At 43.2% G+C, this 230,686-nt stretch carries 190 protein-coding genes, 1 tRNA gene and 2 pseudogenes (2 of these 193 cut by a window edge); 121 read left to right on the top strand and 72 right to left on the bottom strand.

Annotated elements, in window-relative coordinates:
- The 3 genes from rpoB to ACT3TH_RS04690 form a co-directional block, all read left to right on the top strand.
- Nucleotides 1-3,275, top strand: partial view of a DNA-directed RNA polymerase subunit beta gene (gene rpoB / locus ACT3TH_RS04700; RefSeq protein WP_444754694.1) — the 3' portion only. It extends 844 nt beyond the left edge of the window; only the last 3,275 of its 4,119 coding nucleotides appear in the window; its start codon lies off the left edge, out of view; the stop codon is at nucleotides 3,273-3,275.
- A 152-nt stretch (nucleotides 3,276-3,427) separates the two neighbouring features.
- Nucleotides 3,428-7,645 (top strand): DNA-directed RNA polymerase subunit beta', encoded by a 4,218-nt coding sequence (rpoC, locus tag ACT3TH_RS04695; protein WP_444754693.1) that lies wholly within the window; start codon nucleotides 3,428-3,430, stop codon nucleotides 7,643-7,645.
- A gap of 302 nt (nucleotides 7,646-7,947) precedes the next feature.
- A complete protein-coding gene (locus ACT3TH_RS04690) occupies nucleotides 7,948-8,475 on the top strand; it encodes a DUF6586 family protein (protein WP_444754692.1) in 528 nt (175 codons plus the stop codon).
- An 89-nt stretch (nucleotides 8,476-8,564) separates the two neighbouring features.
- Here the strand turns inward: ACT3TH_RS04690 and ACT3TH_RS04685 are convergent, their stop codons facing one another.
- Nucleotides 8,565-11,213, bottom strand: a complete 2,649-nt coding sequence (locus tag ACT3TH_RS04685; RefSeq protein WP_444754691.1) for a penicillin-binding protein 1A — start codon at nucleotides 11,211-11,213, stop codon at nucleotides 8,565-8,567.
- Between the two features lie 193 nt (nucleotides 11,214-11,406).
- On the opposite strand from ACT3TH_RS04685, the gene ACT3TH_RS04680 reads away from it, so the two are divergent.
- From ACT3TH_RS04680 to ACT3TH_RS04630, 11 genes are all read left to right on the top strand, one after another.
- Nucleotides 11,407-12,462 carry a pilus assembly protein PilM gene (locus ACT3TH_RS04680; protein WP_444754690.1) on the top strand — a complete coding sequence of 352 codons (1,056 nt, stop codon included), beginning with the start codon at nucleotides 11,407-11,409 and terminating at the stop codon, nucleotides 12,460-12,462.
- Nucleotides 12,462-13,130, top strand: a complete 669-nt coding sequence (locus ACT3TH_RS04675; protein ID WP_444754689.1) for a PilN domain-containing protein — start codon at nucleotides 12,462-12,464, stop codon at nucleotides 13,128-13,130. The genes ACT3TH_RS04680 and ACT3TH_RS04675 overlap by 1 nt, the downstream gene beginning before the upstream one ends.
- Nucleotides 13,127-13,876, top strand: a complete 750-nt coding sequence (locus ACT3TH_RS04670) for a type 4a pilus biogenesis protein PilO (RefSeq protein WP_444754688.1) — start codon at nucleotides 13,127-13,129, stop codon at nucleotides 13,874-13,876. Before ACT3TH_RS04675 ends, ACT3TH_RS04670 begins: the two co-directional genes overlap by 4 nt.
- The gene (locus ACT3TH_RS04665; RefSeq protein ID WP_444754687.1) at nucleotides 13,876-14,409 is read left to right on the top strand and encodes a pilus assembly protein PilP; all 534 of its coding nucleotides are present in this window, start codon (nucleotides 13,876-13,878) and stop codon (nucleotides 14,407-14,409) included. The genes ACT3TH_RS04670 and ACT3TH_RS04665 overlap by 1 nt, the downstream gene beginning before the upstream one ends.
- Nucleotides 14,410-14,436: 27 nt before the next feature.
- Entirely contained in the window at nucleotides 14,437-16,803 is a 2,367-nt protein-coding gene (gene pilQ / locus ACT3TH_RS04660) for a type IV pilus secretin PilQ (protein ID WP_444754686.1), read from the top strand.
- A 153-nt stretch (nucleotides 16,804-16,956) separates the two neighbouring features.
- On the top strand, nucleotides 16,957-17,517 hold the full coding sequence (gene aroK / locus ACT3TH_RS04655) for a shikimate kinase AroK (RefSeq protein ID WP_444754685.1): 561 nt from the start codon (nucleotides 16,957-16,959) through the stop codon (nucleotides 17,515-17,517).
- 60 nt (nucleotides 17,518-17,577) lie between these two features.
- Nucleotides 17,578-18,681, top strand: a complete 1,104-nt coding sequence (gene aroB / locus ACT3TH_RS04650) for a 3-dehydroquinate synthase (RefSeq protein WP_444754684.1) — start codon at nucleotides 17,578-17,580, stop codon at nucleotides 18,679-18,681.
- Between the two features lie 130 nt (nucleotides 18,682-18,811).
- On the top strand, nucleotides 18,812-19,891 hold the full coding sequence (locus tag ACT3TH_RS04645; RefSeq protein ID WP_444754683.1) for a hypothetical protein: 1,080 nt from the start codon (nucleotides 18,812-18,814) through the stop codon (nucleotides 19,889-19,891).
- A gap of 906 nt (nucleotides 19,892-20,797) precedes the next feature.
- Complete coding sequence (gene gltB, locus ACT3TH_RS04640; RefSeq protein ID WP_444754682.1) at nucleotides 20,798-25,261, top strand: glutamate synthase large subunit; 4,464 nt, start codon at nucleotides 20,798-20,800, stop codon at nucleotides 25,259-25,261.
- A 159-nt stretch (nucleotides 25,262-25,420) separates the two neighbouring features.
- Nucleotides 25,421-26,842, top strand: a complete 1,422-nt coding sequence (locus tag ACT3TH_RS04635; protein WP_444754681.1) for an FAD-dependent oxidoreductase — start codon at nucleotides 25,421-25,423, stop codon at nucleotides 26,840-26,842.
- A 331-nt stretch (nucleotides 26,843-27,173) separates the two neighbouring features.
- Complete coding sequence (locus tag ACT3TH_RS04630; RefSeq protein WP_444754680.1) at nucleotides 27,174-28,385, top strand: FUSC family protein; 1,212 nt, start codon at nucleotides 27,174-27,176, stop codon at nucleotides 28,383-28,385.
- A 104-nt stretch (nucleotides 28,386-28,489) separates the two neighbouring features.
- Here ACT3TH_RS04630 and ACT3TH_RS04625 read toward each other — a convergent pair whose 3' ends face one another.
- A complete protein-coding gene (locus ACT3TH_RS04625; protein WP_444754679.1) occupies nucleotides 28,490-29,626 on the bottom strand; it encodes an ABC transporter substrate-binding protein in 1,137 nt (378 codons plus the stop codon).
- A gap of 423 nt (nucleotides 29,627-30,049) precedes the next feature.
- On the opposite strand from ACT3TH_RS04625, the gene ACT3TH_RS04620 reads away from it, so the two are divergent.
- The gene (locus ACT3TH_RS04620; protein WP_444754678.1) at nucleotides 30,050-31,669 is read left to right on the top strand and encodes an AbgT family transporter; all 1,620 of its coding nucleotides are present in this window, start codon (nucleotides 30,050-30,052) and stop codon (nucleotides 31,667-31,669) included.
- Between the two features lie 226 nt (nucleotides 31,670-31,895).
- Here the strand turns inward: ACT3TH_RS04620 and ACT3TH_RS04615 are convergent, their stop codons facing one another.
- Entirely contained in the window at nucleotides 31,896-32,726 is an 831-nt protein-coding gene (locus ACT3TH_RS04615) for a Cof-type HAD-IIB family hydrolase (RefSeq protein ID WP_444754677.1), read from the bottom strand.
- A 380-nt stretch (nucleotides 32,727-33,106) separates the two neighbouring features.
- Between ACT3TH_RS04615 and ACT3TH_RS04610 the strand changes: the two genes are divergently transcribed.
- The 4 genes from ACT3TH_RS04610 (at nucleotide 33,107) to ACT3TH_RS04595 (ending at nucleotide 35,754) form a co-directional block, all read left to right on the top strand.
- A complete protein-coding gene (locus ACT3TH_RS04610; protein ID WP_444754676.1) occupies nucleotides 33,107-33,697 on the top strand; it encodes a hemerythrin domain-containing protein in 591 nt (196 codons plus the stop codon).
- Between the two features lie 131 nt (nucleotides 33,698-33,828).
- Nucleotides 33,829-34,326, top strand: coding sequence for a BLUF domain-containing protein (locus ACT3TH_RS04605; protein WP_444754675.1), 498 nt, complete (start codon nucleotides 33,829-33,831; stop codon nucleotides 34,324-34,326).
- 263 nt (nucleotides 34,327-34,589) lie between these two features.
- Nucleotides 34,590-35,054 carry a BLUF domain-containing protein gene (locus ACT3TH_RS04600; RefSeq protein WP_444754674.1) on the top strand — a complete coding sequence of 155 codons (465 nt, stop codon included), beginning with the start codon at nucleotides 34,590-34,592 and terminating at the stop codon, nucleotides 35,052-35,054.
- Nucleotides 35,055-35,265: 211 nt separating this feature from the next.
- A complete protein-coding gene (locus tag ACT3TH_RS04595; protein WP_444754673.1) occupies nucleotides 35,266-35,754 on the top strand; it encodes a BLUF domain-containing protein in 489 nt (162 codons plus the stop codon).
- A 142-nt stretch (nucleotides 35,755-35,896) separates the two neighbouring features.
- Here ACT3TH_RS04595 and ACT3TH_RS04590 read toward each other — a convergent pair whose 3' ends face one another.
- Together ACT3TH_RS04590 and parC are read right to left on the bottom strand one after the other, a co-directional pair.
- Entirely contained in the window at nucleotides 35,897-36,220 is a 324-nt protein-coding gene (locus ACT3TH_RS04590) for a hypothetical protein (protein ID WP_444754672.1), read from the bottom strand.
- A 170-nt stretch (nucleotides 36,221-36,390) separates the two neighbouring features.
- The gene (gene parC / locus ACT3TH_RS04585; RefSeq protein ID WP_444754671.1) at nucleotides 36,391-38,685 is read right to left on the bottom strand and encodes a DNA topoisomerase IV subunit A; all 2,295 of its coding nucleotides are present in this window, start codon (nucleotides 38,683-38,685) and stop codon (nucleotides 36,391-36,393) included.
- A gap of 409 nt (nucleotides 38,686-39,094) precedes the next feature.
- On the opposite strand from parC, the gene ACT3TH_RS04580 reads away from it, so the two are divergent.
- The 6 genes from ACT3TH_RS04580 (at nucleotide 39,095) to ACT3TH_RS04555 (ending at nucleotide 48,078) form a co-directional block, all read left to right on the top strand.
- Nucleotides 39,095-40,849: a vWA domain-containing protein gene (locus tag ACT3TH_RS04580; RefSeq protein ID WP_444754670.1), complete on the top strand. Its 1,755-nt coding sequence runs from the start codon at nucleotides 39,095-39,097 to the stop codon at nucleotides 40,847-40,849.
- Between the two features lie 499 nt (nucleotides 40,850-41,348).
- Nucleotides 41,349-43,076: an AMP-binding protein gene (locus ACT3TH_RS04575; protein WP_444754669.1), complete on the top strand. Its 1,728-nt coding sequence runs from the start codon at nucleotides 41,349-41,351 to the stop codon at nucleotides 43,074-43,076.
- Nucleotides 43,077-43,730: 654 nt separating this feature from the next.
- Nucleotides 43,731-45,428, top strand: a complete 1,698-nt coding sequence (locus tag ACT3TH_RS04570) for an AMP-binding protein (RefSeq protein ID WP_444754710.1) — start codon at nucleotides 43,731-43,733, stop codon at nucleotides 45,426-45,428.
- A gap of 267 nt (nucleotides 45,429-45,695) precedes the next feature.
- Nucleotides 45,696-46,412 (top strand): ribonuclease PH, encoded by a 717-nt coding sequence (gene rph, locus ACT3TH_RS04565; protein ID WP_444754668.1) that lies wholly within the window; start codon nucleotides 45,696-45,698, stop codon nucleotides 46,410-46,412.
- A gap of 64 nt (nucleotides 46,413-46,476) precedes the next feature.
- The gene (locus ACT3TH_RS04560) at nucleotides 46,477-46,983 is read left to right on the top strand and encodes a hypothetical protein (RefSeq protein WP_444754667.1); all 507 of its coding nucleotides are present in this window, start codon (nucleotides 46,477-46,479) and stop codon (nucleotides 46,981-46,983) included.
- Between the two features lie 279 nt (nucleotides 46,984-47,262).
- Entirely contained in the window at nucleotides 47,263-48,078 is an 816-nt protein-coding gene (locus ACT3TH_RS04555) for a hypothetical protein (RefSeq protein WP_444754666.1), read from the top strand.
- Between the two features lie 189 nt (nucleotides 48,079-48,267).
- Here the strand turns inward: ACT3TH_RS04555 and hemJ are convergent, their stop codons facing one another.
- The 6 genes from hemJ to serB form a co-directional block, all read right to left on the bottom strand.
- On the bottom strand, nucleotides 48,268-48,702 hold the full coding sequence (gene hemJ, locus ACT3TH_RS04550) for a protoporphyrinogen oxidase HemJ (RefSeq protein WP_444754665.1): 435 nt from the start codon (nucleotides 48,700-48,702) through the stop codon (nucleotides 48,268-48,270).
- A gap of 82 nt (nucleotides 48,703-48,784) precedes the next feature.
- Nucleotides 48,785-49,948 (bottom strand): biotin synthase BioB, encoded by a 1,164-nt coding sequence (gene bioB / locus ACT3TH_RS04545; RefSeq protein WP_444754664.1) that lies wholly within the window; start codon nucleotides 49,946-49,948, stop codon nucleotides 48,785-48,787.
- Between the two features lie 230 nt (nucleotides 49,949-50,178).
- Entirely contained in the window at nucleotides 50,179-50,685 is a 507-nt protein-coding gene (locus ACT3TH_RS04540; RefSeq protein WP_444754663.1) for an SCP2 sterol-binding domain-containing protein, read from the bottom strand.
- Nucleotides 50,686-50,867: 182 nt separating this feature from the next.
- Nucleotides 50,868-51,269 carry an AciT family ciprofloxacin tolerance protein gene (aciT, locus tag ACT3TH_RS04535; RefSeq protein ID WP_444754662.1) on the bottom strand — a complete coding sequence of 134 codons (402 nt, stop codon included), beginning with the start codon at nucleotides 51,267-51,269 and terminating at the stop codon, nucleotides 50,868-50,870.
- A 284-nt stretch (nucleotides 51,270-51,553) separates the two neighbouring features.
- Nucleotides 51,554-52,558 (bottom strand): DUF368 domain-containing protein, encoded by a 1,005-nt coding sequence (locus tag ACT3TH_RS04530; RefSeq protein ID WP_444754661.1) that lies wholly within the window; start codon nucleotides 52,556-52,558, stop codon nucleotides 51,554-51,556.
- A gap of 272 nt (nucleotides 52,559-52,830) precedes the next feature.
- A complete protein-coding gene (gene serB, locus ACT3TH_RS04525) occupies nucleotides 52,831-54,021 on the bottom strand; it encodes a phosphoserine phosphatase SerB (protein WP_444754660.1) in 1,191 nt (396 codons plus the stop codon).
- Between the two features lie 397 nt (nucleotides 54,022-54,418).
- On the opposite strand from serB, the gene ACT3TH_RS04520 reads away from it, so the two are divergent.
- From ACT3TH_RS04520 to ACT3TH_RS04495, 6 genes are all read left to right on the top strand, one after another.
- Nucleotides 54,419-55,891 (top strand): hypothetical protein, encoded by a 1,473-nt coding sequence (locus tag ACT3TH_RS04520; RefSeq protein WP_444754659.1) that lies wholly within the window; start codon nucleotides 54,419-54,421, stop codon nucleotides 55,889-55,891.
- Between the two features lie 175 nt (nucleotides 55,892-56,066).
- Complete coding sequence (locus tag ACT3TH_RS04515; RefSeq protein ID WP_062845472.1) at nucleotides 56,067-56,300, top strand: PA3496 family putative envelope integrity protein; 234 nt, start codon at nucleotides 56,067-56,069, stop codon at nucleotides 56,298-56,300.
- Between the two features lie 282 nt (nucleotides 56,301-56,582).
- On the top strand, nucleotides 56,583-57,140 hold the full coding sequence (locus tag ACT3TH_RS04510) for a YecA/YgfB family protein (protein ID WP_444754658.1): 558 nt from the start codon (nucleotides 56,583-56,585) through the stop codon (nucleotides 57,138-57,140).
- A 120-nt stretch (nucleotides 57,141-57,260) separates the two neighbouring features.
- Nucleotides 57,261-57,716 (top strand): YbjQ family protein, encoded by a 456-nt coding sequence (locus ACT3TH_RS04505; RefSeq protein ID WP_444754657.1) that lies wholly within the window; start codon nucleotides 57,261-57,263, stop codon nucleotides 57,714-57,716.
- A 48-nt stretch (nucleotides 57,717-57,764) separates the two neighbouring features.
- The gene (locus tag ACT3TH_RS04500; protein WP_444754656.1) at nucleotides 57,765-58,268 is read left to right on the top strand and encodes a YbjQ family protein; all 504 of its coding nucleotides are present in this window, start codon (nucleotides 57,765-57,767) and stop codon (nucleotides 58,266-58,268) included.
- A 323-nt stretch (nucleotides 58,269-58,591) separates the two neighbouring features.
- Nucleotides 58,592-59,515: a bile acid:sodium symporter family protein gene (locus tag ACT3TH_RS04495; protein ID WP_444754655.1), complete on the top strand. Its 924-nt coding sequence runs from the start codon at nucleotides 58,592-58,594 to the stop codon at nucleotides 59,513-59,515.
- A gap of 153 nt (nucleotides 59,516-59,668) precedes the next feature.
- Here ACT3TH_RS04495 and ACT3TH_RS04490 read toward each other — a convergent pair whose 3' ends face one another.
- A complete protein-coding gene (locus ACT3TH_RS04490; RefSeq protein ID WP_444754654.1) occupies nucleotides 59,669-60,739 on the bottom strand; it encodes a formate/nitrite transporter family protein in 1,071 nt (356 codons plus the stop codon).
- Nucleotides 60,740-61,030: 291 nt separating this feature from the next.
- On the opposite strand from ACT3TH_RS04490, the gene ACT3TH_RS04485 reads away from it, so the two are divergent.
- The 5 genes from ACT3TH_RS04485 (at nucleotide 61,031) to ACT3TH_RS04465 (ending at nucleotide 69,230) form a co-directional block, all read left to right on the top strand.
- Complete coding sequence (locus tag ACT3TH_RS04485; RefSeq protein WP_444754653.1) at nucleotides 61,031-63,988, top strand: valine--tRNA ligase; 2,958 nt, start codon at nucleotides 61,031-61,033, stop codon at nucleotides 63,986-63,988.
- 157 nt (nucleotides 63,989-64,145) lie between these two features.
- Complete coding sequence (locus ACT3TH_RS04480) at nucleotides 64,146-65,609, top strand: Na+/H+ antiporter NhaC family protein (protein ID WP_444754652.1); 1,464 nt, start codon at nucleotides 64,146-64,148, stop codon at nucleotides 65,607-65,609.
- A 592-nt stretch (nucleotides 65,610-66,201) separates the two neighbouring features.
- On the top strand, nucleotides 66,202-66,771 hold the full coding sequence (locus ACT3TH_RS04475; protein WP_444754651.1) for an ATP-binding protein: 570 nt from the start codon (nucleotides 66,202-66,204) through the stop codon (nucleotides 66,769-66,771).
- A complete protein-coding gene (locus ACT3TH_RS04470) occupies nucleotides 66,744-68,159 on the top strand; it encodes a hypothetical protein (protein ID WP_444754650.1) in 1,416 nt (471 codons plus the stop codon). The genes ACT3TH_RS04475 and ACT3TH_RS04470 overlap by 28 nt, the downstream gene beginning before the upstream one ends.
- A gap of 330 nt (nucleotides 68,160-68,489) precedes the next feature.
- Nucleotides 68,490-69,230: a hypothetical protein gene (locus tag ACT3TH_RS04465; RefSeq protein ID WP_444754649.1), complete on the top strand. Its 741-nt coding sequence runs from the start codon at nucleotides 68,490-68,492 to the stop codon at nucleotides 69,228-69,230.
- Nucleotides 69,231-69,924: 694 nt separating this feature from the next.
- Here ACT3TH_RS04465 and ACT3TH_RS04460 read toward each other — a convergent pair.
- Nucleotides 69,925-71,055, bottom strand: coding sequence for a sterol desaturase family protein (locus ACT3TH_RS04460; RefSeq protein WP_444754648.1), 1,131 nt, complete (start codon nucleotides 71,053-71,055; stop codon nucleotides 69,925-69,927).
- 303 nt (nucleotides 71,056-71,358) lie between these two features.
- Here ACT3TH_RS04460 and ACT3TH_RS04455 point away from each other — a divergent pair, with 303 nt between their 5' ends.
- Nucleotides 71,359-72,663, top strand: a complete 1,305-nt coding sequence (locus ACT3TH_RS04455) for a VWA domain-containing protein (RefSeq protein WP_444754647.1) — start codon at nucleotides 71,359-71,361, stop codon at nucleotides 72,661-72,663.
- A gap of 79 nt (nucleotides 72,664-72,742) precedes the next feature.
- On the opposite strand, the gene ACT3TH_RS04450 is transcribed toward ACT3TH_RS04455, so the two are convergent.
- Together ACT3TH_RS04450 and ACT3TH_RS04445 are read right to left on the bottom strand one after the other, a co-directional pair.
- The gene (locus ACT3TH_RS04450; RefSeq protein ID WP_444754646.1) at nucleotides 72,743-73,639 is read right to left on the bottom strand and encodes an ABC transporter substrate-binding protein; all 897 of its coding nucleotides are present in this window, start codon (nucleotides 73,637-73,639) and stop codon (nucleotides 72,743-72,745) included.
- A gap of 445 nt (nucleotides 73,640-74,084) precedes the next feature.
- Entirely contained in the window at nucleotides 74,085-74,921 is an 837-nt protein-coding gene (locus tag ACT3TH_RS04445; protein WP_444754645.1) for a hypothetical protein, read from the bottom strand.
- On the opposite strand from ACT3TH_RS04445, the gene ACT3TH_RS04440 reads away from it, so the two are divergent.
- The 3 genes from ACT3TH_RS04440 to ACT3TH_RS04430 all read left to right on the top strand — a co-directional run bounded on the left by ACT3TH_RS04440 (nucleotide 74,914) and on the right by ACT3TH_RS04430 (nucleotide 76,221).
- Nucleotides 74,914-75,075: a hypothetical protein gene (locus ACT3TH_RS04440; RefSeq protein WP_444754644.1), complete on the top strand. Its 162-nt coding sequence runs from the start codon at nucleotides 74,914-74,916 to the stop codon at nucleotides 75,073-75,075. The two genes, ACT3TH_RS04445 and ACT3TH_RS04440, sit on opposite strands and share 8 nt — an antisense overlap.
- A gap of 268 nt (nucleotides 75,076-75,343) precedes the next feature.
- Entirely contained in the window at nucleotides 75,344-75,766 is a 423-nt protein-coding gene (locus ACT3TH_RS04435; RefSeq protein ID WP_444754643.1) for a YbaN family protein, read from the top strand.
- Nucleotides 75,767-76,011: 245 nt separating this feature from the next.
- Nucleotides 76,012-76,221: a cold-shock protein gene (locus ACT3TH_RS04430; protein ID WP_010201661.1), complete on the top strand. Its 210-nt coding sequence runs from the start codon at nucleotides 76,012-76,014 to the stop codon at nucleotides 76,219-76,221.
- A gap of 220 nt (nucleotides 76,222-76,441) precedes the next feature.
- Here ACT3TH_RS04430 and ACT3TH_RS04425 read toward each other — a convergent pair whose 3' ends face one another.
- A complete protein-coding gene (locus ACT3TH_RS04425; protein WP_444754642.1) occupies nucleotides 76,442-77,524 on the bottom strand; it encodes a YeiH family protein in 1,083 nt (360 codons plus the stop codon).
- Between the two features lie 295 nt (nucleotides 77,525-77,819).
- On the opposite strand from ACT3TH_RS04425, the gene ACT3TH_RS04420 reads away from it, so the two are divergent.
- Complete coding sequence (locus ACT3TH_RS04420) at nucleotides 77,820-78,755, top strand: LysR substrate-binding domain-containing protein (protein WP_444754641.1); 936 nt, start codon at nucleotides 77,820-77,822, stop codon at nucleotides 78,753-78,755.
- A 97-nt stretch (nucleotides 78,756-78,852) separates the two neighbouring features.
- Here ACT3TH_RS04420 and ACT3TH_RS04415 read toward each other — a convergent pair whose 3' ends face one another.
- Entirely contained in the window at nucleotides 78,853-79,314 is a 462-nt protein-coding gene (locus tag ACT3TH_RS04415) for a universal stress protein (RefSeq protein WP_444754640.1), read from the bottom strand.
- A gap of 577 nt (nucleotides 79,315-79,891) precedes the next feature.
- On the opposite strand from ACT3TH_RS04415, the gene ACT3TH_RS04410 reads away from it, so the two are divergent.
- Nucleotides 79,892-82,981, top strand: a complete 3,090-nt coding sequence (locus ACT3TH_RS04410; protein WP_444754639.1) for an insulinase family protein — start codon at nucleotides 79,892-79,894, stop codon at nucleotides 82,979-82,981.
- A gap of 146 nt (nucleotides 82,982-83,127) precedes the next feature.
- On the opposite strand, the gene ACT3TH_RS04405 is transcribed toward ACT3TH_RS04410, so the two are convergent.
- From ACT3TH_RS04405 to ACT3TH_RS04395, 3 genes are all read right to left on the bottom strand, one after another.
- Complete coding sequence (locus tag ACT3TH_RS04405; RefSeq protein ID WP_444754638.1) at nucleotides 83,128-84,456, bottom strand: serine hydrolase domain-containing protein; 1,329 nt, start codon at nucleotides 84,454-84,456, stop codon at nucleotides 83,128-83,130.
- A gap of 144 nt (nucleotides 84,457-84,600) precedes the next feature.
- Nucleotides 84,601-85,164: an NUDIX hydrolase gene (locus ACT3TH_RS04400; RefSeq protein WP_444754637.1), complete on the bottom strand. Its 564-nt coding sequence runs from the start codon at nucleotides 85,162-85,164 to the stop codon at nucleotides 84,601-84,603.
- Nucleotides 85,165-85,474: 310 nt separating this feature from the next.
- The gene (locus tag ACT3TH_RS04395) at nucleotides 85,475-85,996 is read right to left on the bottom strand and encodes an HPP family protein (protein ID WP_444754636.1); all 522 of its coding nucleotides are present in this window, start codon (nucleotides 85,994-85,996) and stop codon (nucleotides 85,475-85,477) included.
- Between the two features lie 122 nt (nucleotides 85,997-86,118).
- On the opposite strand from ACT3TH_RS04395, the gene ACT3TH_RS04390 reads away from it, so the two are divergent.
- Complete coding sequence (locus ACT3TH_RS04390) at nucleotides 86,119-86,856, top strand: NUDIX hydrolase (protein ID WP_444754635.1); 738 nt, start codon at nucleotides 86,119-86,121, stop codon at nucleotides 86,854-86,856.
- A 241-nt stretch (nucleotides 86,857-87,097) separates the two neighbouring features.
- On the opposite strand, the gene ACT3TH_RS04385 is transcribed toward ACT3TH_RS04390, so the two are convergent.
- Complete coding sequence (locus ACT3TH_RS04385; RefSeq protein WP_444754634.1) at nucleotides 87,098-88,453, bottom strand: oxygenase MpaB family protein; 1,356 nt, start codon at nucleotides 88,451-88,453, stop codon at nucleotides 87,098-87,100.
- A gap of 148 nt (nucleotides 88,454-88,601) precedes the next feature.
- Nucleotides 88,602-89,804, bottom strand: coding sequence for a Na+/H+ antiporter NhaA (gene nhaA, locus ACT3TH_RS04380; RefSeq protein WP_444754633.1), 1,203 nt, complete (start codon nucleotides 89,802-89,804; stop codon nucleotides 88,602-88,604).
- Between the two features lie 455 nt (nucleotides 89,805-90,259).
- Between nhaA and ACT3TH_RS04375 the strand changes: the two genes are divergently transcribed.
- Nucleotides 90,260-91,015 (top strand): TSUP family transporter, encoded by a 756-nt coding sequence (locus ACT3TH_RS04375; protein WP_444754632.1) that lies wholly within the window; start codon nucleotides 90,260-90,262, stop codon nucleotides 91,013-91,015.
- A 239-nt stretch (nucleotides 91,016-91,254) separates the two neighbouring features.
- Here ACT3TH_RS04375 and ACT3TH_RS04370 read toward each other — a convergent pair whose 3' ends face one another.
- From ACT3TH_RS04370 to radC, 3 genes are all read right to left on the bottom strand, one after another.
- Complete coding sequence (locus ACT3TH_RS04370) at nucleotides 91,255-92,631, bottom strand: dicarboxylate/amino acid:cation symporter (protein WP_444754631.1); 1,377 nt, start codon at nucleotides 92,629-92,631, stop codon at nucleotides 91,255-91,257.
- Between the two features lie 372 nt (nucleotides 92,632-93,003).
- Nucleotides 93,004-95,970 (bottom strand): acyl-CoA dehydrogenase, encoded by a 2,967-nt coding sequence (locus ACT3TH_RS04365; RefSeq protein ID WP_444754630.1) that lies wholly within the window; start codon nucleotides 95,968-95,970, stop codon nucleotides 93,004-93,006.
- 397 nt (nucleotides 95,971-96,367) lie between these two features.
- Nucleotides 96,368-97,051: a RadC family protein gene (radC, locus tag ACT3TH_RS04360; protein WP_444754629.1), complete on the bottom strand. Its 684-nt coding sequence runs from the start codon at nucleotides 97,049-97,051 to the stop codon at nucleotides 96,368-96,370.
- 141 nt (nucleotides 97,052-97,192) lie between these two features.
- On the opposite strand from radC, the gene coaBC reads away from it, so the two are divergent.
- Entirely contained in the window at nucleotides 97,193-98,554 is a 1,362-nt protein-coding gene (gene coaBC / locus ACT3TH_RS04355) for a bifunctional phosphopantothenoylcysteine decarboxylase/phosphopantothenate--cysteine ligase CoaBC (protein WP_444754628.1), read from the top strand.
- A 48-nt stretch (nucleotides 98,555-98,602) separates the two neighbouring features.
- Nucleotides 98,603-99,385: a sulfite exporter TauE/SafE family protein gene (locus ACT3TH_RS04350; protein WP_444754627.1), complete on the top strand. Its 783-nt coding sequence runs from the start codon at nucleotides 98,603-98,605 to the stop codon at nucleotides 99,383-99,385.
- A 38-nt stretch (nucleotides 99,386-99,423) separates the two neighbouring features.
- Here the strand turns inward: ACT3TH_RS04350 and ACT3TH_RS04345 are convergent, their stop codons facing one another.
- The 4 genes from ACT3TH_RS04345 to ACT3TH_RS04330 all read right to left on the bottom strand — a co-directional run bounded on the left by ACT3TH_RS04345 (nucleotide 99,424) and on the right by ACT3TH_RS04330 (nucleotide 102,840).
- A complete protein-coding gene (locus ACT3TH_RS04345) occupies nucleotides 99,424-99,630 on the bottom strand; it encodes a DUF2905 domain-containing protein (RefSeq protein ID WP_444754626.1) in 207 nt (68 codons plus the stop codon).
- A 209-nt stretch (nucleotides 99,631-99,839) separates the two neighbouring features.
- A complete protein-coding gene (locus ACT3TH_RS04340) occupies nucleotides 99,840-100,757 on the bottom strand; it encodes a histone deacetylase family protein (protein ID WP_444754625.1) in 918 nt (305 codons plus the stop codon).
- 107 nt (nucleotides 100,758-100,864) lie between these two features.
- Nucleotides 100,865-101,680, bottom strand: coding sequence for a hypothetical protein (locus ACT3TH_RS04335; RefSeq protein WP_444754624.1), 816 nt, complete (start codon nucleotides 101,678-101,680; stop codon nucleotides 100,865-100,867).
- A gap of 59 nt (nucleotides 101,681-101,739) precedes the next feature.
- Complete coding sequence (locus tag ACT3TH_RS04330) at nucleotides 101,740-102,840, bottom strand: hypothetical protein (RefSeq protein ID WP_444754623.1); 1,101 nt, start codon at nucleotides 102,838-102,840, stop codon at nucleotides 101,740-101,742.
- 133 nt (nucleotides 102,841-102,973) lie between these two features.
- Between ACT3TH_RS04330 and ccmA the strand changes: the two genes are divergently transcribed.
- The 5 genes from ccmA (at nucleotide 102,974) to ccmE (ending at nucleotide 106,347) form a co-directional block, all read left to right on the top strand.
- Nucleotides 102,974-103,603: a heme ABC exporter ATP-binding protein CcmA gene (ccmA, locus tag ACT3TH_RS04325; RefSeq protein WP_444754622.1), complete on the top strand. Its 630-nt coding sequence runs from the start codon at nucleotides 102,974-102,976 to the stop codon at nucleotides 103,601-103,603.
- 55 nt (nucleotides 103,604-103,658) lie between these two features.
- On the top strand, nucleotides 103,659-104,396 hold the full coding sequence (locus tag ACT3TH_RS04320; protein ID WP_444754621.1) for a heme exporter protein CcmB: 738 nt from the start codon (nucleotides 103,659-103,661) through the stop codon (nucleotides 104,394-104,396).
- A 217-nt stretch (nucleotides 104,397-104,613) separates the two neighbouring features.
- Nucleotides 104,614-105,402, top strand: coding sequence for a heme ABC transporter permease CcmC (gene ccmC, locus ACT3TH_RS04315; RefSeq protein WP_444754620.1), 789 nt, complete (start codon nucleotides 104,614-104,616; stop codon nucleotides 105,400-105,402).
- Between the two features lie 16 nt (nucleotides 105,403-105,418).
- Entirely contained in the window at nucleotides 105,419-105,640 is a 222-nt protein-coding gene (ccmD, locus tag ACT3TH_RS04310; protein ID WP_444754619.1) for a heme exporter protein CcmD, read from the top strand.
- Nucleotides 105,641-105,846: 206 nt separating this feature from the next.
- Nucleotides 105,847-106,347: a cytochrome c maturation protein CcmE gene (gene ccmE, locus ACT3TH_RS04305; RefSeq protein WP_444754618.1), complete on the top strand. Its 501-nt coding sequence runs from the start codon at nucleotides 105,847-105,849 to the stop codon at nucleotides 106,345-106,347.
- A 99-nt stretch (nucleotides 106,348-106,446) separates the two neighbouring features.
- Here the strand turns inward: ccmE and ACT3TH_RS04300 are convergent, their stop codons facing one another.
- The 7 genes from ACT3TH_RS04300 to ACT3TH_RS04270 form a co-directional block, all read right to left on the bottom strand.
- Nucleotides 106,447-107,295, bottom strand: a complete 849-nt coding sequence (locus tag ACT3TH_RS04300; RefSeq protein ID WP_444754617.1) for an aldo/keto reductase — start codon at nucleotides 107,293-107,295, stop codon at nucleotides 106,447-106,449.
- A 366-nt stretch (nucleotides 107,296-107,661) separates the two neighbouring features.
- Complete coding sequence (locus ACT3TH_RS04295) at nucleotides 107,662-108,621, bottom strand: MetQ/NlpA family ABC transporter substrate-binding protein (RefSeq protein ID WP_444754616.1); 960 nt, start codon at nucleotides 108,619-108,621, stop codon at nucleotides 107,662-107,664.
- A 229-nt stretch (nucleotides 108,622-108,850) separates the two neighbouring features.
- Entirely contained in the window at nucleotides 108,851-109,537 is a 687-nt protein-coding gene (locus ACT3TH_RS04290) for a methionine ABC transporter permease (RefSeq protein WP_444754615.1), read from the bottom strand.
- An 18-nt stretch (nucleotides 109,538-109,555) separates the two neighbouring features.
- The gene (locus ACT3TH_RS04285) at nucleotides 109,556-110,326 is read right to left on the bottom strand and encodes a methionine ABC transporter ATP-binding protein (RefSeq protein ID WP_444754614.1); all 771 of its coding nucleotides are present in this window, start codon (nucleotides 110,324-110,326) and stop codon (nucleotides 109,556-109,558) included.
- A gap of 256 nt (nucleotides 110,327-110,582) precedes the next feature.
- Complete coding sequence (locus ACT3TH_RS04280; protein WP_444754613.1) at nucleotides 110,583-112,724, bottom strand: ATP-binding protein; 2,142 nt, start codon at nucleotides 112,722-112,724, stop codon at nucleotides 110,583-110,585.
- A 105-nt stretch (nucleotides 112,725-112,829) separates the two neighbouring features.
- On the bottom strand, nucleotides 112,830-113,552 hold the full coding sequence (locus ACT3TH_RS04275; RefSeq protein WP_444754612.1) for a response regulator transcription factor: 723 nt from the start codon (nucleotides 113,550-113,552) through the stop codon (nucleotides 112,830-112,832).
- Nucleotides 113,553-113,864: 312 nt separating this feature from the next.
- Nucleotides 113,865-115,100 carry an efflux RND transporter periplasmic adaptor subunit gene (locus ACT3TH_RS04270; protein ID WP_444754611.1) on the bottom strand — a complete coding sequence of 412 codons (1,236 nt, stop codon included), beginning with the start codon at nucleotides 115,098-115,100 and terminating at the stop codon, nucleotides 113,865-113,867.
- A 667-nt stretch (nucleotides 115,101-115,767) separates the two neighbouring features.
- On the opposite strand from ACT3TH_RS04270, the gene pilG reads away from it, so the two are divergent.
- The 9 genes and pseudogenes from pilG (at nucleotide 115,768) to ACT3TH_RS04225 (ending at nucleotide 129,109) form a co-directional block, all read left to right on the top strand.
- Entirely contained in the window at nucleotides 115,768-116,145 is a 378-nt protein-coding gene (gene pilG, locus ACT3TH_RS04265; protein ID WP_021813722.1) for a twitching motility response regulator PilG, read from the top strand.
- 247 nt (nucleotides 116,146-116,392) lie between these two features.
- Entirely contained in the window at nucleotides 116,393-116,755 is a 363-nt protein-coding gene (locus ACT3TH_RS04260; RefSeq protein ID WP_444754610.1) for a response regulator, read from the top strand.
- Between the two features lie 3 nt (nucleotides 116,756-116,758).
- A complete protein-coding gene (locus tag ACT3TH_RS04255; RefSeq protein ID WP_444754609.1) occupies nucleotides 116,759-117,289 on the top strand; it encodes a chemotaxis protein CheW in 531 nt (176 codons plus the stop codon).
- A 520-nt stretch (nucleotides 117,290-117,809) separates the two neighbouring features.
- Nucleotides 117,810-118,883 (top strand): annotated as a pseudogene (locus ACT3TH_RS04250) (methyl-accepting chemotaxis protein); the annotation flags it as partial.
- A gap of 114 nt (nucleotides 118,884-118,997) precedes the next feature.
- Nucleotides 118,998-119,945: a CheR family methyltransferase gene (locus ACT3TH_RS04245; protein ID WP_444754608.1), complete on the top strand. Its 948-nt coding sequence runs from the start codon at nucleotides 118,998-119,000 to the stop codon at nucleotides 119,943-119,945.
- A 30-nt stretch (nucleotides 119,946-119,975) separates the two neighbouring features.
- The gene (locus ACT3TH_RS04240) at nucleotides 119,976-126,935 is read left to right on the top strand and encodes an Hpt domain-containing protein (protein WP_444754607.1); all 6,960 of its coding nucleotides are present in this window, start codon (nucleotides 119,976-119,978) and stop codon (nucleotides 126,933-126,935) included.
- Complete coding sequence (locus ACT3TH_RS04235; protein WP_444754606.1) at nucleotides 126,925-127,926, top strand: chemotaxis protein CheB; 1,002 nt, start codon at nucleotides 126,925-126,927, stop codon at nucleotides 127,924-127,926. The genes ACT3TH_RS04240 and ACT3TH_RS04235 overlap by 11 nt, the downstream gene beginning before the upstream one ends.
- 17 nt (nucleotides 127,927-127,943) lie before the next feature.
- Nucleotides 127,944-128,441 carry a hypothetical protein gene (locus ACT3TH_RS04230; protein ID WP_444754605.1) on the top strand — a complete coding sequence of 166 codons (498 nt, stop codon included), beginning with the start codon at nucleotides 127,944-127,946 and terminating at the stop codon, nucleotides 128,439-128,441.
- A 140-nt stretch (nucleotides 128,442-128,581) separates the two neighbouring features.
- Nucleotides 128,582-129,109 (top strand): cytochrome b, encoded by a 528-nt coding sequence (locus tag ACT3TH_RS04225; RefSeq protein WP_444754604.1) that lies wholly within the window; start codon nucleotides 128,582-128,584, stop codon nucleotides 129,107-129,109.
- 144 nt (nucleotides 129,110-129,253) lie between these two features.
- Here ACT3TH_RS04225 and minE read toward each other — a convergent pair whose 3' ends face one another.
- The 5 genes from minE to ACT3TH_RS04200 form a co-directional block, all read right to left on the bottom strand.
- Nucleotides 129,254-129,544 (bottom strand): cell division topological specificity factor MinE, encoded by a 291-nt coding sequence (gene minE / locus ACT3TH_RS04220; protein ID WP_444754603.1) that lies wholly within the window; start codon nucleotides 129,542-129,544, stop codon nucleotides 129,254-129,256.
- A gap of 2 nt (nucleotides 129,545-129,546) precedes the next feature.
- The gene (gene minD / locus ACT3TH_RS04215; protein WP_444754602.1) at nucleotides 129,547-130,359 is read right to left on the bottom strand and encodes a septum site-determining protein MinD; all 813 of its coding nucleotides are present in this window, start codon (nucleotides 130,357-130,359) and stop codon (nucleotides 129,547-129,549) included.
- A 406-nt stretch (nucleotides 130,360-130,765) separates the two neighbouring features.
- Nucleotides 130,766-131,620, bottom strand: coding sequence for a septum site-determining protein MinC (gene minC / locus ACT3TH_RS04210; protein ID WP_444754601.1), 855 nt, complete (start codon nucleotides 131,618-131,620; stop codon nucleotides 130,766-130,768).
- A gap of 103 nt (nucleotides 131,621-131,723) precedes the next feature.
- Nucleotides 131,724-132,815 carry a hypothetical protein gene (locus ACT3TH_RS04205; RefSeq protein WP_444754600.1) on the bottom strand — a complete coding sequence of 364 codons (1,092 nt, stop codon included), beginning with the start codon at nucleotides 132,813-132,815 and terminating at the stop codon, nucleotides 131,724-131,726.
- A 345-nt stretch (nucleotides 132,816-133,160) separates the two neighbouring features.
- The gene (locus ACT3TH_RS04200; RefSeq protein WP_444754599.1) at nucleotides 133,161-134,114 is read right to left on the bottom strand and encodes an acyltransferase; all 954 of its coding nucleotides are present in this window, start codon (nucleotides 134,112-134,114) and stop codon (nucleotides 133,161-133,163) included.
- A gap of 461 nt (nucleotides 134,115-134,575) precedes the next feature.
- On the opposite strand from ACT3TH_RS04200, the gene ACT3TH_RS04195 reads away from it, so the two are divergent.
- The 7 genes from ACT3TH_RS04195 to ACT3TH_RS04165 all read left to right on the top strand — a co-directional run bounded on the left by ACT3TH_RS04195 (nucleotide 134,576) and on the right by ACT3TH_RS04165 (nucleotide 143,230).
- Nucleotides 134,576-135,232, top strand: coding sequence for an OmpA family protein (locus ACT3TH_RS04195; protein ID WP_444754598.1), 657 nt, complete (start codon nucleotides 134,576-134,578; stop codon nucleotides 135,230-135,232).
- 336 nt (nucleotides 135,233-135,568) lie between these two features.
- Entirely contained in the window at nucleotides 135,569-137,029 is a 1,461-nt protein-coding gene (locus ACT3TH_RS04190) for an imelysin family protein (RefSeq protein WP_444754597.1), read from the top strand.
- Nucleotides 137,030-137,269: 240 nt separating this feature from the next.
- Nucleotides 137,270-138,901, top strand: a complete 1,632-nt coding sequence (locus tag ACT3TH_RS04185; protein WP_444754596.1) for a di-heme oxidoreductase family protein — start codon at nucleotides 137,270-137,272, stop codon at nucleotides 138,899-138,901.
- Between the two features lie 106 nt (nucleotides 138,902-139,007).
- The gene (locus ACT3TH_RS04180) at nucleotides 139,008-140,159 is read left to right on the top strand and encodes an imelysin family protein (RefSeq protein WP_444754595.1); all 1,152 of its coding nucleotides are present in this window, start codon (nucleotides 139,008-139,010) and stop codon (nucleotides 140,157-140,159) included.
- 3 nt (nucleotides 140,160-140,162) lie between these two features.
- The gene (locus ACT3TH_RS04175) at nucleotides 140,163-141,761 is read left to right on the top strand and encodes a DUF1513 domain-containing protein (protein ID WP_444754594.1); all 1,599 of its coding nucleotides are present in this window, start codon (nucleotides 140,163-140,165) and stop codon (nucleotides 141,759-141,761) included.
- Between the two features lie 2 nt (nucleotides 141,762-141,763).
- Nucleotides 141,764-142,432, top strand: coding sequence for a M48 family metallopeptidase (locus ACT3TH_RS04170; RefSeq protein WP_444754593.1), 669 nt, complete (start codon nucleotides 141,764-141,766; stop codon nucleotides 142,430-142,432).
- Between the two features lie 192 nt (nucleotides 142,433-142,624).
- Nucleotides 142,625-143,230: a methyltransferase domain-containing protein gene (locus ACT3TH_RS04165; protein WP_444754592.1), complete on the top strand. Its 606-nt coding sequence runs from the start codon at nucleotides 142,625-142,627 to the stop codon at nucleotides 143,228-143,230.
- Here ACT3TH_RS04165 and ACT3TH_RS04160 read toward each other — a convergent pair.
- Together ACT3TH_RS04160 and ACT3TH_RS04155 are read right to left on the bottom strand one after the other, a co-directional pair.
- Entirely contained in the window at nucleotides 143,205-143,879 is a 675-nt protein-coding gene (locus tag ACT3TH_RS04160) for an HD domain-containing protein (protein ID WP_444754591.1), read from the bottom strand. The genes ACT3TH_RS04165 and ACT3TH_RS04160 overlap by 26 nt on opposite strands.
- 78 nt (nucleotides 143,880-143,957) lie before the next feature.
- Nucleotides 143,958-144,866: a hydrogen peroxide-inducible genes activator gene (locus tag ACT3TH_RS04155; RefSeq protein WP_444754590.1), complete on the bottom strand. Its 909-nt coding sequence runs from the start codon at nucleotides 144,864-144,866 to the stop codon at nucleotides 143,958-143,960.
- A gap of 304 nt (nucleotides 144,867-145,170) precedes the next feature.
- On the opposite strand from ACT3TH_RS04155, the gene ahpC reads away from it, so the two are divergent.
- Nucleotides 145,171-145,737 carry an alkyl hydroperoxide reductase subunit C gene (ahpC, locus tag ACT3TH_RS04150; protein WP_444754589.1) on the top strand — a complete coding sequence of 189 codons (567 nt, stop codon included), beginning with the start codon at nucleotides 145,171-145,173 and terminating at the stop codon, nucleotides 145,735-145,737.
- A gap of 445 nt (nucleotides 145,738-146,182) precedes the next feature.
- Nucleotides 146,183-147,052, top strand: coding sequence for an SDR family oxidoreductase (locus ACT3TH_RS04145; RefSeq protein WP_444754588.1), 870 nt, complete (start codon nucleotides 146,183-146,185; stop codon nucleotides 147,050-147,052).
- Nucleotides 147,053-147,172: 120 nt separating this feature from the next.
- Here the strand turns inward: ACT3TH_RS04145 and ACT3TH_RS04140 are convergent, their stop codons facing one another.
- Nucleotides 147,173-147,421: a YdcH family protein gene (locus ACT3TH_RS04140; RefSeq protein ID WP_444754587.1), complete on the bottom strand. Its 249-nt coding sequence runs from the start codon at nucleotides 147,419-147,421 to the stop codon at nucleotides 147,173-147,175.
- Between the two features lie 469 nt (nucleotides 147,422-147,890).
- Between ACT3TH_RS04140 and ahpF the strand changes: the two genes are divergently transcribed.
- A complete protein-coding gene (gene ahpF / locus ACT3TH_RS04135) occupies nucleotides 147,891-149,471 on the top strand; it encodes an alkyl hydroperoxide reductase subunit F (protein ID WP_444754586.1) in 1,581 nt (526 codons plus the stop codon).
- A 94-nt stretch (nucleotides 149,472-149,565) separates the two neighbouring features.
- Here ahpF and ACT3TH_RS04130 read toward each other — a convergent pair whose 3' ends face one another.
- Nucleotides 149,566-150,309 (bottom strand): glutathione S-transferase family protein, encoded by a 744-nt coding sequence (locus ACT3TH_RS04130; protein ID WP_444754585.1) that lies wholly within the window; start codon nucleotides 150,307-150,309, stop codon nucleotides 149,566-149,568.
- A gap of 186 nt (nucleotides 150,310-150,495) precedes the next feature.
- Between ACT3TH_RS04130 and ACT3TH_RS04125 the strand changes: the two genes are divergently transcribed.
- Together ACT3TH_RS04125 and ACT3TH_RS04120 are read left to right on the top strand one after the other, a co-directional pair.
- Nucleotides 150,496-151,035: a hypothetical protein gene (locus ACT3TH_RS04125; RefSeq protein WP_444754584.1), complete on the top strand. Its 540-nt coding sequence runs from the start codon at nucleotides 150,496-150,498 to the stop codon at nucleotides 151,033-151,035.
- Nucleotides 151,036-151,101: 66 nt separating this feature from the next.
- Nucleotides 151,102-151,356, top strand: coding sequence for a hypothetical protein (locus ACT3TH_RS04120; RefSeq protein ID WP_444754583.1), 255 nt, complete (start codon nucleotides 151,102-151,104; stop codon nucleotides 151,354-151,356).
- A 104-nt stretch (nucleotides 151,357-151,460) separates the two neighbouring features.
- Here the strand turns inward: ACT3TH_RS04120 and ACT3TH_RS04115 are convergent, their stop codons facing one another.
- The 4 genes from ACT3TH_RS04115 to ACT3TH_RS04100 form a co-directional block, all read right to left on the bottom strand.
- A complete protein-coding gene (locus ACT3TH_RS04115) occupies nucleotides 151,461-151,793 on the bottom strand; it encodes a TIGR01244 family sulfur transferase (protein ID WP_444754582.1) in 333 nt (110 codons plus the stop codon).
- A 152-nt stretch (nucleotides 151,794-151,945) separates the two neighbouring features.
- A complete protein-coding gene (locus tag ACT3TH_RS04110) occupies nucleotides 151,946-152,272 on the bottom strand; it encodes a beta-lactamase hydrolase domain-containing protein (protein ID WP_444754581.1) in 327 nt (108 codons plus the stop codon).
- Nucleotides 152,273-152,600: 328 nt separating this feature from the next.
- On the bottom strand, nucleotides 152,601-154,310 hold the full coding sequence (locus ACT3TH_RS04105; protein WP_444754580.1) for a SulP family inorganic anion transporter: 1,710 nt from the start codon (nucleotides 154,308-154,310) through the stop codon (nucleotides 152,601-152,603).
- A gap of 51 nt (nucleotides 154,311-154,361) precedes the next feature.
- A complete protein-coding gene (locus ACT3TH_RS04100) occupies nucleotides 154,362-154,700 on the bottom strand; it encodes an ArsR/SmtB family transcription factor (RefSeq protein ID WP_444754579.1) in 339 nt (112 codons plus the stop codon).
- Nucleotides 154,701-154,986: 286 nt separating this feature from the next.
- On the opposite strand from ACT3TH_RS04100, the gene ACT3TH_RS04095 reads away from it, so the two are divergent.
- Nucleotides 154,987-155,853: an MBL fold metallo-hydrolase gene (locus tag ACT3TH_RS04095; protein ID WP_444754578.1), complete on the top strand. Its 867-nt coding sequence runs from the start codon at nucleotides 154,987-154,989 to the stop codon at nucleotides 155,851-155,853.
- Nucleotides 155,854-155,980: 127 nt separating this feature from the next.
- Nucleotides 155,981-156,418: pseudogene (locus ACT3TH_RS04090) on the top strand (thioredoxin domain-containing protein).
- Nucleotides 156,419-156,536: 118 nt separating this feature from the next.
- Here ACT3TH_RS04090 and ACT3TH_RS04085 read toward each other — a convergent pair.
- The 4 genes from ACT3TH_RS04085 to ACT3TH_RS04070 all read right to left on the bottom strand — a co-directional run bounded on the left by ACT3TH_RS04085 (nucleotide 156,537) and on the right by ACT3TH_RS04070 (nucleotide 158,859).
- On the bottom strand, nucleotides 156,537-156,938 hold the full coding sequence (locus tag ACT3TH_RS04085) for a hypothetical protein (protein WP_444754577.1): 402 nt from the start codon (nucleotides 156,936-156,938) through the stop codon (nucleotides 156,537-156,539).
- Nucleotides 156,939-157,086: 148 nt separating this feature from the next.
- The gene (locus tag ACT3TH_RS04080) at nucleotides 157,087-157,446 is read right to left on the bottom strand and encodes a SirB2 family protein (protein ID WP_444754576.1); all 360 of its coding nucleotides are present in this window, start codon (nucleotides 157,444-157,446) and stop codon (nucleotides 157,087-157,089) included.
- A 49-nt stretch (nucleotides 157,447-157,495) separates the two neighbouring features.
- Nucleotides 157,496-157,816 (bottom strand): BolA family protein, encoded by a 321-nt coding sequence (locus tag ACT3TH_RS04075; protein WP_444754575.1) that lies wholly within the window; start codon nucleotides 157,814-157,816, stop codon nucleotides 157,496-157,498.
- Nucleotides 157,817-158,046: 230 nt separating this feature from the next.
- The gene (locus ACT3TH_RS04070; protein WP_444754574.1) at nucleotides 158,047-158,859 is read right to left on the bottom strand and encodes a M48 family metallopeptidase; all 813 of its coding nucleotides are present in this window, start codon (nucleotides 158,857-158,859) and stop codon (nucleotides 158,047-158,049) included.
- 518 nt (nucleotides 158,860-159,377) lie between these two features.
- Here ACT3TH_RS04070 and ACT3TH_RS04065 point away from each other — a divergent pair.
- The 5 genes from ACT3TH_RS04065 to ACT3TH_RS04045 all read left to right on the top strand — a co-directional run bounded on the left by ACT3TH_RS04065 (nucleotide 159,378) and on the right by ACT3TH_RS04045 (nucleotide 162,466).
- Nucleotides 159,378-159,452: transfer RNA gene (locus ACT3TH_RS04065), tRNA-Gly, on the top strand.
- Nucleotides 159,453-160,241: 789 nt separating this feature from the next.
- Entirely contained in the window at nucleotides 160,242-160,601 is a 360-nt protein-coding gene (locus tag ACT3TH_RS04060) for a roadblock/LC7 domain-containing protein (protein ID WP_444754573.1), read from the top strand.
- Between the two features lie 185 nt (nucleotides 160,602-160,786).
- Nucleotides 160,787-161,515, top strand: a complete 729-nt coding sequence (locus tag ACT3TH_RS04055) for a BLUF domain-containing protein (RefSeq protein WP_444754572.1) — start codon at nucleotides 160,787-160,789, stop codon at nucleotides 161,513-161,515.
- A gap of 4 nt (nucleotides 161,516-161,519) precedes the next feature.
- The gene (locus tag ACT3TH_RS04050) at nucleotides 161,520-162,053 is read left to right on the top strand and encodes a GTP-binding protein (RefSeq protein ID WP_444754571.1); all 534 of its coding nucleotides are present in this window, start codon (nucleotides 161,520-161,522) and stop codon (nucleotides 162,051-162,053) included.
- 8 nt (nucleotides 162,054-162,061) lie between these two features.
- The gene (locus tag ACT3TH_RS04045) at nucleotides 162,062-162,466 is read left to right on the top strand and encodes a roadblock/LC7 domain-containing protein (protein ID WP_444754570.1); all 405 of its coding nucleotides are present in this window, start codon (nucleotides 162,062-162,064) and stop codon (nucleotides 162,464-162,466) included.
- 72 nt (nucleotides 162,467-162,538) lie between these two features.
- Here the strand turns inward: ACT3TH_RS04045 and ACT3TH_RS04040 are convergent, their stop codons facing one another.
- Nucleotides 162,539-163,444, bottom strand: a complete 906-nt coding sequence (locus tag ACT3TH_RS04040) for a LysR family transcriptional regulator (protein WP_444754569.1) — start codon at nucleotides 163,442-163,444, stop codon at nucleotides 162,539-162,541.
- Nucleotides 163,445-163,603: 159 nt separating this feature from the next.
- On the opposite strand from ACT3TH_RS04040, the gene ACT3TH_RS04035 reads away from it, so the two are divergent.
- The 5 genes from ACT3TH_RS04035 (at nucleotide 163,604) to ACT3TH_RS04015 (ending at nucleotide 167,868) form a co-directional block, all read left to right on the top strand.
- The gene (locus ACT3TH_RS04035; RefSeq protein ID WP_444754568.1) at nucleotides 163,604-164,158 is read left to right on the top strand and encodes an NADPH-dependent FMN reductase; all 555 of its coding nucleotides are present in this window, start codon (nucleotides 163,604-163,606) and stop codon (nucleotides 164,156-164,158) included.
- Nucleotides 164,159-164,174: 16 nt separating this feature from the next.
- Entirely contained in the window at nucleotides 164,175-164,912 is a 738-nt protein-coding gene (locus ACT3TH_RS04030) for a YoaK family protein (protein WP_444754709.1), read from the top strand.
- Between the two features lie 341 nt (nucleotides 164,913-165,253).
- Nucleotides 165,254-165,967, top strand: coding sequence for a pirin family protein (locus ACT3TH_RS04025; RefSeq protein WP_444754567.1), 714 nt, complete (start codon nucleotides 165,254-165,256; stop codon nucleotides 165,965-165,967).
- Nucleotides 165,968-166,108: 141 nt separating this feature from the next.
- A complete protein-coding gene (locus ACT3TH_RS04020; RefSeq protein ID WP_444754566.1) occupies nucleotides 166,109-167,047 on the top strand; it encodes a pirin family protein in 939 nt (312 codons plus the stop codon).
- 209 nt (nucleotides 167,048-167,256) lie between these two features.
- The gene (locus ACT3TH_RS04015) at nucleotides 167,257-167,868 is read left to right on the top strand and encodes a nitroreductase family protein (RefSeq protein ID WP_444754565.1); all 612 of its coding nucleotides are present in this window, start codon (nucleotides 167,257-167,259) and stop codon (nucleotides 167,866-167,868) included.
- A 74-nt stretch (nucleotides 167,869-167,942) separates the two neighbouring features.
- Here the strand turns inward: ACT3TH_RS04015 and ACT3TH_RS04010 are convergent, their stop codons facing one another.
- The 3 genes from ACT3TH_RS04010 to nadR all read right to left on the bottom strand — a co-directional run bounded on the left by ACT3TH_RS04010 (nucleotide 167,943) and on the right by nadR (nucleotide 170,515).
- The gene (locus ACT3TH_RS04010) at nucleotides 167,943-168,395 is read right to left on the bottom strand and encodes an Mpo1 family 2-hydroxy fatty acid dioxygenase (RefSeq protein ID WP_444754564.1); all 453 of its coding nucleotides are present in this window, start codon (nucleotides 168,393-168,395) and stop codon (nucleotides 167,943-167,945) included.
- Nucleotides 168,396-168,598: 203 nt separating this feature from the next.
- Nucleotides 168,599-169,330 (bottom strand): nicotinamide riboside transporter PnuC, encoded by a 732-nt coding sequence (gene pnuC / locus ACT3TH_RS04005; protein WP_444754563.1) that lies wholly within the window; start codon nucleotides 169,328-169,330, stop codon nucleotides 168,599-168,601.
- Nucleotides 169,331-169,468: 138 nt separating this feature from the next.
- Nucleotides 169,469-170,515, bottom strand: coding sequence for a multifunctional transcriptional regulator/nicotinamide-nucleotide adenylyltransferase/ribosylnicotinamide kinase NadR (gene nadR / locus ACT3TH_RS04000; protein WP_444754562.1), 1,047 nt, complete (start codon nucleotides 170,513-170,515; stop codon nucleotides 169,469-169,471).
- Nucleotides 170,516-171,110: 595 nt separating this feature from the next.
- Here nadR and ACT3TH_RS03995 point away from each other — a divergent pair.
- The 4 genes from ACT3TH_RS03995 (at nucleotide 171,111) to ACT3TH_RS03980 (ending at nucleotide 175,542) form a co-directional block, all read left to right on the top strand.
- On the top strand, nucleotides 171,111-171,323 hold the full coding sequence (locus tag ACT3TH_RS03995; RefSeq protein ID WP_444754561.1) for a PspC domain-containing protein: 213 nt from the start codon (nucleotides 171,111-171,113) through the stop codon (nucleotides 171,321-171,323).
- Nucleotides 171,324-171,767: 444 nt separating this feature from the next.
- A complete protein-coding gene (glyQ, locus tag ACT3TH_RS03990; protein ID WP_444754708.1) occupies nucleotides 171,768-172,739 on the top strand; it encodes a glycine--tRNA ligase subunit alpha in 972 nt (323 codons plus the stop codon).
- A 9-nt stretch (nucleotides 172,740-172,748) separates the two neighbouring features.
- Nucleotides 172,749-174,842 (top strand): glycine--tRNA ligase subunit beta, encoded by a 2,094-nt coding sequence (gene glyS / locus ACT3TH_RS03985; RefSeq protein WP_444754560.1) that lies wholly within the window; start codon nucleotides 172,749-172,751, stop codon nucleotides 174,840-174,842.
- A gap of 397 nt (nucleotides 174,843-175,239) precedes the next feature.
- Nucleotides 175,240-175,542 (top strand): hypothetical protein, encoded by a 303-nt coding sequence (locus tag ACT3TH_RS03980; protein WP_444754559.1) that lies wholly within the window; start codon nucleotides 175,240-175,242, stop codon nucleotides 175,540-175,542.
- A 240-nt stretch (nucleotides 175,543-175,782) separates the two neighbouring features.
- Here ACT3TH_RS03980 and ACT3TH_RS03975 read toward each other — a convergent pair whose 3' ends face one another.
- Together ACT3TH_RS03975 and ACT3TH_RS03970 are read right to left on the bottom strand one after the other, a co-directional pair.
- On the bottom strand, nucleotides 175,783-176,226 hold the full coding sequence (locus ACT3TH_RS03975; RefSeq protein WP_444754558.1) for a cell division protein ZapA: 444 nt from the start codon (nucleotides 176,224-176,226) through the stop codon (nucleotides 175,783-175,785).
- 71 nt (nucleotides 176,227-176,297) lie between these two features.
- Nucleotides 176,298-176,738 carry a hypothetical protein gene (locus ACT3TH_RS03970; RefSeq protein ID WP_444754557.1) on the bottom strand — a complete coding sequence of 147 codons (441 nt, stop codon included), beginning with the start codon at nucleotides 176,736-176,738 and terminating at the stop codon, nucleotides 176,298-176,300.
- 212 nt (nucleotides 176,739-176,950) lie between these two features.
- On the opposite strand from ACT3TH_RS03970, the gene ACT3TH_RS03965 reads away from it, so the two are divergent.
- From ACT3TH_RS03965 to ACT3TH_RS03935, 7 genes are all read left to right on the top strand, one after another.
- Nucleotides 176,951-177,604, top strand: a complete 654-nt coding sequence (locus tag ACT3TH_RS03965; protein ID WP_444754556.1) for a UPF0149 family protein — start codon at nucleotides 176,951-176,953, stop codon at nucleotides 177,602-177,604.
- A gap of 100 nt (nucleotides 177,605-177,704) precedes the next feature.
- A complete protein-coding gene (locus ACT3TH_RS03960; RefSeq protein WP_444754555.1) occupies nucleotides 177,705-178,187 on the top strand; it encodes a deaminase in 483 nt (160 codons plus the stop codon).
- A gap of 33 nt (nucleotides 178,188-178,220) precedes the next feature.
- Nucleotides 178,221-179,453 (top strand): acetylornithine deacetylase, encoded by a 1,233-nt coding sequence (gene argE / locus ACT3TH_RS03955; RefSeq protein WP_444754554.1) that lies wholly within the window; start codon nucleotides 178,221-178,223, stop codon nucleotides 179,451-179,453.
- Nucleotides 179,454-179,643: 190 nt separating this feature from the next.
- On the top strand, nucleotides 179,644-180,357 hold the full coding sequence (locus tag ACT3TH_RS03950) for a LysE family translocator (RefSeq protein WP_444754553.1): 714 nt from the start codon (nucleotides 179,644-179,646) through the stop codon (nucleotides 180,355-180,357).
- Between the two features lie 775 nt (nucleotides 180,358-181,132).
- On the top strand, nucleotides 181,133-182,347 hold the full coding sequence (locus ACT3TH_RS03945) for an RtcB family protein (protein ID WP_444754552.1): 1,215 nt from the start codon (nucleotides 181,133-181,135) through the stop codon (nucleotides 182,345-182,347).
- Nucleotides 182,348-182,479: 132 nt separating this feature from the next.
- A complete protein-coding gene (locus tag ACT3TH_RS03940; RefSeq protein ID WP_444754551.1) occupies nucleotides 182,480-182,716 on the top strand; it encodes a hypothetical protein in 237 nt (78 codons plus the stop codon).
- Between the two features lie 253 nt (nucleotides 182,717-182,969).
- Nucleotides 182,970-183,809 carry an SDR family oxidoreductase gene (locus ACT3TH_RS03935; RefSeq protein ID WP_444754550.1) on the top strand — a complete coding sequence of 280 codons (840 nt, stop codon included), beginning with the start codon at nucleotides 182,970-182,972 and terminating at the stop codon, nucleotides 183,807-183,809.
- A gap of 70 nt (nucleotides 183,810-183,879) precedes the next feature.
- Here ACT3TH_RS03935 and miaB read toward each other — a convergent pair whose 3' ends face one another.
- Nucleotides 183,880-185,373, bottom strand: coding sequence for a tRNA (N6-isopentenyl adenosine(37)-C2)-methylthiotransferase MiaB (gene miaB, locus ACT3TH_RS03930; RefSeq protein WP_444754549.1), 1,494 nt, complete (start codon nucleotides 185,371-185,373; stop codon nucleotides 183,880-183,882).
- Nucleotides 185,374-185,719: 346 nt separating this feature from the next.
- On the opposite strand from miaB, the gene ACT3TH_RS03925 reads away from it, so the two are divergent.
- The 4 genes from ACT3TH_RS03925 (at nucleotide 185,720) to ACT3TH_RS03910 (ending at nucleotide 190,886) form a co-directional block, all read left to right on the top strand.
- Nucleotides 185,720-187,858: a transglycosylase SLT domain-containing protein gene (locus tag ACT3TH_RS03925; protein ID WP_444754548.1), complete on the top strand. Its 2,139-nt coding sequence runs from the start codon at nucleotides 185,720-185,722 to the stop codon at nucleotides 187,856-187,858.
- A 538-nt stretch (nucleotides 187,859-188,396) separates the two neighbouring features.
- A complete protein-coding gene (locus tag ACT3TH_RS03920; RefSeq protein ID WP_444754547.1) occupies nucleotides 188,397-189,056 on the top strand; it encodes a ribonuclease T2 in 660 nt (219 codons plus the stop codon).
- A 353-nt stretch (nucleotides 189,057-189,409) separates the two neighbouring features.
- The gene (locus ACT3TH_RS03915) at nucleotides 189,410-190,399 is read left to right on the top strand and encodes a malate dehydrogenase (RefSeq protein WP_444754546.1); all 990 of its coding nucleotides are present in this window, start codon (nucleotides 189,410-189,412) and stop codon (nucleotides 190,397-190,399) included.
- 241 nt (nucleotides 190,400-190,640) lie between these two features.
- Nucleotides 190,641-190,886, top strand: coding sequence for a DUF2789 domain-containing protein (locus tag ACT3TH_RS03910; protein ID WP_444754545.1), 246 nt, complete (start codon nucleotides 190,641-190,643; stop codon nucleotides 190,884-190,886).
- 118 nt (nucleotides 190,887-191,004) lie between these two features.
- Here ACT3TH_RS03910 and ribF read toward each other — a convergent pair whose 3' ends face one another.
- Entirely contained in the window at nucleotides 191,005-192,048 is a 1,044-nt protein-coding gene (gene ribF, locus ACT3TH_RS03905) for a riboflavin biosynthesis protein RibF (RefSeq protein WP_444754544.1), read from the bottom strand.
- Nucleotides 192,049-192,301: 253 nt separating this feature from the next.
- Here ribF and ACT3TH_RS03900 point away from each other — a divergent pair, with 253 nt between their 5' ends.
- Nucleotides 192,302-192,925 (top strand): GNAT family N-acetyltransferase, encoded by a 624-nt coding sequence (locus ACT3TH_RS03900; protein ID WP_444754543.1) that lies wholly within the window; start codon nucleotides 192,302-192,304, stop codon nucleotides 192,923-192,925.
- A gap of 30 nt (nucleotides 192,926-192,955) precedes the next feature.
- On the opposite strand, the gene ACT3TH_RS03895 is transcribed toward ACT3TH_RS03900, so the two are convergent.
- The 3 genes from ACT3TH_RS03895 to ampD all read right to left on the bottom strand — a co-directional run bounded on the left by ACT3TH_RS03895 (nucleotide 192,956) and on the right by ampD (nucleotide 195,959).
- The gene (locus ACT3TH_RS03895) at nucleotides 192,956-193,558 is read right to left on the bottom strand and encodes a hypothetical protein (RefSeq protein ID WP_444754542.1); all 603 of its coding nucleotides are present in this window, start codon (nucleotides 193,556-193,558) and stop codon (nucleotides 192,956-192,958) included.
- A gap of 131 nt (nucleotides 193,559-193,689) precedes the next feature.
- Entirely contained in the window at nucleotides 193,690-195,240 is a 1,551-nt protein-coding gene (gene murJ, locus ACT3TH_RS03890; RefSeq protein ID WP_444754541.1) for a murein biosynthesis integral membrane protein MurJ, read from the bottom strand.
- Between the two features lie 128 nt (nucleotides 195,241-195,368).
- Nucleotides 195,369-195,959, bottom strand: coding sequence for a 1,6-anhydro-N-acetylmuramyl-L-alanine amidase AmpD (ampD, locus tag ACT3TH_RS03885; RefSeq protein WP_444754540.1), 591 nt, complete (start codon nucleotides 195,957-195,959; stop codon nucleotides 195,369-195,371).
- A 225-nt stretch (nucleotides 195,960-196,184) separates the two neighbouring features.
- Here ampD and ACT3TH_RS03880 point away from each other — a divergent pair, with 225 nt between their 5' ends.
- The 12 genes from ACT3TH_RS03880 to lpxC all read left to right on the top strand — a co-directional run bounded on the left by ACT3TH_RS03880 (nucleotide 196,185) and on the right by lpxC (nucleotide 211,956).
- Nucleotides 196,185-198,278: an Lnb N-terminal periplasmic domain-containing protein gene (locus ACT3TH_RS03880; RefSeq protein ID WP_444754539.1), complete on the top strand. Its 2,094-nt coding sequence runs from the start codon at nucleotides 196,185-196,187 to the stop codon at nucleotides 198,276-198,278.
- Nucleotides 198,279-198,319: 41 nt separating this feature from the next.
- On the top strand, nucleotides 198,320-199,159 hold the full coding sequence (locus tag ACT3TH_RS03875) for an SDR family oxidoreductase (protein ID WP_444754538.1): 840 nt from the start codon (nucleotides 198,320-198,322) through the stop codon (nucleotides 199,157-199,159).
- A gap of 62 nt (nucleotides 199,160-199,221) precedes the next feature.
- On the top strand, nucleotides 199,222-200,220 hold the full coding sequence (locus ACT3TH_RS03870; RefSeq protein ID WP_444754537.1) for a hypothetical protein: 999 nt from the start codon (nucleotides 199,222-199,224) through the stop codon (nucleotides 200,218-200,220).
- A 61-nt stretch (nucleotides 200,221-200,281) separates the two neighbouring features.
- Nucleotides 200,282-200,995 carry an orotate phosphoribosyltransferase gene (gene pyrE, locus ACT3TH_RS03865; protein ID WP_444754536.1) on the top strand — a complete coding sequence of 238 codons (714 nt, stop codon included), beginning with the start codon at nucleotides 200,282-200,284 and terminating at the stop codon, nucleotides 200,993-200,995.
- A gap of 250 nt (nucleotides 200,996-201,245) precedes the next feature.
- Complete coding sequence (gshB, locus tag ACT3TH_RS03860; protein WP_444754535.1) at nucleotides 201,246-202,217, top strand: glutathione synthase; 972 nt, start codon at nucleotides 201,246-201,248, stop codon at nucleotides 202,215-202,217.
- A 410-nt stretch (nucleotides 202,218-202,627) separates the two neighbouring features.
- Complete coding sequence (murG, locus tag ACT3TH_RS03855; protein ID WP_444754534.1) at nucleotides 202,628-203,713, top strand: undecaprenyldiphospho-muramoylpentapeptide beta-N-acetylglucosaminyltransferase; 1,086 nt, start codon at nucleotides 202,628-202,630, stop codon at nucleotides 203,711-203,713.
- A gap of 100 nt (nucleotides 203,714-203,813) precedes the next feature.
- Nucleotides 203,814-205,253 (top strand): UDP-N-acetylmuramate--L-alanine ligase, encoded by a 1,440-nt coding sequence (gene murC, locus ACT3TH_RS03850; RefSeq protein WP_444754533.1) that lies wholly within the window; start codon nucleotides 203,814-203,816, stop codon nucleotides 205,251-205,253.
- A gap of 77 nt (nucleotides 205,254-205,330) precedes the next feature.
- Nucleotides 205,331-206,296, top strand: a complete 966-nt coding sequence (locus ACT3TH_RS03845) for a D-alanine--D-alanine ligase (RefSeq protein ID WP_444754707.1) — start codon at nucleotides 205,331-205,333, stop codon at nucleotides 206,294-206,296.
- Nucleotides 206,297-206,801: 505 nt separating this feature from the next.
- Complete coding sequence (locus ACT3TH_RS03840) at nucleotides 206,802-207,602, top strand: cell division protein FtsQ/DivIB (RefSeq protein WP_444754532.1); 801 nt, start codon at nucleotides 206,802-206,804, stop codon at nucleotides 207,600-207,602.
- A gap of 114 nt (nucleotides 207,603-207,716) precedes the next feature.
- A complete protein-coding gene (gene ftsA / locus ACT3TH_RS03835; RefSeq protein ID WP_444754531.1) occupies nucleotides 207,717-209,057 on the top strand; it encodes a cell division protein FtsA in 1,341 nt (446 codons plus the stop codon).
- Nucleotides 209,058-209,314: 257 nt separating this feature from the next.
- Nucleotides 209,315-210,514, top strand: a complete 1,200-nt coding sequence (ftsZ, locus tag ACT3TH_RS03830; protein ID WP_444754530.1) for a cell division protein FtsZ — start codon at nucleotides 209,315-209,317, stop codon at nucleotides 210,512-210,514.
- 524 nt (nucleotides 210,515-211,038) lie between these two features.
- Nucleotides 211,039-211,956: a UDP-3-O-acyl-N-acetylglucosamine deacetylase gene (gene lpxC / locus ACT3TH_RS03825; RefSeq protein WP_444754529.1), complete on the top strand. Its 918-nt coding sequence runs from the start codon at nucleotides 211,039-211,041 to the stop codon at nucleotides 211,954-211,956.
- Between the two features lie 298 nt (nucleotides 211,957-212,254).
- Here lpxC and ACT3TH_RS03820 read toward each other — a convergent pair whose 3' ends face one another.
- A complete protein-coding gene (locus ACT3TH_RS03820) occupies nucleotides 212,255-212,770 on the bottom strand; it encodes a hypothetical protein (protein WP_444754528.1) in 516 nt (171 codons plus the stop codon).
- Nucleotides 212,771-213,014: 244 nt separating this feature from the next.
- Here ACT3TH_RS03820 and ACT3TH_RS03815 point away from each other — a divergent pair, with 244 nt between their 5' ends.
- Nucleotides 213,015-213,743, top strand: a complete 729-nt coding sequence (locus tag ACT3TH_RS03815) for a CHAP domain-containing protein (RefSeq protein WP_444754527.1) — start codon at nucleotides 213,015-213,017, stop codon at nucleotides 213,741-213,743.
- A gap of 164 nt (nucleotides 213,744-213,907) precedes the next feature.
- Here ACT3TH_RS03815 and ACT3TH_RS03810 read toward each other — a convergent pair whose 3' ends face one another.
- Both ACT3TH_RS03810 and ACT3TH_RS03805 read right to left on the bottom strand, forming a co-directional pair.
- Nucleotides 213,908-214,627: a hypothetical protein gene (locus ACT3TH_RS03810; protein WP_444754526.1), complete on the bottom strand. Its 720-nt coding sequence runs from the start codon at nucleotides 214,625-214,627 to the stop codon at nucleotides 213,908-213,910.
- A 227-nt stretch (nucleotides 214,628-214,854) separates the two neighbouring features.
- Nucleotides 214,855-215,166: a YhbY family RNA-binding protein gene (locus tag ACT3TH_RS03805; RefSeq protein WP_444754525.1), complete on the bottom strand. Its 312-nt coding sequence runs from the start codon at nucleotides 215,164-215,166 to the stop codon at nucleotides 214,855-214,857.
- A 361-nt stretch (nucleotides 215,167-215,527) separates the two neighbouring features.
- Between ACT3TH_RS03805 and ACT3TH_RS03800 the strand changes: the two genes are divergently transcribed.
- From ACT3TH_RS03800 to ACT3TH_RS03770, 7 genes are all read left to right on the top strand, one after another.
- Entirely contained in the window at nucleotides 215,528-216,160 is a 633-nt protein-coding gene (locus ACT3TH_RS03800; protein ID WP_444754524.1) for an RlmE family RNA methyltransferase, read from the top strand.
- A 416-nt stretch (nucleotides 216,161-216,576) separates the two neighbouring features.
- Nucleotides 216,577-218,469, top strand: a complete 1,893-nt coding sequence (gene ftsH, locus ACT3TH_RS03795) for an ATP-dependent zinc metalloprotease FtsH (RefSeq protein ID WP_444754523.1) — start codon at nucleotides 216,577-216,579, stop codon at nucleotides 218,467-218,469.
- 169 nt (nucleotides 218,470-218,638) lie between these two features.
- A complete protein-coding gene (gene folP / locus ACT3TH_RS03790; RefSeq protein WP_444754522.1) occupies nucleotides 218,639-219,535 on the top strand; it encodes a dihydropteroate synthase in 897 nt (298 codons plus the stop codon).
- A gap of 277 nt (nucleotides 219,536-219,812) precedes the next feature.
- Complete coding sequence (locus ACT3TH_RS03785; RefSeq protein ID WP_444754521.1) at nucleotides 219,813-220,094, top strand: FAD assembly factor SdhE; 282 nt, start codon at nucleotides 219,813-219,815, stop codon at nucleotides 220,092-220,094.
- 104 nt (nucleotides 220,095-220,198) lie between these two features.
- A complete protein-coding gene (locus ACT3TH_RS03780; RefSeq protein WP_444754520.1) occupies nucleotides 220,199-220,657 on the top strand; it encodes a hypothetical protein in 459 nt (152 codons plus the stop codon).
- Nucleotides 220,658-220,896: 239 nt separating this feature from the next.
- Nucleotides 220,897-221,610, top strand: coding sequence for a YidB family protein (locus ACT3TH_RS03775; RefSeq protein ID WP_444754519.1), 714 nt, complete (start codon nucleotides 220,897-220,899; stop codon nucleotides 221,608-221,610).
- Between the two features lie 323 nt (nucleotides 221,611-221,933).
- Nucleotides 221,934-223,391 carry an anion permease gene (locus ACT3TH_RS03770; RefSeq protein ID WP_444754518.1) on the top strand — a complete coding sequence of 486 codons (1,458 nt, stop codon included), beginning with the start codon at nucleotides 221,934-221,936 and terminating at the stop codon, nucleotides 223,389-223,391.
- 56 nt (nucleotides 223,392-223,447) lie between these two features.
- Here ACT3TH_RS03770 and ACT3TH_RS03765 read toward each other — a convergent pair whose 3' ends face one another.
- The 3 genes from ACT3TH_RS03765 to trmB all read right to left on the bottom strand — a co-directional run bounded on the left by ACT3TH_RS03765 (nucleotide 223,448) and on the right by trmB (nucleotide 227,527).
- Nucleotides 223,448-224,536: a regulatory protein RecX gene (locus tag ACT3TH_RS03765; RefSeq protein ID WP_444754517.1), complete on the bottom strand. Its 1,089-nt coding sequence runs from the start codon at nucleotides 224,534-224,536 to the stop codon at nucleotides 223,448-223,450.
- 39 nt (nucleotides 224,537-224,575) lie between these two features.
- Nucleotides 224,576-225,634, bottom strand: a complete 1,059-nt coding sequence (recA, locus tag ACT3TH_RS03760; protein ID WP_444754516.1) for a recombinase RecA — start codon at nucleotides 225,632-225,634, stop codon at nucleotides 224,576-224,578.
- Between the two features lie 1,053 nt (nucleotides 225,635-226,687).
- The gene (gene trmB, locus ACT3TH_RS03755; RefSeq protein ID WP_444754515.1) at nucleotides 226,688-227,527 is read right to left on the bottom strand and encodes a tRNA (guanosine(46)-N7)-methyltransferase TrmB; all 840 of its coding nucleotides are present in this window, start codon (nucleotides 227,525-227,527) and stop codon (nucleotides 226,688-226,690) included.
- Nucleotides 227,528-227,725: 198 nt separating this feature from the next.
- Between trmB and ACT3TH_RS03750 the strand changes: the two genes are divergently transcribed.
- Entirely contained in the window at nucleotides 227,726-228,655 is a 930-nt protein-coding gene (locus tag ACT3TH_RS03750; protein ID WP_444754514.1) for a DUF2628 domain-containing protein, read from the top strand.
- A 24-nt stretch (nucleotides 228,656-228,679) separates the two neighbouring features.
- Here the strand turns inward: ACT3TH_RS03750 and ACT3TH_RS03745 are convergent, their stop codons facing one another.
- Together ACT3TH_RS03745 and ACT3TH_RS03740 are read right to left on the bottom strand one after the other, a co-directional pair.
- The gene (locus ACT3TH_RS03745) at nucleotides 228,680-230,566 is read right to left on the bottom strand and encodes a monovalent cation:proton antiporter-2 (CPA2) family protein (RefSeq protein WP_444754513.1); all 1,887 of its coding nucleotides are present in this window, start codon (nucleotides 230,564-230,566) and stop codon (nucleotides 228,680-228,682) included.
- A gap of 76 nt (nucleotides 230,567-230,642) precedes the next feature.
- Nucleotides 230,643-230,686, bottom strand: the 3' portion of a protein-coding gene (locus ACT3TH_RS03740) for a hypothetical protein (RefSeq protein WP_444754512.1). It continues 661 nt past the right edge of the window; the window shows 44 of its 705 coding nt (coding positions 662-705); its start codon lies beyond the right edge, outside the window — the gene reads right to left on this strand; its stop codon occupies nucleotides 230,643-230,645.

Here is a 230,686-nt window from a genome sequence, read left to right as displayed (position 1 = left end):
GTATCCGTCAGCTTGAAGAAGCAGGTATGACTAAGATTGCTGTACCTGATGAATATCTATATGAGCGCATTTTGGCAGAAGATATTGTCGTTAATGATGAAGTCATTGCAAAAGCCAATACGTTAATTGACCATGAATTATTGGTCAAATTGAACTCATTTGAAGCCAGTGGTGCTATTAAAGAATTCAGCATTCTATTCACTAACGATATCGATCAGGGCAGTTATATTGCCGATACGATTCGCGCTGATAGCACGTCAACTCGTGAAGAAGCATTGATTGAAATTTATAAAGTTATGCGTCCAGGTGAGCCACCAACGGTCGAGACTGCTGAAAAGTTATTTGAAAGCATGTTCTTTAATGCAGATCGTTATGACTTATCAAACGTCGGTCGTATGAAATTTAACCGTCGCCTTGGGTTAGAATTTGATAACACTGATGATCCTGATATTCAACGTGAACGCAGTGTTTTAACGAATGACGATATCGTCAATGTGTTAAAAGAGCTGATTGAGATTCGTAATGGTCGCGGTGAAGTTGATGACATCGACCATTTAGGTAACCGCCGTATTCGTTCAGTCGGTGAGATGGCAGAGAACCAATTCCGTGTTGGTCTAGTACGTGTTGAACGTGCGGTCAAAGAGCGTTTAAGCTCAGCAGAATCAGACAACTTGTCACCACAAGACTTGATTAACTCTAAGCCTGTAGCGGCAGCGGTTAAAGAATTCTTTGGTTCAAGCCAGTTATCACAGTTTATGGATCAGAACAATCCGTTGTCTGAAGTGACCCATAAACGCCGTGTATCGGCATTAGGACCAGGCGGTTTGACTCGTGAACGTGCAGGCTTTGAAGTACGTGACGTACATGATACGCATTATGGCCGTGTATGTCCGATTGAAACACCTGAAGGTCCAAACATTGGTTTGATTAACTCATTGGCTACGTTTGCTAAGACCAACAGCTTTGGTTTCTTAGAAACACCTTATCGCCGTGTGGTTAATGGTAAAGTGACCGACGAGATTGAGTATCTGTCAGCGATTGAAGAAGTAGGTACGGTAATTGCACAAGCTGACTCGCCAATGACCAAAGACGGCGCATTGAGCGACGAGATGGTTAGTGTGCGTAGCTACGGTGAATTCGTTCGTATGCCAGCTGACAAAGTGACGCATATGGATGTATCGCCAAGTCAGGTAGTATCGGTTGCAGCAGGTTTGATTCCGTTCCTAGAGCATGATGATGCTAACCGTGCCTTGATGGGTTCGAACATGCAGCGTCAGGCAGTTCCTACGCTACGTGCTGATAAGCCGTTAGTAGGTACAGGTATGGAGCGTCACGTTGCTCGTGATTCTGGTGTTTGTGTGATCGCTAAGCGTGGCGGTGTGATTGAAGATGTTGACGCATCGCGTATCGTGGTACGTGTCAATGAAGATGAGATGACTGCTGGTGAAGCGGGTATCGATATCTATAACTTGATCAAATACACACGTTCGAATCAAAACACGTGTATTAACCAACGTATCATTGTTAACCAAGGCGATGAAATTGCTTTGGGTGATATCTTAGCCGACGGTCCATCAACAGATCTTGGTGAGCTAGCATTAGGTCAGAACATTCGCATCGCATTTATGCCATGGAATGGTTACAACTTTGAAGATTCGATTCTATTGTCTGAAAAAGTGGTTAAAGAAGATCGTTTCACGACCATTCACATTCAAGAATTGACGTGTGTGGCTCGTGATACCAAACTAGGTACAGAAGAGATCACGGCTGATATTCCAAACGTTGGTGAAGCAGCACTATCAAGCCTTGATGAAGCAGGTATTGTTTATATCGGCGCTGAAGTAGACGCAGGCGACATCTTGGTTGGTAAAGTCACGCCAAAAGGCGAGACACAATTGACGCCAGAAGAAAAACTGCTGCGGGCAATTTTTGGTGAAAAAGCGGCTGACGTAAAAGACACGTCGCTACGTGTGCCTACTTCTAGTAAAGGTACGGTTATTGACGTGCAAGTCTTCACGCGCGATGGTGTCGAAAAAGACGCACGTGCAAGAGCGATTGAAAAATCGCAGCTTGATAGTTACCGTAAAGATTTAAAGGAAGAGCTACGTATCTTTGAAGAAGCGGCACGTGGCCGTATCGGTACATTGTTAGATGGTCAAAAAGTCAGTGGTGGTTCTGGTTTAAAAGCCGGTACGGTCATGGCATTGGCTGATATGAAAGATATGAGCCTTGAGACTTTGCTTGATATCCAGCCGGTGGAAGAAGAGATCTCTGAGCGTCTAACGCAAATCGCCGAGTACCTAGTCGATAAGCAAAAAGACATCGATGTGAAGTTTGCTGAGAAAAAACGCAAGTTAACGGCAGGTGACGACTTACAACATGGCGTACAAAAAATTGTTAAAGTATATCTAGCGGTTAAGCGCCGTATCCAGCCTGGTGATAAGATGGCAGGTCGTCATGGTAACAAAGGTGTTGTATCACGCATCATGCCAGTTGAAGACATGCCTTATGATGAGCACGGTAACACTGTTGATATCGTCTTGAATCCACTTGGTGTACCTTCTCGTATGAACATCGGTCAGGTTCTAGAGACGCATTTAGGAATGGCCGCTAAAGGCTTGGGCGAAAAAATTGATGGTATGCTCAAATCACAAGCAGCGATCAAAGAGCTACGTGAATTCTTAGACAAAATCTATAACCAAGTAGGCGGTGAGCAAGTTGATCTTGATAGCTTGAGTGATGATGACATCATGGCGCTAGCAGATAACTTACGTGGTGGTGTACCGATGGGCACAGCAGTATTTGACGGTGCAAGAGAGAGCCAAGTTAAAGATCTGTTAGAGCTTGCTGGTATGGATCGTGATGGTCAGCAAACGTTGTATGATGGTCGTACTGGTCAGAAATTTGACCGCAAGGTGACGGTTGGTTACATGTACATGCTCAAACTTAACCATTTGGTTGATGACAAAATGCATGCGCGTTCAACGGGTTCATACTCACTTGTTACTCAGCAGCCACTAGGTGGTAAAGCTCAGTTCGGTGGTCAGCGCTTCGGTGAGATGGAAGTGTGGGCATTAGAAGCATATGGCGCGACTTATACGTTGCAAGAGATGCTAACTGTGAAATCGGATGACGTTGAAGGCCGTACACGTATGTATAAAAACATCGTTGATGGTGAGCAGTACATGGATCCAGGTATGCCTGAATCGTTTAACGTACTGACCAAAGAAATCAAATCACTGGGTATTAATATTGAGTTAAAACAAAGCAACTAATCCCATTGTTTATGTTAGTTGTCCACTAAAGGCAGTACGCTCGATGGCTGCTGCTTTTAGTAATTTGTCTCAACCCTATTCATTGCCTTCATTCATCTTATCTGCGTCAAAAGGACGCAGTCAGATGATTATAAAGATAACGGAGAAGCAACTTGAAAGATTTACTCGATATCATGCAAAGCCCTGCCGGCAACGGTAATCTAGAGTTTGATAGCATTCAAATTACTTTAGCCTCGCCTGACGTGATTAAGTCATGGTCGCATGGTGAAGTAAAAAAGCCTGAAACCATTAACTATCGTACATTTAAACCTGAGCGTGACGGTCTGTTTTGTGCCAAAATTTTTGGCCCAGTAAAAGACTTTGAGTGTTTGTGTGGTAAGTATAAACGCCGTAAGTTCCAAGGCGTTATCTGTGAAAAATGTGGCGTTGAAGTCACGACTGCTAAAGTTCGCCGTGATCGCATGGGTCATATCGACCTAGCAAGCCCAGTTGCGCACATTTGGTTCCTAAAATCATTACCAAGCCGCATTGGTCTATTATTAGACATGACACTACGTGATATTGAGCGCGTATTGTATTTCGAAAGCTACATCGTGACTGAGCCAGGTCTAACCAGCTTAGAAAAGTATCAATTGCTTGATGATGAAGACTACTACAAAGCTCTAGAAGAATTCGGCGACGAGTTCACTGCTAAGATGGGTGCTGAAGCGGTTCAAGACTTATTAAAAGATATCGATATGGATATCGAAATTGATGAGCTGCGTGAAGCGATTCCGCAAACAGGTTCTGAGACTAAGCTTAAGAAGATGTCTAAGCGTCTTAAATTATTAGAAGCATTCCGTGATTCTAATAATAAGCCTGAGTGGATGGTAATGAATATCTTACCAGTACTACCACCAGATTTGCGTCCTCTAGTACCACTAGAAGGCGGTCGTTTTGCAACGTCAGATTTGAATGATTTGTATCGCCGTGTTATTAACCGTAACAACCGTCTAAAGCGTCTGCTTGAACTGAGTGCACCTGATATTATCGTACGTAACGAAAAGCGTATGTTGCAAGAATCAGTTGATGCCTTGTTAGATAACGGTCGCCGCGGTCGTGCAATTACAGGCAGTAATAAGCGTCCATTGAAATCTTTGGCTGATATGATCAAAGGTAAGCAAGGTCGTTTCCGTCAAAACTTACTTGGTAAGCGTGTTGACTACTCAGGTCGTTCGGTCATCGTTGTAGGTCCAACGCTACGTCTACATCAGTGTGGTCTACCTAAGAAAATGGCACTTGAGTTGTTCAAGCCATTTACGTACAACAAGCTATTGTCTCATGGCCTCGCAACAACGATTAAAGCTGCCAAAAAGATGGTAGAGCGTGAAGAGCCGCAAGTTTGGGACATGCTGGCCATGGTTATCCGTGAGCATCCAGTACTGCTTAACCGTGCGCCAACGCTTCACCGTTTAGGTTTGCAGGCATTTGAGCCAGTATTGATCGAAGGTAAAGCAATCCAGTTGCATCCGCTCGTTTGTACCGCGTTTAACGCTGACTTTGATGGTGACCAGATGGCCGTTCACGTGCCATTGACACTAGAAGCGCAACTAGAGTCACGCGCACTAATGATGTCTACCAACAACATCTTGTCACCTGCGAACGGTGATCCGATCATCGTACCATCACAGGATGTGGTATTGGGCTTGTATTACATCAGCCGCTCATCAATCAATGCCAAAGGCGAGGGCATGATCTTTGCCACCGTTAATGAAGCATTGCGTGCAATTGGTTCAAACGACTTGCATGTTAACTCTAAGATCAAAGTACGTGTTACAGAAACGCATATTGACGAAGATGGTAACCAGACCAAAGAAGTTAGCATGAAAGAGACGGTCGCTGGTCGTTTACTTATCTGGAACATCATGCCTAAAGGTATGTCGTTTGATGAGTGTAACCAAGAGATGACGAAGAAAAACATCTCTCGTTTGATCAACTCTTGCTACCGTAAAGTTGGCGTTAAAGAAAGTGTTATGTTTGCTGACCAATTGATGTATCTTGGTTTTGCTCAAGCGACGTTATCTGGTGTGTCTATTGGTATTGATGACATGGTCATCCCGCCAAGCAAAAAGCAAATCATTGAAGTGGCTGAAGGTGAAGTACGCGAGATTGAAGATCAATTCGAGCAAGGCTTTGTGACTGCTGGTGAGCGTTATAACAAAGTAGTTGATATCTGGTCACGTACCAATGACAAAGTCGCAAAAGCGATGATGGATAACTTGGCGACAGACAAAGTAATCAACGCACAAGGTGAAGAAGACGAGCAGAAGTCATTTAACTCTATCTTTATCATGTCAGACTCTGGTGCTCGTGGTAGTGCAGCCCAGATTCGTCAGTTAGCTGGTATGCGTGGTTTGATGGCAAAACCAGATGGTTCAATCATCGAAACACCGATTAAAGCCAACTTCCGTGAAGGTCTGACCGTACTACAGTACTTTATCTCAACTCACGGTGCTCGTAAGGGTCTGGCTGATACGGCATTGAAAACGGCTAACTCAGGTTACCTGACGCGTCGTTTGGTCGATGTAGCACAAGATTTGGTTATCACTAGTGATGATTGTGGTACCGAGGAAGGCTTACTCATGAAACCACATATCCAAGGTGGTGAAATCATTGAGAAGCTAGGTGAATTGGTACTTGGTCGTGTAACGGCACGTGATGTCACTTACAACGATGACGAATCAAAAATCTTGATTCCAGCTGGCACATTGATTGATGAGCATTGGGTAAATGTGCTTGATAACAATGCAATCGATGATATCTGGGTACGTTCAGTTATTACCTGTAATGTTGAGCATGGCGTTTGTTCACAGTGTTATGGTCGTGACCTTGCTCGTGGTCATAAAGTGAACATTGGTGAGTCAGTAGGTGTTATGGCAGCCCAATCTATCGGTGAGCCTGGTACTCAGTTGACGATGCGTACTTTCCACGTGGGCGGGGCTGCAAGCTCAGCATCTGTGGACAATAGTATTTCTGTCCGTAATGCAGGTCAAGCGCATTTCGAAAACATGAAAACGGTTCAACATACCGATGGTCATTTAGTTATTGTATCGCGTTCAGCTGAAATTGCATTGACCGATGAGCTTGGTCGTGAGCGTGAGCGCTATAAAGTACCGTATGGTTCAAGCGTTCTTGTAAAAGACGAAGAGCAAGTTGAAGGCGGTCAAACCATCGCTAAGTGGGATCCGCACACGCATCCTATCATCACAGAATTTGCTGGTACTGCACGCTTCAGTGACATCACTGATGGTATGACTGCGACTGTGAAGGTTGATGATGCGACTGGTATGAGCTCATTTGAGATTCTAGCTACTCGTGACCGTTCAAGTTCAGCCAAAGACTTACGTCCTGCAATTATCTTGAATACGGATGAAGGTAAAGAAGTGGTTTACTTCCTACCAGCTGAAACCATCATTCGTGTTAGTGATGGCGAAAAAGTAGCGGCAGGTTCTATCTTGGGCCGTGTACCACAAGCGTCTTCAGGTACCAAAGATATTACCGGTGGTCTACCACGTGTTGCTGACCTGTTCGAAGCACGTCGTCCAAAAGATCACGCCATCATGGCAGAAATGACAGGTGTGGTAAGCTTTGGTAAAGAGACTAAAGGTAAAAACCGCTTCATTATTACCAATGAAGATGGTGAGGTTCATGAAGAGCTGATCCCGAAATGGCGTCAAATCAACGTCTTTGAAAACGAGACAGTCGCCCGTGGTGAGGTTATCGCTGATGGTCCACAAAACCCGCACGATATTCTACGCCTGAAAGGTCAGACAGCACTTGCTGATTATATCGTGAACGAAGTACAGGACGTATATCGCTTGCAGGGTGTAAAAATCAACGATAAGCACATCGAAGTTATTATTCGTCAGATGCTGCGTAAAGTTGAAGTTACCGATGGCGGCGATTCAAGTCACTTCAAAGGTGATCAGGTAGAGTATGCTGATATCAAAGCGTTGAATGCGAAGCTAGAAGCGGAAGATAAATTCCCAGTACAGTATGAGCGTCAATTGTTAGGTATCACTAAAGCAAGCTTGGCAACTGAAAGCTTTATCTCAGCGGCGTCGTTCCAGGAGACAACACGCGTACTAACTGCTGCTGCCGTTACTGGTAAAGTAGATGAGCTACGTGGTCTGAAAGAGAACGTCGTGGTTGGTCGCTTGATCCCTGCGGGTACTGGTCTTGCTTATCATAAGGCACGTAAAGAAAAAGCAGAGCAGAAGTTACAAGATAAAGACTTAAATGCAGCTTTTGATATGACAGCAAGCACAGATAGTAAAGATTTTGCGAGTTTTGATGAAGCATTTGCTCAAGAACTTAATCAAGACAATTAATCCTAGTCACGCTTATTTGGTATGAGTAACACAAAAAGCCTGCAATCAATTGCAGGCTTTTTTACGTCTTATGGAAAAATTGCATTACCAAACTGATAATATTATTAGAAATTGATATAGGGATAGAAGATGAGGGGCTTTATTATGTTTGTCATGATAAGCGACTTTAAAACCTTCTCACGATAGTTTTTTGAGCGTATTATTTCCTATAATAACTGCCTTAGTTAATAGTACACTTAATCTATAGCATGACCAGTTAGAATGGTTTAAATGAGTATTACCAATATAAGGATAAGTAAATAATGGCAGGTAAAACGCGTGTTGCCAAATATCAAGCAGATCGAACCAACCAAAAGCTGTATTTTTGTCGTCTGTCTTGTCAAGCAGCAGGAAGTGTCAATGACAAGCAGCTATATCAAGCGCATTGCGAGACAGCAATTTTTCATCTATATGGTGCCTATGTAGCCTTCGTACAGGAGCTGGGCCATTTTTATGGTTTGAACATGACGACGCCTACTTTGTCAGATATTGAACAGACATTGAATGAGCGCACACAGGTATCACCTGAAATTCAGCGTTTACAACAATTACAACAGCAGGGTTTTCTTGCCAATATAGAGCGGGCTTATCAGCGCTGTTTGTATGCTGTGCCATCAGATACGGTTATAGATGAAAAGCCGACTAGCGGTTCGGTACCGTCGCCAGATCTTATTGTTAATGTTGTGACGTTATCCAATCAATGGTTGCCAGATGAAGCTACCATACGAGAATGGCGTCAGCAGTTTTTAGAGTTGATTGAACAATTGCGGGCGGGTATGGTTGAGTTCTAAGTTAAGATTTTTAGTTGAAAAAACAGCCTATTTAGTTATCTCTAAATAGGCTGTTTTGTTTGAGACGTCATATAATCCAATGGTTTGATCTATTCTGGCATTGGAGGCATACTCTCAACTGGCGTCACCGATAGCGGGTTTTGCGGGACACTATCGTTACTACGGTTGTTGCTGGGTCTTGCTGCTAATGGATTACGTGGTTCTTCAGTAGTCTCAGCTACTGGTATTCTGCGCTGCTGGGTTTGAGTTCTTACTGGTTTCTCAACTATGTTTGTATCCGCATCTTCATCATCAGTAATAACGCCATCGTCCGTCATTTCAATAATTCTTTGCGTTTGCTTTTTAGATTTAGAGCGGTTATTGATAGACACCCATTGTTGCGGAGTGTCTTTAAGCTGGGCTTTCATAAAGTCCATCCAGACCGGTAGGGCAGCCACACCGCCATATTCACGGCGACCCATTGTGGTTGGCTGATCAAAACCCATCCAGACTACCGTTGCATTGGTAGGATGAAATCCTGCAAACCAAGCATCTTTCGCCTCGTTTGTTGTACCGGTTTTTCCACCAATATCATCACGGCCTAAAGCTTTGGCTCGTACTGCCGTACCACGTTGAACCACATCGCGTAATATGTCTGCCATCTCAAAAGCCACTCTAGGTTTCAATATTCTTGGCGCTTGCTTCGCCATGACATACTGTACCGCAGGTGCCTTTAGACGATCTGACTGTGGACCAGCATCGTAAATCTCTAAATCCATGACTTCGGTATCTTGCGTAGTGCTGCCATTAAGCTCTGAGTCTTGTGCCTCACCCGTTGTTTCGCTAGTAGTCTCTCCATCTTCGCCATCAACTGATTGATTATGATCTTCTATTAGCTTCTTATTAACGGCTTCGAGCTGTTCGTTAAAACATAGGGCACAAGCTTGCAGTGGATTGGCTTGAAATAATAGCTCATTCTTATAATTGTAAATTTGTTCAATGAAATAAGGTTGCACCCGATGACCGCCATTGGCAAAGGTTGAGTAAGCCGTTGCCATCTGCAATGGGGTGGCTTGGCCTGCACCCAATGCTAATGATAAGGTCGTTGGTAGCTTTTCTTTATCAAGACCAAATTCATTTAATAAGTTACGCACATCAGAGATGCCAATGGCTTGTAGTAGGCGTATAGAAACCAAGTTGCGAGACAAATAAAGACCGCGGCGTAAGGTGATATCGCCTAAGAAACGTTCGTCAGAGTTTTTAGGCTTCCAGTCGCCTACTTGAATGGGACGATCTGAAACAATACTATCTGGGCGATAGCCTTTTTCTAATGCAGCAGTGTAAACAAGTGGCTTGATCGTTGAGCCTGGTTGACGCCAGCCTTGTAAGGCACGGTTGAATTTACTGTGATTAAAATCAAAACCACCGACCAAAGCATTAACAGCACCAGTCTCTGGATTTAATGAAACCAAACTGCCTTGTATTTTAGGGATTTGTCCTAATTGCCAATTGCCATTGGTAGTAGGTATCAAGCGAACGATGTCGTCTTTCTTGACAATCTGGCTGGCGTTACTAGGGAAATAGCCAATACGATCAGCAGAAATGTATTTGCGCGCCCACTTCATGCCAGACCAGTTAACAGTGACGTTTTCGCCAGAGGGAAGTGTTGCTGCAAAACTTTGAGAGTTAACCTTAGTGACTTTGGCAGGAGACATATTGCTGTAGCGACTGAATTTTTCGAGAGGTTCACCATTTGCTTCTGCACCGCGCCAACCATGACGATGCTCATAAGCAATCAAACCTGTTAGTACGGCTGCTTCTGCGTCTGTTTGCGCTTTACTGTCAACGGTAAGACGCACGCGCCAGCCACTCTGCATTACTTGCTCACCATAGCGCTCAACCAACGCACCACGGGTCATCTCTGCCAAATACGGCATATTAACGTCAAGCTTTTCTTGATAAAGATTAATGCCTACTGGCGAATTAATGGCTTCATCACGTTGCGCCTTACTGATATAACCTAACTCGTGCATGCGTCCAATAATCCAGTTGCGACGAGTCAGTGCGCGGCTAGGATTGGCAACAGGATTGTATTTAGAAGGGGCTTTTGGCAGACCTGCCAACATTGCCATCTCAGCAATACTCAGATTCTCTAATGATTTACTATAATATTTTTTGGCGGCAGCGCGAACCCCATAAGCACCTTCACCCAAGTAAATTTTGTTGACATACAAGGTCAAAATATCGTTTTTACTAAGCTCATCTTCGATCTTGCGAGCTAAGAACAATTCTATCAGTTTGCGATTTATTGTTCGCTCAGAACTTAAAAAATAGTTTTTGGCGACCTGCATTGTGATGGTAGAGCCACCTGTTTGGCTCTCATCATCAGTAACGACTTCAGTAACAGCTCGTCCAAGCCCTTTAATACTGATACCGCTGTGCTGAAAGAAAGAAGCATCTTCTGCTGCCAAAAAAGCATGGGTTAAATCTTCAGGAATTTCCTGAAAAGTAACTGGTAGCGATAAGCGATTGCCATACTGACCAATGAGTTTGTCATCGCTGCTATAAATCTGTAATGGCATCTCAAAATTAGCAGTCTTAATCTCTTGGGTACTAGGTAGGGTGGGTGATAAATACATTGCCATACCATAGAAACCAATAGGTACAGCGAGGACTAAAATAACTGCTAACGCTAAGCAGGCAATAAAAAACCCCACCAAAAAATGAATGAGACGAGCGGTAGCAGTTTTTTTGGTCATAATAAGGCTTATTAATTAAAATTTGTAACAGATAAGGTATTATACCTTGAACGAAATGAGCAGGTCATACTAAATGTGTAAGTTGGCCTTAATAACCTATTTAAACGCTTGAATCTCTCTATTAAGTAAAGTATTGTGTTCAATTATTACAAATAACTATCAAAGTGTACACTTAATATAAGGTATAGAGTTTGTGAGGCTATTTACTTCAAAAAGTCGACATTTGATTGGCGTGGATATCTGTGCCACTTCAGTAAAGTTGGTTGACATACAGCGCCAGCAGGGTACCTTTCACTTAAAATCTTATGGTATTGAGAGACTACCAGAAGGGGTAGTCGTTGACAAACTCTTAGTAGACACTGAAGCCGTTGGTAATATTATCGCAAGTCTCGCTAGGCGTTGTCAGGCAGCTGGTAGTAACGCTGCAACCGCAGTGTCGGGATCGGCGGTCATTACCAAAATTATTGACATGGATCTTGCATTAAACGATGTTGAGCGCGAAGCTCAAATACGTTTGGATGCAGATCAATACGTTCCTTATCCGTTGGAAGACGTCAATTTGGACTTCGAGGTTTTAGGCCCTTCTTTAGTAAGCGATGATATGGTGCAAGTACTGCTTGCAGCCTCTCGTTCAGAGAACGTCGACCAACGAGTTGATGCGCTAACTTTTGGTGGACTACAAACTAAGGTCATGGATATTGAGTCGCATGCGATTGAGCGGGCTTTTGGATTGATGGTCGATAGTTTGCCAGGCCTTCCAGAGTTGGTCGCGTTGGTAGACATCGGTCACAATCAAACGACTTTATATATCGCCAAAAACGGTGAGTTTATATATAGCCGCGAACAGCTATTTGGTGGCGTTCAACTGACAGAGGCCATACAGAATCGTTATGGCTTATCTGCTGAAGAAGCAGCCATTAGTAAGCGAGAGCGTACCTTACCTGATGACTACTACATCGATGTGTTGACGCCTTTTATTGAAAACACCATTCAACAAATTACCCGTTCATTACAATTTTACTTCTCTTCAAGCCAATACAGCAATATCGATCATGTGGTTCTTGCTGGTGGCAGTAGCTCTATTGCAGGTCTTGCAGGTATGGCACAACAAAGACTGGGTGTGACGGTCAGCGTCGCCAATCCGTTTACCAATATGACCATTGCGCCAAACATTGACAATGAGCAACTGGCGATTGATGCTCCAAGTCTAATGGCCGCTTGCGGTCTTGCGTTAAGGAGCTTCGACTAATGGCTCGTATTAACCTTCTACCTTGGCGACAAGAAGAGCGCGAACGTCGCAATAAAGAATTCATAACGTTGGTGGTTGCCATTACTTTACTGACGCTATTGGCCGCCTTTGCCTCATGGAGCTATTTTAACAACGAGCTTGATGAACAACTTGATGCAAACACATTGATTGAACAAGAGAATACGCGTTTGGATACGGCTTTGACTGAAATTGACAGTTTGGAGCAGCGCCGTGAAGACATTATCTCACGTATGCAAGTTATTCAAGATTTGCAGGGTCGCCGTCCAGTACCTGTGCGCTTGTGGGATGATCTTGCTAAAGCTACCCCGCCTGCACTTTATCTGACCAATTTAAAACGCGAAGGTGATGTCCTCACTTTGACCGGTTTAGCGGACAATCCAAATGTGGTGTCGAGCTTGATTCGTAATCTTGATGACAGCAAGTGGATGGGCAATTCAGCAGTTAGTAATATTCAACAAGATATCACCGCTTATCAGGCGGCACCTGTGCTTAATGACCCTGCTGCTGCTACGACGAATGGTGAACAAACGCAACCACGTCCTGTTTATCCTGAAGACAGTTATGTGCAATTTGTGGTAACGACGAGAGTTCAGTCAGAATCGGGCGTGCCCGTTGATGGCGAAACTGGGCTTGGAGGCGAGTTATGAAGCTTATCCGCAAAAAAACCCTAATCAAAACCAAAAAAACGGCTTTAAAACCGAGAAAACAGTTTGATTTAAAAGAGTTTCGCCGCAGTTTTGAATCGCTAGATTCTGAAAACTATGGTAGCTGGCCACTTCCCGTAAAAGTTACTGTCATCGGGCTTGTCATTGTCTTTATAGCAGCCATGGCATGGGCATTCCCGATTAGCAGCAAGATTGATGAGATTAAGGCAGCTGAAAGTCAGCAACAGACCTTACGTGATAGCTACCGTGAAAAAGAATCACGCGCGCGTCACCTCAAAGCTTATCAGGCACAAGTGATTCAAATGGAAACGGAGTTCAATACTTTACTCGATCAGCTACCAAAGGACACGCGTGTGTCTGAACTGGTAGAGGGTATAAACATGACAGGCGTTGGTAGCAACATACGTTTTCAAGACATCTCGGTAGAACCCGAAATCGAGAACGAATTCTTTATTGAGCAGCCTATCCGCATTGCAGCTTTAGGCGAATATCATCAGTTCGGTAACTTTATCAGTGGTCTTGCTGCTTTACCTCGAATCATCACGATGCATGATTTTGAGGTTAGTAACCCTCAGCCGTCTTTGGATGTTTTGCCGGAGCTTACTCTGGTACTACAAACCAAAACGTACCGCTCAAAAGAAGCGGCTCCTGAAGGTGAAGAAGCCGCTGCTACTGATGGAGCTGCTGCCACTGATGCCGCTCCTACTGATACTGCAGGAGGCAATTAATGAGCATTCAAAAACTGCCCATGCTACTAGTTTTAAGCGTTACTGTTTTCTCAGTGACAGGTTGTACGGATCGTATAGGCATGGCAGAGCAGGCAATGGCAGATATACGCAATCAGCCAGCTCAGCCTATTGAGCCACCGCCTAAAGCTGAGCTGGTAGAAGATTTTGTCTATAGTGCCAGTGCGCAGCGTAGCCCATTTTTGCCACCAAGCTTAGTCAATGTAGAAGGCCCTACCACCTCTATCGATGGTGTGCGCCCTGATATCACAAGGGTAAAAGAACCTCTTGAGCAGTACGAATTGGCGCAGCTCGTCTTTCGCGGTGTGGTGATTTCGCCTGAAGGTCAGCAGTATGCGTTAATACAACGTCCTGATGGTTCAGTCGCCAGCGTGAAAGTAGGTGATTATCTTGGATTAAATGACGGCCGTATTGTTGAAATCACGCCGACCCAGATTAATTTGATTGAAATTGTGCCAGACAGCCGCGCCGGGTTTGTTGAAAAACCCCAGTCGCTGGTTTCCCCTATAAGTTAAGTCGGCAGATTTTTTGAGGAATAAATAATGACAGTACGCAACAACAAGGTAATGATGATGAGCAACCGCATGTCTTCTGCTTTTGCCATTTCAGCATTGGCAGTCAGTATGGTGGCAGTAAGTAATAGTGCCCATGCTGCACAGCGTATTAACAATGTCTCTGTGATACAAACTGCGCCAGCGGTGACGCAAATGCGTTTGGGGTTTGCAGGTACACCTGTATTGCCCGCAGCTTACCAACTCGATGATCCAAGCCGTTTGGTCTTAGATTTTGAACAAGTACAAAATGGACTGGCTAGTCGCTTTAACGAATACAATATCGGTATGGTCAATGATGTCACCACTTTAAGCAGCGACAGTACCACCCGTCTTATTGTAGGGCTCAAGCAATCAGGCAATTATTCAACAGCGATTGATGGCAATGATTTGTTGCTAACGATTACAGATCCCAATCGTCCTGTTATTACCAATGACCCGATTCAAGACGTGCTTAATGACAATAATGCCATTACAACTACTGCGGTGGTTACGCCTATTGTGGAAACCAGCACTGTTCCCGTTGCGGCTGTCCGCACAACCAGCACGACAGTGATAAAAAATGAAGTACCAGCCGATACCATGGTTGTGAGAGTTAACCCATTATTGAATCCACAACTTGCGGCGGCACAAGTCAGCAAGCAATACAGCTATGATGGTCTGAGTGCGGTTAATTTTTCTGCTGGAAATGAGGGCGGTGGTAATGTCAGTATTGCGCTTGCCAATGAAGCCATTCCAGTTGATGTACAACGTCAAGGTAACCAGTTGGTGGTGCGTTTAACAGGCAGTACGGTACCTAGAAATTTACTGCGCCGCTTGAACATTAACAGTGGTCTTGTGAGTAGCATTGATACCAAGAACCAAGGTCAAAATGGCGTGATCACCATCAATATGACTGATGATTATGAGTATCAAGCATATCAATCAGGCACCCAGTTAAATATCAGCATTAACAAGCCTGCTATGCTACGTGAGCCGACACTTGAAGAAAGGGTGTATAGCGGCGAGCCTTTGTCTATGGAATTCCAAGACGTCGAAATCCGGAGCGTTTTAGACATCTTAGCTCAGTTTACAGAAATGAATATTGTGGCGAACGATTCAGTGACTGGCAATATCACTTTGCGCCTGATCAATGTGCCATGGGATCAAGCGCTTGATATTATTCTGAAAAGTAAAAACCTAGGCAAACGCGAAAACGGTAATGTGATCTTGGTTGCGCCTGCGACTGAACTTGCTGAACAAGAAGCGCGCGAGCTTGAAGCGCAGCAAGCCGTTCAATCTTTTGCACCCCTACGTACTGAATACATTCGTTTAAGTTATGCTAAAGCGCAAGATGTATTGACGCTGATCTCTCAAGGAAGTGGTGCGACAGGCGGTGCCAGTACCAGCCCTACTGGTATTACAAATCGTGCAGATGACAATAATACGTTATTATCCAATCGCGGAACGGTCACGGTTGATGAGCGTACCAATACTTTAATCGTTAAAGACGTGGCCAATAGTATCGAAAATATTCGTACGTTGATTGCTAAGATTGACATTCCTGTCCGACAGGTCATGATTGAGGCGCGGATCGTCAGTGCCACTGACAGCTTTAGTAAAGAGATTGGCGTTCGTTGGGGTATTTTGTCTAATGGTGCTGCTAATAATCGTAGCCTATTGGTTGGTGGCAGTAACCAGACCTTGGCCGATCTCAAAGACTTTGATATTGAAACAACGACAGTCAATGGTCAAACAGTTTCTTACCCGTCATACGACATCAGCCGTCCTGATAATCTAAACGTTGATTTAGGGATTGCCAATCCAGCGGGTAGTATTGCTTTTGGCTTACTCAGTATGTCAGATGTGATGCTTGATCTTGAGCTATCAGCATTGCAAGCCGACAACCGCGGTGAGGTAATTTCTACCCCGAAAGTTTTGACGGCTGACAAACAAACGGCAAAGGTCTCTTCTGGTACGCAGATCCCTTATCAGGAAGCTTCAGCCAGCGGTGCTACCACGACCAGCTTTAGAGAAGCGGCATTGAGTTTAGAAGCCACGCCAAATATTACGCCTGATGGTAAGATTGGTTTGCAATTGCTTATCACTAACGGTACGCCAGTATTTACTAACGGTATTGTTGCTATCAATGAAGACTCTATATCAACCAACGTTACTGTTGAAGATGGACAAACTGTTGTGCTAGGTGGAATCTTTAGAAACCGTACCAATAATAATGTGGATAAAGTGCCTTTCCTAGGTGATTTGCCGTATATTGGTCGCGCATTCCGTAAAGATGTGCGCAATAACAATAAGGAAGAGCTGTTGATATTTGTGACACCAAAACTGATCAATGATGGCATCAGCCGTTTAGATTAATCAGCGCTTAATTGGCTTTAGTTCAAAAAAAGCAAGCATCAATGCTTGCTTTTTTATGCGCTGATATTGAGCACTGCGCACAATAATCACAGCTCGTTACTAGCCAGAATATCAATGACGTTGTATCATATCTAATTTAGCTGAGTAAGTACTATGGTGGAGGAATTACCGTCGGTGTTTTTAGTAGGGCCGATGGGAGCAGGGAAGACGACAATCGGCAAATTGCTTGCCAAGCAATTAGGACGCACCTTTGTAGACAGCGATTGGTACATTGAATCTCAAACAGGCGCTGATATTGCTTGGATATTCGCTAAAGAGGGGGAGGCGGGTTTTCGTGAACGGGAAACGCGGGCTATTGATGAGTTGACCCAAAACGACCAAATTGTCTTAGCGACTGGTGGCGGCGCGGTTATGAGTGCCGAAAACCGAGCGCTTTTAAGGCAGCGCGGCATTGTGGTTTATCTGAATGCACCTGTTGATGTACAAATGGCACGTACTGCCAAAGACAAGTCACGCCCCTTATTACAGCAGCCCAATCCCAAAAAAATCTTGCAAGAATTATACAACACGCGCGATCCATTATATCGCGAGGTTGCACACATCATTATGCCTACCGGTCATACTTACCCACGTCATATGGTTAACCAGCTTTTACAGCAGCTTAGCAACTTTAGTCCTTGTGTCCTTGAAGAGCCAAAACTTAAAAAAGAATAACGGACAGTATTATTCGAAATCAGTTGCTTTTATCTCATCAAAATATTTAGGGAGTATCTAATGTCACTGTTTCAGGATGGCTTAACCGTTCACACGCACAGTCATGATTATCCGATTATTATTACTGAAAAGACGGTGACAGAAAATAACAGTATGGCGAAGCAAATCGCCCCCTATATCAGCGGTCGCCAAGTATTAATTGTCACTAATGATACCGTTGCTCCTCTATATTTAAAAGCCTTAGAAGAAGAGCTGACAGAGCAATTTACGGTCAAGGTTTGTGTGTTACCAGATGGGGAGCAATACAAAAACCAGACCAGTATCAACCAAATTTATGATGCCTTGATGGCAGAGCATTTCAATCGGGATGTCACGCTTATCGCATTGGGTGGCGGCGTAGTCGGCGACATGACAGGTTTTGCTGCGGCAAGTTTTATGCGCGGGGTAAATTTTATCCAAATTCCAACGACGTTACTGTCGCAAGTGGATTCAAGCGTGGGCGGCAAAACCGGCATCAATCATGCACAAGGCAAAAATATGATTGGTGCTTTTTGGCAGCCGCAAATGGTACTTGCGGATATGAGTACGCTCAAAACACTGCCTGCGCGTGAGCTATCGGCCGGACTCGCTGAAGTCATCAAATATGCTTTGATTATGGATGAGGTGTTTTTGACATGGCTTGAAGAAAACTTGCCTGCCATGATGGCGCTTGATTTGGCCATACTAGGCGAGGCGGTAAAGCGCTGCTGCCAGTACAAAGCTGATGTCGTCGCGCAAGACGAAAGAGAGTCAGGCGTGCGTGCGCTATTAAACTTTGGTCATACCTTTGGTCATGTGATTGAAACGCATCAAGGCTATGGTAATTGGCTACACGGTGAGGCAGTCGCTGCGGGTATGGTACAAGCCGCCGAGCTGTCACAAAAAATTGGTTGGTTAACCGCCGATGATGTTACTCGTATTAAACGTATTTTGACTTTGGCCAACTTGCCCATTACGCCACCGCCTATCGATGTTCAAACGGCTTTGAATTTGATGGGTCATGATAAAAAAGTCAAACACGGACAAATCCGCCTTATTTTGTTAAAATCACTCGGCAAAGCGGTATTAACCAACGACTTTGATACTGAGCTTTTGGCTGAGGTTTTGTCACAGCATAGCGCGTAGCGTCTCAAGATTTTAATTGTTATAAATGCTCACTGAATGTCCGTATTCAAAGTATACTGGTTAGCCATAATTTTAGTTAAATACGCATTGATTTCATGCGGTTAAACATATTTTTACCAAGGACACTCTCATGGCCGCCTCAAGACCGACGCCTCGTACCGCTAGTCAATCATATCGCCGCCAAGCTTTTATTTGGCTGATAATGACCTTGCTGTTAGGTGTAGTCACAGCGTTGATTTGGATGCTCAGTCAGACGCCAGCGATGGGTGCCAAAATCGAAAATGCACCGATATCAGCGCCGCAAACGTTGAGCACGGAGCTTGAGCAGCCTTTGAAAATTGAGTCGCTGCACGAGCTGGATACCGATGTGCAACCCATCAGTTTTGACACGACGGTTCGTGATTTGCGCAATTATCCCAATGAGTTTAAAGACAAACGTTATTTACTAGCCAATAAGGGCAAGTGGACAGTACAGGTCATGAACGTCGCTGAAAATGAGGTGATTGTCAGCTATTTGGAAGGTCGAGATGACCGTGATAAATTTGCTTACTTCCGTTATCTCGATGACGAGAAACAAATCCGCTATATGCTGACTTACGGAATAATGAGTAGTCCACAAGAAGCGGTTGGGGCTGCAAAACTTGTAGATTTTAAGTTACCGAACAATGTGCGTGTGCTACCCGAAGAAATCAATCGCTATGTTGGTATTATCGATAATTATGAACGTCCTGATCCTGTCAAAGACTTAGGCGCCAAACGTACTCGTTCTGTGAATTTAAGACCGACCAAGCGTGAAGTGCCCGTACGTCAACAAACGCAAGAAACTGACAACAGTGACAATGATCAAGCAGCAAGCAGCAATACCAATCGCAGTAGCCAAGAAGCGACAACCAATTATAGTGAAGAAAGTATTCGTCAGTCGGCGGACACCTCTGAGACTTTATCGGTGAGTGAAGAACGCAGCGTTGGAGAGCGAACCTCCTCTGTCACAACGTCTAGAAACGACGATAGTAGCAATAAGCCTGCAAATCAAGACAATAGAAGACCAGCGACATCTGAGACTGATAATGGTAGTGCTAAGAAGCCACCAGTCGTACCCACGCCTAAACCGCCAAGCTCCAATAATACGAACACGACTAGCAAAAGTGCTACTCCTCCTAAAAGCAATGGTGATAGCATGAAAAATTTGATAGAAGACAAAAGTAATTAATCAGTAATAGCTACAATGACTAAGTGGTCATTATAGCTAAATGGTCATCAAAACTTCTAATAACCCACCAAGATAACCAGTTGGTGGGTTTTTTATGGAATTTTATAGTCTCTTTTTAGCATCGAAATATCTATCCAATCGCTGTAGATCTTAAAGAATTGCTTTCCTAAGCACTTAACCCTCTCTCTTTATATCAAATTATGCTTGAGGTTTTTATTTATCCTATAACTAATAGTAATATGTACTCTTACAAAATATGGCGAATGAATCGATAGAAAAGACTAGATTTTTTGTCAATCATTAACTAATATAACTGAGGGCGACGTTCTGTATAGTTATCGTAAAAACTATTTATTTAACAAGCATTTAGTAAGATTTCTTGTATTTAAATGATGCGTTACTAATATCTGTTGTCTCAAGCGCGACCACTTTTCGTTTGGATTAAAACGATTATAAGTGGCACAACTTCTCTTATTGTCACTCTAATTAGAGTAAATAAAGCGCTTGAATACAGAGCGTCAGATATTCAAAATCAGTCAAATGTACTGTTATTCAATACCCGCCAATCAGTTCTAAGCGTCAGGTATGACACAGTGACAAGCGGTACTCAAGATACGACAGTACGTTATGGATGGTTGAGTAACGGATATACAGGATCGTATTTCCTCCCATTGCCAAGGGTTACTACTCACTATCAGTTAATAGGCTAACTGTCTGTTAAAGCATCATCTAATGACTGGGAAGTCGAGGGTTTTACCTTATCTCTCAAAGTATGATGTCTATGAGCATCACGCCATTTATTAATTCGGATATACGAATATTATTATCAGCCCGTTCTGCCTACGGGTACCAGCTTATGTGCCGCATTGGATATATAAGTCGCCCGTTTACTTACAAGGACCAGCTATGTCAATGATTTCCTCGCAAACCCACCTGGCCACGCCAGATGACTTTTCTGATAATTGCGGTTTTGGTTTGATTGCTCACATTGAGGGCCAAGCCAGCCATGATTTGGTAAAAACCGCTATTCATAGCTTAAGTTGTATGACCCATCGCGGCGGCGTTGCTGCTGATGGTAGAACTGGTGACGGTTGTGGTCTATTGCTGGCGATGCCTACTGAGTTCTTTAAAAACATCGCAGCTGAGCAACAATTTGCCATTACGGATAATTTTGCCGTGGGTATGGTGTTTGTCAATACAGATGAGACGAAAGCCAAGCATAGCGAGCAAGTATTGAGCGATGAGATTACGGCACAAGGTTTAGAGGTAGCTGGCTGGCGCGATGTACCGCTGGATTTGGGCATTGTCGGTGAGATCGGCCGTGAGACATTACCAGACTTTAAGCAAGTGTTTGTCAATGCGCCCGCTGATCTGGCTGCAGATGATTTCAACCGCAAGCTGTTTGTTGCCCGCAAAAAAGCGGAGCAGCGTTTGACCGAGGATGAGCTGTTTTATGTTTGCTCATTGAGCTGCCAGACGATTATTTACAAAGGTTTGGTGATGCCATCGGACTTGCCGGCGTTCTTTTTAGACCTGCAAGATGAGCGTTTGGCGTCGCACATTGTGGTTTTCCACCAGCGTTTTTCTACCAATACATTGCCACGCTGGCCACTGGCGCAGCCGTTCCGTTATCTTGCCCACAATGGCGAGCTAAATACTATCACTGGTAACCGTAATTGGTCTGAAGCCCGTACGCCAAAATTAAAATCAGACAAATTGCCCAATTTGAATGAATTGACGCCATTGGTAAATAGCACTGGTTCGGACTCTTCAAGCTTAGATAACATGCTTGAAGTATTGATGTCAGGCGGTATGAATCTGTTCCATGCTATGTCTATCTTAGTGCCGCCAGCATGGCAGAATGTCGATAGTATGGACATGGACTTGCGCGCGTTTTATGAGTTTTACTCGCAGCATATGGAAGCATGGGACGGTCCAGCAGGGTTGGTGATTCAAGATGGGCGTTATGCCGTTTGTATGCTTGATCGCAACGGTCTGCGTCCGTCGCGTTGGGTGACGACCAAAAATGGCTATATTACGGTTGCTTCTGAAGTCGGCGTGTGGGATTACTCACCAAAGGATGTATTGGCAAAGGGGCGCGTTGGACCTGGGCAGATGCTGGTCATTGATACGTTGACAGGTCAAATCTTAGATACCAAAGCGATTGCAACTTTACTCAAAAAAGCCCATCCATATCGCAAATGGTTACGTGAAGAAGCGACACGTATCCGTGACGATGAGCGTTTAGAAGAGACGCTAGCCACACAGTCTTGTCGCGGTGATAAGCTAAAAGCCTTACAAAAAATGTATCACATCACCAATGAAGAGCGCACGGAAATCATTCGTCCCAATGCCGAAAACGGTCAAGAGCCGGTCGGGTCGATGGGGGACGATACGCCAATGGCGGTGTTGTCACAGCAGATTCGTCATGTGGGTGACTTTTTCCGTCAGCAGTTTGCGCAGGTGACCAATCCACCGATTGATCCATTGCGTGAATCCATTGTGATGTCACTACAGACATGCTTGGGTGCCGAAACCAATGTGTTTGCACCATCAGCACGCGATGCGCACCGTATTATTTTATCGTCGCCTGTGTTGTCAGCCAGCAAAATGCAGCAGCTAGAAACCTTGGATGATCCTGCGTTCAAGATGGCTCGTATCGATTTGAACTATGATCGTACGCTCAAATTGTTCGATGCTATTATCGCTATTTGTGAGCAAGTGGAAAGCAGTATTCGTTCGGGTAATACGCTGATTGTATTGTCTGACAAAGCCATTGAAGCGGACAAAGTACCCGCCAACGCCATCATGGTGACTGGCGCTGTGCATCATTACCTGATTGCCAAAGGTATCCGTACCGACGCCAATTTAATCGTTGAGACAGGCCTTGCTCGTGATTCACATCAAATGGCAGTATTAATTGGCTTTGGCGCGACCTGTATCTATCCATATTTGGCGTATGACGTTATTGATGATTTGGTGGCAACAGGTGAGCTGCTGGGTGATCCGATTCAAGCTCGGGTGAATTTTCGTAAAGGCTTGGATAAAGGGCTATTAAAAATCTTATCAAAAATGGGCATCTCAACCATTGTCTCTTATCGCGGCGCTCAGCTGTTTGAAGCAGTTGGACTCTCTGAAGAAGTCGTGAAATTGTGTTTTAAAGGCGTGCAAAGCCGCATTAAAGGGGCTACCTTCGAAGATTTGGCAGCTGATCAAGCCCAATTGGCTGCGAATGCTTTCAAGCGCCGTATGCCGCTTGACCAAGGCGGTTTGCTCAAGTTCGTCTTTAATAAGGAGTATCACGCCTTTAATCCAGACGTCATCAATAGCTTGCATACCGCAGTACGAACGGGTGATTATGAAAATTATCGCCAGTATGCCAATCTGGTCAATAGTCGTCCAGTAGCGACTTTGCGTGACCTATTGCAACTCAAAACTGACAACAGTATCGATGTCAATGACGTTGAAGACATCTCCGAGATTTTGACACGTTTTGACTCCGCTGGCATGTCATTGGGCGCGTTGTCTCCTGAGGCACACGAAGCGATTGCAATGGCGATGAATACCATTGGTGGACGTTCAAACTCTGGTGAAGGCGGGGAAGATCCAGCACGTTATGGCACAATGCGCAATTCAAAAATCAAGCAAGTAGCTTCAGGCCGTTTTGGAGTCACGCCTGCGTATTTACGCTCGGCAGAAGTGATGCAGATTAAGGTCGCTCAAGGTGCCAAGCCTGGTGAGGGTGGTCAGTTGCCGGGTGGTAAAGTCAATGCCTTGATTGCACGCTTGCGTTACTCAGTACCGGGTGTGACATTGATTTCGCCGCCGCCGCATCACGATATTTACTCGATCGAGGATTTGGCGCAGCTGATTTTTGATTTAAAACAAGTCAATCCAGATGCTTTGGTTTCTGTCAAATTGGTGTCGCGCCCTGGCGTCGGTACCATTGCCACAGGTGTGGCAAAAGCTTACGCTGATCTGATTACCATCTCAGGTTATGATGGCGGCACAGCAGCTTCTCCACTGTCTTCCATTCATCATGCAGGCTCGCCATGGGAGTTGGGTCTTGCTGAAACACATCAGTCGCTACGCGTCAATGGACTGCGTGACAAAGTACGAGTGCAAACCGATGGCGGTCTAAAGACAGGTCTTGATGTGGTAAAAGCCGCCATTCTTGGTGCAGAAAGCTTCGGCTTTGGTACGACACCGATGATCGCTGTTGGCTGTAAATATCTACGTATTTGTCACCTTAACAATTGCCCGACAGGGGTGGCAACGCAAAAAGCCATGTTACGCGATGATCATTTTATTGGCGAAGCTGAGATGTTGATTAACTTCTTCAAGTTCGTTGCGACCGAAACGCGTGAGTGGCTAGCAGCACTTGGTGTTCGTAGTATGGAAGAGCTGGTCGGACGTACAGATTTACTTGACGTGTTAGAAGGCAATACAGACAAGCAGCGCCATCTTGACTTAACGCCTTTACTGTTCAGTCACCCAGCAGCGGCTGGCAAAGCCCAAACGTGCCAAGTAGAGCGTAATGAACCCTTTGATAAAGGGTTGTTGGCTGAGCAGATGATCAGTGACATGCTGTTGAGCATTCGCCAAGGTACAGGCGGTGACTATAGTTATTATGTGGGTAACTGTGATCGCTCTATCGGCGCTCGTATTTCTGGTGAGATTGCGCAATTGTGGGGCAACCTTGGTATGAGTGATATGCCTATTAAACTGCATCTGACAGGCACAGCAGGACAAAGTTTAGGCGTCTGGAATGCGGGCGGCTTGAATATTGAGCTTGAAGGTGATGCCAATGACTATGTTGGTAAAGGCATGGCAGGCGGTGAGATTGTTATTTATCCGCCCAAAAACTCAAGCTTTAGCGCGCAAGATACGGCCATTATTGGCAATACCTGTCTATATGGTGCCACTGGTGGTAAATTGTATGCAGCGGGTACGGCAGGTGAACGTTTTGCGGTTCGTAACTCAGGTACGCATGCAGTCATCGAAGGGACAGGCGATCATTGCTGTGAGTATATGACAGGCGGTATAGTCACCATTCTTGGGCGTACGGGTCTTAACTTTGGGGCCGGCATGACAGGTGGTTTCGCTTATGTGCTCGATATGGAAGGCGATTTCTTTGATCGTTGCAACCATGAGCTGATTGATCTCAACCGCATCTCGAGTGAGCAAACGGAAGAACATCGCATCTATTTGCAACGCGTGATTCAAACTCACGTTGATAAAACCGACAGTGCCTGGGGTCAGACGATATTGGCTGATTTTGAACACTACGTCCGTAAGTTTTACTTAGTGAAGCCAAAAGCGGCGAACATTGCGAGCCTTCTTAAAACCACCATGGCTGATCCACAGTAGCGGATTTTTCATGATTTTTATTGATGATTCCATCATAGGTTTTTTAGAAACGTTTTAACTCACAGGTTTCAAGCAGGTAAGTGACAGCAGCCCTTACGTTTTAAATATACGATTGAGCGTCGCTCGCTGTCACCGCCCACTATAAAAGAGATTTTTACCATGGCAAAACGCTTAGAGAATAGTTTTCAGTTTTTAGATGTACCGCGCCTTGATCCGACGAAAAAAGACATTGCAACCCGTTCAACGGAATTTGTAGAAATTTATAGACCGTTTGAAAGTGAAGCAGTGGCGCAGCAGTCGCATCGTTGTCTTGAGTGTGGTAACCCGTACTGTGAATGGAAGTGTCCTGTACACAACTACATTCCCAACTGGCTTAAACTTGCGACCGAAGGGCAGATCTTTCAAGCAGCGGAGTTGTGTCATCGTACCAATACCTTGCCTGAGGTCTGTGGCCGTGTCTGCCCACAGGACCGCTTATGTGAAGGCGCTTGTACGTTAAACGATGGCTTTGGCGCTGTTACCATTGGTAATGTTGAAAAGTACATCAACGATACGGCTTTTGCCCTTGGCTGGCGTCCAGACATGTCTGATGTGGTTTGGACCGACAAAAAGGTCGCTATTATCGGGGCAGGTCCAGCGGGTCTTGGCTGCGCGGATATCTTAGTCAGAAATGGTGTTAAGCCAGTCGTCTTTGATAAGCGTCCTGAGATTGGTGGTTTATTGACCTTTGGTATTCCAGAATTTAAGATGGAAAAAGACGTGATGCGTAATCGCCGTGTCATCTTTGAAGGCATGGGTATTGAGTTTCGGCTAGAAACAGAAATCGGCACTGACGTTAGTATCGATGATTTATTGAGCGATTATGATGCGGTATTTATGGGTATGGGTACATACACTTATATGCGTGGCGGATTCGCTGGTGAGACGTTAGAAGGCGTTTATGATGCACTAGATTACCTGATTGCCAACGTAAACCGTTGTAATGAATGGGAAAAAAAACCTGAAGAATATATCGATTTCAAAGGTAAGCGTGTTGTGGTATTGGGCGGTGGTGATACGGCGATGGATTGTAACCGTACCAGTATCCGTCAAGGCGCTGAAAAAGTGGTCTGTGCCTATCGCCGCGATGAAGAAAACATGCCAGGCTCACGCCGTGAGGTGGTTAATGCACGCGAAGAAGGTGTCGAGTTCTTATTCAACCGTCAGCCAACTGAAATCATTGGCTTAAACGGTAAAGTTAATGGCGTAAAAGTCGTCACCACGCAATTGGGTGCGCCTGACAACCGTGGTCGTCGACGTCCTGAACCGATTCCTAATTCAGAAGAAATCATCGCATGTGATGCAGTGATTATGGCCTTTGGTTTTAGACCAAGCCCTGCTGATTGGTTTGAAGGTTATGACGTTGAGATGAGCCTTAATGGTCTGGTGTTGGCGCTTGAAGAGCAACCCTATAAGTTCCAAACCAAAAATCCGAAAATCTTCGCAGGTGGCGATATGGTACGCGGATCGGATTTGGTGGTGACAGCGATTTGGGAAGGTCGCCAAGCGGCTGAAGGTATCCTAGATTTCTTAGAAGTATAATTCAGTCTCATTCATCTACAATGGTTATTATAGTCGATACACTTTAACAGTGTGGTAGCGCTACTAGGATTAACTTTGCGTAGTCTCTGTCGGCATAGGCACAGCACGCTAGTCACATTTATTCTAGTAACGCGTTTGAATTTATATAACCGTTTTATTTTCACCTGACCATAGTAAGCTTTAATCTTAAACGTCTTTTGTCTTTTAATAGGCAAGAGACGTTTTTTTTGATAATCGCTTTGTAAATCGTGGTGCGGCTGCTAGCATATCTATTTTTAGCCTGTTATTTTTGTTCCTTATTTTAACCATCAACTAAAAAGAGTGGTTTTGCGTGAAATTACCTCTGTGGCAACGATTTACCGCACCCTTTATTGAGCCTTATGTTCGCTATCAGTATGCGGATATCTTACATGCCATACGTTTGGGTGTGGCTGTACTACTGGCGTTTTTAGTTAACAAACTCACTGATCTGCCACATGGCGAGTGGACGACCATTACGGTCTTTATTATTTTGGGTTTGCTGCAGTATCAAGGTGCTATTTATACCAAAGCAAAAGAGCGAGTACTGGGTACGTTGTTAGGGATTGGCGCTGCGCTTGGGGTGCTTTGGTTCAGTCACAATGCTGGCGCGTGGTTATGGGTGGATTATGCGCTCATTGGTTTGCTCAGTGGCGTCATCGGTTATTTAGCGATTAGGCAACTTGGGTATACGGGGATGCTGACAGGAATCACTATGTTGATGATTGTCTCAGATTTGGGTAAAAACAGTATTGGTCCAGACGGGATTTACCGTGTCCTTAATATTTTAATCGGCACAGGCGTTGCAGTGATAGTAACTTTGATTCTACCGCTGAAATCTACCTTGATGTGGCGTTTTTTATTGGCCAGTAACCTCGAAGCATGTAGTAGTCTCTATGCAGGTGTGGGCAATCACATTGATGCGGCTGAGGGCGCGGGCGATCACTCAGTGCAGCAACAGCATCCAATAGCCTCACAATTGAATGACATACCTGTTGATAAGATACTGGTCACATCGCTACAACAGATCAATAAGCGTCTACTGGCTGTGCGTCCACATATTGCAGCGACCGCAAGCGAGTCAGGCATTAAAAAAGAGACGTTAGAGACCATTCAGCGCACCCACCGTAATATCATTGGCACGATTGATTTACTATTAAGTGCGGCACCGCGTTTGGCCAATATTGACATTGATGATGAAAATCATACTCTGCTGATACATTATCAGCATGAGCTGACTCAGGCCATGCAGCACATGGCAGCGGTACTGCGTAGTCCAAGCGATGAGATGTTTCGTCCCATTACTCGTATTACCGTTTCAGAATATCCCAGCGTACATCACTTAGCATTTGAGTGGCAGGGATATTTTTGGCTGACCAAAACCTTACAAACCCAGTTGCAACAGTTGAGTGACTTGTTGCAAACCACCAAACCACACTGGTATGCCGCATCAGGTTTGGGTTATCAGCGCCGTGAGCAGCGAAAGATAAAGCAGCAAGGCGGTGAGACAGATTTGCATTTATAAATAAAAAAACGCTAACTCTTTAAAGTTAGCGTTTTCGTTTTTTACTAAAATACAGTCGTTCCGTGATCAAATAAAGTGCGGCTGGGATAAATTTAAATAAAAAATTAACGTCCTGTTTTTAGCTTATCCCAATACTGCTGATACACTTGCAATGCTTCATCACCCACATCTTCTTGGAATTCCGCTTTGGCCAATATTTCTTTACTAGGATAAATGGTTGGATTATTACGCACTTCTTCATCCATTAATTCACGCGCTGCCATATTAGGTGAGGCGTACCCAATCTCTTCACTAACGATCTTGGCAATTTCAGGACGCAACAGGTAATCAATGAATTTGTGCGCCGCATCAACTTGTTTTGCATTCTTCGGAATGACAAAATTGTCCATCCATAAGATAGCGCCTTCAGTCGGATATTTATAAACCAAGCTAGTCAGACCTTCATCATTTGCCATGACCGCCTCCCCATTCCAGCTCATACCAAGCGCGGTTTCGCCTTCAATATAAGGCATACGTGTGGCGTCAGAGTTGAAGGTTTTGACGTTTGGCATCAAGGTAGTCAGCTTGTCGTAAGCCGCTTTGATCTCGTCAGGGTTGCTACTATTGCCCGAATAACCAAGCGTCAACAATGCCATACCGAATACTTCGCGTACGTCATTGGTCAGCATCACTTGGCCTTTATAATCAGGACGCCATAAGTCGCTCCAGCTATTGACCGTCGCAGGATCTACCGTATCGCCATTGATAGCCAGACCCGTGCTGCCCCACATATAGGGGATAGAGTATTTGTTCTCAGGGTCAACTTTGGTATTCGTAAATGAGGTATCGAGGTTTTTGAAGTTGCTCAGCTTTGATTTGTCCAACTCTTGCAAAAGCCCTTCTTTGGCCATCTTTTCGACATAGTAGGTCGATGGAATGGCAAGGTCATATTGACTAGAGTCATCGAGCAATTTGAGCTTGGCATACATCGCCTCGTTAGAATCAAACGTAGTGTAATTGACGCTAATGCCAGTCTCTTCTTTAAAGCCATCAAGAATCTCTTGAGGCATATATTCTGACCAGTTATACAAATTAAGTGTCACATTGCTTGCAGGTGCGCTACCGTCGGCCGCCGCATTATCAGAGTTGCTACAGCTGGCAAGTACCAAGCCTACCGCCATGGCCAATAGCGCCTTTGGCAACGTACGACCGATAGACGCAGTAGTCCTAACAGGTAGGTGGGACGATGATAAATGGGTCAAAATATCTCTCCTAAATAAAAACAGTATTGATAACGAAGACAGGGCAAGTCGATAAAACGCCATAAAGACCGGCTAGTAATTTTACTATTATGGTCATTGTTTCTACAGATTTAAAGGGGTGTTACAAGAGCTGTCGCTAAGAATAAGTAAGTAGTCACGCAAACTGGAGTTCAACTACCTAGCCTTTGTAATCATGGCAGGTAATCACGCTACGATGGGTTCTAACAATGTCTTTACTTTTGATCCTCAATTTTTTAGTTATTTGTAATTTATATATTACCCAATATTGCAAAAAATTTGTTTTATGATACAGAATTATTTGTTTCTATTTCCCAACTATGTTTCAATCGAAGCCTTTTATCGGTGTTTTTATACACCTTAAGCACATCAAAAGTACTTAAATCTTGAAGGAGATAATCGGTTATGCAAGGAAGTAACTCGCCAAATGGCAGTCCGCCACACAATGACTTTGATGCAGCGGAAAAAGATTCGCGCATGCAGCGGTTTTTAAAAGGGGTAGAGTGGCTTGGTAATTTACTACCACACCCTGTCATTTTATTCGTATGGATGTCAGTGTTTTTACTGGTTCTTTCAGCAGTGCTGTCCTATCTCGGTATATCAGTAATTGACCCACGTCCAGAAGGTGCTAGCGGACGTAGCGCTGATGGCATGATCGAGGTTGTCAACTTATTAAACGGTGAGGGCTTAGCTCGCATCGTCGAAAATTTAGTGACCAACTTTACGGGTTTTGTGCCACTCGGTACGGTGTTGGTGGCTTTGCTTGGTGTCGGTATCGCTGAGCGTTCTGGCATGATATCAGCGGCTCTACGTGGATTGGTGTTAAATGCGCCAAAGAAGATGGTCACCTTTACTATTGTGTTTGCAGGTATTATGTCAAACACGGCTGCTGAGCTGGGTTACGTGGTTTTGATACCACTTGCTGCGGTCATCTTTCACTCACTTGGTCGACATCCATTGGCTGGTATTGCTGCGGCATTTGCTGGTGTGTCTGGCGGCTATAGCGCCAACTTATTGCTTGGGACGGTGGATCCTTTATTATCAGGAATTACCCAAGAAGCGGCACGCATCATTGATCCCGCTTATACCGTTGGGGCAGAGGCCAACTGGTATTTCATGGTGGTCAGTACGTTTTTGATCAGTGGTCTGGGTTATTTTGTGACCGAAAAAATCGTCGAGCCAAGCCTTGGTGAGTACAATCCTAGTGATGCTGATGATCCTTCAGTATTAGATACCAAAGTCGAGCGTGTATCTGCCATTGAGAAAAAAGGCCTTGTTTGGGCGGGTATTAGCATGCTGATATTCTGTTTGCTGCTGGCTTGGACTGTAGTACCTGCTGATGGCATTTTGCGTAATGCTGAGACTGGGCTATTATCAGGTTCGCCCTTTTTAAAAGGTATTGTCGTATTCATCTTTGTATTCTTTGCTATACCAGGCTATATATATGGCAAGATTACTGGCAGTTTGAAAAACAATCAAGATGTGGTTGATGCCATGAGTCACGCGATGAGTTCACTAAGTATTTATATCGTTTTGGTCTTCTTTGCCGCGCAGTTTACCGCCTTTTTTAACTGGTCAAATCTTGGCTCTGTAATGGCCGTATCTGGTGCAACTTTCCTAAACGATATCGGTTTGACAGGGCCATTCTTATTGGTTGGTTTTATCTTGATATGTGCAGTGGTTAACTTGATGCTTGGTTCGGCATCTGCGCAGTGGGCAGTGACGGCGCCAATATTTGTTCCTATGCTGATGTTGACGGGTTATGCTCCTGAGATGATACAGGCGGCATACCGCATTGGTGATTCGACTACCAACATCATTACGCCTATGATGAGCTATTTTGGTCTTATTATGGCAGTTGCTATTCGTTATAAGAAAAATACTGGCGTAGGTACACTGATGGCAATGATGCTTCCTTATTCAATTGCGTTCTTGGTTGGTTGGATTATTCTGTTTTGCGTCTGGGTATTCGTGTTTGGTTTACCAGTTGGACCCGGTTCAGAGACATTTTATCCTGCTAGGTAGTGGTTCATCTAATGAACACTAATTAAGGCGCTTCTAACCAAGTAACTGTTAAAGTTAAGCCGCGAAGCTCATTTATTGCTTGTAAAAAACCCTTTGTCATCTACTGACGAAGGGTTTTTATTATCTATAGTTACTCTAGAATAAAAGTGGTACATATAGTGTCTTTTTAAAAGGGATCGACTATATTAAACAGTACGCTTAACTATTTTTCTTAACGCTATTTGGGTTACGATGCAATATGAAATTGATCTAGCACTGCCTGTATCCCAAACTCTTCAATAGTTCCAGTGACAAAATCCGCTCGTTCGATCAACGCAGGCTGCGCGTCACCCATTGCTACGGCAAATCCGACCAAATCAAACATCTCAAGATCATTCATCCCATCACCGAATGCCATACACTCGCGTACGTCTACGCCATAATAGGCACACATATCTTTGATACCTCGTGCTTTGGAAGCATCTATTGGTAAGATATCAGCACCAATATGATGCCAATGCACCAGCTTTAAGTCATACTTCGCAAAATCGACGTCTTGCATTTTTTCTTCTTGGTTGTTGAAAAATACTGAGCACTGATAAACCGTATTTGACTTGTAGTATTCTGGATCAACGAAAGAGTTGGGCGTTCTCGCATTAAAGTCACGCAAACGCTCATTTTCATCTGACCATACAATGTGGGTTGCGGAATCAAACTTATGAATCAGCTCGCTTTGCTGACAGAGATAGGCAATCTTATCTGTCTGTTCAGCAGACAAAGGATAGTGACTGATCACGCCACTATGATCAAAACTATACTGTCCATTCATACAAATAATGGCATCTAAAACATTGGTGTCTAGCAACGCTAAAATATCCGCTGGCAATATAGCTTTAGAACGTCCAGTTGAAATCACCAATTTAATATCAGTGTCAGCAAGTTGCTCAAGGGTCGCTTTGTTGTGTTCAGCGATAATACCGTTGCGGCTCAAAGTGTCATCGATATCGAAAAAGATGATTTTGGGAGTAGGGAGCGTATCACTCATACTGGTTGTAGCTGCTTTATCAACAATAAACATGGGTATCCTTTATGGTTTAAACTTCAATCTATAGGGTTATCAAAATGTATTCGTTACTAATAAGAGACTATATAAGAAACTTTGTCATTGATTATTATGCGTTTTATCCTACAGACTCATACGCTAAAAACGATAATATTTTGGCTAGATTATGTAACAGATTAATAAATGGAAGGCTTTTGGCTTTGTCAAATACACTGTTGATTTTTTATTTTCCAACTCTATATATGCTACACATTAGGCAAAGAACTTTTAGTATGACTAATGAATTTCTTGCTTTATTTTCAACTTAAGCTTTTTGGCAAAAGGGCTGGTTGATAATGTCACAGAAGCGGATAGAAAAATTTGAATAAACATAGATCACTGATAAGGATAATACCATGACGGCTGCTAATCACCATGTGAACCCTCAAGACGCGTTAGATGCTGGGTCTGGCCTATCACCGCGTCATCCTGACAGTCGGCTTGAGACGGATTGGCTGTTCTTATATGAGCAGCTACCGCCTGCCGAATGGTTAAGTGCAAAACACGTTTACAAAACCTCAGGTTGGCTAAATATCCATGCCGATATACGTAACCGCCAGCACACTCTTATCCAAATCAGTGACGCTTATCAGTCTGGGGATATTGACTGGTCACAGTACCGCTTACAAAGCTTACCACGGATTAACCAGTATATTCTCAAGCTGCATCACCATCACAGCATCGAAGATCAAGCTTACTTCCCAACGTTCATTCGCATGTATCCACAGCTAAAGACAGGTTTTGAGATATTAGATCGAGATCATGTGCGTTTGGATGGATTACTGAATGAGTTGCAGACATTGAGTGGTCAGTTGGCAAAAAGCGAAGTTGAAGATAAAGCACTTGGCAATCAATTACATCAGACTTTGATGAGTGTCAGTGAGCTACTCTCGCAACATCTGACCGATGAAGAAGATTTGGTGATTCCTATTTTGGGTTTGAATTAGGCTGGTAGTAAAAAACTCAGCTCAGGTTCTCACTTATCAAAACGAAAGTAATGAAATATAAAAATAGTGTTGAGTAGACTGTTTTTAAGTAGTATTTTAAGTCAAATCAAGTTTTTATCAATTGGATTCTTATGCAAACAATCATAAATTACGATTCAGACCGTAATATAGATGGCGACCATATTCTTATGAGCCTGACGTATATTGGCAACAATAAAGGAAAGGATGATGGGGTAGAGCTGATTCGTACGCTTGAGAGGTGGCGCATAAGTAACGAAAAAAGTAATGTTACCTCAGCAATTGCAATTAATGACAATTATTTTATACAAAACCTTGAGGGTTCAAGATCGGTAATCAATGAAGTGATTGCCACGTTGATCAACGAATACCCACTCATCGCACTTAATATTGTTGAGGTTAAGGAAATAGAGACGCGCAGCTGGGATGGCTTTTTAATCAGATATTTGACATCCAGTGTGCAAGATGAGGAATATACACTGAAAAGTTTTTCAGCAGGCGCTGACTTTAATCCTTATTTGATGAAAAAGACTCAAATTACGGGTTTTATAAAAGCGATTTTTGCAGAGCAAACATTGAGCAAATTTCAGAATGATATTGTCAGTTGCTAATGTTGCTAGCCATCTGTTGAAAAAGCGTTAGCGACTGCATCAGTTATTGATGAAGTTAATTGATTTTTTATGATATCTGAGCGATTAAGAAGACATGGAAACTTGTATTTCAAGAACGAAATAGGCCGGAGCCGAATATAGGAACACATCTTAGCGGTTTTTAAGTTAGTATTAAAAATCATTAATCGCAAAAATAAAGTATAGTTGATTCACACCTATCTGGACGCGTATATTAAATTAACTCGTTAGTAATTGGATTTTTTATGCAGGCAACGACGGATTATCAGCCAGAGGCAAAGAATAGGAATGGTGAACACATTCTGATTAGCTTAACCTATATCGGTAAAAACAATGTTATAAGTTCAGGAGTAGAATTGACGCGTGCGCTTGAGCACTGGCGAAGATATTTTGAAGAAAATGGCTTAAATTCAGTTCTTGTAATGAATGACAATTACTTTATTCAAGGTATTGAAGGCTCAAGACCTGCTATCAATCAAGCTTTGGTTAAGTTAGTAAGTGAATATATGCAAATCTTACCTCATATTATCGAGGTGGAAGAGATAGAGAGATGTCAATGGGACGGCTTTTCCATCAAATATTTAACATCCAGCGCTCAAGATAAACAGCACACACTCAAAAGTCTTTCAGCAGGCGCTGACTTTAACCCTTATCTTATGAAAAGAGATCAAATCGTAAGCTTTGTGAAAGCGATCTTTGAAGAGAAATAATTTCAAAGTGACAATGATTAAATAAAGTCTTGGGATGGTGTTTTCTAATAACCATACATAACAGTATGTTATCTCGTTAAAGTCGTTGGCGGCACACTCCTAAAAAACCATCAAAATAAAAAAGTTGGTATGAGGTAGAAAATAGGGTTGATTCTACTCAACTTTAGAGAGTATCTTAAGTGATATCAATTTTTTATAAGCTAGGTTTCTTATGCATACAACGACAGTAGACCGTGCTTTAGAAAATAATAGAGACGGCGAACATATTCTTATCAGCCTAACTTTTATTGGCAAAAATATCGAAAAAAATAATGGAGTAGAGCTGACTCGTATTCTTGAGCAATGGCGAAGAAACAACGAAAAAATCGATGTCACTTCAGCATTGGTCATTAATGACAATTATTTGATTCAAAACATTGAAGGTTCCAGACCTATTGTTAATGAAGTTTTATTAAAATTAATTACAGAGTATCCGCACCTTTCTTCTCATATTATTGATGTTGAGGAAATAGAGGCGCGTAGATGGGGTGGCTTTTTGATCAAATATCTGACATCGAGTGCTCAGGATGAAGAGTATGCCTTAAAAAGTTTTTCGGCAGGGGCTGACTTTAATCCCTATCTAATGAAAAAAGATCAGATTGAGAGCTTTATAAGAGGAATTTTTGAGGAGAAACAGTCCCAATTTGAGAGTATCGTTTGATTTTGAACATCATTTGTTTTGGTAAAGCGTATTCTACGCAATGAATTAGGATAGGTGGCAGCTTTCACCTTTGACAGACTCATACAATACGTGTCTGATAAAGAATTCCTACTTTATAATAAGTAGTTGCTAGCAATTAGTGCTATTTTACACCGAGAAGACCGACCTCATACCCTGCATTGCGCAAAACCTTGGTTCCTTTCACGCTCAGGAAGATGAGCGTAACTAAGTTAATTAAAGGAATAAATAGAAGCACTACAACTAGAATCTTAATACTTGTTGAGTAGCCTAATCCTGTACAAAGACGATAAGCCCCATAAATTGCCGCTGCGGTAACTAGAAATGAGATAATTGTGACAGTAATTCCTAGCTCAGGAGCACTACGCTGCGACGCACTCACCAAAAAGTTGGCTAAGATTGTATAAATGACAATTTTTTGTCCAGAGGCAATATCTTCAAGATTCATAACATAAGTCCACACCATATTTAAGAATAAGAACCAAGAGTGGACTATTGTAACCTATATGGAATTATTTTATTACATTAATTTACATTTCTGTCACAAAAGATAGGTCGTGACATTGTTTGTAAAATTACTATCAAATTAGTAATAGAGTTAAGGCGCCGCTATGAACTTTACGCAACCTCAACACTCGTCACATTCTGAAACCCTCTTGGCAACTGGCCACCGCGATTACCGCGAGTGCCTGTATAGTTGGCCAAATCATTGGGCTTTAGCGTCACATGACGTTTGCCAGCGGTAATGACTAGGCTGTCTTGCTGATTCAGTGGTGTAATGGCGAGTACTTCTTCATCTTCTTTTAGTTTAATCAGTTTGTTGCCTTTACCGCGAGCCTGTTCAGGCAAGTCATCAAGCGCAAACATCAACAGATATCCAGCGTTAGTCACAACAGCGAGATGGTCAGGCGCTGCCTTTGCAAGACTATTTTCGCCTTCAGTATCCGCTGGCGCATCGATACGGGCAACGGGCAGCAAGCGACTGTCAGCGGCTAGGGTAATGATATTTTTCCCCGCTTTTTGATTGCTGTCCAAATTACCAAGCGTATTAATAAAGCCATAACCTGCCGAGCTGGCGAGGATAATGCGCTGATCACTGTCACCAGTTAGTAGCTGCTCAAAGCTGGCACCTGCTGGCGGTTTTAGCACGCTTGTGAGCGGATCGCCTTGACCACGGGCAGAGGCAAGGTTATGCGCATCGATGCTATAGCTGCGTCCGGTACTGTCGAGCACATAGATTTTTTCATTGGACTTGCCACGGACATGCGCTTGATAGCCATCGCCTGAACGGTAGCTCATACCAGCGGCATCGACGTCATGGCCTTTGGCGGCGCGAATCCAGCCTGCTTTTGATAGGATAGCGGTCACAGGCTCGCTCGGTACAAGGTCAGACTCTTTTAACGCTTGTGCTTCATCGCGCTCCATCAGTGGCGAGACGCGCTCGTTGCCATGTTCTTTCATATCGGCAGTAAGCTCATCAACCATCAGGTTGGTTAAGCTCTCTGGATTGTCCAAATACTCTTGAATAATGGCACGCTCGGCAGCCAGCTCATCTTGCTCACGTTTCAGCTCAATCTCTTCTAGCTTTGCCAACTGGCGCAGACGAATGTCTAAAATGGCATTGGCTTGGATGTCGGTTAAGTCATAATCTTGCATCAAAGACAGTTTTGGATCGTCTTCTTCACGAATGATACGAATCACTTCGTCGATATTGAGATAGGCGATGAGTAAGCCCGCGAGAATGTGCAAGCGTTTATCGATTTTATCAAGGCGATACTGCAAACGGCGCGTAACAACAGAGCGGCGACAGACAAGCCATTCTTCTAAGATTTCTTTTAGGTTTTTGACCTGAGGCTTACCATTTAGGCCAATCATATTCATATTGACGCGGTAATTGCTTTCAAGGTCGGTACTGGCAAATAAGTGGCTCATGACGCGATCGACATCGACGCGTGTGGAGCGCAGCTCAAGCACGATACGGCAAGCGTTTTCGTGGTCAGACTCATCGTGAATATCCGTAATCCACGGCAGCTTTTTGTCCATCATAAGCTTGGCGATTTGCTCTTGGATTTTATTCCCTGATACTTGGTAGGGTAGCGCATCAATGATGACAAGGTTTTTCTCTTTACTATCGACATGGAACGTCGCGCGCATTTTATAACTGCCACGACCAGTTTCATACATCGCCTGCAAATCTTTTTTACTGGTAATGATTTCGGCAGGGGTCGGCAAATCAGGCGCGGGTATCGACTGCGTGAGTTGTTTAACGGACAGCTCAGGGTTTTTCAGCAAACGAATCGCGGCGCGCACCACTTCATTTAGATTGTGCGGCGGTATATCCGTTGCCATACCAACAGCGATACCCGTCGTACCATTTAATAATATATTGGGCAGGCGAGCAGGCAGCGTGGTGGGTTCTTGCATAGTGCCATCAAAGTTATCTTGCCAATCGACCGTTCCTTGTCCAAGTTCTGCGAGCAACGTGTTGGCATAAGCAGACATTTTGGCTTCGGTATAACGCATGGCCGCAAAAGACTTAGGATCGTCAGGACTACCCCAGTTGCCTTGACCGGTGATAAGCGGATAGCGATAACTAAACGGCTGTGCCATGAGTACCATCGCTTCATAACAAGCGCTATCACCATGTGGATGATATTTACCCAGTACATCACCGACTGTACGCGCTGATTTTTTTGCCTTAGCAGTAGATTTCAAGCCAAGCTCACTCATGGCATAAACGATGCGGCGCTGGACAGGTTTGAGTCCATCGGCGATATTGGGCAGGGCTCGATCCATGATGACGTACATGGCATAGTTGAGATAGGCCTGCTCAGTAAATTCTGCGACCGAACGGGTATCCATGGGTTCACTAGCAATGATTGGGTCATTCGTATAATCAATAACATCGGACATAAAATAAGGTTCACTTATGAGTTTTAATAGGTATTAATCAATGGGGCAAGTAGACAATAAGAATAGTGCTATCGTAAAGGATATTGACCGAATTAAAAAGGTGTAAGTCAGAATAGACGACAATGCATGACGTGCTCAAATCCTTTAATTAAGACTTCACTAGTACTTTGGACAACACGTCCAGCATTACCTCAAACAGTCATTTGAATGACGCTTTGATAGATAGATTTTGCTAAATAAATTGAGTATAGTTAATCTAAATATTTTTGGTGTTTTTACTTATAAAATTAAAGGGTTATGAGTATAAAAACTCAGTAATAAACAAAACCTAATGGGTTGTACAAACTACCATAACTGGCTCAACACGGACAGGTTATTATCGGCCTATTTATACTATGGAGTACTTGCTATGTCATCTGTCTGTTCCTCAAAAAAGCGGGCGTATTACTTAAGTAGAAATGCGTTGCTGGTTGGCACCGTGATCAGTGTAGGTTTGAGTGCTTGTAGCACCTCGCAAGTGAGCAAACCGATATCAGATGCCAGCCGCACGGTGAGCCCACCAGTCGCTGTTTCGGCGTCAGAACCTATCGTGGCCCTAAGTGCGCCATATGCTGAAATGAGCAGCATGACCAAGACAAGACTTGACCCTCGGACAGGTGTTTATCCAATGCCTATGGTTATCAATGACATGCCGCCAGCAAATGACAATTATCAAAAGAACGACGCCAATCCTGTCCATCGTACGACGGATCTGGCAGTATCTACTTTATCTATTGACACCGATACAGGCAGTTATGCCAATGTACGCCGCTATCTTAATGAAGGTCAGCTGCCGCCTATCGATGCCGTGCGTGTGGAAGAATTGATCAACTATTTTAATTATCAATTTGAGGATGGCAAACGTCTTGGTAATGCGCCATTTGTATTGGCGACTGAAGTAGTTGATTCACCATGGGATAGGGCAAATCAAGACAATAAAATTGTCAAAGTTGGTATCAAGGCCGTTGATAATAATTGGTCTAAAAATCCCAACAGTCAGACTATGCCGCCTGCCAATTTGGTATTTTTGGTAGACGTCTCAGGCTCTATGTCATCTCGCGATAAACTGCCGCTTGCGCAGGCTTCTCTCAAACTACTGACAGAGCAGATGCGCGCGCAAGACAGCATCAGTATCGTCACGTATTCGGGCAGCACCAATGTGGCATTGCCTGCAACGAGCGGCGATCAAAAAGCCAAAATACTGGCGGCAATCGATAGCTTAAACGCGGAAGGCTCGACCAATGGTGAAGATGCCTTAAAACTGGCGTACCGACAAGCTGAGCAAGCGATGAAAAAAAACGGCATCAACCGTATCATGATGCTGACGGATGGCGACTTCAATGTAGGAATTAGTGATGTTGATAAGATGCTTAATTTGGTCAAAGCCAATCGTGATCGCGGTATCTCTTTATCGACGGTTGGGTTTGGACGCGGCAATCTAAACGATTATATGATGGAACAAATGGCAGACAACGGTAATGGCAACTACAGTTATATCGACAGTCTGACCGAAGCCAAAAAAGTCTTTGGCGATGAGCTGGTGGCCACCTTCAATACCGTTGCCAAAGACGTAAAAGTACAAGTGGAATTTAACCCAGAGGCGGTCAGTGAATGGCGCTTGATTGGTTATGAAAATCGGGTACTGGATGAACAAGATTTTAATAATGATAAAGTGGATGCAGGCGAGCTTGGCGCAGGTAAAGCAGTCATTGCCTTATATGAAGTGACACCCAAAGGTAAAAAAGGTCTGTATAGCGATCGCCGTTATGAGAGTAATAACAGCGCATCTACCACCAAAAATGCTCAGAAATTAGATGAGCTGGCCTATTTAAAAATTCGCTATAAAGCACCCGAAGGCGGTAGCTCAAAGCTTATCACTCAACCGATTCCTAAAAACAGCCATGCGTTAAACAGGGCCAATATCGACACTCAATTTGCGGTGGCGGTGGCAGGTTTTGGTCAACGCTTAGCGCAAAGTGAATACATCAATGATTGGCAATATGAAAACAGTACCAAACTTGCAACCAGTGTGCTGGCTCGCAAGCCAAGCAGCGATAAGGACGGTACGCGTCGTAATTTTGTGACCTTGACTGAGCTTGCAACAGCGCTCGAACGCAACAAATAATCTAAAGATAAAAAACTAAAGGTAAAAATAAAATATATAGTCGATCTATTTTAAGAAGCGTACCGTTCTACTGGAATGAATATTGTGAAACATCTGTCACGCTTGCGAACAGCCAGTGAAAAAATTTATATCAGTAGACTCTGATAGTATTGATGTACTATCTTTATTTTAGATAAATTTTTGTCAAAAAAGTATGAATATTGGTTCAAGTATTGAACGTCAATAGATGAGATATAAGCAATATTATTGCACGTCAACTAAGTTTGCGAACGCAAGTAGCAATCTTTTGTATTGAGTAGTCTGTATAAAGTGTGTATGTTAATTAAAAGAGAGTTATTGACCATTATATTGTTCGCTCATCAATATACGACGACATCACAGCCTCGCTTACTATCACGATGATAAGCCTGAACGTTGATTTTTTTGTATGTTTATCACACTGTGGTTTGTGTGGGTGAACAATCGCGTACCATTACTCATTACTAGGAGAAAAAAGATTATGGAAAATCACGGTAACCAAATTCGTCGCGACGATAAAGTTTGGCTCAAAACTTACGAAAAGCTTGGCATTCAATATGACATTAATATGCCACCTGCCAATACTTCTTTAATCGATATACTCGAACAAAACTTTATTACTCACGCCGGTAAGACCGCTTTTGTGTGTATGGATGTCAAACTGTCTTATGAAGAATTAGACCGTTATAGTAAGCAAATCGCCGCTTATCTGCAGTCACTTGGTCTGCAAAAGGGTGATAAAGTTGCGGTGATGATGCCCAATATTTTGCAGTTGCCTGTTGCTGTACTGGGTGTGCTACGCGCTGGTATGACGTTGGTCAATGTCAATCCGCTGTATACCACAAAAGAGCTTGCCCATCAGCTACAAGACTCTGATACCAAAGTGCTCATCTTGCTAGAGAATTTTGCCAAAACCTACGAAGACATCGGCAAAGATTTAGTCGATCATGTGGTAATCACCTCAATGGGCGATCTCATGAGTCCGCTAAAAGGCTTTATCGTCAATGCCGTCGTCCGTCATGTCAAAAAAATGGTACCCGACTATAATATTGATGACAGCGTTAAGTTTAAAAAAGCGTTAAATCGTTTCTCTACAGAAAATTATAAGCGTCCTGACAATATTGGTCTTGATGATGTAGCAGTCCTCCAATATACCGGTGGTACCACGGGTGTGGCTAAGGGTGCAATGCTCACACATGGCAACTTGGTGGCAAACTTAATCCAATGTGACATTTATCTGGGCGATGCTTTTGAGAAGTTTGAAAAGCAAGATGAGCAGCCAGTGATTATGACTGCGCTGCCGTTATATCATATTTTCTCATTTACCGTTTGTGGTATGTATGGTTTGTACCGTGGTTGTATTGGTCTGCTCGTGCCGAATCCGCGTGATTTGCCAAGCTTGATTAAAGCCTATAAAGATTATCCGCCAGCGTTTTTCCCAGCGGTCAATACGCTATTTAATGCGCTTGCAAACAGTGAGGAATTCCAATCACTGAATCACACTAAGCTTGAGATGTCTATGGGTGGCGGTATGGCCGTACTAAAAGATACAGCGGCTAAGTGGCAAAAGCTAACGGGCAACGTCATCGTTCAGGGTTATGGTTTATCAGAGACGTCTCCCGTTGCATCGGCAAATCCACAAGGCACTAGTGAGTTCTCGGGCAATATTGGTCTACCGATGCCTGCGACTGATATGGCTATTTTGGATGAAGAAGGCAACGAAGTAGCACTGGGTGAGCGCGGTGAGATTTGTGTTCGTGGTCCGCAGGTGATGAAGGGTTATTGGAGACGTGAAGATGCGACAGCTGAAGTTATGACGCCCGATGGTTATTTCCGTACGGGCGACATTGGTGTCATGGACGAGGACGGTTACTTTAAAATTGTGGATCGCAAAAAAGACATGATACTGGTATCGGGTTTTAACGTCTATCCAAACGAGGTTGAAGACGCCATGTCAGGCCATCCCAAGATTTTGGAATGCGGCGTCATTGGTATCGAAGATGAGAAGAGTGGTGAAGTACCAAAGATTTACGTGGTACGTAGTGATGACAGTTTGACGGTTGAAGACGTCCTTGCTTATGGCAAGGAGAATCTAACGGGTTATAAGCGTCCTCGTTATGTTGAATTTATTGATGAGCTACCAAAATCTAACGTTGGTAAGATTTTGCGTAAAGATCTGCGAGTATTTGAAGAAAAGAAAAACGGCTAATAAACTCACACTTAAATTTAAAATTTTTGCGATAGATTTGAGTACAATAAACCTTTGTAAAATATAGTTATTTATAACGATAGCGTGGTGCTAAATGCTGTCACAACCCTGAATGATAAGGCTGCTCATAGGCGGCCTTGTCATTTTTGATTTTGCTGCTTTTGCCGATTTTTGGCAACGCTAGTATAGATAGAGAATCTTTAGCAAAACTGCTATAGTGCTCATCGACGCATTTTGGTATTTATCTACAAATGGACGTTGTCTAACAGGGCATCAGTTTTGTTCTATATGTCTGATAAAACCATAATAGCGAAAATGACAATTGATTTGGCTCTGCGAATGGTTGTGTCATTGATCATGGACTTAACATTGCGCTTTCATTGACCAAGCTTACGAACGACAACCTCCCACTGTGTTGGTACGGTTTTTATTCATGAGTGTTTGCTGTCATTGATAATTCATAAAAAATAGTGTTTTTATTAGATTATTCTGCGTTTTTAACAGTAACGTTTAGGGAAAATTATGACCGACAATATCAATAAAGAGACAGCAAACGATAAAGCTGCGACTAGCAACGAAGGCAATGCATCGAGCCAAGCTGATAAAAATGGCGCTCACAAAAATAAGATCTATCAAGACAATGCCTTTCCTACCATGCCCACGATACCGAGCGACAGACCATGGCTGAGTGCGTATGAGCGCTACGGCATTGGTGCTACGATCGAGATGCCAGACGACAATACCTCTTTACTTGAAGTGTTTGAGCGTAATTTTAGCCGTTATGGACAAAAAACAGCCTATATCTGTATGGGTGCTTCGATTAGCTTTAAGCAATTGGATTTATACAGTCGCCAAATTGCTAGCTATTTGCAGTCATTAGGGTTGGCTAAGGGCGATAAAGTTGGCGTAATGATGCCGAACCTTTTGCAGTATCCAGTGGTTGCTTTGGGCATCATTCGTGCAGGTATGGTACTGGTCAACGTCAACCCTCTGTATACTAGCCGCGAGTTATCGCATCAGCTGCATGACAGTGGCACCAAAGCCTTGTTTATCGTAGAAAATTTTGCAAAAACCTATCAAGAAGCAGAAGATAAAGGCCAAGTTAAGCATGTCATCGTCTGTAAGATTGGCGATATGTTAGGAACGATTAAAGGACCAGTGGTTAACCTAGTAGCACGCCATATCAAAAAAATGATTCCTGCTTATAGTTTGCCCGATAGCGTGAGCTTCAAGCACGCGCTAAATGCCGTCTCCGCCAGTCATTACAAGCGCCCTGATTTGAATTTAAGTGATGTGGCTTTGTTACAATATACGGGCGGTACAACTGGTGTTGCGAAAGGAGCGATGCTGTCTCACGGCAACTTGGTCGCCAATATGCTACAGATTAGCGCGCTTATGAACAGTGCGTTTGAAGATGATGTTGATGCAAGTGATGTCATTTTGACGGCGTTACCGCTGTATCATGTCTTCTCATTCATGGTGTGCGGCATGTACGGCATGTACCAAGGATATGCAGGATTGTTGATTCCAAACCCGCGTGATCTTGATGGTCTGGTCAAAGAGATGGGTAAATACAAACCTTCCTTTATCCCTGCGGTCAATACCTTATTCAATGGCTTAGTAAATAAAGAAGGCTTTGCGGATTTAGACTTTTCTAATTTAAAAGCCTCTATTGGCGGTGGTATGTCGGTCTTGCCAAGCGTGGCCAAAGAGTGGCACAAAATTACAGGTCTGCCGATCGTTGAAGGGTATGGTCTGTCTGAAACCTCACCAGTGGCAGCCTTTAACCCAATGACCATTGCCGAATTCACCAACAAAATCGGTATTCCTGCTTCTAGCACGGACATAATACTGATTGATGATGATGAAAACGAAGTTGCTATGGGCGATCGCGGTGAGATTTGTGTAAAAGGCCCGCAAGTAATGATTGGGTATCAAAATCGTCCAGAAGAAACAGCAGAGACATTTACCGCCACGGGTTACCTAAAGACTGGCGATATCGGTATCATGGACGAGAAAGGCTTTATCAAAATTGTCGATCGCAAAAAAGACATGATTTTGGTCTCGGGTTTTAATGTCTATCCCAATGAAATTGAAGAGGCCATGAGTGAACATCCAGCTGTGGCAGAATGCGGTGCCATCGGTGTACCAAATGAAGAGCGTGGTGAAGAACCAAAGCTGTTTGTGGTCAAAAAAGGCAAAGTCACAGAACAAGAATTGCTGGATTTTGGTAAAAAGCAACTCACAGGCTATAAGCGTCCACGCCATATACAGTTTGTGGATGAATTACCAAAATCAAACGTTGGTAAGATCCTGCGTAAAGAATTGCGTAAGATGGAAGGCCTAGAATAAAGACATCAGGATAACGGTTGCGCCATTTTATTGAACCAGCGTCACACTTAAGCCGCGGCGTCATAGCTTGATCGAATCTTGCTATTGCGCCGCTGTCACGTTAGGATGTCTGCATCTTGAAGCCTACCGAGGCGTCCAATCACTTTTACTTTGGCCTCTGCCAATACTTGCTAGACACTCAGTAGGCAAAATACATATTGGTCAGCCATGGCACCAAACCTCTTATTTTTATGACACCAATTTTTAAACATTGTACTAGGGATTTTTATGCGTATTGACAATCGTGAGCTTGACCAACTTCGCTCGATCAGCTTTGAGCGCCATTATACTAAGCATGCCGAAGGATCTGTGTTAGTGAGCTTTGGCGATACCAAAGTACTGTGTACGGCTAGTGTCGAGGCGGGCGTGCCGCGTTGGCTAAAGGGTAAGGGTAAAGGTTGGATCACAGCTGAGTACGGCATGTTGCCACGCGCAACCAACACCCGTAATCAGCGTGAAGCAGCTCGCGGCAAGCAATCAGGTCGTACTCAAGAAATTCAGCGCTTAATTGGTCGTAGCCTACGTGCCATGATCGACTTGAGCAAGCTGGGTGAAAACACCATTTATCTTGATTGTGATGTTTTACAAGCCGATGGCGGTACTCGTACGGCCAGCGTGACAGGAGCGGCGATTGCCCTTGTTGACGCGCTAGAAAGCCTCCAAAGAACTAAGAAACTCAAGGCTGATCCATTGATTGGTTTGGTCGCGGCTGTGTCTGTCGGTATGAAAGATGGTGAAGCGTATCTAGATCTGAACTATGAAGAAGATGCCAATTGCGATACCGATTTGAACGTTGTTATGACGCAAAAAGGTGAGTTCATTGAACTACAAGGTACGGCAGAAGAAAAGCCGTTTACTCGTGCTCAGGCCGATGATATGCTCGCCATGGCCGAAAAAGGCATTGCTGAATTGATTAAGCTACAGCAAACCGCTCTAGGTTGGTAGTCTGTCTTTTTATCTTAAAAAACTAAATCCTCACCAATAGATTTCTGGCAATAGGTAGTAACACATGCTCAATCTGACTGATGATGGCGCCAAAATCACCTTACAAAGTCAGCCGCCAGTCGCTGACAATGGTATGTTTTGGTTTGGGTTTGCGCTATTGGTCGGAGCAGTGGCAGTCGCTTTGGCAATGAGCCTATTGTCTGAGCGTTTGGCTATTGGTGCACTTGCCTTATTAATCGTTGGCAGTTTTATTTTTAATCGACAACGCCAACAGCGCAAAAAAGCCATGGCCGGTGTTATCTCCAGCGGCGTGTTATGGATAAGGCCAGGTGAGCTGGTGCATGACAATCAAGGCAAACGCGAGCATATCCATTTGGCTGATGGCGACAAGATCAGTCTTATCGATGAGCAGCTGCAGATTGTCGATGGTGATGACAAACGCAAATGTCATATCAGTGGCTTTGAGAGTATGCAAGAAGCCACCGTCGCCAAGGCTATTTTACAAGGTCAGACGCTGAGCAAGCGCAATGTCAATATCAAGATGAGTGATGAGCAAAATGATGCTGAATAAATCATCCATCAAATAATATCCACTAAACCCTGATGCCAAAGTCCATAGAACATTTTTAAATGACGCAATACGTTTTTTCTTACCTGTTATTTTCCCTATCTAGATACTACCTTTAAGTGCGCCTTTGTTTGAACCTTTAGTCTATGTTCTTCTACCTTTTATCAATTGCATAAAAGCAATAGTGCTTGCAGACTCCTATCCAAATAGTTTATAAGTAAGCTTGAAAAGTCCAATCATTATCTATGCTATCACTTATATTTTATTGGCAAGGAGTTAGTCATGTCGCGTTTGCCCGTGTCGTTGGTTACAGCGTCGTGCAGTTTGTTGTTATTTACCTTTGGCCCGATCGGTCAAGCCCATGCAGATAGTATGAGCGCGCTAATCGCCCAAAAGTCTGCCCAGCCTAATGAGAGTGCCCGCTATACACCGTCATACTCAGCCGTACCATCTGCCAAAGTAAGTACTCGCTCCACCATCCAACGTGCTGGCACGTATCGTCCCAATACTGCCACTGTTCAGCCAGTCACCATCAGTCAGTCAACCACCAGTTCTATAAATACGCGCAATTATGGTAATCAGCCGCTCACTACGACAACTTATCGTTCTCCTGCGGTACAATACCAAGCGCCTGCGATGCTGCCTACATTTTTGTCCGGTAGCTATGACAATGTCGATAGTAAGTATTTACCGCTATTAAGTAGTGCTGAGACTCAGAGCAGTTTGGCCGCACGTGAAGTGGTCAGTATGGCACGTAAGATGACGCTGGATGAGCGTGCAATTATCAAAGGTGGCTGCTGGGACTATCTCAATGCTGTGTTCAACCGAGCAGGGGTGACTCGCGATACCATTCATAAAGGTACTTATGGTCAGGGTCCTTATGCCCGTAGCGATGATATTGAAATTGGTGATTGGCTTTACTATATCAATCATGGTTATAACCGCGTTGAGCACAGCGGGTTGTTTATGGGCTGGGTCGATGAGAGCGCAAAGCAAGCACTGATACTCAGCTATGCAGGCGAAAACCGACGCGAACCTGCGCGCTATCGAGTTTATGATTTGAGCAATGTCTATCAAATCATGCGTCCCAGCGTTTAAAACAAATACCAATCATTAAGGTATGATAAAACGTACACAGTCTATTTCATAAGTTAGATGAATAAAAAAAGCGTCCGTCACTTAGATAAGTGGCGGACGCTTTTTTGTAAATGGTCAGTTCATAGCAGCCTATAACCAGTTCAAAGTAAAATAGGTACAAATACTACGACGCGCTACTAAGATAAATTTTTAAAAGGGTTTTACCACGACTAAAATCACGATAATAACCAAAGCAAAAACAGGTACTTCATTAAACCAACGCCAAAATTTATGCGTTTTATACTGCGGGTTGTCTATCAGCTTTTTACGATAAAAGCCGCATGCACCATGATAGCCAGACAGCAGAACCACCAACAGCAGTTTGACGTGTAGCCAGCCTTGAGTTTTATAAACCTCCCAGCCAAGTATCACCATCCATAAACCAAATATCCAAGTCGCTATCATCGCAGGCGTCATGATGCCGCGATATAACTTACGTTCCATAATGGCAAAGCGCTCATGACTGATACTATCGTCGCTCATCGCATGATAAACAAACAGACGTGGCAAATAAAATATCGCGGCAAACCAGCAGACCATTGAGATAATGTGTGCCGCTTTAATCCAATTAAAATAATCTGGCATGATAGTCTCTCTTATGTGTATCGTCGCTTGTTTGAGCGGGCAAGCTTAGCGTAGATTATCCAATAATGGTAGCCTTAAAAAACTACTCTGCTAATACGACTTGTGATTGATGACCACTCATCGCATCCATAACAGGTACTGTCTTGGGCGCTCTAGGCGCAGCGATTTGCGCGGTCAAACCAAGCTCGCGCATCAATCTATTGTCACTTGATTGACTGGCGTTACCCGTGGTCAGTAGCTTATCACCATAAAAGAACGAATTGGCACCCGCCATGAATGCCAAGGCTTGCTCAGAGTCGGACAAGCTTTCGCGTCCAGCAGACAGACGCACATAGCTGGTTGGACAACAAATACGCGTCACGGCTATCGTACGTATCCACTCAAGTACTGACAGCTGGCCTTCCGCAATCACTCGATCTCCAATCGGTGTCCCAGCGATAGGAACCAATAAGTTCACCGGAATGGACTCTGGCGCTTTGGGCATTTTGAGCAGCTCATGCACCCAATCGATACGGTCATCGCGGCTTTCACCCATACCCACGATATTGCCACTACAGACATTAATGCCAGAATTGCGTACATGGGTAAGTGTGTCTAGACGCTCGTCGTAACTGCGCGTACTGACCACTTGCTCATAGTAGCGCCGTGACGTATCAAGATTGTGATTGTAATAATCCAATCCTGCCTCCGCGAGTTGCGCTGCTTGCTCAGTGTCGAGCATACCAAGGGTCATACAGGTCTCAAGCCCCAACGCTTTTACTTCTTTAACTAGCTCAACCACATAGGGCATGTCTTTGGCGCTTGGATGCTTCCACGCCGCGCCCATACAGAACCGCGATGAGCCAGTGGCTTTGGCACGCTTGGCAGCAGCAATGACTTTATCAATTTCTAGGCGTTTTTCTGCTTGTAGTTTGGTCGTATCGCGATGATGGCCCGATTGTGAACAATAACCGCAATCTTCAGGGCAATTGCCTGTTTTAATAGACAGCAACGTGCTGATTTGTACTTCGTTCGCGGTAAAGTTCGCCCGATGAATCGTTTGCGCTTTTAACAATAAGTCCATCAAAGGCAAATCAAACAATTGGGCAATGTCTTCACGGGTATATTGATTAGTGGTTTCTCTTGGCGCTGTGGTCGCGTCTGTGGCTAGGCTTGCCAAAAAGTCAGAGTTGGTCATATCGTGATTGCTCAAGCTATCAGTTGGGCTACTGGCGTTAGGTTCTGAGATGCTAAGTAATCCTGCCATGGCATAAGTCCTTTTATCATACTATTGGATCGTGTCAAATAAATCCAAATACTTTTGTTTGTGGTCTTTTTTAAAATCATAAAAAAGGTTGCGGTATAGTATAACGCAACCTTTTTAGAAAATCAGAACACGACGGGGTAAGATGTATAATTAACACAATGACGTACACAAGCAGCAACGATTTATTATGTCCTTATCTTATCGCTAAGATGTGAGTCATCGTCATATTATTACTTGCCCAATTTGTGCTTAGCAACGCCAACCCAATGGTTTGCAAGCTGTTGTGCTTTATATGCGTAGGGTTTGGCTTTTTGGATGTAAGGCTTGTATTCTTCTGGAATGGTCGGCACGATGTGCTTGGCAAGTTTGTTAAACCACATCATAAGACTATAATCGCCTTCAATGCTTAAGTTACCTTCTTGAACCGCTGTCATAAAGGCTGGAAGATCGCCTTTAGTTAACAGCTTCACACCAGTCATTGAGTCTTTAAAATTAATCGTCAAATCTGCTTTTTCGGCATGACCACTATGTTGGCTAAATTGACCGTCATCGAATCTAAAATAACGTGCGACATTAGATTCATCACTGGCAATTTCAATCGTTACCTTACGATCAGCGAACAGTGCTTTTACCTCTTCATTATCGCTATCAGACAACATCGACAAACGATAGCCGATGACTGCTAATAACACATCTAATGGATCAGACTTAATATCTAACACAGGCACAGTAAACATAATTAAACTCCTAAAGAATGAGACGCAAATAACGCGTACTTTATAACAATTTTATTGACAAATATATAAATAGATTATAAACGACGAATAGGTATCAATTCTTTAGGAGTTACGTAGAGAGCGTTAAGTATCTTGTAACATTCTATGGTATTAATTTGATGATTACTCTAATGATGACCACTTTAATGAAAGCGCGGTTGATAATCGTCGTCGTACACTGGCGTATGCTCTTTATAGCGTGCCGCTTCTAAAGCGCGCTGCTGCTGCAAAGCTTGACTCACATCTTCGTAACGTAGTGCTCGATACACTACCCAGCCAACCAACGGTACCCAGCTGATACCCATGGCAATGACGTAACTGTGCCACTCGGACAGCTCTGTCAACATAAAAGGACTAGTCAGCATACTTTGGATTGTCTCAACCACCAGCCAGTACGCCATACCACCAAACAGATACCACAGTAGCCAGCGCTGCGATGAAAAAGCAAGAGCCACTATCAAGCTTACCAGTCCGCCACAACCAAGCAATGCGGTAGTGCTCCATGTGGCTATACCAATAAAAGAAAATATAGTCAGTAACATCATTCATCTCGCTATTCATAAGGTGAATTCCAATATGACTATTATGGAAGTTTGTTGGACAAAGCTAAAGAGGGGGCAGGCGACTTTGCGACAACCGTTGACGTTTGATTTTTCGATAAAATCCGATGGTGATTTGCGACAAATTTGAAACTAAGCGTCTGTAAATAAGACGCTTAATTTTTCAACTAGAGAGGGGTTTCACTGGGTTTTTCGTCAGCGTTTGAGACTGGTTTTGAGTGAGTTATGAGGCGAGCGTTTGATGGATTATCATTGATACGCGATTGCTACTATACACGGTTACTGCGATTGCCCCACCAAGACAATAATGACACTAAAATCGCACCGAGTAGCATGAGTCCGATTGTGGTTGGCCAATGCGGACCAGTAGGGTATTGCCATGGCATCACATTGGTGATTGCTACGCTATTTAGCCCGCCTAACGCATCTACTTTCCACGGCCATACCTTCACTAAAGACCCTGCAATAAAGCCTATAAGTAAGGCCAGTGTTGCTTGATAGTAGCGGGATAATAGCCACTTGAGGGCGCGAGTAAATAACAATAGTCCAGTTATCATACCAGCCATGACAGTGAAGATAATGGCAAAATTAAGAGTGTGTACGGCTTCTAGTACCGTGTCATAAGCGCCTAATAATAATAGAATAAAAGATCCTGAAATGCCCGGCAGTATCATGGCACAAATAGCAATTGCCCCTGCAAAAAATAAGTAAGGCAAGCTTGGCGTGGTCGTAAGTATGGGCAAACTACTGATCACCACGGCGGCAACAAGTCCAAGGACGAATAGCGCGGCCCTTGCTATATTCCAGCGTTTAATCTCGCTCAATAGAATCAGTACCGTGGCCACGACCAACCCAAAAAAGAACGACCAGATAAATAACGGCTGGTTGTCTAACAAATGCTTAATCACGCCAGCCAAAGTGATAAGACTGGTGCCAATACCTAGCACTAAGAATAGTAAAAACGTTGCGTCGACCTCTCGCCATACAGCAAGCAATCCTTTGATACCGCCTTTTTGTCGAAATATCTGCCAAAGGTTGGGGCCGATGCTACTAAGAGCATTGATTAATCGCTCATAAATCCCAGCAATCAAAGCAATCGTACCACCAGAGACACCGGGGACGATATCTGCTGCGCCCATGGCCATTCCTCTAATATAAATCCCTAATAATTGCTTTGGACCATCAGAGGTTGTAGTGGGTAAATTTTTATCCAATGGCTGTGGCTCAGATAGCTCTGACGGCTCGTGTGGCCGCGATGATTGTGGTGCCGTCATGGACAAATCCTTCATTATTTAACAATAAGCGTTGAGGGTTGATGATCTTGTGTGCTTATGGTTGCACTAAAACAGCGACACAAAAGGAGCAGTATTAAAAATGGTACTAAAAGTGGCAATACTACATATAGCAATAATAAAAACAATCATGTGACCAAAAGCACCTATGTTGATTGCAACATCGCATAAAAGCCAGATTAACGATACAACCATTAATCTGGCTTGTGGGTTTATAGCGTGGTCTTGAACGTTTAACGATTGGTTAGCAACGATTACTGAGTTGGGGCCAGTGCTGGATACCCAAGCGCGTAAAGCGTGCCCTCAAGTCCAGTCACATTAACAGCGGCATCGGCACGTGCTTGGACAATGGGCTTGGCGTGATAAGCAACACCTAAGTCCGCAATACCCATCATCGGCAAGTCATTGGCACCATCACCGATGCAGACGACTTGTGACATCTCGATACCCAAACGCTCAGCCGTATGCTCAACGATGGCGGCTTTTTTGGCACCATTAATGATAGGCAGCTGCACATGACCTGTCACTTCACCTTCTTCAATGTCTAAGGCATTGGCATGAACCTCGTCCATACCCAATTGCTCAGCGATATAGCGCGCAAAATAGGTAAAACCCCCTGATACCAGCACTGTATGATAGCCCAACGCTTTTAACGCACTGATCGTGGTGCGAGCGCCAGTTGATAACGTCAAACGGCCGCATATTTCATCGAGTACATCGGTTGAGATGCCTTTTAATAGTGCTACACGCTGAGCAAAAGACTCATCAAAATCAATCTCACCGCGCATTGCCGCTTCAGTGATGGCAGCTACTTCCTCACCGATACCCGCAGTTTTAGCAAGCTCCACGATGACTTCTTGCTCAATTAGCGTTGAGTCCATATCAAAGCAAGCAAGCTTGTGCGTGCGCAGCATGTGGCCGACAGACAAAATATGGCAATCGACGACATTTAACTGATCGGTGTTATTTGCTTGGTACGTATTTTTATATTCTTCAGTCAAATCTCGACGTAAACGCGTCGTCAGTTGATCATCGATGATGTGAGCGGCGGCCGTTTTTTTGCCTGGGTGCATGAGCGTGTCGTTCACGGGCACCAATAAGTAGCGAAAAACTTGCGACTGGGTAAAAGGTAGACGCTGAGCGTTTCCTGCCATCGGTTCGGTATCAGACACGGTGATATTGACAAAACTTGCATCTGCATCTTCTGCAACTGTCACCAAATGCCAGTTTGGCTGCTCATCGACCCATGACTGTACATATTGATGGATATCAAGCGTCGATACTTTGATGGGCAATACAACAATCAAGGCAAAAACGGGGAGAGACTGTAGCGCATCAAAATCTTGCAAATTGGTATCATCGGGTAATAAGGATGCAATAGAATCGACGGCTTGTTGCCATGCTTTGCTGTCTTTTGGTAACGAATAAGATGTATTGTTTGGCATGGCTCAATTGTCCCTTGTATGCTCATATAAGATTAGGAATAATACCAGTTTTACTAAGCAGCGCCTATAGATGACACGCAAAGTATCAGAGCGGACTACAAACGATCATTATCCCTTAAAAAGCAGTAAAAAATGAATGCTTGTATTGTGATAAATTTATGAATTGGCTCACGCTATAAGGTTTATTAAGGTGATATAGTAGCTGTGATAAATTGATTGTATGAATCATTCTGTTATCAGTCAGAGCGAGTCTCAAGAGTAGCCATTTACTTTGAGTCATAAGTCCTAAAATAGCTGCTGATAAAGATGCCCGCAGTACCGTTTTTTTTAAATTAGCCAAAAAATGAGCGATAGTCTTGTTTTTTAATTTCTCTTATCCAAAAAAGTTTACCATATCATGACGTATTTAGCGCCGCGGCAAGGGTTGTTTGCCATTATTCTTCTGGTTAGTTTTTGTTTGCAGACTCTGTTATTGGTTATCAGTACCGATCAACAGCTGAGCAAAAGTCGTGCGTTAAAGGGCGAGCAGATGGTCGCCCAAATGATTGATGAAGCCAGGTTGTCTTTAGAAAATAAAGACCGTGTCAGTCTCAGTGTCATTGCCAATCGCTATACCAGCGAACAAGACGTGACACGCATACTGATTAAAGACAACAATGACGAAATCTTAGTACCAGTCGGCAATGCCCCGATGCAACAGGGCGATACGATTCGTCAAATTGCTACCAACGGCGATGCTGTCATCGGCAGTGTGGCATTGACGCTAAAAGACGTGAGCAAAGGTGAGATTATTGCCATGCAATGGCCGTTCGTCATCGGCACCATGTTGCTGCATTTATTACTTTGGCTTATTTATGGTTATCTTGCTCGTCCGACTAAAGAGCAGATCAATGCGCTTAGCCGTGATATTCAAAATCTGCACCGTGAGCAATACATGCAGATCGATCCACGCAACTATGATCGCGACTTTGAGCGCCGCTCAGCAGATAGAGAGACTACTGAGCGCTCAAATGAGACTACAACAGATGGTGACACCAGCAACGTGCGCAAGCGCGATATACATAATGAAGTAAATCAATACTTAAGAAAGCAGCAAAACCAAAGCGTGGCAAGTGAGGGTACAGGTTCTAGTGCTAGCACGGATGCTCAGGTAACTGAAGAGCATGTAGACCATCAAGCAGCCGATAGCACATCAGATGAGATCAATGGAAGCAATGGTACGACTTCTAAGTTTGGTAGCGCAGCTAGGTTGTCTGCCACGCGCGCGTTCGACAGTGTGCGCGTACAGATTGTCTTTCATGATGAGTTTAATATGCTTGAGCGCCTAGCGCCTGCCCAGCGTTTGCCTTATCTGGCACTATGTACCCAGCTATTAAACCAAGCGGTGACCGAACTGCTCAAGCAGCCATTGCTACTAGGCGTCAGTGTACTAAATGAGCCACGTTTTGAAGATAATGGTGCCAGCGTACTGTTAAAGGCGGACAACAGTCACGCAAAAGTTGCGCTTGCAGGCGTGATGCTTGGCAAACTGTATTTGATGCTCAACAAGATTATTCATGATAAGCACATCGAGCTGTCACGTTTTGCGCTACCTGCCAAAGCAGGAGTCAGTGATGATGCTCAATCAGAGGCGATGACGCAACTTTTACACAGTGTTGGCAAAAAAGAGCAAATGCTGATTTTGCTGCCAAACGCAGGCCGCAAACAAATCAGCCACCATGTACAAGTTCACAGCATCATGCGCCCGACAACTGTCTATGAGCGTGAATGTACGATATTCGACGGCGGTAATGATGCAATGATACAACGGTTGGCAGATGTGCGTAATGCGGTATTGATGATTGAAAGTGACAGCGAGTCATTTACTTAATTGTCATTATCTTTATTATCTTATATACAATTGTTCGTTATATCGTTATCTTAGTAGGGATTACGAAATACGCCACAGTGATAAAAAGGATTGACAACATTCAATAGAGACTTTATAAGGCATATATATATTGAAGTGTTTTTAATACCCTTGCTAAAAACGATAGGAGTTTGTCATGAGTGACACCGATATTGACGACGATTTTGATGATGATTTTGTCGACGATGATGATGCAAAGATGGTGGAAGAGGCCGAGACGAGTGTGCGTACACGCTTAAGTAGTCTTGAAAAGCGTCGACTAATCGACAACTTGCTAGAAGAAAAGCGTTTGGCCAAAGAGCTAAAAGACGATCTAGACGACATCGATAACTTTGACGAAGATGGCGATGACTGGGATGACGATCTTTAGGGTTTAGACTTAAATGACGGCTTAAAGTCAGTACAATAATGTCATTTAAGCCGACTAAAGCCTTTTAATCTCGAATCTTTATTTGGCTGTGTTAAGCTGATAGTATCCTATTTTTTGTTTTTTGTGGTCTCTAAAAATCTGTTCTGTTCAATGATTCTTATTTTACCGTGGTTGTTTGGCTTATTATCCAAACGACCGTCATCCTCAGATTATCCGCTATCCTGCATTTACCCAATCATTTATTGCGATTGACGCAGCCCCTCTCTTAAGGACAATGACATCATGAGTAACCCACTAAGCTTCGATGAATTACTAGACTATTTGGACAACCAAGAGAGCCAGTTTGTGCTCGATAGCGTTGCTGCTCACGGATTTTTGACGGCGACCGTGATTGGCCGTCCATTGCCCAATTGGATGGATGCACTGTTTGAAGGTCACACCAGTGAAATTCCAGAAAACGTCATCGATGGTATCCAGCGCTGGCGCGATGCGATCATCTCTGAACTAAAAAACGAGACACCGATCGAGCTGCCGTTTGGAGAAGACGCAGGTAACGAAGAAGTTGCTGTTGATTTTTCGGATGAGTCAGACATTGTTGCATGGTCAATAGGCTTTGTAGATGCGATGTATGCTGATGAAGCGAGCGATTGGTTTGAGGACGAAGAAACGGCAGAAGACGTCGCGGTATTAACCTTGCCTATGATTGTGCTAAGCGGTATCGATGACGAAGATCCAGAGCTTGCTGAGATGCGCCGCGATGAAGACAAGTTGGTGCAAATGGCCAATAGCATCGAAGGCAACTTAACTGAGTTGTTTTTGCTGTTCCATACCAATGATTAAGTTCTATACCAGCGATTAAACAAAATGATAAGCGGCGCTGATTGATATCCATGGGGTTCGTTGTCAGCGCCGCTTTATGTTTTTTGAACTATCCTATTACGTCACCGATAAGGTCGTCCTATGACTGTGCAACTCTCCAATCTTGAGCACTTACCTAATTATCAGATCACCGAACGCCTAGATGTGGTGTATGGCAGTACGGTGCGCTCAAAGCATGTCGGCAAAGATTTGTTTGCTGGGTTAAAAAACATCGTCGGTGGCGAGTTGACGGCTTATACTGAGCTGCTAGAAGAGTCGCGTCAAGAGGCGATAGATCGAATGGTCGTCAAAGCCGAAGCGTTAGGTGCTGATGCCGTCGTTGGCTTGCGTTTTTCGACCTCTAGTATCGCGCAAGGCGCCTCTGAGCTGTTTGTCTATGGCACTGCTGTCAAAGCCGTTCCGATGCCGCAACAAACGCAGCAAAACCTGCCTCATGATTTTTATAATCAGACAGGCCAAGCGCCTCAGCCCACTCACACGCAAAACCCTGCGCCTGCGTCAACTGATGATTTGCCACGTTTCAATCCCTTTGGTTAATTGACCAAGATTTAAAGTATTGAGGCTTTTTACGACAAGAGACGTGCCATGAATTACTCCTTCAATCAAATTCTAATCAACTATGCCCCGTTTATTTTGTTATTCGTGGCGGGTTGGTTTTTTGGATCACGTCATGAGCGTCAGCATTTAGCACGGTTGCAGGTGGCGGAGCAGGAACTTGGTCATATCATCGTTTCAAGTGAGCGCTTTTATCGTCCTACACTGGTTGCTGATAGTGAAGGCGAGTTGGTGCTTGGCAGCGTTGTCATTGCTCAAGACTATTTCAAAATGATTATCGCTCGTGTGTTGAGCTTATTTGGCAAAAACCTAACCACCTACGAGACATTATTAGAGCGGGCGCGCCGTGAAGCCATTGTACGTATGCGTACCGAGGCCAACGCTAAAGGCTACACGCATATTTATGGCGTGCGCCTTGAGGTCACCAACATCAACCAATTGGGCAGCATGGTAGAAGCCATTGCTTATGGTACGGCAGTGATCAGTAACGACAGGGTCAATACGGCGAGCATTGTCCCCAAGCCCTCTATCTAAATACTTTTCATCCGCTCTTTTTATTCCCTCAAGATGACAAATCTCATTATTTGACTGATCAGTAGTTGAATAAGCAAATACAAAGACTTTTACAACGATATACTGACTTTTGTCGTTCTCTCATTGTTATGGGATGGGTAAATCCGTTCTATGCAAACGTTGTAAGAGTGTGCTGTAAAAACACCTTTTGAGAAAAGCATCGTACGAATACATGGATGACGTTGATGGCTTTTATCCAAACGATCAGCAGGATTGGCTGATTGCGCATCACGGCATGATCATAAACCGACCCAAGAGTGGGTCTTATCTACAAGGATGTAGTTATGGAAAGTCTTGAGATAGTCACGTTAGTAAATTCAGTTATCATTCCTATTTGCCTGTTTTTAATCATGATGGGCATGGGTCTGACCCTCGTTACAAATGATTTTAAACGCGTTTTAAAATATCCAAAAGCTGTCGGTATCGGCTTGACCAATCAGCTATTATTGCTTCCTATCATTGGTTTTGCATTGGCAAATATCATGCCGCTAGAGCCTGAATATGCTGTCGGCGTCATGTTGTTGGTACTGTGTCCAGGCGGCACAACCTCAAACTTATTTACCTATCTTGCCAAAGGTGATGTGGCGCTATCGGTTACTATGACGGCGATTGCGAGCGTCATTACTGTGTTTAGTATTCCTGTCGTTCTGAGTTTTTCACTGATTCATTTTATGGGGGCGGGCAGCGAGTTTCAGTTGCCTGTATTAAAGACCGTGCTTACCTTGGTCTTGCTGACGATCATACCTATCAGTGTGGGCATGTTGATCAAACGTTTTGCACCTAGGGTCGCGGATAACTCACAGAAATATGTGTCTAGATTTGGCGTTATATTTCTGGCATTTTTGGTGGCATTTTTGAGTTATGTGCAAAGAGACATCATCGTTGAGGCATTCCTTGCCACGGGACCGGTGTCTTTATTATTGAATGTCTCCACCATGGCGCTTGGTTATTACACGAGTAAATGGTTTGGACTGAACTTGGCACAAAGAGCCTCTGTGACGCTAGAAGTCGGCTTACAAAACAGCACCTTATCGATATTTATGGCACTGACGTTATTGGCCAATTATAAAATGTCATTGATGCCTGCCATTTACACGCTGATCATGTTCTTAACCGCCGGTATTTTAGTAAGGGTATTCAGTGCGAAGTACCATAAACTTAAGAAGTCTGAAGTAGAGAGTGGGATTTTGGCTGCACGTAGGCTTTAAAAATAGGCGAGTTAGCAGAAATTAGTGGGTATCGCTTAAGTCTCTTATCCATAACACGTTTAAAGCGTTTAAACGTGTTATGGAAGACAAGTGCTTATATGTTTTTGCACTTATATGCGTTTGGTTTCAACTTAATACACTATTTATCAGAAACTATGATCGACGATCTCTGGTGCTCGCTCTTGCGGCGGCGGTTTGTTCTTTTACTTTTCTGACTTCAAATAAGAAAGTACGGTTTTTGAGTACTGCGACGAATACCACGCCACCTACCGTATTTCCTAGCAATACTACGGCTAAAAACACCAAATATCGCCATACACTAACGTTATTGCCATATAACAAGGCAGAAAACACCTCGATATTGCCCACGATACTGTGATGCAAACCCAAAAAACCGATACTACCAGTAATGATGGTCACTAAGACAATACGGCTTAGCGTGTCGCGTGCTGAAGTCACAAGCCATGCGGTGACGCCCATCATCCAGCCTGCCAGTATGGCGCTACCAAATATCACCCACCACTTAAAGCCCAAGATGTGTTCGGCATACGTGTCGATATCGCTCACGCTAAACAGTTGCATGTTTAAACCCAAACCCACCATTAAGGCGGCGAACAAACAGCCACCGACGATATTGCCCGCGATGACGATACTCCAAAGGCGCAACAGTTTGCTAAAGGGTTCGATCCCATTGAGTACAGGCAGGCTCAATAGGGACGTTTGCTCAGTAAATAGAAGTGATTGACCAATGACCACGATAATGAAACCGATCGGATAAAGCAGCGAGGCGAGTACAATCGCATAGTGACTGGGCATCAGGCCACTGAGAAGTGCAAAAGCCGCTAAAATCATAAAAAAACTGATACCAATCTCCAGTCCTGCGGTAAAAGCACTGGTAAATAGCGATCCCAGCAAACGCTCAAAGGTTTCTTTAGCATCCATTGCTTGCTCGACCAAAATGCTGGCGTAGCTTTTTGCTTGACTTACGTTGTCATCGTTGGCAACTTTTTTGATGGTTGCTTTGTCTTCTTCGCTAATCTCTTCTGAGAAGTCTTCGTCTTCTAAATGCTCAGTAACGTCGATGGATTTATTGTCCGATTCGTCATGTATAGCTTGGAGTTTTATGCCAGCGTTATGGGTGTGATTGGTTGCACCATCATTGAAGCTTTGATTGGCGTTATTGTCGGCCTGAGAGTTATCTTTATGCTCGGTATCTTGGGACACGGTCAGCTCGCTGTTGGTCAGATGGTATTTTTAAGGTTCTTTAATACTTTTTAAAACAAAGCTGTTACCCATATTTTATCGTACGGTGCTGGTATGTTCTGTTGAACATTTAGCGGAGTGGTGTGATTAATCTTCTATTGAGCCACTCATACCGCTTTTTCAAGCTGATAAATTGCCTTAATATCTAACAAAATCTGGTTATCTGCGTTAAAATCACAGTACTAATTATTTTTCCTGATTTTCAAATCCGTTATTTGACCACATTCATTATCAATAAAAGACCTTTTTACTATGAGCAATCCTGATACCGACATCAACGCAAAGACCAATCTCACCCAGTCCATTCAAGCTGCGCTAAATCAATTAGAAAATGCCTATAATTCTGCGGAAGTCGAAGCGGGCATGTACCAAGGCTGGGAAGAAAGCGATTATTTTAAACCAAGCTTTGATAAAGACGAGTCGTTTTCTATTGCCTTGCCACCACCGAACGTCACCGGCTCGCTGCACATGGGTCATGGCTTTAACAATGCGATTATGGATGCGCTCACGCGTTATCACCGCATGGATGGTGACAATACACTTTGGCAACCAGGTACGGATCATGCGGGTATTGCCACGCAAATGGTCGTTGAGCGTCGTTTGGAGGCGCAAGGTCTTAAGCGCCGCGATATGACGCGTGAAGACTTCGTCGATAAAGTGTGGGAATGGAAAGAAGAATCGGGCGGTAACATCACCAGTCAGATTCGCCGTTTGGGTAGCTCAGTTGATTGGTCGCGTGAGCGCTTTACCATGGATGATGGGTTATCCAACGCGGTAAAAGAAGTGTTCGTTCGTTTATTTGACGATGGTTTGATTTATCGTGGTAAGCGTTTGGTGAATTGGGATCCAAAATTCCAAACCGCACTGTCTGATTTAGAAGTGGTAAACCATGACGAAAAAGGCAGCTTATGGCATTTTCGCTATCATTTCACGGATAAAGACGTTACCACGCAAGATGGCAAAAATTACTTAGTCGTTGCCACTACGCGCCCTGAAACCTTGCTCGGTGATACTGCGGTCGCTGTGAATCCTAGTGATGAGCGTTACGCGCATTTGGTCGGCAAAACCATTACTTTACCGATCACAAACCGCATTGTCCCTATCGTGGCTGATGATTATGTCGAAAAAGACTTCGGTACGGGCTGCGTTAAGATTACGCCAGCGCATGACTTTAACGACTATGAATTGGGTCGTCGTCATAACTTACCACTCATCAATATTTTGGATGAGCGTGCCAATATTTTACCAGCGATGGAAGTCTATCCTGACTTACAAACCCGTGAGCCAGAGTTAGAAACCACGCCGAGCGAGTATGCAGGACTTGAGCGCTTTGCCGCGCGTAAATTCCTTGTTGAGCAAGCAGGCGAGCAAGGCTGGTTAGAAGAAGTAGAGGATTACGCCCTCAAAGCCCCGCGTGCTGAGCGTGGCGATACAATCGTTGAGCCATGGTTGACCGATCAGTGGTACGTGGCTGTCAAAGAGCTTGCCAAGCCTGCAATCGATGCAGTAGAAGATGGCAGCATCGAATTCGTCCCTGCTCAATACAAAAATATGTACATGGCGTGGATGACCGATCTACAAGATTGGTGTATCAGCCGTCAGCTCTGGTGGGGTCATCGCATCCCTGCATGGTATGATGACGCGACAGGTGAAATCTATGTGGCGCGTGACGAAAGCGAGGTGCGCAGCAAGTACAATCTAAGCGACGATGTGCAGTTGCGCCAAGATGATGACGTACTCGATACATGGTTTAGCTCGGGTTTATGGACCTTTAGTACGCTTGACTGGGCAGATGTCAACGCTGATCCGCGCGTGCTAGAAACCTTTCACCCAACCAGCGTACTGGTCACCGGTTTTGACATTATCTTCTTTTGGGTGGCGCGCATGATCATGATGACCATGCACTTTGTCAAAAACGAAGATGGCACGCCGCAAGTACCGTTCAAGACCGTGTATGTTCACGGTTTGGTGCGTGATGGTAATGGTCAGAAAATGTCGAAGTCAAAAGGTAACGTTTTAGATCCGATTGATTTGATCGACGGTATCGAGCTAGAAGCCTTGGTCGAAAAACGCACCAGCAATATGATGAATCCAAAAGACGCGGCCAAAATCGAAAAGCAAACGCGTAAAGAGTTCCCAGAAGGCATTCCCGCTTACGGCACCGACGCGCTACGCTTTACCTTCACATCGCTTGCCAGTACCGGTCGTGATATCAACTTTGATCTAAAACGCGTTGAAGGCTATCGTAACTTCTGTAATAAAATCTGGAACGCCAGCCGCTTTGTACTTATGAACTGTGTTGATGGCGATAGCAACGCTAAGCCAATTGACCAAACGGCGAACCCTGACGTTTGGGAGCTACCAGAAAAATGGATCATGAGCCGTCTGAACTCTAGCATCAAAGACATTCATCAGCATTTTGCCCAGTATCGTCTCGATATGGTCAGCCAAGATATTTATGAATTTATTTGGAATGAGTACTGTGATTGGTACGTAGAGCTTGCCAAAGCCAGCCTCAATGATGACTCGGTATCGGACGAGCGCAAAGCGCAAATCCGCTATGTGCTACTGCATGTGCTAGAGACCGCGCTACGCTTCACGCATCCAATCATGCCGTATCTGACTGAGCAAATCTGGCAAACCATCGCGCCGCTACTCGGTCGTAAAAACACCGACAGCATCGTGATCGCGAGCTATCCACAGACCGATGACAGCCAAATCAGTGAACAAACTGAGGCGGATATGGCGTGGCTACAAGAGCTAATCGCGAGCGTCCGTAATATACGCGGTGAGATGAAACTGGGTAACGCGGTACGTCTGCCAGTGCTCCTACAAAACGTCTCTAGCGAAGAAGAAGCGCGCCTGTCACGCATTAAAAACCAATTCAAAGCGCTTGCCAAAGTTGAGAGCTTAGAGATCGTCAAAGAAGGCGATGAGGTGCCATTGTCATCATCAAGTATGGTCGGTCAGCTACGTGTCCTTGTACCGATGAAAGGTCTGATTGATCCAACGGCTGAGCTGGCACGCTTGGACAAGTCATACGAAAAGCTACAAAAGCAAGCTGAAGGTATCGCCCGTAAGCTTGGTAATGAAGGCTTTGTGAGTAAAGCACCAGTCGAAGTCGTCGATGCTGAAAAAGCGAAATTGGCTGAGTTAAAAGGGCAGATCGCCGCGATGACCGCGCAGATGGAGCAGTTGAAAGCGTTGTAATCAAGCGTAAGTATCTATAGTAATAAAAAACGCTGTCACAATTGTGATAGCGTTTTTTATTGTCTGTATGGCAATATATCTATCGCTCATAACTTCTTAGATTTTTAAGCTCGCTAAATCAAGCCCCTCTATTTGAAATAACGTTTTAAGGAACACTATGTTATCTGCCTATCGTCAAGATACCTTTTTTCTTAGCCGTGTGTTGCCTGTCTTAACTGGTTTGGCTGTTATTTATGGTCTGTTATGGATGCTTGCAATCCCAATTAATGCTGTGGTGCTTGCCATTACGCTGATGGTTGTGTTTTGTCTGATTAAAATCCCTGTGGCCGTCTCCTTAGTATCGGCGGCTTTGCTTGGTGGTCTACACGCAAGAATGACAATGCCAGACATTTTACAAGTGTTAAATGATAACTTGCTGAGCGGCGCACAAGTCGGGATGACCTACATCATGGTTGGCGCGTTTGCCGTTGCACTGGCGAGAAGCGGCATTCTGGATTGGGTCGCACAAAAGATGGCGAGTAGTCTTAACCGTGAAGGCGCTCATGTACGACAGCAGGTCAAATGGATACTGTTTGCGCTGTTTATTGTGGCCTCACTGCTCTCACAAAACTTAATACCTGTACACATCGCGTTCATTCCTGTGCTGATACCGCCGCTACTTGGTCTAATGAACCGCTTACGACTCGATCGCCGTGCCGTTGCTTGTATTCTGGCTTGTGGTATTAGTGCGTCTTATCTGCTGCTACCGTTTGGGTTTGGCGCGATTTATCTGAATGAAATCTTGTTAGAGAATTTCAATAGCGTTGGCGCAGCATCTGGGTATGCAGCGACTGCCAGTATGGCACCAAAAGCGATGTTCTTTCCCGTCATGGGACTACTCGCTGGCATGCTGTTTGCGGTATTCATCACGTATTGTAAACCGCGTGATTATATAAAAGTGACGAAAGCAGAAACAGAAAATGCTGACATGATCGCTACTGACGAAAAAATCAAGATTGGTTTACAGCCGCTGCTGTTTACAGCGCTGGCAGTGGTTACGGTGCTATTGTTCCAAATTTATTTTGATTCGCTATTTATTGGCGCGATGATCGGTTTTATGATTCTTGGGTTTTCGGGTATTTACCGCTGGCAAGCGCAAGATGACGTGTTTACGCAGGGCGTGCGTTTAATGGCAGAAATCGCCGTTATTATTACCATTGCCTCCAGCTTTGGCGCATTGTTGACCGCTACTGGCGACATCGACCCACTTGTGGCCTCTGCGACTCAGTTCTTTGGTGACAATAAGCTGTTTGGCGCAGCAGTCATGCTGGTCGTTGGCTTGTTTATTACCATTGGGTTTGGCGATTCGTTTGCGTCTGTGCCTATTTTAGCGCCTATTTATATTCCACTTGCGTTTGCGCTTGGGTTCTCACCACTGGCGGCACTAGCGATGCTTGGTGCAGCGGCAGCGTTAGGCGATGCAGGTTCACCAGCGTCTACGATCACACTTGGCGCTACTGGTGGTCTAAATGCTGATGGACAGCATGACCATATTAAAGACAGTGTGATTCCAACCTTTTTCCACGCCAATATTGGTATGCTATTGTTTACGTGGGTGGCGGTAGTATGGTTGTTGGGGTAGGTTTTTATTATATCTTCATCGGATAACAGTTATATTTATATGACATAACTGAAAATTTGTGTATTATTAATTGAAACGTAGTAAGCCGACGGCATCGCGCGTAAGCTGGGCAATGAAAGCTTTGTCAGTAAAGCAAATGTAGAAGTGGTCGATGCTTAAAAAGCGAAGCTGGCTGAGCTAGAAGGGCAGTTGACGGTGATGACAGCGCAGATGGAACAGTTGAAAGCTTTGTAAGAAAAGTAAAGGCTTAAAGAGTATAGCCTCAGCATCTGAGTCCTTTAATAAAGGGCAAATATGCGATGCACGGGATAGGGTTCTTTAATGACTTAGCCCTCGCGCAAGAATAGATATTGTTCAATACGTCGCCATTTTTTTGGGGCGTATTTTATTACTAACCAGTTTTTTACAGTTATAAGCTATGACTCAATATTTGGATGCTACTATTTATAGGACTTTATAGCAGTTCTCTGCAAAGATTATCATGGGCTCTAACCGATTGAGGCCTGTACGCATAATTATATTTAGACCATATTTGTTTTTCTAAACACATACAACTATTTCAGATATAGAATAAGTCCTTTAAGGAAGTAATATGGCTACTAAAACACTTAAAAGTTCAGTAAAAGTAACGACTCCATCTATAAAGAAGAAGTTTAAAAATTCTAAACCTATCGAGTCTCTGTATGAATTAATTTGGAATGGGTTTGATGCAGGGGCAACTAAAGTTGAGGTAACTATTGAAAGGAATGAATTAGAAGGAATAGAAGAGGTTTTAATTTTCGATGATGGTAATGGTATTGATTTTTATAGCGAAAGTTGTGGTTTCAATAAATATGATGATTCTGAAAAGAAAAATTCTATACATACTCATGGTAAAGATGGGGTAGGAAGGTTTAGTTTTCATAAAATATCTCACAAAGCTGAATGGGATACTAAGAACAGTAAAAGAATATATAAAACTACTATTGATAGTACGGTACTTGAAGATTTCGATACAATTGAGCTTGAAGAAAATGAAATGGAACTGCTTCAGAATATTAATTCTGGAACAGTAGTGAGACTTATAGGCTTTGATGGACAAGAAAGTCTTCCTTCAGAGGATGATATTTTTAGGTTTTTATCTATAGAATTTGGATGGTATTTAGCTATAAAAAAAATGTAGAGATTTCTTTTAATGGAACAAATATTGAGATTCCACAAGCCGATACATTATCATATACTTTTAAAATTGATGGCTTAAGCTTCTATACGCAATTTTATCGTTGGTATAAAAAGCCCTCTTCTGAGAAGTCTTATGATTATTACATTACTAGTAAGAATAATGTTAAATCAAGAGAGCTTAGTGGTTTTAATAAAAAACCCAATTTTTATCTAAGTACGATAATAAAGTCGGATGTCTTCGATGACAATGATTTAGATTTAATAACAATGAACTCTGAACTGCTTGATTGGGGGCAATTAAAGTCTGAAATATTAGATAAACAAGAAGATATGTATTTGGAGTTTTTACAAAGTAAAGCTGATGAAGTTATAGAAAGCTATGAAGAAAAAGGGTTCTTTCTAAAACCTAAAGGTATTGATAAAGAGTATGATTCATGGCGCAATAATAATATAAAAATAGTTGTCAAAGAGCTCTATTTAAATGACCCTTCCTTATTCAATAATCTGAAAGAAAAACCTAATAAAATCTTGATAAGGTTGTTAGATAAGATAATGACTTCTAATGAAAATGACTCTTTAGTAGACGTTTTAGAAGGTGTTTTAGATTTGGAAACAGACAGTTTAGATAGATTGTCTAAAATTATTAAAGATTCTAGTTTAGAAAATATTATAAGTACAGTTGAGGAAGTAACTAAAAGGCTTAGTACTGTCAAGATGATAAGAGATCTTATGGAACATAAGTATCATAAAGTTTTAGAGACTCCTGACCTACAAACGATCATTGAGAAGAATAGTTGGTTATTCGGCGAGCAGTATTCTCTCATTGGAGCAGAAGAAGATGATTTTAATAAATTAAGTAAAAATCTTAGAAATCAGGTAAAAGGTATTGACGAAATAGAGGTTAGTGAAATTGATGAAGATATCGAAATTTCAGGTGCTAAAAGACAAGTAGATTTTTTCTTAGCAAGTAAAAATATGAGCTACGATGAGAGTAATAATCAGATATATAAATGTTTAATAATCGAAATTAAAAGACCAAGCATTTCATTAAACAAAAAGCATTTAAGGCAAGTAGAAGATTACGCAGAAATTATAAGTAAGCATCCTTCCTTTAGCAGTGATAAAATGAAATTTGAGCTAATTCTAATAGGTAGGAAAATATCAAAAGAAGATACGTCAATAAAAAGTAAACTCAAGTCTGCTGAAATACACCAAGAAAAAGGGTTAATTAATAAAGATGAAAAGATAAAAACGTATATACGCGATTGGTTCTCAATTCTGGATGAACACGAGCTCTCACATAATTATCTTTTAGATAAGCTTAAGCCTAAATTACCAGACTATACCGACGTAAAACCAAATAAGTTGATTGAGAAGTTACAAAACTAAAATCTTTCAAAAATCATATCGTATAGCAGATCCACTATAAAACTAATATAGCAAAATAAATACAGTACAGTACAGTAATCATAAGATAAATTTTGCGCCGCCTCTGTCTGCGCAGGCACAGCCAGCAAGTAAAATTTATCTTAGGGTTACGTAATCATCGTTGTACTCTTTTTATTTAAGGAGGGCTATATCTTAAGATGATCTGTAGATTCATAATTGAAAAAATTTACTGTGAGTAGTTCCTCATTTAAAAATAAAACTTAAAAATTAAATTTTCCTAATATTTCAAGTTTTTCTTTGTCTAAAATTTTATTACTGTTGAGGTATTTTGTGTCTAAATCTAGATATGTTAAAGAAAAAGACTATAAGTTATTATATAGTCTATCAGCTGGTCGCTGTAATATTTGTGGTAATTCAGTGTTCATACCTATTTCGGATGACTCTGGGTTTGTACATATTGGAGAGATGGCACATAATGTAGCGTATTCCAATAATTTAGAAGCTCCAAGATCTATTGATAATAGTATTCCCGATAATACATACAATAATTTAATATTATTATGTGCTAATGACCATAAGATAGTTGATCAAGATCTGAATAAATATACCGTTGAAAAAATTCGTGAGATAAAAATAAATTTTGAAAATAGTATTATTGATAGGGTAGATGCTAGTAATTCAAGTAATGATAAATATTTAGTTGACCTTATCAATGGATACTGTGATTTCCAATATATATTAAATTCGATTGATGACCCTCTATACGTATTGCCACATAATATTGGAAATATTGGAGATGTTAACAACTTCATACTAGAGAAGTTTACACCTTCAATGTATCCATTTGATGACGAGCTACTGAATAATTATATGAAGAATATTCTACACGCTTATTATGGATTAAGAAATTATATTTTTAAGTACTATTTTCCAAGTGACGGTATAAATCTAATATTATCGATAAAACATTCAATCCAAGAAAAAGAAAGAAACGACATAATATATTTCTCTAGTCTGCTATCTAAAGCTATTTATAACTGGATATTATATTGCAGATCAAAATACTCTTGATTTTTTATTTAGGACATACCATTTAACTATTGGACAGTATCTGCCTTTAAGCCAACTTAATATCGATGGCGCTTTGCCGATAACTTTAAAGTTTACTCGTTAAAGTCCGATAGAGAGATAGAAATCAGCTGCTTTATTTTAGATAGTACAGGGAAGCTGATAAACGATGATTTCATATTGTTCTATAATTAATCAGCCTTACTTAGCCATTGGGTTTTACAAGCTCCATGCCAACCTACGATACTCAACTTTCACTTTAGAAGTTTGCATATTTATAAAGAAGCATTCATAATCAATTTACAACTCACCCTTAGTATATGAGAGTAAATTCTTGTCTTGCCTAGGGCAAATAAACCGTTACTGCATCATGCTGTAGCGGTTTTTTTATCTCTATACTTTAAGCAGTTATTGATAATCAAGCGAAACCATGCCGTGGGTGCGGTTTAGCCCTGATTGACGCGGTAGCTTGGTGAAGTGTGGCGCATACAGCGCTTTGCCTAGAGGTAGTATCGAGAGAACAGGAACGCCACTATGCTTAGGCGCTGTGCACCACAGCCTGCCAACTACAAGCAGACAGCGGGAAGGGCTACCCTATATTTAAATCAGGATAGTAATTAAATTAGTGCAACATGGATAAAGAATAAGCTAAATTGGCATTGAGGTATAAAGCCCAACGCTCTTCTGAATTATTCAATTAATTTTTCTTACGTTGTTTGTGTTGCAGCGGATATACCAACTGCGCCACAAAGCCTTCTGGTATTTTTGTATTGGCTGTCGTACCGTATTTTTTGGGTAAATGGTCTGGCAGATGAGCGGTTTTAAATATCACATCATAAATGGGTAAAAAGGCGGCAAAGTTTTTGTCCCATGCTTCTTTTTCTGACGAATGATGCCAATGATGAAACTCTGGCGTTGCCAGCACCCAGCGAAAATACGGAAAACGGAAACGCACATTGGCATGAATAAAAATAGCGTGAAAAGAAATAAACACCAAATAAGCATAGGTGGCCGCTGGAGAGAAACCCATAAATAATAACGGAATATAGCCGACAAAACGATTCACAATCAGCTCAAATACATGCACCCGACTCGCCGCCAGCCAGTCCATGTGATGCGAAGAATGATGCACGGCATGGATGCGCCACAGAGACGGGACTTTGTGCATACTGCGATGAATCCAATAACTAAAAAAATCCACTATGATCAAAATCTCTATAAATTGCAGTACTAAAGGCTGACCACTGACCATCTGATGCCATGAGGGATTGAGCCATTGATTAAATAAAATCTGTGCAGGAATGATGGTAAAAAAACTCAGTAACTGAATACCCAAATGGCTAAACATGAAGTATTTAATATCGGTTACCCAGCCAGATCGCAACAGTTTTTGTTCTTTATATTTGGCATAAAACCGCTCCATAGGAATAAACACCAGCGCGGAAATTAACAGCGTTAAAATAAAATAGTCCAAACCTGCATATATACTACGGTCATAGTAATTGGGCTCGATCTGTCCTGATGCGAGCAGCGCTGCAAAGGCATTGAGTAATATGCCCGCCATTCCCCAGCGCTTAGACGGATTGCGTAGCAGGCTAACAAAACCCGACACAAAACCAATGACCATACCTGCAAACAACAGGCCTCGTAAAATATGTTGATTATATAGCGGTCTAAAATCTGGCGTGGTGAGTAGGTTGGGGAATAAAAAACACAAAGCAGCAAGCGTGGAAAGTATGCCCAAAGATACCGCGATAAAGGCAGAGACTTGCCCTGAGCCTTTTTTTATTTCACGGTCTTCTAAGTGTTTGCGGAGTAATTTGCTCATAGTTTTAATGTGTTAATGCCATTTGGCTCTAATTTAGCATTGTTTAACAAAAATCGCTCTATTAATTACTCAACATTGTTGGATAAATATCGTGGATTGCAATGGTATTGTAAAAAGCCGCGTTGACAGAGTAGGGCAAGCTTTGATTTACTCGCTAAAGTCCGATAGAGATAGGCATTGGCAGTTTTATATTAGTTTGATTCCACTCGAAAAAACTGTCACAGCAAACACGATGGCAGTTTTTTATTGCTAGTAATTAGTCTATTATCTCTAAAGGAATCCCACTCTACTGTAAGGAACACCATGAACCATCTCACCGTCGGACAACGCGCGCCATTAGCCAACTTCGGCATTGATGACACTGCCCCCATCACGCTCAAATTCACTCGCCAAAGCCCGATAGAGATGGACATCAGCTGCTTTGCATTAGACGCAGCGGGCAAGCTGATCAATGATGATTATATGGTGTTTTATAATCAGCCAACTTCCCCATGTGGACAGATTAAGCTTACTCATTACGAGTCGCAGCCGACGGCTAGCAAAGGAATACAGGCTGAGTTTGAAATCAACTTATCCAAACTACCTCCCAACGTTGACAGTTTGTTTTTTGTCTTATCAGCCGATACGCCGCTCAACCAAATTCAATCGCTAGATATTGGCATTTGGCAGCAGTCGCAAAAAGCACAGGCGGATTATCAAGCAGCCGACTTTGCTCAGCAGCAAGCCAGTATGCTCATGCAGATTTATCGTAAGGGCGGTGTTTGGCGCTTAGCGAATGTCGCGCAAGGGTTTAATGGTGGACTTGCCGCAATCGTGCAGCACTTTGGCGGTGATGTAGCGGAGGACAGTGATACCGTTTCTTCACAACCTGCGCCATTAGCCAAGATAAATACTTCAAAAGTCCCGTTAGAAAAGGTGATGCTAGAGAAAGCGCCTAAACTGGTTAACCTTGCCAAAAAAGCCACCATCTCGCTTGAAAAACGCCAATTGCAGCAATTAACCGCAAAAGTGGCGCTTGTGCTCGATGCCTCAGGTTCAATGAACAGACAATATAAACAAGGTCGTGTACAAGAAGTGGTTAATCGTTTATTGCCACTAGCCGTGAGCTTTGATGATGATCAAGCGCTAGACTGCTGGGCGTTTGCCCGTGACCCGCAATATTTGGGTGAGATTGGGTTGAGCAACTATGAGGGCTTTATTGATAACGCTTATGGTGGCTGGCGCAAATGGGCACTTGGCCCGCGCATCAACAATGAAGCAGAAGTCATGAAAGCCGTGACTGAGTTTTATCAAAAGGACGGCCTAGATGTGCCCGTTTATATTTTGTTTATCAGTGATGGCGGAGTGAGTGACAATCGAGGCATCACCAGAGTCATGACAGAAGCGGCAAAATTGCCAATATTTTGGCAGTTTGTCGGACTGGGTGGTCGCGGTTATGGCATCCTAAAGAAATTAGACGACATGACAGGGCGCGTGATTGATAATTGCGACTTTTTTGAACTCGACGATTTGAATGACATTAGCGAAGAAGCTTTGTATGAAAACATGCTAGAAGAGTTCCCAAGCTGGCTAAAAGAAGCGCGCGAGATTGGCTTGATAAGAAAGTAGTATCGAGCAACGATTGTCAAAAATAAAAACCGCTATAGCCAATACTGTAGCGGTTTTTTAATGCTCAAAATAACAGTTTTTACAACGCCCAAAGCGACTGATACTGCTCATCAGTCAGCGCCACAATATCAATCTCTGCCAGCATCTCGCGCAGGTCTTGCCACTTATTTACATCAGGCTTAATAGGCGTGATCAATCTGCCAAGCGTATTGCCGATAATGGCATCCATAAAGGCATCGGCTTCGGTTTTACTGTAGTCATAATACATGCGGTAAGCGGCGTCTGGATCGTTTTTACACAGCTCAGTCATCTGGTTGGTGACTTGGATAAAGGTATCTATCGCGTCTTTTTTCGCGCTATAAATCTCATCGGTCGTGAGAATTTCTAACGCCGAAAAGTTGGGGTAGGGTGAGAGGTGCTGATCGATAAACTCAAAGTCCAAGCCCTCAGAAGTTGCTTCAACGCCTTCAAAGTTATAGAAGCACAACCATGCGCCATCAAGGCTTGGGTCTTGTTGCAAGTTCTTTATGTGATAAAAGTCTTTTTGCACAAAGGTGACATTGTCGCGGCTAACGCTAAAGCCGTTTTTCTTTGCGTAGCGGGCTAAAATCTCAAAGCCAATGCGATTGGTTTTTTCCTCAGCAGCGGGCGTGCAAATACGGATAGGCTGATTGTTTTTTAGCTTATCCATGCTGGCGCGTTGCATCAAGATGCCGCCATCAGTTTCAAAAAAGCAGCCAAGCGCGCGAAGATTGGGCGCGTAATGCTCAAACAAATGAATGGGCTCATTGACGTGCAAATCAATCGTTTGGTTCTGTAATTCGGCAAAGCCGTCATAATGGTCATCAGGCTCGATAATGGTGATATCAAGTCCTGCTTGCTCGTACGCGCCCGTGGTCACACCAGCGATAAAGGGCAGGTGATCGGGGTTTAAAAACCATTCGAGAGTAAGGGTAAGGGTGGTAGTCGGCTGCATTGTTGTTTCCTGTTTAGGTGGGAAACAATCAGACTGATAAACTTTAGGCAAAACAAGAAAGGCAAAGTCTCGATATGGGAGAGGCAATATCAGACACACTAATATCAGTGCATCATATAGAGACTTATGAAAGTGTCACGCTTGTTTCCTACGTCAGTGCTAACTGCTTCAGGTTCACGGGTAAGTCTCAGCAATGGTTTTGACGGTCTTAAAAGTCAAAAGCAAAGCACCCCGACAAGTTTGAGTGATGTTGCATGATCTTTGATTGGTACTGCGTCATCATAAACGACTTATGAGACGTGATGCAAGGTTTTGGATAGGTTAGTAGTGACTACTTTCTATTGTCCGTATTATCAATTTTTTATATTACTAAAGTAAAAACCCGCCCATAATCCAATTATGAGCGGGTTTTAATTCACAGTGTTACTTATAGCAAACTGAAAATTTAGTTGGTATATAGAGGATCAAACATTTTCTTAGTTTCAAGGCTTGTGCTTACTGGCATCTTAAAAACATTTCCTTCTACCACACCTGATTTTGCCCACTCTATTTGATTGGTTTCTAAGTTAACCAAATAGATAGCATAAGACTGTCCTTCTTTCATCTGAGAAGCATAAGCGCCGCCAGACGCGATGACGGTCGCTGCGCCAACGGTCATTGCCGCGCCAAATGAAGGCTTAGAACCTGCTACCGTAGAGACAAACGATTTGTTTACACCTTCTGTTTGGCGAATGGTTTTCAAACTATTGTCATCTAAACCTAAAGCAACATGAGCGCCTTTAGCTTGGAATGCATCTGCTTTATGAGTGTTTAGCGCAGTAAATAAATTCAGGTAGGCTTGGTTAGTCATTGAATCAAGCGTGTTGGTTGAACCGAGCACCGGATAAGCGGTGTTCGGTACATCTTTGGCCTTATCGACCATTCTGATGTCTAACTTAGCCAATGCTACTTTGCTTAAACCGCCACAGATAAATGGTGATGATGTATTACCGACTTTAACGCCCTCATTCATCAAACGAGTTTTAACCGTTTGCGCCATTGCAAGTGATGTCAAATCAGACTGTTGATACATAATATCGTTTTTGCCAACTTCAATTCGAACGATACAGCTATCACTAATGACACTAACGGGTTGAGATTTTAGGTTTTGCTGTGTCTTATCGTACGCTGAGCGTGCTTCTGGACTTGTAGTTGTCGCACAACCACTAAATACAGTGACAGCAGCAATTGCTAAAGGTAATGTCAACATTTTGACTGACGAAAGACTGAACAATGTGGCCATGAATGTCCTTATAACAATAGAGAAAGTAGAAGAAAGTAAAAAAGAAACAGCAACAGGTGTTATGAATAAAATGCTTAAGACAGAAAAGGTGACAAGTGATAAAAGTAAAGAGTTACCTGATAATACAATCTTTAACACATTAACCATTGACTAGAACAATAGTTTGTTTGAAAGCGGATTATGCGCCAATTACTAAAATTATCCTACTAATATTTGACAAAATTTTTGATATTATTTTGCTCAATTATCGAGCACTAAAGTAGCGTAGTAGTTCACTGCGAATAGTGAACACAAAACTGCAAAATTCGTCTTGTGCCGATTTGATCAATATTGCATGCTTATGCACCTATATAGGCAGCGTTCCTCTATAAAGGTTTATAAATGCCTAATCTCTATGCCACATTGCCAACGACACCAATTCTATGAGTACAAGTAAAAAAGCTTTCTATTATCGACCGAAGACCAATCAATCCAAAAGCCCAGCGGTGCGCTGGATGTTCGTGATATTGGGTTGGGTATTCTTCGTTTTGGGAATTATCGGTGCTGTACTGCCAGTCATGCCAACCGCTCCTTTTATATTGTTAGCGGCTGCGTGCTGGGCGCGTAGCTCACGGCGCTTTCATTTTTGGCTCATCAATCATAAGTATTTCGGAAAATTTGTACGTGATTGGGAGCACAACCATGCTGTACCTTTATATGCCAAATGGCTCGCAACAATAATGATGAATATATCAACAGCCATGTTATTTTATCGTTTGCCTAACGATATGATATGGATAGCATGGTTGGTAGCCTTTGTATGTAGCGGGGTAGCAGTGTATTTATTCCGTTTGCCAAATGCTTAAAATTGCTGCAATCAGCAGCAAAAATAGTGAAAAAATGGTCTTCTGTTACACGAAATGTGAGATAAGACTTGCGATGCTGAAATGTTCCCCTTATAATACGTTCAAGCTTAAGAGCAGTTCTGCACCAAATCATTACCTCGTAGTATTAGTTATAATCCTTCGTTTTAATATTTATCGTTCAGTAGCTATTTGCAAGCGTTACCGGTCACTAGGCCATTAATAAATTTAAAAGTAGGATTATCAATATGTCAGATACTCAAAAAGGTACAGTTAAGTGGTTCAACGAAGCTAAAGGCTTTGGTTTTATCGCTCCAGAAACTGGCGCAGACGTTTTTGCTCATTACAGCGAAATCACTGGTTCAGGTTTCAAAACTTTGGCTGAAGGCCAAGAAGTTGAGTTCACTGTAACTCAAGGCCAAAAAGGCCCACAAGCACATAACATCGTTGCTATCTAATTTGTCTTTTATAGACAGCTAGATAAATAGATGTTTAAAAACGAGCCTAAGGGTTCGTTTTTTTTCGTCTGTAATTTGATGTGAGCGGTTTGTTCTAAAAACTAATATCGTTGTTTTTAGAACAAACTACAGATGTAAGAATGCCTACGTACTATCGCTATAGTATGTAGGCATTTTTTTGTTTTAAAGCAAAGTGACGAATGTCCAACTATCCAATTTATTAGATTAAACCAATCCCGATATTGATCATACCCCCACCAACGATAAGCCATACAAACATAATTGCGCCTAGCATGAGGGGTTTGACGCCGGCTTGTTTGATGGCGCTTAAATGAGTAGTGAGACCAAGCGCAAACATGGCCATCGTGAGTAAAACGTCATCAAGCATAACCATGCTGCGCTCAAAGCCTTGAGACATAGGCACCCAAGTGTGTAGCAGTACGATAATAATGAATACAAAGGCGAACCACGGTATGTTGACTTGTTGAATACGGTTCATGATGGAAGGTTTGTCATCTTTATCGCCATTGCCTGTGGTTAAAACAAAAGACAGCACCAATAAAAATGGTGCTAGCATCATCACCCGTATCATCTTGGTGACTACCGCTGTATCGCCAATGTCAGTACTAATCGCATTACCAGCCACCACCACTTGCGCCACTTCATGAATCGTCGAGCCAGTATAAATCCCATATTGCTCAGCATTTAGCCAAGGTTGCAACCAGCCCAGATGATATAAAAACGGGTAGAGCAACATGGCGATAGTACCAAAGACAACCACCGTTGCCACGGCGATAGTCACTTTATGGGCGTCCGCCTTGACGACTGGCTCTGCGGCAATCACTGCTGCTGCTCCGCAAATACTCGCGCCTGAACCAATTAATAATGTCGTTTGCTTATCAACCTTAAGCCACCTTGTACCCAGCCAATAGGTAAGTAAAAACGTCGACGTCAGTACGAGGGCATCGGTCATAATTGCAGGCATACCCACGCTAGATACTTGTGTTAATGTCAGCTTAAAGCCGTAAAACATAATTGCAAGACGCAGTATCTGGCCTTTAGCAAATGTTACGCCTACCTGTAAGCGATCTGCAAAACTAGGGTAGACCGTATTGCCAAGTAACATGCCAAGCAAAATAGCCAATGTCAAAGAAGACAAACCAACAATACGCCCACCGCTCCAATTATCTATACTCATATCGAGCCAAAGACAAAACAAGCTGCCGATAAGCACCACCATTAACCCTGTCAAATGACGGTTATTTGGCAAATAACTGGTAACTGATTGAGCTAAAACTTGCATGACTGATTGTCCTCTTTCTAATCCAAATAAGCATAAGCTTATGATTGGACAGTATAAGACGAATCTATTTACAATAAAAACAGATTAATAAGATATAAACTATCGGTTTTTTAGGTTAGTCTACATATCAAGATATCGACTACGCGGTGATTTGGCTACATTGATTTGTCTACATCTAGTCATACATTATGATGTTGTGTATCCATTTTATTAAGTATCAGCTATATAAAGATGAGACTAAATAATAGGTGTGGCAAAGTGCGAGATTGAAATAACGTATGGAAGTATAAAGATCATGAAAAAAGCGATGCAGACGTTACCGAAAATTACCCTCAAGCAGTTGTCTGTGTTTGTCAGTATTTATCAGACGGGCAGTACCAGTCGTGCCAGTGAAGAGCTGCATTTGTCGCAATCAGCAGTCAGCAGCGCCCTAACTGAGTTGGAATCACGACTACAGATGCCACTATTTGAGCGGGTCGGACGTAGGCTCAATCAACATCCCAATGCTTATCCTATCTACGTACAGGCGCAAGCGATCTTAGGGCAGGCGCTGACATTGGAGCAGTACCATAAGCATCAAGCTGGACAAATCCGTATTGGCGCCAGTACCACGATTGGTAATTATGTACTGCCGCCATTGCTGGCTAAGCTATATGAAGCGCTACCTGATGCGAATGCCGATCTCTACATCGCTAACACACAAGAAGTGGTCAGTGAGGTCGAGCAATTAAACATTGATATTGCTTTAGTAGAAGGAATGCCGCGCCCGACAGACATGAAAGCCATTGAGCAGCGAGCGTGGCGCACTGATAGCTTAAAGGTTTTTGCCAAGCGCGATAGCCACTGGTTGACAGAGATGAAAGCATATAATCACGCTAATTGTTGCTACGAGCTAAGTATCGAACAATTGGCCCAAATGCCGCTGTTGGTGCGTGAAGCGGGATCCGGTACTCGTCAAATTATCGACGAGCAGCTGCTAAAGCATTTGTCCAACACGCAGATAGTTAGAGCCATTCAGCAATCAGAAGCAATCAAGCACATGGTCAGTGCGGACATCGGTCTTGGTTGTCTATCGCAACACGTTATTGAGACGGAATTAGCGGCTGGAACCTTGGTAGAAGTGAACGTCGCAGGTATCGATTTGTCGCGGACATGGTGGCTAGTCTGGCACAAAGCACGACATCAAAACCTTATCTGGCAGACCTTTTTTGACATTTTGACAAAATCATAAATGTTAAAATACTTAATAAAAAACGTCCCATAGTCATGTCTATAGGACGTTTCATCAAAGCGTACTTACCATCAGTCACTACGCAGCTTTTATTAAGCTACTTGTTGACGGGTTTATCTAGTCTAACCACCAAACTATCACAAGGCACATTGGGCAAGATGTTGTCTGCTGTCGCGCCGCTTAACCAAGCGGCAATGCCATGGCGTTCATGACGACCGATGACTAATAGATCAACATCGTGTTTGTGACAATAGTTTACAATACCTTCACTGTTAGAGATGGCGGTGGTCACTTCAGAATTGACCGCATGTAAGTCATTGCGCTCCAAAAACTGCGCTAACTTGGCACGCGCCTCTTGGCAACGCTCGTCATCTATTTGATCGTATAAACTTGACGCTGGCACCAGCTCATAGCCGAAGCCAACCATGGTGTCTTTCACAATATGTAATACCGATAATTTGGCATTAGGACGGTTTTCAACGATACGTTTGGCTTTTTGGGCGACCAAATCAGCATCGGACATTAAGTCGGTAACCAATAAAATGTGTTGGTAACTCATGAGCGGCTCCTTTCCTTGTGACAGATGATTTTCACTATAGCACTACTATTGACCGCTGTTAAGTGGCATAAACACACTGCCATAAATGAAAAGGGCAAATACAGTCAGTTCGATATAAAATTGATACATTAATATTTCTGCGCTACGGATATAAATTCTGCTTGCGTGCTGTTAAACAAAGGTGACGAAACCTTTATTGCAGTAGCTTTGTCTCGGTTTTAAAATGAATCTATCATAAGGTTGCTCTAGCCTGACAGTATGTTTAGTATAAAGCCGAGGCTAGTTCAAGCATCCGCCTTTTTAGCGTATCTTTTAAGGCGTGCCTTGACTTATCAAGCGCGTAGCCCCATCTAATATCGTTAGGCAAATTCCTATTCTTTGATTGAACAGTGCCATTACATACGCAGCTCTTAAAGACGAGTATTACCCAAAAGATCTTTTACATTGATTGGTATCAATGACTCATTTTATAGCCACTATTTTTATTCATTACTGATTTTTACCCACGTAAACTGTGCAATTTTTTTAAACGATATGCTTACATTTACTGGGTTAAAGACGCTTTATAAGGAACACTATGACTGACACGCTATTTACTGCTGACTTAACCCTGCATCCAGCATTCGAGCTGATTGAGCATCGCCATATTGATGCGCTCTCGATGGATGTGTTGATCAGTCAGCATGTCAAAACGGGAGCGATGCATTATCATTTGGCGCACCCGAGTGATGAAAATGCCTTTTTGGTGGGCTTTCGTACCCAACCTATGGATTCAAAAGGCGAAGCACATATTTTAGAGCACGTGGCCTTATGTGGTTCTGAGAAATTTCCCGTCCGTGATCCGTTCTTTTCGATGATTAAGCGCTCACTCAACACCTTTATGAATGCGATGACCGCAGCGGATTGGACGGCGTATCCTTATGCAACGCAAAACAAAAACGATTATTTTAACTTGCTTGCGGTGTATCTTGATGCATCGTTTTTCCCCAATATTCATCCGCTTGATTTTGCCCAAGAAGGCATCCGTGTAGAGCTGGACAATGACGACAAGCCGCAGTTTAAAGGAATTGTCTTTAATGAGATGAAGGGCGCAATGAGTGGGGAGATTGATCAGCTGTATCATGCTGTTGCTCATCATTTATTCCCAACGACCACCTATCATTATAATTCTGGCGGTGATCCTGCGGAAATCCCTGACCTAACGCATTCTGAATTGGTTGCATTTCATCAAAGCCATTACCATCCGTCAAACAGCGTGATTATGAGCTTTGGTAATATTCCAGTTGCCCAAACGCAGGCGAAAATACACGAAGATGCCTTAATTCAGTTTGAAGCAGGCAAAAAACACGTGTCGCGCCCAGAGCAGCGTCTGTCTGCGCCAATTAGCGCAACTGACACTTATACCGCTGACGAAGCGGGTCCAGACCAAACTCATCATGTGGTGGCTTGGTTGCTGCCTTCTATTACCGATCCAAAGCAGCGTTTGGCACTGCGTTTGCTCGAAGGCGTATTGATTGAGCATGCGGGCTCGCCGCTGCGGGCTTATTTGGACAGCCATCCGCTGGGTAAAGCGCCAAGCCCGCTGCTTGGACTGGATGACAGTCATTATGAAATGGTCTTTTATACAGGCCTACGTGGTTCAAACCCTGAGCACGCTGAGGCAGTTGAGCAAGGCATTATTGATTTGCTTACTGACGTTGCAAGTTCACCAGTCGATGATGAAACCATCGAAACCATCTTGCATCAAATAGAGATTGATCAACGTCATATCGGCGGTGATAGCGTGCCTTATGGTTTGAACTTAATGTTAGAGGGCTTTAGTACGGCCATTCATGATGGCAATCCTATCGATGTTTGGGAAGTCGATGAGCATTTGCAATGGCTGCGCGAACAAGTCGTCGATGCGCAATGGCTGCCCAATTTAATCAAGACCCACTTGCTTGACAACACTCATCGCGTACGTGTCACCTTGACACCGGACAGTGAAAAAACTGCTCGTTTGGCTGCCGCTGAGCAGACACGTTTAGATACTATTGCCATGGACTTGACTGCTCATGACAAAGACATTCTTCATAAGCAGGCGCTTGATTTGGCGGCACGACAAGCGGCACCAGATGATTTAAGTTTATTGCCAAAAGTAGGTCTAGAAGATGTACCGACGGACATCAGCTTTAAGCAGGGCTCACAAAAATCCGTGCGCCTAAGCGGACAGGACAGTACCTTGTTTGAGTATGAAGCAGGTACTAATGGTATCTATTACTATCAAGTAATCGTACCGTTGACTGACGCGATTGGTGGAAATGAAAGTGACCAGTTACCAGTCAATGAGGTAATCAATCATCCATTATTGCCAATTTATCTCAGTCTGCTATCCGAGTTGGGTACAGATTCGCTCAGTGCTCATGAAATGCAAGCCAAGCAAGCAGCGCATTCATCAGGGGTGACCGCACGTATCAGTCAACGTACCAATGTTGATGACAGCCAGTCTATTAGCAGCTACTTTGTGGTGGCCACGCGCGCGCTGAACCGTAAGCCTGAAGCGATTGATTTGCTCAAAGAAGTCATGGAGCATAGCGTCTTTAGTGAACATGATCGTATCAAAGAGATTTTGCAGCAGCGTCAAGCCAGTTGGCAATCAAACCTTGCAGGTTCTGGGCATTCGTATGCGATGCAAACGGCCAGTCGTGGTATGAGTCGTCAAGCACAGCTAGAGTATGTGCGCAGTGGTTTGCCTGCATTGAACGCACTAAAAGATTTCTTAACGTACGCCAGTACGGATGATGCACAGTGGGATCAATTAGCAACGGGTTTGATGGATTTGCATCAACGTCTGATTAGCTTACCTAAACATGCCGTTATTATTTGTGAAGCGGAACAAACCGAGCGTCTAAGCAACTTAATCGTTGAGAGCTGGAAAGACAGTCGTGCCCCTGCGATTGCCGAAGAATTAAGCCATGCTAATGCGGGTATTGATGCAAACGTTCCCAGTGAGTTTGTGGATTTGCAATTAGACTCAGCGTTAACTGGGGCGGATACCGCAAAAATAGTAGAAAGTAACGCTGATTTTAAAAGTGCGGCGGTCGATGTTGAAGACTTGGCATGGCTGGTTCCGACCAACGTTTATCATAACGCCAGTGCTTATAGCGTGCCTGCGGCTGACCATCCTGATACCGCAGCACTGATGGTGTTAGCGCCTTACCTGCGTAATGGTTATTTACACAGTGCCATTCGTGAGCGCGGCGGTGCTTATGGCGGCGGTGCAGGTTACGATGCCAATGCGTGCGCATTTAAGTTCTTTAGTTACCGTGATCCCCAGTGCGCGGAGACGTTCGCCCATTTTGATGCCAGCATTGAATGGTTACTCAATGAGCCGCAAACGGATGAGCAGTTAGAAGAAGCCATCTTAGGTATTATCTCAGGTATGGATAAGCCAGGCTCTCCAGCGGGCGAGGCGATCAAAGCATGTTTCGCTGATTTGCATCATCGCGGTGCAGATTGGCAGCGTAAAATGCGAGCCGCCATTTTAGCGGTGACGGTTGCTGACTTACAGCGTGTCGCCAAGCAGTACTTGCAAGGGCAAAAGCATGTGCGTGCGGTCTTAGCACCGTATGACAAAGAAGCCCATGTCAAAGGCTTGGGCTTTAAGGTTTGTAAAATCAAGAGCTAGTAGCACTCAGTTCTTTTAAATCAAATCTGCTGTAAAAAAACCGCCGCTTTCATTATTTACATTGGAAGCGGCGGTTTTTATGTTTTTAGTGTTATTTTTAAGCAGTGACTTTTTATCAGTGAGTTTTAAGCGTTTGGTTAAAACAATTACTTTTTTATCAAGTAATTTGCGACGGCTCGAAATGCAGGTATTGACGTAGGGTCGTTCTTGCCATTACTAGCATCAGGGTGAGAGGCAAAACGGACGATGACCATGTCGGCTGCTGGGTCAACATAAATTCTTTGACCATGGACACCGCGTGCAGAATAAACGGGTGTGGGATTATCATATGACCACCACATGCTTTTGTAGCTGCCATTAGTGAGCTGTTTATAATCTGCTTTGGCAAAAACTGCTTTGTCACCGCCAGCTTCGATTTTGTCTACTACTGCTGCTGGGAATAAACGCTTGCCATCAATGATGCCTTTATTTAGCATTAGACTACCAATGCGTGCCATATCATGTAAGCCGGCACTGATACCGCCGCCCGCAAATGGCGTACCTTTACTATCGACGGTCATGTAGGCACTTTGTTCTGCACCGATTTTTTGCCAAATACGCTCAGAGAGTAAGTCATTGACCGCTTTGCCAGTGGTGCGTGAAATAATCCAGCCAAGCGTATCGCTATTGATTGTCTGATAACTAAAGGCACTGCCATGCTCGCCTTTTTTCCTAACCGTTTGTAGATATTCAAAGTAGCCATCAGGACCGGTGTAGCCTTTAGGCTTCGGTAGTGGGCTGGCCGCTTTTGAGTACTTCCAAATGTCAGCATTAGGGTCGGCATAGTCTTCACTATAGTCCAGCGCTGTGGTCATATCCATCACTTGGCGTACAGTTGCATCACCAAAACCACTGTTCGCAAGCTCAGGGATAATGGAGGCAACCAACGCTGTGTCGTCAAGCTTACCTTCGGTTACGAGGATTTCTGCTAGTAGTCCAGTCATCGATTTGGTCATCGACATCACGGCATGTTTACCCAGCTCATTTAGGCAACCGTTTTGGCGCTCGTAAACCACCTTGCCATGATGCATGATCATAATACCATCTGTATAGTTAGCATCTAATGACTGTCGCCATGTCATTGAGCGATTACTACCAGTGGGCGTAAAAGTAATGGCATCGATATTTTTATCCAGCGCGTAGCTGAGCTTGGAAGGCGCACCGATGCCGCGACTGACCTCAGTAGTCGGCATCAGCTCACGGATATGACAGACTGTCCAACGTAGCTTTGGAAAACTAAAAAAATCAGAGGATGGCTGTCTGATCAGTTTATCTTCAGGTGGCGGAAATCCTTGCATCCATCCAAGCGTTTGTGGGTCTGATTCTTCAGCGGTTAGGCGTGTGTCATCTGCATGACTGATCATACTAACACTGGTCAATGTCATGGCGAGGGTCAGTGGTAATAAAGCAAAAGCGCGTGGCAACAAAGTCGGCATGATAGTCTCACAAGTCAGATTGAGCGGTTAACATCAGACAATAAAAAGCCATTGATAAGAAACGGTACTAAGTACTTAGCATAGTTCTTATCAATGGCTTTTACCAACAACTTTTGTAAAGTCTTTTGCACTTATAGTGCGGTGCTAATAGCGCTTAATACTTTGGTCTTTACCGATGTAATCTTGATGAACTGGGAACTGATCGTGACTATCGAATTGCTTTCGGTCTTCAAAATAGCTTTTTAAGGTACGGCGCACGGCTTCAAAGGCAATTTTATCCCAAGGAATGTCTTCTTCTTTGAATAAAGCAGAGTCAAGACTTTCAGCACCAATACCATAAGCGCCGTCTTTTAGCTCCGCTAAGTAGATGCTGTAGATTTGACCAATATCAGGAATGTCATATAGGCAGTATAAATGAGGATTGATAACGACCGCTTCAGCCTCTTCATAGCTCTCACGCGCCGCGCCCTCAGCCATGGTTTCGCCATTTTCCATAAAACCAGCAGGCAGCGTCCATAAACCGTACTGCGGCTCGATGGCACGGCGACATAAGAGTACTCGGTTTTTATGAACAACGAGCGAGCCACAAATCACTTTTGGGTTTTCATAATGAATATAATGGCAATTTGGGCATACCAAGCGTGGCATATTATCCGTAGCTGGTATTTTGCGTTCTGCTTCATGACCGCATTGTAGACAATAGCGCATATCAACTGCCTTATATAATGATAAAGGAAAATAAAAATATATTAAAAGTGATCGTTTTGATGCTATGAGCATAACATGGCGGTGACCGATGCATGTTTTATCTGGTGACAGATCTTAAGTTTAAGATAACACAAATTTTTGCCACACCGACAAGGATGACAAAAACAGCACATTCTTGTCAGAGTAATGCCTGATATTTTACCAAATAAAGGAAAGTGCAACAGACAGAGCAGGTCAGTCACACAAAGTATATGCAGCCGCAATCAGTTTGCGCTAGGCTTGACTAAGCGCAAGTGCTGGGGTTATAGGACTACCAGTAGCGAGGATAATGTCTGCCTCTGCCAATATTGTTATAAATGAGAGCAACCACCACCAAGGCAAGTGCTCCTACTAGTGTGGGTGTGAGAAGAAAATACCACTTTACGCCGCCGAGCATGACAATCAAAGGGTTAGATCCTGCTGGCGGATGCGGTACTCTAAGTAGTAGCATAAGTGCAATTGCAGTGCCGACTGCAAGCGATAAACTCCACCATTCGACACCAAATAAAGTCAAAAACGACAAACCAGTAAAAGTAGTAATAAAATGACCACCGACGATGTTTCTTGGCTGAGCAAATGGACTCTCTGGATAAGCAAAAATAAGCAGGCAACTGGCACCAAATGAGCCCAAAATCATGGCGACATTTTGCCAATTACCAATGAGCGCAAGCGCGGCCGTGGCAAGGGTGCCTCCAAGCCAAGCAAGTGCAATAATGATTAACGGCAGTCTTTGCGGGCAGTTATCGATTCTGCCTTGCATCTTATTTAATGAAAAAATCTTATCCACTAGCATATCCTAACTATATTCAATAATTGTAAATACGTGATTCGCGATACGTTTTATTGTTGAGGTTTAACGGATGGTACGCCCATCATGATGACAGTAAACACTGATAAAAATAAAAGGCAATTATAATGTTACTCCCCGCGCAGTCTATAGGTTTTGATGAATTGTCAGTCGCTGTGCCAACGCTGATTCGTTATCCCACGCTCAGAACATTGGCTGAGCGAGTACAGCATGAGACGTTAAATGCGGTTACTAACCCCGCGCTATATAGCGATCAAAACACCTCTTATAGTGCACGTGTCTTAGACAGTCTGTATCAGACACCGATTGCAGACGCGTCAGTCTTGGTCGCCATCACCCATGAACGTCGCCCTAAATTACTTCTGACGCTCCGCGCTGCACATATGAACAGTCATGCTGGTGAGGTGTCCTGCGCAGGCGGTAGGCATGAGAGGGGCGATGGCAATAACGTCGTTACTGCCCTGCGCGAAGCGTGCGAGGAAACCGCGTTACCACCCAATAAAGTCCAATTGCTTGGTCAATTGCCCATACAAACGTCCAAAAGTGGTATGAGTGTACGTCCGATTGTGGCACTTATTGCACCAGATTTGGTGCTCGTACCTGAACTTGGCGAAATATCACGCATATTTTGGGCGGATTTTGAGACGTTGCTCACTCAGCCTACCGTAGAGTACGCGGTAGAATATACGATGCAAGAGAAGACTGCGACCATGCTTACCCCCAGCTGGCAAGTTGATGGTGAGACAGTATGGGGTCTGACAGGACGAGTCATTGCCAGCTTGCTTGAAACTGGCTTTGATCGACAACTTGAATGGTATTACCGAATACAAAATAGCCGTTTGTAGCAGGCAAGCTATAATAGCTTGCCGTGCAAAACCATTAGCAAACACGTCTGATGCGGCTCTAGTACAAAAAGTCATAAAGAATTATAAAGACAGTAACGGGTGTTGATAAAGGCTTGAGATATTCTATTGACTCATAATAATATTCGAGATTATTTTTTAATTGATATTTTCACAAATGGCTTTTCAAGGCTATGTGTGCCGCGCTTAGGTATCGCGCTTTGTTTTTGCCATACGTGGCTTGTTATTTATAATATGCATCATTTTTCTTAAGCCACCAATTCATATTGTCTTGACGCTTGGCACGGAACGCTTCTAATTTTTCATCGACGATTCGATTGTGCTGCCGTGCGGTGTCGAGTGCAAAAAGAATCGGCACTGAGGACAATACGCCAAAACGTATCTTTGATTTTGGTAAATCCAGTCCATCGCCGATATCATCCCCAACTAGCGTACGCGTCACGCTGGCATTGACCATCTCAACAAAGCGCCCGCGTCGATTGTCCTCACCCATGAGTTGGCGGGGCAAATCGTGCAAGGCTTTTGCCAAGGGTTGTCCCATTTTAAAGTCAAGTTGCTGGATGGATAGATACGTATAGAGCCATTCCCAACACGCAGCTTCGTCTTTTGGCAGCCGTTGCAAGTCTACCCCCATCCAGTAGCTGGCCAAATTCCATAAATGCAAAATACCTTCGGCTTCTTCTGTACTAATGCGTGCTCCAAGCAAGCGTAGCCCGCGCATAATCAACAGAGAAAACTGCAAATGCGTGGCAATCATATCTGTCTGATTAATAGGTACGCCCCAATAAGTAGTATTCCAGCTGCCGTCTGAGTTGTGATGCTGATTGGATTCTGATATGACACCTACTGCGGCATTGCCTTTGCCCTTGAGCAGATTTTGTCGTACCAAGGTATGAATCTGGCGGACTTGGATAGATTGTCGCCATCCTTCAGAGCCGATGGCCAGTACCTGCTCAATCGGTTTACGCTTGTGAGACGCACCTATATTTAATTGTGGGTGCTCAGAGATGGCTAGAATATAAGCATAAGTGCGCATCAGCCTTGGTAGGGCATCATGCATTAGTGCGCCGGTCTGAATGAGTGGTAAGGAGAGAGCGGGAATGCTATAACCTGCCATTAGAGCGACGTTACGTAGTAACCAAATCAGCATCAGTGGATAACGCCGATAAGCGATCGCGCCAATTTGTGCTAGCTTAGGGTCGAACCAATCGGGATGTTGGCTAAATTGTTCAGTTAATGCATGGAAAGAGGGATTGTTTGGAAGGTCATTATCGACAGCATTGCTGATAATAGCTTGCTGTAAAGGTTTGGCGAAACGAAAGCCATCGGCGGCTAATGCATCTGCAAGCGGATCGCCAATATCATAGCCTGCGACCATCTCATGTAATAAGTCTTGTGAGATGACAAAGTCTTTTGGCAACAAATAACGTTTGATGCGTTTTAAAACCTGCAAATCGCTATGGTCGTCGATAGCAGTGGTACGTCCATGACGTTGATAAGCGCCTGTCAGATGCCGTTTATGGGACGGACTACTGGCAGACGTTCTGTTTGCGTTACTATTTAGCTCGATTGAATCCATATTTATCAGTTGCCTTTATGATGAAGTATTCTCACAATGCCAACGATATTATTGTCTATTTATAGGGTTCCATCAGTCACAGTATCGTATAGCCTTGTGACAATGAGCCACTTATTTGCCAAATTGCCCTTAAGTGGCTCATTTATCATCAATGCGGACGCGTCAAATCCACAGTCGTCCCACTGACATTGTCTTTTAGACTGACCTTAAGCATAAAGTAACCGACCACACCAGAGACGATTGAACCCATGATGATACCTAAGCGCTCATCAAACAAGGTGTTCTCGCCTGCAAAGGCTAAGCCGCCAATGAATAAGCTCATCGTAAAACCCACACCGCATAACAAGGAAGCGCCGTATATTTGCTTGAAATTCATGCCTCTTGGCATGGTTGAGATACCAAGCTTAAAGATCAACCAGCACATGATCATAATACCCAATTGCTTTCCGATAAATAGACCAGCGGCAATACCCAGTGGTACTGAATGGAATAACTCGGCTATGCCAGCGCCTTCGAGCGATATACCAGAGTTTGCAAAAGCGAATAATGGCAAAATCCCAAAGGCCACCGTATTATGTAAATCATGCTCCAACTCTTCTACAGGAGAGTGCTCAGGATCAGTACGGTCAAACATTGGTATAAAGAGTGCTAAAACCACCCCAGCTAGGGTTGCATGAATACCAGATTTTAGTACCGCAATCCACATAATCACACCAATGAACAGATAAGGGGTGATTCTGGTTACATTGCGACGATTTAAAAAGTACAGAGCAGGCAAACATAGGCCAGCCACGGCCAATGACTGCAATGACAAATCGCTGGTATAAAACAATGCAATGATTAAAATGGCGCCAATATCATCAAAGATGGCAATGGACACCAAAAACACTTTTAAAGAGTTGGGTACACGATTACCCAAAAGACTCAAAATACCAAGAGCAAATGCAATGTCAGTTGCTGCTGGGATTGCCCATCCTTTCCAAAACTCAGGCTCATTGTAGTTAAAGAGTAGATAAACAATGGCAGGCATGATCATGCCACCCAATGCCGCACCAGCTGGCAATATGATTTGTTTGACGTTGGACAGCTCACCAATCAGTACCTCACGCTTGAGCTCAAGTCCAACTAAGAAAAAGAAAATCGCCATCAGACCATCATTGATCCAATGATGTGCATCTTTGGCAATAGCAAAGTCACCTATTTGAACGGCAACGGGTGCGTGAATAAATCCTTCGTACCAAACACTAAGAGGGGAGTTAGCAACAATCATTGCAGCAACGGCAGCCAATGCCAAGACGATACCGCCTGCTGCGTCAAGTTGAAAAAAAGACTTAATCCTTCGTATTGCCATATCATCCTCATTTACTAAGTGCAATTTATTAAATAACCTCAAATATCTATGCTGCTACTTAAGATAACGTAACAGCTAGACAAGAACAGTTTCTCATACTCTTATTCATATAGACAGCAAAACACCTTAACCAAAAGTTATCAGTACGCTTTAATATATCCATAATAGCGATATTATAAAGGGGATATTACTGACAAAGTAGTTGCAAGTCGTTACATCTTGCTATATCAAAGTGGGTGATGTTGAATATTTACTGAGTAATTAGACAAATCTAGCAGACTTTTTTGTGCTTTTGGCTTTTTTTATGGTTTTATCTTTATAATGAGCATCACTGCGTAAAGCTCAATCGTTTCTCTGTGTGCGTCAGAAAAATAAAAGTTTGACCGAAACGACCATTTTAGCCTGCCTTCTTTAGGCTTTCTTCTTTTTCATTATCCATTTTGAAGGTCAGTATCATGGACTTCTCCCTCTCTTTAGAGATTATTTTAATGCTGACCGCTGTGGCAGCGCTGGCAGGATTTATTGATGCCATCGCTGGAGGCGGCGGTTTGCTGACCATACCAGCCTTGCTACTTGCCAATGTGCCACCTGTCTTAACGCTAGGCACCAATAAATTACAAGCGGCTTCTGGGGCACTGGCGGCCTCCATTACCATGATCAGAAAAGGCGTCATCAAACCTCAACGGATCAAAGTCGCGATTATTGCCGCCTTTATAGGATCGGTCATTGGTACTATTGCCGTACAGATGTCACCACCAGATTTGCTTGAAAAGCTGATTCCTTTTTTGATTGCCGCCATTGGTATTTATACGTTATTTGCGCCCAAGCTTGGTGAAGTTGAGGCCACACCGCGTATTTCAGAAGGAACTTGGCAGAAAGTAGCTGCTCCATTAATTGGTTTTTATGATGGGTATATTGGTCCAGGGACTGGGATGTTTTTTGCGCTTGGTAATGTGGCGCTACGTGGTCGTCAGATTATCGAAGCGACAGGCGCGGCAAAAGTATTGAACTTATCTACCAATATTGGCTCATTGATATTTTTTATCTTGGGTGGCAATGTATTGTGGAAAGTGGGGCTAGCAATGATGTTTGGGCAAGCAGTCGGTGCTTATTTCGGTTCTCACATGGTGGTTAAAGGCGGTAGTAGATTGATTCGACCACTGATTGTATTGGTCTGCTTGGCGATGATTACCAAATATGTGTTAGGGTAGTAGGTACAAACTGATTGAGTCGGCTCTATAGTTGATGCACTATAAAAAGAACATAGCGCTACTGGAATGAATTTTGTGCAGCCTTTGGGAACGCAGCAAACCAGCGAAATTTATACTAGTAGCGCATTTACGTCCGTATAACCGTTTTATTTTTAGCTGACTATATCTTCTATTCGACATAAAAAAACCTCAGCCACATGACTAAGGTTTTTTTATTACGACTTATTTAATATGAATGACTAGCGACGACGATCGACATCATCGTATTCGCTACCCATGATACCGTCATTAAATACCTCAGAGAATTCACGCTCGTTGTTTTCATCAATGTGACCGTCGAACACATCTTTCGCGCCCGCATCAGGGTCATTATAAATAGCTAAGTCCATCTTACCTTCTGATTTTGCCACAATAGCAGTCACTGCCGCATCGCCGCTGACGTTCACTGCGGTACGTAGCATATCAAGAATACGATCTACCCCTAAGATAAGGCCAATACCTTCGATAGGTAAGCCGACTTGAGCAAATACCATGGACAACATAATCAGACCAACACCCGGTACACCTGCGGTTCCGATAGAGGCCAATACAGACATCAAAATAACGATCAGATAGTCGGTCACGCTCAAATCAATACCATAAATATTGGCAATGAAAATGGTCGCTGTACCTTGCATAATTGCCGTACCATCCATGTTGATGGTTGCGCCAAAAGGAACGGTAAACGACGCGACTGAGTTATCGACACCCATGCGCTTGGTGACGGTACGCAAAGTAATAGGGATGGTCGCGTTCGAGCTTGATGTACTGAATGCAAAAATTTGCACTTCACGCATTTTCGCCAAAAATGTCTTGATGGATAAGCCTGAAAAAAGCTTGAGTACAATCATCATAGTGACAAAGAAATGGAAAGCCAGTGAGCCAACCAGTACAGCAACATAACCCAGTAATGACCAAATAAGGTCTAAACCAAGCTCTGCCATCGCTTTAGTTAGTAGCGCAAAGACACCATATGGGGCTAGGTTCATAATGATGGTCACCATTTTTAGGATCACTTCATTAATAAGCTCTAAGCTTTTTACCAAGCCTTTGGCAGGTTTACCCACCATCAAAATACTGATACCGATTAAGATAGCGAAGAAAATAATCGATAACATGTCACCATTTGCCATCGCGCTGATGGGGTTTGATGGAATGATGTTAGAGAATACATCTAGCAGAGGCGGTGCTGACTGAGCTTCAAACGCAGCCTCAGTTTCGACATCCATGCCTTTACCGATGCCAAATACAATACCAAGTCCGATAGCTGTGGCTATCGCTAATGCCGTTGTTACCATATAGATGAAAAACGTTTTGCTACCAATACGACCAAGCAAGCGGATATCGCCAATGCCGCACACACCGCAAATCAGTGAGATAAGCACTAAAGGAACGACCAGCATTTTTAGTGAGTTAACAAACAGCTTACCGACAATGGCAAGAAAACCGTTGGTAATATACGTATGAACAAAACCGCCTTCAGCGTTGAGTCCTGAATAGTTTATAAATAAACCCAGTATGATACCGAGCACCATGGCAACAATGATCTTGCCTGTCAGTCCCATATTTTTCCACATAAACTCTATCCTTTTATACACGATGCACAGTACAGGCAAGGGGATTAACAATGCATTTATGCATCGTTAATCTATGTTTTTACACCTGATTTTCTGTGTTGGTAAACTTTCCATATGTGACTTTATGTCAATTTGCCGCACAATATAAGATAATAGTTAAGGGTACTGCAACGTTTTTTTATAAATCAGCGTTTATGTATTTAATAATTAATTTATCTATGAATTTTTTTTATGATTCAATAAAGAGCAGTTGCGCTAGTATTTCTCAAAAGCGACTGTGTTTGATGCACAAAAAAGACCATCCAATAGGACAGTCTTTTTGAGAGAAAACGACAGTAAAATACTACAGCTTAAGCAAGGTTTTTGACCTTATTACACCTTATCGTTTTCGTCACGACGTAAGCCGTCTTGCCATTTAGTATCAGATGTATCAGCGGTAGGAAGTTTTTCCTCTTCATCCTTAGCGATCACAAGATCTTCAGGTATTTTAGAATGGTCTGAGCTTTCAATAGGGTTAATACTGGTCTTGTCAGTATGCGTTTTATTCAGACTATGATTGTTGCTCATGCGTTCATTTAAATGAGACGCGGCATCACGGTGACGATGATCAAGCGCTTCTGCATCAGGATTGGTATCGCCAAAGTTGGTCTGAGCACGTACTTCTTCGACCGTGTTTTGCTCAGACACCATTTCTACATCGCCATCGCTTTCATAGCCATGATTGGGATTGGCGTCACCAATCTTTTCATCGACACTGTCAGACGCAGCCAACTTATCAGAGGTAATCTCACTATTGGTCACAATACCATGTTTGGCTTGAGCCTCATTTTTCAATTGCGCGTAGTCTGTCAGTTGTTGAACTGCATTCTCAAGGCTGTGAGGATTATTACGCTCTTGCGCTTTTACTAAATGCTTGTCGAATACATCGGTTAATAGAGAATCGAAGCGTAAGGCATTATATTGAATGAGTACTTCTGCTTCTTCTTCCGTAATATCCCCTTTTTGACTGGCATAGACCACGTGATCCTCAAAGGTTAATCCTTCAAAGCTGTCTTTGTGCTCTGCTTTTTTAAACTTCTGCCATAAAGGTTCTATGTTGAGTAGCGTTTGGTAAGCGTGCTCCATTCGTCCTGTAACATCGTCCGCTTCAGTATTGTAGTAGACCATGGTTTTGAGATAATCACGGAATGGATTTGCCTCAAAATCGTCCATAAAGGTATCACCCAATTGGCGTTTTAGCTCATCACTTGGCGGGGTAAAAATACGACCACTTGGGAACGTCACAAAACTCACCACACTTGCTGCCATACGATTTGGGAAGTTATCAAAGAACGATAAAAAGGCTTCTTGAATCGTGTAAAAGCTGTTTTTTAGTGCCACTTCAGCATGTAAACGTTCAGCCTCTGACTTGGTACCATGCTCATAAAACTGCAAAATGGCAGTAGTGATAAATAAGTGACCATGGATATCAGCCAAACGACCAGAGAGCATCTCTTTACGTTTTAAATCACCAGCCAATAATCCCAATGCCATATCGGCAGTCAGAGCAAAGCCTGCGCTTAAACGGTTGATATGCTTGTAGTACGGACGGGTAAAGGTATCAGCGAAGCTTGGTGCATGACTACTACCTCCAACATAACCTGCGACAAATGCTTTTGCCCCGCGGTTGAAAGTATAGCCTAAATGCTTAAAGAACAAATTATCAAATTGCTTAAGTGCGCCTTCTTTATCTTCACTTTGTAGCAATTGTAGCTCATCAAACAAATAAGGATGGCAACGCATCGCACCTTGACCAAAGATCATTAACGAGCGTGTCAAGATATTGGCACCCTCAACGGTGATAGAGACTGGAATCGCTTGATAAGGCGTCGCCAAAAAGTTACGCGGACCCATCTGTACGGCGCGACCACCTGCGATGTCCATACCGTCATTGACCACACTGCGCATGGTTTCGGTGGCATAGTATTTTGCCATCGCTGTCATGACGGACGGTGTACCGCCCTGATTTAAACCACAAGTCACAAGGTGACGGAATGCTTCTAGCATATAAGTGTTACTGGCCACACGGCTGGTGGCATCTTGCACACCTTCAAACTTACCAACCGAAATCTTAAACTGTTCGCGAACCTTGGCAAAAGCGCCGACAGATAAATACGTCATTTCACTGGCTGAAGTTGATAGAGCAGGCAAGGAGATACCGCGACCAACGCCCAAGCATTCCATCAGCATACGCCAACCACGACCTGCGTTTTCGACGCCACCAATGATGTAATCCAATGGGATAAAGACGTCTTTGCCATCGACCGTACCATTCATAAAGGGTGAGCCGATTGGGTTGTGACGCGGCCCGATAATAACACCCTCATGGCTCGCTGGAACGAGCGCACAAGTAATACCATAGTCGGTTTTCTGAGGATTGCCGAGCAACCCTTCTGGATCGTGCATCTTGAACGCCAAACCTACAACAGTAGCGATAGGCGCCAACGTAATCCAGCGCTTAGAAAAATTCATGCGCAGACCAAGGACTTGCTCGCCCTCATACATACCGTAGCAAACCACACCAGTATCAGGAATAGCGCCAGCATCGGAACCGGCCTCAGGGCCTGTCAAACCAAAACATGGCACTTCATCGCCTTTGGCAAGACCTGGTAACCAGCGCTGTTTTTGCTCATCTGTACCATAGTGCATCAAAAGCTCACCAGGTCCGAGTGAGTTCGGCACCATACAGGTGACGGCAGCAGTCGGTGAACGTGAGGCGATTTTACTCATGACACGGCTTTGGGCATAAGAGCTAAACTCTAAACCACCGAATTCTTTTGGAATAATTAAACCCAAAAACCCGTTACTTTTGATAAATTGCCATGCTTCAGGAGACAAATCCTTGTCTTCATGCTGAATTTTCCATTCATCAAGCATGGCGCAAAGCACTTCTACTTCGTTATCAATGAAGCTTTGTTCTTCTTCTGATAGCTTTGGATAAGAATAGCTTGCAAACGTGTCCCAATTAGGCGCACCCATAAATAGCTCTTTTTCCCACCAGCTAGTACCAGCATCAAGCGCTTCACGCTCAGTATCGCTCATGCTAGGCATCGCGCCGCCCAAAGCTTTATAGACAGGTTTGGTAATTAAAGATTGACGAATAGGAGTGACGAGCAATACCAAACAAAGTAGCGCAATCGGTATACCTAAGAAGAGTGACCAAGGGCTGATGATCGCCGTTACGATGATGGTTACAAGGGCAACCACACTGCCAGTAACACGAGATAAGGACAACAAAAAGATGGCCAAAACTACGGCTAATTGAATGATGATTGCCAAAATAAATAAGCCAATGGCCATGACTGTCTCCTTTTATGACGCCAAACTAAAAGCGTAAAGATGTATGAATGAAATTCTAAATTAATATAATTGTTGTTTTAGCAAGTGGTTTACTTTTTCATAGCCATATTGAAGTCGCATTATTTTATGGAGACAATTTTTTAAGGCCAGCCTTACAACACCAATGTTAAATGGCTAGGTTTTATCAACCACTATGTTGAGTATGGCTTAAATAATAAAAGACAAAGAAAAAATAAAGTTAACTAACAATATGTAACAGTTGTTGATAACTATCAATAGCTAAAATGCTACGCTGTGTCGATGATATGTATCATGTCTCTATCTGCTAACCATACTGAGCAGTAAGTCATTGAATTGCTAATGCTTGATAGCAGTGCTAAAAATCAATGACCAATCATCATTGAAAAGGCTGCAAGCAACTTTCAGCGTAAGACAAAGTGTCATTACGTCCGACGATGATGTGATCGACAAGGGCTATATCCAATAAGTCACAGGCTTTTTTTAGCTCGTAGGTCAGTAGGTTGTCTGCCGTTGAGGGTTTGGCATCGGTATGCGGGTGATTGTGTGCGATGATTAATTGACTGGCTGCGTGACTCAAAGCATGGCGTAATACGTGTTTGATACAGACGGAACACGAGGATATGCCACCAGTGAAGAGTATCTCAAAGTTTAAAAGGTTTAGTCCATTGTCCAAACAGAGGACGGCAAAGACCTCGCGACGCTCACCGCGCAACTGCGTACTGATATAATCTTTGACCACCTGTGAGCGTCCAAGTGCTTGACCTGTTTTGAGTTCACTGTCTAAATACCGTGTGCCCATTTCTAGCGAGGCCAATATCTGTGAGTATTTGGCAGGGCCAATACCGTGGCAAGCAAGGACGACGTCTTGAGGCGCGGCCAACAGTTCTGCCAAGCTACCAAATTGCTCAATGAGATGACGGGCAAGCTCAATCGCTGATTGCGACTGCGTCCCTGTCCGTAAAAATATTGCCAGAATCTCTGCATCGGTCAGATGGGCGGCGCCAAATTTCAGTAACTTTTCGCGTGGTCGGTCTTCTTCATGCCAGTCTTTAATGGCCATTGTTTCTCCTTAAATAGGGGTGAGTAGCAAACACCTTGGGTAAATACTGTGGTTAAATATGCGAAATCTTACCCAATTTATCTCATAATTGTTACTATAAGCGCAATTTTATCTTTCAACTTTCTTATTGATGCCATGCTTATGTCCAATATCGTGCTTGCTATCACAGGCGGTATCGCCGCTTATAAATCTGCCATTTTTGCCCGCTTACTGATTAAAGCAGGTTTTGATGTGCGCGTCATCATGACCACAGGCGCACAAGCTTTTATTACTCCTTTGACGCTACAAGCCTTAACTGGTAATGAGGTGCATATCTCATTACTTGATGAAAAAGCGGAAGCAGGCATGGGTCATATCGAGCTGGCTAAGTGGGCGGATTTGGTGGTTATTGCACCAGCTTCTGCCAATACGCTTGCCCGGCTGTCGATGGGGATGGCAGATGATTTATTGACCACTGTCTGTCTGGCAACCACAGCACCAGTCATTATAGCGCCTGCCATGAATCAGCAGATGTGGGCGCATCCAGCAGTGAATCTAAACGTGCAAACCCTACGCGACATGAATTATCAGATTATCCAGCCTGCAAGTGGCGAGCAAGCATGTGGTGATGTGGGAGCAGGGCGCTTGCCTGAGCCTGAACAGCTATTGGCTGAGGTACTATTGTTTAAGGCAATGCAAACAACGCCGCAGCTATTAGCAGGCAAAAGAGTCGTGATTACAGCAGGAGCGACTGTCGAAGCCATCGATCCGGTACGTTATTTGTCCAACCACTCTACGGGTAAGATGGGTTTTGCGTTAGCGCGCGCTTGTGTGGCTGCTGGGGCAGAAGTTATTTTAATTGCTGGTGGCAAAGTGGCGTTGCCCACACCGCTTAATGTCACACGTATTGATGTATTGTCTGCTAAAGAGATGCTGCTCGCCACGCAGCAATGTGTGGATGGCACCCATAGTGCATTACAATATATTTCTGAAGATGAGCATGACCATTCTCACGATCATACCCATGACCATCATCATGACGCCTGTGATTGTGGTGATGAGCATACACATGATATTTCTGTAGCCGATGATAACGTGAGAGTAGCGGATATATTTATTGCCACTGCAGCTGTGGCTGATTATCGCACTGAAGAAGCCGCGCCGCAAAAAATCAAAAAAACGCAAGACGCCATGACGTTAAGCTTGGTAAAAAACCCTGATATTTTGGCTACGATTTCACTTGCTAATCCAGAGCTGTTTGTCGTTGGTTTTGCAGCAGAAACGCAAGACGTCGAGCGTTATGCGCGTGGTAAGCTTGTTTCTAAAAATTTAGATTTGATTGCTTGCAATGACGTTTCACGAGCAGACATTGGCTTTGCTAGCGACGACAATGCGATGCAGGTATTCTTCTCAGATCGTTACGAGAAAGAGCCAATAACCCTTGAAAAGGCAAGCAAAGATAAGATTGCTGAGCAATTAGCAAGCATCATCGGTGAGTCCATTTGGCAAAGTCAAAATGGGTAGTTATGTCGTTATAAGTATGGGCGCTAAGCTTTGAATGGTGCGACAAATATGACCGAAATAATTGGTGACGATAGCGCACAGACGTTATTGCTGGTGGCAGTCTTTGCGCTGGCCTCATTGTTACATGGTATTAGTGGGCTGGGTGTGACGTTAGTGACGACCACAGCGCTTGCCAGTATGTACCCGTTACCTTATGCCATTGTGTTGACCATCTTTCCATCTCTATTGCTCAATGCGATGACTTGGCTGGCGGGTGGCGGTCGTACCATCTGGCAAAACTTTATTTATTACGGCAGGCGCTATTGGTTACTGGCGTTGACCAGCTTGCTTGGTAGTATTTTGGGCGCAAAGCTATTATTGTGGGTAGATAGTGCCTATATCTTGTTGGTATTGGCCGCTGTTATTGGCTTCTACGTGATAAGCAGCCTACTGGGTAAACAGATTCGTTTGCCTGCTACTAAGCCTGTGCTAATTGGGGTTGGCTTTAGCGCAGGCCTCATTGGCGGCGCGACCAATGCCATGTCGACCATATTGATGATGTACTTATTGTCTGCCAGTGACGATAAAAACACGGTCGCCAAAGTTGGCAATATGTGCTATTTTTTGGGAAAAATCGCTCAAATAATCGTCTTACGAGAGCCTCTCATGGCGCTGAGCGGTGGTGAATGGCAAATGATAGCACTGTTGAGCATTTTGTCTATCGTTGCGCTTTTGGTCGGTATTCGCTTACGTCGTTATTTACCGCAAGCACGCTTCCGTCAGCTTATTTTAGTGATTTTGACGGTACTTGGGATACGCGTCGGCTGGCAGGGGGTTACTGCTTTTTTCTAAGTCTTTAAGCTTTTAAAAATTAAGTACAAACCTTTTATTTAACGATTAAATAAATTCAATACGATCGTCGCGACGACACTGATCACTATCATGGTTACTACTGGAAAGTACACCCGCGTGTTGCCTGATGTGTGTTTGACATCGCCTGGCAGATTACCTATCCACGAAAATGCACTGGGAAACAGCATCCAAATGATGCCGACGATCACCAACAAGATGCCGATACCTATCAATATTTTTGCCATATAAAGCTGCCTTATGATGTGATAAATGATATCTTTGCAGGTTAAGTCTTTGTCTCTATTTCATATAGTTTAGACTAAATAAAACAGATAAAAAACATTCAATGCGGCACTGGTAAAAATTTTACTTGTTTGCTGTTCGCGAGCGTGACAGAGGCTTCGCAGAATTTATTCCAGTCCCGCTGACTCTCTTTTATGTAGTCTCTATGATATTAACCAGCTGTCTCACTAAAATATATGTGCTTTGCTAATCGAAACGTATTGCAGTGCGCTTCGACCACATCTTCGATATCTTCTGAATAACCACCACCCATCACTATTGCGACGGGAATATTGGCAAGTTTTGCTTGGCGTAACACATATTCATCACGCGCTTTACAGCCCTCGATTGTCAATCCCAGCTTGCCTAATTTATCAGTTGCGAGCACGTCCACGGCAGATTGATAAAACATCAGGTCTGGCGCAAACTCATTGATTAAACGCGGTAGGGTGTTTTTTAGAATTCGTAAGTATTCTTCATCGCCTGTATCGTTATCCAACTCAATGTCTAAGTCAGACACCTGCTTACGAAACGGATAGTTTTTGGCGCCATGCATACTAAAGACAAAAACGCGTGATTCATCTGCCATGATGCTGGCGTTACCATTGCCTTGATGTACATCCAAATCCACAATCAAAATCTTTTGTGCTTGTCCGCGATTGAGCAGTAAGTTGCTGGCAATACAAACGTCATTGAAAACGCAAAACCCTTCGCCATGATCGGCAAACGCGTGATGTGTGCCACCTGCGACATTCATTGCCACGCCGTATTGCTGAGCAAACAAGGCACATTCATAAGTGGCATGAGCAATATAACGTCCACGCTCGACCAGCGTTGGTGTCATCTCAAAGCCAATGGCGCGCGCTTCTTTTCGCGGTAACGTTTGGGTCTTTAGGTGATGCCAATACTCGGGCGTATGAGTGGTCAAAATCTCGTCTTCGCTTAACCGAGCAGGCGCAAAAAAATTATCATTACTGATCGTCCCTTCAGCCAACAGACGCTCAGGAATCATGGTGTATTTTTGCATAGGGAAGCGATGTTTTTCAGGGACCGAATAACGAAAAATATCGGAGTAAGCAATTTTTAGCATAATATTAAAGGGTTTCTATTTTGGGAGAATTTGGAAAGCCAGATACTTCCGAGCCAGATATTGACAAAGAAGTATAAAAGTAATGGATATATATTTTGCTCAGCTCGTTACTGTACGAACTGCGTTGGCAAAAAGAACGTTCGTGAATCTGCTTGTTGGCGCAGTTCCGTCAATAACGTTGGCAAGTCTTCGGCAGGGTCTTGATTGTTGATTAAATCACTAAACAACTCGTTGGCAACTGTGGTCATAGCAATCACACTTTGTAGTAAATGTTCAATAATATCGCTATTAATACCCACTGCCTCGACATCGATGGCATTTTTGTAGCGTATCTCGCCATCATTGACGTCCATTTCTAAATTGCCAATAAGCATGTCATAATTGAGTTGGGTAATCAGTAGCATTGCTGCGCTTTGATGAGTTTCTGGTATTAAAAATGGCAAGATGCCATAGACTGCCAGTAGCTTGTTGCTTTCTTGCACCCGAAACAGATAGCTACAGTTGAGCTGTTTATGGCGCATTCGTAGTGACAAATGATGCGACTGCTGGCCGTCATTAGTTTTAGGCCTGTAGTGTGTATAGTGCCATTGATTTTCATTGAAATACTGTTTTAAAAAATCAACAATGGGTGTGCCTTTATGCTGAGATTGTCTAGCGTTTGGGCTAGAGGAAGCTGTTTGCGTACCTTTATTATTAATGCTCGCATTAGAGTTATCGACAGGATTGGTATCGCCATTGTGGTCGCTAGGACTATCATCATCTGTAGAGCTATTTGATGCGCTTTGGTTTTCAGAGTTGGCTCTATCTATTTTGGTCGATGACAAAGGCAGCTTGTTTGCTCTATCAACAATAGACTGCGGCGCTGATGTCGTCAGGAACCGTTTGATTTTTTGCCACAAGCTGAGTTTATTACGTTGGCTCATAAATAGTGTGCTGACAAATAGATGATAGTAAGTGCTTATAGAGACTCTAAACTGGCCAATTACTTGTTATTAAGAGCCAAACCTTCTTTGATGTTTGGCTGATCATAAAAGGCTTGCAGCATCTCGCGGATATGCGCCACGAACCAAGGGCTTTCAAGGGCATCGTGTATGACAGGCAATAGCGCCGTACTAAATTGTGTCATGGCCTGCTCATCAATATGCAAACTTGCAGCGATAGTCGCAATGGTATCTGCTTGATGATTGGCGTACCAAGTATCGACACCCGCTGCTACGAGAGTGTGCAAATAAGGTGACATTCGCAATCGGTTATAGCTTTGCTGAATACTGGCCTCGATATGGTCGATGCTGCTGTTATCAGGCTCATCACGCAAGTAGGTTTGTAGATGACTGACAGGCTGATCTTTGATACGCGCCCAACCAGTGACCAACAAGCGCGCGACTTCTTCATTGGATAAATGCTCTTGCGCATTGGCTTCTGCTCGGCGTACCAAATCTTTAATATTGCGATGCAAATATGCCTGCAATTTTTCGTCAAGGTTTCTGTTGGTGGCTTTTTCAAAAGAGCTGCGCCCAAGCTTCATCAATTTGCCAACGCCGCCCGCTTTATCGAGCGTCGTTTCCATAAAATCATTGATGGCATGGTATAGCGTTTGCGTGAGCAAATCTGCAAAGGTTTCGTTACCGACTAGCGCATGAATCAAGACATTGCGCTGCTCATCATGGCTGCCTACATAATTGGCAAGGATCTCAACTTGCGTGTCATCTATCAACTCAGACAAAGGCACATTGTCATTGACGGGATGATAAATAACCGTACGCAGGATATCGCGAATATCTTTACGTACCATGTCACTTATTGGGTTATTGAGGAGCCAATCATTAATCAGATGCTGTAAATGATCACGGTTGAGGTATTTGTTTAAAGGCTGCTCACCAAACCATTGCCAAGCTTCGATGGCTAACGGCTCAGATTGATTGCCTAACCACTGCTGCATAAACTCGACTTGCGCGTCGATTAGACTGTCTACGGTTAAGTTTGCGCCTGACAAGCTTGCAGTAGAGCGGCTATTTTTAGTATCTACCTTAGGTTCAGTATCTACTTCGGGCGTTTGGTTTTGGCTGTCTTTTGAAGTCTGCATAGGTTTTGAGGTCATAGTAATCGACAATTTGTTATACTGTGTGTTTGTATTAAGCATAAAGTATTATGCCACGAACATCGTACTTGTTTGTGATGAATATTAATTGCCGCTTGATAAATAACGAGAGGTTTTGATGACGGCTTTAAATACCCCCTTACTTTTGCTTGATGAGCTGACGGTTCAACGCGGTGAAATTCCGCTATGTGAAGCGGTCACGCTGCATTTATCGGCTGGTAGCATTTGCCATCTCGTTGGTGCAAATGGAACAGGTAAGACGACGTTACTGATGCAGCTGGCTGGATTGTTGCCAGTGCTGACGGGGGAGGTTGTTTACCAAGGGACGGCAGGTTTGCCAGTTCAGCCTTTATATGTGTCGCATCAACTGGGTATTCATCCCAATCTCACCGTTGCACAAAATCTGACGTTTTTACTGAATCTATATGGTGTCACGCCAAGCGCTGCCGATATTGATGACGCGCTCACTTGGGTGGGATTACAAGGGTTTGAAACCATCAGCTCAAGCCATTTATCCGCTGGCCAAACCCGTCGCATCACTTTGGCTCGATTGTATCTATTGACGCCTGATGTGACGCCACTTTGGTTACTTGACGAGCCTTTTACGGCACTTGATGTCGATATGGTGGCGAGAATGGAGGACCGATTACGTGACTTTGCCAATACTGGCGGGGCAATATTAATGACCAGTCATCAATCAGTCGGTGTGGCCAATCAAGTGCTCGATTTGACGAAGCATATGGTTTAGGCAATTTATTTCGTACCAACTATACTATAAGTGCGATGAGTAAAAGAGCAAATAAATGACACAGACAGACAGTCCTATGCAAGCCACGAGTAAAAGCCAAAATACTATCGAAGTAACTTCGCGTGGTATCAGCTTTACACAGTTATGGCGGCGCGAGTGGCAAGTAAAGCAGCAAGGAGCAGTGCAGTGGTTATATCCTTTGGTACTGTTTTTGGTGATTATTACACTGTTTCCCTTAGCTGTTGGTAGCGAACCTGCATTATTGCAGCGACTTGGGGTATCAGCCGTGTGGATTGCTGCCTTGTTATCTCTAGTGATGGGCGTCGATGGTTTATTTAAGCCTGCCCTCGATAATGGCACGCTGGCGCAATTGGTTGTAGCCAAGGCTTCACTGCCTTTATGGGTATTGATCCGCTTGGCCATTCACTGGGTATTTAGCAGCGGTATTGTGGCTGTGCTGAGCTTGCTGGCCGTGCCTTTATTTCAGCTGAGTTGGTTTGAGACATGGATATTGATGGCCTCTATCGTCGCTGGTAGCCCAATGCTACTGATGTTATCTGCCGTCGCCAGTAGTTTGACGTTGTCACTAAAAAACGGCGCGGTACTTGTGCCTTTGATTGCCTTACCAATGCAATTGCCAGTGTTGATTTTTGCGACAGGTGCGGTTGATTTATATGCTACTGGTTTAAATGGTTTGCCCATATTGGCTTTATTATTAGCAGGCAGTATTGTGTCAGTTTTGGTCATGCCGTGGGTGATTGCGCTGACCTTAAAAATGGCATGGCTGAATTAAAGCGGACATTCGCGACAACGTCAAAACCCATTGTATTCACACTCATTGTATTAACATCGTGGTGAAAACTGGCAATTTTGCTATAATACTCAATTAAGTGTGTAAACCATCCCTTATAGATTCTATCCAGTGTTTAACGCCAGCAGGTTGGCAGATACCGCACCTATAGTGCGCTATATCGGTCATCACCAGTAAGCTGAGTAATAGGTTCATTCCCATGCCCAACCTGAATAACGTCTCATCTCCCAGCCTGTGGCAACGCATTTGGCAGGGTTTCTTAACCACTGTGGGCACCAAGCAGTTTTTTCGTATTTTTTCCCCTTGGGTGAAGTGGCTTGCGATATTGGCCAGTATCTGCTTGCTCATTGGGAGTATCTGGGGACTTGCTTTTGCGCCGCCTGATTATTTGCAAGGCAATAGTTATCGTATTATTTTTATCCATGTGCCAGCAGCCAGCCTTGCCATTTCAGTCTATTTTACGCTTGCCGTACTGGGGGTAATTTATCTAGTATGGAAAATTAAGACAGCCAGTTTGGTCGCACAAGCCCTTGCTCCAATAGGCTTTTTGCTATGTGTGATTAGTTTGCTGACAGGTTCTATTTGGGCAAAACCAACGTGGGGAACCTACTGGGTTTGGGATGCACGTTTGACGTCTATGCTAATCTTGGCGTTTTTATATGCAGGCGTCATGGCGCTGTTTGCCGCATTTGAACATACTGCCAACCGCGGTAAAGCCGCAGCCATTTTATCCATTGTTGGTGCAGTTAATCTACCTATCATCAAATACTCAGTCGAATGGTGGAATACCTTGCATCAAGGCGCAACCTTTACCTTAACTGCTGCGCCAAAAATGTCGGCAGATATGTGGATGCCGTTGCTACTCATGATTATTGGTAGTTATTTGATGGTGGCAACATTGGCAATTTATCGTACCAATACCTTGATTTTATATCGTGATCAAGGCAAAGCATGGGTCAAAGAATACATTCGTGGTCAACACAAATAACGGCTAGGAAACTATTATGCAGCCCTATTTTTATAGTGTGTCTGAGTTTATCGCCATGGGTAAGCATGGAGCTTTTGTGTGGTCGTGCTGGGCTATTACGGTTGGCGTGATGCTGGCATTCATCATTTATAGCCGTAGACAAAGACAAGCACTTATTAAGCAGCTTACTATTCAGCAAGCGCGTCAAGCACAGCGTACGGCTAAAACACAAACTCCTGTGACAAAGCGTCCTAATTAAGAAAATTGTTCTAATATCATAATGATATCGCCTCATAAGTAGTTATGGGGCTTATTGATTTGTCCGAAAAATGCTACCATATAGCCATGAGAAGAGTAAGATTAGAAAGACATTTTTAGAACGTTTTTCTAATGGTAGTTTCTTCAATATTTTTGTTTTACAGATTCTTAATTTGTAAAACAACGAGTCATCAATGAGGTAGTGGTATGAACGCAGTTCGTCGCAAAAAACTGATGTGGGTTATGTTTACACTGGCAGGGGCGGCGATAGCCGTGGTGTTGGTGCTTTATGCCATTGGGCAGCAGACCGACTACTACTTTGACGCCACGGCCATTGCACAAGGCGAAGCACCACAAGACAAGCGTATTCGTGCAGGGGGTATGGTGGTCGCAGGTAGTGTTCAGCGGTCACCAAACGATCCATTGAGTATTGAGTTTGCGATTACAGATTTTAAATCCACAGTGCCCGTGACGTATCAAGGCATCTTGCCTGATTTGTTTGCTGAAAACTCAGGTGTTGTGGCCACTGGTGAAATGCAGGGCGATACCTTTGTTGCTGGCGAAGTATTAGCCAAGCATGATGAGAACTATATGCCGCCTGAGGTTGCCAAATCGATGAAAGAAAACAACCGTAGTGGGGCAATTCCTTCTTCTGAGCAGTACAATCCTGCTGAAAAGGTACATGAGACTCAGACACTGCAACAGTAGCAATGAAATTGCCTGTTCTGGTATAAAAAAGCCACCGATACGATCGGTGGCTTTTTTAATACTTTGCATTAACTGATTAAATTAATTAATGATCAGCTATTAGTCATCCCAGACAGGGCTATAATCAGGATGTTCAATTTTGCGACCATCTGCGCGCGCCAAGCTACCAATTTTTTCTAGCTCTTCTGCACTCAGCTCTATATTGATGGCGTCCAAGTTTCCTTGCAAGTGATCAGGATTAGAGGTTTTTGGAATAGCAACGCGATGCTTGTCTGACAAAATCCAAGCCAGTGAGATTTGCGCTGGCGTCACATTGTGCTTATCAGCAATTTCTTTGATAGTATCATTATCAAACACATCGCCACGCGCTAGAGGCGAGTACGCTTCAAGCAAGATGTGATGATTGTTTAAAAAAGTCTGCAACGTGTTTTGTTTGATAAACGGATGAAACTCAACCTGGTTAACTACAATAGGTACATCTGCGTGCTTTTCCGCTTCAATGATATCAGCGATATTGAAGTTAGACGCACCGATATGTCGCGTCAGTCCTTGCTTCTGTAGCTCACACAAGGCAGGGATAGTTTCAGATAACGGTACACGGTCATCTGGCCAGTGTAAAAGCAGCAGATCGACGTAGTCAGTATCTAAGTTTTCTAAAGAACGCTTTGCCGCTTCGACCAGTTTCTCTGGTTGGAACTTCATGTCATCAGGGAAAATCTTTGTGGTCAAAAAGAACTTATCGCGAGCCACACCTGATTGCTTAATGCCCTGACCAACTTCTTTTTCGTTGTCATATGCTTGGGCAGTATCTATATGCTCATAGCCCATTTCTAACGCTTTTTTAACGACAGTAACACAGTCTTGACCCGTTGATTGCCAAGTACCCAGCCCAAGTACCGGAATGTTTGCTTTTCCAGCCGTGCGCATTTTATAAGTTTTAGCACTCATATTATTATCCTTATTTTTTGTGATTTTATAATGTTTTATTTGCTTTGATATGATAACGGTTTCATACAATCCGCTACCATCGCATTTGATTCGGCTCAAGTTGATTAAGCCACTGTTTGGCTCATCTACTCGCTTAGCCCGTCCACTATAGGAAAAACTCAGGCAAAGTGAAAGGGCGGGTGACGGTTTCCTACAAAGGACAAACAGGCTGTAACGTCATTTTTAGTAAGCAGTTAGGTAGTGTGCAGTCTTTAAGATGTAATAATTACGAAATCGAGACCATAAAAAAACGCCCAAAGCAATTGAGCAATGGGCGTCTATGATCATTATGAAGCTTATATTTTAGAGCTTTTTTGATTCAATATTTTATTGAGCAGCTGCTTCTACAGGGGCTGCCGTTGCAGGAGTCGCTGTATGAGCGGTATGGTCAGTACCCCAAATTTTTGGATACTTATAACCTGGGAAGGTTTCATGCGCGTACTTTTTGAAAGCTTCTGAGTTATAAGCGTTGGTCACGTCCTCAACCCACTTTTTGCCCACGTCAGCAGATTTGATGGCTGACCAGTTAACATAGGCAAAGCTTGGCTCTTGGAATAGAGCGCTTGACAAGTCGATACCAGAGTCTGTTGCATAATTGCCATTAATGATCGCAAAGTCAACTTCTTCACGTGCACGTGGTAGTTGGGCGGCTTCCAATTCAACAATTTCGATATCATATTTACTGTTATCAGCGATATCAGTTTTCGACGCTGTCAATGGGTCGATATTGTCTTTTAGCGTAATCCAACCAAGGTCATTCATCATCACAAGTGCACGAGCAAAGTTACTTGGATCATTTGGTGCAGAGACACTCATGCCTTTGTAAGCTTGATCTAGACTGGTCTTCTTACCCGAGTAGATGCCAAGAGGCGCTGTCGGAACTTGAAACGCTTCGACCAAATCAAGGTTGTTCTCTTTTTTAAAGTTATCAAGATAAGGCTTGTGCTGGAAAATATTGATGTCTAAGTCACCTTCTGCCAAGGCAAGGTTAGGACGAACGTAGTCAGTAAAAGCAACCAACTCGACTTCATAGCCTTGAGCTTCAAGTGAGCTCTTAACTTGGTTACGTACCATATCAGCAAAGTCACCTTCAGTCGTACCAATGACAATTTTTGTGTGCTCAGGATCGATATCGCTAGCGGCAGTTTCCGCAGTGGCTCCTTCGGTAACTGGCTCTTTGGTCGCTTCTGGTGCTGAAGAATTGTTGCAACCAACCAAAACTAGGCCTGATACACCAACAGCGGCAAAGGCAGTCGCCAACTGACGGCTGATATCTGTTAATTTCATGGAACTTCCTTAAGTGGGATAGAGAATAAAAAGCAAAATCTGACATCAAAAAAAGCAACATTGGGATAGTAATGCTGCTACGTTAACGCGTGTTAATTTAGTAACAAAATTAAAGGGTCTCAGTAACAAAGTCAAGCCTTTTGCTTAGGATGAAATGGCATTAAACCTTGGATATTATTCATAATAAGGTAGCTAGTAGCTATTCATCGTTTCACTTTTAATAACGTTTTTAACGCTTGTCCATACGGTTGGCCAACCAATTTCCAGACGCTTGAATTCCGATGACCATAACCGATAGTACGAGAACGATGAAAATCATGACCTCAGTTTGATAACGGTAGTAGCCATAACGAATGGCCAAATCGCCCAAACCGCCGCCACCAATCATACCAGCAGCTGCTGAGTAAGATAGCAAACTGATACACAGAATCGTCACTGACAATATCAGACCAGAGCGCGCTTCATTGAGCAGAACTTTGATAATCGTAAAAGGACGTGCACCCATCGATTCGGTTGCTTCGATGATACCGCGCGGTACTTCTCGTAAGTTTTGCTCGACCAAACGTGCAAAATAAAATGAACCTGCAATTGCCAACACTAAAGAAGCAGCAATAGGGCCAATACCGGTGCCGACAATGGCTTTGGTAAAAGGACTCATGGCAATCATCAAAATGACGAACGGGAATGCACGCATAAAGTTGGTGATGCCACCAAGCACACCATATAAAGTTTTATTTTGCAAAAACTGGCGGTCACTGGACAAAAACAAAAATACGCCAAACAGGCCGCCGATAATAATGGCAACCGTTGTGGAAATGCCAAGCATGATGAACGTATCAATAAAAGCGTTGATAATCTCTTTGCGCAGGGCAAATAGCTTATCTATCGAGGCGGATAATTCAGTACCAGTTAACATATCTATTTCTCCTACCTCTTAGTCTTCATGTACTAAGCCTTTGCCAATCAGGGTATTTGCCTGAATCAGACCGTCTTTTACCTCTGCAACTTCCAACAGTTTTCCTTGATGCAATAAGGCTGCGCGATCACAAAGTCTACGAATAACACTCATTTCATGAGTCACAATGACGATAGTAACGCCAAGTTTTTCATTGATATCACGTAGGCAAGTCAACAAGCTGCGAGTCGTTGAAGGATCAAGCGCACTGGTCGGCTCATCAGCCAACAAGACTTTTGGATTTGGGGCAATCGCCCGAGCAATACCAACACGCTGCTTTTGTCCACCTGACAACTGCGCAGGATAATGGCCAGCACGGTCTGTCAAATCGACAATCTCAAGACACTCCATGACTCGCTTATGAATGTCACGACTAGGGTAGCCTGCCACTGTTAAGTTAAAAGCCACATTGTCAAAAACTGTGCGATTAGACATGAGATTAAATTGCTGAAAAATCATGCCAATATTGTGCCGAGCAATTCGTAACTGACTGGCAGATAATGTGGTTAAGTCAGTGCCATCGATGATGACCTGACCAGCATCAGGACGCTCAAGCATATTAATCAAACGTAATAGGGTAGATTTGCCTGCACCTGAATAACCCATTAAACCAAAAATCTCGCCTTGTTGCACAGTAAGAGACGTCGGCTCAACGGCAGTAAACCGATGCGGCTTGCCGTCTTCGTTCTTGATTGATCGGTCGCTTAAAAAACTTTTGGTCACATCGTTTAAGACAATCATGTCATTCATGGAGGGCTCAAAATTCAATAATTTTTTTAATAGTCATGAACGTATTGTCAGGCCTACTTGACACTGCAAGAAGCCAACTAAAGCACAATCGTCAATAACCCTATAATTAGGGGCGCTAATATAGCATATTATCGAGCGCTTTGGATATGCACAACCGTGACTGGCTTATGACTAATAGCTATTAGTAAGAAGGATTTTGAAGAATATGAATTGCAAGAAAAGGGTCTAAAAAACGCTCGTTTGATTTTAAGATTGATTAATTGTTCTGATGGTAATGCGGGTCATGCTTAACAGGTATGATCACCAAAAATCTTGTGTGACCATTTAGTGTATCAGTAAGAATACGGCCTTGGTGGGCAGTGACGATTTGTGATACTAAAGATAAACCCAAACCTGAGCCTTTATTTTTTTGTTGCAAACGCACAAACGGGCTAAATACTTCTTCGCGTTTGTCTTCAGGAATACCTGAACCCTCATCAATCACAGCCAATACCGCATACTTCGGCAGTGGCCTTACAGGCCCGGCTTTGGTTTTTTTTAGATGCTTGGCAAATAAGCCTTCTTTACGCGGTGTGCTGGTTTCACCACCGGATTGACCAGGGTCTTTGGCATCTTTTTTTACAACTGCTGAATCGGTAACGGCTTTCGTCGCTTTTTGTGTACGGTCAGTTTTACGTGTACTACTGTCGCTTGCTGTACTTTCCTTAGATACAGTGGTTGCATCATCAGTAGCAGGACTCTGTGTAAGCTCGGCCTCAGAAGATGCTTTAGTATCAGGAACAGCGCTCCAAATAACTTTTTTGATTTTTTCAGTTAAGTCATTGGTGTAGTTATAATAACCAGCCAGCAATGACGATGTGCTGGTGGTTTTAGGTGATTTATTACCTAAGGTCTGCACTGTATCCGATTCATTTTTAATATTTTGAGTACCAGATGCTATTGAGGTTTCTAAAGTTTCAAGATTACTGTCATCTATAGAGATATCTACAGTACGGTCGGTACTGGCATCAACATTGTCAGTGATATTTTCACCATTTCTATAGATAGGCGGCGCTGGCAATATAGTGATTGTCTCAGTTATTTCAGATTTAACTTTATCAGTAGCACTTGTTGAATCGTTTGGCCCAGCGTCTTCGATGACATCAATTGGCTCATCGTAAGAGTCAAAGTCGGGACTATTGTAATCAACGAAGCTGCTGCAAAGTACCGTTTGCAACAGATAGTCAGGAATGGTATCAGCTTCGTCGATGGTCTGAACACCGTACAACAATACCGTCACTGGTGGTTTGCCGTGTAGCATCGCGTTGGTCAACAAGTTACGAATTAGGTGCGTCAACATTGATGGCTGACCATCAATCATACTATGCTCACCTATCAAAGTGGCTTCAGGATAATGCTGACGTTCTTGATTTATAAGATCATACAGATCTAAGCTTTCGACTTGCTGCAGAGCATGACCTGCATCCAATCGACTGACCAGTAAGATACTCTCAACCAGATCGTTAAGTCCTGATAAGTCGCGATTGATGGCCTGAGCGCGTTTATCAAATTTTGCTTTGATATCAGCTGGCAGAGCGCCTGCTAACATATCCATCATCTCAGTTTGTAAACGAATACGAGTGATGGGGGTGCGCAGCTCGTGAGAAGCATGCGCCAACAATAAATTATTGGCATCGATAAGATGTTCGATTTTTTGTGCGGCTTGATTAAATCCACGAGCCAAAGAGGCAATTTCATCATTACCGCGTGCATTGACTCGCACCGTAAAGTCACCATCACCCAGTTGTGCCATCTGCTGGCTCATCTGATCGATGCGCCAAGTAATGGTGCGAGCAATCACCCACAGTACGCCCGCCATAATGATTAGCAAGAGGAGTGTACCTGTGAATAGGTTTAGTGCAGCAGAGAGCACGGGTTTTTTGGGCGGCAAACGCGATTCGTACAAAAGCGTATAGCCTGTGCTGCTATATACTTGAGCCTGCTTAGTAGGAGGCGTATCTGCAAACGAAGGAAAAACACGAGACAACAATGAGGGAGGTGCTGGCAGCTCAAGCGGTAAATCGCTATTGTCTGTCTGCATTAGCAATCGACCTTCGCTATCGTATAAGCCCATCTTCGCCTGTAGTGACTCGTCAAAGATATCGAAGCTTTTTTTGACTACGGCCAGCATAAAACGTGACTGTAAACGACTGTCGTTACTAACAGAAATGTTGAGCTCGTGCAAAAAAGGGTCTATTTGTCCCAAAATTTGCGTGGCAAGCACTTCTGATCGGATACTTGCATCTTTATCGTGTACCAGCTGCGTCAATAGCACCATAGCGACAGCAAATAAGATAAGTGCCAGCATGACGCTGGCAAATAGCTTGGCAAATACGGAACGAAATCCTAACTGCTGCATTAAACCATCTCTATTATCAGACGCTTATATCGGTTCATACTGTTTAATTGACGTGATTGCATTAAAGTATGGCTGTTTCCTCGATTCACCAGTCGTTTTCTATCATCAGACCTGATCAGTAGCAAACTGATAGCCCACACCGCGTACGGTAATAATACGTTTCGGCTGACGAGGGTTGTCTTCGATTAAAGCACGCAGACGTGAAATATGCACGTCGATTGCGCGATCGATGTTATCCGAGCTGTCATCGTTTGGCATTGCTTGCCAAAGTTGTTCACGATTCAGCACTTTACCAGAATGGGTGGCAAAGTAGTGCAATAACTGAAACTGATGCGTTGTCAAACGAACAGGCTCATCATCGATAGTTACTTCATGGCTGTCAGGAAATACGCTCAAGCGACCAAAAGTTAAGCTGTCTGACTGGCTGTCCGCTTGATTGGGCTGCTCGTGCCTGCGAATCACAGCACGAATACGGGCTAAAAGCTCGCGTGGCTCAAAGGGTTTAGAAATATAATCATCTGCGCCCATCTCGAGACCCAAGACGCGATCTGTCGTATCGCCTTTGGCTGTCAACATGATAATTGGTACTTTATTGGTCATGTTATTTTTATTGCCGCGAATTTTTTGACAGACTTGCATGCCATCCATGTCTGGTAGCATCAAATCCAGTACAACCAAGTCAATATCACGCTCTTTGGCATCTAGCACATCAAGGCCTTCTTGACCAAGCCCTGCATGATGAACATCATAATAATTCATAGTTAAGTAATCACTGATCAGCTCAGCCAAATCAGGATCATCTTCAATCAATAAAATTTGCTTACTCATGGTTTATCCTCTAGTTGTTGTTATGGTTTGCCAAAAGTCTAATGTGTTCTGATGCGTTAAGTCGTGATAAGCGCATTGGTCATTTTAGCAGTACCGGTATCTGAACCTTACAGACCTCTCAAAATCTCACTTTAATAACGTTTGACGCTTTTGTAGTAAACAGCTATCTCCAATAACGAGCCATTAAAGGTGAACAGTCCAAATACTCGGTTAATGACATATATAGTACCGTCATATTGCCTAATTAAGCAGTTACAAAACAAGAGAGGCTTTGTTAATATTTCTACACAATGTAACTGGGGGCGTTTACCGTTATGAAACGATAACTTTTTTGCCTTTAGAATCAACTGGTAAGTCGGCTAAGCAAATCAGACTGTCATTACTAATTCCCGCAATTAAATACTGCTTTGTCAGCGGGTCATACTCAACTACCTCAATAGGCCGCTGCATCAGACGCTGATCTTGCCCGATAATCCAAACATTGGCAGTCAAGGGTCTGAGTGGCTTATAAGGGTGCGTTTGTAGTTCTGTCAAGTCAACATCATGAAGCGCGCGCTTGGGCACGATGGTCCCCACATCTATTTGACCATAGTTTACTCGCCCTGTTACTTGCATGTTTGGCATTAAGTTGTCACGACTTGTCTTGTTTTCAATGACATCAACATAGACTAGAAGTTTTTTTGGTTGACTGGTAGCGGTGAGTTTACTGACTTGTCCGGTAAAATTGTCCGATACCCCTTCAGCAGTAAAGTTCACGGTCTGCCCGATCGAAAGCTGAGGTTCTGCTTGAATCGGTAAGGTGGCAACGAAATACAGTTGCGTTTCATCACTAAGTTGTAATAAGGGCGTACGCGCTGCTAATTTTTGTCCTGTTTTTGCTCTCAAATTTTCTATGCGCCCTTTAAAACTTGCGCGCACTGTGACCAAATTATATTGCGGTTCTTTATTTATGTCCTTGTCGACTGTATCGTCCGTCAAATTATCATTATCGGCATTGATAGATGGTGATGACACGTCTTTATCATCGGCTGAACCACTCTCTGTGATTGCCGTACTACCAGCAGTTACGGGTTTCGTAGATTTAGAGCTAGGACTGGCATCTCTTACTTGCTTATCTGCTTGCTCTGTTCCATTTACATCGCTTGCCAGCTCACGTTCCTGTGAAGCTTCTTCTGATGCTAAAGCAGTACTGTTGTCTGTATGCATACGTCGAACAATGAGCAATGGCATGCCTTTTTCTACCAACTGACCCTCAGTGACCAGCACCTCTACAACATTTACTGGATAAGCTGCGATGAAATCACTCTGCTTAACAGGCTCAAGATTGCCTTGTAGCCCAATGCTTGGCTGATAGCGAGAAGGTTTGATGCTCAATATGTGATCTGACGTCATGGTAACACTGTCGTCGGTAATGACAAGAGGCGTCTCTGCTGCTGCGTTGTTATCGACTGGCGCAGGTTCATCAGTAGAAGGAGATGGCTGACAGGCAGCAAGTAAGAGAGCACTTAATAAATAAGTGCTATTTTTTAAAAGTTGAGAAGCTGTCATAGCAATCACCATAGTCGTCTTCGCTCTATTATATAGTGAATTGCAATGAGGGGGAACGACTGCTAAACATTGATATTACTGGTGAGCCTTCGATTGCATCGTAGTAATGCAGTCAAAACAATAGCAATGGTTAGCAAACAATTATTTTCATATTACTGGTCAGTACAAGTATCGACTCTTTAAAGTATGGCAAAAGATGAATAACTGTGCTAAAACAGGCATAAAGAAATATGACGATACATTTTTATTACAAAGTAAAATTATCCAGCAATGTGTTTTTCGTTTCTATATAATGCAAAAATATCATAAAGATGTCACTTTTCTGATTTAAGCTGGCTATTTTTAAAAGTAATCACAGGGGTCAGGTCTGGGACAACTTAAATAAGTTTTAAATTAAATTTGACTGCGTGAAAAACGGCATAATTCGTTTAAAAAGCTAGAAATTGGGTTCGATTTAGTAAGCTTATTATTAAGAAAGTGCGTATAGTAACCTATGTTGACGCCTCGATTGACAGGCCGATACTGACAGAGGACAAGTTCGCTGTTATAACTCATGGCAATGCAAACTTATCCGTTCGTATCAATTCAACAATCAGTGATATGACAGGTTAAAATTTTGTATTGATAGATAGCATTACGAATAAACCGTCGTTTATAGGACAAGATAATGGAAAATAATTTTGATGGCTTAAAAGTAATGGTAATTGATGACTCAAAAACCATTCGCCGTACCGCAGAAACTTTGTTACAAAAAGCGGGTTGTGAAGTAGTGACCGCGATTGACGGTTTTGATGCTTTGGCAAAAATCGTTGACAACAACCCAGACATTATTTTTGTCGATATCATGATGCCGCGCTTGGATGGTTATCAGACGTGTGCACTTATAAAAAACAATCCAGATTATGCCAACAAGCCAGTCATCATGCTGTCATCTAAAGATGGCTTATTTGACAAAGCCAGAGGCCGCATTGTGGGTTCTGACGAATATTTAACCAAGCCATTTAGTAAAGATGAGCTGTTTGAAGCAATCAACCAATACCGCTAACTTGACTGTCTATCGCTGAATGGATGCTTATAGGTTGGCATGAGGGAGGCGTGTTCATACAGACAAGGTTATAAGGCTGAGGTATTTGGTAGTGGTTATCGTTAATAGTAACTGCTCAATATTTAATCGCAACTGTGAAGAAAGTCATTCTGCCATTTTATTTTTGGTGCGTTATTTTCGCGCGGTTTGTCTCAATAAATCTATCACTATATCCTAAAAGATATTTTCGAAAATAAAGGAAACTCCCATGACTACTGTTTTAGTCATTGATGACTCGCCATCTGAAATGGCAAAATTTCGCGACATGCTGGCCCGACACAATTTTAATGTATTAGAAGCAACAAATGGCGAGCAGGGCTGTCAGATGGCAGTGGATCATCTACCAGATGTCATCTTGATGGATGTGGTCATGCCTGAAATGAACGGTTTTCAGGCCACTCGAAAGATAACTCGTGGCAAAACCACCGCGCACATTCCTGTGATTATGATCAGTACCAAAAACCAAGAAACTGATAGAGTTTGGGGTAAGCGCCAAGGTGCTAAAGAATATATGGCCAAACCAGTTGATGAACAGGGTTTGGTTAGTATTATTCATAAAGTAATGGGGTAGCTTGTGGCTTCCAGAGGATTTATCGAGCTTCTGCGTTTAGCAGATTTGGCACGTGCGCGCAAAAGTGGTCGTCGCGGTGGTCAAGAGTATGATTGGCAAGGTGTGGTATTTGAGATTGGTGGACAACGCTTGGTTGCGCCAATGGGTCAAGTATCAGAAGTATTGGCCATGCCAGAGTATACAAGCTTGCCTCTAGTGAAGCCTTGGATGCTAGGTATTGCCAATATTCGTGGACGCCTATTACCAATCACAGATTTGTCTCGGTTTTTGCAAGTTCCGAGCCGATCAACACAAATGAGCCAGCGCAAAGTCATTGTCATTGATCATGGTAATTTTTTCTCAGGATTGCTGGTAGATCAAGTTATTGGTATTGAGCAGTTTACACAAGACCAATACCGCGCCGAAGCCCTTGAACCCAGTTCACCTTTTGCTCCTTATAATCACGGTAAGTTTTTTAAAAATGACCAAGATTGGTATGTTTTCATGCCAAGCTTGCTTGCGCAAGATCCGCAGTACAATGATGCTGCAATATAGCTGTCGATAATAGCGTATTTGGCTATGAGAACGACGACGAACTAATAGCGAATGACATGATACGCTTGGATGTCAGCATTCATATAGACTTTGTTAATCACTGCTGGTTTTACAACAGTAAGATTGTCAAAGTCAGTCACGATAAGACTTTGACGATTGTCTGGAAGGAATACGTACGATGAGTGATGTTATAAAGAAACCTATGGCTGGTACGACCAATACAACAGCAGATGGCAAAGATACTAATAGTACATGGAAATTATTACTAGGGTTTTTTGTTCTAGTAAGTGTGGCTTGTCTGATTTGGCTGGTCAACTCGTTGTCGTCAGTGAGTCAGCACTTAGCGGATTTCAATCAGTCCGTTACTTTACCGGCGGTTGTATTTGTCATAGGGATAGCGGGTATTCTGTTTGCTCTATACCAGTTGCTTAAGCAGCGTGGTGGATCAGAACGATTGCTGATTGAAAAAGAAACCCTACGTCGTCGTCAAGAAGCGGAAGCTGAATCTGAGCGCGCTCGTCAAATTCAAGAAGAAAACGAACGTAACCAGATAGCTATTTTGCGTTTGCTTGATGAATTGGGAGACTTGGCGGAAGGTGATTTGACAGTAAATGCAACAGTATCAGAAGATTTCACTGGTGCAATTGCTGACTCAGTTAACTTCGCCATTGACCAATTGCGTCAGTTGGTACTGGTTATCAACAACACAGCTGACCGCGTTTCACAGTCCTCAGAGCAAACGCAGATGAATGCGGTTGAACTTGCTGAAGCATCTGAGCATCAAGCTCAAGAAATTGCGGGGGTGTCAGCGGCTATTAATGAGATGACTGTCTCAATCGATCAGGTTTCAAACAACGCCTCAGAATCTGCGACAGTTGCTCAGCGTTCGGTTGCCATCTCTCACAATGGAGCCGCAGTTGTACAGCGCTCTATCGAGGGTATGAATGTAATTCGAGATCAGATTCAAGAAACGTCAAAACGTATCAAACGCCTTGGGGAGTCTTCGCAAGAAATTGGTGATATTGTTGGTTTGATTAACGACATCGCTGACCAAACTAACGTCTTGGCATTGAATGCGGCTATTCAGGCATCGATGGCTGGAGAAGCGGGACGTGGCTTTGCGGTTGTTGCTGACGAGGTTCAGCGTCTCGCTGAGCGCTCTGCTAACGCTACCAAACAGATTGAAACCTTGGTAAAAACCATTCAGGCAGATACAAACGAAGCGGTTATGTCGATGGAGTCGACGACCTCTGAAGTTGTACGTGGTGCGCGTTTGGCAAAAGATGCAGGTGAAGCACTAGAAGAAGTACAGAGTGTTTCTAACACTTTGGCCGACTTGATTCAAAACATCTCAAATGCGGCATTGCAACAGGCTGAATCTGCAGGACACATCTCTCACACGATGAATATCATTCAAGACATTACCTCACAAACCTCATCTGGTACGATGGCAACAGCGCGATCTATTGGTGAGTTGAGTGAAATGGCGGCCGCACTTCAAGAGTCGGTGACCGGTTTTAAAGTGTCGAATGATGATGAGTTGCTAGATAACGATATGCTGAACACAAGAGCCATATTGTCAGAAAGCGTTTGATAATAAGTGTTGATTCTGAGTAATGGCAAAAGAATCTATGATTTTTTATATCAGTGTGTCCATCAAAAGACTGTACAGGTAAGCTGACATACAGTCATAATCATAGCAGGTGACGTGAATAATTTTACTCAACCAGACAGCCATTCCATTAAAGCACCCACACCCGTATCGGCGAGGGATTTGATGCAGAAAGACCATGTTGAAGCGCAGCAGTGGCAACGGTATATAGAACAAGAGATTGGTTTTGTTTTACCAGACGTTCAATTACAGTGGTTGATAAATGCAATTGACCATACGGCATCATCGCATGGACTGACTGCTGAACAATTATGGTATCAACTACCAAACAATAATGAGATACGTCAGCAATTATTAGATAAAGTGCTGATCCATGAAAGTCGTTTCTTTCGTCACCTGCCCTCTATAGATTTTGTCATGCAATATGCTGTGCAGCATCGGCAAAGCCAGCTTATTGATGCTGATGTAGATGCTAACGCATTATTTAGAATCTGGAGCGTGGGTTGTGCCAGTGGGCAGGAGGTTTGGTCATTGGCGATGAGCTTGGCATCGGAGCAATTGACAAACTATAAGATACTAGGTACTGATGTCAGTCAACAAGCCATTTCAACGGCAGAACTTGGACAGTATGATAAGCGGCAGCAGTATCTTATTCCACAACCTTGCCAGCAGTTCATTCAGCCATTGCAAGCGACGAGCGCAATTGATAAGCTGAATTTTTATGATTCTTCTACTGTCAAAACGGGCACTCAAGCACATTGGCAAGTTGCGCCAACCTTGCGACAGTATGTAGAGTTTGCTTTACATAATGTGATTGAACAAAAACCACCTACCTTACATCTTCAGCATGTGATCATTTGCCAAAATATGCTGCTATATTTTCGCAAGTTCGATCAGCGCGATATTTTGGCTCGGTTATCAGAGCAGTGCGCGCTAGGTGGTTATATTATATTGGCTCCAGGTGAGGCGTTGTTTTGGCGTCCTTCAAATATGCGCCGTATTGCGCACCCACAGGTAAATGTGTGGCAAAAAATCAATGCCTAAATTAGTGCCTAGACGAGTTAGGATTAACCTATGAAAAACCAGCCCAATGACATAGTGACGCTTGAGTGGCTATTACCACTGTTCAATCAGCAATTATCACAGATATCTGATGGCTGGCAATTAGGGGCTAATAGCACTAATTTCGAGCAAAAAGTACAGTACTACCATCAAGTTGGGGGCGCTCTTACCATGATCTGCCTGCCTTTGCTTGCCAGTCTCGCCAGCAATCTAAGTCTACTTGCAACATCAAGCAGTCGTGATGACTTTTCTACTCAGCACCGCCGTATTGGCCAGTTTGCTCATGGATTGTTACAGCGTGAGCTGAATCAATATGCACGTACGGGTAGTCAGCATACCGCTTTGATTCACAAAGCTGTTGATGAGCTCACTCAAGCGTTATCAAAATTGGGTATCACGACAAACTCATTGGCAAGTTTCAGTGGCAGTCAGTATGAATATGTACATAGTGATGATCATGATGGCAGCATTTTCGATACAATTGAAGTAGTATTGCCAGCAGGTAGAGCCGCTCCTTATCTAACCGATCATCACTACCAGCAATTATTACTGGTTTGGCGACAGCAAGTACAAGCACTACTGGTTGCCAATACCAATCAAGCCTCTTTGTTGACTGTTTTAGAAAGAGTTAGCCAATACTTGTGGCAGACCACTCAAGATGCTGACTTGCAACGCCTTTGGTATTTAACCGAATTGTGGCTAACAGATCTTGCTCATAACGATACACCCCTGCCTGAGCATTATGCTTCACTATTGAGTCAGCTTGAGCAAATAATAGAGTCTTGTGCTAAGGCGTCTGAGCTGTCAGCAGGCGTTATCAAAAACTTAATAATAAAGGTTTATATTGAGTTAAGCGGTCTTGCACAAAGCAGTGAACATACTCAGTCACTATTGAGTCATTTGTCTCAGAGTACGTCGACAGAGCCACGTTTTTTGCCGCGAGTACTAAATGAGCTTGAAACCCTTATTTTTAATCTTGATAAGCCAGACACGCTTTTAGCGCCTTTACAGAAGATACGAAGCCAACTTGAAGGACGCGGCTGGACCTATTACGTGTCGCAAGTTGATTCAATTCTGACAGACATAGAGCAAGCTTTAGCCTCAGAAGCAGGATTTGTACAAGCGCAGTGGCAAATCGAGCGCAAGCTTCAAACGCTATATAGTGCTATTTACAATACCGAGCAGACCATATCTCTTAAGATCGGAAACGCCGCCTCTTTTGTTTCAGCATCTGAAACGTTTGATGCACAGTCAAAGACTCATCATCGCTCAGTGGCTGATGAAGATTTACGCGAGTTGCGCATTGCAGTAGAAGAAGTAAAGCAAAGCTTCAACGAGTACATACAACGTCAAGACATCCATCTGTTGCCGGATGCTGCTGAATTTACCAATATTGGCACCGCTTTTGCTGAGATGGGTTTACCAGTAATTTGCCAAACCATAGAGGATCTCGCCAGTATATTTACGCAGTTGGTCACTCATCAGATTGAGGTGCTCAGCTGGGATGTGACGCAAGCATTGGCTGAGGGATTGACCTCGATTGAGTTATTACTAGATTATCTTGCACAGCAAGTGTTTGATCAGCAGTTATTAACGAGGGCAAATGAGTATACGGCTAAAGCTGCACAGCTTCTTGCTATCTATATTGAGGCACCAGAGACAATCAACGACACTTTCCATACTCAAAAACCTGTCGCGACAGACGTACTCCGTTATGATGATAGTGGCGAGATTGCTCCTGTCAGTCATCTACCTAAACAAGCATTGAGCGATGCAAATGATAAAGATGGTATAGCGCAACACACTACTGATACTAATGAACAAGCAGAAAGTCAGGCGTTAACGCAAGTTCGTGAGCAAATCAAACCTGATAATTTTGAGATGGATGAAGACATTCGTGACATCTTTATTGAAGAGGTGACGGAAGTCATCGAAGATCTAAACGACTTTTTGCCTATTTGGCAGCAAGACTCACAAGATTTGACGCCTTTGACAGAAGTACGTAGAAGTTTCCATACGTTAAAAGGCTCGGGTCGTATGGTTGGCGCCTTTAGCATCAGTGAGATGGCCTGGTCAATCGAAAACCTACTGAACCGACTCTTAGATAAGACATTGCCTGTCACAGACGATGCGGTCAATCTAGTGATGGAGACTGCAAAACGCCTACCAATATTGGTCACAGATTTTGAGGCACAGCGATTACCAAGTATGGATTCTGCTGTTATCATTTTGCAGAGTCATAATTTGATGACACGTCAGCCTATCAATACTGGACTGACCTTGCCTTTGGCTGAACTGACTGATACTGAAGTACAAAGTGGTAGTGGCAATTTTGATTTAGACAGCCATTTAGAATTAGAGGTATTAAATCCAGCAATGGAACATAGCGACTGGACTGACTCCACTGAAATATCAGAAGCTATTGATATGGCTGACCAGTCTAGTGATGGTAGTGGCAGTATCGATGATAATGATGAGAGAAATATGCCAGCATCATTATCGACTCTAAATATTCCCGCAGCACTTGTGCCTTTTATGCAAGAAGCCGAGCAGCTGCCAGCGGATGCTAATGACGCCGATGCTGAAATTAAAGAGATATTTTTAGAAGAAGCCAATGAAGTATTGGCCGAAATCGTCCCCTTATATGAATACTGGCAGCTAGCGCCCACCGATTTAAGCAGGCTGGTAGATATCCGCCGAGGATTTCATACTCTAAAAGGGTCAGGTCGCATGGTCGGCGCTCACTATACGGCGGAGCTGGCATGGGCCATAGAGAACATGCTCAATCGTATTTTGGATCGAAGCATTGTTGTCACAGAAGACATGTGTCAGCTCATTGCAGATGTATTAGCCACATATCCTATGATGTTAAATGTGTTTGAAAAGGATGAGCAAGACTACCCAGCTATGGTGCCACTATGGATCGCATGCGCCAATGCCTATAGTAAACAGCAGGGTAATGCATTTAGTTATTCGACACTAGTGGTTCAGCAGCCTAAGCAAGCATCAAAAGAGTCTGGGCATGAGACAATCCAAGGTTCAGCATTGTCATCTGATTTAGAAGACATTCACCTTATTCAAGACGACAGTAGCGAAGAGATGGATATTACGCTACAAACCATCATGTCTGTCAATGAAATGATAGCAGAAGCGCCGATCGTCCTAGTGCCACAAAGCGAACAAGAGAAAGCGTTTTTTGAGATTTTTATTGACGAAGCGGAAGGGTTGTTACACGATATTGAGCAATTTGTTGATGAGCATCAAGACCAGCCGTATGTCGAAGTTACGGATGAGATCGTACGAGCCTTTCATACGTTGAGAGGGGCTTCCGGCTCTAGTGCATTGGTAGCTATCAGTGAGGTTAGCGCAACCATCGAACATAGCTTGGAGTTATTGCAGCAGCAAGACACCGCCATGAGTGCTCAGCATCTAGATGCATTGGCCAAGTCTGCTACGTTGATGGATGGTTATTTGAACAGCTATAAACAAAACTTTCAATTGCAGAACACGTCTTTGGAAGAGGCGCAAAGCCAGCAAGACATAGCATCGCTACAAGCCATGCTTGATGAACAATATGCCGTAAATGAGACCAAAGTTGCATCTGATGAAAAACCAACAATAGAGCAATTATTAGACAATAATATTGATGAGCTATTAGATGCTGAGTGGGAATTAGATGACGCGCTCAATCACTCTGAGACAGAACAGGTTCAGCGCTACATAGAGCAGCAAATATCGCAAATACAACATTTATTTAATAAAGCACAGGTGTTTCCAAAATTCACGGCCATTCTTACCGAGCTTGGTAAGGCTTATACCTATCTACACAGTAATCTTGATAGGGCAAAAGATACAGACACGCAAATCATACTACATGCTGGTCACGCTCAGCTGGTCGGATTGTTTGATGCATTGGCTGGTAGCACCTCCCTCAAAATCGACAAACAAGTGCTTGAAGATTTGCAAAGTATTTACCAAGCGGACGATAACCACGATGAAGAAGAAGCCTTTGTCGTGCGAACTGTTTCAGCGCCTGAACTGCAGCTTGAATCTATCGATACAGATGTTGAACTACTAGAAATATTTTTAGAAGAAGCTCAGGAACTAGATACGGCGTTAGATGAGAGTTTTAATAAATGGCGTGCTGATATCAGTAATATCAACGCGTTAAAAGTATTGCAGCGACATCTGCACACCATCAAAGGTGGGGCGCGGATGGCAGGTATCCGTAGTATTGGCGATTTGACGCACGAAGCCGAAAGCATCTATGAGGCTTTTGTCGAAAACAGACGAGTACCAACTGCGCAGTGGTTAGAGATTATGCAAAGGGTGCAAGATACGATGTCATTGCAAGTCATGCATATCGTGAGTCACAAAAAATCATTCTTCGCCTCAGAGTTGATTGAGCAGCTACAAGCGTTGGAAAAAGCAAAAACATTGCCAGAAACGGTAGAGCTCATCATTCCTGCACCAAAAAATCATTTTGAATCAGAGACTCAAAGCACTACTACTGACATCACTCATGAGACAGATGAGGGATCAGACACTTTAAGCCTAGACAAAATGATTAAACAATCATGGGCGAATGGCTTGCCTGATCCTGATATATTGGCCGTATTTTTAGAAGAAGCAGAAGAGCTTACTAATCGTAATAAGTATTTGCATGTATTCTTAAAAGACACAAGCAATACCACCGTACTACAAGCACTCCAGCGTGATTTGCATACCATCAGAGGCGGGGCACGTATGGTGTCTGCTAATGGTATCGCTGATTTGGCACATGAGATGGAAGCTGTTTACACGGATTTGGCAGAGGGTCATCGTCCTGCTACCAAAAAAGTATTAGAGTTATTGGTCGCTAGTCATGACTGGCTTGCTGATGCTGTCTCTATTCTTAGTCAGAATGTCAATCCGCCAACACCCGCTTTATTGATTGAAGCATTACAACAGTTCAGCAAAAATCCTGATGGCTTAAAGCACATACCCATAGAGTCTTTGCAAGCACAGCGTGAAGCCATCCTTATTGCTAAAGAAAAGCAAGACTCACAGTATCTGGCAAAAGATATCAGTGAAATGCCCTCTATGCTCAGCAATACGACTGAAGATGATCAGAGCGCGACGAATAATGAGATGATTCGTATTTCAGGGGGGTTGATCGAGCATATGATTAACTTGTCTGGCGAATCTGCTATTAACCGTGCCCGTATTGATATGGGTATCAGTAGCTTGACCAACAGTATTGAAGATATGGGTACGACCGTACAGCGACTGGCCGATCAGTTACGCCGAATGGAGATTGAGCTTGAAGCGCAGATTTTATCGCAGATAGACGATGAGCTGATTAATAATGAAGATTTTGATCCGCTAGAGATGGACCAATACTCATCTTTAAATCAGCTTTCAAAATCCTTGACAGAGTCGGCATCGGATTTGGTTGATATTAATCATACCTTATTAGAAAAAACCCGTGATAGTGAGAGCCTGCTGTTACAGCTATCACGTACGCAAACTGAGTTGCAAGATGGGCTTATGAATTCGCGTATGGTACCGTTCACGCGATTGACCCCGCGCCTCGAGCGTATCGTACGTCAGACTGCCAACGAGTTGAACAAATCTGTTGAATTAACGATCATCAATGCAGATGATGAAATGGATAGGACTATTCTAGAGCGCATTACCTCGCCACTTGAGCACATGCTACGCAATGCAGTCGATCATGGTATTGAGAATACCTCGGCACGTCTAAGAGCAGGCAAGGAGCGTAGTGGGCATATCACGCTTGAAGTTCATCGCGAAGGCAGTGAGATTGTCATTCAGTTGATAGATGATGGTCGTGGGATCGACGTAGAAGCAGTACGTAACAAAGCCATCGCGCAAGGTCTGATTGATGCAGACGACACCAGTCTCACTGACCTTGATATCATGCAATATATCTTTAATGCAGGACTGAGTACCAGCAAACAAGTCACACAGATTTCTGGACGCGGCGTAGGCATGGACGTGGTCATTAGTGAGATTCGTCAGTTGGGCGGCGCCGTGTCGGTTGTATCAGAGCTTGGGAAGGGGTCGCACTTTACGATGCGCTTACCCTTGACGGTTGCGGTGTCTGATGCGTTGGTGGTTCGAGCCGCGGATCGTTATTATGCTATCCCGTTAGTGCAAATTGAGCGTGTGGTTCGTGTCAATCCAGAAAAGCTTTATGACTACTATCAGTCCAATGAAGCCACATTGAACTTTGAAGATATTGATTATCGCGTGCGCTATTTAAATGAGATTTTGTCAGGCAATAAGCTTAATGAGCTTGTCGTCAACACCAATACCAGTCTACCGCTCATTCTGATTAAAAACCGTACTGGACACAACATTGCTTTGCAAGTCGATCAAATTGCAGGGTCTCGTATTGAAGTGGTTGTAAAACCTTTGGGTCAGCAATTATCTAATATACCAGGTATTTCGGCCGCGACCATTATGGGCGATGGCTCAGTCATGCTGATCTTAGATCTGATAGCCTTAATGCGTAATGTGCAGCTGGGTAAAAACTCATCGAAATCTGCTGACGCTAAACGAGGTCGCATAGAGTCTAAGTCGACTATTTTAGTCGTCGATGACTCAGTTACCGTACGTAAAGTGACATCGCGTTTCTTAGAGCGTCAAGGGTTTAACGTGGCCGTTGCCAAAGACGGTATCGATGCAATTGAGATATTGCAAGACACAACACCAGATATGATATTGCTGGATATTGAGATGCCGCGAATGGACGGTTTTGAGGTTGCGACGCAGGTCAGACACAATAAGCGTTTAAAGCATATTCCAATCATTATGATTACATCGCGTACAGGTGAAAAGCATCGTGAGCGTGCTCTAGAGATAGGTGTGAATGATTACATGGGCAAACCATTTCAAGAGCAAGAGCTGCTCAGTAAAATCCAGAACATACTGGGTAAAGAGGTCAGCCTGACTCATGAAGGATAATGCGCGTATCTTGGCATTGAGGAATAAACATAAAGAAGAAATTAAGGTGATGGTCATTGCAGAAGATCATCACCAGCGTACGGCCTTTTCGGATACGGTGCGCAACTGCGGTTTTACTCTAGTCGGCTGTATGTCACGAGTGCAATTGCAAAAAAACGAGAAGCTTGTAGGGTCCGCAATCGACATCTGGCTAATAGATAGTGAATATGATGAGAGCTTAGTTGCTGCAACGGCTGCTTCTAAATCCGTGGCAGTGCTGATAGGTTTTAGTCAAGCACCTTATCTTAATGAAGCTCGGCAATATGCCAAATGGCAGCGCAAGTTAAAGCGCAAACTTGCACAGATGCTAGCGTTACCAATCTTAGTAGATGCTCCCGTTCAAAGGAGTGGTGGCAGAGATGCAGACTGGCATTATGTGGTATTTTTGGGTGCCTCTATGGGTGGACCTAGTGCGATTAAAGAGTTTTTGGATAACTTGTCGCCCACGCTGCCAGTTTGTCTCTTACTAGCACACCATTTTAATAAAGCTATGATTGGTACATTGCCGCGCATACTGAACCGCCATAATGACTGGCATTGTCAAATTATTACCTCGTCACAGCGTCTACAAGCAGGTCAATGTCTCATCGCTCCTATTGATAAGCAAATTGTCTGTGATTCGACAGGTCGCGTGATATTACTAGAACAAGACTGGGCCGGAGAATATAAGCCCGCTATTGGGCAAATCCTAAAAAACACCAGTGACGTTTATGGCAGTGAGCTTATTAACATTATATTCTCAGGTATGGGCAACGACGGTTCGCAGTACTTGCACCTCATTCAAGACAATAACAGTCAATTATGGGTACAAGACCCAAGCTTAAGTGCTTGTCCAAGCCAGCCTCAGGCTATTATCGATTCAGGTTATTGCGATTTTGTTGGTAGTCCAGCCGATTTGGCAAAAAAATTGACAGATTATATTGGTGAGAGAGCAACAACCTCTTTGCCTTAACTTATAGTGAGCGATGTATGAAACAAATTTTAAAACATTCGTTTGAGGCAGTGAGCTTACTGACTACTAATAACGGTATGCTTGATGTGACAATCGTTCCAGCATTTAACCAGCCCGATTGGCTCATTCCTAGCAGTTTGATTTTAGGTGTGGATGACTACGACGAGCGTACTTCAACCTATGCTTGGCAGCAACAAGAAGTGGTCGTGTTTCATCTGCTTCCAGAAGATCAAGCGCCCAATAAAATGATTGTATTAGAGGGTAATACCGCAGACCATCGATTAGCGTTACAGACGGCAGGCGAGCTACGTCAATTACAGGCTCGTATTGCTGAAGTTAAAGACGTTGAGCTTCCCAAATCTTTTATTAATACTGACAACGACGAAACTGTCATACCCCTCGACGAAAACGTTGTGCTATCCTATCTTTTCCAAGCCGTTATGATTGAAGACACCGTCTATCTGGTGCCAGACTTAGATAACATTGCGTATCAGTTAATTGACTTAGACAGCTAGTTTTCCATTCATGTCTGAGTGAGTCTTGTTGATAACGGTTATGACATAGTCACGTTGATAGTTTTAACGGTTGAATGAATGGCTGCTTGGCTTGCAACATTGATGATAGACAACTATGGATGAGGGTAATAGGACAGCTCATGAGGAATACAGTTTCAAACTTATCAAAATGGCCAGTCAGTAGTCGTATTTTTCACTGGATCAGTGCAGTTTTATTACTGGTTACTTGGACGATGATACTGTTGTACGAGAATCTTGATAACAGTCTTTATATCGGATTGCACAAGTCGTTCGGCATTAGTGTGTTGTTTTGGATGATAGCGCGAGTGATTAATCGTGTGCTTACAAAAGCGCCCCCATCTATGCCAATGCCTAAGTGGCAGATATTACTTGCCCACTTGACACATTTTGGGCTATACGCTTTATTGATCGCCATGCCGATGGCAGGTCTATTGATGTCAGTATACGGCGGTCGACCAGTAGATATTTTTGGTCTGTTTCAAATCCCTGTATTTGTCACGCCAGATAGAGATATGGCGCGCTTTTTTAATGATTTACATACCAATATTATTTGGCCTACCATTATAGCATTCACCCTTATTCATATTGGTGCAGCTTTATATCATCAATTTGTCAAAAAAGACAATTTAATAGCACGTATGAAATAATCATTGCATACGACTGATTGATAAGGACAATGTAATCAGTGTGATCAATCAAAAAATATATCAAAAAAAGCCCTAATTATGATAACTAGGGCTTTTTTATTGGTGTCATAAAAGCGTTAACTATTAGACTTAACTTTTATACGCTTACTTTTTGTGCTCAGGCAAACTGATATTCATCTCTAATACATCTAAGCTGTCCTCAGAACGATGATTGATATTGACATCATCTATCTGTACGCCATTGACATACTTGTTGACCACTTCTAGTATTTCACGCTTCATTTTTTCGATACGATCAGCAGTTAAGCGATTGTTTAAGCGATTTTCGCTAGCAACGATAACCTTGAGACGTTCAGTAGCCAAATTGGCACTACCGGCGCTACTATTGTCATCAGTACCAAATAAGCTACTCCAAAATCCTTTTTTCTTAGACATCATTAACCCCCAAACCAGCGCTGTAATAGACTCTTTTTCTTCACGTCAATATGACGTAGTGGACGTTCTTCGCCTAAGAAACGGGCGACAATGTCATCATAACATTGACCAGCGACAGAGTCGGTATAATGAATAACTGGCTCACCATGGTTAGACGCTTCAAGAACTGAATGGCTTTCAGGAACCACACCCAGTAACGGAACCTTGAGGATATCATTAGAAATCGTATCAATGTCCATCATCTCGTTGGCAGCAGCCCGTTCGGCATTATAACGAGTGATGACCAAGTGCTCACGTACAGAACCTTGATTTTCTTCGACTTTTTTAGTTTGGCTTTGCAAGATACCAATAATACGATCCGAGTCACGTACTGAAGAAATCTCAGGATTGGTGACGATGATCGCCTCATCAGCATGATACATCGCTAACTGCGCACCGCGCTCGATACCAGCGGGCGAGTCGCAGATAATATAGTCGAACTGTTTAGACAGCTCAGCCATGACCTCTGCCACACCCTCATCTGTCAGTGCGTCTTTATCACGCGTTTGACTGGCAGGAAGGATATACAAGTTTTCAAGCTGTTTGTCTTTGACAAGTGCTTGTGACAAGCGGGCACTACCAGTGATTACATCAACAAAATCATAAACAATTCGGTTCTCACAACCCATGATCAAGTCTAGATTACGTAGACCTACATCAAAATCGATAACGACTGTCTTATAGCCACGCAACGCCAAACCAGCAGCAAAAGAGGCACTTGTTGTGGTTTTGCCCACACCGCCTTTACCTGAAGTGATTACAACTATCTTCGCCACAATGGCACACTCCTATGAATCAATGGGATATCTTTTATATGAATAGCGCAATTTAATATTACTCAAACGCTATGTCATTACATAAACATAATTAGACATACTACATATGCGCTACCTGCGAGCTAGCCTAGCATAAATAAATAGAAATTTATAGCGAGTCTATACTAAAGCCAAAAAACAGCTTATAGACAATCTGCAAGGCTTTATGGCTTAAATTTGCGCGCTGATACTACATTTTTTGAATAATAAAATAGACGCTTACGGACCCTGCAAATAGTGGCAGAGCCAGAGATTCATCATAGAACATTTTTGTTAAATAAACTTACTATAATATTGAAACAGCGATTTAAATATCATTTAGGCACAATTTTTGGCTGACTGTTCAAATTTTTCAAAAGTCAGTAGTCTAAGCGTCATCCATTACAGTGAAAACCAAACCTTCGCCTTCTATGAATCTGACTTGTACAGACTTATCAATCACATGCTCAGGCAGGTTGTCTCTTAAGCAATAAGTACCAGCAACTGACACTAGGGATGGGTTAAACACCTGACAGAAAATACGAGCGTCTTTATCACCTGTGGCGCCTGCTACCAATCGACCTTGAGCGCGGCCATAAATATGCAAGCTATTATCAGTGATGGCTTCAGCGCCGCTATTCACGCTATTGGTCAAGATTAAGTCGCCACCCACATGATTAAGGCTTTGTCCTGAGCGTAGCATTTGATCATAAATAAGGCTGGTAATATGCTCAGCGCTTACTAATGTCTCTGCTGTAACAGTAGAAATCGTCGTTTCAGTTGCATTCTCGCTGGCTGTATCAGTAGCATTGCTAGCAGTCTCGTTAATAGCAACATCGTTACTACTGTCTGAATCAGCGCTTTTATTTTCTGAGGAGCTACTAACTTGAGTAGGGACTTTTTTGCTAGGTAAAATACGTTCGATACGTTTGCCATCGGCAGGAAATATTGCCAAGCGCTGTGCGCGTGCTTGTTCATCCAATGTCCCTGTAACGATGCCGATGGGCTGTAGACCCCATGACCATAACAGTTCTACCAAGGCGGACAAGTCTTGTTCAACCTCGCTATCGATAAGAATAGGAATATTGCTAGATTTGTTACTTAGCGTTTTGGCAAGCTCAGTGTCAATCACGCCCAAATCATTCGTACTAAACTGCAAGCGTGAAAAGGTCAGCATTTTCCCATAAAACGCCAATGCTGGTACAGCGCCTGAAGCTTGATTGTCGTTGTTTGAAATGGTCATATATAAATCCTCAAAAGATAATCTTGTCGCTGCATCTACGGTAGTATTTTTATTGTCGAGACATATTGTTGGTTTTATTGTCGAGCGATACTGTCAGAATTAATTATAGATTAAGCATGTCCTGATGTTTCCAGTGCTGTACTTTTACTTGGGCTTCAAATTCAGTCAAACTGTCATCAATGATACTCGAAATTAAAGCATTGAGCGCGATATTATCCGTATCTATTTTTGCCACGCCACTGGCGATAGCTACCATCAATGCGTCGAGGCGCTCAGGGTCGAGAAGACGTTTATTTAATGCGTAAACGACGTTTTCGCCTATATTGTGGCCGACGTGTTGTAGTTGCGATTCAATCAGTGTACCAGCAATGGGTATCATGCGCAGATAGCGCCGTAATTCAGGGGTATTTGCCAACCCTTCTTTAATGGCATTACCCATCTCAGTGGCTAACACGTCACCGCCACTTGATGAGGCTGTCAGCTCTTGTAGTTTGGGCGCCAGCTCCTGACGTAGTATAGACAACAATGCCGCTTCAATCTCATCACGGTTACGAGCAATCGTAGATTCGATAAATGATTTGTGCGTATTGGGATCAGTCAGTTGCTGCCGAAAGTTTTGAATGGTGGTCAGTATGACTCGGTCGGACAGCTCTTCTAGCAGTAAATTAATATAGAATTTGATACGATTGATCCAAGGCTGCGGCAGCACTTGGTAACCGAGTTGATATAAGCGTCGTCCGATGACCACAGCTCGGAACAAACGCAAGGCTCGCAGCTGCGGGAAACAGCCCAATACCTCATACCAATGTACAAAAGGAAAAAAGAACCAACGGTAATAAACCTTTCGTTTGATCGCAATTATCCAGCGTACCAACAGCTCAAAAATCAAAAATAACGTGAAAAACCCACCAGCAGTACGCAACGGATCATGTAAAGTATCTCGATACCAACTGAGTGTATCGCCAACAGTCAACCATGCTGCAGCGCTATAACTAAAGTTACTCATCAAAATAGCATCGATACTAATCAATAGCAGATCAATACTGATGGCGATGATCATCGCGATATCATAAGTAAGTTTTAAACGACTGGGCTTTGGACGATCAGGACGTAATGGCTTATCATCTGATAGACGAGGCGACTGATGCGGTATTGATGTCGAGTCTAACTGCGGACTAGTAGTAGAGGCGGACACAGATGAACCTTATAGAGGATAAATGGCACAAAAAATAGCGGCATAAATACATGCATCACTATCTCGTAAATGATAGTCAAAAAGTCATAGGGCTATGACTCTTCACATTATCAATGAATAGGGCTAGAAAACAACCCATCTTTTATTATAATTATGCATGATCACCAATCGCCTAAAAGTTATGATTTAAATCGCAGTGGCAAGTTAGAATACAGCATTGGATAAGCGCCCCAATAAGTACTGTGATTCAGGGTACGGCTTACTTTAAATAAAATCACTACTTACGCTAATTATGGCAATGCAGCTGCCGCTATCCTTATGCAGCCGCTTTTTAGATTCATTTAGTTAGGGCTTAGGGTCCGCTTCAAACTCAGCCAACATGTCTGTAATCAGCTGATCCTTTTCGCGCCATATTTGTTCAACCCACTCAAACATTTGCGCTTTGATTGCCTCATCGTTTTCGTAGCCCCCATTTTGAATGCCAGTAAACAAGTCATCAGGTATTTTAATGTGTCTAACATCAACGCCCAAACGCTTAATGTTTCCTTTCCACAAATCACCATAAGTTGGTACACCATCTGGATAAACAATGGTCATATCCAACATACCATCGATGTCTGCGCCTAGCGCGTTAATGGCCAGTGATAGACCACCAGCTCGTGGTTTTAGTAAGTGAGTATAAGGAGACTTTTGCAAGTCGTGTTTGGTCTTAGTGAAGCGCGTGCCTTCTAAATAATTCAGCAAGGTAAAAGGCTTGTTCTTTAAAAGTGCACAGGCGCGCTTTGCTTCCTCAATGTCTTTACCTTTTAAGGCAGGGTTTTTTGCCACCGCTTCTTTAGAGTATCGACGCATCATAGGGAAGTCTAGAAAATAAAAAGCTTGCCCAACCACAGGAATATAAATCAGCTCGAACTTGGTAAAAAATCGGGTTAACGGCAAACGTTTTTCACTAATGTACTGCATGATGCTGGTATCGACCCAAGACTGATGGTTACTGACCAGCAAATATTTGCCGTGCGTGTGGACATCATCGGGTAAGCGGATACGCCAGTCTTTACGTGGCAACATATTATCAATCAAAGCATTGTTACTACTGATCCAATAATCGGTGATTTTGATGACTGATTTATCGGCAATCGATGCGCCAGTCAAAATCTTGCCAACGCCCATTAACCATAAAGGAATACTACAAGTGATGCTGTTGGCAGTAATGACGCCAGTGGCGGTCGCCAATGAAACGGCTCTTCCTAATTTAGGATTGCGTTTATGTATTTTTTGAATGGTAGATGTCAATCGCATGCTAGATCCTTTTCGGTCAGTCTTATTAGTATATAAGTTATCCAGTGTTGGTGTCGCTGTTTTTGAACCCATCAGATATATTCACACAGTTAACAGGGCAGTGGTGTTAAAAACACTCATTGCTTGTCAACACTTTGGTCATAAAGGCTGCTTTATAGTGACTAATGCTTCTTATATTAATCATACAATATGAGGAAATGATTTTAGCAGAAACGAATCACAGTGTACGAGTGTAAACGTGACTTGTGATAACAAGATATCAAACATAGAGTAGAAGAAATGGTCAAAAGACCATGAAGCCAATCTGCACATTTTATACATAGATGTGACAAAATATTACACAGAGTTAGATTGTTATTGCCATAATAATCATGAGTGCATATATGCACCTAGTAGGAATTAACGTCAGATATTTATAAAAAACATTGTATTTATAACTTTTAAGCTTAAGAGGAATGATTATGCGTAATACATTAATGATTGCAGCAGTAGCATCAGGTTTGGCTCTTAGTGGTTGTTCTACAGATCCAAACACTGGGCAGCAACGTCTAAACAAAACGGCACTTGGTACATTGGTTGGAGCTGCAGGTGGCGCAACTATTTCAAAAGCAACTGGTGGCGATAAAACTGGTCGTGATGCGGCTATTGGTGCAGCATTGGGTGCAGGCGTTGGTTACTATATGGAGCGTCAAGCCAAGCAGCTTGAGCAACAAATGGCTGGTACAGGCGTATCAGTTGAGCAAAACCCAACTACTGGTAACATCGATTTGGTTATGCCAGGTAGCATTACTTTTGCCTTTGATGATGCAACACTAAACTCATCGTTTAAGCCTACGCTTAGTAAGCTTGCACAAACCATGAATCAGTACAACAAGACCACTGTAAACATCGCTGGTCATACAGATAGCACTGGTTCAGCGTCTTATAATATGGGTCTGTCACGTGATCGCGCTTATTCAGTGGCTAACTACCTAACCGCTCAAGGTGTTGCTTCTAACCGTATCAATGTAATTGCTTATGGTCAAACACGCCCAATCGCTAGCAACAACACAGATGCTGGTCGTCAGCAAAACCGCCGTGTTGAGCTAACTATTAATTCGCCACAGAGTGTTAACTAATCTGTAGATTGATATAGTTGCTATTCAGACAATAACTGTCTTATTAGCTATATGTAAAAAAAAGATCAGCAATTAGCTGGTCTTTTTTTGTGTCTAGATTTCATGATAAGGGCATCGTTGTTTTATAGGTAGAATCGTTTAACAGTCAAATTGATATCGCTAGGTTGTATGAATCTGGAAACTTTATTAACGATAATAGCGCATGGTTTAAAGACATCGCAAAAGATGACATTTATGTGAAATTATTTATTGATAACGATTATCAATAACACTATACTTTATCGATGTTTTCTTTATCAACCCAACTTGTTTTTGCTGTCTTTTTTGAGGATATGTATGACGATTACCACAGTAACGCGCCGTAAGATTTTACCAACTACTTTAGCTGCTGCACTGACAGGGTTATTGATGGTGTCGGGTTGTACCAAGCAAGCTGAAGAAGACACAGCCACTCAGGCTGAGACACAAACAGAGGTGCAGAACACAGAACCGACTGATACTACAAAGATGTCTGCTGCTGATAAGGCTCACACTGATAGACTGGTGATCAGCTATGCAAACATGGCGCACGCCGCTTACAAGGACTCGTTAGATACCGCCAAAGCGCTACAGGCGGCAGTAGAAACTTACATAACAACGCCTACTCAAGCAAATCTTGATGCTGCAAAAGCTGCCTATAAAGCGGCGCGTCAGCCATACTCACAAACTGAGATTTTTCGTTTTGATGAAGGGTTTGTTTCGCCTAATGATAAGAGAGCAATTGGCAGTATAGACAGCTGGGAGGGACAAGTGAATGCTTGGCCACTCGATGAAGCTTTGATTGATTATGTCAGTGATGGGTATGAAGGTGAGTATAGCAGTCAAGACAACATTATCAACAGTGATAGTATTACGGTTGGTAGTATCAAGCAAGACACCAGTACAATCACACCTGAACTACTAGCAGAAATGAATGAGATTGGTGGAAGTGAAGCCAACGTGACGACTGGCTATCATGCTATCGAGTTTATGCTGTGGGGACAAGATACCAATGGTGTTGGTGAAGGGGCGGGCAACCGCCCAGTGAGCGATTATGCTACTGAAGCAGGTCAATGCACCAGTGGTGAAACAGTCAACGAAGATGCCAATATATGTAAGCGTCGAGGTGAGTTCTTAAATGCAGCCGTCCAGTTACTAGTAAATGATCTAACAGCGATGGAAGCTGAATGGCGACCTGACAGTGAGAATACGTTGCGTAGCGATCTTATAGCACGCAAATATGACAATGGTCTGCGTCAGGTGATGTACCAAATGGGCAGTCTGGCACTAGGCGAGCTAGCTTCTGAGCGTATGCAGGTTGCGTTTGTTACAGGATCTACTGAAGATGAACACGAGTGTTTTAGCGACTTGACACATCTAAGCTATGCCAATAATGCCCTTGGCATTCAGAATGTTTTTAATGGTAGCTACAAGACGCTCGCTGGCAAAACCGTTGGCGGTTATGGCGTTAAAAACTATCTCATTGATAGCGGCAATCAAGAAGCGGCTAATGAGTTGGCGGCTGATTTTGCTAAGGTAGCAACGGCCTTTAACCTAATTGTAGAAAAGGGTGAAAAAGAAGGCATCAAAGTGGATCAGATGATCGCTACAGTAGGTCAGGCAAGCAAACAAGGAATTTCCGCTGAAGAACAAAATATCCGACGCAGCTGGATAGAGAATGCTATCACAAGCTTACAAGAGCTGACGGCCGGTATTGAAAATGCAGCCAAGTCTGTCGGTATTGAAAACCTAGATGCTGATGCAGGATCACAGTTTTAAGAGCACGGTTGCAACGCCACAGTTTTGAGGTCAAAGATATAAGCGTGAATAGTCATCTTCCGTTTAAATGTGGGTAGGATATACGCGTTGTCAACTGCAGTTGGCAGCGTGTTTTTTATACGATATTGAAAAACAAGTTAGATCAGCGTATCGCTGTCATTTACTGCTTAAAAGTAATACGTTGTATAACGCGCGATTTTAATGGTTCTACAATAGAACTAAAGTACTAAGGTACGCTCCATGAATCCTTCGACTGTCTCAAAATCTAAACAATCTGCCGTGCTTCACGCGTCTTTTGTCATAGCCTGTGCGCTCTTTTTTAGCGCCTGCCAGCCAACAGACAGCGTGTCTGATGATGCCTCCGATAATGAAAAAAAGACACTATCGAACGGAGAAAACCAAGCATTAGCACCTGAGCGTATCCAAACCATAGAGGCACTGGCGGGCGTACCAATGCAGCAGTTGGCACGTTTTGACCCGCAAGAGATTAAGCAGGGCGGTGATACGGGACTTAGCATTAGTAGTGCCGAGAGTTATTCCAAGCCTTCATCCAACTTACCTGCTTCGCGTAAAGGTTCTTTTTTTATCGGTAATGCGTTCTTTCGGCAACCATGGGTAGTTGCCCCTGCTAGTACGGATAGCCGTGACGGCCTAGGGGCGTTGTTTAATGTCGCCGCTTGTCAATCGTGTCATATAAAAGATGGTCGCGGTCATGCGCTCCTGAATGCTGAGGACGATGCCGACAGTTTGCTTATTCGCCTTGCCATGCCAGCGACCACCGATGAGCAGCGTCAGCAATTGCAGAATTCACTTATCGAAAAAGTCGCCCATCCAATGTATGGCGGTCAGTTGCAAGATCGTGGTATCCAAGGCGTACCTGCCGAAGCAAGAATTGCCGTGCAATGGCGCGATAAACCAGTCACGTTCGCAGATGGTCATATCGAAACATTGCGCGCCCCCACTTTTAACTTAACCAAACCCGGTTACGGCCCATTTGATGAGGCGCTGATGGTGTCGCCACGGGTTGCCTTGCCAATGATTGGGCTTGGGCTGCTAGAGCAGATACCAGACGAAGCCATCAAAAAGCAAGCCATCAAAACGAATGGCGACAATGGCGATATCAGTGGTAAATTCAACTGGGTAATGGATCCACAAACTGGCAAACATGCGCTCGGACGCTTTGGTTGGAAAGCGGGTCAAACCAAGCTCATTACCCAAAACCAAAGTGCCTTTAATGAAGATATGGGACTGACGTCAAACATCCGTCCGCATGAGTCATGTATGCCAACGCAAACTGCTTGCATGAATGCGACGACTGGAGCTGATGAGCAAGGCAATGGTAAACCGCCCGTTGAAGTGAATGATGAAGTGGCGAAATTTGTGGATTTTTATACGCGTAATTTAGCGGTGCCGCATCGCCGCAATGCCGACGACAAACTAGTGCTAGCGGGTAAAAAAAGATTTTATGACATGGGTTGTCAAAATTGCCACACGCCAAGATATGAGTTGCCTAAAACTGACGACGATCACCTTGAGCAGCATGGGCAAGTGATTTACCCTTATACGGATTTGCTGTTGCATGATATGGGCGATGATCTTGCCGACCGTACGATTGCGGGCAAGTTGCCATCAAAAGATTTCCAAGTTGAATTTTTAGCCAATTCCTATGAGTGGCGTACGCCAGCATTGTGGGGCATTGGTCTTGCCCAAACTGTTGATCCCCAAGCGACCTTTTTACACGATGGCCGCGCGCGTACCTTAATGGAAGCGGTGCTGTGGCACGGCGGAGAAGCAGAGAAGCAACAAAAAAGAGTGCTTGAACTGGATAAACAAGGACGTGCTGAATTAAATGCTTTTTTGAAGTCATTATAAAAATGCATCGCAGCCCCATATTTTTATACGTCACGCTTTTATTTTGAACTGACTGTAATAAGATTATTTGCCTTACCAAGTTGTTTATAACATTACCGAGAAATCTATGAAAATAAACCATGCTTTAGCGATGGCCTTGTCTGCCTTGAGTGCTGGCCTTCTTATTAGCTGCGTAAAACCTGCTGATGAAAATAAAGCACCAGATGTGGACAGCCAAAAAATTGCACAAGACAGCGCGGCCTCTGCCAGTTCGATAGAAAATACTGGTGATAGTGCTATTCAAATGACGGTCGTAGATATCAGCGCTGATACTGAAAAAACCTACCTGACCCATGTGGCAAATGATATTGTCATTCCTGCTTATGCTGATGCAGCTAAGCAAAGTGATGTATTGCATGATCTAGCGCAAAAGCACTGTCAGCAAGCACCAGTAGATGGCACTGAGCTACAAGCGCTGCGCGACCAATGGCTCATATTGGCACAAGCGTGGGCGAGTGCTGAGATGATTAACTTTGGTCCTGCAACCGCCAGCATGAGCAATCTGTATATCAACTATTATCCTGACGAGCGCGGGCTGGTACACAGTGGTGTTGCTGAGCTTATCGCTGCCAATCCAAGCCTAACCGCTGAGCAGCTGGCTAACGAAAGCGCTATTGTGCAAGGCGTACCAGGGTTGGAAGAAGCGCTATATGCCAATGATAGTCTGGATGCAAGTCAATGCGCTTACGTGATAAGTGCAAGCAGTGCGCTGAGCACACGTCTAAAAGACATCGAAAAAAACTGGCAGCAAAATGCAACTGAACTATTGGCGATTGATAAAACAGCTGAAAGCGATCAAGGGTTGAACCAATGGTTTAACTCTTTATTATCCTTGGTTGAGACCATGAAATCGAACGCTATTGAGCAACCCTTGGGTTTGGTAGGCAAGGCCAAAGGTCATGTGCCAGCCGCAACTGCTGGTCAAAGCCGCGCTATTATTAATGCTAAATTGGCCACTTTAAATGAAGCGCTGACCGATCCAGTGTTAACCGCTATTTTGGGCAGTAATAACGAAAGCAACGTGGCTGATAGTTTATCGACTGCACTTGCCGATACCACGACATTATTGGCACAGATGCCCGAAGATTTAACCACGGCAGATAAAGCCACACAGCAAGAGTTGCATGATCATCTTACTACCGTCACGCGTTTGATTAAGCGTCAATTGATTCCGACACTTGGTATCCGTGTAGGCTTTAACAGTACCGATGGCGATTAAACCATGCAGACTCTCAAAGCTAAGACAGTGTCGTCATTGACTAAAAATTCCTATCAATCGTCTGACTTAAAAGACGGACGAGTAAATAGGACATTAGGTCAGGAGCTGCTAGCGACATCAGCCTTGACAGTAATGGGCACGGCAGCACTGGTCGGTATCCATCACCGTTATCGCAAACAGCGTCAACCTGACGCACGCTTGCAGGATTATGTGACAAGTGCGCGCGCTCAGTTGCATCCATTGCTATCAGCTCATGAGCTGCCACTCATGCGCTTGCGCTACGCTTGTCAACAGGGAGCGGCTGCGTGGCGAGAGGCTTACCGCACTTATTTGACAGAAGACAAAGGGTACGATAGTAACGCTACTGATTCTAGTGCTTTGCATACCACCACTATGCTGGCGCGACCTGTTTGTTGGGTCAGTGGTGTGGCGTCTATACCAAAAAATATCGCACTGATAAAAAATGACAATGACAATGCTAGCGTAAGTGATTTTGGAGTGGTTGGTATTGATGCGGATAGACAAATCGTTTGGCAAACGACTATGCCTGAACGTGTCCATGATATTGTTGTTCGACCAGTTGCTGATGCTCAACACGAGCCTAATTACGATAACAATAACCAAAATAGGAATAACCAAAGTAACAACCAAAGTCGTGATGTCGTTGTAATGGGTCGCCGTCCCAGTGAAAAATTCTGGGTATTAGATACGGGGACCGGACAAGTGAAGTTTGCTATTCAAGCTTCAGTCAATCGTCATTTTTATGGGCATGCTTGTTATAGTTTGGATGGTACAAAGCTGTACGTGACTGAGAATGATACGATAAATTTAGACGGCAAAATTGGTATCTACGATGTTCACGATCATTATCGAAAGATAGCCGAATTTGATTCACATGGCATTGGTCCGCATGAGCTGATAATGCATCCCGATGGTGATACTTTGGTGATCGCTAATGGGGGTATCAAGACTGAACAAGCATCGCGCGAAGAACTAAACCTAGATACCATGCGTCCATCGTTGGTTTATCTCAACCGTCATAATGGATCGTTACTTGAGCAAATCACACCAGAACACAGTCAGATGAGCGTGCGTCATTTAGCCATGCACGATGATGGCACAGTGATGATCGGTATTCAGTTTCAAGGGGCAAAGCATATCAATGTGCCATTGGTATTGACGCATAAACGCGGTGAGACTGACTTTCGTTCTTTAATTATGCCCAATAATCAGTGGCAATGCTTCCATCAGTATATCGCCAGCGTGGCAGTAGATAGTGAGCGTAACCAGTTATGTGTGACTACACCGATTGGCGGTTGTGCAGCCATATTCGATTTAAACACCCGTACTTTAATTGATGCAGTCAATCTGCCGGATTGCGCAGGGGCATCGATTTTATCAAACATCAGCAGTAGCAAGACTAAGCAAACTCATGAGCGTGGTGAAAAAGCGGGTTTTATTGTTAGTGATGGACAAGGCCAGTTGACCACGTTATCTATAACGGATGTACCTATGACAGATATAAGTCCGAGTGCTGGGCGTGTGCTTATAGACAGTCAACCTCATATGATGTCCTTTGACAATCACTTGCAAGCGCTTTGAAAATGAATCTATCACCAGAATACAATGCATCTTTATTGGACAGTGCTATCCAGCGCTTGGCAAGAGCAGGTATTGAGTTAAAGATAACCAAAAAGCGCGTCAAAAACATCAATTTTCGCCTAAAGCCTCACACCTTAATGATATCTGTACCGATATTTATCAGTAATGCACAGATCGGGGAAGCGGTTGCTAAGCGCGTGTCATGGGCGATTGCTAACCATCCACAAGTATTAGAGCAACATCAGCGCAAACAATATCCTACATCCGAATCTTCAACGGCAGACAGCCCGTTATTGCTTTGGGGTATTGCACAACCCTTTGTGTTGAGTCATGATGAAAAAATCTCGTATTATCGGCAACAACTTTTGGAAGTCATGCCCGCGTTATTTGATAAGTGGCAACCAATCGTTGGAGTAACCGCGAATGAGACACGCCTAAAAAAAATGCACACGCGCTGGGGCAGTTGTAACACTCGGGCGCGCCGAATTTGGTTGTCCGTCTACCTGCCTGCGTATCCAATTGAATGTACCGAATACGTCATCGTCCATGAGCTTTGCCATTTGCATCATGCCAATCACAGCCGCGCATTTTGGCAAACAGTCGCGACAGCGATGCCGGACTATCAACGCTGGCATAATATGCTGGCAGGTAAAACAGGGAAGTTAGATTAAACGAGATACGTAGTCAACCCACTATAAAAGAGTTATATTTAAAACAACGTTTCACTGGGATAAATTTCCCTTACTTGCTGTGCTTGCACGCCAGAGGCTTCGAAAAATTTATCCCAGTAGCACTCTGTATTTTTTTAAAGTGGATAAGCGGTAGCTCGTTTAACATAACATTCAATAAGACAAGGAAGTCGTATGAGAAACGTCAGTGAGGCAGAATTTTGGCAGCAGCGTTATGAGAAAGACAGTATCGGTTGGGATATGGGTAAGGTGTCACCGCCGTTAAAAGCCTATATTGACCAGCTGCCCGAATCGGCTAAAAATCAAGCCATTTTGGTTGCTGGCGCTGGCAATGCTTACGAGGTTGGCTATTTGCATGAGCAAGGGTTTACCAATGTAACGTTGGTTGACTTTGCGCTGGCACCAATTAAAGCGTTTGCTAAACGTTATCCTGACTTTCCAGCGGAGCATTTACTCTGTGCAGACTTCTTTAACTTATCGCCTAAGCAATATCAGTTTGATTGGGTACTTGAGCAGACGTTTTTTTGTGCGATAGACCCGTCGCGCCGTGATGAGTATGTTCAGCAGATGGCGGCACTGCTCAAGCCTAATGGTAGACTGGTAGGTTTGCTGTTCGATAAAGACTTTGGACGTGATGAACCACCGTTTGGTGGGACGAAAGAAGAATATCAGCAGCGTTTTGATACTCATTTTGAGATTGAAATTATGGAGCCTAGTCACAACTCACATCCGGCACGGCAAGGAAATGAGTTGTTTATTCAGATGCGCGTAAAAGCGTAATCTCACGTTCAATATTGTTTCGAGCCTGTATCTCTAAGTGCTCATGGTAATATTCAGTGATATATATTCGTGGATGCGCCAATAATTTCTCTAAAACCGTTATTCGTCCGATGCGGTAATCCACCATTGAAACATGCGCGTACTCTTGGCGTATGGCTTGCGCGTAGCGTTCATAGTCAGTCCAAGGAACACCCAAAATACTTAAATCCATGTCCAATAGATAAGCTGCATCGCTGCGTTTTTGGTGATCGGCTAACTCATCAAGTTGGTGTGTGGCTGTCATCATAATAAGCGCGTAGATATAGTGGCAGTGCTTGTCAGTCAGATAGCGCCTTAACGTTTCTACCGCATATACAGCGCTTTTTGACTCATTGTCTGAGCGTGTCGGATCGTATATCACATCATGGTAATACAAAGCCAAGGCGATGATATGCGGTTCGTGCAGATAATGGCCAATTTCGTCAAATTCTATAAACAAGTGCTCGATATGACGCAAGCTATGATAAGCGCGCTGGGTTTCATTATAACGAGCAGCGATATCCAGCCAAAGCGTTTTTGCTTCTGCTGGCGTGACATCACTATTGATAGCAGATAAGTGCCGAGCAAAACGATTGCCCAACTCAGCACTGATTTGCGAAAACTCGTTCATGATTAACCTGATTTTTTATGAAAGATTGTTATTTATGAAAGACTATCGTTTATGAAAAACTGTTGTTCACAGTGACTTTTAGTTTTTACCAGCAGCCTCTTCAAAAGCTTGTTTAAACACTTTACCTAGTAAATTGACATCATCGACGCGTGCGTAATTCAGGCGAGTGACAAAAGCAATATGACGATGCGGACCTTCTTCTGCTAGTGGCACCGCGACGGCATTTTGGTTTTGTAGATGCAACTGATCCAGTGCCATTTCAGGGACCAAGGTCGTACCCATGTTGGCAAGTGCCATTTGAATCAGTGTATTAAGACTGGCATCAGAAAAGCTCGATTTCATCTGCGTGCGGTCAAAATGACAGACGGATAGTGTTTGGTCAGTCAGACAATGGCCTTCGCCCAGTAACATGAGATTGGCAGTGGCCAGCTCATCAGCATTGATGGTTTCTAACGTGGCGTGTACATCATTTTTTGGAAATACGGCAAAAAAATCCTCATTCCAAAACTCAAAACTGTGCAATCCATCTACCGCATAAGGTAAGGCAATGATCGCGGTGTCAATGTGACCATAACGCACTTGTTCGAGCAGACGCTCCGTTTGCTGCTCAACGATACTCATACGAAACTCTGGATAGTGCTTTCGTAGCGCAGGTAACACTTTAGGCAGTAAATACGGGGCGATGGTGGGAATAATGCCAACCGTCATCGGGTAGGCAAGTGGGGACTGATGACTGTGCGCGCGCGTGGTCAAATCATTCACTTCAGAAAAAACGCGTTGCGCCCGAGTCAGAATGTCCTCACCGATAGGGGTAATTAAGACTTGCTTGTTATTACGTTCAAAAATCTGGGTATCCAATTGTTTCTCTAATTCGGCGATACCTAGGCTCAGTGCAGACTGCGAGATATTGCAGTCTTCTGCCGCACGCTTAAAGTGACGATGCTTGGCCACGGCTAAGGCAAACTCAAGTTGACGTAAAGTAATCATAAAACCTCTCTATTAATGGGTTTTTAACGCAATTTGTTATGCTGATTCATCTAGCGTACTGCTTTTAGGTCATTTGTTATTGACGTTCTTAATAAAATAGTCATTTACGTGTAGTACACTGATGATGAAAAGCAGAGATAATAGTTTAACAAGTTTAATAAAACAAAACATCACATTAAAAACTTTTAACTGGATTAACTATAGAATTCGCGTATAGTTTGTCAGGTAGCCCAGAACGTTAAAGGCTTAACAGAAGCAATTATATAAATACGTTCCAATTAACTTAACTATAAAGGAGCCAATCATGGCGTCTATCATCAATCAAGAAATCCCAGAATTTTCAGCAGAAGCTTATGTAAATGGTGAATTTAAAACCATTACTTCAGAAGACGTAAAAGGCAGCTGGGCAATTTTCCTATTTTACCCAGCCGATTTTACTTTTGTTTGCCCAACTGAACTTGAAGATATGGCAAACCATTACGAAGAACTAAAAGGCTTAGGCGTAGAAGTATACTCAGTATCAACCGATACGCATTTCACGCACAAAGCATGGCATGATTCTTCAGACGCCATCGGTAAAGTAAACTACCCAATGATTGGCGATCCTACTGGTAAAATCACTCGTGGCTTCAACGTCATGATTGAAGAAGCTGGTTTGGCTGAGCGCGGTACGTTCTTAGTAGATCCTGATGGCCTGATCCAAGTAGCTGAAATTCATGCTGGCGGCATCGGCCGTAGTGCAAAAGACATGCTACGTAAAGTAAAAGCAGCACAATACGTTCGTGAAAACGATGGCGAAGTTTGCCCAGCAGCTTGGGAACAAGGCGGCGATACACTAAAGCCAAGTCTTGACCTTGTTGGTAAAATCTAAGCATAAATGTGTTTTAAAGCAATCTCTACGTATTTATTCCAGTAAGATTTGGATTTAAATACGATAAAGGCCCTATCGGCAATAGCTGATAGGGCTTTTTTTTGGCTGATTTTTTATATAAGTTTTTATATATAAGTAAAGCCATGCCTTACGCGAATCGCTCTATTTTTTAACAGTCGTTACTATCTGTTATATAGTGCATCTTTGATTACATCGCCACCACAAACTGTCACGTAAGATTATCTGCTTTTTGGCTGAGTCCCGTTATGCTAGTTAGCAAGGTTGACGTAAATGCCATTATTGCCTAAAACAATAGGCAATAATAAAGGCATCTAAGACCCATAATAAGCAAAAAGAACAAATCGGCAAAGTAAGAGAAGCGTTTGCCCATTCGTTTTTATATAACAATAGACAATAAAATTATATGCAACACAAAGGAGTTACTATGAGTAATAAATCATCAGAACAAGCTTTCCCAAAAGACCAGCAGCAATCGTTACCAGGTTCACAACAAGAACAAAAGCCGCGTCCTGAAGTACTACCGCGTGATTATCCAAACGGTAAGCTTGCCGGAAAAGTCGCTGTTATCACAGGTGCTGACAGTGGTATTGGTCAAGCTGTTGCTATCTTGTTTGCCAAAGAAGGTGCAGATGTAGTCGTCAGCTACCTATGCGAAGATGAAGATGCCAACATGACCAAACAACATGTCGAATCTTACGATCAACGCTGCGTGCTAGTTGCCTCAGATTTATCGCAAGAATCCAATTGCAAAGATCTCATCGATAAGGCCATTTCTGAATTTGGTAAAATTGATATCTTAGTGAATAATGCGGCATTGCAGATTGAGCAAGAGTCACTGACAGATATCAGTACTGAGCAGTTCGATAAAACCATGCACACCAATTTCTATCCGCATTTTTGGTTAAGTAAATTTGCACTTCCGCACATGAAGGCGGGTAGTAGTATTATCAATACCACGTCGATTACCGCTTATCGCGGCGTCGCTTATTTGATGGATTATGCGTCGACTAAAGGGGCGATCTTGTCTTTCACTCGTGCATTGGCAACCAATTTGACCACTGAGAAAAAAGGCATTCGTGTCAATGGTGTTGCACCTGGCCCTATTTGGACGCCATTGATTGTGGCATCATTCACGCCTGATGAGATTGAAAAATTCGGGTTAGATAATCCAATGGGACGCGCAGGTCAGCCTAATGAAGTCGCACCTGCTTATTTATATCTGGCAAGCGATGACGCAAGCTATGTCACGGGTCAAGTTATTCACGTGAATGGCGGTGAGATTATTGGCGGATAAGTATTTAGCCAACAGTCGTAAATAAAAGATAGAAATAGCCGTTTATGTGCCAGTTAATGATTTAACGAACCACGTAAGCGGCTATTTAATGTCATAAATATGAGAAAAAAGAGTTGGTGATTAGCTCAAGGAATGAGGTTTATTCTTTTCAATCACTCGATAAATCTCATCTTTGAGTTGGAGTTTTCGCCGTTTCATCTGTTCTATTTCTTCTTCACGGCTGGCGTGTTGTATCACATCTTTTTCAAGATGATTGATTTGCTGGTCAAGCTGAGTATGTTCATCGAAAATACTCGCAAAATGGCTGTCTGTTTGTTTAAGCTCAGCAATGATTTCTTTGTTGTCTTGAAAGGTTTCAGTCTTTCTCATCTGGTCATCCTTGTTATGAGGAGCAAACTTGCGATAAGCAGTCGCGCAGTGTTATTAAGTTTTAGATATTACTCAGTCAAAAATCTATTTAACTGAGTAGAGTTACCACTTCATACAAAAAAGCTTTTAAGAAACACGCATAAAAGTCAATTTGCTATGAGGTCATTAGGGCCTTTTTTCATTGACCTCATTTGATTGTAGCGAAAAAACACCCTTGATACTATGGTAATAAGCTATATGTGAATTTATATTTAATCATATATTACATCCTATGATTGGTTTTATAAAACATAAGGTTTGAGTTTCTCAGCTTGCTCAAACACTCAGAACCTATGATAATAGGGACATTCAAAGGCATTCTGCTATTGCCTATACTGTTTTAAATAAAATTATTAATATTAACAAACACACATTTAAGCGTGCGACATGACAGTTGCCGTTACATATCCAGTAATGATGAGGAACAAATATGATAGATCAAGGTTTATTAGATGCTGTAAAAAGCTATAGCGAAAATATGACTCGTCCTATTACCTTTATATTGGGTAGTGGTGAGCACAATAAACGTGCCGAGTTAATCGACTTTCTGACCAAAATTGCGGGTACGACTGACAAAATCAATTTTGACAGCACAGCGACCGATGATAGCTTACCAAGTCCGATCAGCTTTGCGGTTCGTAGTCATATCGATGGTACTTTGACCGACACGGGTATCGTCTTTAGTGGTATTCCAGGCGGTCATGAGTTCACGTCATTGATTTTGGCGATATTGCAAGCGGGCGGTCATACATTGAAGTTGGATGAAGGCGTTCAAAAGCTGATCAAACGCTTCAATAAGCCACTACAGTTTCAGACTTACGTATCACTGTCTTGCCACAGCTGCCCAGAAGTCGTGCAAGCATTGAACCAGTTTGCGCTACTTAATTATGACATCAGTAATGAGATGATCGATGGTGCGTTGTTTCAAGAGCAAGTCGATGCCAATAACATCCAAGGCGTACCAGCCGTATTTTTGAATGGCAAACCGTTTGCGAATGGTAAAATTGACACGGCTAAGTTGATTGAAAAACTGCAAGAGCAGTACCCTGATTTGTTAGGTGAAGCTAGCGATGACGATGCTGAGCAATTAGAGCAGCAAGACGTGACTATTATCGGTGCTGGCCCTGCTGGGGTAGCTGCTGCCATTTATACGGCTCGTAAAGGCCTAAAAGTGACTATGGTTGCTGATCGTATCGGTGGACAGGTAAAAGACACGCAAGATATTGAGAACTTAATCTCTGTGACTTTGACCACGGGTAGCGAGTTGTCTAACAACTTTGAAAAACACTTGCGCGAATATAACATTACCTTTAAAGAACACGTCAGCGTGAAAGAGATTGGCGAGACTGAAGACGAAAATTATAGTATTCATCTGAATACGGGTGAGACCTTCAATACTCGCAGTATTATTCTAGCGACTGGTGCCCAATGGCGTAAGCTTGGTGTACCTGGTGAAGAAGAAAATATCGGCAAAGGTGTGGCGTATTGTGCGCACTGTGACGGTCCATTCTTTAAGGGCAAAGAAGTCGCTGTGGTGGGTGGCGGTAACTCTGGTATCGAAGCTGCACTTGATCTAGCGGGTATCGTCAAACATGTTACGGTGTTTGAGTTTGCAGAAGACTTAAAAGCCGATCAAGTATTGATTAACAAGGCCAAAGAAAAAGCCAACATTGATATCATCACCAGTGCTGCAACCAAAGAAATCAAAGCCACAGACAATAAAGTTAGCTCTCTTGTCTACGAAGACCGTAATACGAGTGAGACCAAAGAGCTTGAGCTAGCAGGAGTGTTTGTTCAAATCGGTTTGGTACCCAATACTGGATTTATCAAAGGGTTTGTCGATCTAAACCGCTTTGGTGAGATTGAAATTGATGAGCGCTGCCGCACAGATCGCAGAGGTATCTTTGCTTGTGGTGACGTAACCACGGTTCCATTTAAGCAAATAAACATTGCGATGGGCGAAGGTTCAAAAGCAGCATTATCAGCGTTTGAATACTTGGTTATGCAGTAAGTTATTTAGTTTTAATTTAGATTAAGAAGCCACCTCGTTTGAGGTGGCTTTTTTGCGTTCGCTACTATCTGATTAAAAGGTTTCAGAGCACTGCTTAACCAGCTAATATGCCTGTCACTGATATAATTTCGCCTGCTTCATCTTCTTCAATAATCCGCGTCTCTTGTAAAGCCGCTTGAATCCAAGCGTTCATGTGCGGGTTATTGAGCATTGTTTCGCAGTACTGCTGCGTTTTTGGTTGCAATGTTAAACCAGAAGCAGTGGCATAAGTTTGTAGTCGGAGTACAACAGGAGCGAAAAAGGCATCGGCAACCGTAAATGATCCAAACAGATAGTTGCCCGCTGAGCGTTCTTTCAAACAATCAGCAAAGATAGCCTCAATACGAGCAATATCCGCTAAGCAAGCCTTACTTGGCTCTATTTTAGCTGTTGCTCGAATATTCATTGGCATCTCATTACGAATACCTGTCATCCCTGAATGCATCTCTGCCACGATACTTTGACAGTAGGCGCTGTCTATTCTGTGACGATTGTCGTCCTTATTTACCTCAGATTTAAGGTTTCCTGTCCAAATATCTTTGTCTGTCAAAAAACTATTGGCATACATAGCAATCGCTAACGTATCCCAGACCGTCACTTTTTTATCGCCTTCACCGCTGACAAGGACAGGAACTTTACCCGTTGGCGCATGCTCTTTAAGTATTGGTAGTGCTGACGCAGCAAACAGCTCGATGGGCTGCTCATCAAATTCAATTTCAAACGCTTTTAAGAGTAACCAAGCCCGCAATGACCAAGAAGAGTAGTTTTTATTACCGATAATAAGGAGAGGGGTTTGCATTGTCGTATCCTATATTTTTGTAAGAGTAGAGCTGTAGTATGCCGTCAAATTTGTTTGGAGGCTACGAGAAATACGGTACCTATTTTAGGAGAAAATTGGTTTTTTTAGAAAAAAGAATTTACAGCTTGTCAAATTAAAAAAATTGACTTATGTTTATTAATAAGCCCTTATGAGAAAACCAAGAGAATGAAGATCAAAGATGGTTACTTTAATATTAGACGGAACAATTTAGCTAAATATCTAGTTTTTATATTGTTAATATTGAATATCAATAACGTTTATGCTGCGACTGTTGATGAAATTCTAGATAAATACTATCCTATATATAATGAGATTAAACAGTATCGAGGTATTATTGCTAATAATGGCTCTACAATTGATGAAGGTGTCTACCTAAAAAGTAGATACTGCATTGCAGTGGATAGGCAATTAAAAGTACAAACGAAGCAAGGCAAACGTTTATATATATTAGTTATTGGAAATGTTTCTTTTCATCAAGAAGGCGGAAATGATTCTGGCTCTCATGCTGACACTGGACTGGTCGGCATGTTTGTCTTAAAGCCAAAAGATGATGGCTGGAAAGTTGAGTATGCCAATCCTGCAATGAATGCAGGTAGCTCTGGTCATGGCTTAAAAGATTGGAAGCTGATACAAGTTGGCCCTGATCTGTGGGGTTTTATTAATATTCATAGTGATTCTCACTATATTCAATCGTTTTCTGAATAAGTACTACTAGCGCCAGACCCCAAGTCAAAGAAGGTGATAGACAGTCATATCACGGCAAAAGTGACTATGGAAAACAATCCATTCGCACCATCGGGTTGTAGTAAGGATAAGAGTATAGATTACTGTGCATGGATTAAAGCCAAACTCGGTATTGATAAGACGACAGTTATTAATGGTTTTTATCCCCTAAAAATAACGGTTAACGGCTATGAATATAACCATAGTGGAACGCAAAAAATGACCTATAACAATCAGGTCTACAAAATAAATTACGAACCAGAAAAAGGCTATCAAGCGCCTGAAAATTATCCAGTTCAATAGAATTATTTACCGTTGCGTTGTTATTGACTACTTTATAACAGCAAACGCCCATCCAGAATCTGGACAGGCGTTTTTTTAAGCAATAGGATTTTTTTAGATAACTATCAGTCGTCCAGTAAATCCATACGTTTTGCCGCCTCATAAATACCCGTCGAGCGATTGCCCGTACGGCAAAAGATCAACATTGGCTGCTCAGCTTGGTTAAAGAAGTCAGCAAACTCTTCGACGTGATTTTGATTCAGCTCGCTACCAGCAAAAGACACTTCTTTATAAGCAAGGCCTGCTTCTTTAGCAGCCGCTTCAATCTCAGCGCTGGTCGGCTGGTTTGGTTCTTCCCCATCTGGACGGTTATTGATGATGGTTTTAAAACCATTTTCGGCGATCATGGGTACTTGGTCTGGCGTGATTTGTCCAGTAAAACTGACTTTATGGCTCATTAGCGATCCTTGTTATTTTTTGTATTAAAAAAGGGTGGGTTAGTCTGTAAGTACAGCGTACAAGCATAAGCCAAATGAGCAATTTTCTAAAGATACCGAAAGTAAACGAGGTCGCTGTTTTTATTAGCCAACATCTTTAATAGTCACCGTCTCTAGATCAGCCCTTGCATCAACGCACTTTGATAAAGCAGTTTGGCACGTGCACCTGTCCCGCAAAACATCAAGATAGGTTTTGGCATGGCACGATAGAAGGCCGCGAACTGCTCTACAGTCGCCATGCTTAAACGCTCATCATCAAATGGCAGATGGTGATAAGTCAAATTGGCTTTTTCAGTGGCATGAGCGAAGTCGCAGCTGTTCGGCTGTGTCTCTGTCTCAGCATCAGGGCGTATATTGAGCACAGAGCGATAGCCAAGCTCAGCAATTTTAGTACATTGGCTTGGATAAATTTGCTTGTAAATCGTTAAATTATCGGTCATAAGTCAGATCAGTCGCGTAAAATAAAAGGCGTTTGAATATAGAATGAGGTGATTCAAGGGTATTCTTTAAAGCTTGGTTCGTAAAAACGACTAGGTATTTTTTCTAAGTAGGCAGTCTCTTTACTAAGTAAATACTATCTTCATAAGTCGCTTTTGTCCAAAGCTTATTATGATTTAGCATAACACAGCTTTTGACATATCTGTATTTTGTCACACACAATAATAATTATTGTTGATTTAACCATATATCGTTAGTCCAAAATAAAAACCTTAGATCAGTACAAACCTTCCTTTTCAAATCGAATCAACTGTGAAGTCCATAAGAAGATTAAATGTCTTTTAGTGCATTTACTGCATCCATCGTACTTAAATAAACATGCCCTGAAAGCTCAGTAATGATGGGTGTGTACTCGATGACGTCCATCACAGGCCCTTTAATAAAGCTGAAGTTTAAGTGCTTGTTTTGATTCAATAGCTCTTGATTGAGACTAATCAGCATCTCTTGTCCCGTCAAATCAATGTGATTGACCGCAGACATAATTAGAATAATCTCGTGGGCTTTTGGATATTGGCGCGTGGCTTGCACGACACGGTGGTGGACAGACTCACTATTGCCAAAAAATATGCTCTCATCGATACGTAACATCAGGAGATTTGAAAAAGTTATCACATCGTGTCGGTTGATATTGCGAAAATGCCCTGTACCTGCCAATTGACCAACAATGGCGACGTGTGGTTTGCTTGATTGCCAGATCAAGCTCGCAAAAGATACCATCAGACCAATGACCAATCCAGTATTTAGCCCAAATATCAGCACACCCACAAACGCTGCCGTAAAGCTGGCAGCATCTAAGCGGTCACGTTGCCACGCCGCCTGCAAGGTTGCCATATCAATCAGGCTGATGATGGACGCCATGATGGTCGCACCCAATAAAGCATAGGGCAGTGGTGCCAGTGCGTTGCTAAAGGCGATCAAGGCAGCAACCATAACCAACACAGTGACCAAACTCGCTACTGGCGTTTTCGCACCTGAGTCTGAATTGATGGCAGTTCGTGAAAATCCGCCAGCGACTGTGAAGCTCTGAAAGAATCCACCTGCCATATTGGCAAGACCCAATCCCGTCAGTTCACGATTGGCATCAAAAGGTTCACCGCGCAGTCGTGCGTAATTGTTCGCGACCGAGCTGCTTGAAACAAATATAATCAGCGCCATTAGTCCAGCACTAGGAAGTAGATCTAGTGCCTCATCGAAGTTTGGTACATAAGGCAGAGTAAAGGTGGGTAGCCCATGCGGGATACTGCCGATCGTTGCCACACCATGTACTGTCCAATGCAAGCCGATACTCAAAACGATGGCAATAATGAGCAAGATGAGTGGAAATAAGCGCTCTGCCCATTTGGCATGCGATGGGGACAACCAAGATTGCCAGACCCATTTGCTACCGTAACGATTGGCAACCAAAAGCGCAAAAGCGATCACGCCAATCAGTAACGTAAGCGGATGCAGCTGTCGGGCATACATTTGCATACTTGATAAATAACCAATCAAGCCATTCCCTGTGATGGGTATAGCGGTCAGATACTTAAGCTGACTGATAAAAATCAATACAGCCGCGCCACTGATAAAGCCCGCTGACACGCCGCGACTGATAAATTGCATGATCCAGCCAAGCTTTAGCCGCCCTGCTAACCATAATAGGAGGCCTACCATCAATGACAGCAAACTTGCCATGAGTGCATACTGCTGAACGCCTTGTGAGGCATAAGGGTGCAAGCTACTGGCGGTCATGATAGCAGTAATCGCAACAGGCCCCACCGCTTGGACATTACTTGAACCGATCCAAGCATAAACAATCACAGGGACGATGGCAGCATACAGTCCATAGACGGGCGGCAATCCTGCCAGTACCGCATAACCTAAGCTTTGCGGAATGACCAACACCCCAACCACCAACCCAGCGATGATGTCGGTTGGCAAGGTAGACGGCTGGTATTGACGCAACCAAGCAGGAATCAGACGAGCGGCAATAGAGGGCATATATCATCACAATAAAGAGTGTTAATTACAATCAAGCATGGAATCAAAAAACTATCCGTTTGGTTTGGCACAAAAGCGGTCATACAGCAATTGTAGCACCGCGATAGCATCGTCACTGGCAATGCTATAGTAAATTTGCTTGCCTTCGCGGCGCGTCTTGACCAGCTCATCCTTACGTAGGATACCCAGTTGCTGCGATAAGCTTGGCTGCGCCACACCGACTAAGTGCTCAAGCTCACTGACGCAGTACTCTCCTTGGGTCAGCTGACACAGCAGTAATAATCGATCAGGATGTGACAGCGACTTCAATAACTGGCTGGCTTGCATTGAGGCGTGTTGCATTTGCTTAGCAAGGTCGTTAGGTGCACAGGCTGCCACGCTGGGAGACATGTTATCATTGGTGCGAGTGATAGATGTGCTCGATGCTGAAATATAAGTGATCAGAGCAAGCTCCTTATATAATATATAAAATACAGCGTTTGTAAGTAAGATAGAGCAAATTATCAATGATATTGCGAGTCGCAGCAAGTTATTGTTTTTTACATTATATAAATTGATAAAATGTCTATTGGTTTGCATACTTGATAAGTAGGCATAAACAATGTCGATAAATGAACCTTCTTTTTACAAGAGTTTATTAAAAATTAATACATCGCTCAAAAGCGAAGAGGCTGCCATGCAAGTTCATTCTTTCTTACATAGCGACACACAGACCTATACTCATGTACTCGCAGACATTCAGCAGCAAGTCTGCGCCATCATCGACCCAGTATTAGATTTTGACGCGAAGTCGGGCCATACCAGCAATACGAGTATTGATGAGGTAATAGCGTTCGTACGTGAGCAAGATTGGCAGCTGAATTACATCATAGAAACCCATGCGCATGCAGACCATTTATCAGCCGCTACGCACGTAAAAGAAACGCTAGGTGGGCAATTGGTTATTGGCAAGTACATCACCGAAGTACAAAAAGTATTTAAGCAAATCTTTAACTTTGATACGAGCTTTCGCACCGACGCAAGCCAGTTTGATGTTTTGACAGACAATGGCGACACGTTACAGCTTGGCGATATTGTCATTACCGTTATGTATGTGCCCGGTCATACGCAGGCTGATATGGCCTATGTGGCAGCTGATGATGAAAAAACCGTGGTGTTTGTAGGAGATACCATATTTGCGCCTGACGTAGGGACGGCTCGCTGTGATTTCCCAGGAGGAGACGCCAAAACCTTGTACCACTCGATCCAAAAGCTATTGGCGCTCCCAGAAGATACAATGATGTATCTGTGTCATGACTATCCAAGTAAGGGTCGCAAGCATTGTCCAACGACGACAGTTGCGGCGCAAAAACTGAGCAATATTCATGTCAAAGATGGTATTAATGAAGCGGAGTTTGTGCAGATGAGAGAGCAGCGCGATGCCAAGTTGGAGATGCCGCGCCTAATCATTCCGGCAGTACAAGTCAACATAGATGCCGGTCAATTACCAAAGCAAGAGGACAATGGTGTGCGTTATTTAAAGGTACCGCTCAATGTCCTTTAGTATGTTAATTTTAAACAAAAGAGGCAGTAAATAGGCCTGTTTAAGCAAAAGCGTTTAGGGGCACAGGCTGCTTTTAACAAATACTACTGGCAATAACTATCCATTCTAGCTGTAGAGGAGTCCTATCATGAGTGAACAAAACGCGCATTTGGTATGTCCGCATTGCCAAGCTACTAACCGTGTACCCGCTACAAAGCTAAGTGCAGCGCCAAATTGCGGCAAATGTGGTCAACCGTTATTCATCGGTGCGCCGTACGAGCTAAATGCGCAGACGGTCAGTAAAGTCATTCAAAAAAATGACGTGCTGACCATCGTTGATTTTTAGGCGAGCTGGTGTCAACCTTGTCTGATGATGGCACCGCAGTTTAAAGTGGCTGCCAGTCAATTACCGCAGGTGGTCTTTGCAAAAATACAAACCGATAAGTATGAGCAAGCAGCAGCCCCTTATAACATACGCAGCTTGCCAACCATGGTCGCTTTTAGAAACGGTAAAGAAGTCGCCCGCCAGTCAGGAGCGTTGCCTAGTGATCAAATCGTTCAGTGGATAAAAAGCTTGAATGCTTAACATAATATTTTAGTTTGTATGTTTAAAAGTCAGCCATTAAAAAAGCCAATACGTTGATTGCGTATTGGCTTTTTTAATGAGTGATGCAATTACATGATTTTGTGTTTGCTAGCTGGTGCTATTCACCATAAATCTTGACACCATTGGCGAAGCTACAGCGTTGAATACGGGCGGATTGGACAATGGCATCGCGCTCGCCATAGAGTCTTGACAATGTTACATCGCGAGCTTTGGTATCGTTACTTTTGCCAACGCCAAAGCTGATATTTGGTGAGATACCCCAGCGTCCTGCAGATACGCCAACCCCAACGCCTGACGTAGACAACGTTGATTGCCGTTTGCTTGCATCGGTCACATAACGGTTGACTCGGATGTATTCCTGATTGAGTGCTTGGCAATCATAGTTTTGATAAGTGCTTGGCGGTACATACTGCGGTGTGACATTACCGGTAGAGGCACAGCCTGAGAGACCGAAAACGCCAGCTACTGTCAGTAGTGTCGCTGTAGTAAGAGTTTTCATAGCGCCTCCATTAGGCCAAATGAGCGTTTTTGCATTTATTTAAAGTCGCAAAAACAAAGTGATTAAGATACTGAGAATATATCGATTATTCAGTACTTTTCAATCTTATCAGTGTGACGATTTGTGCCGATATCACAGCCATTGCTTATCAAAATAAGTTGTCAGGCTTAGTAAAGGCCAAGATCACGATACCGATGTATGCGACAGCAGCAATGAGAATGCCTGTTCTTCTCTGTCCAGAAGTCGCATTAGGGTTAAATGCCTTGATGCTAGAGCTGATAGCAGCAATGAGTAGGATAATTTTGGCAAACACCCACTGGACAGGTGCATTGGCATTTAGAAGCTGCATGAGCATGACTGCACCTGATACGATAACGAGAGCATAGACAATGTGATTGGCTATTTTAACGGCTCGCGGCGCTAGTCTGTTTGCGCCTAAGACCAGATAGCTTTGATATAAAAATAACACAATGGCCAGTACCGCCATCAGCATATGTAAGTGTTTCATTGAATATCGTTTCCTCTAAGGTTAGCATTTATCAGCTTATTGATACTATTTAATGGTTTTGTCCAGCGCACAAGGGGCTGTCTGGGCTTTGACCTTGCCATTCTGTCGGAGTATAGGCGTGAATAGCCAAGGCATGTACTTGACCACCTTGTGAGGTCAGTAGGGCATTCACGAGGCTATATACCAATTGGTGGCGAGCAACTAAGCGTTTGCCTTCAAAAGCCTCACTAACAATAGTCAGCTTGAAGTGACTCTCTTTACCTTCAAAATAACCCGCATGATCCATGGATTCATTGATTAGTTCTAGGTGCTGCGGTTGCAACGCTTGCAACTCACTACTAAGGGCATCGGCGGTAGGCGTGGTACTCATAACAATCCTTCAATGTATTTTGATGAATGTACTTTGCTAAATGATATTATGAAATTTATGACAGACATAGGGTAGGGTGTTCATTATAGCAGACGCGATAAGCATTACGGCGTGCTATTGAATTGATCAAGTGGGGTCAAACCAATACAAAAAAGCAGAGCACAATCTATCGTTTGTACTCTGCTATTATTTAACAATCTTTACTCAGAACGTGTGTCTGAAAGATCTGATTAACGGCGTGACTTTTGGTATAGCGGTAATACTTTAGGCATCAACGACTGCAATTGAGCGATACGGTTGCTGCTGGTCGGGTGAGTACTTAAAAACTGTGGTGGCTCACCTTGACTAGCACGTTGCATTTTTTGCCATAAAGTTACGGCGGCCTGTGGGTTATAGCCTGCGCGGGCCATCAGCTCTAGACCGATTTGGTCAGCTTCTGCTTCTTGTGTGCGACTGTGAGGACGACTCAAACCTAAGTCACCAGCCACATTTGCCAACTCAGCCTGACCTTGTGATAGACCAAAAATACTAGCAGCGACACCGATACCTGTTTGCGTGGCATACTGACGCGATAGGCGTTCACGAGAATGCTCACGTAACGCATGTGACATTTCATGACCCATGATTGCTGCAATTTCGTCATCCGTCAGATTCAAACGATCGATAATCCCTGAGTAAAACATGATTTTGCCGCCTGGCAATACAAAGGCGTTTAGCTCATTAGATTTAATCGTGTGTACTTCCCACTTCCACTTTGCGGCATCTGGGCGATACACACCCACTTGACCGATCAAGCGGTTAGAGATGTTCTTTAAGCGATTGAGCTGAGCTCGATTGGTATCGAGCAAGCCGCGTGCTCTAGCGTCCTGTATCGTCTTAGCATAGCTTTGTGCTGATAACTGCAAAACTTGCTCGCTAGATACCAAAAGCAGCTGCTGACGATCAACGCCAACAGCGCCACTACTAGTCGTACTCGAACAACCTGTTAGCGTCAGTGCGGACAATGACGCAGCCATCACAGTTGTGGTCAGTAATTTTTTCATAAAAAATATCCTCGCTATAAATGATAAAAATACAGTTAAACAAAATGGCCATCAGTACAGTAGATAAAAAAGCGTCTTTTATTGATGTTTTACTCGCAATTTTTGATCTACCGAAACAGTAAAATTTTACCTCAACTGTCATTGAGCATAAGTATAATAATGTTAACGAGTCAAAACCAATGCAGGAATAGTAACAACATAGCGTATGAGTGTAAGTAAAAGAGAAGGATAAAAATGAAATATAAGAGAAATAGCTGACAAGGAAAGCTATAAGAGAGTAGAAGGCATAAAAACAACCTATCACTTTGCACCTTTTTAAAAATAATGCCAAAATTAACTGATAGAAATATGCTTTTTTAAATCAAAGTCTTATATTTAATTCGACTGTAAATATGAACTCAAAGCCACGGTATTTGAAATAAATTCAAAAAAAGGTGTTGACACCCTCAAAATATTTGCTAAAATAGCCAGCCTATCGAGACGTAGTCGTTGTTAACAACGGTACGAGTTGATACTAAGCGGGAATAGCTCAGTGGTAGAGCATAACCTTGCCAAGGTTGGGGTCGAGAGTTCGAATCTCTTTTCCCGCTCCAAATATGGCTTGAAAAAGCACTAAAACCCTCACTTCTTAAATAGAAGTGAGGGTTTTTTTATGCGTAAAATTTGGTTTAGACAAGTGTGTTGCTATCGAAGGACACATTCATTTATGAAATACTTATCCTCACAGCTCTTTTGACCAATCATAGTTCTTACAAATCATTCCTATAAATATTGTCATTTTTATAAACTTTTTCTTAACTTAATCTATTTTTATTATCTCTTTATTTGAGTCAAATCTTCTACCTCTTTATCTCATGATGAATAAAAAAATTCACCAATATGAGTGTCATTTATACATCCACTAATTGCGTTTCTATAAATAATTAGTGAGGCGTTTCTATATTCAAATTAGCCCCGATTCTGACCATTATCTGATTACTATAATTCAAAAACCAACTCAGTTTTATTATCAAAAAAATAGAGTTTTAATCCTAAAGTAATGTCATTATTAGAAATTTTGGTACGTTTCCTACTCAGTGGTTGTTATTTGTTCATGAGTGGTTACCCGCTCGTGTGTTTCAGTGGAACATATAGAATATAATAAACACAGCTACAGGATGCGCGTATTGGTTACGGGGCTGCTATATTTGTCCTACCAAAAAATACACTCAAGTAGTGTTATTTCACTATTATAACTCGCTTATAATTTTAGATTAAATGTTAAGATAAGCTAGTAAATTAGTGAATTATTAACCTTGTATATTTGGCTAAAGAGTAGTGGCAAAGATCGTCTTTTCGCAATAATTTTTTATTTAAACACAACTGAGTAATTAGGAAGAAATATGTCAAATATTAATGAAGCTTTAGAAGAATTGATGACGCTTGATGGTGCAATGGGCGGCTGTATTGTCGATTATATGTCAGGTATGGTACTAGGTATGATCGGTGGCGGTGTTGATTTGGAATTGGCTGCTGCTGGTAACTCACAAGTGGTAAAAGCAAAAGTAGCCACAATGAAGTCACTTGATATCAAAGGTGAGATTGATGACATGTTGATCACATTGGAGTCTCAGCTGCATATCATTCGTCCTACTGCCAATCATGAAGACTTGTTCATCTACTTGGTACTTGATAAAGCAAAAGCCAACCTCGCTCTAGCACGCCGTAAAGTAAAATCAGTAGAAAGTACACTGGAAGTTTAATCTGGCTAGCATTGTTTAAGCTTATTAGTCGTCTATCTAACCGCTGTTGTTACTGACGGTTCGTCAAATAAGAGTAGCAACAACGTCCTATTCGTTATGTATGTAGTGTGCATGACGAATGACCCTATCATATACAGTTATGGCAACTTAGCTGAGCTTTAAATGTCTTATCAAGTGGTGGCAACATGAAATGTATTGCATATGTCAGCAGAACGCCAGCAAGCGATCGCAGTGTTCGTATGCCTACCGGATTATCAGACATCATTAGCGTCTCTCGTCAGCATAATCCAGAATCGCAAATTACCGGTATCATATCTTATCGCGATGGACAGTACCTTCAAGTAATTGAAGGCCCTTCTAATGAAGTAGATAAGCTGATGACTAAGATATCGGGTGATCCCAGACATGAAGACCTTTGGGTTTTTCTTAATGCACCCATTACTGAACGCAGTTTTAATAATTGGGGCGTCAGTGTGTTCAACTTTGTTGATCAAAGTGAGTTGTTCGATACATTCATCGAAAGTAACCTAGCTGTCCTATCAGGCTTCGATGAGCATCAAAAAAGTCGTATTCAACCCTTTATTGACATGAAAAAGTCGGACGCTGTTGTTGGGCAGTATTATGAGGATAAAAGTCTTAGATTGTTGGCGTGGCCCGATTTAAACACGGTCAGTCAGCCTCAAATGATAATGAATTTGTGTATCAAACTGACGAAGAAACCTTATCCCTTTAATGAATTGATCACTAGCGGTGAGTTTGGCACGGCCGCTCAAGTCACAGAGATCATCACCGAGTTTGATCAGTTGGGTATATTGAGTGTCACAGAATTCGAGCCACTTAATGAGCAAACCGTCAGCGAAAAAAAGCCTAATAAATTTTATGGTGCAATCAAAAAATTCTTAGGAATGAGGTGAAAAATTGAATTATCAGAAGCTAGCCATCATCGGTGAGGTGGGTGCCGGAAAGACACAGATGGTTAAGACGCTAAGTGAGATTAACCCTATTGAGACAGAAGCGAAATCTAGTGTCGATATCGGTAAAGAGTTCACCACAGTGGGGATTGATTATGGAAGAATTACCCTCTCTGAAGATATGGCTTTAGGTATCTACGGGGTACCGGGTCAAGAGCGTTTTTCTTTTTTGTGGGAGTTTGTCAATCAATCATTATGGGGGTTGCTCATTTTGATTAAGCACGGTGAGACGCCTGATTACGCCAATTTAGATAAACTGCTACACTTTTTTGCACCAGAAAAGAATCAAACGACCTGTATCATCGGTATTACTCATTGTGAAAACGCTGATAAGCACAGTATCGCAGCGCTTGGTCAAGAGATCCGAGTGATGTTGATGGAGCACAATGTCGTGGCGCCAGTGATTAATACAGATCCTAGAAGTAGGGAGTCCGCTGTGTCCCTATTATCCTTGTTCAATACCCTTAATAACCAAGATTGATGTTCGATATGACTACACCAAACGAAAAATCCCCAGCGAAAATAGCGCTGTTGCGTCACATGAAAGCACTGTGTGAGGCCAATAGAGAGATTATATTGGCCAGCCTATGCACCACAGATGGCTTTCCTATTAGCTGCTTTTCGATTAGTGAGCTGAGCAATCAGGCTGATAAGTTTGCGGCTATGAGTAGTACGCTGTCTGCACTAAGTGACTCATCTGCGACGCAAATGAAGCAAGGTAAGTGCGACATCACTATCGTCGAAGCGACTTCTGGCAACATACTATTTGTCAAAACAGACTACATTGGTAAGCCATGTGTGTTGACAGTTGTAGCGCAAAACAAGATGACGTTGGCAGAAGCAAGATATAAAACCAAAAAACTGATCGGAGAGATTGCTGCTATCACCGAGTAAAGTGGTAAAAATGTTGAACGTTTTATAATAGGCATCCTATCTGGGATGCCTTTTTTTGCGCGACTGGATTTCTCAGAACTGGTCCCAGTACGGGTTATCGCCAAAACGCTCGGCAATTAAATCGATCAGATGGCGACAGCGCTGAGATAAAAAGCGGTTTTTTGGATAAACGGCGTAGGCGTTGAGTGTTGGCAATTGATATTGCTGAAGAATGGGTACCAGCTCGCCACGCGCCAGTCTTTGATAAGCGATAAAAGTAGGTATGAAAATAATACCATGACCCTTTACGGTCAGATCTACTAAGAACTCGCCATTGGTCGCTTTGACTTTGGCATTGATCGTGTGATGATGTTTTTTGCCTTTTGCGTCGGTCAGCTCAATGCTGCTTGTTTTACTCAGACCATATTGTAAAAACTCATGATCCTTTAAATCGTCTATCGTCTTTGGCGTACCCATTTTTTTTAGGTAATCAGGACTGGCACAAAGTACATAGCGAATCAAAGCCAGACGCTTCGCTTGATAGCTCGAATCTTGTAGCTCTCTAATACGAATCGCCAGCTCATATCCTTCTTCGATAAGATCAACGTGTCGATCCGAAAAATCCAACTCAAAGTTTAGGTTGGGGTGCTGAGTGGCGTATTCGACAATGACATCATTGAGATGCATCAAGCCAAATGATAAAGGAGCGGTCATCTTTAGCGTGCCTTCGATACGTGTGGGTGCATCAGAGGCTTGTTCATTCAGTGCATCAACGGCGCTCAAAATATTACTGACCTGTTGATAATACTGCTCACCCGCTTGCGTCAAATGAGATTGGCGAGTAGTTCGACTGATGAGCTGGCTGCCCAAACGTGCTTCCAAATCTTTGAGACGTCGACTGACGGCGGACTTAGCGATATTCAATTGCTCAGCGGCTTTGGTAATGCTACCTGCTTCAACGATGCGTACAAACATCGCCATGTCCTCTAGCTGTCCCATCCGCGTAGCCTTATAATTGTTCTAAAATTAAGAACTGATATTTGTGATTATTGCTGTTTATCCGTTTGTAGTCAACGCTTATACTCAACGGATAATCGTCATACTCGCAAAAGCTCAATATAGCAGATATTGCTTGATTGCTATCAATAAGGAGTCATTATGAGCGCACCAACAACGATCGCCTTAATCATCGGTAGCTTACGCAAAGAGTCTATCAATCGTAAGTTTGCAGAATATATCGTGTCGCAGATGCCTGATAGTATTAAGGTAGAAGAAGTCAATATTGCAGATTTGCCGCTTTATAATCAAGATTATGATGATACAACGATAAACAGCTACGAGCGTGTTCGTCAGCAGTTAAAAGCTGCTGATGCCGTATTGATTGTCACGCCAGAGCATAACCGTACTATGCCAGCGGCACTAAAAAACGTGATAGACATCGCGTCCCGGCCTTATAAAGAAAGTGTTTGGGCACATAAGAAAGTGGCCGTGGTGACCGCCTCACCGAGCAATTATGGTGGTATCAATAGCGGGCTTGATGTACGCAAAAGTATGGAAATGCTGTTAGCGCAAATAATGACTAGCCCTGAGATGTTTCTAAGCCAAGCGACAGAGAGCTTAAATGAAGATGGTAGTGTCAGTGAGCGTACCCAAAAGTATCTGGAACGATTCATCAACGCATTGGTAGCGTTTGTAGGCAGTAAAAGTGCCTAATTCTATCTCTGACCCGATTAACGGTGGTAATAGCAGTAATGCTGATCAAGATAGTAGCCAGTTGCTTCCGTCAAGTTTTTGGCAGCGTTATCGCGCGCCTGTATTATTGACAGTCGTGGGCGGGGCAATTGATACCATCGGTTTTATTGCCTTGTTTGGTTTTTTTACCGCTCATGTTACGGGTAACTTGGTGATGGCTGGTAGCGGGCTTGTCAAAGGGGAAGATGGTCTATGGATTAAGCTTGCAGCTTTGCCATTGTTTGTTTTGACAGTGATGGTGACCAAGACCTTTATCGATAGGAGCAAGCAACCAGCATTGATATTGAGCCATTTATTTTTTGCTGAAGCATTTTTTTTGACAGCCTTTATGGTAGCAGGTCTTTATTATCAGCCTTTTGTACATGCAGGCAGTCTCACTGTGGTACTCACAGGTGGATTGGGTTTGATTGCACTTGCGATACGCAATACAGCAAGTAAGACGTTGATCAAGCACATGAGTCCGACGGTACTGATGACTGGCAATACCACGCAGCTGGGTATTAATTTGACCGATTACCTAAACCATCGAACGGCTGAGAACGGCAAAAAACTGGTGCACAGCTCGGTATTGGTATTTAGCTTTTTGATTGGGGCACTTGTAGGAGCATTGCTATATCTTAAGCTCAGCTTTTGGGCAGTTGGGTTGTTTGTACTGCCTGTATTGTACTTGGCAGTCTTAGCACGTAAGAATACATTTTTAAATCATATCGCTTAAAACTCAATCATCAGAAGTCCCCAAAATGTTAAAAATAAGAAACGCCTCGTCTATTAGATAGGGCGTTTTTTTTGTGTCTGCTTACTACTTACGATCAAGTTATTGCACTTTAGTTCTCTATCAATCCAATTGATTTTAAACAGTTCCACCGATTATGCCAATCGCGTTATTAGAGGTATAGAACGCTATAGTATTTTATTGTTCTAAAAAGAAGAATAGTCATTTGCATTAATCATGGTTTATCTACTTATAAACAACAAATATAATAGACTTATTGTTTAGGTGCTCTCATTAATAAAAAGTTATAATAACCTTAACTTAATAATAGACAAGGAGATATTATGAAAACGATTTATCATGCAGCAGACTCTCGTGGCGATGCCAATCATGGCTGGCTCAAAAGCAAACACACCTTTAGTTTTGCCAACTATCACAACCCTGAGCGCATGGGTTTTGGTGCTTTACGTGTCATTAACGACGATTTTGTCATCGGTGGTCAAGGCTTTGGCAAACACTCTCACCGCGACATGGAAATCATTAGTATCCCTTTATCAGGCAAGCTTGGACATGGTGACAATATTGGGAACGAAGGCATTATTGAAACAGGCGAGATTCAAGTCATGTCAGCGGGTACAGGTATTACGCATAGTGAAATGAACGGTGAGGCCAATGAACCCGTTAAGTTTTTACAAATTTGGGTCATTCCCAACAAAATGCATGTCGCACCGCGTTATCAGCAAGTACGCATGAGCGATATCATGCAACCGAACAAGTTTAATCAAGTATTGTCACCAAACGCTGATGATGCTGGCGTGTGGATTCATCAAAACGCTTGGTTTAGTATGGGCGATTTTGATCAAGGTCTGACGCATTCGTATCAGCTCAAAGACGCCAATAATGGTGTTTATATCTTCGTAATCAGCGGTAAGGTAGTTGTAAATGGTCACACTTTAGAGACCCGTGATGGCCTTGGTATTTGGGATACCGAAACCTTCACCATGGATACAGAAGGAGCGGCGAAAGTATTGGTGATGGAAGTGCCATTGTCATTTTAAGCTCTTACTTTGTATCTATGACTATTATGTTCAGCCGACGACCATGCTCAGCTCTCTACAATCAATCGATTGCTGCGCACGGTATCAAATCCAACTTGACGCTCAACACACAAATAATAATTAAAGAACAAGAGGTGGATAATGACGATTAAAACCCTAGAGCCACGGCTGGCAGATGTAGGCGGTATTCCAATCGCTCGATTGTTACCCAACAGAGGTCATCAGCCGATCGGGGCTTGGTGCTTTTTGGACCACGCAGGCCCAGTTGAATTTGGTGAAGGTGAGACGGGGATGCAAGTGGGTCGTCATCCACATATCAATCTACAGACCTTTAGCTGGATGTTAAATGGCGAAGTGCTACACAAAGATAGCCTAGGAAATGAGCAAGTCATCACCAAAAATCAGGTGAATGTTATGACGGCGGGTACGGGTCTGACGCAAGGCATCAGTCATACTGAGCAAAGCGTATTTCCAGAGACAGGTGGCTCATCAGATGCAGCGCGCGGTCTTAGTATGGTGCAGCTATGGATTGCATTGCCGACTGATCAGCAGATTGAGCGCGGCTTTCATCACTATCCAAAACTGCCTACGTGGCGCGAAGACAGTGCGGAGATGATTCTTACGACAGGCAGTTACATTAGCGTATCAGGTGAGCGTTATGAAGCACCGACCATTCAGTACTCAAAGATGGTCGGTATTGATGTCAGTTTTTTAGAAGATGGTGATGTCACGCTTAATTTAGAGCCAGGCTTTGAGTATGGTGTCTTGGTCACAGAGGGCCAGATTGAATCTGAGGACATGGTATGCAAGCAAGATCAATTGTTTCGCTTCCATGATGCGGATGTCTCTAACAATAGCAGCATCAAGCTGATTGCCAAAAAAGGCACACGAGTGATGGTTATTGGCGGCGAACCTTTAAGCAATAAGGTACTACTGTGGTGGAATTTTGTGGCAGACAACAAACAAGAAATTGAACAATCCATTATTGACTGGAATAATGGTCACGAGCGTTTTGGCGATGTTGACTCAACCATGGAGCGACTGCCTGCGCCAGAATTGCCAAAAGGCTTCAAAGGCTAGACTGATAAAGGATGATTTGTTAATATAACTTTTAAAAAGTAAGAATTAATTAAGTTTTTTTTACAAAAATAAGATATGGGTTTTAGTGAATTATTCTCATAATGAAGCAAATTGAACGTACGGTTTTACATAGGATTGTTGGTCAAACTGATTAGCAATCGATATTAATAGAATACAAATAATTTATCCCAATTATACGGAGAAGTACTATGTCAGATTTAAAAACATTACAGCACCTCGCAGAGAAACGTCGCTCTATCTACGCATTAAGCGATCAATTGCCAGTGTCTAATGATGAAGTTATTCAGCTGGTTGAGCATGCTATCTTGCATACACCCTCATCGTTTAACTCACAATCGACGCGTATCGTTGTCTTGTTCGGCGACGACCATAACAAGCTGTGGGACATTACCGAAGAGACGTTACGCGTGATCGTTGGTGACGAAGAGGCATTTAAATCGACCGAAGAAAAAATCGCAGGTTTTAGAAACGGCGCGGGTACGGTCTTGTTCTTTGAAGATCAAGCGGTAGTCAGAGGCATGCAAGAAGCGGCACCTGCTTACGCTGAGAACTTCCCAATTTGGGCGACTCAGACCAATGCGATGCATCAGTATGTTATTTGGACTGCTTTGGCCAGTATCGATGTTGGTGCAAACTTGCAACATTACAATCCAGTCATTGATGAAAGAGTTGCCAACGAATGGAACATTGATGAAAACTGGGAACTTAAAGCACAAATGGTATTTGGTGCGATTGCGCAACCAGCAGGCGACAAAGCATTTAAGCCAGTCGAAGAGCGCATGAAAGTATTTGGCGCATAAACAAAACGCTATATACAATAAAAAAGCGCCACTCGATCATTGAGCGGCGCTTTTTTATTGTGCTTGAAAATGTGTCATGAAGGCTGTTTTTTGCGTCCCATCAAACTGTTGGCAACCCATGCTGGCCCAATCAATAAAAACTGTAAGTCTTCAAAAAACGAAGGCTTTTTCCCCTCGATTTTATGACCAATAAATTGCCCAACCCAAGCCACAATAAAAATACCTGCCCAGACCTTAAAGCCCCACGGTAAGACTGCCATCACCGACAGACAAATAAGAATGAACATGCCCATTGCCAAAAACAGCGGTGTGGATAAGCGCATGTAAAACAATAATACCAACGCGCTAAGCACTAAGGTAAACCAGACAGACAGTGACATACCCATGCCCAGCAAACTGACAAAGATGGTTGGGACACAGAGCCAGTGAATTTTTTTATTGATCAAGTTTTGGTGACTGACGGCGTACTCACTCAGCCACTGTTCGAGCGTGCGTTTAGAGAGTCGTTGTTGGCGATGGCGAGACATACTAACCTCCTTGTTAATGATTGACGTAATGATATCCTTAGTTATTAGTTGTATCACTAATTGCGCAAATCTACCATGTTATCTGATAGACGATGCAGTCAAATCCCGCCATTTTGTCACAGTCTCATGATTGTTTATGTTTAAACCATCTTCTCACAACGCGTTTACTCCGAACGCTTACACACTACTTATGCCAGACGTTATTAGCCTTGTTCACTACGTTGCCATTCATAAAGACCGATAAAGGCATTTACTTGGTAAATCATGGTTTGGATGGCAAAGATATAGTTACCAGACATCAGATTGACGATGAGCCAGACAAAATTTACCACAATCCACAGCCACCAGTTGAACGAGTAGCGCAAAATCATAGCGGCCTGTGCCGTAATTGACAGGACAAACGCGATCACATTGATCCAAAAGAAAGAAATAAACCCTAAGAATTTACTATTATCGTCTTCTACGACTGCATATCCGTAGCTCGCCAGTAAGTTGTTTACTGTTGGAAAGAGAGCAAGACCAATGATGATAAATACAGCGGTAATGAGCCAAACAGCTTTGTTAGCCGCTTTTGGAATCATATCGCCATCAGGGTCGGTGTGCTTTGACCAATAAAAAATCCCGTAGACATGGGTAAAAAAGTTAAAGAGAGGTGCCAGCATCAAACCAACTGCACCTGAGGTTGCTTGTACCACAACTTCACCAGCGGTTGCTGCCATGCCAAGACCATTGCCCATGACGTTTTTGCGAAAGGATAGCGACACCACACAAACCAAACCGACAAACGAGACACCCAAATAAAACATATCAAGCGTTGTGTGTTCGGTGGTGAGCCAAAAGCCCGTGGACAAGGCGGCTACCCCGCAAATGAACCAAATGACAATCCATTTCATCGCCCATTTTCCGGTGATATTGTCTAATAGCTGAATACGCATGGCTCTTTTTTCCTAAAAATGAATGTCGATAGCAAGGAGGAGTTAATAAAATTAAGGCGCTGATAAATAACTGTTAAAAATTAGCAAATAAAATAGACCCTAAGACGTTGAAATATTTATTTTATCAGTAGGGCATTGTTATAGGTTTTTACCATAGATGTATTGATCAATAAACAGCACTGCTTGCTGATAGCGAGCATCATAGTCTGGCTTGTCAATCATATATGGCTCAATCTGATGACGAGCGAAAATATCTAGCAGTCGTTGCTCAAAACGTCCCCGCGCTTCAGGTGTGCCCAAAGAGCGCATACCATCGTCAATCCATGGCGTATTGTTGTCTAGCATAATCGTATGGTCTAAACGAAACTCATCGATACAGGCTGCCACAAAAGGATGAGTGCGACCCTCATACTCTTCACAAAACGCCTGCGTGGTCACAAAATCCGTATCGATAATAGTGACGGGCGCCGTCGCACGGGCGACCGCTTCTCGTATGGCTTGCGCATGATTGAGTACGATAGGTCCGTAGTCACTATATTGTAGACCAACCTCGCTGCCGCCCAAGTCTGTGCCAACATATAGTCGTCCCATCTCAAGCGCAAAGCTTGCCCCATAATAATTGGCAAGCTTATGTACTAGCGTGGTTTTGCCTGAGCTTTCACCGCCGACGATCGCAACTGTTTTCGTATAGCTGCCCCGTGCTTGTGGATGTATCGCCGACCAGTGAGCGATAGGGTTTTGAGCGATGGCATGAGAGTCGAATTCAGGCTGAAATGGCGTCTTAGCCATTTGTAGAAGCGGCAGTTCTTGTGCTTGACCTTGTGCCCATGGATGATCGGCAGCCACAAATAAAACCGTGCCTTTTGGCAATGCCATTGTTTCCATTAAGCGTTGCAACTGAGCATCGCTGGTCGCTGTATCAAGTTGGCTACCCATAACATGTTCGTGAAGGGGCAACCCAGTCTCATCCGTGGTATGAATATGAATGAATGGTAAATCAGCACAAGCCATCTGTAGCCAACGCGCTTTGTCTTGTAAGGTGATGGCGAAATCTGGATGCGGAAAAGGATGTGTGGTAATAACAATGTGTAAGGTTTTTGCTTGTCCCGCTGCTTCCAGAATGCTGCGCATGTGTCCCAAATGCAGGGGTTCAAAATGCCCAATCATTAATCCAGTATCGTACATATCGTTCCTCATATCGACTGTTTGGCTGTGTTGTGCGCAATTTTTTTAATAAGCCACTTATATTTTTAAGCTGTGTATATTGATTGATAGCAGCTGTTGTTAAACAGCATGGTATAAAGGTTTGAGACGATTTACAGGTAGGTTATTGTAAACATGATTTTGACCGTCATTTTTTAGACATATTCAGGCTTAGAACTAAAAGTACTTTTACTAATAGAATTAACTGATTTAGACAATGAGTTCGAATCCGTATAAATTTGATTAGTTGATAAGAGGGTAAAAATCCACTTATCTATTTGATTAAATTCGCAAATAATAAAAACCATAAAATAAGGCAGTAAGGTTCAAGCAACAAAACCTATTCTGAAACATTTTGAAATATTTATTTAAAATCAGGGGCTTATGATGTCCTACGATAGATTGAAGCAAGTTTGAGTATCATAAAGTCACAAAGCACGACTACACTTTCAACAGATAAGTGCAAAATGATTGATATACTTATTCTCAAGTTAGGAAGATTAAATATCTTCAAGATTTCATGTATAACATCTACAATTAATATTAGAAAAAATAAATTATAGAAGAGGTATTTGATTTGGCTAAGTTAGCAAAATTACATCGCTCACAAAACAGCAAGATGATTGCAGGGGTGATGGGCGGTATTGCAGAATACGCAGGATGGTCACCGACTTGGGTTAGAGTATTGTTCGTTATTATCTCTTCTCTAAGTGCAGCAGTACCAGGCCTTTTAATCTATATTATTTTATGGATTATCATGCCAAAAGCTACCAATCAGTCCTACCAGTAGGACCGATCTGATAGTAAGGATAAAGAGTGAGCAAAAGTAAGACCAATTGAAAAAGCGAAGTTTTAGTAAAGTTGTCCTCAAAAAACAAAAAGCCTGACTCATCAGGATACCAGCGATATACTTTTCCTCCTGCCCAAATGCTCACGCGTTTGGGTATTTTTTTGTTTATGGCTTTTGTGATTGATGACATGCGCGCGTAGTGACAAATAGAGCAGATAAATGAGTGTTTATACTTATAATGCAAATTTAGTTGACGTAAATATGGATAAAACGGTCAATTTTTAGTAAGGTGAGCAGGCAAATAGAGTCGTTGCCAAATAGGCTAGACGAGCGCTATCAAAGGTTTATTAATCATATTCATTCCACAGTGGCTTTACTATGAAAACCCAAACTATGACATCCGAAGCGACAACCCCGATGATACAAGATAAAGACTCTCAACCGATGACCTTTCAAGATTTAATCCTAACCTTACAGAATTTTTGGGCTGATAAAGGCTGCGTTATTTTGCAGCCATACGACATGGAAGTCGGCGCAGGTACTTTTCATACCGCAACGTTTTTGCGCTCATTAGGCCCTGAGCGCTGGAATGCCGCATATGTACAGCCATCACGTCGTCCGACCGATGGTCGCTACGGTGACAATCCAAACCGTTTGCAGCATTATTATCAATTCCAAGTGGTGCTAAAGCCCAATCCACCCAATATCCAAGAGCTGTATTTAGACTCACTCAGAGCCATTGGCATCGATCCGTTGGTACATGATGTGCGTTTTGTTGAGGACAATTGGGAATCACCAACGCTTGGTGCATGGGGACTTGGTTGGGAGATTTGGCTGAACGGCATGGAAGTGACGCAGTTTACGTATTTCCAGCAAGTGGGTGGTATCGAGTGTTTCCCAGTCACAGGTGAGATTACTTACGGTCTCGAGCGTTTGGCGATGTACGTGCAAGGCGTCGACAGCGTTTATGATTTGGTATGGGCAGATGGTGAGTTTGGCCGCGTCACTTATGGCGATGTCTTTCATCAAAACGAAGTGGAGCAGTCTACCTATAACTTTGAGTACGCTGATGTGCCAATGATGGGACAGATGTTCGATTTTTATGAGCAACAAGCGGATAAGTTGGTTGAAGCAGGCTTGCCATTGCCAGCCTACGAGATGGTGCTAAAAGCGTCACATGCCTTCAACTTATTGGATGCCCGCGGTGCAATTTCAGTCACTGAACGTCAGCGCTTCATTTTGCGTGTACGTACGCTGGCACGTAAGGTTGCTTTTGGTTATGTTGAAGCACGCGCTAAGTTAGGTTTCCCACTAGCAGATGAGGCGCATCGTCAAGACGCCCTTGATAAGTATTTGCCAAAAGAAGACGCGGCAGCAGACACAAATAACAACCAACCTACTAACGATAATAAATAGGAGCATCCCATGAGTACTATTCTATTTGAACTGGGGTGTGAAGAGCTACCTCCAAAAAGCCTAAAACCGCTGCGTGATGCGCTACAAGCGAGCGTCACTGAACAATTAAACGAAGCAGAGATCACTTTTGATAGCATCAAATCTTTTGCTGCGCCGCGTCGTTTGGCAATTCAGATTCAGGGTATTAGTGATAAGCAGCCAGATCGCACAGAACAAAAACGAGGCCCTGCTATTAAGGCTGCGTTTGATGCACAAGGCAATCCAACCCGTGCGGCAATGGGCTTTGCCAACGGCTTGGGTATTGATGCCAGTGAGCTTGTGACCATTAACACTGATAAAGGTGACTATGTGGGCTATGAGCAAACCATTCATGGTCAAGCCACAACTGAGCTGCTACCTGCCATTTTCCAAACCGCGCTTGATAACCTACCTATTGCAAAGCGCATGCGTTCAGGTGCCAGCCGCAATGAGTTTGTCCGTCCTGTACAGTGGGCGGTATTGATGCAGGATGATACGGTGATCAACGCCGTTATCCAAGGACATCAAACGGGCACACAAACTCGCGGTCATCGTTTTCACAGTCCTGACTATCACAACATTGCACACGCCAATGATTATGAGTCGTTACTAGATGGTCTAAACGTGGTAGCAGATTTTGATAAACGTCAGACGTTGATCAAAAACCAAGTCAAAGCGTTGGCAGACGAAGTCAATTCTGATGCAATCGTGCCACAGGACTTGTTGGATGAAGTCACTGCATTGGTTGATTTTCCAATTGCGTTACGGGCAAGCTTTGAAGCGCGCTTTTTGCAAGTACCGCAAGAAGCGCTAATCTCTACCATGCAATCTGATCAGAAGTATTTTTGCTTGACGGACAAAGCTGGCAAACTACAGCCATTTTTCATCTTTATTACCAATATCATGTCGCAAGACCCAAATCAGATCATCGAGGGCAACGAAAAAGTCGTGCGTCCGCGTTTGGCTGATGCGGAGTTTTTCTTCTTGCAAGATCAAAAGCAGCCATTGTTTGCATTGACAGAAAGCTTAAAAACACGCGTGTTCCAAGATAAGCTGGGTACGATTTGGGAGAAGTCTGAGCGTATTGCCAAGCTGGCAGCGTTCATTGCGACTTTGATACAGCAGCAAGGTCACGACATCAGTGTGGATGAAACGGCACGTGCGGCGATGTTGTCCAAAGCCGATTTGGCAAGCTCATTGGTTGGTGAGTATCCTGAACTGCAAGGGATCGCCGGTACTTATTATGCGCGTCTAAACGGTGAGACAGAAGCGGTCGCGGCAAGTCTAGAAGAGCAGTATCTGCCTAAGTTCAGCGGCGACGTCTTACCACAAACACCAATTGGGATTTGTTTGGCATTGGCAGACCGTTTGGATACCTTGGTCGGTATTTTTGCGATCGATCAAGCGCCTACGGGTTCAAAAGACCCGTTTAGCTTACGTCGTTCGGCCATTGGTATCTTGCGTATCTTGATTGAAAAGCAACTGCCGATTAATCTAGTGGCATTGGTTGAGCAAGCGATCAAAGGGTACAGTGATGCTGACGGCAGTAAGATTGCGAAGATGGGCGATACCTTTACCCAAGTGATGACATTCTTAAATTCGCGTTATCGCGCGATGTATACCGAGCAAGGTGTCAGCGTTGATACCATTCAGGCAGTGCAAGCGATTAATCCGCATATGCCGCTTGATTTTGATCAACGTATTCGCGCGGTACAAGCATTCAGCGAGCTGTCACAAGCCTCAAAGCTCGCGGATTCAAACAAACGCGTGGCCAATATTTTGGCCAAGTCAGAAGTAAGCGTCGCTGATACGGTCAATGAGGCACTACTGTCTGAGGCTGACGAGCAAAGCTTGTACAGTAGCGTTCGTCATGCACAGACAGCTGTCAAACCATTGCTCGAACAAGCGGACTATACGCAAGTGTTGCAAACGCTGGCAAGCTTGGATGAGCCATTGTCGCAGTTCTTTGAGAGCGTAATGGTCAATAGCGAAGACGAGGCGTTAAAAAACAATCGCTTAGCCTTACTAAAGCAGGTTCGTGCTTTGTTCTTAACTGTCGCAGATATTAGTGAGTTGCAGTTATAACTCACAAGACACTGTTTCGTCCTTTCACTTACAAAAACTGGTCTATCGTGGCCAGTTTTTTGTTTTTGATAATATCATGGCATTCATTTGCCCGTGATCGCAGACGAATAATCCATAGGTTCACTGCGTTATAGTCAGTTCAAAATAAAATTGATACATAAATTAATACATAAGTAGTGACGTGCTGCTGGGTAGATTTTTTTTGCTTGCTGTTCGGGGGCCTGACAGAGGCTGTAAAAAATTTACCTCAGCAGCATTTTATCGATTTTATAACTCGCCTATATTGTGCTGCCATATTCGTCGGCGGTTGCGCTATACTGTTAAAACATGTGGAATAAGAATTAGCCAGAGAGCTGTTATTTTTATCGCATTTATTTGAAGCCAAAGGAGCACTGCCGTGTTTGCCGTTATTATTGTAATCCTCATTATTTGGGCCGTAATGTGGGCGTTTTACAAGTTCATGTATCCGCGGGCGCCCAAAAGCATGATGCCAAAAAAAGGCGATGTGACTACGCCGCGGCAATGCGATTTTTGTGGCAACAGTTTGGCAGAGTATCGCGGTGTTCTTGAAACTCAGCCCAGTGTGACGACGGAGGACGCCAGCAGTCGCAGCACTGATATTAATAAAGTCTTATTCTTTTGCAATTATGAGCATCAAGCGAACTTTCATGCAGGTAAGGTTTATACCCCTCATGTATAGATAGATTTATAGGTATATTCTTAGAAAAACCACATTAATATATATCATAATGCGGATATAAATTTTTCTTGCTTACTGTGTCTTCGCAGACAGAGGCTGCAAAAAATTCATATCCGCAATACCATCGCGTTTTTCAGGTACTTTGACTATAGATAAAATTACTCATGGACAAATACAGCGAAAAAAAGCGCTTAGCAGCAATTGGCTAGGCGCTTATCTTTTTTACAAATTACTGTTGGCTTAAAGAATGGATTGAGCGTCTTTCATGATTTTATTTAGCAATGCTTCAGATTGTTTGTCTTGCTGCAAACGGTCTTCACCATCTCTTTGATTGGCATGAATTTTTTCGTATAAATTCAAGCAGCATAGAACAAGCAGGTTTTCTTGGCTCAAGCTTGGTGCGTCTTTTCTAAGATCCAGCGCGTAATTATTGATATAAGAAACGGCTGAGCGCAGCTCTTCTTGTTCATGTACAGGACAATAGATTGGATAGGTAACACCAGCAATAACGATATCGACTTTTTTAATCTGAGGCTCGGCGGTTTTAGTAACATTAGGCTTAGGTTGAGCCGAAACAGTCGTCGTTGAACTATTAGTCATCACTTTCTGTGATTTTGGCCCATTACTCTGGACTTGATTGTTTGGGAGTTTTTTTTCTAAAGATTTGGTGTGGTCATCGGTCATGATACATCCTACAATGTTTGGTCAGTAAAGTGAGTAATATAAGCTATTACCAGCATGAATGAAGCGGTTGGTTAACCTTCTGCTTGGTCAATCAGTGTTAAGCGCTTTAACACCACTTGTGTCCGCTCAGCTGCCAATTGATTTTTCTTTTGTAAATCGCTGTTTTGCTGTTTGATATCGTTATACTGCTGTTTTAATTCATTATTATGTTGTTGTAGCTCGTGGTTTTGTTGTTGTAGTTGGCTGACTTGCTTTTGTAGTTTGTCTTGCTCTTCACCAATCATATGGTGCGCTTCTGCAAGATTCTGATAGCGCTTATCGAGCTCATTTAGTTGCTTTTTGGCACCGTCACGTTCTGTGTGACTCGTATTGAGCTTATCTTTTAATGCCGTCAGCTCCCGAGTGTCTGTAACAGGGTATTGTTTGAGGCTGCTAAGTTCAGCACTGACAAGCTGATACTGCTTTTTGATGTCGAGTATCATTTTTTCTAATAGTCTAAGTTGATCATACATAGTCAGTTTTTATCCTTAACAAGTAAGCGTGAATGAATTTTGTTCTCTGCGTTTAATAATGCCATAGGTGACCGCATAATATCTATATCAACAAGGTAATCACACGTATTGGACTAGACCTTTTTACTTTTATTCGTGGCGATGTTTTTTATGACAGGGCGCTGCATGTGTTTTTATTTTATAAGCAATAATCAATTACTAGGACATCTATTATGAATGACAATATCTCTGGCTGGAATACTTGGCTGACTGCTTTTGATGACTGGACTGACGTGTCGATCAGTGAGGTGCATGGCCTGATGACAGGGCTAATGACGGCCTGTAATGCGCCTGACGAAAAGGTATGGGCCAAGGTGTTTGAAGAGTTGAGCTTTGCGCCATTGCCAGAGCCTGCACTCACCTTATTGGCTGAAGAAGCTGAAGACACGGTGTTCCAACTCAAGGATAAAGACGACGCCTATTCTTATACGCCGCTAGTCCCTGATGATGAACACGATTTATACGAGCGCGTGATAGCGTTGAAACAGTGGGCAAATGGGTTTATGACAGGTTTTGGCATTACAGATTGTCGTCTGACCAGTGAAGAAAATGAGATGCTCACGGATTTGGCTAAAATTGGTGCGATTCGTCTCGAAGATGATGAAGATTTTGAAGGCGGCGAAGAGTCTTATCTGTATCTTTACGAGTTTGCGCGCATGGTACCAGTGAGCTTTGCTACTCGTAAACGTAAAGCAGTGAAAGACATCGCGCTCATCTCTGGATTGGCTATCGATGCTAAGACAACAAAAGAATTACAAGCCGAAGGTAAGCTGCCAAAACCTATGCCGCCAGTCATTGATATCATGAACCAAAACAATCCCTCGTAGACAATGCGATAAATTCATCTTATCAGTACTGTATTCTTTTTAAACGGAATCGGCTGTATGATAAGAGTGATTTTGATAAAAAGCTCAAAAGGAGACAGCGATGATAACTGACCAAGACAGGTGGCATCTGCGGCGCTGCATTGAGCTTGCAGCTGACGCTTTAGAGGCAGGCGATGAGCCGTTTGGTAGCGTATTGGTTGACGGTGCTGGTCAAGTGTTATATGAAGATCGTAACCGCATCAATACGGTCGATGCGACTTATCATCCTGAAATCGCTGTTGCCAAATGGGCGGCGCAACACATGAAGGCTGACGCGCGCGCCAAAGCTGTGGTGTATACCTCGGGCGAACACTGCGCGATGTGTGCAGCGGCGCATGCTTGGGCAGGTCTTGGACGTATCGTCTATATAAGCTCTGCAAAACAGCTGGGCGAGTGGATGGCAGAGATGGGCGTACAATCTTCCTCACCACTTGCGGCTTTGTCTATTCAAGAGGTCGCGCCAAACATTCCTGTATCAGGTCCTATTGCTGGCTTGGATGAAGAAATAAAAGCGCTACAACAGCGCTCATTCCAAAAAAATTAGCGGTTTTTATTTATATCGCGATAAGGATGTTTTATGACTATAAAAAGTAGTGATGATGGCAGTCTAACCAAGTCTGATACGGTTTATCCTGCCCAAAGTATCGATTGGCTCACTCGTCTTATTGGCTTTGATACGGTCAGTCGCCATTCGAATCTCGCACTGATTGATGATGTAAAAGCGTACTGTGAGCAGTTAGGTCTCGCAGTGGATTTGACGTTTAATGATGCCAAAAACAAAGCCAATTTGTTTGTGACAGTACCAGCAGGACCGCAGGCCGATCAAGTCAACAACGGCCTTGTGCTATCAGGACACACAGATGTAGTGCCCGTTGATGGTCAAGATTGGACCTCAGATCCATTTACCGCAACGATCCATGGCGACAAGCTATATGGACGCGGCGCTTGCGATATGAAAGGCTTTATCGCTTGTGCATTGACACTTCTACCGCAGGCGGTACTATTATCAAACCAAGGCCAGTTACGTCGCCCGCTACATTTGGCACTATCATTTGATGAAGAGGTTGGCTGCTTAGGTGCGCCATTGATATTAGCAGACCTAAAAGCACGCGGTATCACGCCTGATTATTGCATTGTTGGCGAGCCGACCAATATGGCGATGGTGGTTGCGCATAAAGGCATTGCGGTCTATCGATGCCGCGTCCACGGTAAGTCTGCGCATTCATCCCTCACAGCGCAAGGTGTTAACGCCATTAGCTATGCTAGCCGTTTGATCGGTTATGTCGATAGCTTGGCAGAAGAGATAAGCGGTCGCGATGATAACGATGCCTTGTTTGACGTACCTTATTCAACCTTATCTGTTGGCACTATACAGGGCGGTACAGCGACCAATATTGTGCCAAACCTGTGTGAGTTTACCTTTGATTATCGTAACTTACCGCATATGACGCAAGAAGATGTCCTTGTGCCAATTCAAGCGAAGGTTGCAGAGCTAAATGGTCAAATGCAGGCGCGCGCACCAGAGACGGGTATTGAGCTGATGCAGGAAGAAAGCGTACCTGCGATGACTGATAATGACAGCGCCGAGCTACAAGCGCTCATAGCTGCACTAACAGGCGATGATGAACGTCATAAAGTGGCTTATGCGACCGAAGGTGGTCAGTTTACCAATGCGGGTATTCCCACGATTATCTGTGGCCCTGGCAGTATTGAGCAGGCTCACAAAGCGGATGAATATGTCGCGCTTAGCGAGATTGAACGCTGCGATGGATTTTTACAGAAGCTGTTAAAAAGCTGTGCGGTCAAATAGTTTTTATAAGAACTAGACGTTTGTTCTTAATATGAGTTAATATAAAACACACCGTCTGAATGACGGTGTGTTTTTTTATTGTATGGGGCAATCTCTTTATAAACTACCCATTCTGCCTTCAATTCTACTCCATATTTTAGATTAAAGTGCTCAAGTATAGGTATTTACCTCATGACATAGGGGCGATACAATGTCTATTCAGCTTTTTATGGTATATTTTGCAAGTGTTTTTTTAATCTCAGCCACTCCTGGTCCAAATATGCTATTGGCCTTTCAGTACGGGCTTAATTACGGCGTTAAACGTACTTTATGGGCACTAGCAGGACTGAGCTTAGGACTATTTATACTGCTGTTATCGACATTGCTTGGTATTGATGTTATCAGTCGCGAATCACCTTGGTTGCTTGAGATTGTCAAGGCTGTTGGTGCGTCTTACTTGGTTTACTTGGGTGTGACTACGTGGCGTGATGCTGATAACAATAGCAGCTTGATGCAAGATGCTAAAGAAGTGAGCGCCGCAGCTGAAGCCTTGGATCGCAGCTATCCAGATGCACGCTCATTATCGAGTGCGGCAGTCAGTATAGCGCCAAGTAATATCAAGTTATTTCGCGCTGGTGTTTGGGTATCTTTATCGAACCCCAAAGCGATTTTATTTTTTGCTGCTTTCTTTCCTAAATTCATTAATTTTAGTGCGCCGCTATGGCCACAATATATCTTGTTGACGGTTGGTCTATTCATGAGTGAGACGATTTGGCAAATGATATACATGATTGGTGGCAAAAAATTAGCAGGCTGGCTAGAAGTAGGGCATCGCTTGGCATGGCTAAATCGTATTTGCGGTGTCATATTTATAGTAATTGCGGCCGCTTTATTGACTGACGTCATAAAAGGTTTTATGGCATAAGCTATTTTCGGTTATTATCCAAAAAAACTGCTTTTTTAAATGGTTGTTTATAAAATATATTGTTTTGGATTAAGTTAAAATAAATAGTTGACATTAATTTTTAAATCTTTATTATAAGCGCATCGATTTATAAATTTCTTATATTATATAAATCACTCTCATTCATTCGCTATTGTCGCCCTGACATTGGCCACAACCTACGGAGGAATCATCATGTCCTATAGAAATCTCAAGACGTTTTTAAAGCTTGAATGTATGAACAGCATGACAGCAGTGACGACTTCGAAAAGGTTTGGCTGAATTTATATATCAGCTATCCGTTGATATCCTATTTACTAGGATAGATTTTATTAGTATCAACGGATAGCTTTGTATCTACTCGCTTTATTCCCCTTTTAAGTCTTGTTATGTCCAGAATAGCTGTGCGACTGTGCTAAGCCATTTTGCACTTGTTTCTGTCTGTTTATCTACCATTCTATTTTATCGTCATTACCAATAGGGTTGCTTACGCAATCGTCTAGTGGATGCTTCTCTGTGTGCATATTATTTGTGCCCAGGCTTTGGTACGGTAAAATTCTTTTTAAAAACGTCCATAATAAAACGACCATTATTTCTATTGATTTATCATTAATAGAATAGCGTATTTTATTACCTAAAATTTATAGTTTACTTTCTTATTAAACGCATCGTTTAATTGAGATAGATAAGTAATGTCTAAAAGTTATGATAAAAATATGCTGAATGGTTTAAAAATAAAAAATGGAATTTATAAATAATGAGTATTCAATTAGTATTAAATAAAAACAGTAAACATGGCGTACCAGTCAAAGTTTACACCTCTGATATTGAGCAAGGTGCGATTCAGCAACTACGCAATATGGCGCAGTTGGAATTTGTCCATTCGCATATTGCGGTCATGCCCGATGTGCATGTTGGCAAAGGCGCGACCGTCGGTAGCGTGATTCCGACCAAGTCTGCCATTATTCCTGCGGCAGTCGGTGTCGATATTGGCTGCGGTATGAATGCAGTGCGCCTATCTCTGACGGCAAGTGATTTGCCTGATAATTTAAAATCATTACGCTTGATAGTGGAGCAGCAAGTGCCGGTCGGCTTTAATATGCATAAGCAAATCCAAGCCAAAAACTCAACACTTGACCCATTAGGCAAACGCCTAAAACCAATTACTGATAAGCATCCGGGTTTACTTAAAATGTTAAAAGGTTTTGAGCGTACTTGGGCGAAACAGTTAGGAACACTGGGCGGTGGCAATCACTTTATTGAGCTGTGCTTGGACGAAAACAAAGATGTCTGGGTGATGCTGCATTCTGGCAGTCGGGGCATCGGTAATTGTATCGGTCAATATTTTATTAATCTTGCCAAAAAAGAGCGCCAATCACGCTTTGGTCATGTGCCAGATCGAGATTTGTCTTACTTTGCCGAAGGGTCTAATAGCTTTGCTGATTATGTTGAAGCGGTTAGCTGGGCACAGGATTACGCGCTAGAAAATCGCCGTGAAATGATGCGTCTAGTCATCAAAGCAATGCAGTCTCCACAAGCAGGATTACCACGATTTGCCCTTACCAAAGAGGCCATCAATTGCCACCATAACTATGTCAATGAAGAGGTACATTTTGGCGAAAATGTCTATGTGACACGTAAAGGCGCGATCAGTGCTTACGCAGGGGAGTTGGGCATTATTCCCGGCTCTATGGGCGCAAAATCGTTTATTGTCCGTGGTCTGGGGAACGAAGAGTCGTTTTGTTCATGCTCACATGGGGCAGGGCGACAGATGAGCCGAGGTAAAGCCGTGCGAGCGTTCACCATTGATGAGCTAAAGGCGCAAACCGATGGCGTCGAATGTCGCAAAGACAAAGGCGTCATCGATGAGATACCGGGCGCGTATAAAGACATTGATGAAGTGATGGCCAATCAAGCGGACTTGGTCGAGGTGGTGCATACGTTGAAGCAAGTCATGTGTATTAAAGGTTAATACTAAGCCTGCAAATCCTCTTAGCTTCGTCAAACTTGCTTAATGTACTGGATGTACAATTTGCACTCGTTTTCCTTGCTAAGATGATTTTCGGAATTGGTATCTAAAAAGAATTAGAAAATAGGTAACAATATGAGCTTAAAAGACACTCTAAAAAAAGCCAAACAAATTGAGCGACAGCTAGAACAGCAAGATGCGACAAATGCACAGCACTCGCTAGGTGCCGTGAAGCCGCGTAATTATTTGGCGCTTGATCCACTACTTAGAAAAGGTGGCATTCACGAAAAAGAAGACATTGATATCGTTCGAAAAAAACGCCGCCGCGAAACCAAACAGCAATTACGGCAGACGGACTGGTTGGCAAAATAGGAGCAAGAAAAATTTTATGAGTCACGCATTATGATGTTATTTATTCACTTTAAGAAGAGTACGGTTCTACCATAGTAAGACTATTATAAAAAAGAGTTAGCGTGGCTGGGGTAAATTTTTTGCCGCCTCTGTCAGCGTAGACACAGTAAGCAAGAAAAATTTGTACCAGTCACGCGTTTAAACTCATATAACCGTTTTATTTTTAGCTGACGTTATTTACGATCAAGATTGAACGAATATAAAGGAGGGTTTTATGAGACTAATTAATAAAGTTGCATTGGTGACGGGTTCTGCCCAAGGCATTGGTAAAGCGATTGCTGAGCTTTTTGTCAAAGAAGGGGCAACCGTCATATTCAGTGATATCAATGATGATAAAGGACAGCGTGCTTGTCATGATATTAATATAAAGCGTCAACAATGGAGCGAGTCAAAACCAGCAGAATATATTCATATGGATGTCTCAAATGAAAGCGATTGGCAAAAAGCTGAGCAGTACATTCAACAAAATTACCAAGGATTAGATATTGTCGTAAACAATGCGGGTATTACTGGATTTTTAGAGACGACAGGTGCTCATGACCCTGAATACTTGAATATGGAAAGTTGGCATAAGGTACATCAAGTCAATCTAGATGGCGTGGCGCTAGGGTGTAAGACGGCAATCGCGTTGATGAAAAATCGTCCAACCGATAAAAACAGTAATTCAAGTATCATTAATATATCCTCGCGTTCAGGTATGGTCGGTATTCCTTTAGCAGCAGCTTATGCCTCAAGTAAGGCTGGGGTCAGGAATCATAGCAAATCCGTCGCCTTATACTGTGCGCAAAACGGCTATGATATTCGCTGTAACTCCATTCACCCAGCTGCTATTTATACGCCGATGTGGGATGCGATGTTAGGAGAAGGCAGTGCGCGTGAAGAAGCGATCAAAGCAATTAGCAAGGACATCCCGCTTGGTTACATGGGCGATGTCATGGACGTGGCTTACGCGGCACTCTATTTGGCAAGCGATGAATCAAAGTACGTGACAGGTACTGAGCTGACGATTGATGGCGGTATTTTGGCAGGGAGTACGGCTGCCCCTAGTTCTTAGACAAAAAAAGGCCACTCACTATAATAGCGAGCGGCCTTTTCTTATTTACTCAGAATTATGGTGTAAAATTTTAAGCAAGTACTTCGATTAGCTCACCTTTTACCATATGCGGGCTGACAAAGTCAGTAATGCGCACGCTGGCAATTTTACCGAGCAATTCATTCATTTTGTCTTCATCGTAAGGGAACATCACGGTACGCGTGTTGTCCGCCGTACCGATTAAACAATCAGGATGACGGTTGGCGATTTGTTCAACCAACACGCGCGTGGTCGTACCAACCATTTCATGCGTTTTAGCCAATGTCGAATCAATGATGACTTTTTGGAACTCTGCCAAACGGGCTTTTTTAGTCGTGAAACTGACATCGTCTGGCAACTCTGCCGCTGGTGTGCCCGGACGTTTAGAATAAATAAAGCTATAAGAGTGATCGAAGTTCAGCTCTTTTGCCAAGTTCAAGGTGTCTTGGAAGTCTTGATCTGTCTCACCTGGGAAGCCGATGATAAAGTCACTAGATAAGTGAATATCAGGGCGAATGGCTTTTAGTTTATTAATCTGGTCAATATAAACGTCGATGGTGTGATTGCGCTTCATAGCAGCAAGAATAGCGTTTGAGCCACTTTGTACAGGCAGATGCAAATGTGATACCAGCTCTGGCAATTGTGCATAAGCGTCAATGATATCATCGGTAAATTCTAGCGGATGGCTCGTCGTATAACGAATACGCTCGACGCCATCGACGTGTGAGACATAATGCAATAGCTCAGCGAAGCGGCAAATACTGCCATCGTCTTTTTCGCCGCGATAACCATTGACGTTTTGACCCAATAAGTTAATTTCACGAACGCCTTGCGCCGCCAGACTGTCAATCTCAGCCAGTACATCATCAAGAGGACGCGACAATTCTTCACCGCGCGTATAAGGCACCACGCAAAATGAGCAATATTTTGAGCAGCCTTCCATGATAGAGACAAATGCTTTGAAGCCTTCGACTCTTGGTTCTGGTAGGAAGTCAAACTTTTCAATGCTTGGGAACGACACATCAATAGTACCAATGCGATTCTTAGGTGAGATGGCGCGCTGCTCATTTGATTGATCATACAATTCTGGCAGGCGATGCAAAGTTTGCGGACCAAACACCATATCAACATAAGGGGCGCGCTTTTGGATGTTATCACCTTCTTGTGAGGCCACGCAGCCACCCACGCCAATGACAAGATCTGGACGTTTTTCTTTTAACTTGCGCCAGCGTCCCAATTCTGAAAAGACCTTTTCTTGTGCTTTTTCACGAATAGAGCAGGTATTCATCAGTAGCACATCGGCTTCGTCGATATCGTGTGTCACTTCCATACCGTGTGAATCACCCAGCACATCAAGCATTTTGCCAGAGTCATAGACATTCATCTGACAGCCTTGGGTCGTGACAAAGACCTTTTTGGTAGCTGCTTTTTGGGCGGGCGATTGGGCTGAACTTGTTTCTCTGAGTGCAGTAACAGCAGGCGCGGTCGCAGTTGTTTTAGCACCAGCAGCATCATTAATGCGGGGATTAAATACAGTAACACTCATAAGCAAAAGTCCATGATTGACTAAAATATAGCGGGGTAGCCGATTAACAGGTGGCGTATTTTATCACAACCTACTACCAATGTGAAAAATTAGCGTGAGCGATTGGCAGTCGTGAGGAGAGATTATTTATAACAGTATCAATTATTTACTGTTATGAGTAGACCTTTCAGTAGAAACCGCTACTTACTATCACTTCTATGTTACACCGTGCTATCGTATTTATTAACAAAAGGTAAAGGTGATGGTTGAAAGTGCAACGAGTATAGTATGATGAATGGCATCACCCAAGCGGTACTAGGCCGATCGCTGTTCACACATTTGTAGACATATAATAAAGAGAGTCAGTATGACAAAATCGCGCGTTGCTCAGAGCATCAGGGATAGAGAATCTACCAGCCAAAACGATTATTTAAAATGCCTCAAATTCAGTACGCTACGAGTGAGCGCGCTTAGTGTGGCGACGGCAGTAAGTATGCTAGGGTTGTCACAAGTAGCTTGTGCCGAGTTGACATGGGGTGACAGTGAGAGCTACCAATCAGAGAACAGCAGCCAGCAAAACAGTGGATATCAACAAGATACGAGCGTGAACTCATTTACGGCGGCGGCTATTGCGGCAGATCGTGGTGATGTTAATGCGCTTTATAACTATGAGCAGTCAATGAGTGGCGGTCTGTTTGCGATGTATCCGACTTATTGGCGGATGAATCAAGATCTCAATTCACAAAGCACAGCGGCCATATCACAGTTTGTGCGTCAATATCCAAATACACTCATGGCAGAAAAACTGGTTACTGACTTTGCTGAGACCAAAGCGGCCACCAATGACTATGCATCTGTACGCCAAGTTGCCAATCTGATCACCAATCCTGATGCCACTGAGCGCTGTGCGATTGCGCTTGGGTTTAATAACGGCGGTGATACCATGCGTGCCATGGCAGCGAAGTCTGAGGTTTGGTTGACGACACTTAAGCAGCCAGCCTTATGTGATCAGTTGGCTATGGAGATGAACAACAACCCGCTTATTAGCAATCAAGATCGCGCATCTCGTCTCAAACGCATGTTACGTATTGGCAAAACGGGTGACATTATGGCGCTGTCATCACGCCTTGGTACACCGATTGCTTATTCTGCATTGAGTGAGATTCAGCTGAGTCCTTCTGCATACTTTACGCGTTTTAGTCGAGAGCCTGCCAGTCAAACCAACCAATATTTGTATCTGTATGCGCTAGGCCGTGTGGCTGATAAGTCTTATCGTGAGGCCGCATTGCAGTTAGATTTTGATATTAAGCAAGACAACCAGCGTTCAGCCAAGCTATTGAATGATGAGACGCGCCGCTATGCTCATCGCATCATTGGCGTGAAGCGTATGAACCACAATACTGATGATGGCTTTAATGCTGAAGCAGTTGACTGGTTCCGCAACAGCTTAGATGATGATTTTAACTTTGAAGAAGCAGAAGACTATGCCATGGCGGCGATTCGTTTTGGGCGCTGGGATGATGTGGTCGAAGCCATCTCAAAAATGGATCCTGAAACCCAAAAAGAGAAACAGTGGCAATATTGGTTGGCGCGTGCTTATGAGCAATCAAGCGACAATAATAAGCGCAATACTGCCAAGAAAATGTATCAGAACTTGGCGAAAAGCAACGAATATTATGGTCTAATGGCAAAAGATAAGGTTGGCCAGCGTTTTGATGCTAGCCGTTTAGGGGGCAGTAATTTACCGAATGTCAGTCCAGCTGATCGCGCTCGTGTGATGCAAGACCAACATTTTGCCCGGGCTTTTGCCCTATATAATGCTGACGCCAGCCGTGCCTATGCCAACCGCGAGTGGAACTGGGCGGTGAAGCAGGCGCGCGACAAGCGTGATGACAACTTAATCGTTGCTGCTGCTCGTCAAGCGCATGATATGGGCTGGCTCGACCGTGCCATTTATGCGATTGATAATACTGATAGAGTTGACAGCTTAGCGCTTTCGCACCCGATGCCGCATCAAGATGCTGTTGTACGCTATAGTCAGTCTGCGGGCATTGACCCTGCATGGGCGTACGGCATTATGCGCCAAGAGAGTCGTTTTGTGACGGCCGCGCGCTCAAACGTCGGTGCCAGTGGTCTGATGCAAGTTATGCCTGATACGGCAAAATACATTGCTCGCAATTTAGGCGAGACCTATAGTGCCAGCCGAGCCAATAGTGGTGATACCAATATCCGCTATGGTACTTGGTACATGGGCGATATTTTGGGTAAGCTCAATCAACAACCAGTATTGGCAACAGCAGGCTACAATGCAGGGCCTAACAATGCCAAACGTTGGCAGCCCGTTTATGGGTCGTTAGCAGCAGATCAGTATGTTGAGTCTATTGCTTTCCCTGAAACGCGTAATTACGTAAAACACGTGATGGAAAATGCTACTATTTATAGTAGTCTATTGGGACGTGGTCAACCAATTAGTCAGCGCATGGGTACGATACCTGCTGGGCTTTAAAATAGTTGTATGTAAGTCAAATAAACCCTTAACGAGCATTCGTTGATGGTTTATTTTTATAGGCTAGTTTTTACTGGTTTAAATAAAGACAGCGTTGTTCTGACAACTATTCACCTTATTGGCTATTACGACTTGATTTAATTAGAGCTTTTCAATAATTTCGCGATGTTTTTTTCGTACCTTTTGCAATATTTGGTAGACGTTTACGTTTCTGCTATAGATTAAAAAAAACGGTTTGCTACCATTGCACCAATTAGTGCCTACAAAATAGGCAACCATATTTTTTGTTAGCTCTATTCTTGGGTTTTTATACGTTGATTTTAAAACGTTAGGATCTGAGTGATAGTCCATGTCTTATCATTGCTAGATGCCTTCCGCCCTTATGATCAAAAAATATTTCAATCTGTCTTTATTATCAAAAATTGGTCCTCTTTCACCCAATCATATACAGATGCGTTTGCCCAAAAGCTTGCTGCCAAATATATCCCAATTGACAACCTATTCGACCACGAAATGTTTCGGTCAGGGTCGTATAAGTTTGATAGAGAAAAAGGTGTTTGGTAAAGTCAATACTACGATAAGTATTGGTGCGTTTCTGATATTGCAAGGCATTATATTGATGCCAGCACAGGCTGCCAACGCGACCAAAGCAGGACAGCGTGTTTTGATGATTGAAATGACGCCAGCGTTGTGTGGTCTTCAGCCTACGCGTGCCCGTATGCGCCAGTGCCTAGAAGGGTATTCATTAACTGTATCCGGCTTAGATATGGGATACGGAGAGCGTTGTGGCCGTGGAAGTGAACCCCGTTTGACGCCGCTACAATTGAAAGTCGTTAATCGCGTTATGCCAGATACCACTGTGCGTAGCCAAGTCTGGCAGCGTTATGGGGTATGTAGTCCACTCAGTGCCAGCAATTACTTTCGTCAGATTACCAACTACGCAGGTGCGTTAAAACTACCAGCTGAGTTAAATACAGGTAATAGTTACACGGTTTCTAAATCACGTTTTGTCAGTCAAATGACTCGTCTTAATAGTGGTATGACGCCTGCTAGTATCGATTTAATCTGCCAAGCAGGCAGTCGCCGTCAGATGACGTTGACTGATATTCATGTTTGCTACGAAGGAAGTGGCTTTGGTACGTGTCACAGTGTGGTAGACAACTGCGGCAGTAAGTTTGTCATTTCAGGTGGTAAATAACGTTTTAAGAATGTCTTTCTCATACTTTAAATCCTTCTTTTATTGTTTTTCTCAATTATTTTTCTGATGTTCCTTGTGATATTTTTGATTGCTTTATCAAGAAGCATAGCGCCTAAAAACGCTATGTTCAGCTCTCTTTTATGTGTCTGAAAAGCTAACCTCTTGATTGGTCTACAATTCCTCCCGTATAAAATGTAACAATATAATCATCAGCGTGCGCCCCACAGCGTCTAGACGGTTAATAGGATGAGGTGCTACACTAGCTCTCGGTTTATGGCTGCTACCATGCAGCGAACCACTCGATATCCAAAACGATCATCGTGAATTATATAATCATAATTAGGGAGTATTCCATGTCAATGAAACAGCCTTTACGTGTTGCCGTCACTGGTGCCGCTGGTAATATCAGCTACGCGATGCTATTTCGTATTGCTTCTGGCGAGATGCTAGGTAAAGATCAGCCAGTTATTTTGCAATTGCTTGAAATCACACCAGCTCTTGACGCCCTAAAGGGTGTGGTTATGGAATTAGAAGACTGTGCATTCCCATTATTGGCGGGCGTTGTCCAAACTGATGATGCTAATGTTGCATTCAAAGATATCGATTATGCTTTGCTGGTTGGCGCACGTCCTCGTGGCCCAGGTATGGAGCGTAAAGATCTACTAGAAGCCAACGCTGCTATTTTCTCAGCACAAGGTAAAGCGTTGAACGACGTCGCAAGCCGTGACGTAAAAGTATTGGTCGTGGGCAACCCTGCCAACACCAACGCGCTTATCGCTCAGCGTAATGCACCAGATCTTGATCCGCGTAACTTCACAGCGATGACTCGCTTGGATCACAACCGTGCCATGGCACAGTTGGCTGATAAGACTGACAGCACTGTGAATGACGTCAAAAACATGACTATCTGGGGCAACCATTCATCAACTCAGTATCCAGACCTGACTGCTTGCACCGTAAACGGTAAGCCAGCACTAGATTTGGTTGATCGTGATTGGTACGAAAACACCTATATCCCAGAAGTACAACAGCGCGGTGCGGCAATCATCAAAGCTCGCGGTGCATCATCTGCTGCGTCAGCTGCCAATGCTGCCATTGCACACATGCGTACATGGGCACTAGGTACTGACGAGAATGACTGGGTATCAATGGGCGTTTACTCAAACGGCGAGTACGGTATTGCTGAAGGCTTAATCTACTCATTCCCTTGCACTTGTAGCAATGGTGACTGGTCTATCGTAGACGGCGTCGATGTGTCATCAGATTTCTCAAAAGAGAAAATGGCGGCCACTGAGCAAGAGCTTAGCGAAGAGCGTGATGCAGTAGCACACTTACTACCATAAGTCATTTGGTAATGCCTTATTTGCTAGCGTCTCAGTAATACAAAAAAGCCCTCTTAAATATGAGGGCTTTTTAGTATTTTTTGTATTTTTTTGAATTAACATAATTGGTTATTAGCTGTTAACACAATTGATAACGTTAGATTAACGTTGCTTAACAGCTTTTAAAAGAAAGCTTGCTACAATCAATAGGGTAGTCTCAATAATAAGCAAAATCAAATCTGCACCATCTAAGGAGAAGAGTATGTTGGGTGAACCTGAATATAATATGAATGAATTGTTTGCGCAGTTAGGTCTAGAAAGTTCTGATGAAGCGATTGATAAATTTATCGAAGAAAATCAGTTAGCAAAAGAAGAAAAATTGACAGAGGCGCATATTTGGACTGATAATCAACGCGCTTTTTTAAGAGAAGAATGGTATAAAGATGCAGCATGGGTAGAAATCATTGATGAATTAAACGTGCGCTTACATCCGCATTATGATGCTTAAAAAGCAAGTCAGTAATGATCAATAACTGCTGGTAAATGAACAATATAAAACCCACAATCTAAAAAGCTTGTGGGTTTTTTCTGTTTAAACTTATTGTCTTATAAGGCAGATTTATTATTTAATCTGCTTTTTGCTGTGACCGCCATTTGATCAGCTCTGCCACATCTTGATGAATACCCGCTTTAAGTGCCTCTAGGCCATCATAGCGTCGTTCGCCATGTAAATAATGCAAAAATCGCACTTGCAACGTCAGTCCATATAAATCCGCTTGCAATTCTGGGAAGTGGACTTCTAGGCGCCAACTATGCGCTTTATCCACAGAAGGTCTGGTACCAATGTTGGCAGTCCCAAATAAACTGTCTGGACGTAGCCCTGTGATACCTGTTTTTCCAGAATCTGCTCGAGCAACCAAGCCATTAGGAATCACTCTTCCTTCATCATCGAGGCAAACGACATCTACCGCAAAGATACCGTGTAAGGCAGGCTTTAGACGATTCAATTCGATATTGGCGGTGGGGAAGTTCATCGTACGACCAATTCTATCTCCACCAACGACCAACCCTGTAATTGCGTATTCGCGGCCAAGTAAGGTGTTAGCGGCGTCTATGTTACCCGCCAACAATAAATCACGAATGCGAGTAGAGCTGATACGCCCAGCATTGTCACTGACATCTGTGACAGTATGCAAATTGGTCACCTGCAAGCCGTAATCACGCAAAAATTGACTATCGCCTGTCCGATCATGACCGAAGCGGAAGTCATCACCCAATACCAAGGCTTTAACGTTTAAGCGCAAGGCTAGAATGTCAGCAAATGACTGTGCTGATAGCGAGCGAAAGTCCGTATCAAAACCCGCTACAATCAAAGTCTCTACCCCATATTCTGCCAGTAGTGCTTGCTTTTCTGCAAAATTGGTTAAGCGAGCAGGTGCTTTGTCTGGGGCAAAAAATTCACGAGGTTGTGGCTCAAATATCATGACTGCTGCGCCAAGATTTTGTGCGTGCCCAATCTTACGGACTTGGTTTAGCATCGCTTGATGACCAAGATGGACGCCGTCGAAGTTGCCGATAGTGAGCACACAAGGCGCAAGGTCTACTGGGCAAGTATTTGCAAAAAAATCGCTTGGCGATGCAATCAGTTGCTCAAGAAAATAGGTGTTCATAAATTTTCAGCTATGACAGATAAGACCAGATAAAAAAAGAAAAACACAATCATACTAAGCATTGATGTGTCTAAAACCAGCCATTATAAAGTAAAATGACCATACTAACATCTTATAGTCTGCTCATCAGACAAGTATGACGATATGAGTTTCACTGTCTTAAAATACTGTGATTCACATATAATCACTGTGATGCGACATGAACTGTAATTAACAAATTATTATAAATCATGCTACTAACTCTGGAGGCTTTATGGCCGATGTTGCTTTGAGTGCTACACCATCTAAATTGTCAATCGATAACCCCAATGATCCGTTTGTTGTACAGCGTGCTAGTAAAGATGACTTACCCGAAATTTTGGCCATTTATAACCAAAGTATTGCAGGTAAACAAGCCACCGCCAATCTTGCGCCAGTGACTTGTGAAGAACGTATGGATTGGTTTGAAGAGCATATAAACAGTCCAACGCGTCCTATTTATATTGTCAGAGCTGCGATAAAAAGCGTTGATAATATAGAACAAGAAACATTGTCACCCATTGTCGCATGGGGCAGTTTTAGCGATTTGTATGCTCGCACGGCTTATCATATCAGCACTGAAATCAGTATTTACTTGCATAAAGCCAATCATAGTCAAGGGCTTGGTAGTGCATTGACGCATTGGATGCTCACTCAAGCACCAAGCCTTGGGATTCACAACGTCGTTGCGCTCATCTTTGCCCACAATCACCCAAGTTTGGGCTTATTCCGTAAGCTCGGTTTCGAGCAATGGGGATATATGCCCAAGGTTTGCGATATGGATGGTTTTATCGCTGATGTGGTCATGCTTGGCAAGGCTGTAACGCCAAACAATACGACAGTATCTGACAGTAATTAAAGCAATCTCAGATAAGAATGGTAAGCAACCTTAACCCAAAATTTTCCACTGACCTGCTATCTTTTGTAGCTCATAAGTCAAAGGGGCAGGATCGCTTTGTCCTTTTAGCATCAACTCACCTATGATAGTAGCTCGGGTTTGATCTTCATTATATTTGGTATCAGTGATGGTGACCCCGTCAACCGTTTGCTGAAAAGCGGATTGAGTTTTGGCAAGTTCCTGCTCGAAGTTGGCCATATCGACTTGATAATAGGTTGCTGCTTGTTTTACATCACCATAATATAAGCTGTCTAAAGCTTGCTTGATGGTATCTTCAGGCGTGCCAGATTGAGTTTGGTTGGTCACTAAACTGGGTTGTTCGGTAGCGGCGGCTGAATTATTATTGCTAGCTGTGGCGGCTTCATCTTCAGGGCGGACTACAGTTTGTGCATCTGCATTATTGGTATCAATTGCTGGCGTTTGAGCGGTTGACTCATTGTCTGATGTTTCCACAAAGGCAGCTGTGTCTTCAGTAGCGCTACTCGTTTCTGTATTGTCACTATTGCTACAACCACTTAATAGTAGGGCTGTGGTCAACAGACCAGCTGCACATATCATCGGTAAGCGTTGCAGCGTGAGTGGCTTAATTGTCATATCGAACCTCAAAATTTGATTATTCATTGATGTTCGATTATGACAATTATTGACCTTATAAGTTGTCAATTCTCATATTAAGCTTGTTCTGGTTTGGTAAGCCAAGCTTTGTTTAATCTACTTACGCAGTTTTACCCATGCTTAAGCTGGCGAGGCCGGAAGCCAGTTGCCAATAACACAACACCATAAACCAAGGCGCCTACGGCACACATGATGAGTAGAGCGACTATACGTCGCCACTGTGCATCATCGGTTGGGAAATAGGGCAGCATGACATAAAGCACGCCGATCATCGCTGCGGTTGAAATTACAAACTGGGCAAACAGCTTTTTCCAATGACTGCCAAAGCGAAAGATTTCACGCTTATGTAAAAAATAATACAACAGTCCTGCGTTCACAAAAGCTGCCCCTGTAGTCGCCAATGCCAAGCCGCCATGCAGCGGCATTTCTAAGAAGTAAAATATACCAATAAAAATGACACTAAAAATCATGTTGGCAAAAACGGAGATGATACCGATTTTCACAGGCGTTCTGGTATCTTGACGCGCAAAAAAGGCGGGCGCAAAGATTTTTATCAGCATAAATCCTAAAATACCACCTGCCATGCTACGTAATGCCAGCGAACTCATTTGTGCATCGCGTAAAGTAAATTCACCTCGCAAAAACAGAGCTTGCATCAGAACATCTGACAATATGAATAGGGCAGCCGAGGCCGGAACGCCTACTAAGATAATTAAGCGCGCCGCCCAATCAATGGTTTTTTTGAAGTTAATATCGTCTTTTTGCGCTTCACTTTTTGACAAACTCGGTAAAATAACCGTACCAATGGCTACGCCAATCAACCCTAATGGCAGCTCGCTCATACGCTCAGCGGCATATAGCCAAGAAACTGAACCGCCAATCATCAAAGACGCAAAAATCGTATTCAGTAATAAATTGATTTGAGTGACAGACACGCCAAATATAGCAGGAAGCATAAGTTTCAAAATACGGCGCACGCCTTCATGCTGAAAATCAACCTTTGGTGCAACCAGTAGCTTTTGTTGCCAAAGCTGCGGCAACTGTATCAATAGCTGTAGCAAACCGGCGATAGCGACTGAATAACCGAGGGCCATAATAGGTACGTCAAACATCGGGGCAAAAATCAGTGCACCGCCAATCATGCATAAGTTCAATAGTACGGGTGCAAACGCAGGCGCGGCAAAACGTCCATAGCTTTGTAGAATACCACTCGCAAAGGCGGTCATCGAAATGAATAACAAATAAGGAAAAGTCAAACGCAGCAATTCAGCCGTGATGGCAAACTTACCTGGTTGATCGGCAAAGCCTGGCGCAAACAGGGTCACTACCCAAGGCGCGATTAAAATAACCACCACTGTGAGCATAGAGAGAATCAGCAGCAATGCTCCTGATGTACGACTGACTAAAATCTGTACTTGCTGTAAGCTATACTTTTCTTTGTATTCGGAAAGTACAGGCACGAAGGCTTGGCTAAACGCACCTTCTGCAAACAGACGTCGCAAAAAGTTGGGTATTTTGAAGGCGACCAAAAAGGCATCCATCAGACCACCAGCGCCAAAAACACCTAACAATACAACATCGCGTACCAGACCTAAGATACGAGACAACATGGTCATACTGCTGACCACCATGGTTGAACGAAATAACCGACTTTTTGCCATGAGAACCTATTTTGCTTACTAATGGTTGTTTGCTGATTGACTGGTGTCGAAAAACTGACGAATTATAGCACTTTCATGGCGGAGATAAATGAATTGGGTATGGAAATGATAGGCGCAAATAGTAAGTGCTATTGATCCGATTTTTTGGCGACCAGCTCACGTAATTTTGTCCACTCGAAGTAATCGCCGGGGTCTGTTTTGCGGCCCGGAGCAATATCACTATGACCAGTCAGATGGCGCTGCGTTTTGGGATAAGCGTCATATATAGCGTTGATAACTTGTGCAAGTGTTTCATATTGCTCGTCAGTAAAGGACACAAAATCTGACCCTTCAAGTTCGATACCAATGCTATAATTATTACATTCAGGCCGGCCAAGATAGCTAGATTTACCCGCATGCCACGCCCGTTCGTCAAAATTCACAAATTGAGTGATTGCCCCATCACGTTCGATAAACAAATGAGCTGAGACCTCTGCACCCTGAATGGTTTGAAAGTACGGATGTGCGTTCCAATCTAACTGATTGGTAAACAGGGCCTTAACATAGTGAATACCATCAGCACCACATGCGCCGAACTCATTGGGCGGTAAGCTGATGTTGTGAATAACGATGGTGTCAATGGTCGTATCTGCTGGTCGCGTATTGCAGTTGGGTGACGCAAGCCAGTTAGCCGTTGATAATCGACCAGCGACGATAGTCAGGGGTGATGCTTTGACCATAATATTCTCTTTTAACAGGTTATTAATAAGTACGCGACTAAAGCGTGTGTCTGACATTTTTTCATAAAACTATCGTAAATGTGACCTACCGATTGAAACAGTCTGGATTGTAGATGTTTTTTAACAGGTTTACGTTAATGATCCCGCCGACAGTGGTAGTTAGCTGTTAGCCAGCCCCTCATCGCGCAATCAGCGTGTGAACAATAACGTGCGAGGTTTTACCCCATGTCTATAAAGCCTATCTCTTTATTGGTAGATTGTACCTTAACCACTGTTGGTCAGCGCGCGCGTTTGCCACTTGCTATTGCAGGCTTGCTACTCTCTGCTCAATCGCAGGCTTTTTTACCGACACCGTTATCGGTAGTGGTAACCGATGAAACAGTACCGACGTCGCAAGTTGCTGCCACTGCTCGCGCCGCATCGGACAATCGTGTTCAAACCCAGATCCAAGACATCGAAAATATCACGGCTGACCAGTTATTGGTCAAATGGCGTGAACAAGTCAAAACAGAGAATCTCGCCCAGCACACGACATGGCGACGTTTATTGTATTTTATCGACGATCAAAAAAATGTGTTTGGAAAAAATAAAAACACCAGTGTCGTGGATGATCCTAATTTCTTTTTGAGTGAAAAGGGTCATCAAGATTCAGGTGCAGAGCTTGATATGATGCTCGTCGCTCTCGCAGACAAACTTGCGATGCCAGTTAGTAGTAACGCTGTTCAAGCAAATTCTGCATTGTGCCGTTTTCCAGCACGCGTCCAGTGGCTGACTGAGCAGTTGGATATTGATCAGGCCACTGTGCAAGTTGACTGTCCAGAGCTTGATGAGTGGACGCAAAAACTCGCGCCGGAACAGCTGTCGATTATGTTTGCACAAGAGTATTTGGACAATCCTACATCAGCCTTCGCTCATACTTTACTACGTATTGATTCAAAAGCGAGTGTGGCTGATCCCAGCAAAATTCATCATGCCTATGCACTCAACTACACAGTGGGCGGCGATCCGTCAGACAGTTTTCCAGTATATGCCGTCAAATCTATGATTGGCGGCTATGATAACGCTATCGAAATAGATCCTTACCCAGCGAGGTTCGCAAAATACCTACAAGACGATGAGCGTGATGCATGGACGTATCAGTTGGATTTGACGCCAAGCGAGGTACAACAAATCATCAGGCATGTTTGGGAAACCAAAGATCTAAAGATGCCTTATTATTTTGCCACAGACAACTGTGCTTCTGAGATTTTACGATTAATTGACGTGGTACGTCCGCAGCAGCATCTACTCAGCCAGCTTCCTTATGTCGTCATTCCATCAGATGTTGTGCAGCTATTGAATAATGAGAGCTTACTTGCCAGCACTACTTATACGCCTGCTGATAGCACGTTGCGTCAAGCACAGCTCAATGAGATTAATCAGCAGCATGATCAATTGGGCTATCACAATAGCGCCAAACAGACCTTTAATGAAGTTAAATCGGCGCAGCTGAATCCTGTATCGAGTATGTCTGCCGACGGTAAGACATTACTAGAGCCTTCTATTATGCCTTCGGATAACAATCCAATAGACAGACATCCATTGCAACTTGGTCATATCGGTATCGGTCAACGCGGTGATAACAACTATATCGATGTTGGAATAAGGGCGGGCTATCATGATACGCTCGATCGTCCTTCAGGGTTCCCCCAGTTTTTTGATTTAGAAGGGGCTTCTGCGACCTTACGCTTTTATGACAAAGACAATAATAGTGACAATCAGCAAAACAGTGTGGTCTTACAGAATTTCACCTTGATACGTGGACGCTCTTTTAATCCCATCAATTCCGCCAAAAAAGGCAAAACGTGGGGCGCGGCAATAGAGGCAACGCGCGTTAATGATGGCTCGCAGCAAGAAAGCGACGATCATCTGGTCGGTAGTTTGGGTTACGAGACAGGTTGGTCGTGGGCGTTCGGTACGCCTAGAGCAAACACGGGTGAGATGCCGCCGCAGTTATGCTATACCTTTTTGTCAGGAACGGCGCAAACAGGACGAGGACTCAATAAGGGCTTTCGCGTGGGTACAGGTATGAACGTAGGATGCCGTTATCAGATTAACAATCAGTTACGCGCGCAGGCTGAATTGCAACTGCCTTATTGGTATCATGGCAGCAGCGATGAGCCTGATGTTCGCGGGCATTACTGGCAGCCGATATCGACTTTGGGTCTACAGTACGACATTGATAAAAAACAGGCGTTGCGCCTTAATGCTAGTTACGAGTGGCAAGAGCGCGTCGATGCCAATGACGATGTACAGTTATCGTATAGACGATACTTTTAGACAGTCAGCTTTTAAACGTTTGATAAAAGTAGGATAGCAGTATGAGTATTCAGAAATTCCTGATTGTGGGTCAAGGTGATATCGGTTTACCAGTGGCCAATAAGCTCGCAGAGAACAACCTCAGCGTTACGGGGCTGGCGCGTGGCACGCGTCAGCAGTACGTTTTAAATGATAAAGCGGCTTTTATGCAAGCGGATGCGTTGACGCTTAGTGCGGAGCAATTGCAAGGCTTTACTCATATTGCGATTATTGTGACGCCTGATGAGTATTCTACCAGTGGGTATCATGGCAGTTATTTGGCGATTGATCAGCATTTTGCCGAGCTTGCTAGCCAGTTAACCAAGCTTGAACGTATCGTGTTTATTTCATCAACGGGTGTTTATGGACAAGATAGTGGCGAGTGGATTGATGAAGATACTGTACCTGTCACGCCTGAACGCGAAGCCTCAAAAATCATATTGCAGGCAGAACAAGCATTACAACGGGGGTTTGGTGAGCGCACCACTATTATTCGTCCGAGCGGCATTTATGGACGCGAGCGTCTGATGCGTGTGCGTAAAGTTAAAGAGCAAGAAAAAGAGCCAATAGCAGCCGCGCATTGGAGCAATCGTATTATGGATCGCGATTTGGTCAATATTATTGCCAGCGTCTTGACCTGCGATGCACCAAAAGCTATGTATTTGGCGACCGACTATGCGCCCGTCACCACCTTTGAGCTGACCACATGGCTGAGCAAAGCGCTCGATGAAACGCCTCCGACTATCGATCATACAAAGACTGCTGTGACCGGAAAACGCTTACACAGCAACATTCCATTAGCTTGGCTGGATTATCCTGATTGGCAAGTGGGTTATCACGATATTTTACACCATCAAGACTAAACCAGACCCGATATAACCATTCGATTTGCTTCGTTCTATATTTTACCAATTATGGAGATTTCATGACTCAGCCTTCTACTTCTGACAGTCGCTTACCCAGTACTAACTTTATGGCGGTAGGCGATAGACTTGCAGAAGGCCATGCTGAGATGTCATCTGCTTTGTCTGATAATCAGCAGCCAGCAATCGTGCATCCCAATTTTGATCCCAATCAGTCACCTATAGATCCTGCTCGGCCGCTGACAGATATCCCAGAGCCACTGCGGCGATTAAATGGTCAATTGCGCAGGCTGTATGGTAATTCAGTACGGTTCTATCAGCCCACAAAAGACGACCTATCAAAATGGGCACTGATTGCTTCGGAGGCTTTGTCCGAGCATTTATCGTTATTGCAAGCCGCGCAACTTATCGAGTTGCCAGACAGCTTTTATCAAAATCACAGCGAGCAGTCATTATTAACACCATTACATGACATGACTTTATTGGATATGGCAGATATACATGAAGCGCTTCGTGCTTATCCAAAACTGCATCGTTATGGCTTTACGCATGCCGATGAACCAGCACAAGCCATCAATAGTGATAGTAAGCTTGCTAAAAATACGCAAGCATCCCTGCGCGCATTGACCAAGCGTTTTAATCCCGATGAGTTGTTGAGCAGTCTTTATGCAGATGACTGGCAAGTGCTTTTACAGCCGCAAACGTTTGAGTGGGGCGAGGGCAGCTTGGCCACTGACATTATGGCGTGTAGCGCCGCCGTCTATGCATTGAAGCAATGCAGTACGCGTAAAAGCATCAATGACCGTTATAGTGCTGAGCAACTCTGTCAGCATGTACGCAGCTATGTGCTCAGTCAAGTTGTCCTTGAACCCTCGCAGCGTCATGCTTACCGTCAGATACGAGTTTTTGCAGGGCATGTCATTGTTGCCGCTCATCATTTGGGCTGGGAGATACAAGTGCGTACTGACGGTCAGTGCTATTTTAATGTGTCATCGCGCAGTGGATTATTGACTCGTTATCCCAATATGCAAGATTATGACATCAATGGTTGGTCAAGCTGACCAGTAATGCGTACAATAATGCAAATTTTTTGCCCGTCACTTTGCTAATAGGAATGCCATCATGCCTAACATTCAACACGCTCAAACCGCAGATTTCTCATCTCATGCTTTTATTCAACTGGCTTTGGACAATCAAGTTCTAAAATTCGGTGAGTTTGTCCTCAAGTCTGGCCGTATCAGTCCGTATTTTTTCAATGCAGGTCTGCTTGCCACCGGTGAGATGTTGTCATTACTAGCACGTGGTTATGCGGATGCATTGGCTGAACAAATAAGTACTGAACAAGTAAGTGCGGCGAATAGTGGCACACAAGAGCTGGTTATCTTTGGTGCAGCTTACAAAGGCATTCCCTTCGTAGCAGCAACGGCGCAAGCGTTGTGGCTGCATCACGGTATCAATGCCAAATGGGGTTACAATCGTAAAGAAGCCAAAACCCATGGTGAAGGCGGTAATTTGGTAGGCGCTGATGTCAATGGCAAAGCGGTCTGGGTACTTGATGATGTGATTACAGCTGGCACTGCCATGCGTGAAGTGGTCGAGATTTTAGAACAAGCAGGAGCGAGCGTTGCTGGTATTATCGTTGCCCTTGACCGTAAAGAAAAAGGTCAAGCTGAGCATTCTGCCATCCAAGAGCTTGCCACAACACTACAAGTACCCGTGCGCGCGTTGGTCGATATCGATGATTTGATCAGTTACCTAGCAGACGAAACAAGCCTGCATAAAGATGCAACCCAACTTGCAAAAATGCAGCATTACCGTGAGCAGTACGGCGTATAGTTTGTTGTAGACCGTTTTTTATAAGCGATGCCTTCAGACGGAACAATATCCTTTGATTGAGTCGCTTGTATTTATCAATTTATAATATAGTCGATACTCAATAAAATGGATACGCGAGATTATAATAGCTGACTGGTACAAATTTTTCTTGCTTGCTGTTCCTACGGCGACAGAGGCGACAAAAATTTATCCCAGTCATACTGACTCCTTTTTATATTGACCTGACTATACAACGTAAGTGAGCCTTACCATGAGTGAAGAAAATCAAAAAAAATCCTTAAACATTCTTATTATTATGGATCCTATCGAGCGGGTTAATTATAAGAAAGATACCACTTTAGCAATGATGTGGGCCGCTCAAGATCGCGGACATAGCCTAGGTTACTGTCAGATCCATGATTTGTGGTTGGACCGTGGACAGTTAATGGTCGACACGCAGACTGTGACAGTAAAGCGTGATCCTAAGGATTTTTATACGTTAGGTGATAAATCAACGGGTTCGGTTAGCGACTACGACGTGATTTTAATGCGCAAAGATCCGCCGTTTGATATGCGCTTTATTTATTCTACTTATATGCTTAATCATGCCAAAGCAGCGGGCGTATTGGTCGTCAATGATCCACAAGCGATTCGAGATTGCAATGAGAAACTATTTGCCACTTGGTTTAGCGACTATATGAGCCCAACAATAGTGACCAGTAAACAGGCACATATTCGTAAGTTTATCACTGAGCAGCAAGATGTTATCGTTAAGCCACTAGATGGTATGGGCGGTACAGGTATCTTTCGTTTGACGGCTGACAGCCCTAATATTGGGGTGACGCTTGAGATGTTAACGGAGCTTGAAACCTTACCCATTATGGCGCAGCGTTATTTGCCAGAGATTAAGGAAGGCGATAAGCGTGTGCTAATCGTCGATGGCGTCGTCGTTGATTACAGCTTGGCTCGTATTCCAAGCAAAGGTGAGACACGTGGGAATCTGGCCGCTGGTGGTAGTGGTGTGGCTATGCCTTTGACCGATATCGAACGTCAAGTGGCAGAAGTCGTTGCACCAATTGTTAAAGAAAAAGGCCTGATGTTCGTTGGTTTAGATCTAATCGGTGGCCGTATTACTGAGATCAATGTTACCAGTCCGACTTGCGTACGCGAGATTGATGATCAGTGCGGCACAGACATCGCGACAGACTTTATTATGGCCATTGAAAATAAGCTGGCGATTTAGGCAAAGACCAAGCTAGACAAAGGCAAAGTTTGAAAAGACCAAGTTTGAAAAAGACTGAGCTTGAGCAAGCCTGCAACGATAAAGCAAGATATGGCTAAACGACACGCACAATGATGAAAAATCCGTGTGCTAAGATATACCACTAAAATGCGCTATTTGAAGCAAAGTTAAAAATTAACAACATCGTTAAGATCTAGATTTTAAGTATGTTTCATAGTAATTATCAAAGCCAAGTCGCGATTGCTCACGGCTTGGATTTTTGTTATTGACGATGCATAAAAGGCTGTATATCCGCCAACGATTTACTCTATACTATGCGGGCTTTTACAGGGTCGTTATTCGTCAATGTATAAAAGGGTTATGGGACAATAAGTCTTTAATATCAATACAGAAAAGGTAGGCAGGCGTTCATGAAAACACCGCACATACTAATGATGGCTGCTGGTACAGGCGGGCACGTGTTCCCAGCTTTGGCAGTTAGCGAAGAGTTGACCCAACGCGGTGCGGTTATTCATTGGTTAGGAACGCCAAACGGGATGGAAAACGGCTTGGTCGAACCGACTGGTTATACGTTTCATGCTATCGATATGCAAGGGCTGCGTGGTAAAGGAGTTGGACGCTTATTGAAACTACCCATGACGCTCTTGTCAGCTACAATGGCGGCTGTCAAAATCATTCGTAGCAATCAGATCGATGTGGTTGTCGGCTTCGGCGGTTATGTGACAGCGCCTGGCGGTATTGCAGCACGCCTTACCAAAACCCCGCTCATTATTCATGAGCAAAATGCCATTGCTGGCATGAGTAATCGCTACTTGTCAAAAATGGCAACCAAAGTGTTGCAAGCGTTCGAGCATACCTTTGCTCATAGCGAACTTGATAAAAAGATTGAAACTGTGGGCAATCCTGTACGCAACACCATTACAGGTGTCGTTGAACCTTCAGCTCGCTATGATGTGAATGACAACTCACCGCTTAAGTTGCTGGTCGTTGGCGGCTCACTTGGTGCGCAAGCATTAAATGATACGGTGCCAAAGGCGCTTGCATTAATAGAGCGTCCTTTTGAAGTGCGTCACCAGTGTGGGCGCAACAATGAGGCCGCGACGCAGGCCGCTTATGATGCCGAAGAATTGAGTCTGCATAAGTGTGCAGTACAGCCCTTTATTGAAGATATGGCTGCTGCTTATAATTGGGCCGATATCATCGTGTGCCGTGCTGGTGCATTAACGGTGACTGAAATTCAAAACGTCGGTATTGCGGCTATTTTTGTCCCATTGCCACACGCCGTTGATGATCACCAAACAGCCAATGCGCGCACATTAACCATGCATGATGCCGCGATTTTATTGCCGCAGTCTGAGCTGACCCCGCAGCGTTTAAGTAATGAGCTTGGTGCCCTTGATCGCCGTACTTGCCTAGAGATGGCAAAAAAAGGTCATGCCCTTGCCAATCGCGGTGCCAGCAAACACGTTGCCGACATCATTTGGCAAACTCTATAACTTATATTTTTTGTCGTTGATGGTTGTTATCATCCACTATTTTGATTCACCAGATTTTATTCGCCTTTAACTTATTCGCCCTTAATGAAGAGAAACTCTTATGTCTACCTCTGCAAAAGCCCTACCCAAGCGTTTGATTGAAATACCAGAAATGCGCCGTATTCAGCATTTGCATTTTATTGGTATTGGCGGCTCGGGTATGTGCGGCATTGCAGAGGTCATGAACAACCAAGGCTATCAGGTCAGTGGCTCCGACATTGTTGATAGCGTGGTTACTCGTCGTCTAGAGCAGATTGGCATTAAGATATCAATCGGCCATGACTCTAAAAACATTGCCAATGCAGATGTTATTGTCGTGTCGTCAGCAATTGATCGTAGCAATCCTGAAGTAAAAGCTGCGCTCGAAGCACGTTTGCCAGTCGTGCGCCGTGCGGATATGCTTGGTGAGTTGATGCGCTATCGTCATGGGATTGCTGTTGCGGGTGCTCACGGTAAGACGACAACGACCAGTCTCTTGACCACAATGATGGCAGAAGGACAGCTTGATCCTACGTATGTAATTGGCGGTAAGTTAAACGCATCTGGCAAAAATGCTGCGCTTGGTAGTAGTCGTTTTTTGGTAGCAGAAGCGGATGAATCTGATGCGTCTTTTTTATCATTACGCCCGATGGCAGCAATTGTAACCAACATCGATCAAGATCATATGGAAACTTATGGAAATAGCTTTGATCAATTAAAAGCCGCTTACATTCAGTTTTTACACAATATGCCGTTTTATGGCTTAGCAGTGGTCTGCGGTGATGATCCAGACTTATATGCCATGATTGACGATATCGGTCGTCCAGTACTCACTTTTGGTCTAGAGCCATTTAACGATGTTCAAGGCGTCGATTTGGTAGCAGAAGGCACAAAAACGCACTTTACCGTATTGCGCCGTGACCGCGACCCTTTACGTCTCACGCTAAACATCCCAGGTACTCATAATGTTTATAATGCACTTGCTGCTATTACTATGGCGACTGATGAAGGCGTAGATGATGAGGCAATCAAACGCGCTCTACAGAAGTTTCAAGGAGTAGGGCGCCGTTTTGAACAACATGCGTCTGTGGATATTGATGATGGTAATGTATTATTGATTGATGATTATGGTCATCATCCAAAAGAGGTAGATGCCACCATCAAAGCGGCGCGCCAAAGCTTCCCTGATCGCCGTTTGGTCATGTTGTTTCAGCCTCATCGTTACAGCCGCACACGTGACTGCTTCGATGATTTCGTCGAAGTATTGTCAAGCGTCGATGAGCTGTTACTATTAGAGGTATATTCGGCAGGTGAAAGTCCGATCGCAGGTGCTGACACCAAAGCATTGGCACGCAGTATTCGCGTGCGCGGCGAAGTTGAGCCGACGATTATCAATAAAGATAACCTTGCGCCCGTTATGCAGCGTTTATTACAGGCTAATGACATGCTCATTACCCAAGGTGCTGGTAATGTGGGACAGATATCTCTCGATTTGGCCGCTAACAACCTTTATATCCAGTAAGCCAAAAGACTTCTTATTTTAGACTTCTAGGAACCATGCTCATGACGACAAATAACGTTAATAAAGCGATTGATGATATGAAAACCAGCACTGTTCAGGACGCGTCGTTAGATAAGACGACCAGTGATGTAAAAGATGCTGGTCAGTTTGGTAAGGTCGCCGTCGTCTATGGCGGTAGTAGTAATGAGCGCAGCGTGTCTTTGGACAGTGGCGCAGCAGTATTGCAAGCGCTCCAAAACCAAGGCGTCGATGCGACTCATTTTGATCCTAAGGATCAAGATATCACTGAGCTGCGTGCTTATGATCGCGTGTTTAACGTGTTACATGGTCGCGGCGGCGAGGATGGTTTACTACAGGGTGTATTGCAATGGTTTAATATACCGCAGACAGGGTCAGGGGTTTTGGCCTCTGCATTAGGTATGGATAAAGTACGTACCAAGCAGTTATGGCAAGGCTGTGGTTTGTCGACGGCGCCGTTTTCTCTACTGACAGCGGATACTGATTGGCAACAGGTGGTGAATACGCTTGGACTGCCGCTGATTATTAAGCCTGTTCATGAAGGCTCTAGCATTGGCATGACAAAGGTCAATCATCTCGACGAGCTGCCTGCTGCTTATGCGACAGCAGTGCAGTGCGGTGACGCAGTGATGGCTGAGCGTTGGATTACAGGGCGTGAATTTACGATTGTCATTATTGACGATGAAGCCTATCCTGTTATTCGCCTTGAACCTGCTGACATCACCAATTTCTATGATTTTGATGCCAAATACAATCGCAACGATACCAGCTACTATATCCCATGTGGTTTGAATGAAGCAGATGAAAAGCATTTGCAAGCTTTGAGCCTTGCTGCTTTCCGTGCCGTTGATGCAAAAGGATGGGGACGTATTGATGCCATGCAAGATGAAGCAGGCAACTTCTGGCTACTTGAGATTAACACCGTACCAGGTATGACCAGCCACAGTTTGGTTCCGATGGCTGCCAAGGCACGAGGTATGGACTTTGAAACGTTATGCTGGCACATTTTAGCGCAGACGTTGTAGTTATTTTCTAAAAATAACTGTCTTAGTCTTTAGACAATCATCTTTTACTGCCACTTGTTTGGTGACGTTATCTCTAAGCTAACTGAGGAAATAAGTGGTAAACCTGATAGATAGCTAAATTTAGCTTATCTTCATGATAAAGGGATAATAGGCACTTAGCGTAAGCCAATGTATCGCTAGAGCTGCTATACCACAGCGTCGTGTAAACTTGTGTAAATTCACTGTCACTACGCGGTGTTAGGCTATTGTTTAACCATAAAATACGTTAATATTGTAATTATAGGTCTGTTTTGGTGATATTTATGTTTTTTATGAATACTGTTCATAAGTTATTCATACACCAAGAAAAATGTTACGTTTAAATGTAGAGAACCACATCATTTAACGCGTTTTAGCCAAAGACTTTGATAATATGTCAGCCCAATAAGCGCCTGCAAAAAATTTGCAGATTCACATCAATAACCAGCATGATACGTTTTGTGCAAATATAGAGGCAAAGGTCGTTATGGCTCAAACTGTCAACGAAGTAACTGACTTGATGAGTGATAAAACCCGTCGCCCAGATTCTAAATTCCAAGTACCGACTGCGGTCAAATATTTTTTTATGGTATTGGTATTAGGGTTGCTTGTGCTGATATTGGTTATGGGCGGCAAAGCGTTACGTGATGCGCCTCCTGCTGCCATTTATGTCAGCAATCAAGGTTTGACAGCGACTGAATATCGCTCATTACAGCAGGTTATGAACCAGCAAAAGGTAAGCAGTTTTTTTACCTCCGATTTGCAAGCATTGAGAGACATTGCTACGGGTCTGGCTTGGGTAGATCAGGTAAGTGTCTCTCGTGATTGGCAGCGCGGTATTGTAGTGACTGCGCTACCCAAACAAGCGGTGGCCAATTTTGGTACAGAACGTTTGGTTGATGCAAAAGGAGTTGTTTTTATTCCTGCAGATACCAATGATTTGACGCAAGAACACTTCGCCACCTTACAAGGTGAAATTACCCAAGCGCCTGTTATTATGCAACAGATGCAGCAAGTCAATGATTGGTATGCGCCGCTTGGTATGCAAGTTGACGATATTATCTTATCGCCAAGAATGACATGGTTGATTCGTTTTGATAACGGGCTACGTGTCATTGTCGACAATGAAAATACCGCGCAAAAGCTGCTGAATTTGAGCCAGCTACTTGGCAATCAATTGAATAACCGTCGAAACGATATACAGTCTGTAGATTTGCGTTATAAGAATGGCTTTACGATTGCTTGGAATGCGACCCAACCAGTGAGTGATGAATCGCCGCAGTTATAAACTGTCGTAATCACAATTAGGCGCATGTAGAGTTTTGGTTTGGGCAGTTCTGATAGCATGTAGTAAGAAATATACAACCTCTTAGCGTATTGATAGCGCTTTTTTAATGATTTAATGGGAACATCACTTGGTTTCCCGTTTAGCAATAATTTGTCTGGTAACATGAAAAATACTGAAAATCTGGTTGTTGTCCATCTAAGTGCCACGGCAGTGTATGTCGTTATTGGCAATGTTGTCTCTGCAAAAGACATTCGTATCCTAGGCGTGGGGCAAGTTAAAAACAGCGACTTTTATCAAGGCCAAATCAAGCACCGTGAACGTCTGCAAGGTGCTATCAGACAGGCGATTCAGGAAGCGGAAGATACGGCTAACTGCCGTGTACATAGTGTGTGGTTGACGCTCGCTGCGCCTGAGTTGTCTAGCAAAAATAGTGCAGGTGAAGTACGAGTTGAAGATGATGTCGTTCGAGCCCAAGATATGGTTCAGGCTTTGTCTAATGCCAAATCTCGGGATCTATCACCAGACTATTATTTGATGCATTGCTGTCAGCAAGGTATTTATGTTGATGATCAAGACTTTATGGTTGATGATGCAATCGAGATGATGGCGCACAATATCACTGTGATGTATCACATGATGATGATGCCGGTCTCTAGTCGTCAGAATATCCAAAAATTATTACAAAGTTGTGATGTTGGTATTGATCATATTGTATTTGACGCTGTGACCAGTGCTGAATACAGTTTAATGAGCGACGAGCGTCAGCAAGGTGTCTGCTTGGTAGATATCGGTGCTAGTACAACCAGTTTGTGTGTGTATAAAGAAAATAAGCTGATTTTTACGCATTGTATTGCGACGGGCAGTCATGAAGTCACCATGGATATTTCGGCAGACTTTGGCATTTCAATGATTGAAGCTGAAAAGCTTAAAAAGACTCATGGTACGGTAGACGTCAATAGCGTTGATCCAAGCTCATTTTTTCTGTTCAAGCCTCAAGGCTCCAATGATGAGATTAATATCGGCGTCTATAATCTAGCACGCATTATTGAAGCGCGTTATGTCCAGATATTCACTGAGGTTGCTCGTCAATTGCATGATGCTGATTTAATAGGCTACATTGATAAAGGGATTGTATTGACGGGTGGCGGTAGTGTGATCAAGGGCATGATACCTTTTGCCAAAAAACTGCTCAAAATGCCAGTAGTACTGACCAACACGCATCCTGCAATCAGTGCTTACAACCATTTCGATAATGATGAATCTTTTAGACAGCTTAATATTCAAGTAAACGATCGTGCTTATCAGACTGCATTTGGCACATTATTGTATAGTCAAAGCGAGCAGTTCCGCCGTAGTGAAAAAAGTGAGCCTGAAGCGATACAAAAAAATCGAGTCACAGGTGTTTTTCAAAGCGCAGGACAACGTTTTGCTAGTGTGCTGAAAAAAATATTGTAGTGTTGTTTTAGAAGATATCTAAATATTTAGAAGATTGGCCCCTTGCAAAAGTAACCGCATGATTTGATTTGAAAATGAAGTAATATTGAAAGCAATACGCTGATCGGCGATGACATATTTTGTCGAAACTGAACTGTTTAAGCCATATCCCTGTTTTATTTAAATACATTTATATATATAGTGTGTCGATAGCGCGCTTTGAGAGTGCGCTACCACGTATCGACCATTACGCTATTTGCAACTGGAGAATCTTTTTTATGTCAAAATACACCATGCCAGATGATAACCAGCTTCAAAATAACGGCCAAGCGAGCTTCACTGTATTCGGTGTGGGCGGTGGTGGCGGTAATGCGGTTGAGCATATGGTACAACAAGGAATTCGAGGTGTAACGTTTGTCTGCGCTAATACGGATAAACAAGCGCTTGATCGTTTGACCGCTCCGCACAAACTACAGCTTGGCGCAAAAACAAATCGTGGTCTAGGTGCAGGTGCCAATCCAGAAGTTGGACGTGAAGCAGCAGAGAGCGAAGAAGATGCAATCCGTGCCTTACTCGAACATTCAGACATGGTTTTCATTACCGCAGGTATGGGTGGTGGTACGGGTACTGGTGCAGCGCCAGTGGTTGCTCGTATTGCAAAGGAAATGGAAGTATTGACAGTAGCAGTAGTGACCACACCTTTTAAGTTTGAAGGCGGCAAACGTATCAAAGCTGCCAAAGCTGGTATTGAACAGCTTACCAACTTCGTTGACTCTATTATTACTATTCCAAATGATAAGTTGATGAGCGTTTATGGCAACATCTCTATGCAAGATGCCTTCAAAAAAGCGGACGATGTTTTATTACATGCCGTGCAAGGCATTGCAGAAACGATTGCTAGTGAAGGTATGATCAATATTGATTTTAACGATATCCGTACTGCTATGACCGCTAAAGGTCATGCCATGATGGGTATTGGCCGTGCAAGTGGTGACGATCGCGCGCGTCAAGCGACCGAAAAAGCCATCAGATCGCCATTACTTGACGATCTTCGCTTAGAAAACGCCAAAGGCTTATTGGTTAACGTGATTTCATCTGAGTCGTTGTCATTAGATGAGATGAGTAAAATCAGCGTAATCGTTGAAGAAATCACTGACATCGATGATGCTCATATTTTCTATGGTTCTGTGATTGATGAAAAAATGGGCGATGACTTGCACGTAACGGTTATTGCAACTGGTCTGACGTTAGATGAAAACGCAGGTCAAGAGCCAGAAGCAGTCGAGCAGCCAGTTCCCTCTGTAAATAGCACGCAACCTGTTGATCCGAACGTACATACCAGCGCATTGAACAGTCAAAAGCAATCGCAAGCTCAAATGTACCAAGAAAGTGCAGCACGCTCAAACGCACCTCAAGAGCAGCCTAAGACCAAAACCAATAGTATTCAAGACTACCTCAAGCGTCAACAAAACAAATAGTGATAAAATAAGTAGCTTATATAGCTAGGTAAAATTAAAAAAAGCCAGCGCTAAGTCGCTGGCTTTTTCGTGTTTGTACCATTGGCAAAGAGCAAAAGATAGCCGTTTACTCATCACTTCACTGTTATAAATTTCTATCCTTATTATGTGCTTGCTATATAAAACTCTAAAAAATCTACTTTGATCATATTGTATTTTTTAAAGTCTATTTTTTAAAAGGACATCAATTACAGGTAAAACTCATCCATCTACAAAGCAATGTATAGGTATGAATGGCTTATATGTTCTACGCAAATTGTTACTAAATTTTCTTATAAAATGCTTATACCTCGCAAAATGTTTCGAGATTTATGCATATACACAATGATAATAAAGCCGCTAAAACGTAATGATTCTCGTAACGAAATGACGATAAGTGTTATCAATCAAGGAGATAAGAAAATTAAAGAGTTTTAACTCTAGCGAAATGTAGGCAGGTAATGATACACTATGGCAATTGTAACAAAATATGTGAGAAAACAGCCATGAACCAAAGAACCCTAAAAACTGCGATTGCTATTACAGGTACTGGTCTCCATAGTGGTCAGCCTGTTGACTTAGAGTTTCATCCACAGCCAGTGGATACTGGTATTGTTTTCGAGCGTTCTGATATCGAAGGCAGTCAACCAATCCCAGCCAGCGCCTTCTTAGTGCAAGACACTATGATGTCCTCGAATTTAGTATTTGGGGGCACACGAGTCGGCACTGTTGAGCATTTACTAAGTGCCATTGCTGGACTTGGAGTAGACAACCTTTTGATTCGTGTCTCTGCTTCAGAGATACCAATTATGGATGGTAGTGCAGCGCCTTTCGTTAGCCTTTTATTAGACGCAGGTCTTTGTGAGCAAGAAGCGGCAAAGAAATTTATTAAAATTGTTAGACCTGTGCGCGTAAAGGTAGAAGATAAGTGGGCAGAACTGCGTCCTTATGAAGGATTTGAGCTAAACTTCGAAATTGATTTTGATCATCCTGCTATCGACAAAAATTTTCAGCATGCACAATTGCAGTTTTCTACACAAAACTTCATTGAGCAACTAAGTTCGGCACGTACTTTTGGCTTTTTGCGTGATATCGAGTATATGCGTCAAAACAACTTGGCGTTAGGTGGCAGCATGGACAATGCGATTGTCATTGATGAAGCCAATATTCTTAATGAAGAAGGCTTGCGTTTCAATGATGAGTTCGTTCGTCATAAGATTTTGGATGCGTTAGGAGACTTATATCTGATTGGCTATCCAATTTTGGGTCGTTTTAATGCCTATAAATCTGGTCACGCCTTAAACAATTTGCTAGTGCGTGAGATACTATCTAACCGCGATAACTTTGAAATTGTAACTTTTGATGACAATGTAACTTGTCCAATTAAGTATTTACCTTTAGAAGGTTTGGCTGTTGAAGGATAAATACAGGAATATACACGAAGTATCGAAACATTTACGCAATATTACATGATCCGGTTATAATTACATTTTTATAATATTCTCATTTTTGAATGTAAGGCTAAGATTATGTTAATCGTTATCGCCTAGAGTAGAGACCGCAAAAGCTGTAGAAGATTATTAAATCATCTGTTAGTAACGTTCATAGTTTGAACAGTGCCAACAGATGATTTTTTTTGTTTGTAACATTACAAAATCCCAGCGTTATTTTGAATATTTCCTGTTTTTATTTACATAAACTTACATTGTAACATTATCGTTTTCAGGAATTTAACAAGCGCAAAAGAGCCTTTTTGAGATTTTCATCAGTGGTGACATGCTCTGCGGCCTGTGATATAGTCCGCTTTGTGTTTTGGCTAAGAGCTTGATTTTCATTGGCTTGGAGAGTCTTTGATTTGATTGCTGATAACGATGATGATTGTTCAATCAAGCGATTATCGGCTGAAGTTTTGGCCACTACGACGCGAATTTGTTTGAGTTGTTTAAATGTAATTGACTGCTCTGTTAAAACTCGCAAGTAAGCACTTTGTAAATAGCGGATATGATTAGCAGCTGTTATAGAGCCTACACTGAGTATGAGTTGCTCAGAGGTAAAGCCTACAACCCAACAGGTATTAAGGATTTCCTCAGGTAGACAATCTACCAGTAGCTCTTTTACCTCATTGGTCATTTTTATATATAGCCGCATATTTTCAGCAAGAGTTTGAGGTAGCGCACTACCAGCAAAAGCTTGATGATCAATAAGCTGAGCGAGCCGATTAGGCTGTTTTTTTGACATCGTAGTGACTCATCTAATAGGTGACACATCGATATTCATAACAAACATGCTAAAAGCGATGTATAGCAAACGATTTACGAGATATTTGACTGATGATGTTATCAGTGTCAGTCAATGTAGAAGAAAGAGCGGGCTGTTGTAACAAGGATTTTATCATGTTTATTTCATGATTATATCCTCTAAATTAATTGATGCTTTGTCACGGATGACGAGCGGTCTTGTATTAACAATAGGTAGTAAATTTATGAAACAAGCTTTATTGCTTTTATCAGTATTGGGAATGGGTGTAGCACAGACGAGTGGTGCTGTCGAAACGACCTTTCAACCGAATAATAACTTGAGTCATACCATCACAAATATTTCTACTTCTGCGAACTACGGTTCTAGTCGCAACATTTATAGCACTAACAGCGGCGCTCACGTCTATAGTAATGATGAGATCAGTCAAGCGATTGATAATTTGAGTGCCCATGCCAAGCAAAAAGAATATCAGCTTGCATCGTTAACCAGTCGCTTGTCTTATGAGCAACGTCAGCAGCAAGCCAGCCGTACTCCTGACAGATACTCTGCTCCTGCTATTGCAGCAGCCAGCGCATCACGAGTAGCGCTATCTAGAAGCACTGGCTATTGCGCCCGCTATGTGCGTAAAGCATTACAAGCAGCCGGTTACGAATTTACGCCTAATGCATCAGCTTATCAGTACGCCTCACGTGGCACTCTTGCCCAAGCAGGCTTCAGCAAAATTAGCAATGATACGCAGCCTCAAGTTGGTGATGTCGTTGTTTTTAACCGTACCTCAAGCCGTCCACATGGTCATATCCAAATCTTTGATGGCAACAGCTGGGTATCTGACTTCCGTCAAAGCAGCATCAATCCATACAGTGGCGCTCACAGCTATACCACATGGCGTGATTCGCAATATGTTGATGACGCATCAGACCGCGGTATCTATCTTGCTATGGCAGATAAATAATAATCAGTTAAACGATTTCTTAAGTAACCTTTTTCTCCAAACTCAGTAATGCTCTTTTGACATTACTGAGTTTTTTTTGCCTAAAATAGTAAGATTTATTAAAAGTACAATAAAGCTGAATTCGGTTCTTATTAATGACTGAACTAATAAACCCATCAATAGGGCTAGTACTTAAATCTAGACCAATAGCCACGATTATGGAAGTCAGGCGGCGAAGCATGGCTTGATGCAAAATACAAAGATATTTTGCCAACATTTAAAATAACACAAGGATGTATGTACTCAAGCCTAGTGTGATTAACAGCGTATTGTTGGTCAGACAGTTGAGTCAAGAGCACACCAAAGCGCCGCTCATAACTAGAAGCTGGTGATGATTCGCTAAATAAAGGCACGTCGATTGCTGAGCTTTGTTGTATAAAATTGTCACTCCAATGAACACACATACGTGTGTGCCCATCTGCTTGGTACAAAGGGGTAGGCGGTAGTGTGGCTGGATTACGATAGCCCTCAAACTGATAAAGTGCATAACGTCCATCTGGATTGGCGTTGATTTCTATGTAAGACGCTGTATGGTCAACAGTGGCCATATCGTCACAACTCACAGGACTACCTGCGATAAAGCATTCAAGGCAAGTCTCTTCCCACAAGTAATCAGAAAAACCCACTTGCGTTGGTTGCCACGCCGGCCAGTTGAGCTGGCGGCTTAAAAGTGGTGTCGGTAGTCTAACGCGATAAGTGAGCTGCAAGTGCAGTGCTGGCTGCTGCACAATGTCAGCACTTACATGGACACAAATCTGCTCTAATTCATCCACAGTCACGCCCAGCTGCTGTGCATCACTCTCTATTGATGCAGTGGCCATGCGAAGAGTAAATGTTTGGCTCATGATTTGATTACCCTTAAGAGTAATAAAGAAAAAGTATATTTGCCTGTCATTAAAAATGACAAAGTAGGTCAATCTATATAAGTAGGCAAGATAAAAGCCGCGAGCAGTTTGCAGCGCGGCTTCTGTGTAGTATCGTAACTATTTAACGGACAGATTGACGGACAGACAATTTAACTAAATGATAAGTGATTGTATCAAGTTACTTAAACAAAGCATGTCGTTACAGATTACTGTGCGTGACGTGCTAGGTTAGACAGTTTTGGATTGGCATTCGGGTTTTGACGTAATAACAATGCCATACGGCCAATTGAATGAATCAAAGAAGCGTTTGCCGCTTTTGCAAGCTCCGCACCAATGACATCACGCTCTTCTTTGGTACCTGCAGGCAACTTTACTTTAATAAGTTCATGATCTGATAAAGCACGATCAATCTCTTCTGTGATTGTCGACGTAATACCTTTATTGCCAATCATAACAATAGGTTTAAGCTCGTGACCAATGCCACGTAGGCGTTTGATTGTAGCGTTGTCGAGTTCCATAAAATTTCCAAATGTTTGTAAAAATAAAAGATGATGCTATCAAAAGCAGTTAATGACTATTATAGATAATCTGAGGACATCTTGCATGAGATCAGTAGGATTTTGCACGATTTTACGTGATGAAAATGTTAAACTGAATGTTTGGTCACATTATAAACGCTACTGCTTTATAAAGCAGTGTTTTCACCCATAGAATTTGGCCATTTTAAGATTAAAACATGGATCAGCCGTCTTATTGAGACATATTTAAAATCATTGAGCCCATATTCAACGTATTTAACGAAAAAGATCACTGTTTAGTCAGCATACTATCTAATCAATAGATAGTAGTGATATTGGCGAAGTGAGAGGAGCAGGTATTTTGGCCACGCGTATTGAAAACAAAAAATTGTCAAAAAGTAGCAGTGCTTGGATGAAAGAGCACATTGACGATCATTATGTACAAAAGGCACAAAAAGATGGCTACCGTGCTCGTGCCGCTTATAAGTTATTAGAAATTAATGAAAAGACCAACTTGATTAAAAAAGGTATGACGGTTGTAGATTTGGGTAGTGCACCCGGCAGCTGGTCGCAAGTAGCAAGCAATCTGGTAGGCGAAAAGGGTGTATTGATTGCTTCTGATATCTTACCGATGGATGCACTTGCCGATGTCACCTTTATTCAAGGGGATTTTCGCGAAGCAGAGGTGTTCGACGCTATCATGGCAGAGGTTGGTGATAGACAAGTCGATGTAGTGTTATCTGATATGGCACCTAACACTGCAGGCAACAGCGCTATCGATCAGCCACGAATGATGTATTTATGCGAGCTGGCGGTGGATTTTGCTTTGGCAACCTTACCACAAGGTGGCGCGCTTATTATGAAAGTGTTTCAGGGCGAAGGTATGCAAGAATTACGCAAGCAGATGCAGAACGATTTTAGTAAAATCCGTAGTATCAAACCTGGCGCTTCTAGGCCTCGGTCAAAAGAGATGTTTTGGATTGCTATTAAATAGTATTCTTATCAACAAGTTGTTGTCATTCTAAGTGAGACGGTACGCCATTATTCAATGTATTTTTCAACGTTTTAAAACCGCTACAATCGTTAACTGAATAAAAGCGAAACTTGCTTGAATTATGCAAGTTAGCACCACATATCATGGTATATTAACTTTGTTTCAAGCATATGTTTTAGACAAAGTCGTCTGATAATAAGCGTTTAATACGCTCATTTATGATAGATTTATATGTCATGAACATTGATAACTTGTCGAAAAAGAGTTTATGCGACTTTTAAGTCCTTTGGGTCTGAGTCTCAAGTTTTTATATCGATATCTTTATCAAAAAGACATATTTATCGAAAATGAGTCATACGTTTATAGACGTCACGTGTTTAGTAAACACACCAATAAGTAAGGGATGGGAATAACTAGTGAGCGACATGGTAAAAAATACCTTATTGTGGCTGGTGGTAATCGGCGTTTTGGTGCTGGTGTTTAGCGGCTTTGATCAATCATCTGAGCCGGATAGCCTTAACTACTCTGAATTTGTGACCGCTGTGTCAGAAAAACAAGTAGCCAGTGTTGAAATCGATGGCGAGCAAATCACCGGCGAAAAGAAAAATGGTTCATCTTTTGAGACCATCAGACCAGCTGTGACAGATGATCAGCTGATGCCAATGCTGCGTGAGAACCAAGTCGAAGTTCAAGGAACGGCACCGAAGCGTCAAAGCGTATTGATGCAACTGTTGATAGCCAGTTTCCCAATTCTATTGATTATTGGTCTGTTTTTATTCTTCATGCGTAATATGCAAGGTGGCGCTGGTGGTAAAGGCGGTGGTCCTATGAGCTTTGGCAAATCAAAAGCCAAAATGCTGACCGAAGACCAAATCAAAGTCAATTTTGAAGATGTGGCTGGTTGTGAAGAAGCCAAAGAGGAAGTGGTCGAAGTAGTGGATTTCTTACGCGATCCCGATAAATTTACCAAACTGGGTGCAACGATTCCACGTGGTATTTTGATGGTAGGTCCACCAGGTACGGGTAAAACACTACTAGCAAGAGCCATCGCTGGTGAAGCCAAAGTACCTTTCTTCTCAATTTCAGGTTCTGATTTTGTAGAGATGTTCGTGGGTGTTGGTGCTTCACGTGTACGTGACATGTTTGAACAAGCAAAGAAAAGCGCTCCTTGTATCATCTTTATTGATGAGATTGATGCGGTCGGTCGTCATCGTGGTTCCGGTACGGGCGGTGGCAATGATGAACGTGAGCAGACATTGAACCAGTTATTGGTAGAGATGGACGGTTTTGAAGGTAATGAAGGCGTCATCATCATTGCTGCGACTAACCGTGCTGATGTACTTGATAAAGCCTTATTACGTCCTGGTCGTTTTGACCGTCAAGTACAAGTAGGTTTACCAGATATCAAAGGCCGTGAGCAAATATTGAAAGTGCATTTGAGAAAATTGCCAAATACAATTGGTGTAGATGCAAGCTCACTTGCCCGAGGCACTCCTGGATTCAGTGGCGCGCAGCTTGCTAACCTTGTCAACGAAGCTGCATTGTTTGCGGCCCGTCGTAACAAGACTAGCGTCGATATGAATGATTTTGAAGATGCAAAAGATAAGCTATACATGGGTCCTGAACGCAAATCGATGGTGATACGCGAAGAAGAACGCCGTGCTACCGCTTATCATGAAGCAGGTCATGCGTTGGTCGCTGAGTTGCTGCCGGGTACGGATCCTGTGCATAAAGTTACTATTATGCCGCGTGGTTTTGCCCTTGGTGTCACATGGCAGCTGCCAGAGCATGATCAAACCAGTATGTATAAATCAAAAATGCTGAGTGACATCGCTATTTTGTTCGGTGGTCGTATCGCTGAAGAAGTCTTTATTAGTCAGATGTCCACAGGCGCTTCAAACGATTTTGAACGTGCAACCAAAATGGCGCGAGCCATGGTAACCAAATATGGTATGTCGGATGCGCTTGGTATCATGGTCTATGAAGATGATGATAGTTCGCAAGGCTACTTTGGTGGTAGTCGTACGATTTCAGAAGCCACGCAGCAGAAGGTCGATGATGAAGTACGCCGTATGTTAGAAGAGCAGTATGATATCGCGCGTGAATTGATTGAAGGCAATCAAGAGAAAATGCATGCAATGGTTGAAGCGTTAATGAAATGGGAAACCATTGATCGTGATCAGCTACAGGATATCTTGGCAGGTGAAGCGCCTCGTCCACCAAGAGTGTATCAGCATAACGAAGTTAATCTATCAAAGGGTGATGTAAAAACCTCTGGTTCAATACCGCCACCATTACCAGCGATGTAATTTGCTAGTAACTAATGATTAATAAAAAGAGCCCTTTTTAATAAAGGGCTTTTTTGTGGTCAGATTTTATGAAGGGGTTTAGGACTGAGTAAGATTTACTGGTATCATTGGCTTAATAAAAAATACGCTTTAAACCTATTTTAGAAAATATATTTATAATGGATTGATAATGTCTCTATTTCAGCCACTACCTAAATACAAGATATCAAGTCGTAACAAGACCTTAGATTTATCCAAGCCTCATGTAATGGGCATACTTAATGTAACACCAGATTCATTTTCAGATGGTGGTCAATTTACTGCTATTGATAAGGCAGTCGCTCATTGTCAGAAAATGATGCAAGAAGGTGCGACCATAATCGATATTGGTGGTGAATCTACTCGCCCAAATGCGGACACGGTGGCGACTCGCGATGAGGTACAGCGTGTCGTGCCAGTGGTGCGCTCGATCAGGGAACATTGTGGTAATGATATTTGGTTGTCTATTGATACCAGTAACCCAGCAGTGATGCAAGCAGCATTTGAAGCTGGTGCCGACATTTGGAACGATGTGCGAGCGCTCAAACGCGAGGGCGCCGTCGCGTTGGCAGCCAAGCTTAATATACCTGTTATGCTCATGCACATGCGCGGTGAGCCTACCACGATGAATGGTCTTGCGCAATATAACAATGTGGTAAGTGACGTACGCTCAGAACTGATTGCGCGTATTGAGAACGTAACCAATCTTGGTGTTAAGGCCGAAAAGATAATTATCGATCCAGGCTTTGGTTTTGCTAAAAATTATGATCATCATTGTGCTCTGTTAAGCCAACTTAATGAGTTGCAAACCCTTGGATTGCCGATGATGTTTGGTATTTCACGCAAGCGCTTTTTGGCGGAAATATTGACCAATAGTGGCGTTGCAACAGTAGCGACAACTCAAGCAGTAGAGCGTGATGCAGTGGGCACGGCTGCGGGAGTTTTTGCACTACAGCAGGGCGCGTGTATCATCCGCACACACAATGTGCCTATGATGCAGCAGGCAGTGGCCTTGTGGAGTCAATTGTCTGAGTATACTCAACTCTAGTATCACTGCCTGATGCCCGACACTAAAGTCCGAGATTATAAATATTTATATAATCTATTTTATAATCCCCACTCTATAACCCAAACCTAATGAACACGATATAGTCGATTCTAAATAAAACAGATGCATTATATTCCAACGCTGAACTGGTATAAATTTTTCTGGCTTGCTGTGCCTTCGCAGACAGAGGCGGCGAAAAATTCATTCCAGTCCCGCTGTATCGTTTTTATACTGAGCTCACTATACCAAAATTATCCAAATGAATGAGAAACCCTTTATGAACATCATCGCTCAACCAGAACCAACCAATGAACAGCGCCGTATTATTTACCAAGCACGCCGTGGGTTAAAAGAATTGGATTTTTATATTGACCCTTATGTAAAAGAGTTATATTTAACAGCAGACCCTGCTGAGCAAGAAACATTTGCCCAAATGCTGACTCACGAAGACCCTGATTTATTGGATTATTTTACCAATCAAAATCGTCCAGAAGATGAGGCCATATGGTCATTGGTCAATAAAATTAAAATGTGGCGTCACACCAAAGATTTGGTTTAAGAGTGTGCTGTAAGTTTAGCCATAAACAGTAATAGACTGATGCAAAATGGGCAGTTTTGAATGTTTTGATTGGTACATGTTTTAATATTTTCTTTGGCGTGCTTATGACTCTAGCAACTTCCTTACGCATTGATACGGCAATTGGGCCTACCAGTTACTTGCGTTTGCTGTTATATAGCGGGTCAACCTGTGTGATGGTGTTACTGGCATGGATTGCTTCTTTAGTATTATGGCAGTATGTGCTTGTTTTTATAGTTGCTACAGCGGTAACCGTTTATTTGATGCTATCACGACCAATACCGCTGCATCTCAGTCAGCCGCCACTCAGTCATCGTATTGATAAACACTGGCAATTATTGGTTCGGACGGGACGCGGCGATGAGCTATGGCAAGCAGAATTAAAGGCTGTTCATGGCTATCGATGGATGATGAGCATTGAGTTCGCTATCATAGAGCCTTATCGGCGGTCTTTATCAGTGATCATATTTCGCGATCAAGTAAGCGCCAATCAATGGCGAGAGCTGTGTATTTTAGCCAATGTCGGCTCTGATAAATCTATATAAACCATGGTTTTTAGATATTTTCACTTTGAGTCCTTTATTTATAAGCTTACGAACCCCTACATGTCATAACAAAACACCTATCTTGGCGGTGAAAGAGATTTGTTATATTGCAAAGTAAGAGTAAAGCAGATTAAACCAATACCAATACTTACTAGCCATATAACGCTTGAATAACAGCAAGTTGGAAAAAAGTAGTGGTTAATCAATTATAAATGATAGGATGAAAAGAGGAATAGATCATGAGCTTATTAGGGAATTTAGTGAGTCAAGTTGCTCGTAGTGCGATGAACCCAGAAGATGCACAACGCAACCCGGTTAATCAAAATATCAACCCACGTCGTACTGGTGGTCTTGGTGATATCCTAGGTAGTGTATTGGGCGGTGGCAACCAAACTGGCGGCTATAATCCACGTCAGTATGATCGTCAGCCAGATAACGGTTTTGGTTTGGACGATATCATTGGTGGTCTTACTGGTGGCAATCAGCGCGGTAGCGTGAACTCAGGCGCGGGTGGTTTAGGAGATATCTTAGGTAGCGTATTGGGCGGTCAGCGTACTAGAAGTGGTTTTGGTGGTAAAGGAATGCTAATCGCTATATTGATGCCAATGGTACTAAGCTGGATTAAAAATAATGGCGGCGTAAGCGGCGCATTATCGAAAATTACTGGTATGGGATACGACAATCAGGCTCGCTCTTGGATGAGCAATCAAGAGGATAATGATAATCTGGATCCAAATGATATCAATCGTTTATTCGATGAAAACGAGATTCAGCAAGTGGCTGCTAATACAGGGGCCAACGAGGTAGAGGTGCGTCAAGGTCTGGCAGAATTGTTGCCTGAAGTGATGAATCAGTTGACGCCGAATGGTAATCTGGAAAATGAAGCAGAAGCAAATGCAGAGATTGACCAAATTATGGGACAGTTGTCTAACCGATTAAATACTTTAAAGTAATTTTATATTTTAAAATATATGAGTCTCAAGTTGACTTCAAAAAAGAGTGCGTTGAATAACGTGCTCTTTTTTTATTCGATATCCCGTACTTGTGACTGGCAATAAGGGTAGGTACTACCGCGAGGATTAATACACTATATAGGCTAAATAGATATGTTAAAAATGGTGAACAATAGCAAAACGGCCATATAAATCTTATAAGATGCTTATACCATTCATCTAGTACACTTCATGCATTTTTGTCTTACGACATCTGATTTTTTAAGCATATTTTTGCGATATAAACATCAGATGATATAAGCATATGATAAGGATACCGACTCATGCCGTTTAAACCTATTCAAGCAGCTATTGCCATCATAGTTGGTTTGGTTATCTGGTTTATCATCCCTGCGCCATCTGGCGTTACGCCTGAAGCATGGCACATGTTGGCATTATTTATTGCCACTATTGTTGCTATCATCGGCAAGGTACTGCCTATTGGTGCCATTGCTATCATTGCGATCACTTTAGTCGCTCTGACCGGAGTAACGAGCGATAGCCCGCAACAAGCCATTAGCGACGCCTTATCAAGCTATTCAAGTCCGCTGATTTGGTTAATTGGTATTGCAGTGATGATATCGCGTGGTTTGATAAAAACAGGTTTGGGTCGACGTATTGCTTATTATTTCATCTCAATCTTCGGTAAAAAAACCATTGGCGTAGCATATTCGTTGGCAGCAGCTGAGCTCATGATAGCACCGATAACGCCCTCTAATACCGCTCGTGGCGGCGGTATTATACATCCCATTATGAAATCCATCGCCCAAAGTTTTCATTCAACACCAGAAGAAGGTACGCAGAATAAAATGGGTCGCTACTTAGCGATGGTCAATTATCATGCCAACCCTATCACTTCTGGTATGTTTATTACGGCCACTGCCCCCAACCCTTTAGTCGTAGACTTAGTCAATAAAGCCACAGGCGGTGACATTCAATTGTCATGGACGACGTGGGCGGTGGCGATGTTTATACCCGGCATGTTGTGTTTAATTGTCATGCCATTGGTTATTTACGTGATATATCCGCCTGAGGTCAAAATCACACCCGATGCCAAAGGCTTTGCAAAAGACAATCTGGCAGAAATGGGGAAAATAAGTACCCAAGAAAAAATCATGCTTGGCGTATTTGGTCTGATGCTGCTGCTATGGGCGAATATTCCAGCCTTGATTTTAGGTGAGCAGTATAGCGTTGATGCTACTACAACAGCCTTCATTGGCTTGACGACCTTGATATTGACAGGTGTGCTGACTTGGGATGATATTCTAAAAGAAAAGTCGGCGTGGGATACCATCATTTGGTTCGGTGCCCTTATCATGATGGCAGCTTATCTCAATGAGCTGGGTTTAATTGGTTGGTTTTCAGGCCAGATTGAGTCTCTCATAGGGACAACTGGGGTAGGTTGGATAGGCGCAGTAACGATTTTGACCTTAGTATATCTGTACATCCATTACTTTTTCGCGAGTACCACAGCCCACATCACGGCACTGTTTGCCGCCTTTTATGCAGTGGGGCTGACCTTGGGTGCGCCGCCAATGCTGTACGCACTGATCTTGGCTGCCGCCGGTAATATCATGATGACGCTGACACATTACGCGACAGGTACTGCGCCAGTGATTTTTAATTCAGGATATGTGACGTTAAAAGAATGGTGGAGCATTGGGGCAATTATGAGTGTGGTGAATCTAGTCATTTGGATAGGTGCTGGACTGATTTGGTGGAAAATACTCGGCTATTATTAACCGATAAAACAATATGTCTGAACGTTCTGATGGTTATGTATTTTAAAGAACGGGTGTTAAAAGCGTTCCTCTAGTGTGTCTAATGTATAATTGAGTGCATCAAAACAGATATCGGTATTAAACCCTCTGTATTGCAAAAACCGCAATTGCCGGGCTTTGTCTTTTTGTTCGACAGGTATGTCATCCCCGTACTTCTTGGTACGGGCTATGACTGCCAGTTTTAACCAATCAACACCATCAATCAGATTGTCTGTACTGTCGTCCACAAACTCGATAAATTCATCTGACTCATTATTTGCCATATCAATCAGCTCGTCGATATTACTGGGCATGGCAATCTTCTTACGATAAAACTCCTGCTTGATACGTCCGCGCCCGCGACCTTTACGAATATTCTCGCGTATGAGCATTAGAGTAGTGCGATAATCACTTTGATAGCCTTTTTCTTCAAATTCATCGAGGAGCGCATCGATTTTTTCTGGGTCTTGCTCTTTATCGATCAGCTTTTGTTTGAGCTCAGCTTTGCCATATTCGCGGCGTGACAAATAATAAAATGCCAGCCAACGCAACCGGCTTTCAGCTTTAATAGCATCGATGTCGGCTTGTCGTTGCCCTGGGGTGCGCAAATAAGCCTTGAGCGCCGCAGGTAGATTGCCGCTCTGACTTTCTGTGTCATCATCGTCAGTTGCCGATAGGGCGGAGATGTTATTATTTTTTGAATACAGCTCGGAGTCAGCTTCGTGAACAGAGTCAATGCTATCTTGATTGCTGTTCTTGACCTCTGCTAGCATCTCTTTGATACTTTGTGCTTCAGGTGGCTTATAAACAGGCGTGTCGCTAGGCTCAGCGGTGAAGTTAGCCGCTGGGTGAAAGCGTTTTTTACGCTTTTTGGATTGGGCTTGTTTTTTAATAGCAGAAGAAGGTGAATCAACCGATTCTATGTCGACGATAGAGTCGCCACTTACAAACTTAGTAGTTGCTGAATGGTCTTTGCTTAAATAGGTCGTGCGTTTACCCGATTTACTGGGTTTTTTGGGCTCATCTTTATAGACATGCTTAAAAGGTTTTTTTCGTTTTTCATCAACGGCGCTCGATGAGTCGGTATCCGACTCAGCGAGTATTTCAGCCAATGTTTTAATTTTCATAATAAATGATAACTATGGATAACAGTAAATTATCAAACGTTATTGTACAGGTTCAGAAGCTAGCTCTTCATCAGCTTCGTCTACGTCTACTGGAGCACTGATTTTTTTCGAGCCAAGTTTTTCGTCACGAATTTTATCTTCGATCTCTTTGGCAACGGCAGGGTTTTCTTTTAAAAACAGTACTGAGTTGGCTTTACCTTGACCGATTTTTTCATCACCATAGCTATACCAAGAGCCAGCTTTACCAACGGCACCAATCTCAACGCCTAAGTCAATAACTTCAGCTAGGTGATTGGTACCTTCGCCATAAGTAATCTCAAACTCTGCTTGGCGAAATGGTGGCGCCATTTTGTTTTTTATAACTTTGACGCGAGTTTGGTTACCGATAATCTCATCGCCGTTTTTGACCGCACCAATACGGCGAATGTCCATACGTACTGAAGCATAGAACTTGAGCGCATTACCACCAGTGGTGGTCTCAGGACTACCGAACATAACACCGATTTTCATACGAATCTGGTTAATAAATACTACCATACAGTTAGAGCGTTTGGCGTTACCAGTGATTTTACGTAAGGCTTGGCTCATAAGACGGGCTTGTAGACCCATATGCGAATCACCCATCTCACCTTCAATCTCTGCTCGCGGCGTCAACGCAGCAACTGAGTCGATGACGATCATATCGATTGCGCCTGAACGGACCAACATGTCGGTAATTTCGAGCGCTTGTTCGCCGTTATCAGGCTGAGAGAGTAATAGCTCATCTGTGTTTACACCCAATTTGCGCGCATAAACAGGGTCAAGGGCGTGTTCTGCATCGATGAAAGCACAGGTGCCACCTTGTTTTTGGCATTCTGCAATGGCTTGTAATGTCATGGTCGTTTTACCAGAGCTTTCAGGGCCATAGATTTCAACGATACGACCTTTTGGTAGGCCACCAATGCCAAGGGCAATGTCCAGACCTAATGAACCTGTGGAGACCACGTCGACATCAAGAACGGCAGAGTCATCACCTAAGTGCATAATGGTGTTTTTACCAAATTGCTTTTCAATTTGACCTAGTGCCGCTTTGAGTGCTTTGGCTTTATTGTCGTCCATACTGGATTCCTTGTGTGCAATAATTGATTTGGAATTGTCGGTTTATATGCTATAAATATATTGTTCTTACTACTGAGAATATTGATTTAATGAAGCAAGCCATTGCTTAGGTTGTAAGCATTAAATGGTAAGCAACTACCAGCACTTGGCTGGCAAAGATAGATAATTACATCAGTAGTGTAGTCAGCAATATCTCATATATCACGCTACTATACAGTAAATTCAGATGATGATAAAAGTAGAAATAAGTTCATAGTTAATGGCTTTTATCATAACTCTTTAATCATACCATGCTTGTTAATTATCAATTCTACTCTTTCACACTATTGATTAGATGAGGTAATTATAACAAAATCTAATAGGGTTATAAGGCACAAAACTATGCTAAACGACATGAGCTGTCGCATGGTATAGCACTGATGATTTATGCAGAGTTACGCAGGAGCAAAAGGTAATTTAGGATGCGATAATGATGCTGTTTGTCAATAGGTTTATAAGTTGTCCACAACAAATAAACTGCTTATATTTAGTCATTGTGAAACATCACTCCACATAGAATTATTTTTAAAAAATATTGAAAATAATTTTTTATGATTAAATATAAGATATAAGCTATTGATTTTAAATAAAATTTAAATCGTACAAAAAATGAACGATTTTACCTATCCCTTTATGCTACCTAGGAAAAATCCTGTCAAGTAGTGACTTATACACAGGGTTATCCACAGCTTATGGGGAGAACTCTCGAAGCCCTTATAGCACCAATGCTTGCGCAGATAATAAATGTTGAAGCGCGCGCGTATCATTCCTTTTTTGGCATTATAAAACTGTGTGTCCGTCAAAAAATCGATAACTATAGCCTATGTTTCACATGTTACCGTTTTATGAATTTTTTTTATTAAAAAGACAGATCGCTGATAAATGAAGGGATACAGCAGCCAGATACGCTGATATTCTTTTAGAAAACAGTAAATGATTAATTTGCAAGTACAAAAAAAGCGGCTAAATAGTTTAGCCGCCACACATAAATTTATCAAAAGCTTACTATCAAAATTAATCTTTAATATAGATTAAATCCCAAACACCATGTCCACGCTCTAGACCGCGACGCTCAAACTTGGTCATTGGACGAAAGTCAGGACGGTCAGTGAAATTTCCTATACCCGCTTGATTGGTCAGTCCGGCAAAATCGTCTAAAACATCTACCATCCAAAAAGCATAATGCTCCCAATCCGTTGCGGTATGAAACCAGCCACCTTGTTTTAAGCTACGAGTCAAAATGGTCATACGTTCAGGACTGACAAAACGACGCTTATAATGACGCTTTTTTTGCCATGGGTCAGGGAAATAAAGCTGAATGCGATCGATGTGATTTTCTGGTAATTGCTTGAGCAATTGAATGGCGTCACCGTTAATGATTTTGACATTGGTTAAACCTTGAGTACCAGCCATGTACGCGCATTTACCAATACCTGGCTCATGTACTTCAACGCCAACGAAATTACGCGTAGGCTCGGCTGCTGCCATCTCAATAAATGAGTCGCCCAAACCAAAACCAATTTCTAGGGTAAGCGGCGCATCAGAACCATTAGGGCTATCAGCAAATAACGAGCGTAAGTTATCGATACCCTCTAGGTTGCCATCACCGAAGCTATTATTCACCAAATACTCAGCAAACTCTGGATCAGTCAGGGCCATCTCGGCATTTTTATTCATGTGCGTGCGTCGTTTCATGAATGTATTGACGATACGCAGATGTTTGTCAGAGGTAGGGTCTGTTTCGCTGTTGGCACTGGTATGAATATCGATAGGTTGGTTAGTGCTATTAAGGTTTTGCTCATCAGTAGTATTGGTACTGGTGGCATTATCATTGATATCAGAATGTGGACTCATAGGATTAATAGGGCTTAATTAGGTGGGTGAGGTGGGCTCATTATAAGTCAAATCTGTACAACTGTGAATGTACAATCCTATTTTAGCGTGTTTGCCACTCACGTCTGTGGTTTCTCTATCCTATATAGTTGTTTTGGCGTTATCATATCCTCATATTAATATCGTCGTTTTTTCTAAGAGCCAAGTGAGCGTATTGCCATGCTATTTATTGAGACGGATTCGCCGCCCCCTTTCTATCAAGAACAATTGACTCCTACCAGGCGCAATCAATTGGATAAATGGTTTATTGGTCATCGTAGCCAGCGCTACTATCTCAAACGCTTTGAGCAATTTGATCAACAAGGTTATCTGTCGCCGAAATGGCATTGGGCGGCGTTTTTTGTGACCTTTCCTTGGCTGTTATATCGCAAGCGTTACATGGATGCGATTGTATATAGTGTGGCAGGGTGGTCCTTTATCCAGCTCAATATCGCCATTGTACTGGTCATGTTTGAATTTCTGGCAATGTCTTATATTCCTGACGCTTATCAGATAGCCACGCGTATAGGCATTGCCGCGATAATTTGGCTGTTTTGGTCGTTTATGGTTGCACGCTGGACAGACGCTTATTATTACCGAATGGCGCGACGTGAGATTGCCGATGCTATTAATGACTATCCGCGAGATGAAGCTGCACAGCAAGCGCATTTGCATAGAGAGGGCGGGGTTAGTTTATTCGGTTTGGGTTTAGGATTTGGACTTTTCGCATTCGCGTTGATAGTGATTAAAGTGCAGTTTTTACCTCTTATCGCTAAGCCACAAGCAAATGAAGTACTGTTTGATGCCTATGATAGTGCCAAGACCGTACAAAATCGAGTAGCGCTGGTGTATCGGCAGACAGGACAGTGCCCAGTTGGCTTGCCCATCAATACTGAAACTGAGCAAATACGCATTCAAATCGATACCAAGGCAGCTGGCGTACCAAAAACAGATTGTGCCGTTATTGCCACAATTCAGAACGTTAAGTTCCCTATACGTTATTTGAACAATCAGACGCTGGTTTTTTATCATCTACCAGACGGTGATAATTGGGACTGTATGAGCTCCCTTAATAAAAAACAAGCGCCTAAAAGTTGTAGTACAGAGTAGGTCTTTTATTGAAACATTACCTTATTAATTTTTAGAATCCGTAGCAGGGTCGTCTTTAGTATCCGTTGGCGTCGCTTGGCTTTTTAACGCATCATAAAAGTCGCTCAAATCCATTTTACGAGCTTTATCGATGTCTTCATCAAACAAACTTTCAAGCTCTGCCATGGCCGATTGTGCTGACTCAATCATGCTGGCTTCATCGTCATAGATGGCTTGTTGACGTTCAATCAAATCATCATCATAGTCACGGAACGTTTTTACCGTTTCGCGCGCTTTTTCTGGCGAGATACCGAGCAGTTGCAGTGATTCACGTGACATATCTAAAGACGACAAGTAGGTCTCACGCCAGATATGACGCACGCCAACCTCGCGTAAGCGATAATAGTGTTGGCGATCACGGGCACGTGCTAGTACGATTATCTTTGGATAGTTTTTGCGTAAGTATTGAGCCGTTGTGATGGAGCGTTCTAAATCATCAATGGCAAGAATAAATAGGCGGGCTTTTTTGATACCAGCCGCACGTAAGATTTCTGGATTTTTTGGATCGCCATAATAGACTTGGTTACCGAATTTACGGACGAAATCTACTCGATTGGCAGAACGCTCAATGGCAGTAAATTCAATATTGTGCATGCGTAGCACACGACCGATAATCTGACCGACTCGTCCAAAACCTGCAATAATCACCTGATGCTCATGATCGGGAATGGAGTCGTACTCGCGACTTGGTTTGCTTTTGGCAAATAGAGGTTCTCCCACTTTTTCTAATAATAAAAATGCCAGTGGCGTGAGTGCCATAGAAATGGTGACGATAAGGTTAAGCGTATTAGCAAGCTCTGGTCGTAAGACATTTTGGGCAGTTGCCACACTAAACAAGACAAAAGCAAACTCACCGCCTTGCGCCAAAGTGACACCCAACCTAATACTGGTCGGCCAGCGATTGCCTAACACTTTTGCAATCGCTGCAATGACACCGAATTTGATAAACATCAATGCCATTGCACAGCCAATAATAAGGATCGGTTTTTCCAAGATAAGTTTGACATCAGTCAACATACCGACCGACATGAAAAACAGTCCCAGTAACAACCCTTTGAAAGGCTCAATACTGGCTTCTAATTCATGACGATACTCAGAATCGGCGAGCAGTACGCCCGTTAAAAACGCACCCAATGCCATCGATAGACCAATCTGCCCCATCAAAATAGACACGCCCATGACGATAAATAGCGCAACGGCAGTCAGTAATTCTGACGCTCCACTTGAGGCCACAAATTTAAAAAATGGTCGGATGATGTAACGACTGGCAAAGATGAGCCCGGCAAAAACAGCGAAGACCTTGCCAAAATAAATTAAGTCATAGGTTTGTTCGCGCACCCCTGATAGAAACGGGATGACCGCTAGCAGTGGAATGACGGCAATATCTTGGAATAATAAAATCGTAAACGCTTCACGTCCATGGGTGCTTGAAAGCTGCTGTTTTTCAGTCAGTATCTGTAGTACGAAAGCTGTGGAAGAGAGCGCAAGGCCAAAGCCGACGATAAAAGCCGTGTCTAGTTGCAAGCCAAAGAACTGATGCAAAAGCCCCATCAATAACGTGCCGGTCAGACCTACTTGTAGGCCACCCAGTACAAATATTGAACGGCGTAGCGCCCACAATCGTGAGGGTTGAAGCTCAAGCCCAATGATAAAGAGTAGCATGACCACGCCAAACTCAGAAAAGTGCAATAAACTCTCAGCATCGCCCGCCACATCCAAAGCACTTGGGCCCAGTATCAATCCCGTAATCAGGTAACCCAATACGGTCGCAATACCGAAGCGTTTGCCAAGGGGTACAAAGAGCAATGCTGCGCCCAAGAAAATCGTGGCTTGTAACATTAAATTTGGTGAGCCGGCGGCGGCAGCGAACATCTTGTATCCTTAAGGGTGGCAATAAAAAAAGCTATATAGAATGGCGATGATAAAAATACTATAACGTCGACGTTAGTTATTTTTTGCGGTAGATTTTCCAAATGCCGTTATCTGCAAGTG

It is taken from the genome of Psychrobacter sp. AOP22-C1-C5, assembly GCF_052378885.1.
Taxonomy (GTDB): Bacteria; Pseudomonadota; Gammaproteobacteria; order Pseudomonadales; family Moraxellaceae; genus Psychrobacter.
The sequence above is the reverse complement of the archived record's forward strand: the minus strand, read 5'-3'. Positions and strand labels throughout refer to the sequence as shown.

Bases quoted from the DNA above. Each gene is read 5' to 3' on its own strand.
- ACT3TH_RS04060 (WP_444754573.1), top strand. From the start codon at position 160,242: ATGTCAAATATTAATGAAGCTTTAGAAGAATTGATGACGCTTGATGGT.
- ACT3TH_RS04095 (WP_444754578.1), top strand. From the start codon at position 154,987: ATGCAAGTTCATTCTTTCTTACATAGCGACACACAGACCTATACTCAT.
- ACT3TH_RS03950 (WP_444754553.1), top strand. From the start codon at position 179,644: ATGTCTATTCAGCTTTTTATGGTATATTTTGCAAGTGTTTTTTTAATC.
- ftsA (WP_444754531.1), top strand. From the start codon at position 207,717: ATGGGAACATCACTTGGTTTCCCGTTTAGCAATAATTTGTCTGGTAAC.
- murG (WP_444754534.1), top strand. From the start codon at position 202,628: ATGAAAACACCGCACATACTAATGATGGCTGCTGGTACAGGCGGGCAC.
- ACT3TH_RS03965 (WP_444754556.1), top strand. From the start codon at position 176,951: ATGAATGACAATATCTCTGGCTGGAATACTTGGCTGACTGCTTTTGAT.
- ccmA (WP_444754622.1), top strand. From the start codon at position 102,974: ATGACGGCTTTAAATACCCCCTTACTTTTGCTTGATGAGCTGACGGTT.
- aroB (WP_444754684.1), top strand. From the start codon at position 17,578: ATGTCACTGTTTCAGGATGGCTTAACCGTTCACACGCACAGTCATGAT.
- ACT3TH_RS03910 (WP_444754545.1), top strand. From the start codon at position 190,641: ATGTTGGGTGAACCTGAATATAATATGAATGAATTGTTTGCGCAGTTA.
- ACT3TH_RS04200 (WP_444754599.1), bottom strand. From the start codon at position 134,114: ATGCGATTGACATCTACCATTCAAAAAATACATAAACGCAATCCTAAA.
- ACT3TH_RS04435 (WP_444754643.1), top strand. From the start codon at position 75,344: ATGAGTACAAGTAAAAAAGCTTTCTATTATCGACCGAAGACCAATCAA.
- ACT3TH_RS04385 (WP_444754634.1), bottom strand. From the start codon at position 88,453: ATGGATTCAATCGAGCTAAATAGTAACGCAAACAGAACGTCTGCCAGT.
- ACT3TH_RS04070 (WP_444754574.1), bottom strand. From the start codon at position 158,859: ATGAAAAAATTACTGACCACAACTGTGATGGCTGCGTCATTGTCCGCA.
- ACT3TH_RS04010 (WP_444754564.1), bottom strand. From the start codon at position 168,395: ATGTCTCGCCATCGCCAACAACGACTCTCTAAACGCACGCTCGAACAG.
- ACT3TH_RS04170 (WP_444754593.1), top strand. From the start codon at position 141,764: ATGAATCTATCACCAGAATACAATGCATCTTTATTGGACAGTGCTATC.
- nadR (WP_444754562.1), bottom strand. From the start codon at position 170,515: ATGTACGATACTGGATTAATGATTGGGCATTTTGAACCCCTGCATTTG.
- ACT3TH_RS03915 (WP_444754546.1), top strand. From the start codon at position 189,410: ATGTCAATGAAACAGCCTTTACGTGTTGCCGTCACTGGTGCCGCTGGT.
- ACT3TH_RS04505 (WP_444754657.1), top strand. From the start codon at position 57,261: ATGACTGTGCAACTCTCCAATCTTGAGCACTTACCTAATTATCAGATC.
- pyrE (WP_444754536.1), top strand. From the start codon at position 200,282: ATGCCTAACATTCAACACGCTCAAACCGCAGATTTCTCATCTCATGCT.
- pnuC (WP_444754563.1), bottom strand. From the start codon at position 169,330: ATGCGTATTCAGCTATTAGACAATATCACCGGAAAATGGGCGATGAAA.
- ACT3TH_RS03840 (WP_444754532.1), top strand. From the start codon at position 206,802: ATGGCTCAAACTGTCAACGAAGTAACTGACTTGATGAGTGATAAAACC.
- ACT3TH_RS04510 (WP_444754658.1), top strand. From the start codon at position 56,583: ATGAGTAACCCACTAAGCTTCGATGAATTACTAGACTATTTGGACAAC.
- ACT3TH_RS04110 (WP_444754581.1), bottom strand. From the start codon at position 152,272: ATGACCGATAATTTAACGATTTACAAGCAAATTTATCCAAGCCAATGT.
- ACT3TH_RS04185 (WP_444754596.1), top strand. From the start codon at position 137,270: ATGAATCCTTCGACTGTCTCAAAATCTAAACAATCTGCCGTGCTTCAC.
- ccmE (WP_444754618.1), top strand. From the start codon at position 105,847: ATGAACGCAGTTCGTCGCAAAAAACTGATGTGGGTTATGTTTACACTG.
- ACT3TH_RS04450 (WP_444754646.1), bottom strand. From the start codon at position 73,639: ATGCAGCCGACTACCACCCTTACCCTTACTCTCGAATGGTTTTTAAAC.
- ACT3TH_RS04530 (WP_444754661.1), bottom strand. From the start codon at position 52,558: ATGACGGCACCACAATCATCGCGGCCACACGAGCCGTCAGAGCTATCT.
- folP (WP_444754522.1), top strand. From the start codon at position 218,639: ATGTCTCTATTTCAGCCACTACCTAAATACAAGATATCAAGTCGTAAC.
- ACT3TH_RS04370 (WP_444754631.1), bottom strand. From the start codon at position 92,631: ATGTGGAAAAATATGGGACTGACAGGCAAGATCATTGTTGCCATGGTG.
- ACT3TH_RS04040 (WP_444754569.1), bottom strand. From the start codon at position 163,444: ATGGGACAGCTAGAGGACATGGCGATGTTTGTACGCATCGTTGAAGCA.
- ACT3TH_RS04125 (WP_444754584.1), top strand. From the start codon at position 150,496: ATGAAGATCAAAGATGGTTACTTTAATATTAGACGGAACAATTTAGCT.
- ACT3TH_RS04670 (WP_444754688.1), top strand. From the start codon at position 13,127: ATGAAGCTTATCCGCAAAAAAACCCTAATCAAAACCAAAAAAACGGCT.
- gshB (WP_444754535.1), top strand. From the start codon at position 201,246: ATGAGTGAAGAAAATCAAAAAAAATCCTTAAACATTCTTATTATTATG.
- ahpC (WP_444754589.1), top strand. From the start codon at position 145,171: ATGGCGTCTATCATCAATCAAGAAATCCCAGAATTTTCAGCAGAAGCT.
- ACT3TH_RS04020 (WP_444754566.1), top strand. From the start codon at position 166,109: ATGACGATTAAAACCCTAGAGCCACGGCTGGCAGATGTAGGCGGTATT.
- ACT3TH_RS03960 (WP_444754555.1), top strand. From the start codon at position 177,705: ATGATAACTGACCAAGACAGGTGGCATCTGCGGCGCTGCATTGAGCTT.
- ACT3TH_RS04080 (WP_444754576.1), bottom strand. From the start codon at position 157,446: ATGAAACACTTACATATGCTGATGGCGGTACTGGCCATTGTGTTATTT.
- ccmD (WP_444754619.1), top strand. From the start codon at position 105,419: ATGCAGCCCTATTTTTATAGTGTGTCTGAGTTTATCGCCATGGGTAAG.
- nhaA (WP_444754633.1), bottom strand. From the start codon at position 89,804: ATGGCAATACGAAGGATTAAGTCTTTTTTTCAACTTGACGCAGCAGGC.
- bioB (WP_444754664.1), bottom strand. From the start codon at position 49,948: ATGGCAGGATTACTTAGCATCTCAGAACCTAACGCCAGTAGCCCAACT.
- ACT3TH_RS04145 (WP_444754588.1), top strand. From the start codon at position 146,183: ATGAGTAATAAATCATCAGAACAAGCTTTCCCAAAAGACCAGCAGCAA.
- ACT3TH_RS04615 (WP_444754677.1), bottom strand. From the start codon at position 32,726: ATGTTTATTGTTGATAAAGCAGCTACAACCAGTATGAGTGATACGCTC.
- minE (WP_444754603.1), bottom strand. From the start codon at position 129,544: ATGTCTAAGAAAAAAGGATTTTGGAGTAGCTTATTTGGTACTGATGAC.
- ACT3TH_RS04580 (WP_444754670.1), top strand. From the start codon at position 39,095: ATGTCATCTGTCTGTTCCTCAAAAAAGCGGGCGTATTACTTAAGTAGA.
- ACT3TH_RS04395 (WP_444754636.1), bottom strand. From the start codon at position 85,996: ATGCTAGTGGATAAGATTTTTTCATTAAATAAGATGCAAGGCAGAATC.
- ACT3TH_RS03810 (WP_444754526.1), bottom strand. From the start codon at position 214,627: ATGAGCCAAACATTTACTCTTCGCATGGCCACTGCATCAATAGAGAGT.
- ACT3TH_RS04410 (WP_444754639.1), top strand. From the start codon at position 79,892: ATGACTGACACGCTATTTACTGCTGACTTAACCCTGCATCCAGCATTC.
- ACT3TH_RS03780 (WP_444754520.1), top strand. From the start codon at position 220,199: ATGACTCTAGCAACTTCCTTACGCATTGATACGGCAATTGGGCCTACC.
- hemJ (WP_444754665.1), bottom strand. From the start codon at position 48,702: ATGCCAGATTATTTTAATTGGATTAAAGCGGCACACATTATCTCAATG.
- ACT3TH_RS04560 (WP_444754667.1), top strand. From the start codon at position 46,477: ATGCTCAATCTGACTGATGATGGCGCCAAAATCACCTTACAAAGTCAG.
- ACT3TH_RS04190 (WP_444754597.1), top strand. From the start codon at position 135,569: ATGACGATTACCACAGTAACGCGCCGTAAGATTTTACCAACTACTTTA.
- ahpF (WP_444754586.1), top strand. From the start codon at position 147,891: ATGATAGATCAAGGTTTATTAGATGCTGTAAAAAGCTATAGCGAAAAT.
- recA (WP_444754516.1), bottom strand. From the start codon at position 225,634: ATGGACGACAATAAAGCCAAAGCACTCAAAGCGGCACTAGGTCAAATT.
- ACT3TH_RS03970 (WP_444754557.1), bottom strand. From the start codon at position 176,738: ATGTATGATCAACTTAGACTATTAGAAAAAATGATACTCGACATCAAA.
- ACT3TH_RS04690 (WP_444754692.1), top strand. From the start codon at position 7,948: ATGGCAGGTAAAACGCGTGTTGCCAAATATCAAGCAGATCGAACCAAC.
- ACT3TH_RS03900 (WP_444754543.1), top strand. From the start codon at position 192,302: ATGGCCGATGTTGCTTTGAGTGCTACACCATCTAAATTGTCAATCGAT.
- ACT3TH_RS04620 (WP_444754678.1), top strand. From the start codon at position 30,050: ATGCAAGGAAGTAACTCGCCAAATGGCAGTCCGCCACACAATGACTTT.
- ACT3TH_RS03875 (WP_444754538.1), top strand. From the start codon at position 198,320: ATGAGTATTCAGAAATTCCTGATTGTGGGTCAAGGTGATATCGGTTTA.
- ACT3TH_RS03925 (WP_444754548.1), top strand. From the start codon at position 185,720: ATGACAAAATCGCGCGTTGCTCAGAGCATCAGGGATAGAGAATCTACC.
- ACT3TH_RS04375 (WP_444754632.1), top strand. From the start codon at position 90,260: ATGGACTTCTCCCTCTCTTTAGAGATTATTTTAATGCTGACCGCTGTG.
- aciT (WP_444754662.1), bottom strand. From the start codon at position 51,269: ATGATGTTACTGACTATATTTTCTTTTATTGGTATAGCCACATGGAGC.
- glyS (WP_444754560.1), top strand. From the start codon at position 172,749: ATGAGTACTATTCTATTTGAACTGGGGTGTGAAGAGCTACCTCCAAAA.
- ACT3TH_RS03870 (WP_444754537.1), top strand. From the start codon at position 199,222: ATGACTCAGCCTTCTACTTCTGACAGTCGCTTACCCAGTACTAACTTT.
- aroK (WP_444754685.1), top strand. From the start codon at position 16,957: ATGGTGGAGGAATTACCGTCGGTGTTTTTAGTAGGGCCGATGGGAGCA.
- ACT3TH_RS04520 (WP_444754659.1), top strand. From the start codon at position 54,419: ATGACGTATTTAGCGCCGCGGCAAGGGTTGTTTGCCATTATTCTTCTG.
- ACT3TH_RS04290 (WP_444754615.1), bottom strand. From the start codon at position 109,537: ATGTTAACTGGTACTGAATTATCCGCCTCGATAGATAAGCTATTTGCC.
- ACT3TH_RS03945 (WP_444754552.1), top strand. From the start codon at position 181,133: ATGAGTATTCAATTAGTATTAAATAAAAACAGTAAACATGGCGTACCA.
- ACT3TH_RS04235 (WP_444754606.1), top strand. From the start codon at position 126,925: ATGAAGGATAATGCGCGTATCTTGGCATTGAGGAATAAACATAAAGAA.
- ACT3TH_RS04270 (WP_444754611.1), bottom strand. From the start codon at position 115,100: ATGACAGCTTCTCAACTTTTAAAAAATAGCACTTATTTATTAAGTGCT.
- ACT3TH_RS04025 (WP_444754567.1), top strand. From the start codon at position 165,254: ATGAAAACGATTTATCATGCAGCAGACTCTCGTGGCGATGCCAATCAT.
- ACT3TH_RS04115 (WP_444754582.1), bottom strand. From the start codon at position 151,793: ATGAGCCATAAAGTCAGTTTTACTGGACAAATCACGCCAGACCAAGTA.
- ACT3TH_RS04085 (WP_444754577.1), bottom strand. From the start codon at position 156,938: ATGAAAACTCTTACTACAGCGACACTACTGACAGTAGCTGGCGTTTTC.
- ACT3TH_RS04415 (WP_444754640.1), bottom strand. From the start codon at position 79,314: ATGAGTTACCAACACATTTTATTGGTTACCGACTTAATGTCCGATGCT.
- ACT3TH_RS04365 (WP_444754630.1), bottom strand. From the start codon at position 95,970: ATGGCCATTGGCTTATTTATTTTGGCAATCATCATTCAATTAGCCGTA.
- ACT3TH_RS04280 (WP_444754613.1), bottom strand. From the start codon at position 112,724: ATGCAGCAGTTAGGATTTCGTTCCGTATTTGCCAAGCTATTTGCCAGC.
- gltB (WP_444754682.1), top strand. From the start codon at position 20,798: ATGTCAATGATTTCCTCGCAAACCCACCTGGCCACGCCAGATGACTTT.
- ACT3TH_RS04320 (WP_444754621.1), top strand. From the start codon at position 103,659: ATGACACAGACAGACAGTCCTATGCAAGCCACGAGTAAAAGCCAAAAT.
- ACT3TH_RS04330 (WP_444754623.1), bottom strand. From the start codon at position 102,840: ATGCAGACTTCAAAAGACAGCCAAAACCAAACGCCCGAAGTAGATACT.
- ACT3TH_RS03880 (WP_444754539.1), top strand. From the start codon at position 196,185: ATGTCTATAAAGCCTATCTCTTTATTGGTAGATTGTACCTTAACCACT.
- ACT3TH_RS04260 (WP_444754610.1), top strand. From the start codon at position 116,393: ATGACTACTGTTTTAGTCATTGATGACTCGCCATCTGAAATGGCAAAA.
- ACT3TH_RS03785 (WP_444754521.1), top strand. From the start codon at position 219,813: ATGAACATCATCGCTCAACCAGAACCAACCAATGAACAGCGCCGTATT.
- ACT3TH_RS03845 (WP_444754707.1), top strand. From the start codon at position 205,331: ATGAAAACCAGCACTGTTCAGGACGCGTCGTTAGATAAGACGACCAGT.
- ACT3TH_RS04425 (WP_444754642.1), bottom strand. From the start codon at position 77,524: ATGCAAGTTTTAGCTCAATCAGTTACCAGTTATTTGCCAAATAACCGT.
- ACT3TH_RS04160 (WP_444754591.1), bottom strand. From the start codon at position 143,879: ATGAACGAGTTTTCGCAAATCAGTGCTGAGTTGGGCAATCGTTTTGCT.
- ACT3TH_RS04295 (WP_444754616.1), bottom strand. From the start codon at position 108,621: ATGAAATTAACAGATATCAGCCGTCAGTTGGCGACTGCCTTTGCCGCT.
- ACT3TH_RS04685 (WP_444754691.1), bottom strand. From the start codon at position 11,213: ATGACCAAAAAAACTGCTACCGCTCGTCTCATTCATTTTTTGGTGGGG.
- ACT3TH_RS04470 (WP_444754650.1), top strand. From the start codon at position 66,744: ATGGTATTTAGCTATAAAAAAAATGTAGAGATTTCTTTTAATGGAACA.
- radC (WP_444754629.1), bottom strand. From the start codon at position 97,051: ATGGCCATTAAAGACTGGCATGAAGAAGACCGACCACGCGAAAAGTTA.
- ribF (WP_444754544.1), bottom strand. From the start codon at position 192,048: ATGAACACCTATTTTCTTGAGCAACTGATTGCATCGCCAAGCGATTTT.
- ACT3TH_RS04675 (WP_444754689.1), top strand. From the start codon at position 12,462: ATGGCTCGTATTAACCTTCTACCTTGGCGACAAGAAGAGCGCGAACGT.
- argE (WP_444754554.1), top strand. From the start codon at position 178,221: ATGACTATAAAAAGTAGTGATGATGGCAGTCTAACCAAGTCTGATACG.
- miaB (WP_444754549.1), bottom strand. From the start codon at position 185,373: ATGAGTGTTACTGTATTTAATCCCCGCATTAATGATGCTGCTGGTGCT.
- ACT3TH_RS04105 (WP_444754580.1), bottom strand. From the start codon at position 154,310: ATGCCCTCTATTGCCGCTCGTCTGATTCCTGCTTGGTTGCGTCAATAC.
- ACT3TH_RS04275 (WP_444754612.1), bottom strand. From the start codon at position 113,552: ATGAGTAAGCAAATTTTATTGATTGAAGATGATCCTGATTTGGCTGAG.
- ACT3TH_RS04230 (WP_444754605.1), top strand. From the start codon at position 127,944: ATGAAACAAATTTTAAAACATTCGTTTGAGGCAGTGAGCTTACTGACT.
- ACT3TH_RS04155 (WP_444754590.1), bottom strand. From the start codon at position 144,866: ATGATTACTTTACGTCAACTTGAGTTTGCCTTAGCCGTGGCCAAGCAT.
- ACT3TH_RS04590 (WP_444754672.1), bottom strand. From the start codon at position 36,220: ATGAATCTTGAAGATATTGCCTCTGGACAAAAAATTGTCATTTATACA.
- ACT3TH_RS04075 (WP_444754575.1), bottom strand. From the start codon at position 157,816: ATGAGTACCACGCCTACCGCCGATGCCCTTAGTAGTGAGTTGCAAGCG.
- ACT3TH_RS04475 (WP_444754651.1), top strand. From the start codon at position 66,202: ATGGCTACTAAAACACTTAAAAGTTCAGTAAAAGTAACGACTCCATCT.
- ACT3TH_RS03940 (WP_444754551.1), top strand. From the start codon at position 182,480: ATGAGCTTAAAAGACACTCTAAAAAAAGCCAAACAAATTGAGCGACAG.
- ACT3TH_RS04175 (WP_444754594.1), top strand. From the start codon at position 140,163: ATGCAGACTCTCAAAGCTAAGACAGTGTCGTCATTGACTAAAAATTCC.
- pilG (WP_021813722.1), top strand. From the start codon at position 115,768: ATGGAAAATAATTTTGATGGCTTAAAAGTAATGGTAATTGATGACTCA.
- ACT3TH_RS04540 (WP_444754663.1), bottom strand. From the start codon at position 50,685: ATGTTTACTGTGCCTGTGTTAGATATTAAGTCTGATCCATTAGATGTG.
- ACT3TH_RS04605 (WP_444754675.1), top strand. From the start codon at position 33,829: ATGCAAACAATCATAAATTACGATTCAGACCGTAATATAGATGGCGAC.
- ACT3TH_RS04460 (WP_444754648.1), bottom strand. From the start codon at position 71,055: ATGAGCAAATTACTCCGCAAACACTTAGAAGACCGTGAAATAAAAAAA.
- ampD (WP_444754540.1), bottom strand. From the start codon at position 195,959: ATGGTCAAAGCATCACCCCTGACTATCGTCGCTGGTCGATTATCAACG.
- ACT3TH_RS04100 (WP_444754579.1), bottom strand. From the start codon at position 154,700: ATGTCTCCCAGCGTGGCAGCCTGTGCACCTAACGACCTTGCTAAGCAA.
- murC (WP_444754533.1), top strand. From the start codon at position 203,814: ATGTCTACCTCTGCAAAAGCCCTACCCAAGCGTTTGATTGAAATACCA.
- ACT3TH_RS04635 (WP_444754681.1), top strand. From the start codon at position 25,421: ATGGCAAAACGCTTAGAGAATAGTTTTCAGTTTTTAGATGTACCGCGC.
- ACT3TH_RS04515 (WP_062845472.1), top strand. From the start codon at position 56,067: ATGAGTGACACCGATATTGACGACGATTTTGATGATGATTTTGTCGAC.
- murJ (WP_444754541.1), bottom strand. From the start codon at position 195,240: ATGGCAAAAAGTCGGTTATTTCGTTCAACCATGGTGGTCAGCAGTATG.
- ACT3TH_RS03895 (WP_444754542.1), bottom strand. From the start codon at position 193,558: ATGACAATTAAGCCACTCACGCTGCAACGCTTACCGATGATATGTGCA.
- ACT3TH_RS04600 (WP_444754674.1), top strand. From the start codon at position 34,590: ATGCAGGCAACGACGGATTATCAGCCAGAGGCAAAGAATAGGAATGGT.
- ACT3TH_RS04445 (WP_444754645.1), bottom strand. From the start codon at position 74,921: ATGGCCACATTGTTCAGTCTTTCGTCAGTCAAAATGTTGACATTACCT.
- ACT3TH_RS04455 (WP_444754647.1), top strand. From the start codon at position 71,359: ATGAACCATCTCACCGTCGGACAACGCGCGCCATTAGCCAACTTCGGC.
- ACT3TH_RS04015 (WP_444754565.1), top strand. From the start codon at position 167,257: ATGTCAGATTTAAAAACATTACAGCACCTCGCAGAGAAACGTCGCTCT.
- ACT3TH_RS03975 (WP_444754558.1), bottom strand. From the start codon at position 176,226: ATGACCGATGACCACACCAAATCTTTAGAAAAAAAACTCCCAAACAAT.
- ACT3TH_RS04345 (WP_444754626.1), bottom strand. From the start codon at position 99,630: ATGGCAAAAATATTGATAGGTATCGGCATCTTGTTGGTGATCGTCGGC.
- ACT3TH_RS04285 (WP_444754614.1), bottom strand. From the start codon at position 110,326: ATGAATGACATGATTGTCTTAAACGATGTGACCAAAAGTTTTTTAAGC.
- ACT3TH_RS04480 (WP_444754652.1), top strand. From the start codon at position 64,146: ATGTTATCTGCCTATCGTCAAGATACCTTTTTTCTTAGCCGTGTGTTG.
- ACT3TH_RS04485 (WP_444754653.1), top strand. From the start codon at position 61,031: ATGAGCAATCCTGATACCGACATCAACGCAAAGACCAATCTCACCCAG.
- ACT3TH_RS04430 (WP_010201661.1), top strand. From the start codon at position 76,012: ATGTCAGATACTCAAAAAGGTACAGTTAAGTGGTTCAACGAAGCTAAA.
- ACT3TH_RS04165 (WP_444754592.1), top strand. From the start codon at position 142,625: ATGAGAAACGTCAGTGAGGCAGAATTTTGGCAGCAGCGTTATGAGAAA.
- ACT3TH_RS04405 (WP_444754638.1), bottom strand. From the start codon at position 84,456: ATGCCGACTTTGTTGCCACGCGCTTTTGCTTTATTACCACTGACCCTC.
- ACT3TH_RS04035 (WP_444754568.1), top strand. From the start codon at position 163,604: ATGAGCGCACCAACAACGATCGCCTTAATCATCGGTAGCTTACGCAAA.
- ACT3TH_RS04500 (WP_444754656.1), top strand. From the start codon at position 57,765: ATGAATTACTCCTTCAATCAAATTCTAATCAACTATGCCCCGTTTATT.
- ACT3TH_RS04570 (WP_444754710.1), top strand. From the start codon at position 43,731: ATGCCCACGATACCGAGCGACAGACCATGGCTGAGTGCGTATGAGCGC.
- ACT3TH_RS04595 (WP_444754673.1), top strand. From the start codon at position 35,266: ATGCATACAACGACAGTAGACCGTGCTTTAGAAAATAATAGAGACGGC.
- parC (WP_444754671.1), bottom strand. From the start codon at position 38,685: ATGTCCGATGTTATTGATTATACGAATGACCCAATCATTGCTAGTGAA.
- ACT3TH_RS03750 (WP_444754514.1), top strand. From the start codon at position 227,726: ATGCTATTTATTGAGACGGATTCGCCGCCCCCTTTCTATCAAGAACAA.
- glyQ (WP_444754708.1), top strand. From the start codon at position 171,768: ATGACCTTTCAAGATTTAATCCTAACCTTACAGAATTTTTGGGCTGAT.
- ACT3TH_RS03935 (WP_444754550.1), top strand. From the start codon at position 182,970: ATGAGACTAATTAATAAAGTTGCATTGGTGACGGGTTCTGCCCAAGGC.
- ACT3TH_RS04335 (WP_444754624.1), bottom strand. From the start codon at position 101,680: ATGAGCCAACGTAATAAACTCAGCTTGTGGCAAAAAATCAAACGGTTC.
- ACT3TH_RS04575 (WP_444754669.1), top strand. From the start codon at position 41,349: ATGGAAAATCACGGTAACCAAATTCGTCGCGACGATAAAGTTTGGCTC.
- ACT3TH_RS04555 (WP_444754666.1), top strand. From the start codon at position 47,263: ATGTCGCGTTTGCCCGTGTCGTTGGTTACAGCGTCGTGCAGTTTGTTG.
- ACT3TH_RS03765 (WP_444754517.1), bottom strand. From the start codon at position 224,536: ATGAAAATTAAAACATTGGCTGAAATACTCGCTGAGTCGGATACCGAC.
- ACT3TH_RS04610 (WP_444754676.1), top strand. From the start codon at position 33,107: ATGACGGCTGCTAATCACCATGTGAACCCTCAAGACGCGTTAGATGCT.
- ccmC (WP_444754620.1), top strand. From the start codon at position 104,614: ATGCCCAACCTGAATAACGTCTCATCTCCCAGCCTGTGGCAACGCATT.
- ACT3TH_RS04390 (WP_444754635.1), top strand. From the start codon at position 86,119: ATGTTACTCCCCGCGCAGTCTATAGGTTTTGATGAATTGTCAGTCGCT.
- ACT3TH_RS04195 (WP_444754598.1), top strand. From the start codon at position 134,576: ATGCGTAATACATTAATGATTGCAGCAGTAGCATCAGGTTTGGCTCTT.
- ACT3TH_RS03805 (WP_444754525.1), bottom strand. From the start codon at position 215,166: ATGGAACTCGACAACGCTACAATCAAACGCCTACGTGGCATTGGTCAC.
- minC (WP_444754601.1), bottom strand. From the start codon at position 131,620: ATGACCATTTCAAACAACGACAATCAAGCTTCAGGCGCTGTACCAGCA.
- ACT3TH_RS03820 (WP_444754528.1), bottom strand. From the start codon at position 212,770: ATGTCAAAAAAACAGCCTAATCGGCTCGCTCAGCTTATTGATCATCAA.
- ACT3TH_RS04130 (WP_444754585.1), bottom strand. From the start codon at position 150,309: ATGCAAACCCCTCTCCTTATTATCGGTAATAAAAACTACTCTTCTTGG.
- trmB (WP_444754515.1), bottom strand. From the start codon at position 227,527: ATGAGTCCACATTCTGATATCAATGATAATGCCACCAGTACCAATACT.
- pilQ (WP_444754686.1), top strand. From the start codon at position 14,437: ATGACAGTACGCAACAACAAGGTAATGATGATGAGCAACCGCATGTCT.
- ACT3TH_RS04120 (WP_444754583.1), top strand. From the start codon at position 151,102: ATGGAAAACAATCCATTCGCACCATCGGGTTGTAGTAAGGATAAGAGT.
- ACT3TH_RS04045 (WP_444754570.1), top strand. From the start codon at position 162,062: ATGACTACACCAAACGAAAAATCCCCAGCGAAAATAGCGCTGTTGCGT.
- ftsZ (WP_444754530.1), top strand. From the start codon at position 209,315: ATGTCAAAATACACCATGCCAGATGATAACCAGCTTCAAAATAACGGC.
- ACT3TH_RS04225 (WP_444754604.1), top strand. From the start codon at position 128,582: ATGAGGAATACAGTTTCAAACTTATCAAAATGGCCAGTCAGTAGTCGT.
- ACT3TH_RS04495 (WP_444754655.1), top strand. From the start codon at position 58,592: ATGGAAAGTCTTGAGATAGTCACGTTAGTAAATTCAGTTATCATTCCT.
- ACT3TH_RS03770 (WP_444754518.1), top strand. From the start codon at position 221,934: ATGCCGTTTAAACCTATTCAAGCAGCTATTGCCATCATAGTTGGTTTG.
- ACT3TH_RS04180 (WP_444754595.1), top strand. From the start codon at position 139,008: ATGAAAATAAACCATGCTTTAGCGATGGCCTTGTCTGCCTTGAGTGCT.
- ACT3TH_RS04140 (WP_444754587.1), bottom strand. From the start codon at position 147,421: ATGAGAAAGACTGAAACCTTTCAAGACAACAAAGAAATCATTGCTGAG.
- ACT3TH_RS04665 (WP_444754687.1), top strand. From the start codon at position 13,876: ATGAGCATTCAAAAACTGCCCATGCTACTAGTTTTAAGCGTTACTGTT.
- ACT3TH_RS03775 (WP_444754519.1), top strand. From the start codon at position 220,897: ATGAGCTTATTAGGGAATTTAGTGAGTCAAGTTGCTCGTAGTGCGATG.
- ACT3TH_RS04400 (WP_444754637.1), bottom strand. From the start codon at position 85,164: ATGCGCTATTGTCTACAATGCGGTCATGAAGCAGAACGCAAAATACCA.
- ACT3TH_RS04645 (WP_444754683.1), top strand. From the start codon at position 18,812: ATGGCCGCCTCAAGACCGACGCCTCGTACCGCTAGTCAATCATATCGC.
- lpxC (WP_444754529.1), top strand. From the start codon at position 211,039: ATGAACCAAAGAACCCTAAAAACTGCGATTGCTATTACAGGTACTGGT.
- rph (WP_444754668.1), top strand. From the start codon at position 45,696: ATGCGTATTGACAATCGTGAGCTTGACCAACTTCGCTCGATCAGCTTT.
- ACT3TH_RS04340 (WP_444754625.1), bottom strand. From the start codon at position 100,757: ATGCTAAAAATTGCTTACTCCGATATTTTTCGTTATTCGGTCCCTGAA.
- ACT3TH_RS03815 (WP_444754527.1), top strand. From the start codon at position 213,015: ATGAAACAAGCTTTATTGCTTTTATCAGTATTGGGAATGGGTGTAGCA.
- ACT3TH_RS04055 (WP_444754572.1), top strand. From the start codon at position 160,787: ATGAAATGTATTGCATATGTCAGCAGAACGCCAGCAAGCGATCGCAGT.
- ACT3TH_RS03745 (WP_444754513.1), bottom strand. From the start codon at position 230,566: ATGTTCGCTGCCGCCGCCGGCTCACCAAATTTAATGTTACAAGCCACG.
- ACT3TH_RS04240 (WP_444754607.1), top strand. From the start codon at position 119,976: ATGAAAAACCAGCCCAATGACATAGTGACGCTTGAGTGGCTATTACCA.
- serB (WP_444754660.1), bottom strand. From the start codon at position 54,021: ATGCCAAACAATACATCTTATTCGTTACCAAAAGACAGCAAAGCATGG.
- ACT3TH_RS04350 (WP_444754627.1), top strand. From the start codon at position 98,603: ATGACCGAAATAATTGGTGACGATAGCGCACAGACGTTATTGCTGGTG.
- ACT3TH_RS04420 (WP_444754641.1), top strand. From the start codon at position 77,820: ATGAAAAAAGCGATGCAGACGTTACCGAAAATTACCCTCAAGCAGTTG.
- ACT3TH_RS04300 (WP_444754617.1), bottom strand. From the start codon at position 107,295: ATGAGTGCTAAAACTTATAAAATGCGCACGGCTGGAAAAGCAAACATT.
- coaBC (WP_444754628.1), top strand. From the start codon at position 97,193: ATGTCCAATATCGTGCTTGCTATCACAGGCGGTATCGCCGCTTATAAA.